This window comes from Pantoea vagans (assembly GCF_001506165.1).
In the GTDB taxonomy this organism is placed as follows: Bacteria; Pseudomonadota; Gammaproteobacteria; order Enterobacterales; family Enterobacteriaceae; genus Pantoea; species Pantoea vagans_C.
Genome location: NZ_CP011427.1, coordinates 2,872,866 through 3,103,551 on the forward strand (window position 1 = coordinate 2,872,866; position 230,686 = coordinate 3,103,551).

Genomic DNA, 230,686 nt, shown 5'->3' on the forward strand with positions numbered 1-230,686 from the left:
GTACAGCAATTGCGGTGACATTTGTCCAGCGCGAATTGATGAAAAAGTGATAAATATTGATTTTTTCCACCTTCTTCACACTTTCTGACGCTCTTCACCGTTCAAAACTGGAATCTTAGCCAGGCAAAATAGACATTACCATTGTTATAAGTGCCTGGAATATAAGTCATTTGGAAAGTAGCTGGTCCGTATCCGATTGATGCTAATGGTAAAATCAACGGAACCGGAATATAGCGCCAGTTATCTCTCGCCGTCACACCTGCGGTGTACCCTGCCCCGATGTGGAAGTTCTGATCATCAAGCGGACGCCAGGTCGCCTCCCAACCGTATCCTGCAATGGGCTCCCACTTGTTAAACGAGTCCTTGAACACCATCGCATACAGACCGTGCCAGTTCCCTTTTTCGTCCCAGCGAGAAACACCACCCCCGGCGCCCCACGGCCGCTCATTGTATTTATTGATGTGCTCGTCATCATATGCCAAACGGTTATGCCAGGTGATAGCGGGCAGATAAAAGTCATCATTTTGCGGTTGCTCCCACGTCTTGACCGCATTGCTACTGAAGGTATTCCAACCTGATTCAAGGGTTTGTGACAGGGTCGCTGCGGGTGTCGATTGCGTGATCATCAAGATCAAAATGCCACTCATTAGAGTGGTAAAAACAGTCCGATTCACAAAAAAATTCCCGTAAGATCTTCTGCCGGCAGCAACTCATTTCCATCCTGGCAATGCTGCCGTTTTTCAACATCAAGATCGGGAAAGGTATGCAAATAAGAGCTTAAAAGCTCCAGGTTATGTCTGGATTATCCGGCTCACTATGAGGAAATTTTAGAGGGCGCATCAGCCATAATTACGCGCACAAGCGGCAGCATTTTCATGGTTAGCAGGTGCAAAAAATGCACACTACCCGTGATAGTTACTTAAGGACATAAGTTAATATTCAGCCACTTATCGCAGGTCATTTACATCGTAAACAAATTAATTAAATTTATGAATTGAACTCACAGGATGAATGAGATAAATCTCATCTTTCCAGGAAGGAGAGAGGGGAAAATTGAGATGACCATTCGCTGTAGCCACTGCGGTTGCGTAAAATTCTTCTTCACGTTGCCAAAGCGTGAAAATAACAGTGCACCTCGTCACCATGGGGCTTGCTGTGCGGGCTGTGGCAAGCCAATTAATCAGCAAGATTTGCATCCGCCGCTGGTCACCTATGACGAGTGGACCGCATCGCGCGCCGAATAAACTCAACAGGCACCCAAAGGTGCCTGTTAGTGTTAGAAAATCAGTTTAAACACGCCAGTAATCGTCAACAGTCCCACAATAAAGATGATGGCAATGATCCACAGGATTATTTTCATTATTCGCTCCTTCAGTGATGAAAAATAACGCGTCTCCATTCCAGTATAGATGATCATTCTGAGTTCGCTGCCGGGTGCGAGCCGGGTCACGTCTTGTCGGCGTTGTTATTTCACTTCAATTAAATTTCTGCGAGACCGGTCGCAGGTCGTGATTTTACCCCCTCGCCTGACCGCACAAGGTCCCTCTGCGCTGTCTAAACTTACAGCGCCTCTAGCAGGCCTCAATTGTTATCACTGCCTACGTAACAAGGAGATCTTATGAGCACGATTAATACCAGCATGGGGCGTTACAGCCTGAAGGCAAAGGATTATGGCAACCACATCAGTGGCAGTATTGCCATTAATGATGAGGGTGGCACACAGCTCACCATGCAAGAGTTTGAAGAGCACTACCTTGACGATGTCGTCAATAATGTCATTTATCCTGTCACGGGTGGGAACCGTGAAATTACCCGCGCTTTGCGTGAACAAATGGTTAAAGCCGGCTTTGAACAGCCGCACTAAGATTTTGGGCCACGCTTTGTGGCCCTTTGCTTTTAAAACACTTACTTGCGGTTATTAATACTTTCGGCGCAGGATGCCTGATTAATGATGACATGGAGATTAACCGCGTGAGTGCCCTCTATCGTATTCCCCCTTCCCAGTTGCATCAGTTTGTCCAGGCCATTTGGTTGCACGCAGGCAGCAGCGCTGAAGAGTCGCGTCTGGTTGCCGATCACCTGGTCGCCGCGAATCTGGCAGGCCACGACTCACATGGCGTCGGCATGATCCCCAGCTATATGAACTCCCTGTCCCAGGGTTTTCTGCAGCTTAACCAGCACGCCACCATCGAAAAAGATGCGGGTGCCGTTATCACGCTGCACGGCCACAACGGATTCGGTCAGGTTGCAGCGCACGAGGCCATGCAGCACGGTATTGAGCGAGCAGCGAAGTTGGGTATTGCGGCGGTTGGGCTGCATCACTCGCACCATATCGGCCGTATTGGTCACTGGGCGGAACAGTGCGCGGCGGCGGGGTTTGTCTCCTTCCATTTCGTCAATGTGATGGGTGATCCCATGGTTGCGCCGTTTAATGGCAGCGACCGTCGTTTCGGCACCAATCCGTTCTGCGCCATCTTCCCACGTCGTGACGCCAAACCGCTGCTGCTCGATTTCGCCACCAGCGGCATTGCTTATGGCAAAACACGCGTGGCCTGGAATAAAGACCAGCAGGTCGCGCCGGGTTATTTAATCGATCATCAGGGTCAGCCCACCACGGAACCAGGTGTGATGCATCAAGCCCCCTATGGCTCGCTGATGCCGTTTGGCCTGCATAAAGGCTATGCACTGGCGACCATGTGCGAGATTCTTGGCGGTGCGCTTTCCGGTGGCCGCACCACCCACGATGCCACCCTGGTCAGCAGCCATGATGCTATTTTCAACTGCATGACCACGATTATCGTCAATCCCGAGGCGTTCGATGCCCCTGCGATGCAGGAAGAGGCGGAATCTTTCCTTGAGTGGGTGAAACGTTCACCGCAAAGCGGTGATGCACCGATTCAGGTTCCGGGCGAATGGGAAGAGCAGAACCGCGTTGATCGCGATCGTGATGGCATCCCACTGGATAGCAATAGCTGGGAGCAAATCTGCGCGGCTGCACTTAGCGCAGGGATGCCCGAAGAGGAGTTAGCGGCCTTCCGTGCCCTGGCACAGTAGACCGCTGGCATGAGGCTGAGGTGCAATACCTCAGCCTTGCATTTAGATCACATTCGCGAGCAGCAGACAGCCCACCAAACCGCACACCGAAATAATGGTTTCCAGCGCCGACCACGAGCGAATGGTTTCACCAATCGTCAGGTTGAAATACTCCTTGAACAGCCAGAAGCCGGGATCGTTAACGTGCGAGAAGATCACGCTGCCGGAACCCACCGCAATCACCATCAGTTCTGGGCTGGCGCCGCTAGTGACAATCAACGGTGCGACGATGCCGCCTGCGGTAATCGCTGCTACCGTTGCAGAACCCAGCGCAATACGCAGCACAGCGGCAATCGACCACGCCATAAAGATCGGCGAGACGTTGGTTTCATGCATCATGCTGGCGATATATTTATCCACGCCGCTGTCCACCAGCACCTGCTTGAATGCGCCACCACCACCAATGATCAACAGCATCATGGCAATGATTTTGATCGAATCGGTAATGGTGCCCATCACTTCATCCATGCTGCGGCCGCGGTTCAGACCGAAGGTGAAGATGGCGATTAACACCGCGATCAGCGTTGCCATGATCGGGTCACCGAAGAACTCGGCATACGGCAATAACAGGTGCCCTTTTGGCAACACCATTTCGGCCACTGCGCGCAGCGCCATCAGAATCACCGGAACCAGTGCAGTTCCCACGCTGACGCCGAAACCTGGCATTTCCGCTTCAGTAAAGGTTTTCGGGTTCCACAGTCCTTCAGGGATCGGCTTGTCGATGCCTTTCAAGAAACGCGCATAAACCGGACCGGCAAGAATCACCGTTGGGATACCTAACAGCGTGCCGTACAGCAGCGTTTTACCCATATCGGCATTAAACAGCGTGGCAATCGCCGTTGGACCCGGATGCGGAGGCAGGAAACCGTGCGTTACAGACAACGCGGCCGCCATCGGCACGCCAACAAAGAGTAACGGGACTCGCGCTGAGGCTGCCACGCTGAACACCAGCGGCAACATCAACACAAAACCGACTTCATAGAACAGTGCGAACCCCACGGTAAACCCGGTCAGCACCAGTGCCCATTGAATATGCTTCGGGCCAAATTTGTCGATCAGCGTGGTGGCGATACGTTGCGCCCCGCCGCAATCCGCCAGCAGTTTGCCCAGCATGGCACCGAAGCCCATGATCAGCGCCAGGCTGCCTAATGTGCCACCGACACCGGCTTTGATTGATCCAATCACTTTATTGACTGGCATTCCTTGCATCATGCCCACCGCCAACGCGACCAGGATCAGCGCAATAAACCCGTTGAGTCTGAAACGGATCATCAGCAGCAGCAGTAATGCGACGCCAATCGCCACATAGAGTAATGGCATAATTTTTCTCCACTTTTGCGTACGACGAGAAGTCGGCAGCGGTTTGTTTTTGGTTATCCCAGAGGACTTTGAATTTCACGACATCTGCGCCTGGCGTTAAGTCGCTTACGCAATGTTACGGGTATCATGTTAAGGGTAACATTGCGCACAAAGCATCAGATGCGGCGGCGGAATTTCTGTTTTGCGAAGGTGATCAACTTTTTGCCTGGTGGTTATCAGAATGTTTGCCACGGGGACGTCACGGCTTTTGGTTACACTAGATGATTCACGCCATTCAAAAAGGACATGCAGGTGAGTGAGAATCTGATCGCGTTGTACAGTAATCAACAAACCCTGTTTGGTCGCGGTAGCATTGACCGCCTGGTGCCGCTGTTAGCGGCCAATCCCCAACCCACACTGCTGTTTTGTGGTCGCTCATTTCTTAACGGCCCGGCCTGGCAACGGCTGGGTGCCGCGCTAAATGACCAGATTTTGGGTTACGAGATTGTCAGCCATGAAGCCTCGCCCGATGAAATCGATGCGTGGGTTAACCGCTGGCGCGGTCACGTTGATCGTGTGGTCGCGATAGGCGGCGGTAGCGTGTTGGATGCGGCAAAAGCGTTCAGTGCCATGATGCAGCATCCGCTGAATACCGCGCGCTATCTGGAAAAAGTGGGGGATACCGCCGTTCAGGCCATCACGCTGCCTTTGATTGCCATCCCGACCACCGCAGGGACCGGCAGCGAAGCGACGCAAAATGCCGTGGTGACCGATCAACAGCATATTCAGGTTAAAGCGTCGCTGCGCCATCCGGTGTTTGTGCCGCATGTCGCGATTCTCGATCCTGATTTGTTAAAAGGTGCGCCCGATAGCGTGCTCGCGACCTGCGCCATTGACGCTTTTACCCACTTGTTCGAAGCGTACCTGTCACGTAAAGGGAATCTCTTCACCCAGCAAACCGCACTGAGCGGCCTGCGGTTGTTCTTTACAGCCTGGCCGAACCTGAACCGTGACGACCAGCAAGGTGACGAAGCACGTGAAGCGATGATGATGGCCTCCTGGCTTGGCGGCGTTTGCCTGAGCAGTGCAGGATTGGGTGTGATCCACGGGATCGCAGGTGAACTGGGCGCGATTAAGCCGTTCCATCACGGTGAAGTGTGTGGTCGCTTACTGTTCCCGTTCCTTGATGTGCTGGCCGAAAGTGAAAATGACGATCAACAGCGTCTGATGGCGCAGTTAGGTCAAGCGCTGTTGCCAGAGGATCCGGCTCCCCCTGCGCTGGCACTCAAAGCCTGGTTACAACAGCACGCGATTGTGCCGTTCTGGCAGGAGGGCCCGACGCTGAGTGCCACCGAAGTGGACTGGATTGTGGCACGCGCCAACAGTAAAAATGGCTGGGTGAGTTACGATGCCCCAACCCTGACCGAGATGATCGCCGCCGCATGGCGCGTGGTTTGATAAAGCGGGCGGCCTGAAGGCCGCCTACGAACTACACCACCTTAAACATGGAAATCTCTTGCGCCAGCTGCGCGGCTTCATCACGCAAGGCTTGGGTATTCTCCGCCGTTTGCGTCACTAACATCAGGTTCTGCTGAATGCCCCGCTCCATTTGCGAAACCGCCAGCGTCACCTCCGCAATCCCTTTGCTCTGCTCATCCCCCGCGACGCGCATTTCGCTGACCACCTGCTTCACCTTATGCACATCACCGACCAACTGCGTCAATTGCTGGCCCGCGCCCTGCACCAGCTTACTGCCCGCCAGCACGTTGCTGTCCGAATCAGCGATCAGCGCTTTAATCTCCTGCGCCGCCGTGGCACTGCGCTGCGCCAGCGCGCGCACTTCCGAGGCCACCACCGCAAAACCTCTGCCCTGTTCACCCGCGCGCGCCGCTTCAACCGCTGCGTTCAGCGCCAGAATATTGGTCTGGAACGCAATGCTGTCGATTACCGTCAGGATCTCCGCCACGCGGCGTGAGGAAGATTGAATCGAGCCCATGGTGCTCACCACTTCACTCATCACCTCACTGCTGCTGCGCGCGATACTGGCGGTTTGCTCCGCCGCCGCATCGGCAAGCCGGGTGTTTTCGGCGTTCTGCTGCACGGTGGCGTTAAGCTGCTCCATCGCGGCGGCACTCTGTTCCAGTGCAGCGGCCTGTTCAGCAATCTTTTCGGATAAGGCGTAATTACTCTGCGCCAGGCCCGAAGCATTGGCGGCAACGGTTTCACCGCTTCCCTGCACGCGGGAAATTACGCCAGCAATTTTATCAACAAAGCTGTTAAAGGCTTCGGCGATATCCGCTAACTCATCACGTCCGCTTTTGGTTAAACGGCGCGTCAGGTCACCATCACCGTGGGCAATGGCGTCCAGCGCCACGTGTGTCGCTTTCAAACGCTGTCCAATACGTTGGGTAAACATCCAGGTGAGCAACAGCAGCACAATCATCGCCGGGATCAGGAAGGTGAAGATGTCGCGCATCATGGTACGCGCCAGACCGCTGACCACACTTTCCGGCGTCACCAATCCCACCACCCAGCCGGTGCCTGGCATGCGGAACAGCGTCACCTGTGCGCGGGTGTGGAGATAATCATCGGCAAAATCCGACATTTTTTGCACGTCACCTGCACCTTTAAGCTGGCTAATTTGCTCTGCCAGAGGCGCAAGCCACGCTGATTTCTCGGTCAGGCTTTTCAGGGTGCTCAAGGTCTTTAAATCCTGACCTGGGTAATAGAGCAGATTCCCTGCGCTATCCAGCGCAAACGCGTAACCGCCTGTGACCTGTCCTTTTTGCTGCATAAAGCCCGCCAGGTTATCCAGTTGCACATCCAGAGTCGCGACCCCGGCAAACCGGTCCCCAGCCACATAAGGCACGCTGCAGGTCACCATTTTTACGCCGGACACCGGATCCTGATAAACCTCAGACCAGCCGCAGCGATCGCGCGCCGAACTGCGCACGGCGCTATACCAACTCTCTTGTTGATAGGGATTCCCCTCCGGCTGGTTATAACCATCCGAATAGGCCAGCGAGCCATCGTTCTGTCGCGCCCAGAAAAAACTGCGACGCTGCACGCCGGGGGTAAAGGCGTCCGGTTCCGGCCACACGCCGCCGCCCGCGATGGTTTTATCGCCGCTGCTGTTGATAATCTGCGGGAAACTCAGCTGCCAGAGTGTGGCATCGTGCGGCAGGACTTCTGCCAGACGCGCCATACTGACGGCTTCGCCTTCGATGCGTACCAGTTGCTGATTCAATTGACTGACAAGGTTGTTGCCGGCCTGCTCAATCAGCGTATGGCTGGCTTCGATGACACGCGGCTGACCGCGTAACATCAATACGGAGAACACCACTGCGGTAGTAACACAAAGCAATAACAGGCCGCCCAACGTCATGCGGGCAGCCAAACGGGTTGGCAACATAATTTATCCTTACTTACCGACTGCATTTTCGATTGAGATAAGAAACTGCCGCTCAGCGGCGAATTGTGCGTTCCGTCACAATCGAGTATCGGCAAAGTCAGGAATAGCTTAAGGCTGCATGACGATTAAATGACAAAGGGTGACTTGCCCGCCAGCATCTGCTCAATCACCTGCAGCACGCCCTCTTGGTTATTGTTGGGAGCCTCAAAGCGCGACGCGTCTTTAACTTTCTGCGGCGCATTCGCCATGGCAAAGCTAAAACCGGATTGCTGCAGCATCTCCAGATCGTTGCCGCCATCGCCGAACACAAGAATCTCACTGCGATCGATGCCCCAGCGTTTGCCCAGCAGATCGAGTCCATGGCCTTTGTGATTGCCCGGCACGATTAAATCCACCGATCCGTGACCGCTGGATGTCGCCGCAGCCGAACCCTGATGCAGGCGCTCAATGTCCGCCATTAGCGGCTCAACGTATTCATCAGACAGGTTAAGGGCAAACTTGAAGAGTTTGTCATCGCCGACCTCATCGAGGCTGCGAATCGGCTTCAGACGATGGCAGTAGTGACGCATTTTGACCAGCCAGCTCTCTTCGATACCCTCAAAGTAGTAAGCGCTGTCGCGTCCACACAGAATGTAGCGCAGTTCTGGATAGTGTCCGTTGTGCAGGGTATCGAGCACCGCGTCAATGTCCGCGCGTGAGAACGAGCCGCAGAACAACTCTTCGTCGCAGTCGATGATCCACGCGCCGTTTTCGGCCACGAAAGCAATTTCACTGGAGATGTCGGGGAAGAAGGATTTGAGCTGGTAATACTGGTTGCCGCTGGCGACCACAAATTTGATGCCGCGCCGTTTCATTTCCTGATAACAGGCCTGAAAACGTGCCCGGTTGTACTGTTTTTTATCGTCGAGGAAGGTGCCGTCCTTATCCACCGCCACCATTTTTACCACGGTCATCATGACTCCTTAGCGCATTGAAAGGAAAAAAGGGCCGTAGAGAGGATAACCTGGTGAGCGAAGAAAGCGGAGAGAAACACGGATGGTGGACACCATCCGTGCAAGCGATATTAGTTAAACGCGCCATTCAGAATCAGCGAGGTGATCACGCCCGTTGCTGCAGCAATCAACACATAGTTGCCATCAACATAAGACCAGTACTCACCACGCGGTGGCTCCGGCAGGCGACGTTCACGCCAGTCATCTACACGATAATGCGGGCCACGGAATTCTGGCGGCATTGGGTGCCCACGACGGAAATCATGGCCATTCCATGCGAAGTGGTCACCGCCGTGGTGTCCTTCCGGCATACGATGGTCAGCATAACGGTCGTGATGATCCGGGCCACGGTCTGGGCCATGACCACGATCGGGACCCCGGTCGCCGCCATGATCAGGGCCACGGCCGTGGTCCTGATGTTGGTCGCCGCCACGCGGCTGCCAGTGTTGGTCACCCGGGCCATCGGCCCAGGAAACGGCTGAAAACAGTGAGCTGCATGCAATAAGTGACGCAATAAGATTTGATGTAGTTTTTTTCATGATGTTGCCTCCAATGATAACGGCAGTTCTCGCACCGTTGAGTATCACTATTCATCAAATGGCAGCAAAAGAGGATTTCCAAAATTCCTAAAAAATCGGTGACTTACAATAAATTACCGCGAATTATCGCTTTCTTAACGATTGTGTCTTTTCTGACATCAAATGGACTCAATGTGAACAAAAAATGGAGATGAGAGGGGGAAAGAAACCCGATCGCGGGGATCGGGTGGATAATGCTAATTCCATAAATTGCATAAAGCGGGTAAACCCTGCAAATTTGAGGGTAAAACTGAAGCACACAACGCCACATCACTAGCATTGCCGATAAACAATACCACTTTAAAATGCAAAATTCTTTTAAAACCCCCTGCTTTTCGGAAAAAACCGTAAAAATTTAACGGGGAAAGAAAATTATATTTCGCTGCCCCTCACTTCCTGACAAATAAGGTCTGTGCTCTGACCAGAATCGGGGAGGGATTAAGCACTCTTTTCTGTTTTGCAGAGGAGCGTGGCGAAAAAAAGGCCGTTACTTGCCATAAAAACATCATAACGCACTATAAAATAAGGCAATTACAAAAACCAATTTTAAAATGGACGGTTTATTCAGAGCAAACTTCAATGTTATTCATCATTCCCTTACGCGCTTATCAGATAAAAATCCTTATTAGCCCCATTAATACACATCTGTGATTAATACCGCGCTTAATATTATCTACATTGAGTTTAGGATTATCCCTCGCTTTCTATTTAACTGAGTGTTTTTTCATCCCTGACGGGTCTGACAATAGAAGATCGCACCTCAGAAAAGGTTATTTCAGGCAGATGATTGCATTAAAAGAATAATAGTGGACGTGCAGACAACGGAATCAACGCGTTGACGATGCCGATAAATGTCGTGTGGTCGATGCCGGATGACGCGCTAACGCGGCGGCAGGACGAACCGGACGGCGCACCAATTCGCCGCTGCAATTCGGGCAGCGCTGGTTCAGGATGGTTTCCACGCAGGTGACACAGAAGGTGCATTCAAATGAACAAATACGGGCATCCGGTGACTCTGGCGGCAAATCTTTATCACAGCATTCGCAGTTAGGACGAAGTTCCAGCATGGCGGTCTCCTCTCAGTTTAGCGCCTATCATCACCTGCTTGTGCGGTCAGCACCAGACCGCTGACGGACACCATCCGGACAGATCGGGACAATCCTTCAGGGCAAAAGCATTACATTCCGCGTTTCACGTTCTATAGTTCAATCGCCACATTTACACATGAGATTATGCAATGCGAATCAAAGGCCTTAACTTCGGTTTCTTTATTGTGATTTTGGCGATCGTCACGGTTGCCTTTTTTGATGTGCTGACACCCTACTTTTCCGCCATCTTCTGGGCTGCGATTCTGGCGGTGATCTTCCATCCATTAAAATCCCTGCTGCGCCGCAAAATGGGCGATCGCAACGGGCTGGCTGCCTTTGCCACCTTAGCGATCATTTGCCTGATCGTCTTCACGCCACTGGCCATCATCACCTCTTCAATGGTGGTGGAGGTCAACACCGTCTACACCAAGCTGCAGAACAACTCGTCGCAGTTCCCTGCGGTGTTTGCCGATCTGATGCAGCATTTACCTTCATGGGCGCGTAACTATCTCGCTGAAAATCACCTCGACAATGCCGGACAGATTCAGCAAAAACTGTCTGAGTTTGCGTTAAAAGGCGGTCAGTACATGGCCGGCAGTGTGTTCCTGATCGGCAAAGGTACCTTCACCTTCACCGTGGGTTTTGGCGTAATGCTCTACCTGCTGTTCTTCCTGTTAAAGGATGGCGCATGGTTAGTGGCGTTGATGCTGGAAGCGCTGCCGCTTTCAACCTACGTAAAGCATCATCTGATGATGAAGTTCGCGGCGGTGTCCCGTGCTACGGTAAAAGGCACGGTTGTGGTGGCAGTGGTTCAGGGGATTCTGGGCGGTATCGCCTTCTGGATCACCGGCATTGATGGCAGTCTGCTATGGGGCACGCTGATGGCGTTCCTGTCGCTGATCCCGGCGGTGGGTTCAGCTATAGTTTGGGTACCAGCAGCGATTTTCTTCTTCGCCACCAGCGCGGTGTGGAAAGGGTTGTTCCTGGTCGGTTTCTTCGTGGTGGTGGTTGGCTTAGTGGACAACATTTTACGTCCCCTGTTGGTGGGTAAAGACACCAAAATGCCAGACTACTTGATCCTGATCTCTACGCTCGGCGGCATGGAAGTTTACGGTATCAACGGTTTTGTCATCGGCCCGCTAATTGCAGCACTGTTTATCGCCTGTTGGAATCTGCTCTCCGGACGTGACAACCGTGAGAATGCCGAAGAGATCGATGAAGAGTTTATCGAAGAGGGGAAATTGCGCGAGTAAGCGGTTTCCCGATCAGGCGGTTGCCCACGTTGGGTAACCGCCCGCTGACTGGAGAACTGCACCGATGTACCAGGGTTGGTTAAAAACGCTCTCCCCCGTGGCGCAAGCCCTGTTCCTGCTCGCATGCCTCACCTTGGTTTTACTGGGCTTGCGGCTCGCTGCACCGTTGATCAATCAGGTGCTGTTGGCTATTTTTCTTGCCGCCATGCTGGACCCGCTGATTAGCCGCCTGGCACAGCGCGGCATTCCTCGCGCCCTCTCTTCACTGCTGGTGATCGTCATCCTGTTAATGCTGATCGTAATCACCATCATGTCACTCAGCGCGTCGGCACCCGATCTGATTAAACTCAGCCGCCAGGCGCCTAATCTGGTCGCCGCCAAGCTGCAATACCTGACGCAATCCCTCAGCCAGATGGGCATTATCCTCACCGCCGATGAGATGCTGAATTTCGTTGATGCGGGAGCGGTGGTACGTTTCGTCACCACGCAACTGTCGATGATTCCCGGCTTACTCTCCTGGTGGCTGATGGTGTTTTTGATGCTGTTGTTTATGCTCATTGAACTGCCACTGCTAAAACGCGTGGTACGCACCAGCGAACGGCACACCCGCTTATTCACGGCACTGGAGGAAGGGATTCAGAGCGTACTGGTCTATGCGCGGGTCAAAACGTTTACCGGTCTACTCGGCGGTGTGATTGTCTGGGCAGTGGCCCATATGATTGGGCTCAAGTTCGCCTTTTTGTGGGGCGTGCTGATGTTTATCTTCAACTACATTCCGGTATTGGGTTCGTTCCTGGCGGCCATTCCGCCGGTAATCCAAACCTTTATCATGTTCGATATCAAAACCAGTCTGATGATGGTGGCATTTTTTGTCGCCCTCAATCTGATGCTGAGTTCGGTGCTGGAACCGCTGATGCTGGGAAAACGCCTGAATATGACGCTGACAGTTCAGCTATTGGCTTTCCTGTTCTGGCAAGCGCTGCTCGGCATCACCGGTGCAATTCTTGCCATTCCCCTCACCTTCCTGCTGAAAAAAGTCTGGCTGGCAGTACGCCAGCCAGCTTAATTGAACGCATCAAATTGTCTGGTCACATTCACTGAAGCCTGTAGGGCACCCGCAACCGACAGCGGGTGCACCTACTGAGGAATAGGTGACGCTTTGATTGTCAGGATTGCGCCTATAGAATGCGAGTATTATCAAAATCCGGACAATTCCTGGCTAACTCCATGATAAACGATGAGCAAAACCTTTCCCCTTATGCGTTCCTCCGCCTTTGCATTCATGCCGAAACCATGGGGCTTGATCGCACGTTCTCTTGGGGACGGGCATGGCGCCGTTACCGAAAAAGCCGTCATGTGCAATATCAGGTGAAATGGCGTTTCGCCAGTTACTTTCACGCCAAAGGCGGCAAATGGAATCGTAAATTTGCGATCTGGCTCAATGACCGCATCACGGAGCGCTACAACGTTGAGATAGCACTTGGCGCGGTGATCGGTCCTGGGCTGCGTATCGGGCATCACAACGGCATTGTCATCTCTAATGTGGTGCGAGCCGGTGCCAATCTGGTCATCCGCCAGAACACCACCATTGGCGTTAAGGACCATACTGACGGCAGAATCGACATCGGCGATAACGTGAGTATTGGTGCTCACAGTTGCATCATCGCGAATAATTTAACAATAGGGAGCAACGTCACCATTGGTGCGCAGACATTTGTCAATAAAGATCTCCCCGATGGCGCCACCTGCTACACCAAGCGTGAGTATGTGATTATTCATCACCAATAATGTCACTCTGGGCACAACAGTGCCCAACGACAATAAATGATCTTCCCCTCAAATCAAATAATTAATAAAAATACGCCAACGAAATAAATAATATATTAAAAACAATAAAAACCCAGTCAGGAATGGATATTAACCTCGTAAGGCAATCACTACAAAATTAACATTTGCGCCACCCACGCTTTAATCATAAAATCCATTAACCATTAAAATAACATCTAATAACTTCTTTCGTGATTAACAGGACTGTGACATGAAGAATGTGCTTATTGTTGATGATCATCCGGTAGTCAGGATGGCACTCCGATTATTACTTGAAACGGATAATATGAATGTCATCGGTGAAACCGATGACGGCTTTGAAGCGATGAACCTCACCAAAAGACTCTCACCGGATTTAATTATCGTTGATATCGATATGCCCTCCTACAACGGCATCGATCTGGTGCAACGCCTGCGCAACAATGACTTTGGCGGCGGCATCTTAGTGCTGACGGGTAAGGACGGCGATCACTATATCAAACGCAGTGCCAGCGCGGGTGCGGATGGTTTTATCAGTAAACGCAATAATATGACGGAATTACACGATGCGATTAGAGCGATTAACGCAGGCTACGGTTATTTTCCGCTGAATCGTAAACGCCATGGCATGGCCGATGATGAACCAGCAGACAAAGCAAAAATTGAAGCTCTCTCCAGTAAAGAACTTCAGGTGCTGGTGTTTTTAACCCGAGGAATGAAAGTCGTCGAAATGGCACAAAAAATGAAAATAAGCGACAAGACGGTTAGCACTTATAAACGTCGACTGATGTAGAAACTGGACATTCATAATATGGTCGGACTCTACGAATTCGCCAAACGCAATAATATCTCCTGAATACCTCATGCTTAAATTCGCGTATCTGCTTACTCTCTTTTTTAGCCTGTTCATTCTGCCCGCGCAGGCGGAAGAGTCTCGGATGATGCAGATATTCAGTCGCGAGCAAATTATCCCACTGACGTTTACCCTGTCCGATAACGACTGGCGTTGGCTGGGTAAAAAACGCGAGATCAAAGTGGGTGTCTATTCACCCGATAATCCCCCTTTTAATCTCACCAGCGACGCGAATACCTTAGAGGGCTTATCGGCTGATTACACCAAACTGGTGCTGCATCATCTTGGGCTTCAGATAAAAACGCACTACTTTCCCAGTCGCAGCGCTGCCTTTGACGCCCTACAACAGGGCGCGTTGGATATGCTGGTTACGGGCGCAGGCAATCAGGAAACCCCGCCAGAACTCTTGCTCAGCCAATCAGTGGTTGATGACTTCCCCGCCATGGTGTCACAAGAAAACAGGTTGTCTGCCCGCCAGGATGAGCCTGCACAACTGCACATCGCCCTGCAGCGTGGCTACTTGAGTGATGCATGGGTGGAGAGCCGCTATCCAGAAGCAAAAATCACCCGCTACCCGTCCGCATTGAGCGCGCTAGCCTCGGTCGCATTTGGCGAAAATGAGGTGTTTATCGGCAATCTGACCTCTGCCAGCTATCTGATTGAGCGCAACTACGCTTCCACACTCTCGGTCGTGCGCATTTTTGAACGCACCGATGCTGGCCACCGATTTGTCTTCCTCGCCGCCAATGCACCGCTACTTCGCGCGGTGAATAAGGTTATTAATGCCATTCCACAACAGCAGCATCAGGCCTTATTTCACCAGTGGGGACAAAGCCTACCCGCTTCACTGGCTGCTCAGCCGCAGCTGTTCAATGACAGTGAGCGGCGCTGGCTGCGCCAACACAAAGTGCTACGTGTGGTGATCAATCCCTTAGACGCGCCCTTTACCCTGAAAGATCGTCAGAACAGCTTCAATGGCATGACAGCGGATTTGCTGCGCTTGATTCATCTGCGCACCGGGCTGAATTTCAAAATGGTTGAAGCTTCCTCGGTCAACGACATGCTGGATAAGTTGAGCAGTCATCAGGCCGAGTTTGCCGGCTCACTGACCTACAGCGCGCAGCGGGAAGATCGTGCGTTATTTTCGCGGCCCTATGTTTATCCGCCCTATGTTTTAGTCAGTAAAGATTCGCTGGGATCGCCGAATTCACTCAGCGAGATCACCACTCTCGCTATTACTCCACAGCATGAACTCACTCAGTGGCTGACGGAAAATTATCCCCATATCAAACTGGTGAACGTTGAGAATGCCAGCATCGCGCTGCAAATGGTTAATGAAGGACGCGTCGACAGCGCGGTGAACAACCTGATATCCGCGCGATATATGATCGACCGCTACTTCAGCAATCGACTGCAGATTTCGGCGCGTCTGGGGGAACATCCTGCCCGCATCGCCTTTGCCATTGGGCGCGAAAACCCAGAGCTACTCAGCATTTTGAATAAAGCGCTGGCGGCCCTCTCTCCCCGCGATATTTCGCAACTGACGATGAAATGGCAGGGCACGCCGGATGTCAAACTGGATACCTGGTTGGCCTATCGCCACGAGTTCTATTGGCTGGCGGGAATCTTTGCGCTGCTGGTAATCACCACTCTGTTCTGGAACTACCATTTGCACCGCGCCATACGCCAACGCAAGGAGGCGCAAGCACGGCTTCAGGAGCAGGCAGCGTTTCAAGAGACCCTGTTTAACGGTACGCCAGTGCCGATTTATGTCATCAATAGTGCGGGTGAATTAACCAACAAAAATCCAGCCTGGAGTCATTTTTTTGCGGATGAGTACAGCCACATCAGCCAACTCCCCCTCAGTGATACCGCGCACCCATTGCACACCATCTGCCACGCTCATATGACGCTGCTGGCGGAGCAAACATCACGAGTTATGCCGCCACAGCGTGGACAGATCGATAACGGACGCGAGCGACGTGAAGTGATCCATCGGGCTGAAGCCTTCCGCGATCATTACGGCAATATCGCGGGTTTAATTTGTAGCTGGCAGGATGTAACCGAGCATGAACGCCTGACGCGCGCGCTCTCTTTAGCCCGGGAGCGCGCCGAGCAGGCAAATCGCACCAAGAGCACCTTCCTTGCCACCATGAGCCATGAAATTCGCACCCCGATCAGCGCGATTATTGGCCTGCTGGAACTGGCGGTTACCGATCGCCAGCAGCAGTGTGATAAGGAGTCGGTGCGGGTGGCCTATGAATCCGCACAGTCTCTGATGGGGCTGATTGGCGATATCCTCGATATGGCAAAAATTGAGTCCGGTAAGCTGGAGTTCACCACGGAATGGGTGAGTTTTGAGAAGCTGGCCGAACCGGTGGTGCGGGTGTTTTCAGGCCTGGCACGCCAGAAAGGCTTGCTGCTGCATTACCACATTGATGCACTGCATCCCGATGAGATTCACGTCGATCCGATGCGTCTGCGGCAGATCCTCTCCAACCTGATCAGTAACGCCATCAAATTCACCGAGCATGGATCGGTAGAAGTGCAGATTCGCAGCCAACCCCGTGAGGATGATCAGATTCAACTGGAAATGATCGTGCAGGACACCGGCATTGGCATCAGCGAAGTTGAGCAGCAGCTGATTTTCAATCCCTATGAACAATCGGCTTCAGGCAAAAAACAGAGCGGGACAGGATTAGGTCTGGCGATCTGTGAGCAGATGGTGGCGATGATGGGAGGATGCATCACCCTACACAGCCAACCCGGCCGCGGCACCCGCATTAGTGTGCATATCCCGCTCTCCAGCCGTAAAGCACTGGATATCCCGGTCGAGGCCGTTTCCCAGCAGGAGTGTTGCAATTTACCCCTCACCATTTTGACGGTGGACGATCACCCGGCCAACCGGTTATTGCTGAAACGACAACTCACTCGCCTGGGGCATAACGTGATTGAAGCGGAGAATGGCGAACAGGCGTTATGGCTATGGCAGGAGAATACCGTTGATTTGGTGATTACAGATTGCAGCATGCCGGTGATGGATGGTTTTGCTTTAACCCGCCAGCTGCGCCAGAAACAGCGTGGCCCATTGACGATCATGGGACTGACCGCCAATGCCCAACCGGAAGAGCGCTTGCGTTGCCTTGATGCGGGCATGGACGATTGCCTGTTCAAACCGCTGCGTTTACCCCAGTTGGATGCCATCCTGCATAACATCCCGCGTTCAGCTGCCGCCACTACCTCAAAGCACCTCAAACTGCATCAGCTCCTCGACCTTAATGCACTGCGCGATCTGGCGCACCATGACGCCGAGATGTTAGAGCGATTACTCAGTGCCACCCGTGAAGAGAACCTGCGCGATATGCAGTTCGCCTACACCAGCTGTGATAAAGGTGACTGGCTGGCACTGGAGCGCAGCCTGCACCGACTGGCAGGATCGGTACAAATCATTGGTGCGTTAGACATTGCCGCGCAGTGTCGCAAGCTGGAAGAGGCGTGCGTCACCCCAATAGAGGCCGTGGATATTAAACAGATGCTGGATGAAACCCTCAGCTGTGTACAACTGCTTAACCAAGCCATTCAGAATTTCATTCAGGAACAGCGGGCCTTGTAAGCAATGAGGCCCGCTATTCTCTATCGTTACGGAATTAATCCATATTATGCCGTGCCGTAAAGTCATACAGGTCGATCATATTTTTCAGCTCTAATTTTTCCATCATGCGGCACTTGTAGGTGCTGATGGTTTTGTCGCTGATGTTCATGATTTTAGCAATCTCAACAATTTTCATACCCTGCGCCAGATAACGCATCACATCCATTTCTCTGGCGGTAAGCGTGGCGATTTTATCCTGTGCACTGTGCGCCTCAGCGAGCATCAGCCGCCGTGCACGCGCGCCGGGAAAATAGCCGTAGCCACGGCGCATCGCGCTCAGCGCATCATGCAACTCTACTAACTCTTTGCGTTTGCTGATAAACCCATCGGCGCCTGCACTGGCACAGCGCCGAATATAGTGTTCACTGTCCTTGCCCGACAGCACAAGAATACCGATATCCGACCCTTGCTGGCGGATGCGCTGTACAACGTCAATACCGTTAAGTGAAGGGATATCGATATCAATGATGAGTAAATCTGGCCGCAACTTTTTCACCAGCACAATGGCTTGCAAACCGTCATTCACCTCCGCAGCCACCACCAGATTTTGCTTTTCAAGCAGCAGCTTGACGGCGAAGCGTGTGACGGGGTGATCATCCACAATCAATACATTTTTCATTCTTCACCTTGCGCAGATTGGCCATTCCCGAACATCGCTGAGAAGGCTGGGTCATTCAGGACCTATCTACACGTTAAATCGGTCGTTCGGACTGAAGACTAAAATAATTAACCCTTTGAATGTCATAGTTTTGTGTATAGGTAAGTAAAGATAAAAATATACAGATTAAATGAATGAAACCCCTGCAAGGGTGGTGTTATGGGGGTGAATAGATCCTTTCATGCGCTTGCCAGCAAGTGTGGTGCTGCGGACAGAACAAATCAGGAACGGCAAGGTGAGAGAGTATTCTAATGTTGTTATGACATCATATCTGGCGGGATGACAATGGACACTCGTAATGGCTTACCTGATTAGAGTGAAGCCATTACTTATGGGAAAATGAATTAGTGTTGCAGTTGACGTTGCTCCAGACTGGTATTAATCGTCTTAATTTCACCTCTCAGGCTTTCGCCACGGTAAACCATCGACGTGTCATATCGCTGATACTTCTCATCGCGAGTGGCGCTGAACCAGTTAAACGAGCCGACGCACAAAATTCCATCATCACCAATTACAATTTTGCTGTGAACACGATTGACCAACTTCGTCACGACACCGATTTCATTAAGTTTTTCCACTGCATCCTTTAGGCGCTGTTGTTTGGATATGCGCGTTTCATAATCAGTATGCTCGGTATTAAAACTTTTGTCCGTGACCACCGTGATATCGATACCGCGAGCTCGCGCCTCAACCATTGATGCGAGAAAACCGGTTTGTTCAAGCTTTTGCCAGGTTAACCAAGGGGAAACAATAGTGATACTCTTACAGATCGCGTTAAACGTTTGGTTTAAAAACGCATCATGTTGCTCAACACCGTGTAACGTTGAGAGCTGCGTTTGTGCAGCATTAAGATCATGGCGTTCTTGGTATTCGAACTGCAATGCATTCCGGGTGGAGGCAAACAGATATTTTGCCAGTAGTCCTCGCGGCGAAGAACCTGGCTGGATCTCGAACACATCCATATCGCCAAAGACCAAAAAGCTATCTTTAGCACGTGAAACGGCGACATTGAGCATGCAGCTGTCTCTGTCGATAAACCCGCCATCTTCGTGCTTCGAGTAGACTGACGAGAAAATTACAATCGCCCTTTCCGCCCCTTGCAATGAATGAACAGTGCCGACCGTTAGTGAATTTTCATCGGCATCACAATTAATATCCAGTTTGCGTAATGACGATTTAATCGCGTTGACCTGAGCCGAAAAAGGCGTGACAACGCCAACTAATTCATTCAAAGGTTTATTGTAATGACGCTCAATGTCTTCCTTATGAGTTGCAAGCCACGCTGCTATCGTCTCTGCTTCAAAGGTGTTATAGCGACTTCCACCATTTGCCTGTGTGCCTTTGCCATCAATATGCAAATAGCCCATCGCAGGAAATATCGTTTCTTTTTCAACCCCTCGTTTGGGCTGCAATTTTCCGTGATAGCACAGGCTATTACAGTAACCAATGATGTTATCGAAGCAACGACGATGCTCGTATAGATACATCCCGCGGGCCAAATCCGAGTCATACTGGTAACGCGAGTTAAACTGGGCAACCTTCATGACGCTGCCAGATGCGGCACTCTTTCCGGAGTCACACACCAGTGCATAAGCCTCATTGAGTTCTTCCTGAGTACCACCCGGTAGAATGTTCTCTTCCACCATATTGCCAATATCTACGCTTGGCAAACTGTTCCAAATGGGTGCAATCTGTTCTGTATCACCAATAACTAATGCTTTATTTGCTAATGCGAAAGAAGCTGCAGCGACCTCAGGCAGTACCTGTCCCGCTTCATCAACTATCAGTAAATCAGCGAAATTATACAGATAGCCATCATCAAACTTTTTCCCGCCAACATGCTCCCTGATGAGCATATGATGAGGAAGCATGTAACAGGTCATCACTACACAAGGGGTAAGCTTCATTCTTCGCAGCCAGCGAGCTTTAACCGCTTTCGCACCTCTAAGACCTTTTTCTTTTTCAAGATGAGTAATCGAAGCCATATCCATCAACCATCGACCTTCCCAGTAATGCGTCGTCACCAGAAACGCAGGGAAACGGAGTTGTGTATCGGCAAGCTCATCGGCTTCGCTCAGGGTTAGCTCCTCCTCGCCAGTGTGTCCCAGCGAATGCCCCATTTCACGCCAACGTATGGCGGCTTCATTTTCACGCTGGGAAACATCCTCAGCAAAAGAAATCTGCTGTTGATACTCCCCCTGCTCCTTAAGCGCTTTTGCAATAAGGTCATCAATAAAGGCATCAATACCTTCAGCAAATGTCCCTTGAAATGCTGCCATTCGTTCACCAAATGTAGCCTCTAAAAAAACACTTATTTGATAGTGACGTTTAGTGCGAACGGCTGGAATCCAGGAGAACAGTGCGTACATCAATGACTCACTGGCTCTGAGTTGCTGCCACTGTTTTTTTCCCTGCGTTAATAGTGAGATTTCATTGGTGATATCGAGCAGTAACGTCCTCTTATTCTGAATATACTGGTTCAGATCGTCGCTTATGGCGTACCGCTCCTCGCGTATGCTATTAAGCCTTCCCCAAATGGGCTCAATTTGCTTCAACTGTGAATGAAGCTCAGCTAAACGCCTGTGTAAGCGTTCCACAACTTGTTCAGTTGATTGACACTCCTCACCGGGGAAAGCCTCTCTTGCCTTTTCAAGAAAGAAGACTTCTGCGTTTTCCAGATATTCAAGGGATTCGACACGTTTAAAAAAATCTTCCGTCTGATATTTTTTTGCGGCATCGGCTTTTCGACTCGATGACGGAAAGTAAGCGCCAAAGCTTCTGACATCAGGCAGCCAACGCCCCGCCATAGGACCTGTACCGCTTGAAAAATCTTTACCGAAGGCCTCAATAATATTGGTTACCGCCTGATTGTTGGTTGATGTCGCTATCACCAACGGTGGCTCATCTTTGTTAAGCGCCGCCCTTGCCCACTCAGTAGCAATGATCGAGAGAACCAAGGTAGTTTTCCCTGTTCCTGGAGGACCATTCACCGCAAGAATATCGCCCGACTGTTGAGTAAGAAAATGACTTAGGGCATCGCGCTGTGCGACAGCCAGCGGAAACTTATCACCGGAATGCCCCAGACGTTCGCTGAACATGGCATTGCTGGCAAGGAGTGGCTGTGTCGTGGGCTTTTCTACTGAAGCAAAACGTGAAAGTAGTGGAACCGCTTTTTTGCTCGACAGCAGATGATCGTACATCGGCAATATATGAATGCTGGCACCTCCAGTCTGGTTGGCTTTAATAACATAGCCATATCCAGCGGGTTCATATTGCTCAGGTGATTTGAGCCATTTGCCAGCAACATGTTTTAAAAGTTCATCAGTATTTTCACGGTATTTTTCCCACGACTGCTGATAACGAGCATATCGTTCCTCCCGTTGTTCATCTGATTCCTCTCGCTGCACATCCTCATTGTCGGTGCCAAAAGTGATTGAATTATGGGTGGTTTTGTATTTGTCATATGTCTCCATTTCACCAATAGAGAAAGTACCTTTGGGGAGCGGTTCAAGCAGATCACGGGGAATGGTGGCGGGAGCAGCTGGAAATAAAAAACCTTCGCGGTTCAGCAGAGCGGAGGTGACCAAAGGCGTAACAATGGCCGGAGCACCTGCTGTTCTTTCTTTGCCGTGTTTTAACTGACGAATCCATACCTGTGGGCGCAGCAACACTTCGACAGTTTTAACCTCAAGGTTTTCACCCTGGAAGAGTGATTTGACAATCTCCTCATCCAACCTTCCAGCCGAAACATCCTTCGATTTTGTGAATGAATCTTCATCTTTGCGCTCGAATGCTCCTTTTCCTGATTCGGAATCAGCCAAGGTATTACGCCAGTATGAAGTGAATCCCTGAGTATTGCTGTCCATCGCCCATCCCGTAACTTAGATAATGTTATTCATTTCGTTGAGATAAATATTACTTATCATTTAATATTGTCCACGATGCGAGCTCTAATTCAACTATTTGTTTTAGCTGTCATTGATTGTTCACGCCCAAGAATATTCGTCATTACCGCTAACATCAGAGTCGCGGAGTGTCCTTGATATAATGAAGAATTATGATGGGCTGAACCTTAGGGTTATAAGCGAATAATCACCCAAGCACCTTATTAACCTCGCGCAAGCGCCCCACCCGAATTCGCGTTGTTGCAGGCATTGTGGTGTTATTATAATCCCTCAACCCCAGCATCACATTGTATCCGTTGAATAATCCGGCATCGCCCAAGCGGGGCACCGGCAGCAGCCGGGTCGGCACCGTCAGCCAGAATCGCAAATCGTAATCACAGCCCAGCAAGGTGTGCAGCAGCGCCATCACGTCCTGGCGGAGTTGCCCGTCAGGCATCCAGCCCTTCGCTTCTGCGGGATCGTCTGTCGAGAGCTCGACCCGCGAGCAGTAACCCGCCACGTGAGTTTCATCGCCCAGTATCGGATTTTGATCGAGCGTCATGCCGCCGCGTATTGAGAGGCGGGCGCGTTTTGCCACTGGCATCCTCACCGGATGGTGTGCAAAAACCTCAACTTTGGTATTCGGTGCCTGGCTGTTGATCACCGCTACGATGCCTTCCGCGGTGTGCGTGGTATGCAAGAGTGGTTGCAATATTGCCAGCAGGCGTGATGATGGTTGATCGCCGCTGTGGATGATGCCCGTAAGCGCCATCAGGCTTTGCGACACCGTATCCATACCGCCCGGCTCAAAGGTGGCCGGATAGCTGTATTTGCGCCAGATGCGGTAAAACTGTGTCATCAAGCGGTGATTGAAGATATCCAGAAACGCTGCCATCGCATCCGCACCGTCGCGGCCCTGATTAATATCGTCAATGATGCTGGTGGGCAGCGGCGAATCCACACCGTACAGGCCAAAGAAGTTAGTTCTGACCGTTGGCGCGGCATCCGGATTGTCAGCATCATTTTCCGTACACTTCAGCTCCCCGGCGGGAAAGCCCAGATGCGGATTGGGGCGAAAGCGCACCGGATCACTCTCGGGCGTGCGGCCCGTGCCAAGACGGCTGCCGGTCGTCTGCTCCAGCAACTGGCAGAAACGATAAAAATTATACCGAGCTGTCTGGTCGCGGCCTTTTTCGTCCAGCCAGAAAGGTGGCAGCGTCTGGCTGTTTTCGTTGTTATCCATGCTCAGATCAGCACCCTGTCAATGCGGCGTTCAGGCCAAGCCCATTCGGTGCCAGAAGCGGTCAACAGCACCGTCAGTTGGGTAAAGCGCAACACGCTGGCGTACTGCGTCAGGAACTGCTCCAGCAGCTCGCAGAACAGGCGGGCATCACCGGTGCCGCTGAACTGCGTTTCATCGAGCGCCACACGAATGCGCACGCCGTGCCAGTGATACGACGAGTTATAGTCCTGACGCCAGCTGACGTGACGGATACCGCTGATACGGCGGCGGTTGTTTTCGTCGTCGCTCCAGTCGAATACGGGCGATCAATATCACCGCTTTCAAAGCCAACCATCACACCCGTGCCATCCATTAACGGCCAGTGGAAGCCGTATTCTCCCCCTGCATAAGGTTTTGCCAGGCGTATCCAGCAGCTTTCAAAACCCTTCTGCCACTCACCCCGGTCAAGATCGAAGCGAATGCGGTAACGCCCCTGAGCATCAATGTGGGAGTAGGTATCATTTTCCTGCGTAGATGACACGCGGGCAGGCAACGTTCCGCTGATGGTCGGCCAGCAGAGTTCCTCTGGTCGCCATGTGTAATCACGGCTCCAGGGAACAGCTGTGAATGTGATGAAATAAGCGGAATCGCGGGAGATATTCTCGCAATCAGTGCTGACGACCAGTAACCCTTCTGGCGCATCTGGCCACGCCTTACCTGGGGTCGTGATGATCATCCCCGGACGCAGCGTCATGCAGTTGGATTTACCCTCAAACGTCACCAGCGTACTGAGATGACGTTCACTGCGGATACCTGCATACCAGATGCCCTGGCCGGGTTGCTCCTCATACGCTTTTCCGGCATCGGGATAATGCTCCGCCCAGCGATGGTCTGTACCACGTAGTGCACGATACTCCTCGCTGGTTCTGGCTTCCGCTTTCATATCGCTTTGTGCGCTGCGGTAGTTGTCATCATTGACGCCGACCTGCTTCGGCACGGCATTGCGAACTACATGCATATCCCAGACCGATTCCAGGCCTCCGTCAAACAGCCCGGAAGGATGGCGGAAAGGTATTGCCGGTCCCTTGATCCAGCCCTGCGCGTGATCGGTGAAGATAATGGCATCTTCATTGCTTTCTTCATCATACTGACGATAGAACGACACACCGACATCGGCCAGACGTCTGGCGATATGCGCATAATCGGACTCTTCGTACTGCATCATAAAGTCACGTAGCGGATAGCGGGTGTTGAGCTTCAGGGCAAAGCCCATCCGGTCAATCAGATGATTTTCCAGCGTCTTTTCAGTCAGGCTGATAATGCTGTCATTGAGGTAAACTGCGCTGTTGCGCCCCTGCGTCATGCGCACCATCTTGTGTTCAAGCACAACGCTGTAGTGGGTCTGGTCGGCGCTGGTATTATGCTGACGGAATTGCGTGATGATGCCTGGCACGATGCGCGGAGTAAGTTTTTCCCAGGGTTTACCATCCGGATACATCAACAATTCAGCAGAGTAGTTGATCAGCAGCGTCGCAGGGATATCGCGAGTGGTGCTGGTAAATTCAACCTCATAACGGGGGATCTGACTCAGCGCTTCACTGCCGCTGAATTTCAACACCGAAATCTGAATATCCGGGCGCTCCTGGCTGAGTTTTTTCAGCCGGAGTTGGTAATGGTTACAAGCTCCGTATTTACCACTCTCAATGATGTAATCCGCAATTCCCATGGTTTCCCTTCCCTTTTATCCCTGTTTCAACCCAGTCACTGAGTCAGTAAAAACAACCTCAATCCACCCCACAATCCCGCAGTGAGTAAAAGCAGTGAAACAAATGCCATCTGCGGCGAGCGCCACCAATGCATTTCTGCAGGGCCGCTACAGCGAACGATGTCCCAATGAGCGTCCATTTGCGCGACTTCTGGCAATCGCTTTTCCAGCTGCTGTAGCAGTGACTGGCGTTCAGTATCGTTTTCAACCCGATATTTACCTGAATAGCCAAACTTCAGCATGCGTTGATAGCAGACCAGTAAGGTTTCTGAGGGTGCTGGTTCGCGCAGCAGATTTTTGATGTGTTCGTAGAAATGCTCGCCACCATTGAGATGCCCAAGAAAGTGCCCCTGCAAAGGTGTGCGCCTCCACCAGGCTGAAATATCGGCTTCCGGAATGGTCATGATCAGTTCGTCGAGAAAGACGCAGTGCGCAAACTTGATTTCGTCGCAGAGAGAGTCAGGTGCACCGGCTGTGTTGAGTTTGTCCTGGACCTGTTGGACCATGCTGAAGCAATGCTGGTAGAGCGCATCATCAACGGTGATGGATTGTCCGTTTCGGACAGCAAGCGCTAGCAGCCAGGTATCCTGCATTAGCGTATCGAGGGTAGAAATTGTTATATGAGAATCTTGAGAAATCATTGGCACCATCCTGGTGTTATCTGAGCGTTGTTAATCCTTCAACGCTGTAGAAGTTTTAAGGGTTAAAATTGTTTGCATTAGCCTCTGTGGTGGCTGAAAGATGACGCCAGAGCCTTTCTCCACTAGGCCCCCTCAAAACCACACTGGCATCGATACTATTACTTAGGGTGACAGTCGATCAAGTAAACAGTATGAAAGTCTGATCTAAGTCGAATTTATGCACTAAAAATCAGATCCACTTAATTGTTTAATGTCACGCTGATAAAGCCCTGAACGCCTGCAAGAACGATGTTATGGGGGGATCTGACGACCGACTTCCGGATATTGCTCGGCAAACTCTTGCGCCGCCGCCTTCAGATAACGCATTTCGCTGTCAAAATATTTTAGAAAATCATGATCGTTCATTGCTCACCTACTCAACCAGCGCCAGATACAACACAGAACAGAGTGAAACCAGCCACAGCACCAGCAGTGAGAGCATTGCCCGGTAAAAAATAACTCTTGTTCCGCGCAGGCGATCAGTCAGAGAACGCGGGCGGGCGAATTTTTTCGGCCACAGCTGTGCCATGCCATGGTCAAACTCAGCGAGATCGTCTTCGTTGTTGAGTAATGCGAAGAGCCGTTCATCCAGCCATAAACGCCAGCAGTAGGAGTGGGTGACGAAAAACAACATCATTAAAGGCAGGCTCAGCGCGGAGTAGAAAAGATTGAGTATCAGCGCCAGCGGTGGCAGTGTCAGAGCGGCAAAGTAGCGCCAGCTCGACAGATGAATTTGCACAATCCGCTTAGTCATCATGCTTTCTGACATGGCTGTTCCTTGCTGAATGCTTCCAGAGTGGCAATGTGTACAGGCGTGAGAACAATCTGCGGACGTCGGGAAGTGACGAGTGCAACGGCCTGGTCGGCAGAAGAAGCATGCCCTTCAGCCAGCAGCCACGCCGCAACCACTGTGGCACTGCGCGATAACCCCAGAGCGCAGCAAACCAGCACCCTGTCATGTGCCTGACGTAGCTGCTGTAGCTGTCTTACTGCAATGCGCAAATGCTGAATGTCTGGCACCAGCAGATCCATTAAGGGATAGGACTGCCAGCACTGTTCACCTCGCTCGCCCTTGTGGAATTCTGCTGTCAGGTCAAAAACAGCAATATCCCGCTCTGCCTTGCCCGGAAATCTGCCCAGCGATACGCCAGCGGCAATCTCATTACTTTGCGCTGTATGCCGGGAAAACCAGCGGCGGGAAATTTTTGCACCTGCCAGGTAAGGCAGAAGTAGCAAGCGTGCGGAGAGAGATAAGTTGCCGTGGCTGTTTTTCTGGAACACCGTCACGCCCAATCCGGCATAGCCCGCAGCCACTGTCAGTAGTGCTAAGGCAGGCCACAGCAGCCAATAACCACAGGGAATCGCTGTTCCTGCCAGTAAAAACAGCATGCCACCGAGGCAGTATTTACTCGCAAGACGTCGCGCGTGCCGTGTTGGCCGCTGCCAGCGCCATTCTCCTTCAATCGGAATGACATAGCTGATGATGATTGCAACTACCATTCCGCTAATCACATCAATGAAATGGTGTTGCCAGGTCGTCAGAACGGAAACGGCAATCAGCAGGAACCAACAGCATGAAACGATTCTCGCATGGCGATTCAGATGCTGGTGAAAGCGTAACCAGAGCAACCAGGTCAGGATGATGTGCAGTGAAGGAGCTTGATTATAGGGCAAATCGAACTGTTCAAGCTGGCGGAACAGCCAGCCGAAAGCACCCTGGGTTTCCGGGCGCGTGAAGGTAAACTTCAGCGGGAAAAGCAAAAACGCAGCACACGCCACCAGCGATGCCGCAAGCAGGCGACAACCGTGACGCATCAGCTCCTGTCTTGAGGTACAGATGAACAGTGAAATGCCGTATAGCAGGTCAATGCTCCAGTAAGGCACGATAGTCCAGGGAATAAACGGGATCGCATGCTCCCAGCCAAATACCAGACTGCCCACATCGTCGCGAGTCGCGGTAAAGGTATTCACCTGCCCATAGCTCAGAAAAAACAGCGGCCCCAGCAGCATCAGCCAGCCAAGCCCCTGTTTCCAGGGGCTGTAAGGGCGTTGTGTCAGCAACGATTCAGTCATGCTGTTTTCTTACCGCCAGCGACACGGTAAAGATGCCAAACTCATCAATCAGTTGGTGGCATTTCTCAAATCCAGCTTCTTCGACCAGCGTATCCATCTCTCTCTGGCTGCGTACACGCATCAGCCAGGGAATGCCGTTTTGATGGCTGGTTAAGGTCCATGCGATGGTTTTCAGCTGCGGATGCCACGGCTGTCCGGTATAAACCAGCACACCACCTGGCGGAATGGCTACTGCCAAACCGGCCAGCGACGTTTTTATTAGCTGGTTGCTGGGGAACAGTTCATAGAGACCTGAAACGATGCCCAGCGTCGGCGCAGGCGCGAGTGTAGCGAGCGAGTCATAATCAAAGGCATTGCCTTTATTGAACTGCGCGAGATGGCCTAATTGACGCGCTTCAATCATCGCCTGGCCTTTTTCCACATTCAGATCGCTGTAATCACGCAGCAGGATGCTTTCAATTCCCGGTTGCTTCTCCAGCGCATCAAGAACGTAGCGGCCATGTCCAGCGGCAATATCGACCACGCGAACCGGTAAATTGTGCTCTTGCAGTTTTGCTACGGCTTGCGCAATCACCTGCTGGATATTTTCTTTGCGCACGCGGATGCCGCGCCAGCCAATGCTGTTGAGATACTGTCTGTCGATAATGCGACCAACAATGCCGGTGCCTTCAGCCGTATTGCGGTAGACATAATCCAGCGTGCTGCCAGAATCAAAGCCGGTTTCATATCCCAGGCGCATGCCTTTAGATAGCCTGCCAATGGTTTTCATGCCAAAACTCAGCGCAGCGTAGGACATGCCTTGTGGTGAGCAGCGTTTAGGTGGGGCCTGCAATTCTCGGTACGCATCAGCGCCCGGGCTCCACTGATCTTCATGGCTGTAATCGAAGGTGTAAGGAGCTGCGTTATAGAGCTGTTCGATAAACGGCTTCATTTTATCGAAGGCAAGCTGGCGATCCTTCTCGCCGAGCGTGTCGTGATAAAAGCCCGGCAGAATATGCTGCTCTTTAATGGCGCTGCGCAGCCCCTGATAGAATTTTTGCTGTGGTTTGGTGTGCACCACAAAATCATCGCCGGAAATCAGCAGTTGGGTGGGTACGGTGATAGCGGCAGAATCAGAAACAATGCGCTCCGCCGTTTTATACAGGTCCAGCAGAATATTCACCGCAATCTGACGAGTGATGAGTTTATCCTGCTCAAAGCTTCTGATTCGCTCAGGATCGTGGCTGAGAAATTTTCCCTTCACGTAAGAGTTCACGTAAAACAGGCCGCGAATGCGTTGCAGCAACCCCAAGCCCGTGCGCGCGAAAGGCACATACAGCTTCACTTTAAACGCGGGAGATGCCAGCACCATGCCACGAATTTTAGGCGCATAATCATGTACCCAGGTAGCGACCAGCACTGCGCCGACGCTTTGCGCAATCACAACAATGTCTTCAATACTCACCTGTGCCTGCTCAGCCACAAAGCGGACAAACTCATCGACGTCCTGCACTGAACGAGCAAGGCTCGGGCTGTAACCACGCTCTCCCGGCGAATGGCCGTGCCCACGTGCATCCCAGGCGTAAAAATGGGCATCCGGCATCAGCAACTCATCGACAACATGCTGTAAACGTCCTGAGTGCTCATGCCCGCGATGAAATAGCACAATCACTTTTTTGCTCTGCGCATCCTGCGCGGGCCAGTGGCGAAAATAGAGTGATTCACCGTCGCTGGTTGAAAAAGATCCTTCCTGAAATAAACGTGCTTCCCGGCTCATGGTAGTTTCCTTGTAGCTTGCTGTTGTAATTCGACAAAACGATTTAATAACGCGGTTTTAAATTCGGCCTTGTTGTCCTGATAGCGCACAGGATCGTCGATATAAATATCGATAAAAAACGGCACTGGTATTTTCTGGCCTTTGCCCATTGAGCGATCCAGCCCGTGCATATAGACAGGAACGATGGGCACATCCGGGCACTGCTGGCTGAGATGCCACAGGCCTGATTTTATTTCTGACAGTTTCCCCGGCTCACCGCGCGTGCCCTCCGGGAAAATAATGACGATTTTCTTTTCCGCCAGCGCATCAACGCAGGCCTGCAACGGATTGGCCTGATGCGCCCCGCGATACACCGGGATAATGCCAATCACCTTGAGTGCGAACCAACCCACCACTCTGTTTTTCAGAAAGTAATCGGCGGCAGCAACCGGCTGTACGTCCACCAGCGTCGAAAGCGGAAACAGCGTGAACAACGTCAGTACATCCAGATGACTGTTGTGATTCGCCACAATAATTGCCGGTCCTGTTTTCGGCAGTTTCTTACGGTTAGCAACGGCGACACCCAGCCAAATCCACACCACCGGGTAAGCGATGCAAAGGGTAAAGATCCAGCGCAGCATTCGGTTCATGAGCGCCTCTTACACGTAGAAGTAGTAATAGAAGTGGAAGAACAGCGGTGCGGTGTAGATGAGCGAATCGAGGCGATCCAGAATACCGCCGTGTCCGGGCAGCAATTTTCCTGAATCCTTCACACCAAAGTCGCGTTTGATCGCCGACATCACAACATCGCCGCAAAAGCCGCTGGCACCAATAATCAACCCGGCACCCAGCGAGTGGAGATAACTCATTGGTGTGAGCAGTGGGCCAAGAATCACCGCCAGCAGCATGGTGGTGAGGATGCCGCCCAGCAGACCGGCCAGCGTTTTATTCGGGCTGACTTTGGGCGTCACTCTGATCCTGCCCAGCGATTTTCCCCATAGATACTGGGCAATATCATTCAGCTCAGTCAGCGCAACGAGGAAGAACACCAGCAGCGCACCGGCGCTGGCGTCAGAACCGGGTAAAGTCATCAGGTAAGCGACGTGGCTCAGAGCGAACACGGTGGTCATCATGCCCCAGTGCATCACCGATGCTGAGTGCAGAAAACCTTTGGTATCACCGGCAATCACCATGCGAGCAGGCAGGAACAGGAAGACGTAAACCGGGATAAAGATGATGAACATGCCGTACCAGGCCATGCCGGTCCAGAGGTATTGAACCGGGATGGCGGCATACATCCACAGCAGCGGCATACTGTCCGAACGTCGCGTGGGGGCCAGCGTCAGATACTCTTTTAACGACAGGAAGCTGATGAAGCCGAAAAAGGTTAGCGCCAGCCATTTAGGAGACAGCATTGCCAGCGAAAACAGGCAGATAATTACCCACCAGCTATTAACGCGCTGCTGCAATTCCAGCCAGTTGCGCTGCGGGCGGCATTTTCTCAGCACAAAAATAATCAGCGTCGCCAGAATAAGTATGGCGAAGATGCCACCCAGGCAGTAATAAAGCACTTGTCTGGAATCAGCCATTTTTCGCCTCCATCGCACAGCGGCAGCGGTTCAGACTGGTCCAGCACAGCAACAGGGCGGCGATGGCAAACAGTGCGTTAGCGTAGCCGATATATTGCGGCCACAGCGCAATCACCAGACCGAGAGCACCGAAGAGGAATGCACGATCGCTTTTTCCCAACGGACCACGATAACTGCGGATGCCGTTCAGCGTCTGACACATCACACCGCAGAATTCGCTCAACCAGGAAAGCAGCACGACCAACACTACCAACCACGGCGAGATACCTGTAACAAACGCAAAAGCCAGATACAGTGCGGCGTCAGAGATAATGTCACCGACCTCGTTGAGGATTGCTCCAACGATAGATTGCTGATTGAACTCTCGGGCTAACATGCCATCAATGGCGTTTAACGCCATGCGGAAAAACAGGAAGATAGGCAAGGTGATAAAAAAGCGCGGATCGGGGAAACACATCAACAGTGCGCCCAGTACCACAGAGGTCAGCATGGCAAACAACGTTACCTGATTCGCAGTGATACCCTGCGCATGTAACCTGACAACCAGCGGTCTTAATAAATTCTGAAACTTCGGTTTTATATCGTATAGCGTCACTTTGTGGCTCCTGCCGTAAAAATTGAACAGTTACTTCAATAGTTCCAAATTCAGGGTGTTATCCCTCACTTCAATGGTGCGCGGTGAGTCCGGATCAAGCTCCTCGCGGCTCAGCACCTGTTTCCATGTGCCGCGATCCCTGTCAGGCTGGCGGAACAAGCCCACGACCGCGACGAACTGCGCCAGCTCCTTCATTGGCATGTCCAGCTTAACGGCGGCTTTTACTCCCGCAGGCTCTATAGGCAACTGTTTAATGCGTTAGTAGAAATGCTCGCCACCATTAAGATGCCCAAGAAAGTGCCCCTGCAAAGGTGTGCGCCTCCACCAGGCTGAAATATCAGCTTCCGGAATAGTCATGATCAGTTCGTCGAGGAAGACGCAGTGCGCAAATTTGATTTCTTCGCAGAGAGGGCCTGGCGCACCGGCTGTATTGAGTTGGTCCTGGACCTGTTGGACCATGCTGAAGCAACGCTGGTAGAGCGCATCATCAACGGTGATGGATTGTCCGTTTCGGACAGCAAGCGCTAGCAGCCAGGTATCCTGCATTAGCGTATCGAGGGTAGAAATTGTTATATGAGAATCTTGAGAAATCATTGGCACCATCCTGGTGTTATCTGAGCGTTGATAATCCGTTTACGCTGTAGAAGTTTTAAGGGTTAAGACTGTTTGCATTAGCCTCTGCGGTGGCTGAAAGATGACTCCCATAGCCTTTATCCACTGCTAACCTTCATAACCACACTGGCAGCGATACTATTACTTAGCGTGACAGTCGATCAAGTGAACAGTATGAAAATCTGATCTAAGTCGAATTTATGCACTAAAAATTAGATCCAATTAATTATTTATTTTTGTGCGGACTACAGCCCTGTCCTGCCCCAACATTGTTAGCCTGAGCAGAATTGCTGAAGCTCCTCTGCGTAGCAGAAAGGGCCGAGTTTCATCTGATTGCTTACTATGAGCAAAGAGAAGTGACGGTACCCAAATGGCAACCGGACGCAAAACGTAGGTAGGTTCCAATACAGCGAATCGAGTAGCTTTTAACAAGGGTGGTGTTATAGGGCCGAGTCGACCCTCACGAATTAATGGCGATGAATAAATGCCGCCGCTGTATCCAACGCATGACACGCGGCATCCAACTGGTTATCCCGCTGGAACACGTGATGCATACCATCATAAATATCCAGTTGCACCGCATCGCCTGATTTCGCGACTTTGCTCGCCAGACGAGTAGCATCATCCAGCAGCAGTTCCTCGCTCCCAACCTGAATTAACAAGGGTGGCAATGCAGCAGGATTTGCGAACAGCGGCGATGCACGTTGATCTTGCGCATCATGGCCCTGCAAATAGCCTTTGGCGGCATCCTGCAGTATTGCGGGCTGGAAAATCGGATCGCTCATCTCTGGATCGTTAAACGATGCACCGCTAAACGTCAGATCGGTCCAGGGCGAAAACACCACCACCGAGCGGATGCTGGCTGCCAGATGTGGATATTGCAGCGCCACCAATGCCAACGCCCCACCCGCAGAATCCCCTACCAGGGTGATCTGCGTGATCCCGCTGCTGATGAGTCCTTCCAGCACTTCAACCACCTTTTCCGGTGCCGCCGGGAAAGGATGTTCCGGTGCCAACGGATAGTCCAGCACAAAGGTTGAGTAGCCAGTACGGGCCGCCAGTTGACTGGCAAAGCCGCGATACGCCTGCGCACTCCCCAGCATATAAGCGCCACCGTGAATGAATACGATCACGCGTTCGCTATGCGTGGCCTGAGGATGCAGCCACCAACCCGAGGCATCGGTTTGTTCCATGCGCACACCTTCTGCCAGCGGCGTTTGGGCGCACATCGCGTCATAGTATTCACGCATCGAACCCGTAAAGTTACTGCGATGTTCCTGCAGTTCAGCCAGCGATTGTGCGACCTGCTGACGGTCATGCGCGGTTAAGGGATGTCTGGTCATGTTCATGATGTTATCCAACGTGTTTGGGTGTGGAGCCACGTTAAGCCATTCCCATTTCGGCAACTAGCTGGCTTAATGGAATACCATCTATTCCAGACTGGACTTCATATGGACCGACTTGATGCCATCCGACTGTTTTTGCGCGTAGTAGAGTGCGGCAGCTTTTCCACCGCTGCCAAAGAAGCGGGCGTCGGCCAGTCTGCCGTCAGTAAACAGGTTGCCGCGCTGGAGGGCCAGTTCAAACAGCAACTCCTGAAGCGATCATCCCGAGGCATCGCCTTAACCGAGGCAGGCAAAGCCTTCTATGACGGCGCACTGCGCCTGCGCGATGAGTTTGAGCAGTTGGAAACCCGCGTAAAATTCGGTGCGGATGAGGCGGCAGGCACGCTACGCATCTCCGTCGCGCCGGTGTTTGGTCGCTTCTATATCGTGCCGCGCTTACCCGCCCTGCTGGAACGCCATCCGGCTCTTAACATCGAACTGCGTGTCTCTGAACGGCATGTGAATTTGATAGAAGAGAATATCGATGTCGCCATCCGGCACGGCGAACTGCAAGATTCGGCGCTGACACAACGCAAGCTGGCGGAAAGTCCGCTGATCACGCTCGCGAGCCCGGAATACCTTGCGAAGCATGGTGCACCCACCTCACCTGCTGAGTTAAGCGGACATCAATGCATTGCCTTCAATGGCGGACGCGGTGTGCATCCGTGGCGGTTTTTGGATGGGCATGGAAAACCGTTTACGCTGATGCCTCAAGGACGATTTCAGAGCAATGACGGCGAACAGCAACGTGCTGCTGCATTAGCTGGCATGGGTATTACTCAGTTTCCGGCGTGGCTTGCAGGACCGGATTTGGCCTCTGGCGCGTTGGTGCCGGTGTTAAGGGAGTTTGCGGTGGGGTCGATGTCGATTAGTGCAGTCTTCGCGACAAAGCAGATGACGAACAGTAAGGTGAGAGTGTTTGTGGAGTATTTGCTGGGGACGTTGCGGGAAGATTTGCCGTCGGGGGTTGGGGATTGAAAATGGGGGATGGAGAATGAATCGGGAGGTGAGCGTGGAACCCACATTGCAGCAGGTGATTGATTTTGTGCGTGAGATCTCAGGGGATGTTAAGTCGGTGATTACCGAGGAGACTCGGCTGGAAGCGGATTTGGGGATTGCAGGGGACGATGGAGTTGAGCTGCAGGAAGAGGCTGAGAAGCGGTTTGGGGTTTCGTTTGTGACTGAGGGGAGATCGTTTAAGGAAACGTTTAGGCTGGGGGAGAATGAGTATCTTTTTACTGCTGAGGGGCTGGATTTATTCGGGGTGGGTCGGTTGATTGGGTGGTTGAAGAAGGAGCCGCGGGCGGTGGTGCGGGATTTGACGGTTGGGGAGCTGTGGCGGGTGTTGAGGGGAGCGAATGTTTAAAACAATTCATGAAGTTCAAACCTAATAGCGATCTCGCAAATTTGGGGTCGCTATTAGAATTCTGGTCAATTTGGTTTATTTATTCCACAAAGTTCTATGTACTTTACCTGTTTGGTGATACTCAGCCACAAGATCGATAAACTCCTTAAAATCAAAGTTCTCTTCTACCAATCGGTTAACTGATTGCCAGTCGATACTGGTTCGTTCACGTGCCGGGATGAGCGTCTGGCTGTTCCCCGGATCTTGTGGGTTCAGCAGGATCACACCAATACCATGCAGCGCGCAAAGCATCTGTAGTTCCCGTTCCACTCCACGCTGCTTATCTTCATTAATCTCTGTAGCAACGAGATAACCAAAATGCGCCCAGCTTGAATTACTCACTGCCTGAAAGAAGCACTCACGCACGTTACTTCGATTAAGCTGGCGTTTTACTTCAAAAGACCATAACCGGGTCAAACGGCCCTCGCTATGGCGAACGCAGTTTTGTACAACTGTATCCCAGCCTTTATCCAGAGGCTGCAGCGCAACAATATCGGGATAAAGCCAATGATTTGCTCCCAGCCCTTTGTTATTGCTCGAACGCTTTTCATCGATACGGCGACAAAGTAACTCTTCTTCTTCCGACAGATACTCAATCAGTAATGGATAAAGCGCATGTTCAGTAAAACTCATTGTTTGTACTGAAGGTACTGGTGTCATGTCAGAGAGTGGCATTATTTGATTAGTCTCAACAAGATCCTCGCCCCAGTAGTATAATCTTGGCCTAGGCTTATCCCTTGTCATCACTTGCGGGCACATAGCTTTAGCTTTCACTGTTCGGCTTCCCCCGACTTCCGCAGTGATCTGATCCAGAAAGTCCTCATCACTGGCGAAGCGCGTATTTTTGCGTTTTTCAGACAACTCATCTTTATAAATTTCGATGATTTTTTGCGCCAGCTGGCGAGCAGTGAACTGCTTGCCGGGATTAGCTTGCAACACGTTGATAATCATCTGGGGACGACTGGTTTTTAACATGCCTTTATTCCTCATCAGCACCTGCAACGCTGATGTTTTATTGAGTAACTCCTGTCAACGCCACAGTATACATTCACTAAGCTACAGAACCATGCTCGGTATCCACCTCTCTATTTTTAATGGACAATCATTGAATTACATTTTCTTTGCGAGCATGATCGCACCAACTTGAACCTCTTAACCTTCGGCTATGATCTCACGTAAAGCTTTGCAAACGGCAATTTCAAATGTGGCTATCTGGCGCAAGGACGATCAATGTGCGCCGCATAAACCCCTGCTGTTGCTTTATGTTCTATCTCAATACCTGAAAGGTCATTCCCGACTCTTCGATTACGGACAAGAGATCCACGAACCGCTGATAAAATTGCTGGCTGACTTCGGCCCTAAGCGTCGTGACTACTATCCAAATATGCCTTTTTGGCGTTTGAGAAACGACGGATTCTGGTCATTGGAAAATACGGAAGGATGCAAACCTCGCAAGGGCAATATTCAACCAACAAAACGTGAGCTGATTGAGAATCACGTTTCGGGTGGTTTTGACGAAAGCAGCTTCCAGATCCTTCGGGAAGCACCTGAAATGATCAATAAACTGGCGCTTCAGATCATGTCTGAGCGTTTCCCAGAAAGCCTTCAGATACTTATCGCAGACCGTCTTGGATTTGATTTTACCAGGCTGATGAAAGCACGCGATCCGCGTTTCAGGGAGATTGTATTAAGGGCCTATCACTCACGCTGCGCTATCTGTGGCTACGACTTACGACTTGATGGCGCACTTGTAGGACTGGAAGCGGCACATATTCGCTGGAAGCAATATGGCGGGCCGTGCGAAGTGAATAATGGACTAGCCCTGTGTTCCCTGCACCATTCAGCTTTTGATATGGGAGCGATAGGAATAGATGAACATATGACCATCCGAATTTCCGGAGGAGTAAACCGAAGCCAGGTGGTTGACCAGCTTTTCTGGCAGCGTGATGGGGAAAAACTTTTTTTGCCACGGGATAAAATTTTCTGGCCTGCAGAGCAATTTGTTGAATGGCACCAGACTCAAGTGTTTAAGAATTGAGCTTTTACACGAACCTGAATGGCCCTGGTGAAGGCACAGAAGGAGTATCGTTGATGCCATCGGTTACCTTTGGTGAGCTCGCTCTTGATTTGCAGCGTAAGCCAATCAAAAACTTGCATATCAGCGTACTTCCTCCGGATGGCCGAGTAAGAGTATCGGCCCCCGTCTCACTGTCAGATACAGCTATCAGGATGGCTGTTGTCAGAAGGCTTGTATGGATTCGACAGCAACAAGCACAATTTCAGGCACAGCCTCGATAGAGTGAGCGTGAAATGTGCAGTGGCGAGACCCACTATCTCTGGGGAAGAGGATATCGGCTGGATGTAGTTTTGGTAGATAAGTCTGCTGAAGTGAAACTTCAGGGTGGTTGGATACGCATGAAGGTACCTCCACATTACGACAAAGCCCAACGGGAAGCAGTTCTCAACCAATGGTATCGCGGTATTTTAAAACAAAGACTGCCTAAGTTAATGGCAAAATGGCAGCTAGAACTGAAGGTTGAAGCCAGGTTTGTAGGTATCAAGCGAATGAAAACTAAATGGGGTAGCTGTAACCCTCAATCTGCGCGGGTTTGGATCAATCTCGAATTGGTTAAAAAGCCTCCTGAATGCCTTGAATTCATTATGGTTCACGAACTCGTTCATTTACACGAACGTAAACATAACGAGCGCTTTATCGGACTGATGAACATGTATCTACCGAACTGGCGCGAGCACAGAGCTAAATTAAATAAGATGCCCTTGGCTTATAACCACTGGGGATATTGAAATGTAATCAGAAAATGGTTGATACTATTGCATCAACCATTTCCATCAATTATCAATAAAACCTTTCATTTCTCTTTCTAATTCATGCAATGTTGACAGTAGTTCTTCACGCTGTTGACGTAAGCTGTCAAGATCGATAAAAGCCTGTTCCTCATGCTTCTTAACATACCGAGATATATTTAAATTAAAATCATTTTCTTGTATTTCATCATAAGAAGCCACATGTGAAATATTGCCGACACTACTTCTTTCAAAGTAGCATTCTGATACCTTTACAATGATTTCATCTGTTATTAAATTGCGCCCCTTTAAGGGTTTAGCCAAATCAGATGCGTCAATAAACAAGACATCGGAGCTCTTTCTATCTTTCCTAAAAATCAAAATGGCGCTTGGTATGCCTGTCCCAGGAAGAAGCCTATCTGGTAGACCTATTACCGCATCCAATAATCCTTCATAAACTAATTTTTTCCTTATGTTCTCTTCTTGACCTCCACGGAACAATACTCCGTGAGATACAAGTATGGCCATTCTTCCCGTTGCATTCTTAAGCGTTGAAATCATGTGCAAAATAAAAGCATAATCACCCTTAGCATGAGGAGGGATACCTAAATTAAAACGTCCATAGACATCAAATATTAAATCATCATGATTCCAACCGCTAATATTTAACGGAGGGTTAGATGCAACCACATCAAACTTCATCAATTTATTATCAGAATCTAGGAGTTGCGGGTTAGAAATAACATCCCCCCACTCTATTCTGCTATTCATCTCATTATGCAGTAGCATATTTATTTTAGCCAAGGCCCAGCCTGATCTATTTACCTCTTGGCCAAACAATAGATAATCATTGCTTCCATAGGATTTTTTTATTTTTTCTCCGAATGCAATTAAAATAGAACCTGAACCGCAAATGGGATCACAAACTTTATCCCCCGGCTTTGGCTGCAGCAATTCTGCAATTAACCATGAAACACCTTCTGGAGTATAGAGTTCTGAGTTTCGGCCGTTAGAATCAGATGAAAACTTTTCAAAAAGATAACTACAAGCAAAATATATCTTATTAGCACCATCTTGCCTATAACTGAAATCCAATTCAGGACGTGCAAAAATAGTGAGTAAATCATAAAGCATTCGATCTCTTTCTGATCTTGTACCAAAGTTAACTGAAGCGAATTTTATAGACTCAAATAAATAATCGCCTCTACTTTGGCAAACCGAGTTAATAGCTTGATCAATTAATCTCAGCGAGTCATCAATTCTCTCTCCAATATAGCCACCATGATTCTTAGCCTCATGATATATTTTATAAAAACTTGCACCCTCTGGTACTCGAGAAACGATTACTAACAGCTCAGAATTGCTTTCATTAATTAAACTCTCCGCATAGTCATTCTTCATGTCAGAAATATATTTCAGTAACAACAATGGAAATATATAATCTTTGTAGGCAGACGAGTCAACCTTCCCTCTAAATATTTCGCAAGCAAGCCAAAGTGATTTCTGGACTGCCATCATTTCACTCATTTTCAAAACCTCCCCTATTAATAATATCTTCACATATAATATCGAATAGTACATCACCATTCTGAATTAGCGAATTATAGGTGACTTTTTGTTTAATCCAATTTCTATTTATCAAGCCAATCTTATCTTGTTCTTCCAATGTTGGAAGTTTAATATTCAGTTTTGAAACCGTTTTTGAATTAATTTTGCTAATATTAGTACCTTCACTCAAACTGTGAATGTGTTTACTTCCAGAAATAGAGTTTATATACCAATGTAAATAATGTGGTAGTATTAGATTTTCATTACATCTAATCACTGCTAATTGGTTGGACGTAATGATTGGTTTGCCTAGATTCCCTTCGATAATCCCAGCTGAAAACACAGGCCCCCTCAGACGTAATAAAATATCATGGGGGAAAAGATAATGTTTCTCAGGATTACCCTCAGGAATAACAGAAGTTAAAGCACCAAGATCTAAAATGCCGTCAAGTCCAATATCTTTCGTCTGGATAAGATAACAGGAGCCTTGCTCACCAGCATCTTGTATTGCCGATTTAAAGGGCATCCCTAAGCGGGTCTCAGCAACACTCTCTAATGTAACAATTTTATGCATAAGTAAGTTAGGTAGATTACTCTCCCTTTCCTCCAGTAGTTTTAAGCACAATCGAGTGTTTCCAATTCACATCCCCCACATGTACATCTAAATCCATCTGCAATGAGGAAAAGGAAAGCGCGTGTATCAGCATGACAATACAAGCCATATCCCCCCCCTTACTGATTGACTTTTTACGCAGGGATTGATATTTTTTCTCGTTCAATTTGTTAGGGTCTCTAATAGTGGTTTGGTTAGATTGTTTCGGGTAATTAGCAGCGGCAACTGCTATTTACTCCCTCTCTTATCCTAGGTAGTAGCGTCGTACTAGGTCAGTGAGAAGACTTTAACAGGTTACATAGAACTTACGCAATAGTAGCGCTGTACTACTTTATCAAGATATCATTGTCGCTCTGCATCATGGGATCATTAACTGCATGATTATTCTCATTTATATTGTAAATTCATGATGTAAAAATATTTTGGTGTTACTTTTCCAATATCAAACGGACTCACTCCTTTCTCCCGTTTCGCAGCAAAATAATCAGCTACCACGGCAGCACCTGTCTGCGTTCTTCCAAGTGCTCCGCCTTATGTATAAGCCGCCCACACTGAGCTACGCTCCTGATGACTCATCTGACACTTACTGCATCCCTCCATCACAATCCATATTCAATCTAAGAACTACACGCCATCATCCAGAAACTATACCCACATACTTCCGTTTTCGTGTCATACCCCATCACTCGTAAAGCCTTGTTCACCGTATTCTCACTCATGGGTTTGCGCGGATAGTAATGTCGTGGTCAACAAAAACTGGCCACCACTTTAAATGTTATCGCTTCCTGGTATTGTTCTACCTTGACGACTTTCTTATTTTCACTGGGATCAACTCCGTTAACTAACAGCTTATGGGCTACATCCCTGCTTGCCCGAGCATGTGCCACGACACTTCAGGATATTTCCCCAACGCCAGCATCTTTCTCCTTATCGCCAAAACGAGAACAAAATCGCCAGTATTTCGAGCCGTTAGGGTGAACCAACAACATCATGCAGTCGCCATCGGTAAGCTTATAGACTTTTTCTTCAGGCTTGGCTGTACAAACCTTCACATCACTCAGAGCCATGATGAGTATCCTCTCAAGGGTTCTGAGTGGGTACAAACATTATAGAACCGGGATATACCAGCATTTGTAATCGCATCAGTAAGTTGTGTAGATTGAATTAGGTTGAATGAAAAAACGTGAAAAGCCTTGCGGGGACTGGATTTTATGTATAAATAAAAAAAACCTCAGTTGCGGTCTATTTACATACTGTTGGTTCCGAAGCCCAGACTCGAACCGGCGCATATCATTCAAACTTTTTACGCAGCTAAGAGCCTTGAATGCAACACACAATCTCTGCTCATGATATCGGACATGGTTATAGTCCGTCGCATAAATGCTCATACTCTTTTCGCACAGTAGCCGTTAATACATTCCCAACAACCGTCTTTTGCGCCAGTTGTTCACCACAACAAATATGGGGATGCACTAAGTAGACATCAGCACAAATGTCGATAGAAAGCATTTATCTTTAAACAGGATCGTGAAAGTAGGAATTCCAATGTTCGCGCCATTAGTTTGGACAGCAGATAAAACCCGCCACAACCGATTATTATAAGAAATTATTTTTTGATATAAAAAATGAAAAGAAGAAAGTAGGTTGACTAGCAGAGAATTGACTTAAAAATGGCACGCCCTACAGGATTCGAACCTGTGACCTACGGCTTAGAAGGCCGGTGCTCTATCCAGCTGAGCTAAGGGCGCATAGTGGTTGCGTCGGATTATACGTTTGCACGCTCTGCCGTCAACGTTTTTGCCGTGCTGCGGCTCCAGAGTGTTGAATCATTGAGCAATTCGTCCTGAATGTCGAACAGCAGGCTCCCTATGTCGAGCCATCCGTCCTCAATGCCCACCAACCCCCAACCCTCAGTGCCGCTTACGCCACTCACTCATCGACACCAAGTTACTCGCCTCACCGGACTCCCCTTCCAGCTCAATCCCTTGCTGCGTAAACAGCGCATTGTACTGTTCACGCAACGCGTGCAACTCGGCACTCTCCGGTTCCAGCTGTCTTAAGAATCCTAACGCCAGCAACAGCTGCTGCCGCGAAATCAGCCCGGAAAACCCAGCCTTGGTCAAAATGCCATGCCAGCGCACCGCGTTCTCGTCGCTGCCATCGACAATCAGAACCTGCCAGATCAGCATCACCGCTGCGCCGTTCTGCAGATGGGTTTCGTTGTCGCCCGCGATGTAATCGGTGAACTCTTTGGCCGCGTCTTTACCCATCAGTGACAGCATCGATTCGATATGCACCGGCGGCAGTTGCAGCCTTTTACTCAGCCCTTGCGCGGCATGGCGTGAACCGGCCGTCAGCAGTTGAAACCCTACAACAAACACCACCGCCAGCGTGGCGAGTATTAACCAAATCATCACGGCATCCACATAATTTCCTGAGGGGCATAATACGCGCTAAGGCGGGTTGCCGTCACTGCGAAAAAATCGCGAAACGCCCTGCCCGAACGAATCTCTACCTGACAGCCGCACGCGCTTCTGACAGAATAGGCGCCATTCCCCGATTCAACTTTCTACAGATGGATTTCCTCTCTGATGGCAGCAAAAATTATTGACGGTAAAACGATTGCGCAGCAGGTGCGCTCTGAGGTTGCCGAAAAAGTACAGCAGCGTTTAGCAGCCGGTAAACGTGCACCGGGTTTAGCCGTGGTTCTGGTGGGTGAAAACCCCGCTTCGCAAATCTATGTCTCCAGCAAGCGTCGTGCGTGTGATGAAGTGGGGTTCATCTCCCGCTCATACGATCTGCCTGCGACCACCAGCGAAGCCGAACTGCTGGAACTTATCGATACGCTGAACAATGACAACGAGATCGATGGGATTCTGGTTCAGCTGCCGCTGCCAGCGGGCATCGATAATGTCAAAGTGCTGGAACGCATCGTGCCGGACAAAGACGTTGATGGCTTCCATCCTTACAACGTAGGTCGCTTGTGCCAGCGCGCACCGAAGCTGCGCCCTTGTACGCCGCGCGGTATCGTGACGCTGCTGGAGCGCTATAACATCGACACTTACGGCCTGAACGCCGTGGTGGTGGGCGCATCGAATATCGTTGGACGCCCGATGAGCATGGAACTGCTGTTGGCCGGTTGCACTACCACTGTCACGCACCGTTTCACCAAAGATTTGCGTCATCATGTTGAGCACGCGGACCTGCTGGTGGTTGCGGTTGGTAAGCCGGGCTTTATTCCGGGTGACTGGATTAAACCGGGCGCAGTGGTGATTGATGTGGGTATCAATCGCCTGGAAAACGGCAAAGTGGTGGGCGATGTGGAATTTGAGACGGCCTCTGAGCGCGCGTCTTACATCACGCCAGTGCCGGGCGGCGTTGGCCCGATGACCGTAGCAACACTGATTCAAAATACATTAGTCGCGTGTGAAGAGTATCACGACGCAGAGGAGGCATAATGGCCACGTTCTCTTTAGGTAAACATGCCCACGTTGATCTGTGTGACCTGCTGAAGCTGGAAGGTTGGGTGGAGAGCGGCGCGCAGGCGAAAGCCTTTATCGCTGACGGCGAAGTGCGCGTGGATGGCGCGGTTGAAACGCGTAAGCGTTGCAAGATTGTGCAAGGCCAGACGGTGGAGTTTGCCGGACAGCGTATTACCGTTGTCGCCTAAACGAACAGTCCAATAAAAAGGGGCGAACATCGGTTCGCCCCTTTTTGCATTCTGTGGCCGGGAAATCCTGGTACGCATTAATGCGTACCCTACAATCACAGGCTGAGATCCAGGTGCGCATCAATGCGCCCCCTACGATCTGCCGCCAGCGCACCAGATGATTTATTTACGACGCCAGCTCGAACCCTGCGGGCCATCTTCGACAATCACGCCCAGCTCATTCAGTTTGTCACGCGCGACATCCGCCTGCGCCCAGTCTTTGGCTGCACGCGCATCAGCACGGGTTTTCACCCAATGCTCGATTTCCGCGACTTCTTCATCATCCACCTGCGCACCACTCTGCAGGAACTGCTCTGGATCTTGCTGCAGGATTCCCAGCACGTTGGCTAACTGACGCAGTTTTGCTGCCAGCGCATCGGCTGCCGCGCTGTCTTCGGTTTTCAGGCGATTGACTTCACGCGCCATATCGAAGAACACCGAGTAAGCTTCTGGCGTGTTGAAGTCGTCATCCATCGCCGTACGGAAGCGGGCTTCAAACTCTTCGCCGCCCGCTGCGGTCGCGTTGGCATCGGTGTGACGCAGCGCGGTGTAGAGACGCTCCAGCGCCGCACGCGCCTGGTTCAGGTTGTCTTCGCCGTAGTTAAGCTGGCTGCGATAGTGCCCGGACATCAGGAAGTAGCGCACGGTTTCAGCATCGTAATGCTTGAGGACGTCACGCACGGTGAAGAAGTTGCCAAGTGATTTCGACATCTTCTCGCGATCGATCATCACCATGCCGGAGTGCATCCAGTAGTTGACGTAATCGCCGTCGTGCGCACAGGTCGACTGCGCCACTTCATTTTCATGGTGCGGGAACATCAGATCCGATCCGCCGCCGTGGATATCGAAATGCGAGCCCAGCTGTTTGCAGTTCATCGCTGAACATTCGATGTGCCAGCCCGGACGACCGTTGCCCCACGGTGAATTCCAGGCCGGCTCATCCGGCTTGGACATTTTCCACAGCACGAAATCCATCGGGTTGCGTTTGATTTCAGTGATTTCGACGCGCGCGCCCGCCTGCAGCTGATCCAGATCCTGACGTGACAGCACGCCATAACCTTTATCACTCAACACATCGAACATCACGTCGCCGTTCGCCGCCACGTAAGCGTGCTTACGTTCGATCAAACGCTCAACCATTTCGATAATTTCTGGGATATGGCGTGTCGCGCGTGGCTCCAGGTCCGGCGGCAGAATGCCCAGCGCGTCAAAATCTTTGTGCATTTCGCCGATCATACGGTTGGTCAGCGTTTCGATGCTTTCGCCGTTCTCGTTTGCACGTTTGATGATCTTGTCATCAATATCGGTGATGTTACGCACATACTTGAGCTGATAGCCCACATAGCGCAGATAACGCGACACCACATCAAATGCCACGAAGGTACGCCCATGACCGATATGACAGAGGTCGTAAACCGTAATTCCACAGACATACATGCCGATCTGACCAGCGTGGATCGGTTTAAATTCCTCTTTCTGACGGCTCAGGGTGTTATAGATCTTCAGCATTGAACGATTCCGTTATTTACGTTTGCGGGATACGCCTTTCCAGCGTAGCTCGACATTGTGCCGTATTTTTCTCAGTTGTGCATCGCTCGCTTAGCTTCTGTGGCTGCCTTACTGACGAGCCATCGGAAATTGTGATATAAGAGGCGTCTACAAAAATGCCCCGCCGCTATGCAGGCGTGGCAGTTGATACTGACGACACCCGTAACAGGACGAATATAATGGTCACTTTCCAGACGAACCATGGCGACATCGTAATCAAAACCTTCGATGACAAAGCGCCGGCTACCGTGAAAAACTTCCTGGACTACTGCCGTGAAGGTTTCTACGACAACACCATTTTCCACCGTGTTATCAACGGTTTCATGATCCAGGGCGGCGGTTTTGAGCCTGGCATGAAGCAGAAAGACACCAAAGAAGATATTCGTAACGAAGCCAACAACGGCCTGAAGAACACCAAAGGTACGCTGGCGATGGCCCGTACTCAGGCGCCACACTCCGCGACTGCCCAGTTCTTCATCAACGTAGCAGACAACGACTTCCTGAACTTCCGTGACGAAAGCCTGCAGGGCTGGGGTTACTGCGTGTTCGCTGAAGTGGTTGAAGGTATGGACGTGGTAGAAAAAATCAAAGCGGTGAAAACTGGCCGCAGCGGCATGCACCAGGACGTTCCGGTTGACGACGTTGTCATCCAGAAAGTGACTGTTAGCGAGTAATGTCGCGCACGCTGTTTATCGCAGATTTGCATCTGTGCACAGAAGAACCGGCAATTACTGCCGGTTTTCTGCATTTTTTGCAGGGTGAAGCGCAGCAGTGTGATGCGCTTTACATTCTCGGCGACCTGTTCGAGGCCTGGATTGGCGATGACGATCCCAATCCGCTGCATCAGCAAATTGCCGCCGCGTTAAAAGCGCTGCCGGTGCCGAAATTCTTCATCCATGGCAATCGTGATTTCCTGCTCGGTAAACGTTTTGCCCGCGCAAGCGGCATGACGCTGCTGCCGGAAGAACAGGTGCTGACGCTTTACGGCCAACGCGTGCTGATTATGCACGGCGATACCTTGTGTACCGATGATGAGGGCTATCAACGCTTCCGCGCGAAGGTGCATCAGCGCTGGCTGCAACGCCTGTTCCTTGCCCTGCCGCTACGCATCCGTATGCGCATCGCCGCACGTATGCGCGCGGACAGCAAAAACGCGAATCAGCATAAGTCGTTAAGCATCATGGATGTTAATCCGCAGGCCGTGGAAGCCGCGATGACGCGTCAGCAGGTGCGGATTTTGATTCACGGGCATACCCATCGTCCGGCTGTGCATCAGCTATCCGTGCAAGGTGAAAGCGCGCAGCGCGTGGTGCTCGGTGCCTGGCATGAAAACGGTTCGATGATTCAGGTCGATGCCGATGGCGTGCAGCTGATCGAATTCCCCTTCTAATTTCGGGCATCATTGCCCGTTTTCGCCCTACGCAACCGTTTTCCTTGCTGCCATCTCATGCTATTCTCTGTGCCCTTCTTTACCTGCCCGCCCGGCCAGGTTCGTTCGACTATTCACAGGAGTTGACCACATGTCATCCAACGCCACCCCGGCTCGTATCGCCATCGTCATGGGTTCCAAAAGTGACTGGGCGACCATGCAGTTCGCCGAGGAAATTCTTAACAGCCTGGATGTTCCGTTCCACGTTGAAGTGGTCTCTGCTCACCGTACGCCAGATAAGCTGTTCAGCTTTGCCGAAACTGCCGCAGATAACGGTTTCCATGTGATCATCGCCGGTGCGGGCGGTGCAGCGCATTTGCCGGGCATGATCGCCGCCAAAACCCTGGTGCCGGTGCTGGGCGTGCCGGTACAGAGCGCCGCACTGAGCGGTGTCGATAGCCTCTACTCTATCGTGCAGATGCCACGTGGTATTCCTGTGGGTACGCTGGCAATTGGTAAAGCCGGTGCCGCCAACGCTGCCCTGCTGGCGGCACAGATTCTGGCAGTGCATGACAAAGATCTGGCCGCGCGTCTCGCGACCTGGCGTCAAACACAGACCGATGAAGTGCTGAACAACCCAGATCCGCGGGGGGATGCATGAAACCGGTTTGCGTACTCGGCAACGGTCAGTTAGGCCGTATGTTGCGCCAGGCGGGTGAACCGCTGGGCATCGCTGTCTACCCGGTGGGTCTGGATGCTGAACCTTCAGCGCTGCCTATCGCCCAAAGCGTGATCACCGCAGAGATCGAACGCTGGCCGGAAACCGCGTTAACGCGCGAACTGGCGAGCCATCCTGCTTTTGTGAACCGCGATATTTTCCCGCGTCTGGCCGATCGCCTGACGCAAAAACAGCTGCTCGACCAGCTAAACCTGGCAACCGCGCCGTGGCAGCTGCTGGTTGATAAAAGCGAATGGCCGCAGGTGTTCAACTCGCTGGGTGAGCTGGCGATTGTGAAACGTCGCACCGGCGGTTATGACGGCCGTGGTCAGTGGCGTTTACGCGCCAATGAAACCGACGCGCTGCCGGATGAGTGCTATGGCGAATGCATCGTTGAGCAGGGCATCAACTTCAGCGGTGAAGTGTCGCTGGTTGGCGCGCGTGGTCAGGATGGCACCACGGTGTTCTATCCGCTGACGCATAACCTGCATCAGGACGGCATTCTGCGCACCAGCGTAGCTTTCCCGCAGGCGGATGCGGCGCAGCAGCAGCAGGCTGAAGCGATGCTCGGTGCGATCATGCATGAGCTGAACTACGTCGGCGTGATGGCGATGGAGTGTTTTGTTACGCCAGAAGGTTTGCTAATCAACGAACTGGCACCTCGCGTGCACAACAGCGGTCACTGGACGCAGAACGGCGCGTCTATCAGCCAGTTTGAACTGCATCTGCGTGCGGTGCTCGGTTTAGCGCTGCCAAAACCGGTGGTGTTTGCGCCGTCGGTGATGGTGAATCTGATTGGCACCGATGTGAATGTCGCCTGGCTGCAACAGCCGCTGGTGCATCTGCACTGGTACGACAAAGAAGTGCGTCCGGGCCGTAAGGTTGGGCACTTGAATCTGACCGATAGCGATCAGCCGCGCCTTGTGGCGGCGCTGAATGCGCTGGTGCCGCTGCTGCCGGAAGAGTACGCCAGCGGGATTGCGTGGGCGGTTGAGAAGCTGTAAGTGAAAAGGCCGCGAAAGCGGCCTTTGATTTTTGTACAGCACCCTAACAACAGGCACTTTTTGTAGCGGTGCGATTTATCGCACAAACCTGAAGCGGCGTTATCGCTGATAAATGCGCAATAAATTGCGCCGCTACGTTATGAACCATGAAGCTATTCTTAGCCGCCCGCCATGAACGCTTGAAATTAAACGCGACGAGCTACCAATCACGCCGCCTCAAACCTTCTGAACAGCGCCTTGCCCTTCAGCAACCGTACGCCCAACCAGCCACCGCACACTGACAGCAGCAGCGCGCCGCAGATCGGTAACGCGATCCACAACGTCCAGTCTGGCTCCCAAGGGAAATCGAAGATCTTGCGCTGCAAGCCCCATAGCGCTGCTTCCGCACCCAACGCCGCCGCCACGCCCGACACCACGCCGAGCAAGGCAAACTCACACCACAGCGTGCCGCGCAGCAGTCGTTTACTGGCCCCCAGCGTGCGATACACCACCAGCTCCTGTCTGCGCTGGCGCATGCCGACCTGAATCTGCGCCAGCAACAGCAGTACGCCACAGGCGGTGACCAGCACCACCATGATCTCCAGCGCCTGGCTCACTTGCGCCAACACCTGACCGATCTGCTTCAGCATGTTACCCACATCCAGCAAACTGAGCGTCGGGAATGCCCGGTTAAGCTGTGCCAGTAACACCGGATTGTTATCCATGCGGAAGCTGGTGAGCCAGGTTTGCGGCTGTTGATCCAGCGCACCCGGCGGGAAGATAAAGAAGAAGTTCGGTCGCAGACTTTCCCAATCCACTTTACGCAGGCTGGTAATTTTAGCGCTGAACTGCTGCGTATCGCCACTGAAGGTAAGGGTATCGCCCAGCTTCAGGCCCAGGCGATCCGCCAGCTCTCCCTCCATCGACACTTCCCCCGCTTTCGGTGGCCAGGCACCGGCAAGCAACGGGTTGTGATCCGGGCGATCCACCTGCCACGTCAGATTGAGTTCACGGTTAAGGGCATTATCCATTTTCGGATCGGCTTCTTTGCCGTTCAGCTCAGTAAGACGTGCCCGCACAATCGGGTAGAAGGTTTCAGCTTTGACCTGATGCTGGCCGAGGAAATCGCGTACCTGCGGCACCTGCTCCTGCGTCATATTCAGCAGGAAGTAGTTTGGCGCATCCGGCGGCAACTGTTGTTGCCAGCGATCCAGCAGATCGCCGCGCATCACCAGCAGCAGTGCCAGCAACATAAACGACAGCGAAAACGCCGACAGCTGGCTCAGCGTCATGACGGGTTGCCGTAACAAACGGTTGATGGCCAGCCGCATCGCGAGGTTACGCACCACCAGTTTACGCAGCAGCAACAGCGTGCCCCAGCCAAGCAGTGACAGCAGCAGCGCCAGCATCACCACACCGGCCAGCAGCGCCCACAGCATTTTGCTGCCGCCCATCAGCAACGCCAGCAGCGCAATCACCACCAGCGCCATGGCGGGCAGATAAATGCGCAGCGGCCAGACGTTTGCCACCGCATCACGACGCAACACACGCAATGGCTGCGTTGCCATCAACAAACGATAAGGGCGCAATCCCACCAGCAGCGAAATCACAAACATCGCGCCAATCGCCCACAGCCACGGCCAGAAGCTGGCGGCGGGCAGCGCAGCGGGCAGCACCGGTTTGAGCATCACCAACAGGATGATTTCAATCCCCTGCCCCAGCACGCTGCCCGCTATAGCAGCCAGTAACAGCACCGCCAGCCACTGGCCGATGATCAGCCGCTGCAATGCCTGTCGCGTGGCACCCAATGTTTTCAGCACCGCCACCAGATCGTAACGGCTTCGGCAGTAGTGGCTCATCGCCACCGCCACGGCAGCGATCGCCAGCATCAAGGTCAGCAGTGCCGACAGCAGCAAGAATTGCTGTGCGCGCTGCATCGAACGCCCGAGCGCATCCTCTGAATTCTCTACGCTGATCCAGCGCTCACCGGCCTTCAGTTGTGGCTGAATCCAGCTGTCATAGCGCGCCAGCGGGGCCGGATCGCCCGAGAATTTGTAGCGCCAGCTGAGTCGGCTGCCGGGCTGGATCGCGCCGGTTTTCTCCACGTCGGCCAGGTTCATCAGCAGGCGCGGCGCGGTCTGGAAGGGATTGAAGCCGCCATCTGGCTCCTGAATCACCTCACCGGCGATACGCAAGGTGGTGTCACCGACATCAACGTTGTCACCGACTTTGAGATTGAGTAAGGCCAGCAGACGCGGCGCGACTAATACCGTACCCGCCTGAGGTTTTAAGCCGGCTGGATCGGTCTGCAAGGTGCCGAACATCGGATAGGCGTCATCAACGGCTTTGATGTCCGCCAGCTGCGGCGTTTGTTCGGCGAAGGTCATGGTCATAAAGCTGAGCTGGCGGCTCACAGAGAGCCCCTCATCACGCGCTTTATTTAGCCAGGCTTCTGGCGCGGGCGCACTGCTGCGTAAGGTGCGGTCTCCCGCCATAAAGTCTCGGCTTTGCTGGCTAAGTCCCTTCTCCATGCGATCGCTGATTGAACCCAGCGCCAGTACACAGGCCACCGCCAGCGTTAACGCCAGCCAGACAATCAGTAATGATGGTGAGCGCCATTCACGCCAGAACCAGCGCCAAATCATGACTCCTCCCACAGCTTGCCGTCACGCAATCGCAGCCGACGATCGCAACGCGCCGCCAGCTGTTCATCGTGCGTCACCAGAATCAGGGTGGTGGCGAAATCGCGGTTGAGAGAGAAGAGGAGATCGGCGATGCGATCCCCGGTTTTACGATCGAGGTTACCGGTGGGTTCGTCAGCAAACAGCAGGCCGGGGCGTCCGCTAAAGGCACGAGCCAGCGCCACACGCTGCTGCTCGCCCCCCGAAAGTTGCGCGGGCAGATGGTGCAGACGATCCTTGAGCCCCAGTTGCGTCAGCAGTTCCACCGCCTGGGTGCGGCTATCGCGGTCGCTGTCGCCGCGCAGCAGTGCGGGCAGCTGCACGTTTTCCAGTGCGTTGAGGGTCGGCACCAGCATAAAGGATTGAAACACAAAGCCCACTTCACGCGCGCGTAACGCAGCACGCTGCTCTTCGTTCATGCTGTGCAGTGGCTGGCCCAGCAGGTTCACTTCGCCGCTGCTGCCATCATCCAGCCCCGCCAGAATGCCCAACAGCGTTGATTTACCCGAGCCCGACTCACCAATCAACGCAATGGTCTCGGCTGGTTTGACAACCAGCTCAACTCCGGTAAGGATGGTCAGCTGATGCTCTCCTTGACCGACGGACTTAGTAAGATGATGAACTGCAACAATGTTTTCCGCTGGCATTATCCCTTCCTGTTGTTATTGCTTCTGCTGGTGTCTCGCATCGCCGCCGCCGATACCTTGCTGGTACTGGGCGACAGCCTGAGCGCCGGGTATCGCATGTCCGCTACCGCAGCATGGCCCAGCCTGCTCGATAAAACCTGGCAACAGCAGCCCAGAATTATTAACGCCAGCATCAGCGGAGATACCGCCGGACAAGGGCTGGCGCGTTTGCCGGGCCTATTAAAACAGCATCAACCCCGTTGGGTGTTAATCGAATTGGGCGGTAACGACGGTTTGCGCGGCTTCCCACCCCAGAACATCGCCCAGGATCTGAGCAAAGTGATCGACGAAGTAAAAGCCGCCAAAGCACAGCCGCTGCTGATGCAAATTCGTCTACCCGCTAATTATGGACGTCGCTATACCGAGGCGTTCAGTGCGATCTATCCGCACCTGGCACAGCAGTACAACATTCCTCTGGTGCCCTTCTTTATGGAGCAGGTCTATCTGAAGCCGGAGTGGATGCAGCAGGACGGTATTCACCCCAATCCGGATGCGCAGCCGTTTATTGCCAATCTGATGGCGAACGAACTGGCTCCGCTAGTAAAGCAGAATTAATGCAGGCGTGTGATTTATAACAGGTAAAGAAATGCAAAAAACGATTCTTATCACCGGCTGCTCCAGCGGCATTGGCTTAGTGGCCGCGAACGATCTGCTGTCACGCGGGTATCGCGTGATGGCCGCCTGCCGACGTCCTGAGGATGTCGCACACATGGAAGCGCTGGGCTTTATTGGCATTCAGCTCGATCTTGATGACGCGGAAAGCGTGAATGCCGCGGCGGATCGTGTGCTGGCATTATGCGATCACCGCCTGTACGGCCTGTTTAACAATGGCGGATTTGGTCAGTACGGGCCGCTCACCAGCGTGTCACGCGCGCAGCTGGAGAAGCAGTTCTCCACCAATCTGTTTGGCACCCATCAACTGACGATGCGCCTGCTGCCCGCACTGCAAGCCAGCGGAAATGGGCGTATCATCAATACCAGTTCGGTGCTGGGGCTGATTTCCACGCCGGGGCGTGGTGCCTATGCCGCCAGTAAATGGGCTTTGGAAGCCTGGAGCGATGCGCTGCGTATGGAAGTGCGCGATTCTGGCGTGCGGGTGAGCCTGATCGAACCGGGTCCGATTGCCACGCGCTTCACCGACAATGTGCATCAGGGCGAGCAGGATAAACCGGTACGCAACCCTGGCATTGCCGCGCGCTTTACTCTGCCGCCGGAAGCCATTCTGCCGAAGCTGCGCCATGCACTGGAGAGCAACCATCCGCGCCTGCGCTATCCCGTGACCCTGGTCGCGTGGATGATGAGCGTGCTGAAACGCCTGCTGCCGGGTTGGATGTTGGATCGCATATTGCGCAGCAACTAGGCGGCATGCCAGATTTAAACTTGAAGCGGGGCTGCTTGCCCCCATATCCTCAACACACTTTCTGCAAAGAGACGTATTCATGTCACAGGCTTTGATTATCGACATCAACGAATCCAACCTGCAACAGACGCTGGAGCAATCCATGCAGTTGCCGGTGCTGTTTTATTTCTGGTCCGATCGCAGCCAACACTGCCAGGAACTGACGCCGGTTCTGGAGCGTCTGGCGCAGGAATATGCCGGTCAGTTCATTCTGGCCTCACTGGATTGCGATAAAGAGCAGCGGGTGGCAGCACAGTTTGGTCTGCGTTCCATTCCCACCGTGTACCTGTTCCAGAACGGCCAGCCGGTTGATGGCTTCCAGGGTCCGCAGCCGGAAGAGGCGATCCGCGCTCTGCTGCAGAAAGTTCTGCCGCGTGAGGAAGAGCTAAAAGCGCAGCAGGCGATGCAACTGCTCGACGAAGGTAAACCCTTAGATGCCCTGCCGCTGCTGAAAGATGCCTGGCAGCTTAGCAACCAGAACAGCGAAATCGGTTTCCTGCTGGCAGAGGTGCTTATCACCCTCAACCGCAGTGAAGAGGCCGAAACCGTGCTGGCGGTGGTGCCTTTGCAGGATCAAGACACGCGCTATCAAAGCCTGGTGTCACAAATTGAATTGCTGAAACAAGCTGCTGATACACCGGAGATCCAACAACTGCAGGAACAGCTGGCCAGTGAGCCCGCGAATGCTGAGTTGGCTGCTAAACTTGCATTACAGCTGCACCAGGTGGGCCGCAATGAAGAAGCGTTGGATCTGCTGTTCAGCTTCCTGAAAAGCGATCTCAGCGCGGGCGAAGGTCAGGTTCGTAAGATGTTCCAGGAGATTTTGGCAGCCCTCGGCACTGGCGATGCCCTCGCGACTCGTTACCGCCGCCAGCTTTACTCGCTGCTGTACTGATCGGTACCGCGCGTTAAACGGGCCGAAGCGACTCGGCCCGAAAATCTGACAACCAGGAGGTTATATGTTGACTGTGATTCCCGTCATTATCGTGCTCGCGTTAGTGACAGTCTGGGCAGGCGTAAAAATTGTGCCACAAGGTTTTCAGTGGACGGTAGAGCGCTTTGGTCGCTACACCAAAACCCTTCCCCCCGGTCTGAGTTTAGTGGTGCCCTTCATGGACCGCATTGGTCGTAAGATCAACATGATGGAGCAAGTCCTCGATATCCCTTCGCAAGAAATCATCTCTAAAGACAACGCCAACGTCACCATTGATGCCGTGTGCTTTATTCAGGTGGTGGACTCGGCGCGCGCCGCCTATGAAGTCAGCAATCTTGAGCTGGCGATCCTCAATCTCACCATGACCAACATCCGTACCGTGCTGGGTGGTATGGAGTTAGATGAGATGCTGTCGCAGCGCGATAACATTAATACTCGCTTGCTGCACATTGTGGATGAAGCCACCAATCCATGGGGCGTCAAAATCACCCGTATCGAAATTCGCGACGTGCGCCCACCGCAGGAGCTGATTGCGGCGATGAACGCGCAAATGAAGGCGGAACGTACCAAACGCGCTGACATCCTGACGGCAGAAGGCGTGCGTCAGGCGGCCATTCTACGCGCCGAAGGGGATAAGCAGTCGCAAATTCTTAAAGCGGAAGGTGAACGAACCTCAGCCTTCCTGCAGGCTGAAGCGCGTGAACGTCAGGCGCAAGCGGAAGCCAACGCCACACGTGTAGTATCCGAAGCGATTGCCGCCGGAGACATACAGGCGGTGAACTACTTTGTGGCACAAAAATATACTGATGCCCTGCAAAAAATCGGCGAGTCCCACAACAGTAAAGTGGTGATGATGCCACTGGATGCCAGCAGCCTGCTCGGTTCGATTGGTGGTATTAGTGAATTGCTGAAGGAGAGCCGTCAGGAGCGTAAACCGTGATCCTGATGGAACTGATTGCCCATCCACACTGGTTCTGGCTCACCCTCGGCGGCCTGCTATTGGCGGCTGAGATGCTCGGCACCAGCGGTTACCTGCTGTGGAGCGGACTGGCAGCGGTGTTGGTCGGCCTGATCGAGTGGTTATACCCCTTCTCGTGGACCAGCCAGGGTGCGCTGTTTGCCGTCCTAACGCTGCTGTGCGTGTTTTTCTGGTATCGCTGGATGCGTTATCGGGAAGTATCACAACAGCCGAATACCCTTAATCAACGCGGTTCTCAACTTATCGGTATGCAGTTGACGCTGGATAACGCCCTGAAAGATGGCTTAGGCCATGTGCGCATTGGCGACAGCAGCTGGCGCGTGCAGGCCAAGGAAGATCTTCCCGCTGGTACGCCGGTGATCGTGACCGGTGTGGTGGGCATTACGCTGCTGATTCAGCCACGTTTTCCCTCGGCCTGATGGCAGCAGCCTGCCAGATGATTGATAATCGGGCACTCGGCACTGTCATCACCCGGACACGCCTCCGCCAGTTCCAGCAGCCGCGCGCGCATCGCGTGCAGTTCTTCGATGTGCGCGGCGATTTCATCGGCTTTCTTCAGGGTGCGGGCCTTCACATCCGCGCTGTGGCGGGCAGGGTTATTAAACAGCGTCACCAGCTCGCGGCACTCTTCCAGCGTAAACCCGACCTGCCGCGCCTGGCGTAGCAGATTGAGTTCATCAATGTGGTGTGCTGCATAGCTGCGATAACCGTTGTCACTGCGTAACGGGGCCGTCACCACGCCCTTCTCTTCATAAAATCGAATGGCTTTACTGCTCAGCCCGGTCTTTTTTGCTACATCGCTGATGTTCATTTTTCACCTCTTGACCTTCCCCTGAATGGAAGGTTTACGCTTATCTCCATCATAATTCAAGCCCCCTCATGGGGCCTACTCTTGGTACAGGTGCGTTAGCCGCGTGGCTTCACCTCAGTCACTTACATGAGTAAGCGCCTGGGGATTTATCCACTTGCTGCCTTCCTGCAACCCGAATATATGCAGGATGTAATTTTATCACTGACAGATGAAGAGGTTACCTATGTCACATACTCAATTACTGGCACTGGACGGCTTGTCTTGCGGCCACTGTGTCAAACGGGTCAAAGAAGCGCTGGAACAGCGCGACGATGTCGAACAGGCCGAAGTCACCCAGCAGGAAGCGCGCGTCATCGGTGCGGCCAGCGCTGACGATCTGATTGCAACTGTTGAACAGGCTGGCTATCACGCCACAGCGGTAGACAGCCCAAAGCCTAAACCGTTGCCAGCCGTAGCGCCGCCGCCGGAGGCACTGGCAACGGAGCCACATACCCAACCGGCAGCTGAAAACCTTCCTGTCCACCATCTGCTGATTGGCGGCATGAGCTGTGCCAGTTGCGTCAGCCGGGTGGAACAGGCGTTACAAAAAGTGCCCGGTGTCAGTCAGGCTCGCGTCAACCTCGGTGAGCGCAGTGCGCTGGTGCTGGGCGAGGCACCCGCTGATGCGCTGATGAGCGCGGTGATGTCGGCGGGATACTCTGCCGAAGTGATCGATGATGAACAAACGCGGCGTGAACGTCAGCAAGTGAGTGCGCAGCAAGCCATGCGCCGCTTTAGCTGGCAGGCCGCGTTGGCACTGCTGTTTGGTGTGCCACTGATGATCTGGGGCATGCTCGGCGACAACATGATGCTGAGCGACGCCAACCAAACATTGTGGCGCTCGCTCGGCCTCATCACTCTGCTGGTGATGGTGATTGCCGGTGGCCATTTTTATCGCAGCGCCTGGCGCAGTTTGCGTCACGGCACGGCGACCATGGATACTCTGGTTGCCTTGGGCACGGGTGCGGCCTGGCTCTATTCCATGAGCGTGGCGCTGTGGCCCGAGTTTTTCCCGATGCAGGCGCGACATATCTATTTCGAAGCCAGCGTAATGATTGTTGGTTTAATTAACCTCGGACATGCGTTGGAGCAGCGCGCACGCCAGCGGGCATCAAAAGCCTTGGAACGTCTGCTGGATCTGACGCCCGCGCAAGCCCGCGTCATTAGCGATCAGGGCGAAACCTTACTGCCGTTAAGCGAAGTCCAGCCCGGCATGCTGTTGAAACTGGTAACGGGCGACCGCGTGCCGGTGGATGGTGAAGTCGAAAGCGGCGAAGCCTGGTTTGATGAAGCGATGCTGACGGGTGAAGCCGTGCCGCAAGCCAAACAGCCGGGTGATAAAGTCTATGCTGGAACGCTGGTGCAAGATGGCACGCTGCGCTTTGTGGCGCGCGCCACCGGCAGCCATACCACTCTTGCACGCATCATAAATCTGGTGCGTCAGGCACAAAGCAGCAAGCCGGAAATTGGCCGATTAGCGGACCGCATTTCGGCGGTGTTTGTGCCCGTGGTGGTCGCCATCGCCCTGTTGAGCGGTCTGGTGTGGTATCTGGTCGGCCCGCAGCCACAACTCGCCTACACCCTGGTGATCGTCACCACGGTGCTGATCATCGCCTGCCCCTGCGCCCTGGGCTTAGCCACGCCGATGTCGGTGATTGCAGGCGTCGGTCGCGCTGCGGAACTTGGCGTGTTGGTGCGAGACGCCGATGCGCTGCAGCGTGCCAGTGAAGTCGACACCATCGTTTTTGATAAAACCGGCACCCTGACGCGCGGCACACCAGAGGTCAGTGATGTACTGTTGTATGGCGACTGGAATCGTCAGCAACTGCTAAGCGCCGCCGCGCAGTTGGAGCAGGGGTCAAGCCACCCGCTGGCAAAAGCCATTCTGGCGGCAGCGCCAGACATCAACGCGGAGCCCTCAAAGCAATTTCGTACAATACGCGGCAAAGGCATCAGCGCTAAAGTCGCAGGCAGAACACTGTGGCTCGGCAATCAGGCGCTGCTGGACGAACAGCAGATCGATTATTCGGTCGCACAAGCCGATATCGAACGCTTCGCGCAGCAAGGTGCCACGCCGGTGCTGCTGGCGGATAATCGTCAACTGCTGGGTCTTATCGCCCTGCGTGACAGTTTGCGTCCAGAGAGCAAAGCCGCGTTGCAGCGCCTGCATCAGTTGGGGTATCGGCTGATTATGCTGACCGGCGATCACCCGAAAACTGCGCAGGCGATTGCCGCAGAAGCCGGAATTGATGAAGTGATTGCCGGCGTATTGCCCGAAGGTAAAGCGCAGGCGATTAGCCAGCTGCAGCAGCAAGGGCGCAAAGTGGTGATGGTTGGCGATGGCATCAATGATGCGCCCGCTTTGGCACAAGCCGATGTGGGTATCGCCATGGGCGGCGGCAGTGATGTGGCCGTTGAGACCGCCGCTATGACGTTGATGCGCAATGATCTGCACTGCGTGGCCGACGCGCTGGCGATGTCGAGCGCCACCTTGCAGAATATGCGCCAAAACCTACTGGGGGCGTTTATTTACAACAGTTTCGGTATTCCGATTGCCGCTGGCGTGCTGTATCCCTTTACCGGGATGTTGCTCAGCCCGATTGTTGCGGGTGCGGCTATGGCGCTGTCGTCGATTACCGTAGTGAGCAACGCTAACCGTTTGTTGCGGTTTAAACCTTCACAACGTTAATCGCCCTCTCTGCCCTGTTTTTCAGCGAGTGAAATCGCTAGCATGGATTTTTGACTCTAAAAGGACAGGGCATGAGACGCAGTCTGTGGCAAAGCCTTCAGCAACTGGCCGCTACCCTTTTCCCGGCGCGTTACAGCTGGCCGGCGATGGATATGCAATTAGGTGACCGCCGCCTGCATCTGGCTGGCAGCATTCACATGGGTACGCGCGATATGCAGCCGCTGCCCGAGGGGTTATTGCGGCAGCTCAACAAAGCCGATGCGCTGATTGTGGAAGCGGATATCACCCAGGGGGCATCGCCCTTCACCAATGACGATATGCATCCCCCGCTGGCCCTGCGCCTTGATGCAGACGTCCTGCAACGGCTGGATGCCCTGTGTGATGAGCTTTCGCTGTCGATGGGTATGTTTGACACCCTGCCCTTTTGGCAAATCGCCTTGATGCTGCAAGCTCAGCAGGCACAGCGCCTTGGATTGCGGCCACAATATGGCATCGATTATCAGCTGTTAATGGCGGCGAAAGCGGCCAATAAGCGCATCATCGAACTGGAAGGCCCGGAAACGCAAATCGCGTTGTTGAAATCGCTGCCGCAGGATGGCTTGCCGTTGCTGCTGGATACGCTGGAACACTGGCATACCAATGCGCGCTTGCTGCAAACCATGATCAGTTGGTGGTTGGATGCTCCGCCCAGTCAGCAACCGGTGGCGCTACCGACCACTTTTAACAGCGACCTTAATGACACCCTGATGCGTCATCGCAATCAGCACTGGCGTGAATTGCTGCTGGCGCTGCCAAAAGGCCGCTATGTGGTGGCCGTGGGAGCACTGCATCTGTACGGCGAAGACAATCTGCCGGGATTATTGAAATCGTAGCGGCAAGTCCATGGGCGGCCTGAAGGCCTCCCCTACCAGGAATGTGCGGGACTATTGAAATCGTAGCGGCGCAATTTATTGCGCAATCTTTGGATGGGCACGCGGCCAAATGCGCGATATGGGATTGTTTGGAGTGATACATCAACAAAAAAAGAAGGCCAATATCGCTATTGGCCCGTCAAAGAGGAATTTGTTTATGATTTTGGTTATCACCAGGGTTACTGGCGCGGGCCAATTCTCGCGCAAAGTTCAGAATTTCGCCAGTAATTTTCGTCCAATCTGAATTAAGAATTTTTGTCGCAAGGAACGAATATGACACCTGCTGTAAAACTGCTGGAAAAACAAAAGGTCGCATTTACGCTGCATCCTTACGACCATGACAGCCATGAAACCAACTTCGGCGACGAAGCGGTTCGCAAGCTCAATCTGGATGCGCGACAGGTGTTTAAGACCCTGTTGGTGGCGCTCAACGGTGATGCTAAAGCGCTGGCGGTGGCCGTGACTCCGGTTTCTTCCCAGCTCGATCTCAAAAAAGTGGCGAAAGCGCTGGGAGCGAAAAAAGCCGATATGGCCGATCCACAGCTGGCACAGCGCGTAACCGGTTATCTGGTGGGTGGCATCAGTCCTTTAGGGCAGAAAAAACGTCTACCGACGGTGATCGATCATCAGGCGAGCGAATTTGCCACCATCTTTATCTCCGGTGGCAAGCGCGGGCTGGATATTGAACTGGCCGCACAGGATCTGGCGCGGCTGCTGGATGCGAGTCTGGCGGATGTGGCACGTCGCGACTAACTGGGCTGCTGCGCGCACAGTTGATCGATCATCCATCGCCCGGCCGGTCCGGGCGGATTGCGGCGCGACCAGATGACATCCACCGCAATGCGCTGCGGCCAGCCAGGTATCGGCAACTCTTTCAATACCTGATGACCAAACTGCTCCACCAGCCAGCGCGGCAAAACACTCCAGCCGAAGCCCTGCTCTGCCATCTCCAGCAACAGTAAATAGGAGGGGGCTGACCATACGCGCCCGGCAGGCAGCGGTTCACGATTTTGCACCCAGGTATTCAGCCGCAGATGGCGTAGCTCACCCAGTTGCGCTTCACTGACCTGCTTTAACTGCGACAGTGCGTGACCCTGATGCAGATAGATCGCCATCTGCGCCCCAACCTGTAAACGTGCCACCGCCAAATCCGGCGGGAGCTGTGGTTGCGCCCGCACCACGCCCAAATGAACGCGTCCCGCCTGCAACAAGTCGATCGCATCGGCATCCTCGGCGATCATGCACTCAAATTCGATATCCGGATAACGTGATTCAAAACGGTTCAACAGATTTTCATGATGATCCGCCTGCCAGAAATCTGAGATCGCCAGACTCAGCCGCGGCTCCACCCCTTGCGACAGGCGCGCCGCCAGTTCATCCAGCCGCTGGCTGGCCGCCAGAATCTGCTGTACCTGAGCCAGCGCACGTTGCCCCTGTTCCGTTAGCACCGGCTGACGCCCGCTGCGATCAAACAGGGTGAAACCTAAGTCATCTTCCAGATTCGCCACCGCACTGCTGATGGTGGACTGACTTTTCGCCAGTGCGCGTGCCGCCGCCGAAAAGGATCCGCTGGCCACCGTCTGCACAAAGGCCTCTAGGGATTCCGGGGAGTATTTCATGGTGAACCATCGCTTTTATCGATAGGTAATCATTTTATCTTAGCATTTCAGGGTGAGAAAATGCGCGACGTAACCAAAAAGGAGGTTTTTATGCGTACCCGTTCGCTGAAAGAACGTTTTTGTCATGCCGCAGGATTTGAAGTGCTGGCGATTTTAACTGTTGCACCGCTGGCAGCCTGGGTGATGGATAAACCGCTGTTTCAGATGGGCGCGTTGGCGATTATGTTATCGACCGTCGCTATGCTGTGGAACATGATCTATAACAGCGGTTTTGATCGCATCTGGCCGCCGCACGTGAAACGCGGTCTGGGTCTGCGTGCGGTGCACGCGCTGGGCTTCGAGGGGGGCTTCATCGTGATTGGCCTGCCGATTGCGGCCTGGATGCTGAATATTACGCTGCTGGAAGCCTTCGTGCTGGAAGTGGCGTTCTTTCTGTTCTTCCTGCCTTATACCATGGCGTATAACTGGATGTGGGATAAGCTGCGCCAGCGCTGGGTTGGGCAGAAGTCATGCCAGGCATAATCCATCGGTGCGCATAAATGCGCACGCTATAATGACGTGGGGTTAACTGTTACCTATGTGCCCGGTTTGCCAATCTATGATCCCACGCCGAATCCGTATGACGTTGTAGGGTCGCCATTTATGGCGACCAGACGGCGCGGCGGTTTAATTATGCGCCATGCGCGGCCAGATCCACGCCAGGAGGGCCTGCGGATAACTGCGCTTCCTTGGCTTCTCCTGCGTTTTATCCCGCTCCTGCACCTGCGCTTCCGTCAAATGCGTGATCCCTGTGGGTGCATAATCAGCCACTTTAAGCGGTGAGTGCTGGCTGACGTAATCGCGTAGCACGTCGGCATCACGCAGCCCGGTATTGTTAAATCCTGGATGGCTCTCAATCTGCGGATATCCATCGCCGCCGCTGGCGTTAAAACTGTTGGTGGCCATGCGATAGGTTTTGTCCTTTTGCAGCGGTTCGCCATTGATCTTCACATCGCTGACCGCTTTACCATCCGCCACCAGACTGATGTTGCTGAACTGCGCAAAGCCACCGGAGTTGGGTTTGATATTCGCCACGGTCGCGAGATAACTCAGCAACTCGTTGCCGGTTAAGGTGACGGAAACCACCTGATTACCAAACGGTTGTACCTGTAACAGATCGCGCCAGCTCAATTTGCCTTGCGCTAATGAGGTGCGAATACCGCCGCCGCTCATCACCGCAAAATCCGCTTGGGTCGCGGCCATCTGCGCACGCAGAATCAGCTGACCGAGATTGGTTTGTTCAAAGCGCACCTTGTCGCGCTCACCGACAAATACGCCATCGCTGCTGCCCACGCTGACATCCAGCTTCTTCGCGGCACGCAGTTGATATGGCGTCAGCAGTTTCATCATGGCGCTGTTAGGCGGGATCTCTTCCTGCCAGGTGAGCCAGGAAACGCTGCCATCGAGGTTTTTCACCTCATGCTTAAGATTCACCGGGATCAGCTGATAACTGTCCAGCGTCAGCTCACCGTTACGGAAAGTGAAGTCGCCACGTCCGACATATTTGCCCCACTCTTTCGCCTGCATGATCCAAACGCCATTTTGCCGATCGGGCTGGCAGGGCTGGCCCGGCTGATAATCTTTGACGCTGACATTCTCTTTTTCCATGCACACCGCATCCTGCGAGTGGCCGCCAATGATCACATTGATGGTGCCCGGCGGCAGGCTGCGCGCTAACTCCACATCGCCCGGCGCATTGCTACCATGCTGGCCATCGTCGTAATGACCCATGTGGGTTAAGGCCACGATGACATCGGGTTTCTCGCTTGCGCGCAATTCTGCCACCGCTTTTTCTGTCTCTTTCACCGGATCGCGAATATCGATCTCAGCAATATTTTCCGGGTTGGAGATTTTTAGGGTGTCGGTGGTGGTCAGGCCAATCACCGCAATTTTCAAACCCATGCGGTTAAAGATCGCCCACGGCTTAAACAGGCGCTGATCGGTGCCTTTTTGATAGATATTGGCGGAGAGAAACGGGAATTTCGCCCACTTCTGCTGCATTTGCAGCACGCTGAGCGGCTTGTCGAATTCATGATTACCCAGCGCCATGGCATCGTAACCAATCAGGTTCATGCCACGGATATCGGGTTCTGCGTTTAATAAATCGGACTCCGGCACGCCGGTATTCACATCCCCGGCAGAAAGGATCAGTGCGCCGCCGCCCCGCGCCTGCACATCATAACGCTGTTTATCCATCAGCGTTTTCTGCGCGGCCAGGCCGTATTCGCCCTGCGCATTTGGCCAGTAACGGCCATGATGATCGTTGGTGTGCAGAATACTAAAACGATAAGTCCGATCCGTTTGCCAGGCCTGCGCCAGCATCGGCAGTAACAGCACGATCAGCGCTAACCAGCGCCCTTTCCGCGGTAATGACAACAAAGCCGATCTCCTTATTCTGCGTTTTTCCACTTAGCCGTGGACTTAATGTGCTTTATCACTCATCTGTGTCGCACAGATGGCACTTTAACTCAAGACCAAAGGCTTATAGAGTCACTCAGGTATTAACAAACTGATAACGATAAACGCACTCTCAGGATTTTTTATGGCAAGTGAAATCGCAACCCCAGCGCGTGCGCCGGGACGCACTGCTTTTGGCATTTTAGGTGCCATCAGCCTCGCGCATCTGCTTAACGATATGCTGCAATCGCTGCTGCTGGCGATCTACCCAATGCTGCAAAAGGATTTTAGCCTTAACTTCGTGCAGATTGGTCTGATCACGCTGACTTTCCAGGTCACCGCGTCATTACTGCAACCGCTAATTGGCTACTACACGGATAAATACCCAAAGCCTTGGTCGCTGCCAGTCGGCATGGGTTTTACCCTGTGTGGACTGGTGTTATTGACCTTCTCCTCGACTTATCCGCAGGTGCTGCTGGCGGCCGCGCTGGTGGGCAGCGGTTCCTCCGTGTTTCACCCGGAATCTTCTCGCGTGGCGCGTATGGCCTCTGGTGGACGTCACGGACTGGCGCAGTCGCTGTTCCAGGTGGGCGGTAATTTTGGAAGCGCATTAGGGCCACTGCTGGCGGCGATGATCGTCGCGCCTTACGGCAAAGGCCATCTGGGCTGGTTTGTGCTGGTGGCACTGCTCGGCATTATTGTGTTGTTGCAGGTGAGCCGCTGGTACAGCCACCAGCATCGTGCCAGCAAGGCGAAACCCGCCGTTGCACCGGTCAATGTACTGCCGCGCAAGAAAGTCGCTTTTGCCATTAGCATCCTGCTGCTGCTGATTTTCTCCAAATACTTCTATCTCACCAGCCTGAGCAGCTATTACACCTTCTATTTAATGCAGAAATTTGGACTTTCGGTGCAAGCGTCCCAATTCCACCTGTTTGCCTTTCTCGGCGCAGTGGCGGCCGGCACCATTATTGGCGGGCCGATTGGCGATAAAATTGGGCGTAAATACGTGATTTGGTGTTCGATTCTGGGTGTCGCGCCCTTTACGTTGCTGCTGCCGCACGCCAACTTGATGTGGACCAGCGTATTAAGCGTCATCATTGGCTTGATTCTGGCATCGGCGTTTTCCGCCATCCTGGTCTACGCGCAAGAGTTGATGCCAGGACGTATCGGCATGGTTTCAGGGCTGTTTTTTGGGTTTGCCTTTGGAATGGGCGGCCTGGGTGCCGCCGTTCTTGGCGTGGTGGCTGACCACACCAGCATCGAATGGGTATATCAAATCTGTGCCTGGCTGCCTTTGATTGGCCTTTTGACCGCTTTCCTGCCTGATAACCGCCACGCCTGAACCGCTTTTGGGGGGCAATTTTTTTCCATCGCCCCCCCTCTACTCTGCGTAAATCCTGCCGATAGCGTGAGATAACTGAGGAAAATGCTGCTTCAGCTGAGTTTTCTTCTCATTTTTTCAATTTTTTCGCTTTTCACCGCTCAAATGTTTAAACGCGGTGGAGGATTGTGCATTACACTAGGTTGTTACAAGCGGATACATTTGCATACAAGGAGACAGGCATGCATCACACCACACCGTTGATCACCACCATTGTCGGGGGCCTGGTCCTCGCCTTTCTCCTTGGTATGCTGGCGAATCGTCTGCGTATTTCTCCGCTGGTGGGCTATTTACTGGCTGGCGTGCTCGCCGGTCCTTTCACGCCAGGTTTTGTCGCCGATACCAATCTTGCCCCCGAGTTAGCCGAACTGGGCGTCATTCTGCTGATGTTTGGCGTCGGTCTGCACTTTTCCCTGAAAGATTTAATGTCGGTAAAGTCGATCGCCATTCCCGGTGCTGTCGCGCAGATTGCGGTCGCCACGCTGCTGGGGATGGGGCTTTCCTGGGCCATGGGCTGGTCCTGGATGACCGGCTTAGTGTTTGGTCTGTGCCTCTCGACCGCCAGTACCGTGGTGTTACTGCGTGCGTTGGAAGAGCGCCAACTGATTGACAGCCAGCGCGGACAAATCGCCATCGGCTGGCTGATTGTCGAAGATTTAGTGATGGTGCTGACGCTGGTGCTGCTGCCCGCGATTGCCGGCATGCTGGAGGAAGGGAACGCCAGCCCGACGCTGCTACTGTGGGATTTGATGCTGACCATCGGCAAAGTCGTCGCCTTTATGGTGCTGATGATGGTAGTTGGCCGCCGCGTGGTGCCATGGATTCTGGCCAAAAGTGCCGCAACCGGCTCGCGTGAACTCTTTACCTTGTCGGTGCTGGCACTGGCATTGGGCATCGCCTTTGGCGCAGTGGAATTCTTCGATGTCTCCTTTGCGCTCGGCGCCTTCTTTGCCGGTATGGTGCTGAATGAATCTGAACTCAGCCATCGCGCCGCCCACGACACACTCCCGTTGCGCGATGCGTTCGCGGTGCTGTTCTTTGTCTCCGTCGGCATGCTGTTTGACCCGATGATATTGATCGAACAGCCACTCGCCGTGCTGGGTGCGCTGGCAATCATCGTGCTGGGTAAATCCATCGCCGCCTGGCTGCTGGTCACCCTGCTCGGCCACTCACGCCGCACTGCTATGACCATTTCCGTAAGCCTGGCGCAGATTGGTGAGTTCGCCTTTATCCTGGCAGGTCTGGGGATTTCGCTCGGCATGCTGAGTGATGAGGGCCGCAATCTGGTACTGGCTGCCGCGATTCTCTCCATTATGCTGAACCCGATTCTGTTCACCCTGCTGGAACGTTATCTCGAGAAGACTGAAACCATCGAAGAGCAGACGCTGGAAGAGGCCATTGAAGATGAGAAACAGATTCCAGTGGATATCTGCAACCATGCGGTGATCGTTGGTTACGGACGCGTGGGAAGCTTGCTGGGGCAGAAATTACTGGAAGCGGATGTGCCGTTGGTGGTGGTGGAAAACTCTCGACCACGCGTCGAAGCGCTGCGCGAGCAAGGTATCAAAGCGGTGCTGGGCAATGCGGCACGTGTTGATACCATGGAATTAGCCCGACTCGATTGCGCCCGCTGGCTGCTGCTGACCATCCCGAATGGCTATGAAGCGGGTGAGATCGTTACCGCCGCCCGCGAGAAACGCCCGGATATCGAGATCATTGCGCGCGCGCATTATGACGATGAAGTGAATTACATCATTGAACGCGGTGCCAATCGCGTGGTGATGGGCGAACGTGAGATTGCCAACAGTATGTTGAACGTGTTGCAGGAAGAGATTGCCGAGCAACCGATTGTGCGTGAGTGCCCGATTTAATTTGGCGCCGTTATTAAACAGGTCGCCATAAATGGCGTAAGTCTCGTCAGTTAAGCGACTGACGATAACGCCGTCTGGGGTCGCATCGGGGCAGGCGGTCCTAACGCCGCTACGCGGTACCTCCACTTCATTCGTCTGCCTTACGGACCGGTGCCGATGGAACATCCATGTTCCAGCGCCACCTTTCGCCCGCGTCCTGCGGGCTCTCCTGGCATACTCACGCCGTTCAGCGCTGCGGAATGCCTGCCCCGATGCGACCCCAGCCAGCTCATCAGCTTCAGTGCGGGTTGTCAAAAAGGGCACATTGCCTGAAGCTCTGACGCCTCTGCTGCCCCCTCAGGGTTATCCGCAGCGCTGAGACTTTTACGTTGGGCCAGGAGCCCCACGCGGGGAGGCGTGGGGCAGTTCGCGGCCGACCATGGATGGTCATCCGCGAACGGTCCGTCCGGCACGACGTGGAAGTCGAAGGTACCGCTTTAGCGGCGCGAGGACGGCCCAGAGGGGGCAGCAGAGGCGGCAGAGCCCGCACAGAAAAGACAGGCCACTTATCAATAAGCAGCCTGAGTCCTTAACTGACAAGCATTACGCCATAAATGGCGACCCTGGAAATTCAATCACGAAGGGTGCGCATTGATGCGCACCGGTTTCATTATCGATCCCAATACGACTCTTCTAAACTGTCTTCCCTTTCCGGCAGGCCGCGCGTCAGGCGTGGAGAGTGCTGATTAAGCACCTGATAACTCACCCGGTTCGCATACTTACATACCTGCGCCAGCGACGAATAAGTGAGATATTCGCGCGCATGCTTGCTGGAGTTCGGGACTTTCTGGCGATGGAAATTGTTGGCGGTGATATCGTGCAGCAGCGCCGCTAACGCACCATCACCCGCACCGTTGGTGTTCATGATCTTCTCGGGTCCGCCCATGTAAGGCGCTATATGCGAGAAAATACGCAATGGCTGCTGGCAATCCTGGTGTCGCATCGCACGGCTGAATTCATACTGGTTGAACTCGGCAATCGCTCCCGGCAGCAGCGGATGGTTGGTTTTACGCTTGAATGCTTCCTCGGTGAAACCCGCCATATACAAGCCGGTTGGTCCGGCGGTACACAGCACCAGATCCACCCAATCCAGCGCCATGTTCGATGCCAGCAGCGGATCCTGTTCACCGGTTAAGGCAAAGGCCTCTTCTTCGTTCATCGCCACAATCGAAATGTGGTCACGCAGGAAATCACGCCAGAACTCAGGGTTATCCTGAATCACGTATTTGGTGCCCAGCGTCAACACCACCGGCACGTTATACTTTTTCGCGTATTCAATGGCGCGCAGCGTCGCGTCAGGCATCGGTTCGCCGGGTTGGCAACGCACCAGATATGAGGTCAGTACCAGTGCTGAAGCACCGGCAATCATCGCTTCTGGAATGCTGTCAGCCTTGAGTTGGTTCATCAAGCCGGGGCTAATGGCAAAGGTGCGTTCGCCCTGCTCGCCAATCAGCGTAAAGCAGCGGCCAATCGCGCCATCGACGCCTTGCAAATAATTGAGATCCATACGGCTGGAGGTATTGCACAGATAGCGATAGGCGTAGCCACCAATCTGGATGTTATTACACATCACGCCAAGCAGCACCGAACGATCGTCCGCGAGAACAGAGTAGTTGTGTAGCGTATTGCCGATGGTGCCACCGGCAAATTGATGGCTGATCAGCCCTTCACGCATCAGTTCGTCATACAAGGCTTCGGCGGTGGCATCGTCAATCACCAGTGAATGACCGGCGCTCAAGCCATAGCGCTGTAAGAAAGCGTCATCGACTTTAGCCTCAATATCCACCAGCGTTTGGTCGATACCGGCCACCCAACTGCCCTCTTCCTGCTCTTGAGGCGTGGCTTGCAGCAGCGGGTCGCGCGCGTTGACGGGGAAATAGTGTTTGGATTTGCGTTTGCCGGGAAATTTCATCGTGGCTGCCGTAAGGGAAATCTGACAGAGAATGATATCACACTCTCTGTCATCACTTTATCGGCGTGCGTTAACCAGTTGTACCATCATCTCGATGTGCTCGTCATCGGCGTTGAGCGCAGGAATATATTCAAACTTCTCGCCGCCCGCATGCAGGAAGAACTCACAGTTCTGCTCGCTGATCTCTTCCAGTGTTTCCAGACAGTCTGCGGCAAACCCTGGACTCATTACCTGCACATGCTTGATGCCTTTGGCTGGCAAACCTTGCATGGTTTCGTCGGTGTACGGCGTTAACCACGGCTCACGGCCAAAGCGTGACTGGAACGTCATCATGATTTTATGCGGCGCAATGCCCAACGCGGCGGCCAGCGCATCCGTGGTGTCTTTACAACGCAGCGGATAATCATCGCCTTCGTCCGCAAAGCGCTGCGGAATGCCATGATAAGAGAGCACCAACAGATCCGGTTCGCCGTGCAGCGCAAAGGAGCGCTCTACCGAGGCTTTCAGTGCCGCGATGTAGGCAGGATGCTCTGCATAATCGCGGATAAAGGCAACGCTTGGCAACGAACGCAGCGGTTTGAAGCTGGCGGCCAGGCCATCCCACACTGCAGCGACCGTGGAGCAGGAGAACTGCGGATAGAGCGGCAGCACAATCAGTTGTGTGACGCCCTGCGCCAGCAAACGCTGCACCGCACCGTCAAGACTCGGTTGGCCGTAGCTCATCCCCAACTCAACCGGCATATCCAGCCGCTGCGCGAGCGCATCTCGCTGACGTTTACTGAACACCATCAGCGGCGAGCCCTCTTCCATCCAGACGGACGCGTAGAGTTTGGAGACGCGCGGCGATCGGAACGGCAGGATGGCAAAATTCAGGATCGGCCACCACAACCAACGTGGCGTATCCACCACGCGCGGGTCGCCAAGGAATTGTTTCAGGTAGCGCTTAACAGCTGGTGTAGTGGGTGCATCTGGTGTGCCTAAATTAACCAGCAAAACCCCGGGCTTTTCTTGCCTCATTGTATTTCCTTGATGTCGAAACGAATGGGTCAAAATCGAGGGAAATTGTAGCGGAAATCGTGGGAGGGGAAAGCAATTGCTGCAAAAGGGCCGGACAACCGACCCTTTATAGCACAACCCTTAATCATTCAAATGGCAGGAAGGTGGCAAACGAGAGCAGCCAACGCGCCTGCACATTGAAGTATGTCGGGTTAACCGAGAATACCGGCCAGTTGCGTGCTCACTTCAGCAACCTTACGGGTGCCATCGATCTTGTGATACTGGGTGTTACCGTCTGCTGCTTCTTTGCTGTAGTAAGCAATCAGCGGTGCAGTCAGCTGATGGTATTCCACCAGACGCTTACGCACGGTTTCTTCCTGGTCGTCTTTACGCGTGGTCAGCTCTTCGCCGGTCACATCGTCTTTACCTTCCACTTTGGGTGGGTTGTAAGTGACGTGATAAACGCGGCCAGACGGCGTATGTACGCGACGTCCCACAATACGATCCACAATCAGTTCGTCCGGTACAGCAAACTCCAGCACGAAATCCACGTTGATGCCTGCTTCTTTCATGGCGTCAGCCTGCGGGATAGTGCGTGGGAAGCCATCGAGCAGGAAACCGTTTTTGCAGTCTTCCTGCGCGATACGCTCTTTAACCAGCGCAATCACCAGCTCGTCAGTCACCAGTTTACCGGCATCCATGATGGCTTTCGCCTGTTGGCCCAGTTCGGTGCCTGCTTTTACTGCCGCACGCAACATGTCACCGGTGGAGATTTGCGGAATACCGTATTTCTCCATGATGAATTGAGCCTGAGTGCCTTTACCTGCGCCCGGTGCCCCGAGCAGAATAATACGCATTGCGTAATTCCCCTTGCGAATCGCATTGATCAATCTGAGAAGGCCAAGAACATACCATTATGACCCGCGCACCACAAGGAAACGGGCGCGCTTCCGATGAAAGGTTTCACTTTGACCTGCTTTGACAGCCAACACCAGCGGAGCGCCCATTTTTAGGAATTGCGGCTAAGGCTTAACACTTCTTTAAGGCGTTTTTTCAGTGTCGGCGTCATATTTTGGTTCTTATTGACGCTGCCGCGTACGCTGGCATGCAACCGCAGACGCTGCTGAGTCGGCAACAGCTGCATATCCTGCGGTAATTCGGCCAGCTTCAGGCCTGCAGGTAGCGGGAACAGCGCGAACGGCAGCCCGTGTTGCTGAATCGATTGCAGCTCAACGGGGGCATCAAGTGTGATGTTATCCACGCTTGCGATGTTAAACGGCCGCCAGTCGCTATTTTCCATTAATATCAGCGCCTGATCCAACGCCTCACCAAACGCCAGTCCCTGCTCGAACAAGCGCAGCTCACTGCGTACCAGCGTACTGAAATCGTTGGTTTTCAGGGCGATAAGCACCAGGTCACTGCTCAATGCCGCGTGGCGGTCAAGACGCGTCACAAACAAACGCGCATCGCTCACTAAACGTTTGTGTAGCAAGGTAGCAAAGGATTCGGATGCATCCGTCACGCCCTGGCTTTGGCACTCAGCCAGTGTTCGCACGCGGCCCTGTTGCATATCTACGTGCTCAATAAAGGCGATATTGCCGGCCATCATGGGTAATGAAGGCAGTACGCTGAGTTCGCTAACGGGATAGTGCGAGGCATAGCGTGTTTGGTTGCGTGCCTGTTCCTGACGCAGGAATAGCTGTGAGAGCAGCACCCGTGCAATATGCAGAGAGGGTGCAAAAAAGAGGTCGTAATTTTCCAGCCGGTAATGACGGGATAGCAAGCCGCGAAGTCGATCGCGCGCTGCCGCCGCCCTGGCAGTAGCATGTTGGTGATCCATCGCGAGAGGTTTCTCTATTATTATGATGCTGTGTGTGGTCGCGAATTGAGGGGCACATTAGCCGCGTTAAACACAGAGAAGGCCTTCCGTCAACCCGCCAGAATCTGGGGGAAAGGTTAGGCCAATGCGGCTGGACATTAAAATGATATAAACTGACAATCCCTGTTAGGTTTTTACACAGGGGATGAGTATGACCGCGCTTCCGTCGTTACGTGCACTGCACTATTTTCACCAGGCAGCCCTGCACAGCAGTTTCAGCGTTGCGGCCGAGCGTCTGCATGTGACTCATAGCGCCATCAGTCATCAGATTCGACAGCTGGAAAGCTGGATGGGTAAGCCTCTGTTTGTGCGCACCAATGGACGTGTCAAATTAACCTCACACGGCGAACGTTTGCTGGTGAGTTGTCAGAAAGCCTTTAGTGAACTCTCGACGACCTGCGAAAGTATTCGCACCGGCATGCGCCATCACCTCAGCGTCTCTTGCGCACCGAGTTTCCTCGCGCAATGGCTGATCCCACGTATTAGCAGTTTTTATCAACGCTATCCGGATATCGAAGTCCAGTTTCAGCCGCTGGGCGAAATCGACCATCTGCGCAGCGAGCATACCGATTTGCTGATTCTCAGCTATGAGCAAACGCCGGATGAGGATATCGATGCCACGCTGATCAGCGATGATTACATTGGTCCGCTCTGTGCGCCTCAGTTCGCAGCACGTTTTCAAAGCGAGCAGGATTTGGCTTCGCTGCCGTTGCTGCATGCCGATACGCGCCTGCACGCCTGGGCGGAATGGGCGAAAACCAGCGGTGCTCGCGGCAATTTTTGGGTTGGTAAGCATTTCGATAATCTGACGTTAGGGATTCAGGCGGCGAGAAATGGCTTGGGTGTGATCATGGCACCGCGTTTGCTGGTAAGGCAGGAGTTGAGTGACGGGACGCTGATTGCGCCTTTAGGCTTTGTGCGCGCGGATCGTGCCACCTGGATGATGACCAAGCTGTCGCGGCAGCATGATGCCGAGATCACCTTGTTCCGGGATTGGTTGCGGGACCAGGCACTGCATTAAAAAAGGTCGTCATAAATGACGACCCTACGAATTCATTTCATACCAAACGCACTGGCTTGTGTAGGGTCGGCATTCATGCCGACCTGGTCAAGCATCGCGCCCGATTACGCCGTCAGTAGCTGGTTCATACGACGTATAAACTGGTTCGGATCGTCCAGCGTGCCGCGTTCTGCCAGCAACGCCTGATCCAGCAACAGCTCAACCCATTCAGCAAAGTGCGCCTCATCGTGGGTATCCGCCACACGTTTCACCAGCGTATGCTCGGGGTTGATCTCGAAGATGTACTTCACATCCGGCACTTCCTGACCCGCCGCCGCAAACAGCTTCGCCATCTGAGTAGTCATTTCATTGGCATCAGTGGTGACAATCGCTGGGGTGTCGGTCAGACGATGCGTCAGACGCACCTCTTTCACGCGCTCGCCGAGCAACGTTTTCACACGCTCAACAAAGGGCTCCAGCGCTTTTTCCGCTTCTTTCTGCTCTTCGGTCTCTTCATCCGCCAGTTTGCTCAGCGATTCATCCGCCTTGCTCACAGACTGGAAGGACTTGCCGTCGAACTCGGTCAGGTAGCTCATCATCCACTCGTCGATACGATCGGACAGCAGCAATACCTCGATGCCTTTTTTGCGGAACAGTTCCAGATGCGGGCTGCTCTTCGCGGCGGCATAGCTGTCCGCGGTGATGTAGTAAATCTTCTCCTGCCCTTCCACCATACGGCTCAGGTAATCTTCGAGCGAAATAGTCTGCTCTGCGCCTTCACTCTGAGTAGTGGCAAAACGCAGCAGCTTGGCAATCGCCTGCTGGTTGGTGTTGTCTTCTGCTGGGCCCTCTTTCAGCACCAGACCGAACTCTTTCCAGAACTGCTGATATTTCTCAGCATCATCCTTTGCCAGTTTTTCCAGCATCTGCAGGCTACGCTTGGTCAGCGCGGCTCGCAGGCTTTGTGTCACGCGGCTATCCTGCAGGATTTCACGGGAGACGTTGAGCGGCAGATCGTTGGAATCGATCAGGCCACGCACGAAGCGCAGATAGTTCGGCATGAACTGCTCGGCATCGTCCATGATAAATACGCGCTGCACGTAGAGTTTCAGGCCGTGCTTGCTGTCGCGGTTGAACATGTCGAACGGCGCACGCTGCGGAATATACAGCAGGCTGGTGTACTCCTGCTTACCTTCTACGCGGTTGTGGCTCCAGATCGCCGGGTCGCTGAAATCATGGGCGATGTGTTTGTAGAACTCGTTGTACTCTTCATCGCTGATTTCTGACTTGTTACGCGTCCACAGCGCCTGGGCTTTGTTGATCTTCTCCCAGGTGGTGGTGTCGTTCTCTTCGTCTTTGGTTTCGATCTCAACCGGCAAGGCGATGTGATCGGAGTATTTGCTGATCACATTACGCACGCGCCATGCATCAAGGAAATCATCCTCGCCTGCGCGGAAGTGCAGCGTAATTTCGGTACCGCGATCGGCCTTCTCGATTTCAGCCAGGGTATATTCACCCTCACCCGCTGATTCCCAGAACACCGCTTCATCGGCTTTAGCACCGGCCGCACGGGTGCGCACGGTGACTTTATCGGCCACGATGAAGGCCGAGTAGAAGCCCACGCCAAACTGGCCGATCAACTGGCTGTCTTTCGCCTGATCGGAGCCCATGGATTCGAGGAACGCTTTGGTGCCCGATTTAGCAATGGTGCCGAGGTTCTCAATCACCTCATCACGACGCATACCGATGCCGTTGTCGCTCAGGGTCAGAGTGCGATTGTCCTTATCGACCGAGATACGCACGCGCAGGTCGCCATCGCCTTCATACAGATCTGGCGTAGACAGTGCGCGGAAGCGCAATTTGTCGGCGGCATCGGAGGCGTTGGAGATCAGCTCACGCAGGAAAATCTCTTTGTTTGAATAGAGGGAGTGGATCATCAGGTGCAGAAGTTGTTTTACCTCTGACTGGAAGCCACGCGTCTCTTGTCCTTTCATGGTCATTGCTACCTCAACTAAATCAGGGTTGATCATACCCCCTTCATACTTCAAGTCGCAGGCGCTTTGGCTGCATCTTGAATTATTTTGGGTATAGGTTGAGAAGGAAATGGGGATGATGAGGAGAAATTCAAGCCGATGTCCGTGAAGACATCGGCAAGTGATTAGAATTTAATCTTGTGACGTCCGGCAAGCGAGTGCGACAGCGTGGTGCCATCGACCATTTCCAACTCACCGCCCACTGGCACACCGTGCGCGATGCGGCTGGCATCAACGCCATATTGTCCGCACAGTTCAGCGATGTAGTTAGCTGTGGCTTCCCCTTCCACCGTCGGGTTGGTGGCGAGGATGACTTCCGTCAGGGTTTCACGCTCCAGCCGCTGCTCCAGCCGATCCAGGCCAATGTCCTGCGGACCAATGCCATCCAAGGGTGACAAATGGCCCATCAGCACAAAGTAGCGGCCGCCAAACTGGCCGGTCTGCTCAATGGCGTGGATATCGGCAGGGCTTTCCACCACGCAAATCTGACCGTTTTGTTGACGACGAGGATTGGCGCAAATGGTGCAGATTTCCTGCTCGGTGAAGGTGCGGCAATCGGCGCAGTGGCCGATTTCCGACATGGCACGGGTCAACGCCTGCGCCAGACGCATGCCACCGCTACGATCGCGCTGCAACAGCTGAAAAGCCATGCGCTGCGCCGACTTCGGGCCAACGCCCGGCAGGCAGCGCAGTGACTCCATCAAAGATTCAAGCAGTGGACTGGTTTTCATCAGAACGGCATCTTGAAGCCAGGTGGCAGCTGCATGCCAGAAGAGACTGACGCCATCTTCTCTTTCTGCGTTTCGTCGATGCGACGTGCCGCATCGTTAAACGCAGCTGCGATCAAATCTTCCAGCATGTCTTTGTCATCTTCCAGCAAGCTAGGATCGACTTCGACACGGCGGCAGTTGTGTGCGCCATTGATGGTCACTTTCACCAAGCCAGCACCTGATTCACCGGTCACTTCCAGCGCGGCGATCTCTTCCTGAACTTTGGCCATTTTGTCTTGCATCTGCTGGGCCTGCTTCATCAGGTTGCCCAATCCGCCTTTACCAAACATAGTCTTCTCTCTCTGCTGGGGCTGCACGCAAACAAGCTGCGACAGCGGGTGTTCAAACGGGTCGAATACTCTCTTCATCCAGATCGGCATCGAAGAATCGACGCAGGGTCTGAATATGAGTATCGCTTTCGATCGACTGGCGCGCCTGCACCAGCTTCTCTTCATAAATGGCCTGACGCCATTCCAGTGGCGTCAATACCGCGGGATTATCGTCTTCAACGATGGTCAGTTCAACCGTTTGACCGGCTGACTGACTGAGCGCCTCGGCCAGCGCCTGCCTGGCAGACGCCGAATTCAGATGGCGCTGACTGCTGCGCAGATGCAGTGTGACGCTGGTTTCGCCCACTTCCTTCCACGCATTTAACGCCACTTGCTGCACCAGTTTGGGCAGCGTCAGTGCGGCAATTTCTGCTGCCCAGGCATCGCGCTGCTGGGCTTCTTCTGCCAGACGCAGCGCCAGCTCAGGCGTTTTCTCATGCTCCAGCGCGGAACGCAAGGCTTTTGGCGTGGCGATGGGTTCCGCCTTGACCTCTACAGTCTGCTGCGCTTTCCAGCGATACGCTTCCGGTTTAGCCGGGGTTTTCACTGCCGGTTCTGTAGCGCGCTGCTGCACACGTTCAGTGACACTGGCGAGACGTTCCAGCGCCGGATTCGCCGGCCGCGCGGAACGCGCTGCCGGCTCACTCTTTTTTGCTTTGCCGGCTCCCTGACGCAGCAGCTGCGTTCGCGCCTGAAGTAGCTGATTGGTGGAGTCAGACAAATGTTCGGGTGCCGGAGGCATATCCGGGTAGTCATCGGCCATGGGTGGCGCATCGTGCACAGGCGGTGCCATCTGCGGCTGTGCAGCAGGGGCGGCTTTCGCGGCCTGAGCCGATGGCGCAACGGGCGCTTGTGGCGCGGCCTGCGGAATCAAGCTGGGGCGGGCGACCGGTTCGGCAATGGTGGCCTGTGGGTGGAAAGCCAGCGCACGCAGCAGCGTCATCTCGACGCCTAAACGACGATCCGGCGCCAGCGGCAGGTCTTTACGTCCCATCAGCAGGGTCTGGTAATAGAGCTGAACATCGGCCGGCGGTAAGACGCGGGCTAAGTCGCGCAGGCGCTGTGCCTGATTAAGGTCATCTTCGCCCAGCGAACTGGGCAAAAGTTGCACCATCGCCACGCGGTGCAGCAGACGTAGCATCTCCACCAGCAGCGCTTCCCACTCCACGCCACGCGAGGCCGCCTGGTTCAGTAGCGCCATCACTTGCTCGCCCTGTCCATCGACTAAGGCTTCAATTAACGCCAGCGGCTGCTCATCATCCAGCGTGCCCAGCATCTGCGCCACGGTTTCACGCGTGACGCTGCCCTGCCCCATGGCAATCGCCTGGTCGGTCAGACTGAGCGCATCACGCATACTGCCGTCTGCAGCCCGCGCCAGCAGATGCAGTGCGCGCGGTTCGGCGGCAATCTGCTCCTGCTGCAACACGTGCGCCAACTGCTGCTGAATTTGTTCAACATCCAGCGCTTTCAGATGGAATTGCAGGCAGCGCGACAGAATAGTAACCGGCAGCTTTTGCGGATCGGTAGTCGCCAGCAGGAATTTAACGTGCGAAGGCGGCTCTTCCAGCGTTTTCAACAGTGCGTTGAAGCTGTGACGCGATAGCATGTGCACTTCATCGATCAGGTAAACCTTGAAACGCCCACGCGCCGGTGCGTACTGCACGTTATCCAGCAGATCGCGCGTGTCTTCGACTTTGGTGCGTGAAGCGGCGTCGATCTCAATCAGATCGACAAAACGACCCTGCTCGATTTCACGGCAGTTGTCGCATTGACCACAAGGCGTGGAGGTAATGCCGGTTTCGCAGTTAAGGCCTTTCGCCAGCAGACGCGCGATCGAGGTCTTCCCTACGCCGCGAGTACCGGAAAAGAGATAAGCATGATGGATTCGTCCCAGTGACAGCCCGTTGGCCAGCGCAGTCAGCACATGTTCCTGACCGACTACGTCAGCGAAAGCCTGGGGACGCCATTTTCGCGCAAGTACCTGATAGCTCATGTGGATTCAATCACTGGATTTTATTGAGTTGGCACAGCGGTGCGGCTAAGTGAACCGGGTTCCGCCACAGACAAAGGGGGAAAATGCAGCTTCGCAAAACCCTGTTTATATGGGCAGTAGTCTAACAGCCACAACAGGATATGCCTATACCCGACATACTTTGCGCTGAAGTCACATTGGCAAGGGCGTATCTTCGGTAGCGACGCGATTTATCGCGGGATGTACCACAGTGCGGGGTAAGGGAGCGCAATGAATGGCGCCGCTACAGGAGCGGCGCACGGGCCTTAGTGACCGGGGAAATTCACGAGGCTGAAGCAGTCGATACCCATCGCCGTCAGGCGTGCTTCACCGCTCAGATCGAACAAATTGATCACGAAGGCGGCATCTTTCACTTCACCACCGGCACGGCGGATCAGCTTAACCGTGGCTTCCAGCGTACCGCCGGTCGCCAGCAGATCGTCAACCACCAGCACCACATCACCTGGCTTGATCGCATCTTTATGCAACTCAAGCGCATCAGAGCCGTACTCCAGCTCATAGCTTTCACTGAAGGTCTCACGCGGCAGTTTGCCTGGCTTACGTACCGGCACAAAACCCACGCCTAAACCTAACGCGACAGGTGCACCAAACAGGAAGCCACGCGCTTCCGTACCCACCACTTTAGTGATGCCTTTGTCGCGATAGCGCTCAACCAGGATGGCGATCGACGCGGCATACGCCTGAGGGTCTTCCATCAAACTGGTGACGTCGCGGAACAGGATGCCCGGCTTAGGGTAGTCAGGAATGCTTTTGATGCTGTTTTTGATGAGTTCAAGCTGCTGAGCAGTTGCGGTCATAAGTGTTACGCCTGGAAAAATATCTAATACGCGTAGCTTCTGACAGCGCCAATACCCGGAGACCGGGTTAAGCGAAGACATTTAAACAGGGAAGCCACGCACGAAGATGCCCAAATCTATGCAAATACCCGGTTAAATGCAACCCTGACGCGCTTATTCGCGCGTGTCAGCATTTTCTGCCACTACCGGAATGCGCCACATAAACAGTAACAGCGCGCACAACATGACACCGAGCATAATCCGCACCCACAACATGTTGACGACATAGATAGAGACGGCAAAGGTGACGATAATCAGCAACATGGCGCGGCCTTTCGCGCCCGGCGGCATCGCGCGATGCTGTTGCCAGTGGCGAATGTAACGGCCAAACGGTGAGCGCCACAGCAGCCAGTGATGAAAGCGCGGCGAGGAACGGGCAAAACACCATGCCGCCAGCAACACAAATGGCGTGGTGGGCAGTAAAGGTAATACAATGCCCAGCATACCCAGCACAATCGCTAGCCAACCGAGGCTGATGAGTAAAATTCGCTGCATGCCTGATGCCTGATAAAGTCGGAACTGCGCTACGTTAACACAGTCGGAATCAGAGTGATGCCCCAACCGCCCGCACAACAGCGCTTACTTACCCTTGTCGATCAACTGCGCCAGCAGATTGCGCAGCAGCGCGATGGTGCATGCCGTCAGCCGCGTTTCGACGCACAGTTATTCCGGTGTAAAGGTACACGTTTAGCCGACTATCTTCTTGAGCTGGAACAAAATGTCGCGCAACTGTTCGCGGTGGACACTGATGTCGCCCGTCGCCAATGGCTGGCGGAGAAGGTGCTGGACCAGATTGCCGCGTTACAGCGTGAATGCCAAAGCCAACAGCTACGCACCTCACGAGAACGTCCACGCGTCGATCCGCGCCAGCAGAAGCGTGAAGAGTATCTGGGCTATGAAACCCGGCTGTTAGCGATGATTCAACAGCGCGAACAGCATCTGGCAAAAGCGGAGACGCTGAGCGTGCAGCAGCAACTGATCCGTGAAGTCGAAGTGCTGCACGAGCGTTTAGCGCGTTGTCGTTCGGCGCTACATAAACTGGAATTGTCATCCTCGACACGATAATCAGCGTCCGCTTTCCTCTATACTTTCCCCAACCATATAAGGAGGAAAATCATGACGCTTATCTTCTGGGTTGCGATTGGCATTGCCGCAGGCGGGTTAAAACGCATGATGTTTCCCGGTCGACCAGGCGGCTTTGTGCCGACGCTGGTGCTGGCGGTGATTGGCGCACTTATCGGTGGTTATATAGCGACTTACTTTACCACCGGCGATCTGGGCACCCTGCATCCTGCGGGCTTTGCTGTGGCGCTGATTGGGTCAATATTGATGCTGCTGGTGGCGGCAAAATTACGCATTTAGGAGAGAGAATGTCACTGGAAACAGCATCAGACGAGATCAAACTGGCGGTGGATTTAATTCAACTGCTGGAAGAGAACCAGGTGCCAACCGCTACCGTGCTGGCGGCTCTGGCGATTGTACAGCGTGATTATCAACAGAAGCTGGCAGCAGAAAATTAAGCGCGCCTGATCCGATGGCGGCCTGAAGGCCGTCGCGACGACACCGAATCCAGCCCATCAACGGGGAGTTGAAAGCGTTGAACTCAACCGCAGCATATCGATAAAGGCATCCACCAGCTGCGGCGCATCCGCAGCCAAATCAAATGCCTGCGGGTTGAACAGCCAGTTTTCCATCATGCCATTAATGTATCCGCACATCAGCCGAGCCGACTGCAGCGTATTCAGACCGGCCGGTAACTGCCCGACTTCAATACATTCACGTAGCACTAATTCAATTCGGTCGTAACACTCCAACAGTAAACTTTGACGCATATCCTGTAACGTCGACATTTCGCCAACAAATTCACATTTATGGAAGATAATCTCCATTAATGCGCGTCTTTGTGGATCCTTTGCTGTGGCTTCAAGGATATAGATCAACATCGAACGGATAACAGAAAGTGGATCGCCCGGGTATTTTGTCTGATACTCAAGTTCCACATCATCAAGCCCAGCGTCACAACGCAGCCAGATTTCATGCAAGAGATCGGCTTTATTTTTAAAATGCCAGTAAATAGCACCGCGCGTTACGCCGGCCGCTGTTGCGATATCTGCCAGGGATGTGGCAGCCACACCGTGTTCAGAGAAGTGTGCTAAAGCGGCATCCAGAATTTGATGCCGAGTTTCAAGTGCTTGCGCTTTGGTTTTTCGTGCCATAGAGGACTTTTTTTACAAACTGGCAAGTTTACATACATTTGTGAATGTATGTACCATAGCACGACCCGTGTTTTAACGCAGCAATGGGTTTATCGGTTTGTGATCCATTGATCATTTGATATCGGACACTAGAGGTTTATTTATGAATAAAAACAGAGGATTAGCCCCTCTGGCGGCCGTCCTGATGCTTTCAGGCAGCTTTGTGTTAACAGGATGTGATGATAATAAATCCCAGCAAGCCGCCCAGCAGCAGCCCCCAGAAGTGGGTGTTGTGACGTTAAAAAACGAGCCCTTGAAGATCACTACCGAATTGCCTGGCCGTACGTCGGCTTTCCGAGTGGCAGAAGTGCGCCCTCAGGTCTCAGGCATTATTCTGAAGCGTAATTTTGAGGAAGGTACGGATATCAAAGCAGGCGTTTCCCTGTATCAGATCGATCCCGCTACCTATCAGGCCGCTTACGACAGCGCGAAAGGCGATTTAGCACAGGCACAAGCCAATGCACACGTCGCGCAGTTGACCATCAAACGTTATAAGCCGCTGCTGGGTACCAAGTACATCAGCCAGCAGGATTATGACACCGCCGCCGCAACCGCTGCACAGACCGCCGCAGCTGTTCAGGCTGCACAAGCAAACGTTGAGACCGCGCGCATCAATCTGGCCTATACCAAAGTGACCTCGCCTATCAGCGGACGCATTGGTAAGTCTTCAGTCACTGAAGGTGCTTTAGTTTCCAGCGGACAAACCACCGCCCTGGCGACCGTGCAACAGCTTGATCCGATGTATGTCGATGTGACCCAATCCAGTGATGATTTCCTGCGTTTGCGCGCAGAACTGGAAGCCGGTCAGCTGAAACAGAATGACGGCAAAGCCAACGTCACGCTGCTGATGCAAAACGGTAGCGCATACACGCAGCCTGGCACATTGGAATTCTCTGATGTGACTGTGGATGAAACCACTGGCTCGATCACTCTGCGTGCCATCTTCCCGAACCCGGACCACCGCCTGCTGCCAGGGATGTTTGTGCGTGCGCGTCTGGATGAAGGTACCAACCCAAGCGCACTGCTGGTTCCGCAACAAGGTGTGACTCGCACCCCAACCGGTCAGGCAACAGCGATGGTCGTGGGTGCAGATAACAAAGTTGAAGTGCGTAATATTACGGCGAATCAGGCATTTGGTGACAAATGGCTGGTGACGGATGGCCTGAAAGAAGGCGATCGCGTGATCACCGTCGGTCTTCAGCGTGCCAAGCCAGGTGCGCAGGTGACACCACAAGAAGTCAAAGATGATGCCAAAGCAGCACCGGAAACACAGTCTGCTAAATCATCGTCCTAAACAGGAGCCACTGATACATGGCTAAGTTCTTTATTGATCGCCCCATTTTTGCCTGGGTGCTCGCCATCATCATCATGCTGGCGGGTACTTTAGCCATTATCAACTTGCCGATTGAGCAATATCCCAATGTTGCGCCACCGGCAGTTGAAATTCAGGCGACTTATCCGGGTGCGGATGCGAAAACGCTGCAGGATTCGGTAACCCAGGTTATCGAACAAAACATGAACGGCATCGATGGCCTGATGTACATGGCGTCGAGCAGTGACTCGTCAGGTACCCTGACGCTGACGTTGACGTTCCAGTCGGGCACTGATGCCGATATCGCGCAGGTTCAGGTGCAGAACAAACTGCAACTGGCGATGCCGTTACTGCCGCAAGAAGTTCAGCAACAGGGGATTCAGGTAAAAAAATCCTCTAGCAGCTTCTTGATGGTGGCCGGTTTTGTTAGCGATAACGACAACATGACGCAGAATGACATCTCTGACTATGTTGCCTCTAACATCAAAGACCCGATCAGCCGTACGCCTGGCGTCGGTGATACTCAGGTATTTGGTGCGCAATATGCGATGCGTATCTGGCTTGATCCGCACAAGCTGAATAACTATCAACTGACACCGGTTGATGTCATCAGTGCGTTGCAGACCCAGAACACCCAGATTGCTGCAGGCCAGTTAGGTGGTACGCCGCCGGTTCCGGGCCAGCAGTTGAACGCCTCGATCATTGCGCAGACACGTCTGACATCCACGGATGAGTTCGGTAATATCTTGCTGAAGGTTAATCAGGATGGCTCACAGGTGCGCCTGCGTGACGTCGCGAAGATCGAACTAGGTGGTGAAAACTACGAGATCATCGCACGTTACAACGGTAAACCCGCATCCGGTATCGGTATTAAGCTGGCCACCGGTGCTAACGCGCTGGATACCGCCAAAGCAGTGAAAGATGAGCTGGGTAAACTGCAGCCCTTCTTCCCTGCCGGTATGAAAACCGTTTATCCGTATGACACCACGCCATTTGTGAAGATCTCCATCTTTGAAGTGGTGAAAACGCTGTTTGAAGCAATCGTGCTGGTGTTCCTGGTGATGTATCTGTTCCTGCAGAACTTCCGCGCGACCTTGATTCCAACCATCGCCGTGCCGGTCGTTCTGTTGGGTACGTTTGCCATCATCAGCGCCTTCGGTTACTCGATAAACACCCTGACGATGTTCGGGATGGTGCTCGCCATCGGCTTGCTGGTGGATGATGCCATCGTGGTGGTCGAGAACGTTGAGCGCGTAATGGTCGAAGAGGGCTTACCGCCTAAAGAAGCCACCAAGCGTTCGATGGAGCAGATTCAGGGTGCATTGGTCGGTATCGCCTTGGTGCTGTCAGCGGTATTTATCCCGATGGCCTTCTTCGGCGGTTCAACCGGTGTTATCTATCGCCAGTTCTCAATCACTATCGTTTCGGCCATGGCGCTGTCAGTCCTGGTGGCGTTGATTCTGACGCCAGCACTCTGTGCCACCATGCTGAAACCGGTTAAGAAAGGCGATCACGGTAAAACCACCGGTTTCTTCGGCTGGTTTAACCGTCTGTTCGATAAGAGCACCAACCACTATGTTGATAGCGTAGGTCATATCGTTCGCAGCACCGGTCGCTATCTGGTGATCTATCTGGTGATCGTGGTCGGTATGGCGTACCTGTTCCTGAAACTGCCCACCTCGTTCCTGCCGGAAGAGGATCAGGGTCTGTTACTGGCACAGGCGCAGTTGCCTGCTGGTGCGACGCAGGAACGTACCCAGAAAGTGCTGGATCAGGTCACGGATTACTTCCTGAACAAAGAGAAAGACAGCGTTAACTCGGTGTTTACCGTTAACGGCTTCGGCTTTGCCGGTCGTGGTCAAAACACCGGTATTGCGTTCGTCAGCCTCAAGCCTTGGGATGAGCGTGGTGACGCCAGTCTGAAAGTGCCTGCGATTGCGGGACGTGCAATGAAAGCGCTGGGTCAGATTAAAGATGCGATGGTCTTCCCGTTCAACCTGCCAGCGATTATCGAACTGGGTAACGCCACCGGCTTCGACTTTATGCTGACTGACCAGGGTAACCTGGGGCACGAGAAGTTGACCGCCGCGCGTAACCAGTTGTTTGGCATGATTGCCCAACATCCGGATACGTTGGTGGGCGTGCGTCCGAACGGTATGGAAGATACCCCACAGTACAAACTGATTATCGATCAGGAAAAAGCACAGGCATTAGGTGTGTCGCTGTCTGACATCAACACCACGCTGGGCGCCGGTTGGGGTGGTTCTTACGTTAACGACTTTATCGACCGCGGTCGTGTGAAGAAAGTGTACGTGATGGGCCAAGCCGACTCGCGCATGCTGCCAGACGACATCAGCAAATGGTTCGTGCGCAACAGCTCAGGCACCATGGTGCCGTTCTCCGCCTTCTCTTCGGCGAAGTGGCAGTACGGTTCGCCACGTCTGGAGCGCTATAACGGCTTGCCATCAATGGAAATCCTCGGCCAGGCTGCACCAGGCAAGAGTTCCGGTGATGCCATGAACCTGATGGAAGAGCTGGCAGGTAAACTGCCTGCCGGAATTGGCTATGACTGGACCGGTATGTCCTATCAGGAACGTCTGTCCGGTAACCAGGCCCCTGCCCTGTATGCGATCTCGCTGATTGTGGTGTTCCTGTGTCTGGCGGCGCTGTATGAGAGCTGGTCGATTCCGTTCTCGGTTATGCTGGTGGTACCGCTCGGTGTGGTCGGTGCGTTGATCTTCACCACCTTGCGCGGACTCAGTAACGACGTCTACTTCGTGGTGGGGCTGTTAACCACTATCGGCTTGTCGGCGAAGAACGCCATCCTGATCGTTGAATTCGCTAAGGATTTGATGGAGAAGGAAGGGAAAGGATTGGTGGAGTCAACGCTGGAAGCCGCGCGTATGCGTCTGCGTCCAATTCTGATGACCTCACTTGCCTTTATCCTAGGTGTACTGCCGCTGGCGATCAGCACCGGTGCCGGTTCTGGCGCACAGAACGCCGTCGGTACCGGCGTAATGGGCGGTATGGTCACGGCAACAGCATTGGCCATCTTCTTCGTTCCGGTGTTCTTCGTGGTGGTGCGTCGCCGCTTCGGTAAGAACAAAGCGGATATCGAACAAGGCCATCCGGTCGAACACAAGCACTAAGTTTTAACCTGTTGAAAAGGCCGCGTAAGCGGCCTTTTTTATTGCTGCGCTCTCCTGCCTGATGAATACCCATACTGCAATCACGGTTGCAATCAATTCTCTGCAGGTTCATACTATTGTTATAGTATAACATTACATGAGACCGCAGTTATGAAACCGAATATCCATCCGCTTTACCGCCCTGTGGTGTTCCATGACACCTCGGTAGACGAGTACTTCAAAATCGGCTCCACCATTAAAACCGAACGCACCATTGAGTTCGAAGGTGAAGTGCTGCCTTACGTGACGCTGGATGTCTCATCCAAGTCGCACGTTCATTACACCGGTAAGCAGAAAGATCTCACCAAAGAGGGCAGCGCTGCACGCTTCAATAAGCGTTTTGGTAGCTTCCTGACGCGCGGCAACTAATCGGGGTTACATCCATGCAAGTATTAAGTTCATTACGGTCTGCCAAGACCCGCCACAAGGATTGCAAAGTCGTGCGCCGTAAAGGCCGCATTTACGTGATCTGCAAAACCAATCCGCGCTTTAAGGCGGTTCAGGGAAGAAAGAAAAAAAGGTAGGAAAGTGTCGTGATAATTGGCCGGGATGCTCCCCGGCCTTTTTTTACTTCATGCTTTTGGCAATGGTTTCAACGTTATGTTTGAACGCATCAACATAGGTTGCCGCTGGACCATTTGCTTCGGACAGCGCTTCTGGATACAGCTCACCACCCGGTTGTGCGCCAGTCTCACTGGCAATCTGTTTCACCAGACGTGGGTCAGTCTGATTCTCCATGAAGTAGGTATTGATGTGCTCTGCTTTCAACTGTTTGATGATCGAAGCCACATCGCTGGCGCTGGCTTCTGCTTCCGTTGAGAAACCAACCGGTGCCATAAAGCTCACGCCATAGCGCTGACCAAAGTATCCAAAGGCATCGTGGCTGGTCAGGACTTTACGTTTGCTTTTTGGTACGGAAGCAAACTCGCTTTTCGCCCAGCTATCCAGCTTCTGCAGCTGTTGAATATAGCTTTCACCACTTTTACGGATATCAGCCGCATCTTCTGGGTCGGCTTTAATCAGTGCGTTCATGACGTTGGTCGCGTAGATCACGCCATTCTGCATGCTGTTCCACGCGTGAGGATCGGTAACGGTTTTGCCGTCTTCTTCCATTTTGCGCGTGTTCACGCCGTTTGATGCCACGACGATGGTGCCTTTATAACCTGACGCGCTGATCAGACGATCCATCCAGCCTTCCATGCCGAGGCCACTGACAAACACCACGTTAGCTTTGGACAACGCCTGGCTGTCTTGCGGTGTCGGTTCAAAGGTATGCGGATCGCCGTTCGGGCCCACCAGTGACTTCACGTTGACATGTTCGCCACCCACCTGCTTGACGATATCTGCCAGCACGGTGAAACTCGCCACTACATCGACCGTTTTCGCCATGGTCAATGGGCTGATAAACAGGGTGCCAATGGCCAGGCTTAACGTTAACTTTTTCATTCATATCCCCTTATAGTTTGATTATCGGCGGCGCAGCAGGCCACCACATGGTCCTGTCAAAACAGAAAGCAAAAACAGTACGGCCGCACTCAGCACCACCGCGGGTCCGGCGGGCAGCGAGAAGTGCCAGGAAAGGATCAGTCCCACCAGCGCGGCGACCATCGCCAGCAGCATGGCGATACCGAGCATGCAGGCCAGATGACGACTCCAGAAACGGGCGCTGGTTGCGGGTAACATCATCAAGCCCACTGACATCAGCGTGCCGAGCACCTGAAAACCGGCCACAAGATTGAGCACCACCAGCATCAGAAAGATGCCGTGCACCACAGGCGCGCTCCACTTGCCCTGCGCGCGCAGGAAATCAGGATCGAAGGCGTCGATCACCAGCGGACGAAAAATCACGGCCAGCATCAGTAAGGTGAAAGCCGCAATACCTCCAACCAATAAGATGGCCGCGTTGTCGACCGCCAGCAGCGAACCAAACAGCACGTGCAGCAGATCGACGCTTGAGCCGCGCAGCGAAACCAGCGTGACGCCCAAGGCCAGCGAGCCGAGATAGAAGCCCGAGAAGCTGGCATCCTCTTTCAGCGGGGTATAGCGGCTGACGGCGCCAGAGAGCAGCGCCACCGCCAGGCCAGCAATCAGTCCACCGATGCCCATCGCCACCAGCGATAATCCAGACACCAGGTAGCCAATCGCCGCGCCGGGTAACACCGCATGGGATAGCGCATCCCCCACTAGACTCATGCGACGCAATGAAAGAAAGACGCCGAGCGGTGTGGCGCTCAGCGCTAAAGCCACACAGGCCACCAGGGCGCGGCGCATAAAACCAAATTCGATAAAGGGTTGAATCAAGGTCACGAAGCCACCCTACGCAGCAGTGGAGTTTGAGCGGAGGTTGCATCGTCGAGCGACAACACATCGTTAAAATGGCGCGCCACTAATGGGCGGTCGTGCAGCACCACCAGCAAGGTCGTGCCGAGTTTCTGTTGCTGTTCGAGGATGGACATCAGTAACGCCACGGTCTGCGTATCAATGCCATTAAAAGGCTCATCCAGCAGCCAGACTTTGCTCTGCTGCAACATCAAACGGGCGAACAGTACGCGCTGCAACTGACCGCCAGAAAGCGTCGAGGGCTGAGCATCGGCAAACTCACGCATCATCACCGCATCCAGCGCGGCATCGATTTCCAGGCGCAAAGCACGGTTGATGCCGCCGAACCAACCACAGCGCGGCCAGCAGCCCATCGCCACTAACTCATAGACGGTGAGAGGAAAACGCGTTTCTAATTCGCTGCGCTGCGGCAACCAACCCAATGCTTTGCGCGGAACCTGAACTTCACAGGTGCCAGCAACCGGCGGCAACAGACCCGCAATGGTTTTTAATAGCGTGGATTTTCCAGTGCCATTGGCACCCACCAGCGCCGTCATACTGCCCGCTGCCAGTTCGCCGGTCACCACCGGCGTCACGGCCTGACCTTGGTAGCCAGCCTGCAATCGGTTGAAATGCATCATTTTTGCATTCCCCAATAGATAGCTAAGGCTAAAAAGGCGATGAGCAGTAAGGCGACCATCAGGCGACCGCCGAGCGAGAAGAGTAGTCCGCTGTGATTCATGGGTGACAACCAAAATGTTATAACATAACAAACATCATATCCGATCGCCCCCTCGCTACGCCCGGTCGAAAGTGTTTCAAAAGTTAACCATTCCCCTGCTTGTCTGCGCTAATCCGTGGCCCTGAATTGATTAAGTGAAAAAACCCATCGCAACGATTGCGTATTCTGTTTATTGATGTATTGCAAAGTTGGCGCGGAACCCCAATGATAGAATCATGTTTCTTTTTTACTGGATGCAGAATGCAGTCTATTATTCATTGTAATATTGCTGTGGATGAGGACGATTGCGAGAAGTTACAGGCTATTATCCAGGGGAATATTCTCAAAATAGCCGAAGCACTGGCAGGTGATTTACAGTGGTATTCTCAAAATGCGCAATTAGTTCCTGGCAGTTTTAAGATTATTTCTATTCAACCGCATGACCAGAATCGATTTAAAATGCTTTACGATTTTTCGTGGGATTTATTTAATCCTTGCCTGGATTTAAAAGAAACCTCAACCCAACGTGAAGAAGTTTTGTTCCACATAGCGCCCGGCGCGCTGGTGTTTTCAGTGATTGACAATACGCGCCCCTCGCCTGCCGACGAATTGTAATATTTGGTAATTGAGGTGAGCAAAACTAATGAATGTGGATTATATTTAAGGAGTCGCTGAATTCATTTTATTCGTGATCGCTTCCTGATAGCTTTTCCAAATCTCGCCGCGCTGCGGTAACTGTGCAAGCTCTGGAGGGGAAAAAGATGGACGAATACTCACCAAAACGGCATGATATTGCCCAGCTTAAATTCCTGTGTGAGAACCTGTTTGACGAAAGTATGGCGACCCTAACCGACAGCCACCACGGCTGGGTTAATGATCCTACTTCGGAGAGCAATTTACAGCTCAACGATTTGATTGAGCATATCGCGTCTTTCACGATGAATTACAAAATTAAGCACGTTGAAGATGAAGCGCTGATTACGCAAATCGATGAATATCTTGACGATACCTTTATGCTGTTTAGTAGTTATGGAATCAATACTCAGGATCTTCAACGGTGGCAACGTTCAGCAAGACGCTTATTTAATCTGTTTGCCGAAGAGTGCGCTTTTCTCCAACAACCCAGCCATTCCTTTTAGCATCAGAGTGAGACCGGTTTATTTATGAGCAACCAAGCCTTAACCAAAACAGATTATTTGATGCGACTTCGCCGTTGTCGCTCAATCGACACCCTCGAACGGGTGATCGAAAAAAACAAGTACGAATTATCTGACAATGAACTCGCGGTATTTTATTCAGCAGCCGATCATCGTTTAGCCGAGCTGACCATGAATAAGCTTTACGATAAAGTGCCGGTCTCTGTCTGGAAGTTCGTCCGCTAACGCTTTACTGCCACTCGTTACATTACGCTTTCGTTTTATTCAGGAAGAGATCCCCAGGCAAAGGAGTGCCAGCGTGATGCTGTGCGCTGTAATTGTTGGGATTTTTTTGGGGAGTAGAAATGGTGGAGGCCCTGCCAGCTACATCCCGGCACACGCGTCGCCTGCTGCGGCTGCTTCCTTCCGGACCTGACCGAGTTCACAAGTTAGCGTTGCGGGAGAACCAACAGGGCCCCCATTGACGAGCCCTCATTTCGAGAGCGCAGGCATTATCAAGTAAGCCCCCGGCAATTGCAAGCGCAGGCCGGGTGACCGTTGTTTTCTTGAACAACCGCGCAGTAATACTCCAGCTTTCCTCTCCTTGTGCGTGATAAAGTCAGCCTTTCCTCGCTTAACAGGTATGCGCATGAGCGATACAAGCAATTTTTCTGAACGCGTCTGGCAAATCATCGCCGCAATTCCTGAAGGCAAAGTCGCGACTTATGGGGATATCGCGCTATTGGCAGGTTCCCCGCGTGCCGCACGACAAGTCGGAGGCGTGCTCCGCCGTTTGCCCAAGGGCAGCAAATTGCCCTGGTTCCGGGTGATTAATCGCTACGGCCGTATTTCCCTGCAGGGCGATGATTTGTTCCGTCAACGTGATGCATTAGAAGCCGAAGGCATTGAAGTCAGCGATGCGGGTGAAATCGAGCTGGGTAAGTATCGTTGGAAGTATTAAGCGTAGCGGTGCAATATGCGACACCCATGTCCGCAGGCGTTGCGAAATTGATTCGACCGCGCGCACAATTTTCGAAGTGCGGGCAGGCAACACTGTGGAGTAAAGCGTCACACGCCATGGATGGCGTGTGCCGAGCGATCAGGGACGAGACAGCGTCTTTACGTAACAGTGTTGCCTGTCCGCACACTCTCACGTCCCCATCAGTTTTTACATACTGGTTGGCGCAGGCACCGATGCTGAAGGCACCACCTGCGTCGGCGACGTGGATGGCACTGTGGTTGCCGCGCCAGGCTGCGTCTGCATCGCCATATTGGTCACTGGCACCAGCAACAGCTCTGCTTTAGTCCCGCCCTGATTAATCACCGGCTTCACGGTGTCCGTGATAAATGCCAGCTTGCCGTCAATGGCGATGGCCGCACTCAGCAGAATGCGTGCGTTCGGCTGAATATCTGCCGGATTAAATGGCAGCACGAACTGGAATGGCGCCTGTTTCCCCTCAGTACGCACCACATGCTGTGCCAACACTTTCGATGGCGCGTCAGCCAGTGATGCATCAGACAGCGTCACCGTCAGCACCGCATCCGGCGGCAGCGCAATACGTTGGCGAATATACACCGAACCACTAACGTTAGGCTGCGCAATGGCGGCCTGCTGTCCCGCAACGGCGGAGCCCAGTGTTGGGGTCGCTACTGGCTTACTGTGATCGGCACAGCCCGTGATTGCTGCAGCCAGGGTAATGCCGCTAATAACATGCCAGAGTTTCATCGATGTCGTCTCCTTGTGAACACTATGATTGTCGGCGCTAAATTTGTTGGGTAGCTTTTCAACCGCCGATTGACCTTAATTCTGGCACAAAAATCCGCATTGCGCCTAAATGCACCGCCAGCCCGCTGAAATCACGGCAAAATCATTGACGGAAACTGGTCGGATCTTTCAAACTGGCGCGATCGGGAATATTGAGGAATCGACTATGAGCCAGGCACTGCACAACCTGCTTAACTTACTAAATCTGGAAAAACTCGAAGAGGGTCTGTTCCGCGGCCAAAGTGAAGACCTCGGTCTACGCCAGGTGTTTGGCGGTCAGGTCGTCGGACAGGCGCTGTATGCGGCAAAACAAACCGTGCCAGAAGAACGCATCATCCACTCGTTCCACAGCTACTTCCTGCGCCCCGGTGACAGCCAGAAAGCCATCATCTATGACGTTGAAACCCTGCGTGACGGCAAAAGCTTCAGTGCGCGCCGTGTCAGCGCGGTGCAGAATGGCCACCCGATTTTCTACATGACCGCCTCATTCCAGGCACCAGAGCAGGGATTTGAGCATCAAAACACCATGCCGCAAGTGCCCGGACCGGATAACTTACCTTCTGAGCAAGATCTGGCGCAAAAACTTGCCGCACATTTGCCGCTTAAACTCAAAGAGAAGTTTCTTGCTGAGCGCCCACTGGATATTCGTCCGGTGCAAATTCACAATCCGTTAAAAGGCCGGGTCGATGAGCCGCTGCGTCAGGTGTGGGTTCGTGCCAATGGTCAGATGCCGAGTGATCAACGCATTCACCAATATGTGCTGGGTTATGCTTCCGATCTCAACTTCCTGCCGGTGGCGCTGCAACCGCATGGCAAAGGCTTCCTGGAACCGGATATGCAAGTGGCGACCATAGACCACTCTATGTGGTTCCATCGCCCCTTCGACCTCTCAGAATGGCTGCTGTACAGCGTGGTGAGCACCTCCGCATCCGGTGCGCGCGGTTTTGTGCGAGGGGAGTTCTATACGCAGGATGGCACCCTCGTCGCTACCACGGTGCAAGAGGGCGTGATGCGCCAACGTGAGGCATAAAAAAGGGGCGATATTATCGCCCCTTATGCTTTTTATTGTTTTAGCGCACTGCTCTTCAGCAGCCCGGCACTTACTGGTTGTAAGCGTTTTCGCCGTGGCTGTTCACATCCAGACCTTCACGTTCCTGATCTTCTGGAACACGCAGGCCAACAATCATATCTGCCAGTTTGAAGCCGATGAAGGCAACCACACCAGACCAGACGATGGTCACGCCGCAGCTGAACAGCTGTACCCAAACCTGATGGCCCATGGTCACGCCTTCAGCGTAGCCCACACCACCCAGTGAAGAGGAGGCGAACACACCGGTCAGGATACAACCCAGGATACCGCACACACCGTGTACACCGAACACATCGCATGGGTCATCCACACGCAGCCATTTTTTCAGGGTAGTTACGCCCCAGATACCTGCCAGGCCACCGGCCAGACCGATAATCAGCGCGCCGCCAACACCGACATAACCACAAGCTGGGGTGATAGCAACCAGACCCGCGATGAAACCAGAACACGCACCCAGCAGAGAAGGCTTGCCACGCATTGCCCACTCACCGAACACCCATGACAGCACCGCACCTGCAGTCGCTACAACGGTATTCAGGAAGGCCAGTGCAGCAATTTCGTTCGCTGAAGAGGCTGAACCGGCGTTGAAACCAAACCAGCCAACATACAGAATCGCTGTACCGGTGAAGACCATTGGCAGGTTGTGTGGTTTGAAGGCTTCTTTACCAAAGCCAGCACGTTTGCCCACCAGGTAAGCACCCACCAGACCGGCTACCGCGGCGTTGATGTGTACAACGGTACCGCCTGCGAAGTCCAGCGCACCATCTTGAGCCAGCAGACCGCCTGCCCAGACCATGTGTGCGATTGGCAGATAAGAGAGCGTCAGCCATACCACCACGAAAATCAGTACCGCAGAGAAGCGAATACGTTCTGCCAGTGCACCCACAATCAGGCCCACGGTAATACAGGCGAATGAAGCCTGGAACGCAACGTGGATATACTGATAGAAGCTACCCATCACCGCTTTCAGCTCGATATTTTTCAACATCGCCCACTGGAAGTTACCGAAGAAGGCGTTGCCTTCGCTGAAGGCCAGCGAATAACCGTAAATTACCCAGAGTACGCACACCAGTGAGAAAGTCACTGCGACCTGAGTCAGCATTGAAAGTACGTTCTTACCGCGAATTAAACCGCCGTAGAACAGGGCAATGCCCGGAATCGACATGAACAGCACCAGTGCGGTACAGATCATCATAAAGGCGTTATCCGCTTTGTCCGCAACGGCAGGTGCTGCCGCCATGGCCAGAGACGGTAACAGTGCCAGGCTGGTGAGGCCTAACTTAGTCATCAGTTTATTCATTTCTTTCCATCCCATCACAATTCAGAGCCCCAGTTACAGTGCTGCTTCGTCGGTCTCGCCGGTGCGAATACGAATAACGCGCTGCAGTTCTGCGACGAAGATTTTGCCGTCGCCAATTTTGCCGGTGTAAGCGGCTTTGCTGATGACATCCACCACTTCATCGAGTTGATCGTCCGCAATCGCGATATCAATTTTTACTTTTGGCAGGAAGTTCACGCTGTACTCGGCACCGCGGTAAAGCTCTGCGTGACCTTTCTGGCGACCAAAACCCTTCACTTCGGTAACAGTCAATCCCTGAATGCCAATGGAGGATAAGGCTTCACGCACGTCCTCCAGCTTAAATGGTTTGATTACCACGGTAACCAGCTTCATACGTTCCCCTCCGGATAATAAATTGAGTGAGTCTCGCGGACACGCAGAGATATAAGCAAACGCTGTGCCATAAATGAAAAAAGTGCGGAAGTCAGTGGCATAGAGGCGCTGGATAGCGCTTCGTTATGTGATGGGTAGCTCAATCTGGAGGATGGGGTAAAGAAAGGTGTTGCAATATTGCACTCCTTTGGTGCTTTCAGCCTCAAAGGAGTGCATCAATACAGAACAATCTGATAAATCTGCGCAAAAAAGGTGCAAATCACCCTTCAGCTTGTACGGGGATGCTCGCCGCGAGTTCATCACCCGCTTGTTGCAATTGATACATCTGCCAATAACGACCTTGTTGTGCCAGCAATTGCGCATGCGTACCGCGCTCGGCAACCTGGCCGCGATGCAGCACCAGGATTTGATCCGCTTCGGTAATGGTGGAGAGACGGTGCGCAATCACCACCAGCGTGCTGTGTTGACGCAGTGCACGCAAAGCATGCTGAATCGCCTGCTCGGTACCGGAATCAATGTTGGCGGTGGCTTCATCCAGAATCAAAATCTGTGGCAACGACACAAGCACGCGCGCCAGCGCCAGCAACTGTTTCTGTCCCACCGACAAATTATTGCCCTGCTCCCCTAAGCGCGTGTGAATGCCCTCTGACATTGCACGTGCTAAAGGGGCAAGCTGCACGGTTTCCAGCGCCTGCCACACCTGCTCTTCAGGAATATCGCGTCCCAAACGTACATTCGCCAACAGCGTATCAGCCAGAACCACCGGATCCTGTTGCACCATAGCGATACTTTGCCGCAGTGCCTCATGGGAGAGTTGCGGTAATGGGCGGCCATCCAGCTCAATACTGCCGCGCGTTACCGGGTAGTAGCCCATTAACAGATTCGCCAGGGTACTCTTACCGCTACCGGTATGCCCGACCAGGGCGATAAAGCCCCGCGCCGGTACGTCCAGATTAATATGGCTCAGCACATCGCGGTCATCACGGTAGGCAAAGCTGACATCGTGCAGCTTGATACGGCCTGAGGCCAGCGGCTGGTTATCGGCACCGTAACCTTGTTGTGCGGCATCCATCAGCTCAAAAATACGTTCACCGGACACCACCGCCTGCTGCAGCATCGACTGCTGCGTCGTCAGCTCGATCAGAGGTTCATTCAGGCGGCCAAGATAAGTAATAAAGGCGTAAAGCACCCCAACTTCAAACACGCCCGGCGTGGCAAAGCTAAACAGCATCAGCAACCCACACAGGATCATCGCTGAAAACAGGCTCAGCAGCGGACGCAGCAGGAAGCCATCCAGACGCAGCGTTTCCATGCGCGCCAGATAGTGCGAGCGGCTCGCCTCCCCCATGCGCTCGCCGAAGCGCGCCTGCTGGCGGAACTGCTGGATCACACTCATGCCGTTGATCACTTCATTGAAGCCGTTGTTGATGTCGGCGAGATAACTGCGCACCCGGCGCGCGATCGGCGTACTGTAGCGCTGGTAGATCAGCATCACCGTTAACACCAGCGGGAAGATCACGATCGCTACCAACGCCATGCGCCAGTCGAGTGAGAACATCGCCACCAGCATTGCACCAATTAACGCGGCACTGCGTAAAACAGTTGCCACCACCGTGACGTAGAGATCTTTGATCACTTCGGTATCGTTGGTGACGCGGGAAATGATTTGCCCCACTGGTTGGGTATCAAAGGCGCTTAAGGGCTGACGCAGTGCAGCGTTCATCACATCGACGCGCAGTTGTTGCACCACGCCAATCGCGGCACGGTTAAACAGCAGCGCCTGAAAATAGTGTAAGCCCGCCGCCAGCAGTTGCAGCAACACAAAGCACACCAACAAGCCAATGGCGATGGCCCACGGCATCTGATGTTTCGCCACCAGATTATCAATGAAATAACTCACCAATACCGGGCCGGTGACTTCGGCGGCAGCGGCAATCCACAGCATGCCGACCGCTAACCACAGGGATTTTCGCCAGGGTTTGCCGTAAGCCAACAGGCGTTTGAGCGTTGGCCACAAACGAGGTGATTTAGCCATGATTTGATCCCTCCGCCACATCGTCCTCATCCAGTGCCGCTTCCAGTTGCTGATAGCGGTACATATCGCGATACCAGCCCTCTTTGCTCACCAGGCTGTCGTGATCGCCACGCTGTGCAACAGCTCCCTGCTGCAGCACCAGAATCTCACTGGCTTCGGTCAGTGCCGACAAACGGTGCGCACTGATAATCAACGTGCGGCCTTTGCCCCACTGCCGCAGGTTATGCAAGATTTCATGCTCGGTGCGGCCATCAACGGCAGAGAGTGCATCGTCCAGAATCAGGATCTCGGCATTCAGCAGCAGCGCGCGCGCAATCGCAATACGCTGTTTTTGGCCGCCGGAGAGCATCACTCCGCGCTCACCGACTTCGGTGTCGTAACCTTGCGGCAGGCGCAGAATGTCATCATGCACACAGGCCATCTGCGCCACGTACTCGATCTCTTGCTGGGTGGCATTAGGTCGGCCCAGTGCCAAATTGTTCGCCACCGTATCGGAGAACAGAAACGGTGTCTGGCTCACTACCGCTAACTTGCTACGCCAGCTGTCGAGCCGTAGCTGGTTCAGTGGCAGGTTGTGATAGCGAATATCGCCCTGGTCGATATCAAAGTGGCGCTGAATCAGGCTCAGCAGCGTACTTTTACCGCAGCCGGTTGGGCCACACAGCCCTAACATTTGTCCCGGCTTCAGTTGGAAATTGAGGTGGCTCAGCACCGCGCCAGAACTGGCGGGATAGCGAAACTCACGAATGGCGACCTGCATCACACCCGGTTCAGCGGGCAAGACTTTTTGCCCGTCTTCCACCGCTGGGGCTTCCGCCAGCAGTGCGCGGATACGACTCCACGCGGCGCTCCCGCGCTCGACAATATTGATCATCCACGCCAGCGCCAGCATCGGCCAAATCATCAGCCCCAGATACATCACAAAACTGGTGAGCTGGCCCAGCGTCAGGCTGCCATGCCACACCATCCATCCACCGCCCGCGATAGCCAGCAGATTAGAGAAGCCCACCGCGATATAGATGATCGGATCAAAGCGCGCATCAACACGCGCCACATGCAGATTTTTCTTGCCGGTGTCGCTGGCAATATCAGCAAACTGCTGCGACTGATGATCTTCCAGACCAAAGGCTTTGATCATGCGAATGCTGGTGAGGCTTTCCTGAGTTTGATCGTTGAGGCTGGAGAAGGCTGCCTGCGCGACTTTAAAACGCTGATGCAGGCGCGATCCATCTTTCTGGATCGCTATCGCCATAATCGGCATTGGGATCAGCGCCAGCAGTGTCAGCTCCCAGCTGATCTGGGTGCTCATCACCGCCAGCACCACCAACCCCATTACCAGCGAATCCACTAGCGTCAACACGCCCTCGCCTGCCGCGAATACCACACGGTCAACATCGTTGGTGGCACGAGCAATCAGATCGCCGGTCCGGTGGCGCAAATAGAAGGCTGGATGCTGGCGACTTAACTGGCGATAGAAGTCTTCGCGCAGTTCTACTGCCAGTTGATAAGAAGCGCCGAACAGCAGCACGCGCCAGACATAGCGCAGCAGATAGACAATAACCGCAGTGGCCAGCATCACGCCGATCCACATGAAAATTTTACCGCTGCTTAAGGTATGTTGCGTCACGCCGTCAACAATCACCCCTACCACATGCGGTGGTAAGAGTTGCAGCAGTGCAATGACAATCAGCAAGCTGACGGCACCCAGATATCGCCGCCACTCGCGTAGAAAATACCAACTTAATTGGCTAAATAATCGCACAAGAAACTCTCTTTCTCTGCCCGATCAGGGCGCTACCGGCAAGGCGGTGGTATATTTTATCTCTTCCATGGCGAAGCTTGAGGTCACATCAATCAGGCCAGGTACGCCATTCACCAGACGTTTATAAAACGCATCATAGCTTTTCATATCAGCCACCTGGATGCGCAACAGGTAATCGTATTCTCCCGCCATACGATAAAACGCCATAACCTCTGGCATTTGCTGAACCACGGCGACAAACTGATGAAACCATTCGCTGCTGTGCTGCTGCGTCTTCACAAACATAAAGGCGGTGAGAGACAGCCCAATCTTTTCGCCGTCGAGCAATGCCACTCGCGCACGAATAATGCCATCATCTTCCAGCTTTTTCAGGCGTTTCCAGCACGGCGTGGTCGTAAGATTCACGGCATCCGCCAGCGACTGCAGCGATAACGTACAATCCTGTTGCAGCATCGCCAGCAGCGTACGGTCAGTTTTATCTAGCATTCGGCGCTCCGGGAGAAAATTTTTCTCTTATCGAGCCATTATAACCCGATTAAAGCAACCTAATTTTCCTGCCTGTGCCTTACACTGTGCACAATAATTATTCTGGATAATGTCACATGCAAACGCCTTGGGTTCGCCACGCCATCAATGAAATTAATGCCGATTTTCAACGTTCTGCGGATACCCATCTCATTCGCTTTACGCTGGAAGCGTATCCCGGCATTCGCTTCTATCTTAAAGATGAAAGTACTCATCCCAGTGGCAGCTTGAAACACCGCCTGGCACGCTCGCTGTTTTTGTATGGCCTGGCTAACGGCTGGATCAAGGAAAATACCCCGATCATTGAGGCTTCATCCGGCAGTACTGCGGTGTCAGAAGCTTATTTCGCCCGCCTGCTGGGCTTGCCGTTTATCGCCGTGATGCCCGCCAGTACCGCTAAGCGCAAAATTGAGCTGATCCGCTTTTACGGCGGTGAATGCCATTTCGTGGCCGATCCTTGCCAGTTATATAGCGAGTCAGAACGTCTGGCGCGAGAGCTGAACGGCCACTTTATGGATCAGTTCACCTATGCTGAACGCGCTACAGACTGGCGCGGTAACAACAACATCGCAGAAAGTATCTTTCGCCAGATGGCGCATGAGCCCCACCCCGTTCCGCATACGGTGATCATGAGCGCGGGCACTGGCGGCACCTCCGCAACGCTGGGCCGTTACATCCGTTATCAGGGCCACGATACGCGTCTGCTGGTGGTTGATCCTGAACACTCGGTATTTTTTGACTACTGGCACAGTCGTGACAGCGCTCTACGCAGCGACCGCGGTAGCCTGATTGAGGGCATAGGTCGCCCGCGTGTGGAACCGTCATTTTTGCCCGATGTGATCGACGAGATGATAAAAGTGCCCGATGGCGCAACGGTGGCGGCAATGCTGCAACTGGAGAAAATTCTGGGGCGTCGCCCAGGGGCTTCCACGGGCACTAATTTCTGGGGCATGCTGCAGGTCGCGCAACGTATGCGGGATAAGGGCCAACAGGGTTCACTGGTTACGCTGCTGTGTGACAGCGGCGAGCGCTATCCGGATACCTATTACAATCCGGAGTGGGTGGCACAAAACGTGGGCGACATTCAACCGTGGCTGCGTGAAATATCCCCTAAATAATTCGGATTTCAGAAAGGCGGCAAACGAGAGCATCCCGATGAGCTTACTGAAGTAAGTGATTCGGGTAAACGAGTGAAGCCAACGCATCTGCAATTCGAAGTATGACGGGGATAATAAAAAACCGGACATCCTGTCCGGTTCACTGTAAACCTCAGCATTCGGGGGAATAATCGAGGTGTGGTGTGGTCATCCAGTGATTTAAGTAGTGAGACACCGCCTGTGTCTCGCAATGTCCAATAATCGGTAAATGGGGCAACGATGTTTTGAGCTGATTCATGGCATTGCCCATAATGAATCCTTTACCCACTCGTTCCAGCATTTCACGATCGTTCATGGCATCACCAAACGCCATGCAATCCGCCATCGACAGCGATAAATGCTGGCACAAATGAGCCAGCGCGGCACCTTTGTGGCAATCCAGCGGCAGCACTTCGAGGCAATCCCACGCCGAGAAACAGATATTCGCGCGCTCGCCCAGCGCATCCTGCAATTCCACTTTTAGCGCCAGCAGTTCCTCATGCGGTGCGATAAAGCAAACTTTGGTGACTTCATGCGCCGACATCTGGCGTAAATCACGCAGTTGATAGTGGAAGCCACTCATCACGTGCGCAGCTCTCACAGAAGGTAACGGCTTATCGGTAAACCAGCCCTCATCGTTAAAGATGTGAATTGAGGCAGGCGTTTGCCAGTGGGTGTGAATCACCTCTTCTGCCAACGATGGCGGCAGATCGCAGCCAAATAATTGTTGCCCATCCAGATCGTGAATACGTGTACCGTTGCCGCTGATTAGCCAGGCGGGCAAGGTGATTTGTTCACGCACAACCTGCACATCCATCAAATGACGGCCAGTAGCAAAAGCAATGGTGACATCACGCTGATGCAGGGTATGCAGGGTGTCGATCGTTTCTTTACCTAACCGGTGCGTTGGCAGCAACAACGTGCCATCCATATCAAATGCTGCGAGGCGGGCCATGCGGATTCTCCAGTCTGAATAAGGGTTCCACTATCGCCTGGTAATTACGGAACTAATAGTGAATACTTTTAGAAAACTGTTCCGGGTTTACTGATGCGCGAACTTCATCGGGTTAATCAATTCCAGCGTCTGTGGCAATTGAGCCAAGGCGAACCACAGCGGCTCAGTGTGACTGCGATGGCACAACACTGCTTTTGCAGCGAGCGCCATGTGCGCACCCTGCTGCGCCAGTGGCAAGATGCGGGCTGGTTACGCTGGCAGGGCGAGGCGGGACGCGGCAAACAGGGCAAGCTGTCATTTCTGGTCTCGCCAGAACAGCTGCGTCAGCAACTGTTAGCCCAGCAGCTCGAAGCAGGGGAAGCGGTACAGGCCCTGCAGGTACTGGATCTTCACCCTGAACGGCTGGTCAAAATGCTGCGTCCTCTGATGGGCGGACAATGGCAAAACCAGGCGCCGGTGCTGCGTATTCCCTACTATCGTGCCATGGAGCCACTGCGCCCACTCAGCCTGACTGGGCGGGCCGAGCAACATCTTCTGCGGCAAATTTTTTCAGGGCTTACCCGTTTTGCAGGTAACGATGTTGAAGGCGATCTCGCTCATCACTGGCAGCACGACGACAGCGGGCGCGATTGGTATTTCTGGCTGCGTCCACAACTCAGCTGGCATAACGATGAACCGATCCATGCAGCTCAACTCGCCACACAATTGCAGCAGATCAGGCAAACGGAGGTGGGTCGCCGCTTGCTGGCCTCCATCGAGCATATCGAGGCACCGCATCCATTAGCACTGCGTATTCAGTTGCACCAGAGCGACTACTGGCTACCACAACGGTTAGCACATCAATTCTGCCTGCTCCCACATCCCGACGCAGTGGATGTGGGGAGCGGCCCCTGGAAACTGACGCATTTCACTGACGATCTGGTGCGGCTGGAGAGCCACGCGCGCTGGCATCTGCAGCGCCCTCTGATTCAGGTGGTGGAATACTGGATCACCCCGCAGCTGTTTGCGCACGGCCTGGGTACCAGCTGCCGTCATCCGGTGCAGATTGCGATTGGCGATCCCGACGAACTGGATGCACTGCGCCCTGTCGATCGCAGTATTAGCCTTGGCTTCTGTTATCTGGCACCACGCATCTCCGCTCACTTAAGTGCTGCCCAGGCCAAAGCGCTGATTGCCTTAATCCAGAGCAGCGGTGTGATTCAACAACTTCCTCTGGATGAAGGGTTGATCACCCCCAGCCACGAGTTATTGCCTGGCTGGCCCGTGCCATTGGAAGAGGCGAGCCACGTCGCACTACCGGAAAAACTGACGCTGCATTACCATCTCCCCATTGAGTTACATGTGATGGCGCAAGCGCTGGTCCCGCTCCTGGCGCAACAGGGATGCACTCTGACCTGCGTTTTTCATGATGTTAAAAGCTGGCATGACGATATTGATCTCAGCGAAGCGGATGTGGTGATGGGGGACCGTTTGATCGGCGATGCGCCGCTGTTCACTTTAGTGAACTGGTTAGAGAACGATCCGGTCTGGCTTCCGCTGCGCGCAACGGTATTGCAGGCCCCCCTCAGCGCTATCGCCCATGAGCCGAGTCCAGAAGCACGCGCAGCGCTGACCCATCAACTTTTTCAACAGCTAATGCGAGGTGGACATCTTCTGCCGCTGTTTAACTACCGCTATCAGGTATTTGCACCGCCAGGCGTAGAGGGTATTCAACTCAATACGCTGGGCTGGTTTGATTTCACCCGCGCCTGGATTCCACCTCCCGCGACAGCCAGTACTGTTCAGCCTGCGCCTGAGCCAGTACCATAGACGCACTGATTTTTGGGGAAAATAAAATGAAACGAGCCGTAGTCGTATTCAGTGGCGGACAAGACTCCACCACCTGTTTGATTCAGGCACTGCAACAGTACGATGAAGTGCACTGTGTCACCTTCGATTATGGCCAACGCCATCGCGAAGAGATTGAAGTCGCGGCAGAACTCGCGCACAAGCTGGGCGCCCGCGCGCACAAAGTTCTGGATGTTACCTTACTCAACGAGCTGGCGGTGAGCAGCCTGACGCGTGATAACATCCCGGTGCCCACTTACGATCCTAACGCCAGCGGTTTGCCGAGCACCTTCGTGCCGGGCCGCAATATTCTGTTCCTGACCCTGGCGTCGATTTATGCCTATCAGGTCGAAGCGGAAGCCGTCATCACCGGCGTGTGTGAAACGGATTTTTCTGGCTATCCTGATTGCCGTGATGAATTTGTCAAAGCGCTGAACAATGCGGTGAGCCTCGGTATGGCGCGTAATATTCGCTTTGAAACCCCGCTGATGTGGTTGAACAAGGCGGAGACCTGGGCGTTAGCGGATTACTGGCAGCAGCTGCCGTTGGTGCGCGCAGAAACCCTGACCTGCTACAATGGGGTAAAGGGCGATGGCTGTGGCGAATGCGCCGCCTGTCATTTACGCGCCCGTGGTTTAGCCGATTATCAGGCGAATGCTTCCGCAGTGATGGCGGCGATGAAGCAGAAGAGCGGATTACGTTAAGAGATCGGTGCCCGAATTATCCTGGTGCGCATCAATGCGCACCCTAAGGATGGTGGGGCGCCAAGGCTCCAGACAGTGTGCCCTTTTTGACAACTCGCACCCAGACGGCGTTACCACCAGCCACTTAACTGACCAGCATCAGCGCCGCCAGCCGATCACGCAACTCGCCTTCCATCGGCACCGCTTTCTGCGTGCGTAAATCGATGCAGACAAAGGTCAGCGCCGCGTCAGCCACCACCGAGTTATCGCTGGCTAGCAGCACACGCTGAGAAATGATGCCGCTTTTCCCGTTCAGTTGTGACACTTCACTTTCAATATTGAGTACATCGCCCAAAACCGCTGGGCGACGATAGTTGATGTTGATATTTACCACCACAAACGCCAGTTTCTGCTCCATCAGCCAGTGAAAAGCATCAACATCTTCCAGCCACTGCCAACGCGCCTCTTCAAGAAACTCCAGATAACGCGCGTTGTTCACATGCTGGTATACGTCGAGATGATAGCCGCGCACTTTAATTGTGGTTTGCATTATTGCTCCTGTTCAGGCTGAGAATGACAACTGGTATGACCTGTTGAGCATAGCACAGCCTGAAGCAGGGTCTTATCAATCCTTCAGAGTCGCGAGCCGCCTCACAATTTCAACCGACTGACATTACGCTCGACCAACGCGTTGCCAATGCCGGGTATCTCTTTGAGTTGCTCAATGGAGGTAAAGGGACCGTACTGCTCACGGTAATCGACGATGGCCTGTGCCTTCTTCAGGCCGATGCCATTCATGCCAGCAGCAAGCTGTTCAGCTGTGGCTTGATTGATGCTGATCTGCCCTTCTTTCGGCGTGGAGACCTGGGTCGCTTGCGTCTCACTGGGGCTTTCCGCCGCCGCTAATCCGCCGGTATAGAGCGCGCCACCGAGTGCCAGCGTGACACATAAAGCGCGAAAAGTTGATTTTACCATGCTGTGTTTCTCCTTGTGTTTGACAGCCACAGCAGAGTGTCACAGCGAGCATTTACGCTCAAAAGGGCAATATCAGAAATGGAAAAGGCCGCAGAAGCGGCCTTTGTGTTATTGCAGTAGATTCACTTTTTTTGTGAGGCTTACTGGTTTTGTGCAGCGGCGCCGTACTTAATCTTGGCGTCTTTGCGCAGGTTTTCCAGCAACGCTTCGAACGCAATCTGTGCGTTATTCTGCGTCACGCCCTGCACCATCTGATCGATCTGCGGCTGCGGCATGTTACCCGGGCTGACTTTATCCAGCGCAACCAGCACCACGTTGCCTTGCATATCTTCGCTCACGCCCCAGGACGGTTTGTTGTCTGCGGGTTGTGGCAAATCAAAGGCTGACTGTGCAACAGGATCCTGGGCATTACGGTCAAAGGTTTTGCTGGCGCTCAGGGTCAAACCTGCCGCTTTCAGCGCATCTTCTTTACCGGCTTTCAGATCAACCAACAGTTTGTCGGCCTGTGCTTTTGCCTGCTGGGTGGCTTTGTCATGCTTCAGCGAGTCGGTAATCTGCGCTTTCACCTGATCCAGTGGTTTCACCGCTTCAGGTTTGTGCTCGCTAACGCGCAACACGAAGGCGCGATCGCCATCAACGCTGATGATGTCAGAGTTGTTACCCGGCGCACCGTTTTGTCCTACCAGACCACCATTGAAAATCGCCTGCTTAACCGGATCAAAATCGAGTTCAGCCGGTACGTTGTCTTTGGTGATCCAGCCGGTCTCCACCACTTTCAGACCGGAAGCCTGTGCTGCACCCGCCAAGGATTCGTTATCGTTGCTGGCCGCTTCACTGACTTTTTGCTGCATCTTGTAGAATGCATCAACCGCTTTTTCCTGCTTCACTTTATCAGCGACAGCATCATGGATTTCCGCCAGCGGTTTAACTTGTTCTGGCTGGATATCATCCAGACGCACCACCAGGAAACCGACCGAGGATTTGATCACGCCGGACAGTTGGCCCTTCTGCGTCAGATTGGCATTTTTCAGCTCATCTGGCGTCGTGCTCGGTTCCAGCCAACCCATATCACCGCCTTTACGCGCTGAGATCGGGTCAATCGATTTGCTTTTCGCCAGGGTCGCGAAGTCTTCACCCTTTTTCAGCGCTTCCAATACCGCGTTAGCATCAGCTTCAGTTTTGGTCTGAATTACGCTATAGCGGTTGCGCTGCGGCTGGGAGTAATCGGCTTTATGCTGATCAAACCAGCTCTGGATCTCAGCATCGCTGACCGGTTCCTGCATGCTGGCTGCATCCATTTTGATGTAGCTGACGCGGAACTGTTCAGGCGCCATAAAGCTGTTCTGATGCTGCTGATAGTATTGATTGATTTCGTCATCGCTGACCGTCTGCTTCGCCGCCAACGCGTTAACATCAATCACCGCCTGGCGCACATCACGCTGCTGAGACACCAGATCAACTAATTTGCTGGTTTCGCCTTTCAGCATGAAATCGGTATTGGCCACGGCATTGATCAACTGCTGGGTCGCCAACTGCTTGCGCAGCGCTTCCGCATACTGATCGGCATTGAAGCCCATCTGGTTGATCAGGGCGTTGTATTTGGCGTTGTCAAACTTACCGTTGGTCTGGAAGGCTTTCTGATTGAAGATCGCCTGTTTGATTTGATCATCGCTAATGCCAATTTTCAGATCTTTGATGTATTGATCGAGCAGCGCCTGATCAATAAGCTGAGATAACGCCTGCTGGCGCATCTGCTGCATATAACCTTCATTGCTGGCCAGCTGCGAGAATTGATCGCCCAGCTGCTGCTGCTGACGGTTACGCTCGCTGTTATAAGCCTGTTCCAGTTCGGCACGGCTAATCTCATGACCGTTAACTTTGGCGGCATAGTCGCTGCCACCGCCGATCAGGTAGTTGCCCACCCCGGTCAGTACGAAAGACAGGATGATCAATCCCAGAATAATCTTGAGCACGACATGATTCGACGCCGCGCGTAAATTGTCCATCATGGTATGACAACACTCCGCTGTAGTGTGAATGTAAAGCTTTAACACGATGTCATCATCGTGCAACTGCTGTTCAGGCTGGCAGTTGGCAACCATGCGGAGACAACAGCCTCAGGCTATCGTCGCGCATCAAGAATAAAAAAGGCACATCAAAAATGATGTGCCCGTATGTTACATGAGAACGGCTTTTTCGTCCTCAATCCATAGAAGAAAATGCTTCAATGGATGTGTCAGCGGTCATTAATTGACTGAGTCTTTCAGTGCTTTACCTGCACGGAAGCCCGGAACTTTACCAGCCGGGATGGTGATCTCTTTACCCGTTTGTGGGTTACGGCCTGTACGAGCAGCACGCTCACGTACAGAGAAAGTACCGAAACCAACCAGTGCTACTTCATCCCCGCCTTTCAGCGCGTCAGAAACTGAGCCCATGAATGCATCTAACACACGTCCCGCTGCTGCTTTAGAAATGTCAGCGTCTGCAGCAATTTTGTCGATCAACTGTGACTTATTCACTCTATTCATCCCCTCTTTTATTATTCACATCGCACCCGCGCTTCCCGCCCGGTGCGAACGCGCAGCCAGTTATATCAAGCCTGTGGTGCTGAGACAACGGTATTCATCTTAATCGTTGATCCAGCAGCCACCTAAAGTAGCGGCACAAAAAAAAGCTGGCAAGCACCATTTGGCCTGCCAGCTTCGCTTTTTAACGGTTTTTGCCGTTAATCACTATTTTGCCGTCGCAACCTGCATGCCGTAAGGCGCATTTTCCAGTGCCAGGTTCAGCACCTCTTCAATACGCTTCACCGGATGGATGGTTAAATCCGCAATCACGTTCTGTGGAATCTCTTCCAGATCGCGCTTGTTTTCATCCGGGATCAGCACAGTTTTGATGCCGCCGCGATGCGCTGCCAACAGCTTCTCTTTCAGGCCACCAATCGGCAGTACCTGGCCACGCAAGGTGATTTCACCGGTCATCGCCACATCGGAGCGCACGGGGTTACCTGTCAGGCAGGAGACCAGCGCCGTACACATCGCGATACCCGCACTTGGGCCATCCTTCGGCGTCGCACCTTCCGGCACGTGCACGTGGATGTCACGTTTCTCATGGAAATCACCGTTGATACCGAGTTTATCCGCACGTGCGCGAACCACGGTCAGCGCCGCCTGGATAGACTCTTGCATCACTTCACCCAGTGAGCCGGTGTAAGTCAGCTTGCCTTTACCTGGCACACAGGCGGTTTCAATGGTCAGCAGATCGCCGCCCACTTCCGTCCATGCCAGGCCAGTCACCTGACCCACGCGGTTTTCACTGTCTGCGCGACCATAATCAAAGCGCTGCACGCCAAGGAAGTCCTTGAGGTTGTCGCCGTTGATTTTGATGCTTTTCTTGGATTTATCCATCAGCAGTGTTTTCACCGCTTTACGGCACAGCTTGGAGAGTTCACGTTCCAGGCTACGTACGCCCGCTTCACGGGTGTAATAGCGAATAATGCCGATGATGGCGCTATCGTCAACGCTGATCTCTTTCTCTTTCAGCGCATTACGCTCAATTTGCTTCGGCAGTAAATGCTGTTTGGCGATGTTCAGTTTTTCATCTTCGGTGTAACCAGAAAGACGAATCACTTCCATACGGTCCAGCAGCGGAGCCGGGATGTTCATGGAGTTTGAGGTCGCCACAAACATCACATCCGAAAGATCGTAATCCACTTCCAGATAGTGATCGTTGAACGCAATATTCTGTTCTGGATCCAGCACTTCCAGCAGCGCTGAAGCCGGGTCACCACGCATGTCAGAGGACATCTTATCGATTTCATCCAACAGGAACAGTGGGTTCTTCACCCCGACCTTCGCCATTTTCTGGATCAGTTTGCCCGGCATAGAACCGATGTAAGTACGACGATGTCCACGGATTTCCGCTTCATCACGCACGCCACCCAGCGCCATACGCACATACTTACGACCGGTTGCTTTCGCAATCGATTGACCCAGAGAGGTTTTACCCACACCTGGCGGTCCGACGAGGCACAAAATCGGCCCTTTGATTTTGCTGACGCGACTCTGAACCGCAAGATACTCAAGGATACGATCTTTCACGCGTTCCAGACCGTAATGGTCGGTATCCAGCGTTTCTTGCGCTTTCAGCAGATCTTTTTTCACTTTGCTGCGCGCCACCCACGGCACCTGAACCATCCAGTCGATGTAGCCGCGCACCACCGTGGCTTCTGCAGACATCGGCGACATCATTTTCAGCTTTTGCAGTTCAGCTTCGGCTTTCTCGCGCGCTTCGGTCGGCATTTTTGCCGCATCAATTTTACGTTTCAGCGCTTCGTATTCATCCGGCGCATCATCCATTTCGCCCAGCTCTTTCTGAATGGCTTTCATTTGCTCATTCAGGTAGTACTCGCGCTGGCTTTTTTCCATCTGCTTTTTCACGCGGTTGCGAATGCGTTTCTCAACCTGCAGCAGATCGATTTCTGATTCCATCATCGCCATCAGATATTCCAGACGCTCATTCACGTCGGACATCTCCAGCACGGACTGTTTATCCGCCAGCTTCAGCGGCATATGCGCTGCTACGGTGTCGGCGAGACGCGCCGCATCGTCGATGCTGTTGAGTGAAGTCAGAACCTCAGGGGGAATTTTTTTATTGAGCTTGATGTAGCCTTCAAACTGATTGATCGCCGTGCGCACCAGCACTTCCTGCTCGCGCTCTTCGATTTCAGGCGAAATCAGGTATTCGGCTTGGGCAACAAAGTGGTCGCCATTATCAGCCAGTGTGGTGATATGTGCGCGTTGCAGGCCCTCAACCAGTACTTTAACCGTGCCATCAGGCAGCTTCAGCATCTGCAATACAGAAGCGACGGTCCCTACTGAGAAGAGATCGTTAATACCAGGTTCATCCGTTGAAGCCTCTTTCTGGGCAACCAGCATGATCTTCTTGTCATGATCCATCGCCGCTTCAAGGCAACGAATCGATTTTTCCCGACCAACGAACAACGGAATTACCATGTGCGGATAAACCACCACGTCGCGCAATGGCAACACGGGGATTTCAATGCGTTCAGAACGCTCAGGATTCATAGAGCTCTCTCTTAGTTTAATGTCCGCCAGGTGATGGGTACCGCGCAATAGAGGTTTTGCAGTTAAACCCACAGGATATTGAGTATATGGGGATGCTTGGTCGACATTCAATGTCACGGGTGAGAGAAAAACAAAAGGGGAAAACATTTTCCCCTTTTTAAGATAACCACATGGTGCAATTGCTTATTTATTCGCCAGAAGCCTGGGCTTCATGCTTACCGTAAATCAGCATCGGCTCAGATTGACCGTCAATCACTGACTCATCAATCACCACTTTTTCGACGTCTTCCATTGATGGCAAGTCGTACATGGTTTCCAGCAGTGCGCCTTCAACGATTGAACGCAGACCACGCGCACCGGTTTTACGTGACATCGCTTTCTTGGCGATAGCGGTCAACGCTTCGTCGCGGAACTCCAGCTCAACACCTTCCAGATTGAAAAGTGCCTGGTACTGTTTTGTCAGCGCATTCTTCGGTTCACGTAGGATCTGAATAAGGGCTTCTTCGCTCAGTTCGCTCAACGTCGCCACCACAGGCAGACGACCAATGAACTCAGGAATCAGACCGAATTTGATCAGATCTTCTGGCTCAACCTGCGACAGCAACTCGCCTTCGCTGGCTTTCTGTGACTTACCTTTAACCGTTGCGCCAAAACCAATGCCGGAGCCGGTTTCGACACGCTGGGAAATCACTTTGTCGAGACCCGCAAACGCGCCACCGCAGATAAACAGGATTTTAGAGGTATCAACCTGCAGGAATTCCTGTTGCGGGTGCTTACGTCCACCTTGTGGTGGAACCGCCGCTACGGTGCCCTCGATCAGCTTCAGCAGTGCCTGCTGTACGCCTTCACCTGATACGTCACGGGTGATCGATGGGTTGTCAGACTTACGAGAAATCTTGTCAATCTCATCGATGTAGACAATACCGCGCTGTGCTTTCTGCACATCGTAATCGCACTTTTGCAGCAATTTCTGGATGATGTTCTCAACATCTTCCCCCACGTAACCGGCTTCGGTCAGTGTGGTGGCATCCGCCATGGTGAACGGCACATCCAGCAAACGTGCCAGCGTTTCAGCCAGCAAGGTTTTACCGCTACCGGTAGGACCGATCAGCAGAATGTTACTTTTGCCCAGCTCAATACCGTTGCTGGTGTCGCCATTGCGCAGACGTTTGTAGTGGTTGTACACCGCCACGGCCAGCACTTTTTTCGCCTTTTCCTGGCCGATAACATAATCGTCAAGATGATGGCGGATCTCATGCGGCGTTGGCAGCGCACTGCGTTCACGGTGCGGAGCGACTTCTTTAATCTCTTCGCGAATGATGTCATTACACAAATCAACACATTCGTCGCAAATATACACTGACGGCCCGGCAATCAGCTTACGGACTTCATGCTGGCTTTTGCCGCAGAAAGAGCAGTACAGCAACTTACCTGAACCGTCTTTGCGCTTATCTGTCATCAGCTAACCTCTTTTCGTTCTCAGACCCAATTTGGTGTACGGCATTGGCCGCACATCAACGGCCGATATTCATTCAACTCACCTGCCTGCCCCGTTAACTATAGCGTAAGGGCCAGGCAGATGTGTCTTATTGGCGATGCGTCAGGATGGAATCGACTAAGCCATACTCTACCGCTTCGCTGGCGGAGAGGAAACGATCGCGTTCAGTGTCGCGCTCGATCTGCTCCAGCGATTTGCCAGTGTGCTCAGCCATCAACTCATTCATACGCTGTTTCACTTTCAGAATTTCACGCGCATGGATTTCAATATCCGTCGCCTGGCCCTGATAGCCGCCCAGCGGCTGGTGAATCATGACGCGGGAATTAGGCAGACAGAAGCGTTTGCCCTTGGTACCTGCGGTCAACAGAAACGCACCCATCGAGCAAGCCTGACCCATACAGATGGTGCTGACGTCCGGCTTGATGAATTTCATGGTGTCATAAATCGACATCCCAGCAGTGATCACACCGCCAGGGGAGTTAATGTAGAGATAAATGTCTTTTTCAGGATTCTCAGCTTCCAGAAACAGCATCTGCGCCACGATCAGGTTGGCCATATGATCCTCAACCTGGCCGGTCAGGAAGATCACACGCTCTTTGAGTAGGCGGGAGTAGATGTCGTAAGAACGCTCGCCACGCGAGGTTTGTTCGACCACCATTGGCACCAGCGCCATGTGCGGTGCAGTAAATTCACGATCGCCACTGTATGACATTACCGTCTCCTGATAAATTTCATTGGCAACATTCTGTACCGATATTACGTGAGGCGCGTCAGAAAAACTATGCGCTGCCCCCTCACTCCGACATAACAGGACGGTTAATCAGCCAGTCTCACTGTTTTCATGCATGCTCCCTCTATCTGGGGATGCTGCCCAGTTGTTTCAAGCATAACAACCTTTTGCCCATTCGCTAATACGGAAAAAGAGCTTAGCGAACAATTTGCCGATTAATTAAGCAAATAGAGAACAAATCTGCTGGGTTTCCGCCAGAAAAGAAAAAGCCCGCGACTTTTCAGTCGCGGGCTTCGCACTTTCGGTTAACTAACGAATCAGGCCGCTGAGGTCTGGTTCATCAGTTCCTGGAAGTTGGTTGCTTTGTCGGTCACTTTGGCTTTCGCCAGTACCGCTTCAACAGCCTGCTCTTCCAGCGCAACGTTGCGCATGTTGTTCATCAGCTCGTTGTTCTTGCTGTAGAACTCGATCACTTCCTGCGGATCTTCGTATGCAGAAGCCATCTCTTCGATCAGCGCTTTAACGCGGTCTTCGTCAGCTTTCAGCTCGTTGATGCGAATCACTTCGCCCAACAGCAGGCCAACCACTACGCGGCGTTTTGCCTGCTCTTCGAACAGTTCACGTGGCAGTTCCAGTGCTTGTTTCTCGTTGCCACCAAAACGCTGTGCAGCCTGGCGACGCAGCACGTCGATTTCGCTGTCGATCAACGCAACAGGTACGTCGATGTTGTTCGCTTCAACCAGACCGTCGATAGCCTGAGACTTCACGCGGTTACGGATAGCGCCTTTCAGCTCACGATCCATATTCTTACGCACTTCTGCACGCAGACCGGCGACTGAACCATCTTCAACGCCAAAGCGCTTGATGAACTCTTCAGTCAGTTCTGGCAGCTCACGCGTTTCTACTTTCTTCAGCACGATTTCGAACTTAGCATCTTTCCCTTTCAGGGTTTCAGCGTGGTAATCGTCTGGGAATTTCACGTCGATAGTGAAGGTTTCGCCCGCTTTATGGCCAACAACACCTTCTTCGAAGCCAGGAATCATACGACCCTGACCCATCGCCAGTACGAAGTCAGACGCTTTGCCGCCTTCGAACTCTTCACCGTCTACAGAGCCGCTGAAATCGATGGTCGCGCGATCTTCAGCAGTGGCTGCTGCATCGCTCTCTTTCCAGGTCGCCTGCTGCTTCTGCAGGGTTTCCAGCATGGTATCAACGTCAGCGTCAGTTACTTCAACAACGGGTTTCTCAACTTCGATAGCATCCAGGCCTTTCAGCTCAACTTCTGGATACACTTCGAACTCTACCGCGTAGGTGAAATCTTCACCTTCTTTATACTCACCTGGCACGTAGTTTGGTGCGCCAGCTGGGTTGATTTTCTCTTTGATGATGGCGTCAACGAAGTTGCGCGTCATCAGCTCGCCCAGTACGTCCTGGCGAACAGAAGCACCGTAGCGCTGAGAAATGATGTTTGCTGGCACTTTGCCTTTACGGAAACCGTCGATACGGACTTTCTTAGCCACTTCCACCAGTTCTTTCTTCACTGCGCTTTCGATGCTGTCAGCTGCAACAGTAATCGAAATGCGACGGCCCAGACCCTGAGTGGTTTCTACTGAAACTGTCATCTTGTTACCTCAAAAAATCACGTGCTCGGTCAACTTCAGACACCACACATTAGTAATGCGCCGTATCCAACAACCGGGACGGCCTCTGCAGGCAGAACCTAATCCCTGTTACCAGAAGCGTCCCGAAGACATTCCGGAAAAATAGACGCAGCATTATAGCGGCATCGCTGGAATGAGTCGAGGCTGCAAACTCACCACTTTTTAGCGGTTTTGCTGCTTTTTTGCGCCGCAGATCGCGTTTAGGGGTAATAGATGAAAAGAAAACGGCCCGCAGGCCGTTTTTGAGAGAGGAAATTCATGACTTATGCCAGGGTGCCCGCACCGCGACAATTAGGGGATGCCAGTACAGTATCTTGCAGTCCATCCCACTCTTTTTGCGTGTAGGTATGCAATGCCAGCGCGTGCACGCTACCTGCTAACTCTTCCGTCAATTCACCATAAATGGCGCGGTGACGTTGCAGGAAACGCTGACCGGTAAACAGGTCACTGACAATCACCACTTTAAAGTGACTTTCAGAACCGGCGGGCACGTTATGACGGTAGCTCTCATCATGCACTTCGAGATGTGCAGGTTCGAACGCCTTACGCAGCTTTTCTTCTATTTGTTCGCGAATCATTTTTAACACTCCTCAACGGCGAGCGCTGTGCCCCATCTGATTAAATATTAGTAGGTTTTTTACCCATTCCGCACAGGGGCAGGAAAAAAAGCTCGTTATGCTGCGCATCTTAACGGGCTCAGCAGGCAGGTCAACCAAGTTGATTCTCTGTCTGTCTGAAAAAAGCCTTTACAATCAATTTCCACTGGTACGGGGCTTTCATCGCCGTCACGCAATGCTATGATGACCGCAGTTTTGCAAACCAACCCATATGCTAACGAGAATGAGTATGTTGAAAAAACTGTTATTCCCTCTGCTGGCTGCTTTCATTTTGGCCGGCTGCGCCAGCAATAATACCACCTTAAATATCCAACCTAAGATCCAGTTACCACAGCAGGATCCCAGCCTGATGGGTGCCACCATCAGTGTAAACGGTGCCGACCAGCGTTCAGATCAGGCATTAGCCAAAGTGAACCGCGATGGTCAGTTGGTGACGCTGACGCCTTCGCGCGATCTGCGCTTCCTGCTGCAAGAAGTGCTGGAAAAGCAGATGACTGCGCGCGGTTATATGATTGGACCAAACGGTGCGGTCGACCTGCAGATTGTCGTCAATGGTCTGTACGCTGATGTGACACAAGGCAACGTGCGCTACAGCATCACCACCAAGGCTGATATCTCTATTATTGCTACCGCTAAAAACGGTAACAAGCAGGTGAAAAACTACCGTCAGACCTACAGCGTTGAAGGCGCATTTACCGCCACTAACGCGAAAATCACCAATGCGGTTAACTCAACACTGAGTGATGTCATTGCTGATATGGCGCAGGACACCAGCGTTCATAACTTCATTAAACAGAACGCCCGTTAATTCCTCAGCTATTTTGCCCGGTCACTCTGGCCGGGCTTCATTTCAGGTTGGTTATGACTTCTCACTATCTACGCATTTTCACCCAACGTAACGCTGCCGTTTTGCTGTTGCTGGGGTTTGCCTCTGGCCTGCCGCTGGCACTGACAGCCGGTACTTTGCAGGCGTGGATGACCGTAGAGAACGTCGATTTGAAAACCATCGGTTTCTTCTCCCTTGTCGGCCAGGCTTATGTCTTTAAGTTCTTGTGGTCGCCGATGATGGATCGCTATACCCCGCCGTTTCTTGGACGTCGCCGTGGCTGGCTTTTGCTGACGCAGGTGGCGCTGATCGCGGGCATCGTTGCGATGGGCTTTATGCAACCTTCGCGTGATCTTACTCTGCTGGCCGCCTTAGCGGTGCTGGTGGCATTTTGCTCCGCCTCACAGGACATTGTTTTTGATGCCTGGAAAACCGACGTGCTGCCTCCCGAAGAGCGTGGCAGCGGCGCAGCGATTACTGTTCTGGGCTATCGCCTGGCGATGTTGATTTCCGGTGGCCTGGCGCTATGGATGGCGGATCGCTATCTCGGCTGGCAAGCCACCTACTGGTTAATGGCACTCCTGATGCTGCCCGGTCTGATCGCGACTCTTCTGGCGAAAGAGCCAGAGGTCCCTGCGCGTGAGCCTCATTCACTGCGCCAGGCCGTGACCTTCCCACTAAAAGATTTCTTTCTGCGCAATAACGCCTGGCTGCTGATTACTTTAATCATCCTTTATAAGCTGGGTGATGCCTTTGCCGCGTCACTCACTACCACGTTCCTGATTCGCGGCGTCGGCTTTAGCGCGGGTGATGTCGGCTTGGTCAACAAAACCCTCGGCCTGCTGGCGACGATTGTCGGCGCGCTCTACGGCGGTGTACTGATGCAACGCCTGACGCTGTTCCGGGCGCTGATGATTTTCGGCATTCTACAAGCCGTCTCCAACTTTGCGTATTGGCTGCTGGCTGTCACGCCACCACATTTATGGAGTATGGCGAGCGCGGTGTTTATCGAAAATCTGTGCGGTGGCATGGGCACGGCCGCCTTCGTGGCGCTATTAATGACGCTGTGCAACAAGTCCTTCTCCGCTACACAGTTCGCCTTACTCTCCGCACTTTCTGCGGTTGGCCGCGTCTACGTAGGCCCAGCCGCAGGCTGGCTGGTGGAATTATGGGGCTGGCCGACCTTCTATGCGTTCACCGTGTTTGCGGGTGTACCGGGCCTGCTGCTGCTGTGGGTCTGCCGTGGCACGTTACAAGCCATACAGCAAAACGGGGAATTTGTGATGCGCAGCCTCTGGCCGCAAGGCTATCGTTGGACAGTGCGCCTGTTCAGCGCGGGTTGTGGCTTACTGGTGCTCTGGCTGCTGGCTTTAGCGCTTAACGCCTCAGGTGTCTGGCATCTGGGAGAAGCCCTGACGCCGCTGTTTGAGGCAGGTATGGCTGTCGCGCTGGTTGCGGTAGCCTTGGGTGTCACACTGGATTGTCTGGCGTTGAGAAAAACGTCAGCACGCAATCTGAGTTAAGTGATCCTAATTTGCCAGCGCCTAAATATTTGGTTAAAAATTAACAACGAACTTATTTTAACGAATAGCATTTTTTTCATCGCGAAAAAGAAACATTAATTTAACAACCTCGGGAAATATTAAAATCCGGTGCGCAATTACTTTGTAGTAAACACGTCACCCAAATGATGCATAATTGTTAAATAAGTGGGCATAAAAAGTACGGTTTATGCTTTCCCTGTTTTTTCTGCGGTTTCTGTCATCTGTTTTTGTTATATTGACGCCAACTGCTTGTCGCAGTTAATAATTTGTCACCCCCCGCAACATCTGTGACACCCTTAGCAAAAGGTGTCAACAGCCTTCTGACACATCCTTAAGCTGGTTTACACTGCATAAACCTTCCCGTAAAATGCGCGCACACTTAAACGACAATAGAGCCCTTTGTCATTGAGGTCGTTAAATGAGACTCAGGAAATACAATAAAAGTTTGGGGATTTTGTCATTAATTGCAGGCGCTGTATTACTCAGTGGCTGCGATAGTGCGTTGTTAAATCCCAAAGGACAGATTGCACTGGAGCAACGTTCGTTGATTCTGACAGCTTTCGGCTTGATGATGATCGTAGTTATCCCGGCAGTCTTCATGGCGGTATTCTTTGCCTGGAAATATCGGGCAACAAATACTAATGCAACATATAGCCCTAACTGGTCACACTCTAATAAAGTGGAAGCCGTGGTCTGGACCATCCCGATCCTGATCATCATCTTCCTCGGTGTGCTAACCTGGAAATCGACTCACGCTTTAGAGCCAAGCAAACCGCTGGTCTCTGATGTGAAGCCGGTTGAAATTGATGTTGTCGCGCTGGACTGGAAATGGCTGTTTATCTACCCAGAACAGGGTATTGCGACGGTTAACCAGATTGCCTTCCCGGCAAACACTCCGGTTAACTTCAAGATCACCTCCAACTCCGTAATGAACTCCTTCTTTATTCCTACGCTCGGTAGCCAGATCTACGCCATGGCGGGCATGCAGACTAAACTGCACCTGATCGCCAATGAGCCAGGAACATTTGACGGTATCTCTGCGAACTTCAGCGGTCGCGGTTTCTCTGGCATGAAATTCAAAGCCATTGCAACCAAAGACGATGCGGAATTCCAGCAGTGGGTGGCTAAAGTTAAAGCAGCACCTAACGCGCTGACTACCATGGATGATTTCGAGAAACTGGCTGCGCCAAGCGAAAATCACCCAGTGGAATATTTCTCTACTGCGAATCCAGAACTGTTCAAGCAGGTTATTGATAAGTTCATGATGAGCCACGGGAAAATGGACATGTCAGAGCACAAAGGCATGGACATGAATCACGCCGCTGCTGCGGGAGCCGAGGAATAATACGATGTTCGGAAAATTAACACTGGATGCAGTGCCCTACCACGAACCCATTATCGTGGTTACGGTTGCCGCAATCATCTTAGGTGGTCTGGCACTGGTTGCCGCGATTACTTACTTTGGTAAGTGGCAATACCTGTGGTCAGAATGGTTTACCTCTATTGACCACAAAAAACTGGGTATCATGTACATCATCATGGCTTTCGTCATGCTGCTGCGCGGCTTTGCCGATGCGGTAATGATGCGTACCCAACAAGTCATGGCTTCCGCAGGTGAAGCCGGCATCTTACCACCGCACCACTACGACCAGATCTTCACCGCTCACGGCGTGATCATGATCTTCTTCGTAGCGATGCCTTTCGTGGTAGGTCTGATGAACATCGCGGTACCGCTGCAAATCGGTGCACGTGACGTTGCCTTCCCGTTCCTGAACAACCTGAGCTTCTGGTTTACCGCGATCGGTGTGATCCTGGTGAACATTTCTCTGGGTGTGGGCGAGTTCGCACAGACCGGCTGGCTGGCTTATCCGCCACTTTCGGGCGCGGAATACAGTCCTGGCGTCGGGGTCGATTACTGGATCTGGAGTCTCCAGCTTTCCGGTATCGGTACGACACTGACCGGTATCAACTTCTTCGTGACCATTCTGAAGATGCGTGCACCGGGCATGGACCTGTTCAAAATGCCTGTATTCACCTGGGCATCACTGTGTACTAACGTCCTGATCATCGCTGCGTTCCCGGTACTGACCGTTACGCTGGCACTGTTGACACTTGACCGTTACCTCGGCTTCCATTTCTTCACCAATGAAATGGGCGGTAACATGATGATGTACGTCAACCTGATTTGGGTCTGGGGTCACCCGGAAGTATACATCCTGGTTCTGCCGGTCTTCGGTGTGTTCGCGGAAGTCACTGCGACCTTCTCGAAAAAGCGTCTGTTTGGTTACACCTCTCTGGTGTGGGCGACCATCGCCATTACCGTTCTGTCGTTCATCGTTTGGCTGCACCACTTCTTCACCATGGGTGCCGGTGCGAACGTTAACGCCTTCTTCGGTATCATGACGATGATCATCGCGATTCCGACCGGCGTGAAAATCTTCAACTGGCTGTTCACCATGTATCAGGGTCGCGTTGAGTTCCACTCAGCGATGCTGTGGACCATCGGCTTCCTGGTCACCTTCTCTATCGGTGGTATGACAGGTGTTCTGCTGGCGGTTCCAGGTGCAGACTTCATTCTGCATAACAGCCTGTTCCTGATTGCTCACTTCCATAACGTCATTATCGGTGGTGTGGTGTTCGGTTGTATGGCAGGTGTGACCTACTGGTTCCCGAAAGCATTCGGCTTCACCCTGAACGAAAAATGGGGTATCCGCGCCTTCTGGTTCTGGATCATCGGTTTCTTCGTTGCCTTCATGCCGCTGTACGCGCTGGGCTTCATGGGTATGACTCGTCGTATCAGCCAGGACATCGATCCTCAGTTCCACTCACTGCTGGTGGTTGCAGCAGGCGGTGCGGCACTGATTGCATGCGGTATCCTGTGCCAGATTACCCAGTTCTACGTTTCTGTGCGTGACCGCGACCAGAACCGCGATCTGACCGGTGACCCGTGGGGCGGTCGTACGCTGGAGTGGGCAACCTCTTCACCGCCACCGTTCTACAACTTTGCTGTTATCCCTCATATCCACGAGCGTGATGCGTTCTGGGAAATGAAAGAAAAAGGCGAAGCCTACAAGCAACCAGAAAAATATGAAGAAATTCATATGCCGAAAAACAGCGGCGCAGCCCTGATTATCGCAGCATTCATGACCGTATTTGGTTTCGCGATGATCTGGCACATCTGGTGGCTGGCTGGCCTTACCTTCCTGGCCACAATTGTGACCTGGATTGTGAAGAGCTTCGATGAAGACGTGGATTACTACGTTCCGGTTGCTGAAGTTGAGCAAATCGAGAAGAAGCACTTTGACGAAATCAGCAAAGCAGGTCTGAAATAATGTCAACTGAAACTGCAAAACACCACCACGACGCTCATGCGGAGCATGGGCATCACGATGCAGGAGCCAATAAAGTCTTTGGCTTCTGGATCTACCTGATGAGTGACTGCATTATCTTCGCAACCCTGTTTGCGACCTATGCAGTTATGGTCAATAACACTGCCGGTGGCCCGGCAGGTAAAGACATCTTTGAACTGCCGTTTGTGCTGGTTGAAACCGCGCTGCTGCTGCTCAGCTCCATTACTTATGGAATGGCAGTGATTGCGATGAACAACCAGAACAAGGGTTCGGTCATCAGCTGGTTGGCATTGACCTTCCTGTTCGGTGCCGGATTCATCGGTATGGAAATCTATGAATTCCATCACCTGATTCTGGAAGGCTTTGGTCCTGACCGCAGTGGCTTCTTGTCAGCGTTCTTCACGCTGGTCGGTACCCACGGTCTGCACGTGACCTCTGGCCTGATCTGGATGGCAGTGATGATGTTCCAGATCTCTAAACGTGGTCTGACTGCAACCAACCGCACCCGTATCATGTGCCTGAGCTTGTTCTGGCACTTCCTGGATGTGGTGTGGATTTGCGTATTCACCGTTGTCTATCTGATGGGAGCCATGTAATGAGTCATTCAGTTAACGAACATGGCGCTTCTCACGGTAGCGTGAAGTCCTACATGATCGGCTTCATCCTCTCTATCATCCTGACCGGTATTCCGTTCTGGATGGTAATGGATGGCGGCGCATCACACGGCACAATTCTGGGTGTGGTTCTGGTGTGTGCAGTGGTTCAGGTGCTGGTGCACCTGGTCTACTTCCTGCACTTAGACAGCAAGTCAGAAGGTGGCTGGAACATGGTGGCGATTGTCTTCTCAGCACTCATTATATTGATTGTTGTCGTCGGCTCACTGTGGATCATGTGGAACCTCAACTACAACATGATGGCCGACTAAAGAGTCACACGTAATGATTAAGCAATACCTGCAAGTAACAAAACCAGGAATTATTTTCGGCAATTTAATTTCTGTGATCGGTGGATTCCTGCTGGCCTCCAAGGGCAGCATTGATTACACCCTGTTTCTCTATTCGCTGGTGGGCGTATCACTGGTTGTCGCATCAGGTTGTGTCTTCAACAACGTGATTGACCGTGATATCGACATCAAGATGGAGAGAACGCGGAACCGTGTTCTGGTCAAAGGCCTGATCTCGGCGAAAGTAAGCCTGGTTTATGCAACCGCATTGGGTATTGCTGGCTTTGCGCTGCTGTATTTCGGTGCTAATCCGCTGGCCATGTGGCTGGCGGTGATGGGCTTCGTGGTGTACGTCGGCATTTACAGCCTCTACATGAAGCGTAATTCCGTCTACGGCACACTGATTGGTAGCCTTTCTGGCGCAGCGCCGCCAGTGATTGGCTACTGCGCAGTCACCAACCAGTTTGATGCTGGCGCCTTGATCTTACTGGCTATCTTTAGCCTGTGGCAGATGCCGCACTCGTACGCGATTGCGATCTTCCGCTTCAAAGATTATCAGGCTGCCAACATTCCGGTTCTGCCGGTGGTGAAAGGCATTTCGGTCGCTAAAAATCATATTACGCTGTATATCCTGGCGTTTATGATTGCGACCCTGATGCTGACACTTGGCGGTTATGCCGGCTACAAGTATCTGGTGGTTGCTGCGGCAGTGAGCGTATGGTGGCTTGGCATGGCACTTTCAGGATACAAAACCTCAAACGATAAAGTTTGGGCGCGTAAACTGTTCGTGTTCTCTATTGTCGCTATCACTGCACTGAGCGTGATGATGTCGGTTGATTTCATGACACCGGCCTCAAAAGACTTACTGACGTACGTCTGGTAATACAGCTCCGCAAATCCAGAAAGGGCGCGAATTTCGCGCCCTTTCTTTTTGTTACCACTGCTTAAGAACAAATGTTTTACCCGCCCTACCCTGCTGCCTAAAATGGGCGCAGCTTAATTTTGAGGTAAACATGAACGACAATAAAATGACGCCAGTAGAGCTTCGGGCTACATGGGGTTTAGGTACAGTATTTTCCCTGCGCATGTTGGGGATGTTTATGGTCCTGCCAGTACTCACCACCTATGGCATGGCGTTGCAGGGAGCCAGTGAAACCTTAATTGGTCTGGCAATTGGTATCTATGGTCTGGCACAAGCCGTGTTTCAGATTCCGTTTGGTCTGCTCTCCGATCGTGTCGGCCGTAAGCCGCTCATCGTTGGCGGATTACTGCTCTTTGTTCTCGGTAGCGTCATTGCTGCCATGACCACCTCCATCTGGGGAGTGATTCTTGGCCGTGCGCTGCAAGGCTCAGGCGCGATTGCCGCGGCTGTCATGGCGTTGCTTTCCGACCTTACCCGTGAGCAGAACCGCACCAAAGCGATGGCGTTTATCGGTATCAGCTTCGGCGTGACCTTTGCTATTGCAATGGTTGTCGGCCCGATCGTCACCCATGCGCTGGGCTTACATGCGTTGTTCTGGATGATTGCCATCCTTGCCACACTCGGCATCGTGATTACGCTGCTGGTGGTGCCCAATGCGCCAAATCACGTATTGAACCGTGAATCAGGCATGGTCAAAGGCAGCATCCGCGCGGTACTCGCCAATCCAAAGCTTCTAAAGCTGAACATCGGCATTCTCTGCCTGCACATTTTGCTGATGTCGAGCTTTGTCGCCCTGCCGGGTCAGTTTGAGCAAGCCGGCCTTCCGGCTTCTGAGCACTGGAAAATTTATCTGGTGACGATGCTGGTGGCGTTTGTGGCTGTGGTGCCCTTCATAATTTATGCCGAAGTCAAACGCCGCATGAAACGTGTGTTTGTCGGCTGTGTTGCCATGATCCTGATCGCGGAAATTGTACTCTGGGGTGCAGAGGGTCATTTCTGGACGCTGGTGATTGGCGTACAGCTGTTCTTCCTTGCCTTTAATCTGATGGAAGCGATTCTGCCCTCTCTGATCAGTAAAGAGTCACCGCCAGGCTATAAAGGGACCGCGATGGGGATTTACTCCACCAGCCAGTTTATTGGTGTGGCGATTGGCGGCAGCATGGGCGGCTGGATCTTTGGCCACTTTGATGCGCAGACGGTATTTCTGGTGGGTGCGATTGTGGCAGCAGCGTGGCTGTTTGTGGCGATGTCGATGCAGGAGCCACCCTATGTCAGCAGTCTGCGTATGGTGTTAAGTGATAACGTGTTAGCAGTCCCTAACCTGGAGAAGCGTCTGAAAGCACAACCGGGGGTTTCTTCGGTGTTTATCGTGCCGGAAGAGAAGAGCGCGTACATCAAAATAGACAGTAAAGTGACGAGCCGCGTCGAAATCGAAGCGCTGCTCGCCAGCTGTTAATTCGCGATAAAACAAACCGAAGCGGCGCAATTTATTACGCGATAAATCGCGCCGCTTCGGTTAAATGGCATCACGATAGCGACATCGGGATGCCAGAGCATGCCAATCCTTACAACGACATATCCACCACAATACGTCCTTCAATCTTGCCAGCGTGCATACGAGCAAAGATATCGTTGATATTGACCAGTGGTTCGACCGCGACGTTCGCTTTCACCTTATGACGACCCGCGAAATCCAACGCTTCCTGCAAATCTTTACGCGTGCCAACAATTGAACCACGCACTGTAATACCATCCAGCACCATATCGAAGATCGACAGGTCGAATTTACCCGGTGGCAGACCATTCAGCACCATGGTCCCGCCGCGACGCATGGTACCAATCGCTTGTTCGAAGGCCTTAGGCGAAACCGCCGTTACCAGCACGCCGTGTGCGCCGCCAAAACTTTCCTGGAACACTTTCGCAGGATCAACGTTCTTCGCATTGGCCACCACGCTGGCACCCAAGCGCTTAGCAAACGCCAGCTTCTCATCGTCGATATCAACCGCAGCGACATTCAGCCCCATCGCCACCGCGTACTGCACCGCCATATGCCCTAAGCCACCGATGCCCGATACCACTACCCAATCACCCGGTTTGGTGTCGGTCATTTTCAGGCCTTTGTAAACCGTCACACCGGCGCAGAGAATGGGCGCGATTTCGTTGTAATCGATATTTTCCGGGATAATGCCAACGTAGTTAGCATCTGCCAGGCAGTATTCCGCGAAGCTGCCGTTCACTGAATAACCCGCGTTCTGCTGCGATAAACACAGCGTTTCCCAACTATCAAGACAGTGCTCACAGTGGCCACAAGCTGAATACAGCCATGGCACGCCCACTCGGTCGCCCAGTTTGAGATGTTTCACGCCCTCACCCAGCGCCACCACCTGGCCGACACCTTCGTGGCCCGGAATGAAAGGTGGGTTGGGCTTGATGGGCCAGTCACCCTCTGCAGCATGCAGGTCGGTATGGCACACGCCGGTAGCAGCGATTTTCACCAAAATCTGGCCCGGCCCGACTTGTGGAACCGGCACTTGTTCAATCACTAACGGCTCGCCGAAGGCTTTGACGACAGCAGCTTTCATGGTGGTTTTGATTTGCATATTCATCGTTCTCTCTCCATTTGATCGGATGCGGACTTAGAACAAGCCCAAAGGCGCAGTGCCATAGCTGACCAGCAGATTTTTGGTTTGTTGATAGGCGCTCAGCGCCATTTTGTGGGTCTCGCGTCCCACGCCCGATTGCTTATAGCCACCGAATGCCGCGTGTGCAGGATAGATGTGATAGCAGTTGGTCCAGACGCGACCCGCTTTGATACCACGCCCCATTCGGTACGCCAGATTGGTGTCTCTGGTCCACACACCTGCACCAAGACCAAACTGGGTTTCATTGGCAATCGCCAAAGCTTCCGCTTCGTCTTTAAAGGTGGTGATACCAATCACCGGTCCAAAAATCTCTTCCTGGAAACAACGCATCTGGTTAGTGCCTTTGATCAGGGTTGGCTGAATATAAAATCCGTTATCCAGCTCTGCGGCGACGCTGGCGCGATCGCCTCCTGTTAGAATTTGCCCGCCTTCGTCACGGGCAATGTTGATATATGACAGTATTTTGTCGAATTGCTGACGTGAGGCCTGCGCACCGATCATGGTGTCGGTATCCAGCGGATCGCCGCGGCGAATGTTGGCGACTTTGTCCATCACGCGTGCCATAAACGGCTCATAGATGGATTCATGGATCAAGGCACGGGACGGACAGGTACAGACTTCGCCCTGATTGAAGAAGCCCAACACCAACCCTTCCACGGCTTTTTCGATAAAGTCCGATTCACCGTCCATCACGTCGGCAAAGTAAATATTGGGTGATTTGCCGCCCAACTCTACCGTGCAGGGAATGATGTTCTCTGCCGCGCAAGCCATGATATGGCGCCCGACAGGCGTTGAACCGGTGAAGGCGATCTTGGCAATACGTTTGCTGGTTGCCAGTGCTTCACCGGCTTCGCGGCCAAAACCTTGCACCACGTTCAGTACGCCCGCCGGGAACAGATCGCCAATTAACTCCATCAACAAGGTGATCGCCAGCGGCGTTTGCTCTGCAGGCTTTAGCACCACGCAGTTGCCTGCCGCCAGCGCCGGTGCCAGTTTCCAGGCGGCCATCAACAGCGGGAAGTTCCAGGGAATGATTTGGCCCACCACGCCCAGTGGCTCGTGGAAATGATAAGCCACTGTGGTTTCATCAATCTCTGCGGTACTGCCTTCCTGTGCACGCAGGCAGCCTGCAAAATAGCGGAAGTGATCCACCGCCAGCGGTAAATCCGCATTCAGGGTTTCTCGAATCGGTTTTCCGTTATCCCAACTTTCCGCGACGGAGAGCATTTCGAGATTGGCTTCAATGCAGTCGGCCACCTTCAACAGCAGGTTGGCACGATGTTGTACGCTGGTTTTTCCCCAGGCGTCAGCGGCCTGATGAGCAGCGTCCAGTGCTAAATCGATATCGCGTGCATCCGAACGCGGAAATTTCGCAATATCGCTGCCATCAACTGGCGAGGTGTTAGTGAAATACTGGCCGCTGAGAGGCTCTGTGAATTTGCCCGCAATAAAATTACCGTAGGTCGCTTTGAAGGTCACCAAAGCGCCGGGCGTACCGGGATGTGCATAACGCATCGCAAACTCCTTCATGTAGGGTCAGGTCTTATAAGCTGGCAGCGGCAACCTGTGGGTCAACAGATTGAACAGCCCGCTGCCGTGATGACTATTGCAGCGGACGTGCCAGTTTTTTTCAGCTTGCGAAAATTTAAAAAATCGTTATATCTATCATCGCGTTATAAAACCAATAGCCCTTTTAATCGCGCGGGTTCTGACAGTTAAAATCCTCATCTGTGTTGCGTATCGCAACACCACAGAAACCGAACCGCTACAATGTCGCAACACTTTCGCTTAGGCATGAGGTTACCAATGCAGGGAAATTCAGCCGCGTCTGCCGTTCATACCAATCCGCTCTTGAGCGACTCCTGGTTCCGTAGCCAGCTGTATGGTCTCGACCGCACCGCCGATGATTTTCCGCGCGTTCGCCAGGGCGAACTGGCCGATGTGCTTGCCAGTAATGCTGGCTTACAACAGTTCGCGCAGCCGGTGATCAAACAACTGGCGCAGAAACTGGCCGAGAAACAGTCAGTATTGATCCTCTCTGATGCGACCGGGCTGGTGCTGAATACTTTTGGCGATATGCAATCGATGGAGAAAGCGCAACGCTTTGCCCTAGCGCCAGGCAATCTGTGGAGTGAATGTGGACGCGGCACCAACGCCATTGGCACTGCACTCGCAATTAATGATGGCTGTGAGATCGACGGTCATCAGCACTTCCTTACCCTCAATCAAGACCTGTATTGCGCAGCGATGCCGCTGCAGATGCCCAATGGACAGATTGCGGGCGTTTTGGACATTTCTGGCCCAGCGCACTTCCCTCACCCGCAAACCTTCCAGTGGGTGCAGGCCGCCGCGAAGCAGATCGAATATTTGTGGGTTAAGCAGAGCCTGCATCCGCAACAGTGGCTGATGAGCCTGCATGTCGAACCACAGGGCATTGATACCAGCGATGAGTTGCTGCTGGTGTTTTCCGATAACGTGCTGACGGCCGCCAACCGCATTGCGATGCGGGAGTTGGCACTGAGCGCCGAGCAACTGGGTACGCTAACGTTTCAACAACTGTTTCCGCAGCTAGAACAGCAGGCAAATAGCATCCCGCTGCCGATCGATTATGCCCAGCAACACTATTATTTCCGCCTGCGCGCGCCCCATCGCCAGCACTTTGCGACACCGAGTGAACCCGCCGTCGATCTGCCCTTCTCATTACGCCGTGATGGCGAAAAAATGGTGCGCCTGATGAATGCGGGTGTTTCACTCTGTATTCACGGAGAAACCGGCAGCGGCAAAGAGTATGTGAGCCGTGCGCTGCACCAGCAAAGCCGCTGGCGTGACGGTAAATTTGTCGCGATCAACTGTGCGGCCATCCCCGAAGCGTTAATCGAGTCGGAGCTGTTTGGTTATCAGCCCGGTGCCTTTACCGGCGCCAGCAAAAATGGCTACATCGGTAAAATCCGCGAGGCCGATGGCGGCGTGCTGTTCCTGGATGAGATCGGCGATATGCCGCTGTCGTTGCAAACCCGTCTGCTGCGCGTGCTGCAGGAGAAAGAAGTGGCGCCACTCGGGTCCAGCCGCAGTTGGCCGGTGAACTTTGCCGTGATTTGCGCCACGCACCGTGATTTAGCGCAGCGAGTGGCTGAAGGCGAATTCCGCGAGGATCTGTTGTACCGCCTGCAGGAATTTTCCATGACCATCCCACCGCTGCGAGCCTGGCCAGACGTTCAGGGCTTTATCAGTCGGTTGTGGATTGAACTGGGCGGTGCTGAACGTGATATTCAACTTTCCCCCGCCTTACTGGAATCGCTGGCGCAGTTGCCCTGGCCGGGAAATGTACGTCAGCTGCGCAGTTTGTTGCGCGTGCTGTTGGCGTTAGCCGATGAAGGCGAAGAGGTAACGGATGTGCATTTACCGGCCGAATACCGCCGGGCAGCAATAATGCCCATCGAAGATCGTCAAAGCCATGATGAACGCTTGATTAGCGAAACGCTGCAGCGCTTCAACGGCAATATCAGTAAAACAGCAGAAGCATTAGGCGTCGCGCGCAGCACGCTCTATCGTCGTGCGGCACGCGACAAACGCGATTAATCGCGGAAGTTTTTGAACTGGAATGGCTGACCGAGGTTGCCGCCGCGCACCAGCGCCATGGCACCTTGCAGGTCATCACGTGATTTTCCGGTCACGCGCAGTTCTTCACCCTGAATTTGCGTCTGCACCTTCAACTTGCTGTCTTTGATCAGCTTGACCAGCTTTTTAGCGATATCGCTTTCGATACCTTTTTTCAGCTTGGCTTCCACGCTCCAGCTTTTACCGCTGTGAATGATCTCTTCTGGCACTTCAATCGCTGCGCCTTCAATACCGCGTTTCAGCAGCTTCTCGCGCAAAATATCCACCAGCTGTTTAACCTGAAAATCAGATTCGCTGGTGATTTTGATGGACTCATTCTTTTCGTTGAGCTCAATGGAAGCGCTCACGTTGCGGAAATCGAAACGGGTTGAGATCTCACGGTTGGCATTCTCCACCGCATTACGCACTTCCGGCAGTTCGACTTCGGAAACGATATCGAAAGATGGCATCTTTTCTTCTCCTGATACTAAAGTGACATGCATAATACGCGTCTTATGGCGCTAATTAAACACGATACGCGGAAAGCTATACTTAACGATGTCGTGAAATTGAGAACCCCTCAGCGGGAGGCAAAATGAAAATTACCGTGTTGGGTTGCGGCGCCCTGGGTCAGATTTGGCTCGCCGCTCTCGCACGCCAGGGACATGAGGTTCAGGGCTGGTTGCGCGTGCCGCAACCCTACTGCTCGGTAAACGTGATCGATCCCCAAGGCAACGCCAGCAATCACACGTTCATTGCCAACGATCCGCTGTTTCTTGCTGAAAGCCAGCTGCTGCTGGTGACACTGAAAGCGCCGCAGGTTTCTCCGGCGGTGAAGAACCTGCAAAGTGTGTTGCCGGCACATGCGCCGATTCTATTACTGCATAACGGTATGGGCACGCTGGAAGAACTCAAAGAGCTGCCACAGCCCCTGTTGCGGGGGATTACCACCCACGCCGCAATGCGCGATGGCACGGTCATCAAACATGTGGCATACGGTATAACTCATATCGGCCCCACCAGTCGCGAAAGCGCCTCACTGAGCGATCTCGCTGATATCCTGCATCAGGCGCTGCCTGACGTGGCCTGGCATGACAACATTGCTTCCGCCAGCTGGCGCAAACTGGCGGTGAATTGCGTGATCAATCCGCTCACCGTTGAGCATGATTGCCAGAATGGTGCTCTGCGCGCCTGGCCAGAGCAGATTGCCACGCTGTGTGAAGAGATCGCCTGGGTGATGGAGCGCGAGGGCCAGCACATCGCGGTCGATAACCTGCGCGACATCATTTATGACGTCATTGACAGCACCGCGGGCAATACCTCCTCGATGTTGCAGGACGTGCGCGCGCAGCGTCTGACCGAAATTGATTACATCACCGGCTACCTGCTGCGCCGCGCCCGCGCGCAGGGGATTACCCTGCCGGAGAACACCCGTTTGTACGACCTGATTAAACGCAAGGAGTCCCAATATGAGCGCGAACGCATCGGTTCTGGTTTGCCTGGCACATGGCAGTGAAGAGATCGAAGCCGTTACCACCCTCGATCTGCTGGTACGCGGCGGTATCAGCGTCACCACTGCCAGCGTAGAGAGCGACGGCACGTGCGAGATTGTTTGCTCACGCGGTGTGCGCCTGCTGGCGGATGCGCCTTTGGTCGAAGTGGCCGATAACGATTATGACGCCATCGTCTTGCCAGGCGGCCTGAAAGGCGCGGAGACATTTCGTGACAGCCCACTGCTGGTGGAAACGGTACGTCAATTTCACCTCGCTGGAAAAATTGTTGCGGCTATCTGCGCTGCACCGGGCACAGTGCTTATTCCACACGACCTGTTTCCGGTAGGAAACATGACGGGTTTTCCCGGATTGCGTGACACCATCCCCGATAAACACTGGATGGATCGCCGCGTGGCCTGGGACCCGCGCGTCAACCTGTTAACCAGCCAGGGGCCGGGCACTTCGATGGATTTTGCGCTAAAACTGATTGATTTGTTGGTGGATAAAGAGAAAGCGCGTGATGTGGCGTCACAGCTGGTGCTGGCGGCAGGGATTTATAATTATCAGGAATTTGAAGAGCGTGAATAACAGCGTTGTGACGCAGTAAAACGGACATAAGGGTAGCGGCGCAATTCATTGCGCATGTCACAGCGGCAAGGTGCCGGATGCAACACGCGCGATAAATCGCGCCGCTACTTGATCTATCGCCGTTACGGGCGATAAACCTTCACATTTTTAAAGCCCTGCTCATGCAGATACAGCGCCTGTAAACGGCTCATCACGCCACGATCGCAATACAGCAGCCAGGTTTTCGCCTGATCCAAATCGCCAAACTGGGTACTCAGCTTGTAGAACGGCAGTGATTTCACGTCCACGCCTTCTACCTGCAAGGGCGAGGCTTCCTGCTCATCCACCGAACGGATATCCAGCACCACGTCGTTGGCCGTGAATGAAGCCACAGTCTCCACTTCAACCACTTCTTCCTGGGCCTTTTCGGCAATTTCACGGATATCGACGTTGGTGGCTTCCTGCACCATGCGATTGAGGATCTCAAAATCGAAGTTCTGTTCTTCCGCTTCGATCTTCGCCTTCACCGCTTTCACCGTTGGGCTTTTAGAGATCACACCACAATATTCCGGCATGGTTTTGGCAAAATCTTCGGTACCGATTTTGCGCGCCAGATCGATGATGTGCTCTTTATCGTGCGAAATCAGCGGGCGCAGAATCAAAGTATCAGAGGCGTTATCAATAAGACGCAGGTTGGTCAGCGTCTGGCTCGACACCTGGCCCAGCGCTTCACCGGTCACCAGTGCCTGCACGCCGTAACGCTCAGCGACCATCGAGGCCGCACGTACCATCATACGTTTCAGCACCACGCCCATCTGGCCGTCATCGACTTTTTCCAGAATCTCACCGACCACCGGTTCAAAGTTGATCGCCACAAAGCGCACGCGATGTGAGCGGCCAAAACGCTGCCACAAATAGTGTGCCACCTGACGTACGCCAATTTCATGCGCGGCGCCGCCAAGGTTAAAGAAGCAGTAATGCACGCGGCAACCACGACGCATCAGCATATAGCTGGACACACCGGAATCGAAGCCACCGGAGATCAGCGACAGCACATCTTCTTGCGTGCCAATAGGGAAACCACCCAGCCCGGCATAACGCCCAGTAATCAGCAGCAGACGATCGTCTTCAATCTCCAGATTCACCGTCACGTCCGGGTGATTCAACTGCACGCGGGCCGTTTCAATGTGCTGATTAAGACCACCACCAACGTAACGCTCCACATCAATTGAGCTGAAGCTGTGTTTGCCGCGGCGCTTAACGCGCACACAGAAGCTTTTGCCCTCAAGACGTTCGCGATTGAGCGCCAGCGTCTGCTCAAAGATATCGTGCATGTCGGTATAAGGCTGATCTTCCACCGCCAACACATGATGAATACCGGGAATACGCGTCAGCTCATCAATAACCACATCACGCAAGGATTCCTTCTTCGCGCGGACTTCGATGTGATCCCAGTGGCGCACCACGGCGATCTCTTCGTCGACCGTACGCAGCGTGTTACGGATGTTGCCGGTCAAAATCTTGATAAAACGCAGACGCACCGACTGACTTTTGATGGTGATTTCTGGGAAGAGCTTGATGATAAACTTCATGAGGATACTGGTTCGTTTGGGCAAATAAGTGCTAAAAGCATCGGCACTTAGCTGTTAAGATCATATAATTACGGGTTAAGCAAAAGCACCCGCATCCGAGGCGCAAAAGTATACCACCTTTGTGATGCGACTGCTTCAAGCAACCGTCATCACATTCATTAATTTGCTAATTAATCCTCGTCGGCTACCATGACCGATTGCAAGATGATTCCCAACCTGTGAGTCGACACTGAATATGCCGAAAAAAGCCGAAGCGCCAGCCAGTTTTGAAAGCGCATTACAGCAACTGGAACAGATTGTTAGCCGTCTGGAGAGTGGTGAATTACCGCTTGAAGAGGCGCTAAACGAATTCGAACGCGGCGTTCAACTGGCTCGTACTGGTCAGCAAACCCTGCAACAGGCTGAGCAGCGCGTACAGATCCTGCTCAGCGATGACAAAGATGCCGCGCTGGCACCGTTCACGCCGGAAAATGAGTAATGGATTTCGCTAAATTACTGAACGCGTACCATGAACGCGTCAATCTGGCGTTGACGCGCTTAATAGATCCACTTCCTTTTCAGAGTTCTCCTCTGGTGCAAGCGATGCAATATGGGGCACTATTAGGCGGTAAGCGTTTGCGCCCCTTTTTAGTGTACGCCACGGGGGAGATGCTGAAGGCCGATACGGCCAGTCTGGATGTACCGGCAGCTGCCGTGGAATGCATTCATGCCTACTCTCTGATTCATGATGATCTGCCGGCGATGGATGACGATGCGTTACGCCGCGGGCAGCCAACCTGCCATATCAAATATGGTGAAGACACGGCCATTCTCGCCGGTGATGCTTTGCAAACCCTGGCATTTTCGATTCTGGCCGATCAACCTATGCCGGGCGTCAGCGCGGAAGCGCGTATTGCTATGATATCTGAACTGGCTCAGGCCAGCGGCGTCGCGGGGATGTGCGGCGGACAAGCGCTGGATCTGGCTGCAGAAGGCAAAAGCGTCAACTTAGCGCAGCTTGAACAGATTCATCGTCACAAAACCGGCGCGTTGATTCGCGCAGCAGTGCGTCTTGGCGCCTTGGCTGCAGGCGAACGTGGCCGTGCCGCCCTGCCGGTTTTAGATACCTACGCCAACGCCATCGGACTGGCGTTTCAGGTGCAGGATGACATTCTGGATGTGGTCGGCGACACCGCGGTGTTAGGCAAAACCCAGGGTGCGGATCAGGCATTAGGTAAAAGCACCTATCCGGCGCTGATGGGGCTGGAAAACGCTCGCAGTAAGGCCTGGGATCTTTATCAGGAAGCGATTGGCGCGCTGGATATTCTGGCGGAGCAGTCCTATAACACCATCGCCTTGCAAGCACTGGCAAGCTTCATAATTGAACGCGATAAATAACTTTCATAATGAGTCTCTGATGAGTTTTGATATTGCAAAATACCCGACACTGGCGTTAGCAAGCACGGTTCAGGAATTACGTTTATTACCGAAAGAAAAACTTCCGGTACTGTGTGACGAACTGCGTCAGTATCTGCTGGACAGCGTGAGCCGATCTTCCGGCCACTTCGCATCGGGTCTGGGCGTCGTCGAACTAACCGTCGCGCTGCATTATGTTTATAACACCCCGTTTGACCACTTGGTGTGGGACGTTGGCCATCAGGCTTACCCGCATAAAATTTTGACCGGACGCCGCGATCGTATCGGTACCATCCGTCAGAAAAATGGCCTGCATCCTTTCCCATGGCGTGGCGAGAGCGAATATGACGTATTGAGCGTCGGCCACTCGTCGACCTCCATCAGCGCCGGTTTGGGTATGGCCGTTGCTGCTGAGCGTGAAGGCAAAGGCCGCCGCACCGCCTGTATCATCGGCGATGGCGCAATTACCGCCGGCATGGCGTTTGAAGCGATGAACCACGCGGGTGACATCAAGCCCGACATGCTGGTGATCCTCAACGATAACGAGATGTCGATCTCTGAGAACGTCGGCGCACTCAACAATCGCCTGGCTCAGATCCTCTCGGGCAAAACCTATTCACGCCTGCGCGAAGGCGGCAAGCGCGTATTGGGTGGTCTGCCACCGATCAAAGAGCTGGTGAAGCGCACCGAAGAACATCTAAAAGGGATGGTGGTGCCGGGCACGCTGTTTGAAGAGCTGGGCTTCAACTATATTGGCCCGGTCGATGGCCACGATGTGCTGACGCTGGTCAGCACGCTGAAGAACATGCGAGACTTAAAAGGCCCGCAGTTCCTGCACATCATGACCAAAAAGGGCAAAGGATACGCGCCAGCAGAGCAAGATCCGATCGCCTGGCATGCCGTACCGAAATTTGATCCTGCCAGTGGTTCTCTGCCCAAAAGCGCCCCTGGATTGCCGAGCTATTCCAAAATTTTTGGTAACTGGCTCAGCGAAATGGCCGCTGACGATCCGCGCCTGATGGCGGTAACGCCCGCGATGCGCGAAGGCTCAGGCATGGTCAGCTATTCCCGTGACTATCCGCAGCAATATTTCGATGTGGCGATTGCCGAGCAGCACGCGGTGACTTTCGCGGCGGGTATGGCGATTGGCGGCTACAAGCCGGTGGTAGCGATTTACTCCACTTTCCTGCAGCGTGCCTACGATCAGCTAATTCACGACGTCGCCATCCAGAAACTACCGGTCCTGTTTGCTATCGATCGCGGCGGTATTGTGGGGGCTGACGGACAGACCCATCAGGGCGCGTTTGATATCGCTTTCCTGCGCTGTGTGCCCGAAATGGTGATCATGACGCCAAGTGATGAAAACGAGTGTCGCCAGATGCTCTACACCGGTTATCACTACCAGGATGGCCCAAGCGCCGTGCGCTACCCGCGTGGCACTGGCACCGGCGCGACCCTGGAGCCACTGGCAGCACTGCCGCTCGGTAAAGGGATTGTGAAACGTCGTGGTGAAAAACTGGCGATCCTGAACTTTGGCACCCTGTTGCCTGAAGCGCAGGCGGCAGCGGAAGCGCTCAACGCCACCCTGGTGGATATGCGTTTTGTGAAGCCACTGGATGAAGCACTGATTGCGGAACTGGCGGCCAGCCATGATTCGCTGGTGACGCTGGAAGAAGGGGCAATTAAAGGCGGTGCCGGTAGCGGCGTGAATGAATACGTCATGGCGAAGCGCCTGCGCGTACACGTGCTGAACCTCGGTCTGCCGGACGAATTTATCCCTCAAGGCACTCAGGAAGAAGTTCGTCAGGATTATCAGCTGGATGCCGCCGGTATTCAGCAGCAAATCACCGCCTGGCTGGCACAGTAATCCCCTCCCCGCTCCTGCTGCTATGCTTAGGGGATCCCTAACGCATAAGAGCAGGAGCTCCAATGAAAACCATTCGTTTAGGCCAAACCGACTTACAGGTTTCGCGTCTGTGTTTAGGCTGCATGACCTACGGCGATCCAATGCGCGGCAACCACGCCTGGACCTTGCCAGAAGAGAGCAGCCGTCCCCTGATTAAGCAGGCATTAGACGCTGGAATTAACTTTTTCGACACCGCCAACAGTTATTCCGATGGCAGCAGTGAAGAGATTGTCGGACGTGCGCTAAAAGATTTTGCCCAACGCGATCGGGTGGTGGTGGCCACCAAAGTCTATTTCCCACTCAGCAACCTCTCTCAGGGCCTGTCGCGCCAGAATATCCTGCAATCGATTGATGACAGCCTGACCCGTCTCGGCATGGAGTACGTTGACCTGTTGCAGATCCACCGCTGGGATTACCACACGCCGATTGAAGAGACGCTGGAAGCCCTGAATGAGGTGGTGAAAGCCGGTAAAGCTCGCTACATCGGCGCATCGTCGATGCATGCTGCGCAGTTTGCGCAGGCGCTGGACCTGCAGAAACAGCACGGCTGGGCCCGTTTTGTCAGCATGCAGGATCAATACAATTTGATTCAGCGCGAAGAAGAGAACGAAATGCACCCGCTGTGCGAGCGTGAAGGCATTGCGGTGCTGCCGTGGAGCCCATTAGCGCGCGGCAAGCTGACTCGCCCCTGGGGTGAAACCACGGCGCGATCGGTGTCGGATAACGTGATGGAGAAGCTCTACACCGGCACCGAGGAGAATGATGCGGCGATTGCCGAGCGTCTTGCCACCATCGCAGCGGATAAAGGTGTGACGCGCGCGCAGGTGGCGCTGGCATGGCTGCTGCACAAACCGGTGGTGACCGCCCCGATTATTGGCGCATCGCGTGAACAGCAGTTTGCGGAGTTAGTGAAGGCCGTGGATGTTGAGCTGAGTTCAACCGATATCGCTGAGCTGGAGACGGTGTATCAACCGCATCCGGTGGTGGGATTTGAATAGATACCAATAAGCGCAATGAATTGCGCCGCTACCGGCCAGGCACTCATCTGTAGTAGCGCAATTCTTCGCGTAAATTTGATTGCGCCGCTACCGGGGCACACTTCTGTAGCGGCGCGATTCATCGCGCAATTTGAATTAAAGCACCAGCCCCAATCCATATAAAATCACCGCCGAAATCACCCCGGCGATAATATCGTCAACCATAATGCCCATGCCACCGTGCACATTCTGATCGAACCAGCGGATCGGCCAAGGTTTCCACATATCAAAAATACGGAAAATAACAAAACCGGCTAACACCCACTGCCAGCTCATCGCAGGAATCGCCATCAGCGTGATCCACATACCGATGAACTCGTCCCAGACGATGCTGCCGTGGTCGTGCACGCCCATATCTTTTGCCGTGCGGTGGCAGAGATAAACCCCGACGCTGATACCAATCAGCACCACCAACGAATAGATCTGCAGTGGCAGAAACGTCATCAGCCACCAGAAAGGAATCGCGGCAATCGACCCCGCGGTCCCCGGCATAATCGGGCTGAAGCCGCTGCCAAAACCCGTTGCCAGTAAATGCCACGGATTACTCAGCCGCAGGCGACTTTTGGCCACATCTTTACTTCGAGTCAAAGTGATCAAATCCCTTGTGATTAAAGCTGCGCGGCTTGCCGTTTTCCAGCAGCGTCAAACCTTCAGCTTCCGGTGCTATCTGTCCAATACAGGTGTAAGGCACGCCAAGATGCCCCAGCGCCACATCCAGCGCCCCGCGATTGACTTCCGGCACGGTAAAGCACAGCTCATAATCTTCGCCGCCGCTTAATGCCCAGGTCAGAACCTGTTCCGCATCAAAGTGGTCACGCAAAGCAGCAGAGAGCGGCAACGTTTCCAGGTTGAGGCGCGCACCCACGCGGCTGGCGGTCAGAATATGGCCGAGATCGGAAATCAGGCCGTCGGAGATATCAATCGCCGAGGTTGCCAGGCTACGCAGCGCCTGGCCTTGTAACACACGCGGCATCGGGCGCAGATGCCGCTTAATCAACACTTCATGCACCGCCGGGTCATTCAGGCGATGATGATGTTGCAACAGCGATAAGCCCGCTGCGCTGTCACCCAGCGTACCGGTGACAAAAATCCAGTCACCCGGTTTCGCGCCCGATCGTTTCAGCGCGCGCCCCACCGGCACCAGGCCGTGAATGCCGAGGGTTAAACTGAGTGGCCCGCGCGTGGTATCGCCGCCGATCAGCTGCATATCGTAGTAATCCAGCAGTTCAAACAGGCTGTCACTGAAGGCCGCCAGCCAAGGCTCGTTGATCTCGGGGAGCGTGATGGCCAGCGTCAGCCAGGCGGGATCCGCACCCATCGCCGCGAGATCGCTGAGATTGACCGCCAGCGCTTTATAACCGAGATCGGACGGATGGATATCGCGTAAGAAGTGAACACCCGCCACCAGCGTATCGGTGCTAATGGCCAGCGTCTGTTTTTCGGGCACGTTGAGTAACGCACAGTCGTCACCAATCCCTTTCTCCACATCGCGGCGGGAGCTGGTGACGCGGTTAAAATAACGTGCGATCAGTTCGAATTCACCACAGGACATAAGTCAGGTCTCAATGAAAAAAGGCCGGAGAACCGGCCTTAAGCATTATTTTTTGTTAGGTCGAATTTGTGGGGCTGCTTTATCCAGCACGCCGTTGACAAACTTGTGGCTGTCTTCAGCGCCAAACACTTTGGCCAGTTCGATACCTTCGTTGATGGCCACTTTATAAGGCACATCCGAACGCTTACTCAGCTCATACAGCGAAATACGCAGAATGGCTTTTTCTACCTGGCCCAGCTCTTCCAGCTGGCGTGACAGGTAGGGCTTCATCAGACCGTCCAGGTACGCGCTGTTAGTCGCCACACCGGCCAGCAATTCGCGGAAATAGCTAATATCGACGTCTTTGACGTCTTGTTCCGCCAGAAACTGGTATTCCACATCGGCAATGTCGTTGTTCGACAGCTGCCAGGAGTAAAGCGCCTGGACAGCGCACTCACGGGCGCGACGACGAGCAGCAGGTTTCACAAAATTCCCCTTACAAAAATCAGGCTTTGATGGCTTTCAATACGTTAATCATTTCGAGTGCGGTCAGGGCCGCTTCGGCGCCTTTGTTACCCGCTTTGGTGCCGGCGCGTTCAATCGCCTGCTCGATGTTTTCGGTGGTTAACACGCCGAAAGTCACCGGAATATCGCTGGTCATTGCCACATTAGCAATCCCCGAGCTGGCTTCACCTGCCACATATTCGAAGTGGGCGGTGCCGCCACGGATCACGGTTCCCAGCGCCACGATTGCGTCGTGCTTGCCGGCTTTCGCCAGTGCGCGCGCTGCCAGTGGCAGTTCATAAGCACCAGGAACCCAAACCACAGTGATGTTTTCTGCTTTTACCTGGCCGATACGCTTCAGCGCATCAACGGCGCCATCCAGCAGGCTGTCATTAATGAAGTTGTTAAAACGCGCAATAACGATGGCAATGTTAGCATCAGGCGTGGCAACAGGAGCTTCGATAACTTTCATACATATCCTTTGGGTGTTTGATTTGTGGCCCCGCAGAAGGGGGCGGATTCTATCATACTCTTCGGCGACGCGCTCAGGCTTTTCAGTCAATGCTTAAGCGGGCGTCAGGGTCAGTCGCAGGTCCTCTCCGACCTTGCGCACATCACTGAATTTCATGACTGGCGCATCGGCCAGTTGTTCCAGTCCGGGCAGTTCACACAGACCACGTGCCGCATTGCCCAGTAGCTTCGGTGCCATGTAGACGATCAGCTCATCCACCAAACCCACCTGCAAAAGTGCCCCGGCCAGTTGCGCGCCCGCTTCTACCCAGACGGAGTTAATCTGCCGCTGACCGAGCAACATCATCATCGCCACTAAGTCCAGTTGTTCACCGCGCAGCGGCACCGCAATCTGGCTGACGCTCTCCGGCCAGTTTTGCTGATCGATTTCACTGCGCATCAGCCAGGTTTCACCGGGTTGTGCGATAAGCCGGTGCTGCGGCGTAACGCGCTGTTGGCTATCAATGACTACACGCACCGGCTGGCGCAGCGACGCTTCATCAAGCTGCTGGCGCGTGCTCTCGTTCAGTTCATTCCAGCGCACCGTCAGCGAGGGATTATCCGCTAACACCGTGGCACTGGTGGTAAGAATAGCCGAACTCTGGGCACGTAAATGTTGCACATCGCGCCTTGCAGCCGCAGAGGTGATCCACTGGCTTTCGCCACTGGCCATTGCTGTGCGCCCATCAAGGGATGCGCCGAGTTTGAGTTGGATCCACGGGAAGCCAGTGCGCATACGTTTCAGAAAACCGCGATTCAATGCTTCCGCTTCGCTCATCATTAGACCGTGGCTGACCTCGATGCCCGCCTGTTGCAGACGATATAATCCGCGCCCTGCCACTTGCGGGTTAGGGTCCTGCATCGCGGCCACCACGCGGCTGACGCCTGCAGCGATTAACGCATCACAGCACGGCGGCGTGCGCCCATGGTGGCTACAGGGTTCCAGCGTGACATACGCCGTGGCACCCCAAGCCTTTTCACCTGCCATACGCAACGCGTGCACTTCGGCATGAGGTTCACCGGCACGCTGATGCCAGCCTTCGCCAACCACTTCGCCGTCGCGCACGATGACGCAGCCGACGTTAGGATTGGGGGTAGTGGTGAAACGTCCGCGTCGTGCCAGTTCCAGCGCACGCGCCATGTAGCGTTCGTCAGTCATGGCTTAGTCCTGTAAGCGGGCGATCTCTTCGCCAAAATCACGGATATCTTCGAAACTGCGATAAACCGAAGCAAAGCGGATGTAAGCCACCTTGTCGAGCTTCTTCAGCTCTTCCATCACCAGGTTACCCACCAGCTTGCTGGGAATTTCGCGCTCACCGGTGGCGCGCAGTTGGGTTTTGATGTGGTTAACGGCGTTATCCACCGCATCCGCGCTGACCGGGCGTTTTTCCAGCGCCTTCATCATGCCGCTGGCGAGCTTATCTTCGTTAAAGGGTTCACGCACATCGTTGCTTTTCACCACCCGCGGCATCACCAACTCCGCCACTTCAAAGGTGGTAAAACGCTCATGGCACACCAGACACTGGCGGCGGCGGCGCACCGAAGAACCTTCACTGACCAGACGCGAATCAATCACTTTGGTGTCCACAGCGGAGCAGAAGGGGCAATGCATGACGTTTCCTGTCGCGAGATAAATAGGCCACATAGTGTAGCGCGATCTCGATGGCAACTAAATACACGAGGCTGAATCACCGCCCTGCTCACAGACATAGCAGCCCAGACCAACTCCTCCGCAAAAGCCACTACGCTTAAAGAGCCAATCCGGCACAATTGCAGGAGGTTATATGGGTCTGTTCAATTTCGTTAAAGAAGCAGGGGAAAAGTTATGGGATGCGGTAACCGGCGCTGACGATCCCAGCAAGAAATTACAGGATCACATTAAGCAACTGGGTTTGCCTGACAGTGACAAAGTGAAAGTCGATGTGCAAGGCGATACCGTTACGGTCAGCGGCGATGGTATCTCCCAGGAGCTGAAAGAGAAAATACTGGTGGCAGCCGGTAACGTGGCCGGGATTACCAAAGTCGATGACAAGGTTACGGTGTCGGATTCGGCGCCAGAAGCGCAATTCTACACGGTGAAAAAAGGCGATACCCTGAGCGCGATTTCCAAACAGGTTTACGGGAATGCCAATGAATACAACAAGATTTTTGAAGCAAACAAGCCAATGCTGACGCATCCTGATAAGATCTACCCCGGACAGGTATTACGCATTCCCAATTAACACAAGGACATTGCATGACGATCAGGACGTTTTGGGCACCTGCAGCGCTTTCGCTGCTGGTACTCAGTGGTTGTAGTTCAACGCCGACTTCACCGCAGGTCAAAGAGTTACATCAGGAAGTGAGCCAGCTTAATCAACAGATGCGCAAGCTCACCAATCAGGCGACCGCGCTGGAAATCCAGGGGCAGCTCAATGGTCAGTCAACCCAAGGGGCGTGGTTACTACCGCAGGCTAATACGCCGGTGGAGCTGCAAACTCAAGTGGGTAAATTGCGTTTGTCGCTGTCACGTGTGGAAGGCGAAGTCAGCGGCAGTCGTGCCAGTCTGAACATTCGATCTACCGATGATCAGCCAATTCCCGCCCTGAGTGCCACCGTGGTGTGGGGTGAATTAGACCCGGCCAGTGGTAAACCGCTGAATGCGGAGAGCCTGAGCCAGACCATTCAGGTAGAAGCCAGCCTGATGCCGCGCAGTTCAGTCACCGTTCCGCTGCGCTTGAGTGGGCTCACGCCCGATCAACTGGGCTACGTGCGCGTCCATGATGTGCAAGGTGTCGCTGAAGTCAAACAAACGCCCTGATCAGCAGGCATAAAAAACGGGCTGCACCTGGCAGCCCGTTTTCATTTCACTCATCGCATCAAGGCAAGATCGAAGGCTGATCTGCGCCCTCTTTCTCAACTTTCTGCACCAGCATATGTTCACGTTTCATCCCCAGTTTCAGCGCTAACGCAGAAGAAACATAGATAGATGAAACGGTACCGATAGTGACACCGATCAGCATGGTGAGTGAGAAACCTTTCAGCAACGCCCCACCAAAGATGAACAGGATCAGAATCATTGCCAGTGTGGTCAACGAGGTGATCAAGGTACGGCTCAAGGTCTGGGTCAGCGACACGTTGGTAATGTCGTAAGACGAGCCGCGACGGATCTTGCGGAAGTTCTCACGAATACGGTCCGACACCACGATCTTATCGTTAAGTGAGTAGCCGATGACAGACATCAACGACGCAACAATCGTCAGATCGATCTCGATATGTGCCAGCGACAAAATGCCGCAGGTGATGATCACGTCGTGCGCCAATGCCAGCACGGTGCCCAACGCCAGACGCCATTCAAAGCGGAAGCCGATGTAGATCAGAATCGCAATCAATGCAGACAGCAGCGCCATCGCACCGGCCTGCGCCAGATCGCTACCCACGCTTGGGCCCACGAATTCAATGCGCTTCACGGTGGCGTTTTGCTGCGTCGTCTGGTTAATAGACGCCACGACTTTGGCGCCGAGTTCCTGACCCGCCGTTCCAGTGGCTGGCGGCATACGCACCATCACGTCACGGCTGCTGCCAAAGTTCTGCACCAGCGGCTCCTGGAAGCCCGCTTTCACCAATCCTTCACGCAGTGCGTCCAGATCGGCCGGTTTCTCCAGGTTAATCTCAATCACCGTACCACCGGTAAAGTCGAGGCCCCAGTTGAAGCCTCGCACACCGATCATGGCGATAGACGCCACAATCAGCAGACCGGAGATGATGAAGGCCAGCGTATCCCAGCGCATAAAGTCAATGACCTTACGCCCGTGGTTTAGCTGTTCAATACTATAGTCCTGTGCCACAACGCACTCCTCAGATAGACAGCTTGTTGATGCGTTTGCCGCCGTACACCAGGTTAACGATGGCACGGGTGCCGACGATAGCGGTAAACATAGAGGTCGCGATACCGATAGCGGTGGTAATCGCAAAGCCTTTAATTGAACCGGTACCGACCGCATAAAGAATGATCACTTTGATCAGCGTGGTGACGTTGGCGTCGACGATACTGGAGAAGGCGCCTTTATAGCCCTCATGAATCGCCTGCTGTACCGAGCGTCCGTTACGCAGTTCTTCTTTAATACGTTCGTTAATCAACACGTTGGCATCAACCGCAACCGCCAGCGTCAGCACGATACCGGCAATACCCGGCATGGTGAGCGTCGCCCCCGGCAGCAGTGACATAATGCCGACAATCAGCACCAGGTTGCACAGCAGTGCGCTGGTAGCAATCAGACCAAACTTCTTATAGAACACCACCATAAAGATGATGGAAGCGATCAGACCCCACAAGCAGGCTTCGAGACCCTGCGTGATGTTCTGCTGGCCCATGGTTGGACCAATGGTACGCTCTTCCACGATCTGAATAGGCGCAATCAACGCACCGGCACGCAGCAGCAGCGACAGCTGACGTGCTTCGTTCGGGTTGTTGATCCCGGTAATACGGAAGCTATTGCCGAGGCGAGACTGAATGTTCGCCACGTTGATCACTTGTTCCTGTTTCACCAGAATCGCACGACCATTCGCATCTTTCTTACCGCTGTCCTTGTACTCCACAAACAGGGTCGCCATCGGTTTACCGATGTTGTCCTTGGTGAAGTTAGACATGATGTTACCGCCCGCGCCATCCAGTGAAATGTTCACCTGCGGCTGGTTGTACTCATCCATGCTGGAAGTTGAGTCGGTAATATGGTCACCGGTCAGAATCACACGCTTGTACAGCACAACTGGCTGGCCTTCACGCGTCTCTTTCACTTCCGAATCACCCGGCACACGGCCACTCGCCGCAGCAGTTGGATCAACGGAGGTATTCACCAGACGGAATTCCAGTGTTGCGGTCGCGCCCAGAATCTCTTTGGCGCGCGCAGTGTCCTGAATACCCGGCAGTTCAACCACGATGCGGTCAGAACCCTGACGCTGCACCAACGGCTCGGCAACGCCCAGCTGGTTAACACGGTTACGCAGGATGTTAATGTTCTGCTGAACCGCATACTCACGTGCTTCGCTGAGACGCGCATCGGTCATCACGGCACGCAGCGTGTCGCTGCCGACGCTGGAGATCACCAGATCGCGATGACGCGGTGACAGATAGCTGATAGCCGCATCACGGCTTGCACCGTCGCGGAAACGCACTTCTACACCGTAGTTAGCGATTTTGTTGACGTTGGTATACGGGATGCTTTTGTCGCGCAGGTCACTGCGCAGGCCATCGGCATTCTGCTCTTGCAGTTTGCCCAGAGCGGTATCCATATCCACTTCCATCAGGAAGTGTACGCCGCCACGCAAATCAAGACCGAGTTTCATCGGCTGTGCGGCCAGCATCGTCAACCAGCGCGGCGTGGCCGGCGCAAGGTTCAGAGCAACAACGTAGTCATCGCCCAACGATGCAGTCAGAGCATCGCGCGCGCGAAGTTGCACGTCCTGATTGTCAAAACGGGCCAGAATGGCACCATTTTCCAGCGCGAGGGATTTGCTCTGAATATTGTCTTGTTTCAAGACGTTCTGGATCTGATCCAACGTTTTTTCACTGGCGGCGCCACCGCGCGCACCAGTGATCTGAACGGCCGGATCCTCACCATAAAGGTTAGGAAGCGCATAGAGCAGGCCGACGAGAATCACGACGACCAGCATGATGTACTTCCACAAAGGATAACGGTTTAACACGGCAGTTCCCTTCGGGAAGAAAAAATTACAGCGCCTTCATAGTACCTTTCGGCAGAACGGCGGCCACGAAATCACGTTTAACAACTACTTCAGTGGTGTCGTTCAGGGCGATAGAAACATAGCCGTTGTCAGCAACTTTGGTCACACGACCGACTAAGCCGCCGCTGGTCAACACTTCATCACCTTTAGAGATGGAATCCATCAGCTTTTTGTGATCTTTAGAACGTTTCTGCTGCGGGCGCAGAATCATGAAGTAGAAGATCAGACCAAACACCACCAGCATGATCACCAGAGAATAAGGACTTCCCTGAGACGGAGCGCCTGCTGCGGCAACGGCGTCAGAAATGAAAAAGCTCATTAAATTTCCCTCATTGATAGAATTATCAGACGTTTAACGGTGGAACCGCTTTGCCCGTCCGTTGGTAGAACTCGCTAACAAAGTGCTCTAATTTACCCTCTTCAATGGCCTTACGTAAACCCGCCATCAAACGCTGGTAATAGCGCAGATTGTGAATCGTATTCAGACGTGCGCCCAGTATTTCGTTACAACGATCAAGATGATACAAGTAGGCGCGGCTATAATTGCGACAGGTGTAACAATCACACTCCGCATCCAACGTCGTGGTGTCATCTTTATACTTGGCATTACGGATCTTCACCACGCCATCGGTCACAAACAAATGACCATTACGCGCGTTACGCGTTGGCATGACGCAGTCAAACATATCGATACCGCGGCGAACGCCTTCCACCAGATCTTCTGGTTTGCCGACGCCCATCAAATAACGCGGTTTGTCTTGCGGAATTTGCGGACAGACGTGTTCCAGGATGCGATGCATGTCCTCTTTAGGTTCACCCACCGCCAGGCCGCCCACAGCGTACCCATCAAAGCCGATATCTACCAGACCTTTAACCGAGACATCTCGTAAATCTTCGTAAACACCGCCCTGAATGATGCCGAACAACGCATTTTTGTTGCCCAGCGAATCAAAGCGGTCACGGCTGCGTTGCGCCCAGCGCAGGGACATCTCCATGGAACGTTTGGCGTAATCCCAGTCTGCCGGATACGGTGTACATTCGTCGAAGATCATCACCACGTCAGAACCGAGATCGTACTGAATTTCCATCGATTTTTCGGGATCGAGGAAGATCGGGTCGCCGTTGATCGGATTACGGAAATGTACGCCCGCTTCGGTGATCTTACGGATGTCACCGAGGCTGAACACCTGGAAGCCGCCTGAGTCGGTCAGGATCGGTCCCTGCCAGTTCATGAAATCGTGCAAGTCACCGTGCAGCTTCATGATCTCCTGGCCCGGACGCAGCCAAAGGTGGAACGTGTTGCCCAGCAGAATCTGTGCACCGGTGTCTTTCACTTCTTCCGGTGTCATACCTTTCACGGTGCCGTAGGTGCCCACTGGCATAAAAGCTGGGGTTTCCACCACGCCACGGTCAAAAACCAGACGGCCACGGCGCGCCCGCCCGTCGGTAGTATCTAATTCAAATTTCACATTAACCTCATGAGATAATCAGAGAAACAGTCTGATTATTAAGCCCCAACCATTTCGTCGGGAGCCTGTGGATTACGAGTGATGTACATAGCATCCCCGTAGCTAAAGAAACGATACTGCTCTGCCACCGCGCTCTGATAGGCCGCCATGGTATTTTTGTAACCGGCAAAGGCCGACACCAGCATAATCAGCGTGGATTCCGGCAGATGGAAGTTGGTGATCAGCGCGTCAATTACCTGATAGTGATAGCCTGGATAGATGAAGATTTGCGTGTCGTCGAAGAACGGTGCAATCAGCGCATCCTGGCTGGCCTTGGCAGCACTCTCCAGCGAACGCACAGAGGTAGTGCCCACGGCAACCACTTTGTTGCCGCGCGCTTTACAGGCCAACACCGCATCCACTACGTCCTGCGGCACTTCCGCGTACTCAGAGTGCATGATGTGATCATTGATGTTTTCAACGCGCACCGGCTGGAAGGTACCTGCACCGACGTGCAGCGTGACAAACGCCATTTCGATGCCTTTGGCACGCAGTGCGTCCAGCAGCGGTTCGTCAAAGTGCAGACCGGCTGTCGGGGCGGCAACGGCACCCGGACGCGCGCTGTAGACGGTTTGATAGAGTTCGCGGTCTGCTTCTTCATCTGGACGATCGATATACGGCGGCAGTGGCATATGGCCAACGCTGTTCAGGATATCCAGCACTGCGCGATCGTCAGCGAATTCGATTTCAAACAGCGCATCGTGACGCGCCACCATGGTGGCTGTCACGCTTTCGTCATCGCCCAGCAGCAATTCCGCGCCGGGCTTCGGCGCTTTGGATGCACGGACGTGCGCGAGTACCCGCTTATCGTCCAGCATGCGCTCAACCAGCATTTCGATTTTTCCGCCGCTGGCTTTACGACCATAAACACGCGCGGGGATCACGCGGGTGTTGTTGAACACCAGCAGGTCGCCCGGATTCAGTTTATCCAGCACATCGGTAAACACTTCATGGCTTAACGCACCACTCGGGCCATCCAGCGCCAGCAAGCGGCAACCGCTTCGCTGCGCCTGCGGATAGTGGGCGATCAAGGATTCCGGCAACTCAAAAGCAAAATCGGCTACACGCATGCATCACTTCTTTCAGGACTCAAAAAACAGGCGGCATAGTTTAGCGGAAAAGCGGCAAATTCTGAACAACTGGCTGCATCTCTGTGAATTTGCCTTTGACCTGCTGCCTATACACAAAATAATTCGAGTTACAGCAAGGCGGCAAATGAGGGAAGCCCGATGAGCTTACACAAGTAAGTGATTCGGGTGAGCGAGAGCAGCCAACGCCGCTGTAACTTGAAGTATGCCGTGTATATAATGCGCCATGAACTTTCTTGCTCACCTCCACCTCGCACAGCTGGCTGACAGCTCCCTGCTGGGCAATCTGATGGCCGACTTCGTGCGCGGCAACGTGCAATCGCAATGGCCGGAGCCCGTTGTGGCGGGCATTGCCATGCATCGTCGCGTGGATGTACTCACCGATAACCTGCCCGAAGTGCGGGAAGCACGGCAGTTTTTCCGCGCCGAAACGCGTCGCGTCGCCCCTATTACACTCGACGTCATCTGGGATCATTTCCTCGCCCTGCACTGGGACAAGCTGCACCCGACACAATCGCTGATTGATTTCACGGCGGCGGCCGAGGGAGAAATCCTGCCGCAGCTCCCCGGCACACCGGAAGGGTTCATCGAATTGAATGCGGTCATGTGGCGTGAGCGCTGGTTCGAACACTACGCCGAACCGACGCGGCTGGCACGGGTGCTCAATGGCATGGCACATCGCCGCCCCCGCCTGGCCGCCCTGCGCGACTCTTATCAGGATTTCGTTGATCATTACTCGCAACTCGAACCGCTGTTCTTCCAGTTCTACCCGCGCCTGATGGCAGCCGCCCGCGCGCAGCAACTCTGAACCTTTTTTTCACAATCCCGGCATTTCCCCCCCTTGCCAGCCGCAGCCATCTGCGGCTTAATGAAACCTTCCTTAACTTTTGTTAAGTCTGTCACACTGCTCTGTAACTGCTGGTCACTTAAGCGCTTTTCGGTCGCCATTAATGGCACCCCTACCATGACATTGCTTGTTTTGCGCGGGGAGCGCATTGATGCGCACCGGACAGACCATGTTTTTTGTTGCGTAAGTGCCCAACATTCACAGCCTGAATGATTAGAGGGAAAGATGTCATCAGCTACGCTAACCGAACTTGATGCGCGTTATCACTTCGCCTGTGATGTCGCTAAAACTGCAGCCAGCCGCGCTTTATCCTGGTATCAGCAGCGCCATCAACTGGTGATTGAGCATAAAAAGGATTTACAGGACGTGGTCAGCGAAGCCGATCGCAACGTCGAAGAGCTGGTGAAACACCTGATTCACGAACGCTTTCCCGAGGATGCCGTGCTCGGCGAAGAGAGCGGTGGCGAAACCGCAGGCGCGCGCTTTATCTGGGTGATCGATCCGATTGATGGCACCAGCAGCTTTCTGAACGGGCTTCATAACTGGTGCGTGTCGCTGGCGATTGTCTGTGAAGACGAGCCAGTCATTGGTGTGGTGTGCGATCCCAACCATCATGAAACCTTTCACGCCTGCCGTGGCAAGGGCGCGTGGGTCAATGAGAAGCGCATTCAGGCGCACAGTGCCCAGCATCTCAACCAGGGCGTTCTCGGTTTAAGCAGCTCCAATAGCCAACCCATTGAACCGCTCACCGCCTTTATTGGTGGGCTACTCTCCCAGGGTGGCATGTTTATCCGCAACGGTTCCGGTGCCTTGATGAGCGCGTGGGCCGCCGCGGGCCGACTGATTGGCTATTATGAAGCACACATGAACCCCTGGGACGGATTACCGGGCATCGTATTAATGCGCGAAGCGGGCGGCCAGACCAATGACTATCTCAGTCATCACGGGCTGCAACACGGCAATCCGGTGCTACTGGCCAATGCGGTGATCTATCCGCAGCTCAAAGCCCTGCTACCCGATCATCCCTCACTGTGAATTTGATACGCCCTGCCCTGCTGATCTTGTTGGGGTGGATGGCTTTGCCGATCCACGCAGAAGAGCATTATCAATTGGAAAAAGTAGTAGAGATCAGCCGTCACGGCGTACGACCGCCAACGCCGGGTAACCGTAAAGAGATTGAAGCCGCCACCGAACGCCGCTGGCCACAGTGGCACACTGCGGATGGTGAACTTACCGCTCACGGTTATGCGGCAGTGGTCAATAAAGGACGTTGGGAAGGCGAACATTATCGTCAATCAGGCCTGTTGGACGCGGGTTGTCCCAATGCCCAGCAAATTTATGTTCGCGCCAGCCCATTGCAACGTACACGAGCAACAGCGGATGCGCTGGTCACCGGTGCCTTTGCCGATTGCCACGTCCAAGTTCATTACGTTGAGGGAGGCAGCGATCCGCTTTTTCAGAGTGATAAATTCCCGTTTGCCCAACTCGATCCCGCCAAAGAGTATGCCGCGGTTGCCGCCCAGGCAGGTGATTTGACAGCATTGCAGCAGCGCTTACAGCCCGCAATCCAGCGATTAAAGCAAGCGGTGTGCGATTCGGACTGCGCTTTCTTTGATCGTCCATGGCAGCTAAAGCAAACCAGAAGCGGCAGTACCTATGTTCAGGGATTAAGCGTGCTGGCGAGTATGGTCGAGACGTTGCGCCTCGGCTGGAGTGAACATCTGCCGTTCAACCAGATCGCGTGGGGGAATATCACCACCTCCGAGCAAATCGGCGCACTGTTGCCGCTGCTTACTGCCAATTACGATCTCAGCAATGACGTGCCCTATATTGCGCAGAAGCGCGGCTCCATTTTACTGGATGCAGTATTAAGCAGCTTAGAAGACAGCGACAACACTCCTGATACCCGCTGGCTGCTGCTGGTCGCGCATGACACTAATATCGCCATGCTCCGCACGCTGATGGGCTTCAACTGGCAATTGCCAGGTTACGCACGCGGCAATATTCCACCGGGTGGCAGTCTGGTGTTTGAGCGCTGGCGTGATACCCAAACCCATGCCCGTTTCCTGCGCATCTACTTCCAGGCGCAAAGTCTGGATGGTTTACGGCTGTTAACGCCGATTGATGATGCGCATCCGTTATTACGAGAAGAGTGGCATCAGGGAAATTGTCACTCGACGTCGGTGGGCGAGCTTTGCCCTTATCAATCTACTTTGCAGCAATTACGTGCCGCCATTGATCGCAGCGCACTCAGCAAGGTGACTTACCCCAATTAGCGTTAGCATACTTAAGCTCAATGCATAACATCGACTCATTCCTGGCGGCGTAACGATTCAGTGTCGTAATCATTAATTACCGTTCAACCTGCGATTATTCTAATTTTTTTTCGCCATGCTTTTTCTACGATGAAAAGGCGTATCCTGACGACGTCAATCATCCCTTAGCAATACCCCTTTTTCTCCTTTGTAACTTTTTTTCGGCGACAGGATGCGCCGATTTATTTTTAGTGCCAAGTAAAACTAAAAAATAAACATTCACTTTTGGGTTTTAACTATGACTGCGAATACTCCCCACCGCTATCGGGTGGATATCGATGGCCTGCGTGCCGTTGCCATTATCTTAGTTGTATTATTCCATTCCGGTGTCACCGCATTAAAAGGTGGCTTTATTGGTGTAGACCTGTTTTTTGTTATTTCTGGTTTTCTGATTGGCGGTATTATTAGCAAGGAAATATCTGAAGGACGCTTCTCCTTTTATCAATTTTATCTGCGTCGTATTCGTCGTATCGCCCCCGCGCTGTTCTTCATGATGGCAATATTACTGCTGCTCGGGTTTATGTTGTTATCGCCGCTTGAATTCAGCCAACTAGCCAAATACAGCGTGGCGGTGTTTATCTCCGTTCCCAATATGCTATTAATTAAGAGTGGTGATTATTTCAGCACAGATTCCGATCTGAATCCGCTGTTAATGACCTGGTCACTGGGTATCGAGGAACAGTTCTATATCGTGCTGCCGTTTATTCTGCTGCTGGCGGTGCGACTCAAACAACCCATGAGCCGTGTGGTGCTGATGTTGAGCCTGGTTTCACTGGTTGCTTGCATCTGGGTCACCGCTTTTGCCAGCACTCATGCCTTCTATCTGCTGCCTACACGCGCATGGGAACTTGGCGCTGGGGTGTTACTCGCGTTGTGGAAGCCGCAGCCTGTCACCGGCCGCGCGGGCAATTTACTCAACCTGCTCGGCTGGCTGTTGATTATCGCGGCCAGCGTGATGATCAACAGTGACGATCAATTCCCTGGTTGGGTAGCCGCCATCCCCGTTCTGGCGGGCTGTTTGATGATCGGTGCCCACAGTGAACTTAACCAGTTACTGTTAGAAAATCCGCTGATGCGGTTCATCGGCAAAGTCTCTTACTCGTGGTATTTGTGGCACTGGCCGCTGCTCAGTCTTGCCCGCATTTGTAGTGACAATCCGCTGACCGTTTGGCAAGGCCTGCTGATCAGCACCCTGGCGCTCGGCATTGCCTGGCTCTCCTGCCGCTTCATCGAACAGCCCTTCCGCCAGGCTCGAACGGGTACGCGTTGGGTGATCCCCAGTTACTGTGCTTCTTCAGTGATAGCAGCAGGCGCCATGGTACTGCTGTGGCAAACCGGCGGCATGAAATCACGTGTCAGTGAGTTAGTGGTAAACGCCGATAGCTGGAAAATCTCCGCGCAGCGTAATCCTTGCCTGTTGAGTTATGGCGCTAACCTGCCATCCCGACTGACTGAGTGCCAACCCAAAAGCGATCGGCCGGGTATTGCTCTGATTGGCGACAGCCATGCCGCCGCCCTACGTGATTCAGTGTCCCGTTACGCGCTGCGTCAGGATAAGCCGCTGTATCAGTTGACTAAAGCCTCCTGCCCGTTCCTGATTGGGGCGACACGCGTGGTTAATCAGGTGCCCGACCATGCGCAACAGTGCATCAACTTTAATCAGGCCGTATTGAAGATGGTGATGAGCGATAAGATAGATGAAGTGGTGATCAGCGCCTATTGGGCTTCGGGCATGAGCCTGCTGCCCGGCGCGGGATTCCGTGAAACGGGCCATCCTGAGAAGAGTAATCTGGAAGCGCTGCAGGCTGGCATGGACCGGGTGATCGCTCAGTTAAAACAGGCCGGGAAGAAGATTACGGTGATCGAGGACGCACCGTCGGTGGATGTCGATCCGCTGCGCTACAGCAATAACCGCAATATGCCGATTCGCCGTGAGTTAAGTGCCTGGCTTGGAAAGTGGGAGGCACCACCGCTGTTAAGCGAGCGCACCAGGCTGTTCCAGTTCCCGGAAGAGGCGGTAGAAAAACTGCTACAGGCATACAAGGAGGAAGGCGTACGCGTGCTGTCTCTGCGCGAGAATCTGTGTAATGAACAAGGATGCATGATTACCAGTGGTGGATTGCCGCTCTATTACGACAATAACCATTTGAGTCCAGCAGGCGGGGATATCGCGTTAGGGAAGAATTGGTGACATCCAGGTAGATATAAATGCTTGTTAGTTAGCGGCTGACGATAACGCCGTCTGCTGCCCCCTCAGGGTTATCCGCAGCGCTGAGACTTTTACGTTGGGCCAGGAGCCCCACGCGGGGAGGCGTGGGGCAGTTCGCGGCCGACCATGGATGGTCATCCGCGAACGGTCCGTCCGGCACGACGTGGAAGTCGAAGGCACCGCTTTAGCGGCGCGAGGACGGCCCAGAGGGGGCAGTAGTGGCGGCAGAGCCCGCACAGAAAAGAAAGGACACTTATCAATAAGCAGCCTGAGTTCTTAACTAAAGAGTATTACGCCACTTATGGCGACCTTCAGACAGGTGCGTCGTGATACACACCCGTCAATTTCAACCCCGGCGCTTCTTCACCAGTGGCCACGCCAGCAACAGCAGCACTATCCAGCCAAAGCCCGCGTAAAGTGACACACACGTGTCCGGGAAATAGCCAATCAGCGCGATGATAAACACCAGAAACGCCACGCCGATCCACGCCGTTGCGCTGCCGCCTGGCAGGGCAAACTGCAGCTTACCGGCCTCCTGCGCACCAATTTTGCGGCGGAACGCAATCTGCGACAGCAGAATCATGATCCATACCCACACCGTGGCAAAAGTCGCCAGCGAAGCGATCACCAGGAACACTTTTTCTGGCATCAGATAGTTGAGATAAACCGCCATCAGCAACGCCACCATCATCACTACCACTGTCACCCACGGCGCACCGCGCTCGCTGGTATTAGTGAAGACTTTTGGCGCATGGCCCTGCTGCGCCATACCGTGCAGCATACGTCCGACACCAAACACATCGCTGTTAATCGCCGACAGGGACGCGGTGATCACCACAAAGTTAAGAATGGATGCCGCCGCCGCAATGCCGAGATGCTGGAAGGTCAGCACAAACGGGCTGCCCTGCGTACCGACCTGGTTCCAGGGATAGATCGACATAATGACGAACAACGTACCCACGTAGAACACCAGAATACGCAGCGGTACAGAGTTGATGGCACGAGGAATCGACTTCGCCGGATCTTCCGCTTCACCGGCGGTGATCCCGATAATCTCAATCCCACCGTAAGCGAACATCACCATCTGCAGTGACAGCAGCATACCGATGATACCGTGCGCGAAGAAACCGCCATTGGTCCACAGATTGTGAATACCGGTTGGCTGACCGCCGTTGCCGATGCCCCAGAAAATAATGCCGAAACCGGCGAGAATCATGATGATGATGGTGGCGACTTTGAAGAAGGAGAACCAAAACTCCACTTCGCCAAACACCTTCACGCTCATCAGGTTAATGCCGCCGATGATCAACACCACGCTGAGTACCCAGATCCAGTGCGGCACTTCCGGGAACCACACGCCCATGTAGATGCCGAACGCCGTGACGTCGGCAATCGCCACAATCAGGATTTCAAAACAGTAGGTCCAGCCGGTGATGTATCCTGCCAATGGACCGAGATAATCCTGCGCATAACGCGAAAAGGAGCTGGCCTGCGGGTTATTCACTGACATCTCACCCAGCGCACGCATGATGATATACGCTACGGCACCGCCGATGATGTAGGCCAGCAGCACGCTGGGCCCCGCCATTTTGATCGCATCCGCTGAGCCGTAAAACAACCCGGTGCCAATCGCCGATCCCAGTGCCATAAACCGGATGTGGCGCGTGCTCAGTCCGCGTTTGAGCTTGTTGGTTTCTTGCATAACCGCCTGTACCTTGAAAATGAAAAACCACGGGCAAGCCCGTGGTTGAAATTAACAGCAATGTTGCTTACTGATGAACAGCGACCTGTTCGCGTCCTTTTGCACGATCCACCACCGCAGCAATCACCAGCATCACCAGCGATGGCGGCAACCAGGAAAGTCCCTGATCTGCCAGCGGCAGATGCTGACTGAACAGCGGCAGTACATCTTTAAAGTTAGTCGTTTTAATCGCATCCACAATACCAAACAGCAGGCTCACCAGCATGGTTGGCGCAATGATACGCGTGCTTTTGTTCCACCACTTTAGCGTAAAGCTCAACACCACCAGCACGATGCACGGCGGATAAATGGCCGTCAGCACCGGAATGGAAATCTGAATCAAATGGCTCAGGCCGAGGTTCGACACCACCATGGAGAACAGACCCAAAATAAACACCAGCGTCTTATACGACAATGGCAGGTATTGCGCAAAGAATTCGGCACAGGCGCAGGTCAGGCCAACTGCCGTCACCATACAGGCCACGAAAATCAGCGCCGCCAGGAAGAAACTCCCCATACCGCCGAAGGTCTGTTGCACATAGGCGTGCAGAATCGCCGCACCGTTCGCATTCTGATCGACCAGGCCCGCACTACCGGAACCCAGTTTAAACAGGCTGAGGTAAACCAGCGTCAGGCCGACACCGGCGATCACGCCCGCCAGCATGGTGTAACGCGTCAGCAATTTGGCATCTTCCACACCGCGAGAACGCGCGGCATTGACAATCACGATACCGAACACCAGGGCGCCCAGCGTATCCATGGTCAAGTAACCATTGACGAAACCGCTGGAGAACGCAGCACGCTGGTAATCAGCTGTCGCAGGTGCAATACCGCCCGCAGGCCACAGCAGTGCAGCCACGCCCAGAATAGTGAGCGCAACGATTTTCAGTGGTGCGAGGAAATGACCGACGGTGTCGAGCAATTTGCCTGGGTACAGGGAGATACCAATCACCAGCGCAAAGTAAATCAGGCTGTAAATGAACAACGGCAGCGCGCCATCACCAGTCAATGGCGCAATCCCGACTTCGAAGGAGACGGTCGCAGTACGCGGGGTGGCGAACAGCGGGCCCACGGCCAGATAGCAAACGGTGGCTAACAGCAGACCTGCCGCCTTGCCAATCGGTGAGCTCAGGGCATCAATGCCGCCGCCAACACGTGCCAGGGCGATAACAGTCATCACCGGCAAGCCAACAGCCGTGATCAGAAAGCCAAAAGCGGCAACCCAGACGTGTTCGCCAGACTGAATCCCCACCATCGGTGGAAAGATAATGTTTCCTGCGCCAACGAACAGGGCAAACGTCATGAAGCCCAGCGCCAGGATATCCTTGGAGGTTAAACGATGTGTCATAAACTTCTGTACTGCCTGTAGCTGATGTTGCGGTGGAAGTTGAGTTCGTGTTGTCCTCTGGATGCGCGTAAACAAGGGCTTAACTGATGGAATCAGTGTGTTATGCGGGCCTAATCGTTAAAGCGCAGGTGATTTAAACTACTTTTCTTCTGTTCACAGAGGGATAAATCGACAACGGCGCAAATTAAAACGTTTATAGCGAAGAAAGGCAATACGGGATCGGAAAACCAGAAGGATATAGCAACAAAGTGACACAAAGCAGTTAATCAGCGGGGAATAGGCGTAAAACACCTCAGATGATTTGCTTAAAGTTTCCGCATCGCGGGAGATCTCCTTGCAAAAATTGGCTTATGGATGCACAAAAGGCGCGATTTACGCGCCTGTTTGCACAAGTTTACAGCATCACCACACTTGTTTAGCGATATCGACCACCAGACGAATCTTCTGCCACTGCTGCGCTTCGCTCAGGCTGTTGCCCTCTTCGGTCGACGCAAAGCCACACTGTGGGCTCAGGCAGATCTGGTCAAGGCTCACGAACTGCGATGCTTCTTGCAGACGGGCTTTCACCTGAGCAGGATCTTCCAGCTCACCGTTTTTGGTGGTGATTAAACCCAGTACCACTTGCTGATGACCCGGCTTAATAAAGCGCAACGGCTCAAAACCGCCTGAGCGCTCGTTGTCATATTCGAGGAAGTACGCATCGATATTGACCTGACCAAACAGAATCTCGGCCACTGGCTCGTAGCCGCCTTCGGAAATCCAGGTTGAGCGGAAGTTACCGCGACAGACATGCAAGCCAATGGACAAATCGGCAGGTTTATCTTCCAGCGCTTTATTCAGCACCCCGGCGTAGATACGTGCCAACTCTTGCGGATCTTCACCGCGTTCACGGATCTGCTGCTGCTGATCCGTCGAGCAGAGATAGGCCCACACGGTGTCATCCAGTTGCAGGAAGCGACAGCCTTCGGCGTAAAACGCACTGATCGCATCTTTATAGGTCTGTGCCAAATCAGCGAAGTACTCTTTTAAATCAGGATAGACGGTGGCATCAATCACCTTACGCCCACCGCGGAAGTGCAGCACGCTTGGGCTTGGAATGGTCATTTTCGCTACCGCATCACCGGCAATGCTCTTCAGAAAACGGAAGTGTTCCAGCATCGGGTGGTTGGGATTGAAACCCACTTTGCCAGTGACTTTGACGCCGTGCGCTTTGGTCTGCACGCCATTAAATTGAATGCCCTGCTCGGCTTCAAACAGCTCAACGCCCTGCAGATCGCCAAAGAAGTCGAAGTGCCACCACGCGCGACGGAATTCACCGTCTGTCACCACCTGCAAACCGTTGGCACGTTGCTGTTCAACCACATGACGGATCTCAGTGTCTTCCACCTGACGCAGCTGCTCCGCGGAGATCTCACCGTTGGCAAACTGCACGCGCGCCTGCTTGATGGCCGCGGGACGGAGAAAACTGCCGACGGTATCGGCACGGAACGGATGATGATGTGACATATGCACTCCTGGCTAAACGCATAATTGCGTCAGGGTATAATTTCGCGTGGTTATTTTTAGCCATCTGGACGGCTACATGTCCATGAGAGTGACACGCTATGCCCCGAAGGGCAATGGAAGAAAATTCAGCTGACGTGAATATAATTCATGATCGGCGACTACTGCTTCAATTTCCTTCGATGGCGGCGCGTGCCTGCGCCATTTGGCTTTCTGAAAGCGGCAGGTAGCCCGCTTCAGTGACGCGTCGTTGCCCTGCTGGCGATAACACCTGATGCAGGAAAGCACTGACCAAGGGTGGCAAGGGTTTGCCTGGCGCTTTATTCACATAAATGTAGAGAGGACGAGACCACGGATAGTGGCCGCTACGAATAGATTCGGCATCGGGCATCACGCTCGCGCCGCTGGCCGTCTTGATCGGCACCATTTTTACGCCGCTCAGATGGAAACCGAAGCTGGCATAGCCAATGCTGTTGGGGGTACTCGCCACCGCTTGCACCACGGCAGCCGAACCCGGAAATTCCGCGACGTCAGCGCGAAAATCGCCTTTACACAGCGCCTGTTGTTTAAAGAATCCCCAGGTGCCCGAGGCTGAGTTACGACCAAAGCGCTGAATGCTGCGTTTTGCCCAGCCATCCTGATTCAATCCGAGATCGCCCCAGCGCTGCGGTACGCTGTGCGCGCCACATAAGCGGGTGACGGAGAAGAGTGCATCGAGTTGCGGCTGATCGATATCGGGCAGTGGGTTGTCCTGATTCACCACCACCACCAGCGCATCCATGGCAACGGGGACAGCCAATGGGGGATAACCATAGCGTGTGGTGAACAGTTGGCGCTCATCAATCTGCATTGGGCGGCTCATGGCACCCAACTGAGCGGCGCCCGCCGCCAGCGCGGTGGGTGCGGTGGAGGAGCCCGCCGCCTGTACCTGAACGTTAACGCCAGGTGACTGACGGCTAAAATCCTCGCCCCACAGCGTCATCAGATAGCCGAGGGTATCAGAACCCACGCTGCTCAAATTGCCGGTGAGCATGGTTTGTTGGCCCTGCGCCAGCGCAGAGCACAACAGCAAAGTGAACAGCAACAGCGATTTCATCAGGTTATCCGGTGGCGTTTACTGCGCCACATTCTCGCGGATTCCCTTTGCCACAATCAACCGTGGCGGCAGAAGAAAACTAAAACAGGTTTCCTGATGCGGGATACTGGTGATCTCCAGCCGCGCATTGTGATGGCTTAACGCATGTTTCACGATCGCCAGCCCCAGCCCACTACCACCTGTGGCGCGTGAGCGGGCTTTATCCACCCGATAGAAGCGCTCTGTCAGGCGTGGCAAATGCTCTTCACTGATCCCCGGCCCGTTATCACAGACCTTAAACTGCGCGCCCTCTTTCGTGCGCAGCCAGCTGATGTCGAGACGCGTGCCATCTGGCGTGTGATTCACCGCGTTGTAGACCAAATTGGAAATGGCACTCCGCAGTTGCTCATCATTACCAAACACTTTGAGATGCGGATCGGTGTGGAAATGGATACTGTGACGGCCCTGGCTCAGGGTTTCTGCCTCACGCTGCAACAACAGCAGCATACCTGGCACATCCACGGTTTCTTTCAAATCGATGGCCGGTGCCGCTTCGATACGCGACAGCGTCAGTAATTGTTTCACCAGGCTATCCATACGACGCGTCTGTTCCTGCATGGTGTGCAATGCTTTGCCACGCGTGCGCTCGTTCATCGTCGCATCGTCCATCATCTCCAGATACCCCTGCAACACCGTTAACGGGGTGCGCAGTTCGTGGCTGACGTTAGCGAAGAAGTTACGCCGCGCGCCTTCCAACTGGTGCATCTGGGTCACATCACGCGCCACCATCAGCCACTGCCCTTCACTGTAGGGCATCACGCGGAATTCCATATGATGCTGGTTGTTAAGCACCAGCGTCAGTGGCTTATTAAAATCGCGCTGACGGATATAGCGAGAAAACTCAGGATAGCGCAGCAAATTGAGGATGTTCTGACCGTTATCCTCCGGCCAGCGCAAGCCCAAATGCTGTTGAGCCAGTCCGTTACACCAGAAAATCGTGCCCTCTTCGGTGGTCAACACCACCGCATCGGGGAGCGATTCCGCACCGCTGCGAAAACGCTTTATCAGATTACCGAGTTCACGACGGCGACGTCGGTTGCGCAGTTGCATCTGGTACAGACCGTAAAACAGCGGTTCCCAACTGCCGCGCCCGGAAGGCGGCGTCATGGAGCGATCAACCCACAACCAGTGCGACAGACGCATCAGGTTTCTGAAGTGCCAAAACAGCACGCTGGATACGGCAATCAGCAGCAGCCAGGGCAGATAACCGAACAACAGACCCAGCACCAGCGCAGGCAAGCAGACCAGCGCCAGCTCGGTCATTAATCTCTTCCAGGAGAGTCGTTCCAGCACGGTAAAAGACTCCGTTTAATAGCGGGCAGAGAAACGATACCCTGTTCCGCGTACGGTTTGAACCATGCGATCGTGACCAGAAACTTCCAAAGCTTTACGTAAACGACGGATATGCACATCAACCGTACGATCTTCGACGTACACGTTGGTGCCCCAAACGTGGTTTAACAGCTGCTCACGGCTGTAAACACGCTCTGGGTGCGTCATAAAGAAGTGCAGTAATTTATATTCCGTCGGGCCCATTTCCAGCGGGGTGCTTTCGGCCATCACACGGTGTGAGGAGGGATCCAGGCTCAAGCCCTGCATCTCAATCACCTCTTCCACTGCCATCGGCGAGATACGACGCATCACCGCCTTGATACGCGCCATCAGCTCTTTCGGTGAGAAAGGCTTGGTGATGTAGTCATCCGCGCCCACTTCCAGACCGCGTACGCGATCCTCTTCTTCACCACGCGCCGTCAGCATCATCACCGGGATATCGCGCGTCATCGCTTCACGTTTCAAATGTTTAATAAACTGAATACCGCTGCCACCCGGCAACATCCAGTCCAGCAGAATCAAATCAGGCCACGGCTCGATCAGCTTACCAATCGCGCTGTCGTAGTCTTCGGCCTCAATAGGCTGGTAATCATTCTGTTCCAGCACGAAACATAACATTTCACGGATGGGAGCTTCGTCTTCCACAACCAAAATGCGCTTAGCCATTATAACTCCTGCTGTTGTGACGGCTTGTCACGGGGATTTGCGGCGTCATTATGCGTCAGTTTTATGACACTTTTATGAAAAACCCGACCTATGATAAATAGTTAAAAAACAGAAATGTGACAACGATTAGCGCTTTTTTTTCTTTGCGATCTGAAGAGGTTATACTTCTCGCTCGCTTAACTAAGCACGGAGTTTTCATGCGCATCATACACACGGCGGATTGGCATCTCGGTCAGTTCTTTTACAGTAAAAGCCGCGCGGCAGAGCATCAGGCCTTCCTTGAGTGGCTACTGGACCAGATCCAGCAGCATCAAGTCGATGCACTCATCGTCGCCGGAGACCTGTTTGATACCGGTTCGCCACCCAGTTATGCGCGTGAAATGTTTAACCGCTTTGTGGTGGCATTGCAGCCCACTGGGTGTCAGTTGGTGGTGTTGGCAGGAAACCATGATTCCGTTGCCACCCTCAATGAATCGCGTGAACTCCTTGCCTGCCTGAATACCCGCGTGATCACCAGCGCCACGCCACAAGGCGAGCAGCAGGTGCTGACGCTGCATCAGCGTGATGGCACGCCGGGCGCGCTACTGTGCGCCATCCCTTATCTTCGTCCACGGGATATTCTGCGTAGTCAGGCCGGGCAATCAGGCCGTGAAAAGCAAATCTCATTGCTGGAGGCGATAGAGCAGCACTACCAGCAGTGTTACGCGGCAGCCCTCACGCAGCGTGGCGATCAGCCACTGCCGATCATCGCCACCGGGCACCTCACCACGGTGGGGGTCACCAAAAGCGACTCGGTACGCGATATCTATATCGGCACGCTGGATGCCTTCCCGGCGCAGGCTTTTCCGCCTGCCGATTACATCGCGCTTGGCCATATCCATCGGGCGCAACGTATCGCCGATAGCGAGCATATCCGCTACAGCGGTTCGCCAATCCCACTCAGTTTTGATGAACTGGGCCGCGATAAAAGTGTGTTCCTGCTCGATTTCAGCCGCCAGTTAGACGCCGTCACACCGCTCACCATTCCGCTATTCCAGCCGATGCAGATGCTCAAAGGATCGATGGCGGAAATTGAGTTACAGCTGACGCAATTCAGCGAGGGAGACGGCGAAAAACCGGTCTGGCTGGATATTGAAATCACCACGCAAGAGTATCTTAGTGACCTGCAGCGTCGCGTCGAACAGCTCACCGAAGCGCTGCCCGTGGAAGTGCTGCTGGTACGACGTAGCCGTGAGCAGCGCCAGCGCAGCCTGGCACGCATGGACAACGAAACCCTGAGCGAGCTGAAAGTGGAAGAGGTGTTTGCCCGCCGTCTGGCGCAGGAAGATCAGCTGGATGCCGAACAAGCCGATCAACTCACCCAACTGTTTCGCACCACCCTCGCCGCGCTGGAGAACCCGTCCGCATGAAAATTCTGACGTTACGCTTTAAGAATCTCAATGCGCTGCGCGGTGAGTGGTTTATTGATTTCCGCCGCGAGCCCTTTGCCAGTAACGGTTTGTTTGCCATTACCGGCGCCACCGGCGCAGGAAAAACCACGCTGCTGGATGCGATTTGTCTGGCGTTGTATCACCAGACGCCACGCCTCGGCGTGCTATCGCAGACGCAAAATGAACTGATCACCCGTGATACCGCAGAGTGCCTGGCTGAAGTGGAGTTTGAAATCAAAGGTGAAGCCTGGCGCGCGTTCTGGAGCCAAAACCGCGCACGTGGCCTGGCCGATGGCAAATTGCAGGCGCCGCGTGTCGAACTGGCCCGCGTGGCTGATAACCAAATTGTTGCCGATAAAGTCGGTGACAAACTCAAAGCGATTGAAACCCTCTCCGGGCTGGATTTCGCGCGCTTTACCCGTTCGATGATGCTGTCGCAAGGGCAGTTTGCCGCCTTCCTGAATGCCAAACCGGGAGAACGCGCCGAGCTACTGGAAGAACTCACCGGCACCGAGATTTACGGGCAAATCTCGATGCAGATTTACGAGCGCTGGCGCACCGCCCGCAGCGAGTTAGACACGCTGCGCGCTCGCGCGGGCGGCATGCTGCTGCTGGATGAAGCCCGTCGCGATGAACTCAGCCAACAGTTACACATGTTAGCCACTGAGGAGAAAACCCTCAGCGAACAGCTGGAGCAAGCCCAACAGCAGCAGCAGTGGTTAACGCAATCTCAGCAACTGACGCAAGAGCAGCAGCAAGCCGAGCAGGCAGGACAGAGCGCTGAACACGCATGGCAGCAGGCCGAAGAGGATCGCCAGCGCTTATCGCGCGCCGAACCGGCGGAAAAACTGCGCGATAAGCTCCAGCAGCGCGAGCAGCTGCAACGTGATCAACAGGCGTTGACGCAGCAGGCTCAGCAGTTGCATGCCCAACAGCAGCAGGCTCAGGCCGCGTTGCAGCAGGGTGAAACCCAGTATCAGGCAGCGCAGCAGGCACGTGATCACGCCGTTTCCGAACAGCAGCAGTTGGAAACCTTACTGACCGAACAGGTTATCCCGCTTGATCAACAGCTTGCCAGCGGTGCGCGGCAGATTGCCGACCAACAGCGCCTGCACACCCAGCAACAGCAGGTGGTGCAGCAGAGCCAGGTCGCGGTGAGCCAGCATCAACAAGCGAGTGAACGCTTACAACAGCAATTCACGCAGCAGCAGGATTTCCGTCAACGCGAAGCGGCGGTGGCCAACTGGGGAACGGAGCTGACGCGCTGGCAGGCGGATATCGCACGCCTTGAAGAGCGTGAGCAGTCGCTGACACAGCTTAGGCTTCAGCAGCAACAGCAGCACACGCAGGTCACGCAGCAACAACAGGCAATTACCGAACATGCGCAGGCGCTGCAACCCTTACAGCAGGCGGAAGCACAAGCCAGCCAGCAACGCCAACAAGCGGAGCAGGCACTCACTTCACTGGAAGCCGAGGCCGCGAGTAGCCAACTGCGTGAAGCCTTGGCATTACATCAACAACAGCGCCCTGCCCGCCAGCAACTCAGCCTGCTGGCGGCGCGTTGGCAATCCCTGCAACCGCAGCACCAGCAACGGCAACAGAAACTGGCGCAGCTGCAACAGCAGCATCAGCAGCAGGAATCGGCTTTACAGGCGATGCGTGACGACTACAAGCGTGAAAACCAGACGCTGCTCGATATCCGAAAAATTTGCGAACTTGAGCGCACTATCGCGCAGTTAGCCGACGAACGCGCCAAATTACAACCCGACCAGCCCTGCCCGCTGTGTGGCTCCTGTCAGCATCCGGCCATCGCGCAATATCAGCAACTGCAACCTGGTGAAAACCAGCAGCGACTGGCAGCACAGGAAGCATTGGTCGCCAAACTCAGAGAGGACGGCACCGCCAAAGGCGAGCAGCAGAAACTGTCACTACAACAGCAGCAGGTTTTGCAGCAGGAGATCGATGAGTTTGACCAGCAGATTTCCGCCGCCAACCAGCAGTGGCAGCGTTTGAGCAGTGAGCTGGCACTTACCTTCACGCTGGAGCAGCAGGATGATTTCACCGCCTGGCAGCAGCAACAAGACACGCAAGAAACTGCGCAGCAGCAACAGCTCCAGCTGCGCGAACAGGCGGCGCTGGCACTGCAACAGGCAAAAGAGGCTCATCTGCTTCAGCAGCAGCAGCTGCAACATCAGCAAAATGCCCAGCAGCTGGCACAGCAACGGCTGCAAAGCGCGCAGCAAACGCTTGAAGAGCTCAATCAGCGTGAGGGGCAAGAACGCAGCGCCTCACAGCAATTGGCACAGCAGCTGGAAAAACAGCTGGCCGCACATCAGCTTGCGCTACCCGCGCGCGCTGAGCGGACTTCATGGCTGGAAGCACTACAACAGCGCTGGCAAGCCTGGCAGCAGAGCGAGAAATTACTCCGCGAGTTGCAACCACAATTAGTCAAAGCGGAGAGCGAGCAAGGTAGCCTGCAACAAAATTCGTTGCGTGAGCAACAACAGCTGGATGCATTGCAGCAGACTCTTCATACCCTGCAACAACTGCAAAGCGAGCAGCAGCAGCAGCGCCATCAGCTGTTTGGCGATCGTTTGGTTGCGGATGCACGGCAGCAGCAACATGCCTCGTTACAGCAGAGCGAACAGAATCTGGCGCAGCAGCTGCAACAGTGGCAGCAGGCGCAAAGCCTGTTGCACAGCCTGAACGGACAGTGCGAGCAGATAGACAGCCAACAGCAGAACATGCTGATGCGTGTGCAGACGGCGGAAACCGCGTTCCTCACCGCGTTGCAGCAGAGTGATTTTAGTGACGAAGCAGCCCTACGTGCTGCGCTGCTGGATGAACAGGCGTTCCTGCAGTTACGCCAACGTCTGCAAACGCTGGAGCAACAGCGCCAACAGCAGCAGACATTGCGTCAGCAGCTGGCACAGCGTGTTGCTGCCCATCAGCAGCAACGTCCTGCCACCTTGAGTGATGAAGTTGCCGCCGGGCTGGTTGAACAATTAGCCTCTCTGCGCCAGACACTGCGCGAGAATGCCCGCCAGCAGGGTGAAGCGCAGCAGCAGCTTCACAGCGATGCACAACAGCGTCAGCAGCAGCAATCCTTGCTGACACAAATTGCAGATGATGAGGTGTCACTGGCGCAGCTTGGGCGGCTGAATGATTTAATCGGTTCAGCCAAGGGCGACAAATTCCGCCGCTTCGCCCAAGGATTAACGCTGGATCATCTGGTGTGGTTGGCGAACCGCCAACTGGACCGTTTACACGGCCGCTACCTGCTGCAACGGCGCGCCAGTGAAGAGCTGGAGCTGGAGGTCGTCGATACCTGGCAAGCCGATGCCACCCGCGACACGCGCACGTTGTCAGGTGGCGAAAGCTTCCTGGTGAGTCTGGCACTGGCGCTGGCCTTGTCCGATCTTGTCAGCCATAAGACGCGCATCGAATCCCTGTTCCTCGATGAAGGCTTCGGCACCCTTGATGCCGAAACCCTCGATACTGCACTGGATGCCCTGGACGCATTAAACGCCAGCGGTAAGACCATCGGGGTGATCAGCCACGTTGAGGCCATGAAAGAGCGCATTCCGGTGCAAATCAAGGTGCGTAAGATGAATGGGCTGGGTTACAGCAAGCTGGAATTGCCGGGGGAATAAACCTGGGGGTGCGATAAATAGCGCCGTTAGTAGGGTGCGCATTTATGCGCACTTTTTTGCTGGGGTTGCTGTGAATCTCGTGCATGGCCCCATAAAGGTCAGCCCGATCGCAAAGGAATCACGCATCCATGCAGATCGGCCGCCGCATCCCTGCGGCGGACGCTTTGCTCTTCGGGCTGACCTTCACGGGGCATTTAGCATGATCGCTGCTGTTGTCCGTGATGGCATCAATATTTTCTTTCAGCGTAGCTACCGTCATGAACATCCAGCCGTAGGGGCGCAATTTATTGCGCAAGTTAAGAGTCAGAGAAATGCCATAGCATTCCCCTGCCCGCCAGGTAAACTGGCTGCAACTCCCTGAACAGCCAGGCAAATTAATGAACTTCTTAACCCGCTTCGCAGGTTTGCTCGCGTTAGTGACGCTGCTCAGCGCCTGCCAGCACGCAACTTCTCCTGCCCCCGCCCCTGTCGCTAACCTGTGCCAGCCGCAAACTCAACCCGGCAGTGCATCCTGCAAATGGGCTGATGAGATGCAGCATCACCTTAATCGGCAGTTTCAGGATGCTGCACGTTACGCGGGTCAACAATGTCTGGTGCAGTTGGAGTGGCAAAACAGCGGACGTTATGCGGTGACGCAAACACAAGGTGACGAAACCCTGTGCCTGCGCGCCTGGCAGTTGATTGGTCAGTCGAAAGGTTTACCGCCCCCGCCGGATCGGACGCAACCGGCGTGGTTCGGTTTTGCACCGCGCAAGGCTAGCTCGCCAGCCCATCCTGCCGCCACTGGCGCGGGCTGATGCCGAACCAACGGCGGAAGGCGCGGGAAAAGGCGCTGACTTCAGAATAACCCAGCAACAGCGCCATTTCAGAAATCGGTAACTGCTTCTGCTGCAAATAGTGCGTCGCCATCTCGCAGCGCACTTTGTCCACCAGCGCGGTGAAACTGATGCCCTCTTCGCGCAGTCGCCGTTGCAGTGACCAGCTCGACAAGCCCATTTTCTCCGCGATCTCTTCCAATACGGGTTCGCCCTGCATCAGCGACAAATTCACCTGTGAGCGCGCCTGTTCCACCACACTCTGAACGGATGCATTGCTGTTCAGGCGTCGGATCGCATCCTGCATCACCATCAACAGCATCGGGTCCTGTTCCGGCATGGTCCGCAGCAGGTCACGTTTGGGGATCAGCAGCGAATTAAAGGGTTGATCGAACCACACCGGTGCATCAAATACTTTGCAGTGCTCATGCCACTGTTCAGGGCGCGGGTGCTCGAAATGCACTTCGCGCGGTGCCCAGTTTTTTCCAGCAACGTGGCGGATCAGATTGAGGAACATGCCCAGCGTCAGTTCGGCATCCTGGCGGCGTGAAAGGATCGCGCCATGTCGTACCTGATAATCCAGTCGCCAGCAGTCGCCTTTATCCACCAGTCGCGTCAGGGTGTCGTGCTGATGCCAGGGAAAAGCGTTCACCACGTTATGCAACGCCTGTTCAAGCGTAGGTGAGCACAGCCCGATGTAGCCAATCAGACCTAATGACTGCGGTTTGAACTGCCTGCCGTAGTGCAAACCGAAGTTATCAAAACCTGAGTGACGCGCCGCCTCTTCCATCACACGGCAGTAGTTGACCAATCCCAGGCTGAGCGTGGGACTCGCCAGCAGTTCGGAATCAATCCCGCTAATGCCAAAGATACGATCGACATCACCGCCCTTGTCAGTGATAAAAGTGCTCAAACCCGTCGCAGCGGCCGCCAGCACGCCGCGATTGTTGGCCTGAGCCGAGAGCGTGCTCAATGCTTCAGAAGGGGTTATCAGTGATTGCATGGGAACCTCACAAGGAACGCGCGAGTGGAACATAGGGAGGGATCCAGCAATTTTCGTACCAGGCATGGAAAATGATAATAATTCAATACGAGGTTGTAGCGGCGCGATTTATCGCGCAATACATTGCGCCGCTACGATGCATAACTGATCATTCGTGGTGCAACTACACCCCAACCGGCAGCTGATTGGTTTCCAGATAGCGGCGACACAGACGTACCGAGTGGTCGGCCCAGCGCGGCCCAAGGCTCTGCGACATCTCCGTCTCCGCGTGCGTGCCCATCCATGCGGTCATTTGAATACGGCGCTGAATCAGCAACGTCGGCACCAGCGCCATCTCCTCATCGCTAATGTGCGCGACGCGCTCGTAACCCTGGATCCAGTTATCAACCCATTCAGCGGCACGTGGATGATGCTCGACAAAGCTGATCGCCGCCGCCAGATCGTGCAGATACCAACCCATGCCGCAGTCATCAAAATCGATCACTCGGGTTTCGCCCTTGTGCAACAACAGGTTGGTGAGACGAAGATCGGCGTGGATCAGGCCATAGCGATCGGTGCCTTTGCCGAAGGTTTGCAGCTCTTGCCCGACACGTGCCACCGCTTCCGCCACGATGCCGTGATCGGCTGGATTGAGGTTAGGCGCATCCTGCCAGCGCCCCCAATGGCTGTGATCGCTCACCATGGTGTGATGATCCCAGATGATGCGCTGAAAACCGGCAGGTTTCTGCCAGTTGCGGCTGTGTTGATGCAAGCGTGCGGTGATGTGCCCCAGTTGCTGAAACGCCTTGGGATCGACATCGGTGGTAGGCATGTCACCTTCGATCCAGTGAAACAGCACCGCATGACGCACGCCCCCTCCCGCCATGTTCAATGACAGCACGGTTTCGCCATCTTTGGCGGGAATGGCCTGCGGTACCATGATGCCAATTTCCCGCAGCGCATCCAGCCACAGTAACTCACTCTGAATATCGGCTTTGCTGTGATAGTTAGGACGATGCAGACGCAGCGCGTAGCGTTGGCCGCCCGCCGTCAGCAGGAAGGTGGCGTTTTCAGAACGGCACAGGAGTTTCAACTCGCCCTGCAATGGCGCGGGATAACAGGCCAGCGCCTGCTGCGCCAGCACGGTGATTTCTACGTCGGTAAGGGTATCGGCTTGTTCGGCGCTCATTCATCAATCTCCAGCATCAATCTCAAGGGTAGCAAGTGTTATCAGCATGGGATGACCTCGTCCTGGCTGCTTGACCGCAGACAACCCAAAGTTGACCGCAGCGTGCATCTGGCACTTTTTTTGCCTGTAAGTTGACAGTGGATGACAAAACTCACTGCGCTCGCGTCAAGTTTTCCCGCCACCGGCAGCGGCATTATCCATTCACTGTAGTGCATAGAACAAAACAGCGCGGTGCAGCCGCCGCATAACAATCACGACGGGGAGACGATTATGACGAGTAAGCTCAAACCCACGCTGGGCACTCTGCATTTGTGGGGTATCGCGGTTGGTCTGGTAATTTCCGGGGAGTATTTTGGCTGGAGTTATGGCTGGGGCGTGGCGGGCACGCTGGGGTTTCTGATCACCACCGCGCTGATTGCCACCATGTACACCTGCTTCATTTTCAGCTTTACCGAGCTGACTACCGCCATCCCGCATGCCGGTGGTCCGTTTGCTTACAGCCGCCGCGCCTTTGGTGAAACCGGCGGTCTGATTGCCGGCCTGGCCACGTTAATTGAATTCGTGTTTGCCCCACCGGCCATCGCCATGGCCATCGGTGCGTATCTCAATGTGCAGTATCCCGACCTCAACCCGAAAACGGCGGCAGTCGGTGCCTACCTGGTGTTTATGACGCTGAATATCCTTGGTGTGAAGCTGGCCGCGATGTTTGAGCTGGTGGTCACGGTGCTGGCGGTGCTCGAACTGCTGGTGTTTATGGGCGTGGTTTCGCCGGGCTTCAGTATCGCGAACTTTGCGGCCAATGGCTGGGCAGGCAGCGATCATTTCGGTATGCCTGCACTTTCTGGCATCTTCGCCGCGATCCCGTTTGCCATCTGGTTCTTCCTCGCCATTGAAGGGGCTGCCATGGCCGCTGAAGAGGCGAAAGATCCGAAACGCACCATTCCAAAAGCCTACATCACCGGGATTTTGACGCTGGTGGTCCTGGCGATTGGTGTGATGCTGCTGGCCGGTGGCGCTGGCGACTGGCGCAAACTGTCGGATATCAATGATCCGCTGCCGCAGGCGATGAAGATGATCGTGGGCGAGCACTCAAACTGGATGCACATGCTGGTGTGGATTGGTTTGTTCGGCCTGGTCGCCAGCTTCCACGGCATTATTCTCGGCTATTCACGCCAGTTTTTTGCTCTGGCTCGCGCCGGCTATCTGCCGCCAGGCCTGGCGAAGTTGTCACGTTTCCAGACACCACACCGCGCGATTATTGCGGGTGGCGTGATTGGCATCGCGGCGATCTACAGTGATGGGCTGATTAACCTGCAGGGTATGACACTGACTGCTGCGATGATCACCATGGCGGTGTTCGGGGCCATCGTGATGTACCTGATGAGCATGCTGAGCCTGTTTAAGCTGCGTCGCACGGCACCGGATATGGAACGTAGCTTCCGCGCACCAGGTTATCCCATTATCCCAGGTATCGCGCTGGTGCTGTCACTGGTGTGTTTGATTGCCATGCTGTGGTTCAACCCGGTGATCGGCGGGCTGTTCGTGGCGATTATGGTAGTGGGATATCTTTACTTCCTGGCCACGAAGACCCAGCGTGAGAACGCACCGCAGGATGCCATGTTGATGGGAGAGTAACTTTCTCCCTCACCCTAACCCTCTCCCACAAGCGGGAGAGGGGATTTATCCAGCACCGTTCACCTCGGTCATTTACCCTTGGCAGCCTTCTGCCGTGCGAGAGGACTGCGGCGAGGGCATTAGGCCTCACACTATCCCTTCAGCGGCCATAACCATGCCGCGCCGCGCACTCCGCTGGAATCACCATGAACCGCTTTCAACACTGGCGTTTCACATTCGCGACCAAATACCCACTGCTTCATCAGGGCAGGCACTGTCTGGTAAAGACGGTCGTTGTTGCTCATGCCGCCGCCCAGCACTATCACATCGGGATCGAGCAAATTCACCACCTGCGCCAGCGATTTCGCCAGTCGCATCTCGTAGCGGCTCATCGCCAGTTCTGCCACGGGATCCTGCTGCTCAATCAACTTAATGATCTCCGCCCCTTTCAAGGTTTTGCCACTCAAACGCTGATAATCGATAGCAAAGCCGGTGCCCGAAACAAAGGTCTCAATGCAGCCTTGTAAGCCGCAATAGCATGGCACTTCAGCCCGATGGCGTAGCTCGTCTTCGTCCATCCATGGCAGTGGATTATGGCCCCACTCGCCGGCGTTACCGTTGCCACCAATCCGCGACTCACCGCCAATTGCCACGCCCGCGCCGGACCCCGTTCCAATAATCACGGCAAACACCAGCGGCTGCCCTGCTCCAGCACCATCCACCGCTTCAGAAACCGCTAAACAATTCGCGTCGTTGGCAATGCGCACGTCACGATTCAGCGCCTGTGCCAAATCCTTATCCAGCGGCTGACCATTCAGCCAGGTTGAGTTGGCATTTTTCACTCGCTGGGTATAGGGCGAGATCGTCCCCGGAATGCCGATGCCTACCGTGCCCTTTTCGCCGGTTTTCTCTTCTGCCAGCAGGACTAAATCGACAATCGCCTTTACAGTGGCTGCGTAGTCATCGCGCGGGGTATTGACGCGGTGGCGAAACAGCTCTTGCCCCTGATCGGAGAGTGCAATCACTTCAATCTTGGTACCGCCTAAATCAATCCCAATACGCACGATTTATTCCTCATTATTCGTTCAGGTGACAGATACAGTAGAAGGCTGAATCGGGAAAGGCAATGAAACCAATCCGATGTTTCGCTATCATGCGCGCTGACTTTGAGACTTGTGCGCCCGATCGCACCCACGGTAAGGAATCCCGATGTTGTGGTTTAAAAATATGATGGTTTATCGTCTGAATCGTGACATCCCGCTGTCCGCAGACGATCTGGAAAAACAGCTCGACGCCTTCACGTTTTCGCCGTGCGGCAGTCAGGATATGGCGAAAACCGGTTGGGTGTCGCCGATGGGCAACCGCGGTGAAGCGCTGACGCATGAAATCAACGGTCAGATTGTGATTTGCGCACGCACCGAGCAGAAGATTTTGCCCTCGCCGGTGGTAAAACAGGCGCTGGAAGCCAAGATCGACAAACTGGAAGCAGAACAGAGCCGCAAGCTGAAAAAAACCGAGAAAGACTCGCTGAAAGATGAAGTGCTGCATAGCCTGCTGCCACGTGCATTCAGCCGTTTTAGCCAGACTTTCATGTGGATCGATACCGTTAACAACCTGATCATCGTGGATTGCGCCAGCGCCAAAAAAGCAGAAGACACCTTAGCGCTGCTGCGCAAAAGCATCGGTTCACTGCCGGTAGTGCCGCTGACGCTGGAAAATCCGATTGAGTTGACGCTGACCGAATGGGTGCGCTCTGGCGAACTGCCAGCCGGTTTCGCCTTGATGGATGAAGCGGAGTTGAAAGCGATTCTGGAAGAAGGCGGCGTGATCCGCTGTAAAAAGCAGGATTTGATCTCCGATGAAATCGCCACCCACATTGAAGCCGGTAAAGTGGTCACCAAACTGGCGCTGGACTGGCAGGAGCGTATTCAACTGGTGATTGCGGACGATGCGTCCATTAAGCGTCTGAAGTTCAGCGACACGCTGCGTGAACAGAATGATGATATCGACCGCGATGACTTTGCGCAGCGCTTTGATGCCGATTTCATTCTGATGACCAGCGAACTGGCCGCGTTGATCAGTAATCTGGTAGAAGCGTTAGGCGGCGAAGCGAAGCGCTAACACTGGTCTGGAAAGTCATCTGCATTCCTGTTTAGGATTACAGATTACCGTTGTACTTGCGCTCAAACATTTACCTTAAATAATTCACGCTGCAGGAAGGCGGCAAGAGTGGGAATCCCCAGGAGCTTACTGAAGTAAGTGACTGGGGTGAGTACTCGTAGCCAACGCACCTGCAGCGCGAAGTATGACGGGTAAATTAAAGGTAGCGGCACAAATAGGATGTCGGCTCTGCCACCTGCAGATGAAATTCGCTGTGGCCCGGCACGTTAAACACGGAGCCCGCTTCATACCATTTCCACTCAGACTCACCTGGCAGCAGCACTTTCAGCGCGCCACTCACCACCGTCATCTCTTCCGGCTGTCCTGTACCGAAGGTGTACTCACCTTCAGCCATCACGCCAACGCTGGCACGGCCAATGGTTACGCTGTCGAAACCAATGGATTTTACTTTTCCGTCGAAATACTCACTTACGTTGAGCATGTTACTTCCTCACAGCACAATAGGGTGACAGGCAGATTACAAGGGAACTCGCTGATCTGTCACGCGAAAAAGCAGCGCAAATCACGAGTTGTGATCGGCCTCAGTCACAGGATCAATTCAGCCGCCAGCTTCGCCACCAGCACATTCGATAACAGGACCGGAATACCCAACATTTTCTGCAGGAAATCACGGTGCTTCTGGTGGTAGCCAATGCAGTCGAGCACCACCACATCAGCGCCCTGCTCTTGCAGCGATAAGCCCGCTTCAATCAGGTCATTCTGCTGCGCCAGATAGGGGCTGGCGACGGCAAAGCACGGCGCACTGTTCAGGTTACGCCACTTGCTGGCTTGCTCTGCAATCTGCTCTTCCACCGGTACCACAATACCGATCTTATGATCCTGCACAATGGCACTGACCAACGGCGGAATAATACGGTCCGGCTCCAGTAGCAGCGCCTTTTGCGTTTTCAGCGTGCCAAATTCACCGGTGCACAGCAGCAGGATGGTGTCGTAGCCCTGCTCTTCCAGCGCATTAATTTTACGCTGCAGTCCCTGCTCAACTTTCGGTCCCGAGAGGCGCACTTGCTCGCCGCTGGTCATCCGTGAGACCAGCACCTTCTCACCGGCATCCGGCGCATAGAACTGCTCCACTTCGGCCAGTGTCAGGCCATCCAGTAAGCCAGCGTGAGCGACCTGCTCTGCGGGCAGATGATCCTGTAGCAGCGGCAGAATGTCGCTACGCGGGGATTGACCAATCGTTAAGGTAACCAGGGACTGTTTCATACTTAGGCCTTCCGCGAGCGCAGGTGACTGAGACTACCATACAAAGATAGCAGCAACGCGTACTCTTGCTGATCATAGAACTGACAGGTTTCACGCCCGAACTCTTTCGCGACTTCCACGGCAAACTTCACCGTGGCAGCAATATCGACTTCGTGGCTGGCACCCGTACCACAACCCGGCACCACTGACTCGGCGCAGATCGCCACGCCCACCACCGGCACATCGGTCGCGGTTGAGGGTTGCAGGATGCTGTTGAGGTGATACACACCGTTGCCGTATGGCGTGATGTCTTGGATGGTGATCGGGAAGGTCACCGCAGGCTGGCCGCTGGTCATCTCCATAATGCGCAGCAGATCTTCTGACACGCGCAGGATGTAACCCTCTTTCACCGTCGGCGAAATCGCATAGCCTTTATGATTCAGGATGCGGTTACCTTTGGTGGTATCGATGGAGAGAATCGCGTCGACGCCATCGATCACTTCGTTATCGTTCATGGTGATGTCGTCGCAAGGCGAATCCATGAAGTCCACTGGCTCATGCGGGCGCGTTGGGGCATCCGGACAGATGTGCGTCGTGATGATCACGTCACCCGCCAACACATCCCCTTTGGTTTGCATCTGCGCCAGCTTAAGTGCACTACTCACTGCAGCCACGGCACCATCGGCATCTGAGACCATACCAATACGCGTTGGACGCGCACCGATGCCGCCCAAACGACCGACAATACCTAACGTCGGCGCTGTGCCACCTTTGCTCTTGCCCTGCGCACCGGGAATATCGATGCGCACGAAATCGGTACGCCCTTTTGGACCGGTGACGCGTTTGAAGCTGGCGGTCACGCCTGGATAGCCGGCAAAGAGATCCACCACCTGCTGGCCATCCACATAGGCGCTGTCGAGTAACTCAAAAACCTGCAGTGTCTGCTGTAAACTCATATTGAATTCCCTGGGTTATTTCTTGGTGCTACTGGCAAAAAGTGAATGGAAGAAGCTATACAGCGCGTCGCCCGCAATAAACCCTGCGGCCATCACCTCCATCGGTGAACGTCCACGCTCGCCCCATACGCGAATGATCAGGATACGCAGTGCGATCCCCACCATCACCGCCCAACCCGCAGCGGCGTTATTGATTAACAAACCGGTGGCCAGCAAGACGCCCAACTGACGTTTCGGCCCACCGATAAACTGGATGATGGCACCCGGAATCGCCCACATCAGCAAGCTTCCCGCAATGCCTGGTTCTGCACCGGCCTGAATGGTTTTCGCATAGACACGCGCCACTGGCGGCAACAGGTTTTCGGCGAAGAACAGGTTGTGCGCGTACCACACCACCGGGATACAGATCACGAACGCAATCATGGCGGCGATCAGCTGAATGCGACGCCCCCACAGCTCTTGCTGCATGTCCGCACCGTTGCCGCGCAGGATAAACCCGGCTTTCAGGTCGTAACCCATATCCGCAAAGGCCGGCCCGGTGGCGGCAGTGAAACCACACAGTAAGCACAGCGCCAGCGGCGGGAAACCAAGCAAAATACCGAGAATCAGCGTAATCAGTGCAACGGCAAAGGCCGGGAACCAACCGGAGTGCATCGCAGCGATACCGACAATCAGCTCATGCACAAAGGCAGCAAACGCCGCGTAAACGATAAACAGTACCAGCATCGGCAGACCCATCTGGCTCCACAACCCGCCCGCCAGCGCCAGCAGCGTTGAGATGACGATGTAACCCACGGTACCGAATCCGAGTGAACGCTTCACTTCGCTGTCGCTGCGGCTGACATTGAGCTGCTCGCTACGACGGCTGACAATCACCTGCACCACCTGGATCAGCGCCACCAAACCTGCGCCGACCATCATGCCGTGTGGGATATACAAGGCGTTGATATCGATACCCGCAACCGGTTGCGCATAAGCGCGTAACAGGAAACCAATACCGAGCATGCTCAGAGCCCAGATGTTGCCGATAAAGGCGGTGCCAAAAGCAGACATTGGGATTTTCAGCATAGAGCCGGCGATACCGCCCACAATACCGACCACCAGCAACCACGCCTGACGACCACCCTTGTCGCCCGCTTTAATCGCTTCCGCCGCGGCAACACCCGGTGGCCATGCATTACTGGCTGGGAACACGCGGGTATCAAACAGACGGTAAAGCAGATAAGCATCCAGCAGCATGGCCGCACTGACGCCAACAAACAGCGGCAGCACCAGCTGTGGCTCGCCCAACGCCCACGGCACTGCAATTGGCATTAACAGGCTGTTGGCGGCACCAAAGGTGGCTGAGGAGATAGCGGTTTGCGCCAGGTTCTGCACTTCGATCGAACGATAGCGACGGAACCATTGCAGAGGAATACGCGCCAGGAGCATGGCAAACAGCGCGCCGATAATAGAGGTATTGGGTGTCACCCCAATGGTGGTAATAAGTTGAACCCCGATGATGGCCCCCGCTACGGATAGCAGAACCAGCATTAAGCCCACGCCGAAACTTTTTATTGGATTATGTTGACGCATATTATCCCCGTATTTTCACCCTGTAGAAAACGCGAATACGTTTAATGCCCGTCACGCGGGACACTAACGTTTTTTATAAATCGTTCCCTGATTTTTGAAATAGGCAGGTCCGAAGACCTGCTATTTCCCTGGTGTGGCGCGAATAAACGCCTTTAAATCGAAAATAGTTAAGCGCCGTATTTTTCGGCCATCAAGGCAGCCGTTGTGCGCAGTTCGCTGAGCAGCGCTTCCGGATAACCCGGGGCCGCCTCTTGCGAAAGAAACGAGAGACAGAGCGCGGCACTTTCACCGCGATGTTTATTAGTGACCGCAACCGCTAACGAACTGATACCCGGCAGCGTCTCATTGCGCGCCAGTGCCCAGCCTTGCCGACGGATCACCGCTAATTCTTCACAGAGTGCATCAAGGTTGAGCGGAGAGTTCACCGAAGCGGCTTGCCAGTTATTGGCAAAACGCGCACGCACCTCTTCATCACTCAATTGCGCCAGCAGCACACGCCCGGTCGAGGTACCGGAAAGGGAAACGCGCGAGCCTGGCGGTGTCACTAACTGCGTGAAAAAACGACCGTGATACATGCGCATCACCAGTACATCATCACCATCCAACACCGAGATATATCCCATGCAGCCACTGCTGGCCGCGAGGCGTGCCATGGCGGCCGAAGCACTATCCACTAATGGTGTCGATAAGTAATGCCCAGCAACCGACAGCAGCACACGGCCAATCTGGAAGCAGCGACTCTCCGGATCACGCTCAAGCAATCCTTCACTTTCCATGGTCGCCAGCAGGCGAGAAACCGTACTTTTCGGCAAAGCCAGCGCCTCAACCACCTCGGTAAAGGTCAGGCCCGGATGGCCCTGCGTTACGCCAAAACGCTGGAACAGCTTAAGAACGGCGGCAGCATTTTCGAGTGTGGTCATGGCATTTGTTTCACTATGTGGAACTGAGTTCCTATATCAATACCCCGAAAGTAAATCGTGACGTTTGCAGGGTCAAGGGCAAATTTTGAACCGGCTAAAATAACGTCGATTTAACGCAGCATAAAATACGGCACACAAAGAAAATTAGGCGATGTTATCAGGCAGGATTTCACTATTTCAGCGTGGGATATAACTTTATGTCGGCTTATTAGGCTTTCTGTGGGAGTTAGAAATTAATATTTAATCACGGGGAGTCATTAATTGGCGTAAAGCTCGTAAGTTATGAATTCCGGCTGCTGTCTTTCACTTCAGTGCGGGCTCTGCCGCCACTACTGCCCCCTCTGGGCCGTCCTCGCGCCGCTAAAGCGGTACCTTCGACTTCCACGTCGTGCCGGACGGACCGTTCGCGGATGACCATCCATGGTCGGCCGCGAACTGCCCCACGCCTCCCCGCGTGGGGCTCCTGGCCCAACGTAAAAGTCTCAGCGCTGCGGATAACCCTGAGGGGGCAGCAGAGGCGTCATAGCCTCAGGCAATGTGCCCTTTTTGACAACGCGCACTGAAGCTGATGAGCTGGCTGGGGTCGCATCGGGGCTGGCATTCCGCAGCGCTGAGCTGAGCGAGTATGCCAGGAGAGCCCGCAGGACGCGGGCGAAAGGTGGCGCTGGAACATGGATGTTCCATCGGCACCGGTCCGTTAAGGCAGACGAGTGAAGTGAAGGTACCGCGTAGCGGCGCGAGGACCGCCGGCCCCGGTGCGGCTCCAGACGGCGTTAGCGTCAGTCGCTTAACTGACAAGCATTAGCCACTCCATGGCGTGCCTGTGGTCATTAATCTTTGTCAGCATCTTCATAACGCGCTTTGGCATCCTGAGCTTCGGCTTGCGTTTTATGTTCGCTGATTAATGAATCGGGTTTCGGATGGTCGGCACGCAACTCGTACCAGGTCACCGTGTTGCCTGCTGCGCCTTTTTCGACAACAACAATGCGCGCCTCTCGCGGATAGGGTGGTTTAGTTGGCATAGATTTCCCTCTAATGTCAGATTTCCACACGGACAGCGGCGATCCCCCTGTCTCTACTCAGTATAGACAATGGAGGATCACAGGAAAAAAGAGGGAGTTATCTGAAGGCGTTAGCTGGCGCGCGCGAGTGACAAAGATTGCAGAATCTGATCAACAACCTGATCGGGCGCCTGCATTGCGTTTACTTCATGGTGCGCGGTCTGGCGATAAAGATGTGCACGTTCACGTAGAATATCACTCATCTCTTCCGCAATCGGGCGGCCGGTGAGGGTCGGGCGCTGGCCCGCTTCGGGTTGACGCTCAAGACGCTCAGCAAGCACGGTGGAAGGCGCATTCAGCCAAATCACCTGACCATGCTCGCGCATATAGCGACGATTTGCCTCAGCCAGCACCATTCCGCCACCGGTGGCGATAACGGTACCCGGCGCTGTGACGGCATGCAGCGAGTCACTTTCACGTGCACGAAAGCTATCCCACCCTTCAGAGGCGACAATTTCCGCCACGGTGCGTTGCGTGGAGAGTTGCAGATGGTGATCGGTATCGCTAAAGGCATAGCCCAGCGCTTGCGACAACGCCTGGCCGATAGTGGTTTTACCGCAACCGCGTGCGCCGATCAGATAGATGGGTAATGACATCCGGGCTCATCCTCCGCCGTATTTCTGCCGCGCGGGCAAAGTCATCAGGTCAATATTGCGTCGCATGATACCTGGATTTTATTTTGTCAGCCACCCGCGAAGCACGAATTACGCGTGTTTACCGCCATCAATTTACTACCACATTGAAATTGTTAAGGAAAATGATGCGCGATCCGTGCATCTCCGGATTTGTAAGTCCAGGCAACATTTCCTTACCAGGCCGTTGATTTACTTTCTGTCACGTTGCCCACATATAAGGGGGTACGAATCATTGGAGGTTCACACCATGCAAAATGAAGAACAGCAGTTAATCGAAAATCTGTTCAGCCGACTGAAACAGGCTGAAAACCAGAGTGGACCGCGCGATGCCGGTGCCGAGCAATTGATCAAACAGCATTTACAGAGCCAGCCTGGCGCACCCTATTACATGTCGCAGGCCATTCTGATTCAGGAAGCCGCATTGAAAAAACTCAATGCGCAGGTGACGGATCTGGAAAACCGCTTGGCTCAGGCGCAACAGCAGCAAGCGCCGCAGCAGAGTAGCGGCGGTTTCTTGTCGAGCTTATTTGGTGGCGGTTCTCGTTCTGCTGCGCCACAACAGCAGCAGCAACCGGCGTGGAGCAGTGCACCACAGCAACCTCAGCAGCCATACGCTCAGCCACAGCAGCAATATGCCGCTCCGCCTGCGCGTGGGACAGGTTTCCTCGGTGGAGCCCTGCAAACTGCCGTTGGCGTGGCGGGGGGTGTGGTGATGGCGGATATGCTCACCAGCATGTTCCACCACTCTCAGCCGGAAGAAATTGTGAACATTATCAATGAGCCAGCGCTGCCACAGGTGGATAATAATCTCGATACCTTCAACGGTAACGACAGCAACAATGCCTTCCTGAATGACAACGCCAGCTGGGATAACAATAGCTTTGCGGATAATAACGACTTCAGTGATTTTGGCGGTGGCGATTACGACGACGATGACAGCTTTGTCTGATCAACGCTGACGTAGCCACTTATCCAGTTCATTCGCAAACAGTTGGCGGTCGCGTTGGTTTAATGCCGACGGGCCGCCGCTCTGCACGCCACTGGCGCGCATCGTTTCCATAAAATCACGCAGGGTTAAGCGCTGACGAATGGTATCCGGTGAGTAGCGTTCACCGCGCGGATTCAACGCCGCTGCGCCCTTCTCCAGCACTTCGGCCGCCAGTGGAATATCCCCGGTGATCACCAACTCACCCGGCTGCACGCGTTTCACAATTTCATTGTCCGCCACATCAAAACCCGCTGCGACCTGCAACGTCTTCAGCCAGGGCGATGGCGGCACGCGCAAAGGTTGATTCGCCACAAAAGTGATGGTGATGTTGGCGCGTTCTGCGGCCCGGTACAGCACTTCTTTGATGACGTTAGGGCAGGCATCGGCATCGACCCAAATTGACATGTCTTATCCTTTTTCTCAGGGAATTGCAGGCGATCTTGCCCTTCTACCGCAGAATGGCAAATGTTATTTACCTGGGTTGTTATTCCGCACGGCTGACGTAAGCTAACCGGCACGAGAAAATGAACCACTTAAAGGATAGAGCGATGCTGGAGAAGAAAATCGGGTTTATCGGCTGCGGCAATATGGCGAAAGCCATCATCAGCGGACTGGTTAACAGCGGGCTGATTGCCCCGGCTAATATCTGGGTGTTTGACCGGAAACCGGCCACAAACCAGGCAATGGCACAGCAATATGGCGTGACCGCCGCAGAGAGCGCGGAAAGCCTGGCGCGTGAGGCCGATATTCTGTTCGGCGCAGTCAAGCCTAATGTGATTCTCAAAGTCCTGAACGATCTCGCCAGCCTGTTAAAGAAAGATGTGCTGGTAGTGTCGATCGCCGCGGGCGTTACTCTGGATTCGCTGGCTGCCGTACTGGGCCACGATCGCAAGATCATCCGCGTGATGCCAAATACGCCGTCTTTGGTCAATGAAGGTATGACCTCGATAACGCCAAATGTGCTGGTGACATCGCAGGAAGTGGACGAAGTGGTGGGCATTTTTGAGAGCTTCGGCAAAGCTGCCGTGGTGAATGAATATCTGATTCACGCCGTAGTGGGCGTCAGCGGTTCTGCACCGGCCTACGTATTCATGTTTATTGAAGCTATGGCTGACGCAGCGGTGCTGGGCGGCATGCCACGCGCGCAAGCCTATCAGTTCGCGGCACAGGCGGTGAAAGGTTCTGCGCAGATGGTGCTGGAAACCGGCAAACACCCAGGCGAACTGAAAGACATGGTTTGCTCACCGGGCGGCACCACCATCGAAGCGGTAAAAGTGCTGGAAGAGCAAGGCTTCCGTGCGGCAGTGATCAACGCTATGCAGCAGTGCATGGCGAAGTCAGAGGCATTGAGCAAGCAATAATTCAATGAGGTGCGCATGAATGCGCACCTTACAAATGCAGTTTAGCCTTGACTGGCCTCGTACATTTCAATGCCTTGCGCCAGTGTCATTGGCTGTTGCATCGCTTCCACCAGTGATGCCGTCAGCGTATACATGCCCGCAGAGCACACCGCTGCAATGATTCCCTCGCGGCAATAGAAGGCGATAAAACGTTTCTCCTGTAATGATCCCAGCAAATGGTAGTCATCCCACTCTTGCGCATGCCCGAGATACTCGTAGCGCGTGCCGTAGTGTGCGGTCCAGAAGAAGGGCACGCGATCGAAAGCGATCTCTTTATCCAAGATATTCAGGGCGGCGATACGCCCCTGCTGTTGAGCTACGCGGTAGTGTTCAATGCGCTGCGGCCCTTGCGGCGTAGGGTAGGTAGCAATATCCCCAGCCACCCAAACATTGTCTGCGACGCGCAACTGATCATCAGCCAACAAGCTGCCGTCATCCTGAAGGCTGAGATCATGAATAAAGCCAGTCGCGGGATGCACACCGGTGGCGAATAACACCACATCTGCAGACACCGCTTTCCCGCCTTTCAACTGCACCGCACTCACACGCCCTTCACCACTCAGCGCTTTCGGCTCACCTTCAATAAATTTCACACCGTTACTCAGGTGGAGGTCGTAAAAATAACGCCCAATTTCTTCACCAAACGTCTTCGCGAAGGGCAACGAATGGCGGGCGATAACGGTGACATCGACATCCCGATTACGCAGCGCACCCGCCATCTCCATACCAATAAAACTATTGCCAATGATCACGGTGTGCTGTCCGTCATCCACTTCTTTCAACAATGCATCAGCCTGATTCAGCGAACGCAACACATGTACACCCTGCAACGCGTTACCAGGAACATTCAGCGGCTGAGGTGTCCCTCCACTGGCAATTAGCAGTTGATCAAAGTGAATTTTTTGCCCCTCTTCCAACAGCAGCGTATTTTTCTCCGTATTCAGTTCTGCCACATTGCCCTGAATACGATCCACTGTGCCCAACACGTCGGGTTTTAGCAGTTTGGGCACATCCTTGATCGCCATCTTACCCGAAGGCACAAACTTGCTCAGGGCTGTACGGTCATAAGGAGCGGAGGACTCTCGTTCCACTAACACAATACGCCCTTTGAAACCTTCATCCCGCAGCGTCCAGATAGCCGCGCTCCCTGCTGCCCCCGCGCCCAGAATCACACAGACCGGTGATTCACCCTGCGTTGTCGGTGCACTGGCTGGTGACATCGGTTGTGGGTTCACCAGCACTTTTCCCGCTTCGATACGTACCGGATAGCGCTTAAGATTGGCCAGCGCCAGTGGCTCACACATCTTGCCATCACCCAGTTGGAACGCCGCTTTGTGCCACGGGCACACTAATCTGTCCCCGCATATCGCTGCCTGCTCCAGCGGTGCGCCCGCATGTGGGCATTTTGCTTGCAACGCCTGCACCCGTTCCCCGTCGCGAACCAGGATGACATCGATATCGTTCACGGTGAATTTGGTCGGTTTACGCTGCGCAAGTGATTTGAGTTGCACGACAGATTGATAGCTCACCTTCAGCCTCCTGCGTTGTGATTGGATTGATGACTTTAAATCCCTACAAACAGTAAGCCTGGCAAACCGTGAGAATTTCGCTGGAAAAACAAAGCGTAACGGCGGACAAGCTGTTGTTTATCACACAGTTAGCCGAAAAAATAAGTGCTGCCTGGGGTAGAGAGGGTATTAATTCCATCGTCATTGCAAAAAAAGGGTTCATGCAAAACATGAACCCTATGAAGGTGTGCAAGGATGATTACGATTTTTTCAGGCAGGAACTCATATAAGTTTTACGCGCATCACCGCTGAGCTTTTTATCACCCGCTTCGGTGTTACAGGTTTTCATCTTCATTTGCTGCGGCGTCATACTGCCCATCTTGCTGTCTTTTTTCAGACAGTCGCTCATAAAGGATTTACGCGCATCCCCTTTTAAATCCTGAGAGGATGCATGCTGATTACACACCGTCATTTTATTTTGCTGCGCAGTTTTCTCTGCCGCACCTGCACTGCCCGCCAACAGCAGGCCTGCTGCCACCATTGCCAAAAGACACGATTTCATTGCCGGATTCTCCATAGAATTGTTGCCCATTAATCATGGCAGGAAATAAGCAAAGCAGAAAAAAAATATATTCGCCGTCAAAGGTCGCTTTTTTAACACGCCGGTGGTTTGTACCATCGTGCAGCACTTTATAGAGAGAAATTAAATAAAAGATTTATACGCGGGGATGGTTCAGCAATTTTTCAACGTAATTGCGCAGCAGAGTGGTATCGGGCGTTTCTGCCGCGGGGGCAACAGGTGGCATCGCGCTGGCAATGCCGGCTGCAATCTCCTGAAACTGTTCAGGCTCCAGCTTGCGCAACATCGCTGTCAGCACAATTTCTAATGCCTCAACCTGGACCACTAATTCTTTAGACTCTTCTTCTTTTTCAGCCAGCTTCAGCAGAAGTTCCGCGATCAGGTTTTTCATGCGACGGGCTCAATAAGAGATGGAAAACAGACGTTAGCACTGAGGCGTTTAAAACAACAGGGATTTTTCAGTGTTTGAGGAAAATAAACAATAAGCGCAGCGCAATAAAAGAAACGTAATTTCAATATGTAACGGCGAAACGTTTCTCTCAACAAATAACGTGTTTTAGAAACGTTTCGCGCGCCTCAATACATTAACGGTCGGCGCTAATGATTAAGGCCCCATAAAGCCACGGCCCGGTCCACCAGGACCGCCACCGCCGCCCCAGCCACCACCGTGACCGCCACCGCCACCCGGTGGTGGGAAGATACAACCGCTCAGCGCGGTCACCAATGCCACAACGGCAGCGAGTTTAACAATACGGACCATAATTACCTCAGGATGGTGAAATCGGGCTGAGTGTATGAGGCCGTAGTGCCAGCGACAATACAGAATTCTCCGCAACCTCGCGCTATTCATCCCTGCTCACCATGCTTAACAATTTACTGGCACTACACCGGCAAAAAACCCACACAGGCCATCTGAGAATGAACAAAAATTCATCCATCGATCTCGGCGAGGCACTTTACAGTGGCCGTAAAATCGCGCAATGTGAGCGCATTACAATTAATGAGATCTTGCCATGACCCTACCAACACACGCCTTAAGTGATATTCTCGCCCGCCGCGACTGGGAAAACCCGGTGGTAACCAGCCTGAACAGACTGGATGCGCACCCGCCGTTTGCCAGCTGGCGCGACGAAATCAGCGCACGCGACGATGCCCCTTCACCCTCGCGCCAGTTGCTTAATGGTCAGTGGACCTTCAGCTACTTCAGCCAGCCAGAAGCGGTGCCGCAAAGTTGGCTGCTGCAAGACTTAGCGGGATCACATTCGTTACCGGTGCCCGCCAACTGGCAACTGCATGGCTATGACGCGCCGATTTATACCAATGTGCAGTATCCCATCCCGGTGAATCCACCTTTTGTCCCGCAAGAGAATCCTACTGGATGTTATTCGCTCACATTTAAAGTCGACGATAACTGGATCGCTCAGGGCCAGACTCGCATCATCTTTGATGGCGTGAACTCCGCGTTCTTTGTGTGGTGCAACGGTCAATGGATTGGCTATTCACAAGATAGCCGGCTGCCAGCCGAATTTGATTTGAGCCAGTCACTGCAAGCCGGTCAGAACCGCCTGGCAGTGATGGTGCTGCGCTGGAGTGATGGCAGCTATTTAGAAGATCAGGATATGTGGCGCATGAGCGGCATATTCCGTGATGTGACATTACTGCACAAACCCGAAACACAGCTGGCTGATGTGCAAATCGAAACCGCGCTGAGCCCAGAATATATTTGCGGCGATCTGCGTGTCAGCGTGAAGATCAACGCGGGCACACGTCCGCTGTCACAGTGCCGCCTGCGCGTGACGCTGTGGCAAGGTGAAAACTGTATCGGCAGTCAGCAGCAGGCACCGGGCAGCGCCATCATTGACGAACGTGGGCACTATCCGGAACGCACGCTGCTGGTGGTGCCGGTACATAACCCCCAATTGTGGAGCGCCGAGACACCGCACCTCTACCGTGTCGTTGTGTCTTTGCTGGATGACCATGACAACCTGATTGAAGCCGAAGCCTATGATGTCGGGTTCCGTCGCGTCAGCATTGAGAACGGGCAACTGTGCGTCAATGGCAAAGCGCTGCTGATCCGTGGTGTGAACCGCCATGAGCACCACCCGGAAAACGGTCAGGTGGTGGATGAAGCCAGCATGCGCCGCGACATTGAGCTGATGAAGCGCCATAACTTCAATGCAGTGCGCTGTGCGCACTACCCTAATCATCCTCTTTGGTATCGACTGTGCGACCAATACGGCTTGTATGTAGTGGACGAAGCGAATATCGAAACCCATGGCATGCAGCCGATGAACCGCCTGTCGTCAGACCCACGTTGGTTTGCGGCCTACAGCGAACGCGTAACGCGCATGGTGCAGCGCGATCGCAATCACGCCTGCATTATCATCTGGTCACTCGGCAATGAATCCGGCCATGGCAGCACGCACGATGCGCTCTATCAGTGGGTGAAAAGCAGCGATCCTACGCGCCCCGTTCAGTACGAAGGCGGCGGGGCCGATACGGCCGCTACGGATATTGTCTGCCCGATGTATGCACGCGTCGATCAGGATCAACCCTTCCCCGCCGTACCAAAATGGTCACTAAAAAAATGGATTGGCCTGCCGGGGGAAACTCGCCCGCTGATCCTGTGTGAGTACGCACACGCCATGGGCAATAGCTTCGGCGGCTTCGCCAAATACTGGCAGGCCTTCCGCCAGTTCCCGCGCTTACAGGGTGGCTTCGTCTGGGATTGGGTGGATCAAAGCCTGACGCGCCATGATGATCAAGGTCAGCCGTGGCAGGCTTACGGTGGCGATTTTGGCGATACGCCTAACGATCGCCAATTCTGCATGAACGGGTTAGTGTTTGCCGATCGCTCGCCACATCCGGCGCTGTTTGAAGCGCAGCGGGCGCAGCAGTTCTTCCAGTTTCAGCGTGATGCTCGCTCCCCTTTCCGCTTCACTGTCAGCAGCGAGTATCTGTTCCGTCACACAGATAACGAGGTACTGCGCTGGTCGATTGAGCAAGATGGCGTGGTTATCGATAGCGGTGAAGTGACCTTAGCGCTGGAATCTCAGGGCACCCAACACATCAGTGTGCCCACAACAGAGGGTTTACAGGGCAACGCCTGGCTTAACCTGGCAGTACATCAAATTGCCGCTACCCCGTGGTCTGAGGCCGATGCACGCGTGGCGTGGGATCAGTGGCCACTGCCCGCTGCCCTGGCGACACGTCGCGTGGAAACCAGCGCCACCGCACCAGAATTGATTGCCAATCACGATCTGGTTGCCGTGGTCGTGTCGCAGCAGCGCTGGCACTTCTCGCGTCGCACCGGAGAGTTGATGCAGTGGTGGGTGAATGATGAAGAAACCATGCAGACCCCCTTGCAGGAGTGTTTTATCCGCGCCCCTATTGATAATGATATCGGCACCAGTGAAGCGGCGAATGTCGATCCCAATGCGTGGGTCGAACGCTGGAAGCGTGCGGGATATGACCAGTTGGAAGCGGAGCTGGTGGATATGCAAATCGATAGCCTGAAACACAGCGTACTGATTGAAACCTGGCACCAATGGCACGCCAACGGCCAACTGATTTTCACCAGCCACAAGCGCTATCAGATCAACGGTGAAGGTGAGCTGTCGGTGAGCATCGACGTAGAACAGGCACCCGGTTTGCCAGCGCCAGCACGTATTGGTTTGCGCTGTCAGTTAAGCCACAGGCCTCAGCAAGTCAGTTGGCTGGGACTGGGTCCAGATGAAAACTACCCGGACCGCCAGCTGGCTGCGCAGTTCTCGCGCTGGCAGCAGCCGCTCGCGTCAATGAGTACCGCGTATGTCTTCCCAGGAGAAAATGGATTGCGTTGCGGCACGCGCCAGCTTGATACCGGAAGCTGGCAGGCCAGCGGGGATTTCGCCTTCTCGCTTGGCTACCATAGCCTTGAGCAATTGCGTGAGACCTCGCATCGCCACCTGTTGCAGTCCGAAGCGGGCTGTTGGCTACACCTGGATGGCTTCCATATGGGCGTCGGTGGCGATGACTCATGGAGCCCCAGCGTCAGCCCGGAGTTTTTGCTTTCCCAGCAGCGCTGGCATTACGCGTTGACGTTGCGTCAGTCGCGGGCTTAGCCGCCTGAACACGCGGGTTCACCGGTTGTTCCAGCGTGGTTTTTGGCCGACGATAGAAGCGACGCAGTAGCAGTACATTGAGCAATACCACCACGGCGGTGGCGAAGAACACCCAGCGGTAACCGGTGGCGGCAGACACCGCTGCACCCAGCAGCGGTCCTGCCACGTTACCCAGATACATAAATGACTGGTTGTAACCGAAGATACGGCCGGTCACGTTATCGCGCGAGTGACGTACCAGCAAAGTCTGCACCGCAGGCATCATGGCACCGTCGGCAAAGCCCAGCAGAAAACGCAGCACACCTAACTGGGTAGCACTGGTAACAAACGACATGCACATCAGGAGCACCAGTGAAAACAGCATGGTGCCTATCAGAATACGCTGCGTGCCGATGCGATCGCCCAGTTTACCCAAGCGCGGCGCAGAGATCAGCGCCGAGACGCCCGGCAACGCCGCAATCACGCCACTGAGAAACGCGAGGTTTTGCGCATCCGGTGCTAACTCACGCACGAACAGGGTCAAAATCGGGTTCACTGAGCCGTTACACATCTGGATCACCATGGTGGTGACGAACAGACAGATCATCAGGCGTGGATTGTCGAGGCTGCGAAATACCTCCCGACCACTCATTTTGTCCTGTTTGCTTACTGGCGTGTAGCCAGTCTCTTTAATCAGGAACAGCGTGACCAGGAAACTCACCATCAACAATACGGCAGTGACGATAAACACCATACGCAGGCCAAGCCAGTCCGCCAGCAGTCCGCCAATCATCGGCCCGAGGATCACACCGCCAATCTGCCCGGTTGAAACACAGCTGAGCGCCCAGCCGCTGCGTTCGCGCGGAACCTGCGCCGCCACCAGCGCCATCGCGTTGGGAATGTAGCCAGAGGTGAGCCCCATCAGCGCACGCAGCAACAGTAGCTGCCACGCTTGCGTCACGAATGCCTGCAGCAGAATAACGGCTCCCATACCAAACGAGGCGCGCAGCAGCATCAACTTGCGGCCCTTACGGTCAGCCAGACTTCCCCATAGCGGCGCAACGGCAGCAGAAACGATGAAGGTAATACTGAAAGTCAGACCCGACCAGATGCTCAGCGCATTACCGCCATGAATGCCGAGTTCCTCAACATACAGCGGCAGGAAGGGGATAATCTGACTGATGGCCAATCCGGTAAAAAAACAGCCAAACCAGACAGATATCAGGTTGACCTTCCAGGACTCGATGGAGCGTAGCATGGGCGTGTACGTCAGAAAAAATGAAATGAGGGTTCAGTCTAACAACCTCATAACATTGCTGGACGGCAAAACATGGCATGGGGGTAAAAACGCAGTTTTCCGCTGCCGGGCGTGATTCTGCTCACAGCAAATAGTGTAAGGGGCACGATTTGTAGTGTCTTTATGTGCTGAAACAAACAACTCAGCAAGATAAGCGCATCGCGACGCCGGGCAAACATGAAAAAATATGTCTACTCGTTACTGACAAGATTCGACACCGCATCTATGTTTAAAAAATCACCGGCCTTCGCTGGCGAGGCGCTGCCCGTTCTGGACAGTTCCCATGCTTAACCAAAATATCCCAATGCTGCCTGATCAGGTGGCGGGCATTGTTGTCTCTGCGGAGGTCAGCCATGAGAACGCATCCTAATAGCGCCGGTCGGGCGATTACCGACTACTTCAATACACCCGCCTGGCATGCACCGCACGAAAGCGATCTGCTGGCGGCGATCATGCGTGAACTGATGGATGACGGCCAACCCGCGACCAGCAAGGCGATTATTACCCGTGTGATAGCCAAACTGGAGTTCGAAGGGGATGAGCAGCGGTTGCAAAGCTATCGCAATCTGCTGGCGCAGTTGCTAGAGTCTGGTCAGAAGAAATAGCACGCCATCGATGCAAAATACGCGATTTTCGTAGGGTGCGCATTCATGCGCACCGCCACGTTAAACGATTATTTCACCACACGTAACTGGTCTGCTTCACTGACGCTGGCTTTGCCGCTCTGACGTTGATACAGGCACAATTCGCGCCCGATTTGATTCTTCATGTGCTTTTGCGGGTAGCGGCCTTCTAAGAGCAGCGCGTCATAGCCCACGCTATCGTCATATTGAATCGGCTTGCCGATAATTTTAACCGACGTCAAACCGCTGGCTTTCAGGCAGGCTTGCTGCCTGTTGCTGCTATTTTGTTGCCACGCGGCCTCGCTCGAAGCGTGCGCCAGTGGGCTTAATAACAGGGTGATGAGCAGAAATTTACCTGTCGTTCTCATTTTCTCTCCTCATTCCATCGTGCATTAATCGATAGAAAAAAAAATTCCCGCCGAGGCGGGAAGAAACAAGACGAGCATTGCATATTTGAGAGTGACGAGGAAATCTCCGTAATGCGCAGCTATCCTCGCCCGGCGCCATGACAGCCCGATGACAATGCGATGTCCGTTTGAATTTATCCGCAGTAAACACGGGTAATTTTACCACTCTGATCGGCGGTGAAATTCAACCGACGCAGATTGAAATCCATGGTGACGGCCCCGTTCCACGGAATAGCACGCACAGGCACGTCAAAACGCTTACCTTCCACACTGCTCAGCGGCTGGCCGAGCATGTTTTGATATTGCGATGCGCCACATTGATCGGCTTCCGGATCGTGGCTGACGGCAGCGGTGCTGTCAGGTTTAGTGGCAGACTGGCAGGCGGTCAGGGCAAAAAAGGCGGTGGCCAGTAGCGCTTTTCCATAATGGGTCACAAGTTTATCCTCCTGGATGAATAGACAACTGATTCCTGAGAGTAACAAAGGGTGCCCATGATGTGAAAAAAAAGCCAGCAGATTAGTCGTGTAAATGTGTTTTATGGCGCGATCTTCCTCTCAATTTTTAGGATTAATCGCACGCTGTGTCTAAACCTCAGCCTGTCAGGCGCTACAATTACCTAAGACTTTTCTGAGGTAATGATTATGGAACTGGCTATCTTTATCGGCTTTGCCATCCTGATGACCGTGATTGCTGTACGGGTGCGCTAATGTGTCGTTGTAACAGGGCGAACCGCAATGTGTTCGCCCTAAGACAACGCATCCGCCTGCTCCGCCAGACGCGCGTTGAATGCCTCGAGCGGCATTGGCCGTCCCAGGAAATACCCCTGCCCTTCTTCACAGGAGAGCGCCTTCAGCTCATTTAATTGCGCCTCTGTTTCTATCCCTTCCGCCGTAATGGTGAGTGCGAAAGCGCGCGCCAGTCCAACAATCCCTGCTACCACCGATTGTGCCTGCTTCGATTCAGGGAACTCTTTCATCCATGAGCGATCGATTTTAAGTCCGTTGAACGGGAAGGTCTTCAGATACCCTAACGCAGCATAGCCGGTACCAAAATCATCGACCGTCAAGCGCACGCCCAGCGCACGCAAGCCCTGCATGATCTCCAGCGCACGATCCGGATTTTCGAAGGTGACGTTTTCGGTAATCTCCAGTTCTAACCGGGTCGCCGGAAGACCACTCACCGCCAGAGCATGCGCCACACGATCAACCAGATCGATGTTGCGAAACTCCATGGGCGAAATGTTGACCGAGACGTAGCGATGTTCGCCCCAATGGCAGGCATCGCGGCACGCGCGCATTAGCACCCAGTCACTAATGGCCGCAATTAACCCGTTCTCCTCTGCCAATGGAATGAAGCGATCGGGGGTGATCCATTTATCGTCAGCAACCTGCCAGCGAATCAGCGCTTCGGCGCCCGCCAACTCACCGGTTTGTAGCTGATAACGCGGCTGGTAATGCAGCATGAATGCATCCTGTTGCAGTGCCTGCTCAATGGCCTGCACCAACTCACGCTTTGATTCCAGTTGGTTTGCCATATCGGTGGAGTACCACGCCCAGCGCGCTCGCCCTGCGCTGCGCGCCTGCCCTAGCGCAATATCCGCGAGACGTAACAGGGCTTCGGGTTGGGTCGCATCCTGCGGAGCGCAGACAATACCCATGCTGGCGGTCAGGCTCAGTTGGTGTGAATCATTGATGATCGGTTGGTGCACGGCACGTTGCAATGCGCGACAGCGATATTCCACCGCAGCACGAGTCGTCTCACGTAACAATAAAATAAACTCGTCGCCGCCAAGACGCGCCGCCAGTTCATTAGGCGCGATCAAGTTTTTCAGCCGCTGCGAGATTTCGTTCAATACCAGATCCCCCACGGTGTGGCCCCAGGTGTCATTGATCGGTTTGAACTGATCCAGATCGAAACTGACAACGAACAGCGGATCTTCATCGCTCGTCGTTTCCAGATGGGTGGTGAGGAACTCCTGCAACTGGATGCGGTTGGCCAGACCGGTGAGCATGTCATGTCGGGACAGGAACTGAATTCGCGCCTCAGCGTCCACTTCATGCGTGATGTCTGACACGGTACCGCGAAAACCGGCGCGCAGCCCGTTGCGGCGAATGGTTTTAGCCGAAAGCTCACCGATGCGACGCTCACCGTTGGCCGCCATAAACTGGCAGCGCAAAGGCACATGCTGTATTTCATCGCCCTGACGCAGTAACCACGCCACCAGCGAATGGCTGGGATGGCTCAAAAGCTGATCGAGTGGACGTCCGATCCAGCTTTTCACATCATGCCCGGTTCCCGCCGCAAAGCGTGAAGAGAGATAGCTAAGGCGACCGTGATCGTCCACTTCCCAAATCCAGTCCGACGCCGCTTCAGCCAGATCGCGAAATCGTTCTTCACTGTTGGCCAGTTCACGCTGGCTAATGGCGAGCATTTCATAGCGACGGTCGGAAATCACTGCATTGTGCAGTGCATGGCGAATCACGCGGCGTGTCACCAGCGCGACAGCCAGCACGGTAAAGAGCAGCAGCGGCATCATCAACCAAATGACACCAAACCCAGGGTTTTTCGCTTCCCAACGCAATACCAGCGGCTCGCCTTGAATCACCGGTTCAACCAGACGCGGCTCTTCCAGTGCATCGTCCAGGCTGCTGGCGATGCGTGGGGCAACGACATTGAGGGATTTACCCAGTACTTGCAATTTGCCCGGCGTCAGGATGTTAACGAAGATCATCACGGATGAGGGACCGGGGATGGTGGGGAGATTGGGGACTTTACCCGGTGTAATCGGCGCAGCCACCACCAGTGCGGGCTGTTCATTGATAATCACATTGCGGGTGATACCCTCTTCTGGCTGTTTGCGCGCCGCCGCCAACAACAAGGGCGTTTGTCCGCCCAGCCAACTCTCTAATGAGGTATCGGATAATTTTCCGTCGACGATGGCGTAGCGCGTTTTACCATTGCCATCTATGACAAACACGCCGTCATAGTGATATTCCTTGTAAAGGCTGGGACCAAAATTCTCCTCATCCCATGCCCAGACTTTGTTCACCGTCAGATGCAGGTTTTTCCAACCCTCACCCCAGTTGGCATAGTCACGCACGTCGATGATCATCTGCTCTTGCTGCTGCTGCCACGCACGGCGCATCAGGTTGACATCCTGCTGCATCGAATCACTGTTTTGTCGATGGGCAATCACCAGCACCATCACAACCGAAAGCAATAGCACGCCAAATAGCAGCGAGGTTAAGGTGCGCAGACTGCGCCGCGTTACCCGAACCGTGTGCGCTTCCATGTTTGCCCTGGCTGGCAAGGTAGCGTGTCGGTGATACTCAGAATTCATGCATTATGCTCGCAAAACAGAAGCAGCAAAAAGAGAGGACCGGTGATGCCCGGTCCCTGTAATGGTTTTTTCGATTATCGGCGCAGAGCGCTACAGATTTAGCCCTAACGGTGGAATATTTGAGCGATGCAATTCTCTACCGGGCTATCTCGACAGCGATGATCGGCATTGCTACTATGCGCTTTCTTCTGCCCATTGAGCCGACTATGGACACCCAATCCGACAAGGTTACGTTGACGCTGTTCTACGCTGCCAGCTTTGTGGTGTATTACATCGTGACCATGCTGATTACGCTGTTTCCCAACTACGGGGCGCTGCGTAATAACGGTTTGCTGGTGCCGGTGCTCTGCCTGTTTGAATTTGCCGTGATTTATCCGCTGTACCGTTTCTACTGCCAGCGCCGTACGGATATTCCGCTAGGGTATTTGCGCCCCGGTCAGGCGCTGCTTTTTGTCGGCGCCTTGGTGGCGTTGATGGTGGCGCAAACACAATTCTTACAGCCCGAAGGGTGGTTGATTGCGCAAAGCCAGCAGGGCCGCAGCTCTATGCTGATTCTGCTGCTGACTGCCGTATTATTGGCGCCGGTGTTTGAAGAAGTGTTGTTCCGTGGCTTCCTGCTGCAAGGATTTCTGCTGTGGGCCCCGAAAAGCCGCTTCGCCTGCATGTTACTCACCTCGCTGCTGTTCGCCGCCATGCATACCCAGTATGTGCACTGGGAAACCATCGTGGCACTGACGCTGTTCTCGCTGCTGTTATGCTATGCGCGTTTGCGCAGCAACAGCCTGGCGCTGCCGATCTTTCTGCATACCCTCAATAACCTGATCGCTATCCTGCCCGCCTGGTTTTACGCCTGATCTTGCTCACTGTTTGTTAACGTTCTCATCAATTTTTTCAGTGCTTTCAGGTAGTATCGCTGTTTATGCGATATGGATTGATGGTCTGGAAAGTCGATGATTACCATGCTGGATGTGGCCCGAAAGGCCGGTGTCTCCAAAGCGACCGTGTCACGCGTGTTGGCGGGCAATCGTTATGTTAGCAAAACCACGCAGCAGAAAGTGTTCCAGGCTATTGAGGAGACGGGTTATCGGCCCAATCTACTGGCACGCAGCCTGGCGACGCAAAAGTCGCAGAATATTGGCTTGATCGTCACGCACTCTCTGTTTAACGGTCCCTACTTCAGCGAATTGCTCTACCAGGCCGCGACTTTAACCAATAACTATGGCCGCCAGCTGATTCTGGCCGATGGTAAAACCTCCGCTGATGACGAACGGGCGGCAATTGAGTTTCTGCTCGATTTGCGTTGCGACGCCATCATTATCTACCCACGATTCCTCGATACCGCCGCGCTGGAAGCCATTATTGAACAGCACGATGTTCCTATTATGGTGGTCAATCGCCAGCTACAACGTCATGCCGACCACTGCGTGTGGGCGACGCATCAGCAGAACACCTTTGATGCCGTGAGTTATTTGATTGCGCGCGGCCATCGTGAGATTGCCTTTATCACGGGTTTGCCGGGTTCGCCGACTGCCGCCGCGCGCCTGGCTGGATATCAGCAGGCATTAGCGCAGCATGGATTAGTGCCTGATCCCGCGCGCGTGATAGCTGGCGCATGGACGCCGAACAGCGGCCAACAGGCGGCACAGCAGTTGCTGGCAGCGGGTATCTCTTTTAGCGCGCTGATGGCGAGTAATGATGATATGGCGATAGGCGCCGCGCTGGCGCTGAATGCTGCGGGTAAGAGGCTGCCGCAGGATGTATCGCTGATGGGATTTGATGATATCCGCATGGCCGAATTTTTCCTGCCACCGCTGACCACCGTGCATGTGCCGGTTGCCGAGATGATTCAGCACACCCTGGCGCAGTTAGTGGCGATGCTGGAGGGGGAAGCGATCCATCCCCTGCCCCCGTTCAGCGGCCGGTTGATTGAGCGCGCTTCCGTGGCGGATGGCCCGTATTTATAACGGCGCCACCTTTCGCCCGCGTCCTGCGGGCTCTCCTGACAGACTTGCTCCGTTCAGCGCTACGGACGCCTGCCCCGGTGCAGCCCCAGCCTGCTCATCAACGTCAGTACGTGTTGTCAAAAAGGGCACATTGTCTGAGGCCATGACGCCGCTACGTTTAGTACTCCACTTGCTGCTCTAATGTTGCGCCGTTACTGCGAATCAACTGCTGGTACCAGAAGAAGCTTTTCTTGCGATAACGCGCCAGATCCTTCAAATCATGCTCATCGCGGTTAACGTAAATAAAGCCATACCGCTTGCTAATGCCCTGATGCGTACTCACCAGATCAATCGCTGACCACGGACAATAGCCAAACAGCTCAACACCATCCGCAATCGCCAGCCGTAGCTGCGCAATGTGCTCACGCAGATAGGTGATGCGGTAATCGTCATACACCTTATTGCCCGCTTCTAAGGTATCGAAAGCACCTAAGCCGTTTTCCGTCACACCAGCGGCAGTGCATAGCGAGCATAAATTTGCCGGGCAGTAATGCGGAACCCCACCGGGTCGATATACCAGCCAAACTGATTCTGTTTGAGATGCGGATTGTTGCAACCGACATATACCGATTTATCAATGCCAGCCATCTGCTGATCGGCGCGTTGTTTACTGTTGAGTTCACCTCGGTCCACGTCAGGCATATCGGCGCTCACGGTGGCTGATGCATAGTAGTTGAAGGCGATAAAATCCGGCTTCCCGGCGGCAATTACCGCCATATCATCGGCTTCAATCGTCGGCAACCAGCCACGCTGCTGCAGGAAGGCCCACACCACGTGGTTGTAACGCCCGTGCACCGCCAGATCGAGATACAGCCAGTTACGGATCGCCGAGAAGTTGTCGGCCGCCAGCACATCTTCAGGCCTTGAGCTGGCCGCATAGATGCAGGAGATATTTGGTGCTGGGCCAATTTTCGCATGGGGTAATCGCTGATGGCAGGCAATTATTGCTTTGGCTTGCGCCAGCATCATGTGATGGTTTTGCTGATACAGCGTTTTCTGCGGATCCGCTGTGCCGGGCGGCAATGTGCCAATCACCTCGCCCTTTAAAATCATCATGTTCTGTTCGTTAATCGTCAGCCAGTATTTCACCTGTTTGCCATACTGCTCGAAACAGGTGATAGCAAAACGTTCAAACGCCGCCACGGTACGACGATTGGACCAGCCGCCTTGCTGTTGCAACGCCCACGGCAAATCAAAGTGATAAAGTGTCACCAACGGTTCGATACCGTGCCGGCAGATCTCATCAATCAACTGCTGATAAAAGGCGGCGCCCGCAGCGTTAAGCTCACCATCGCCCTCAGGGTAGAGACGACTCCAGGCAATCGAGAAGCGGTAAGTCTTTAATCCCAGCTCCGCCAATAGCGCGATATCCTGTTTAAAACGATGATAGTGATCGCTGGTGACGGTGAAGTCGGTAATATCTTGATGGAACTGAGCTTTATCAATCACCGAGGGCCCTTTGCCATCCTCGTTCCATGCGCCTTCAACCTGATAAGCTGAGGTGGATGCGCCCCAGAGAAAACCGTCAGGAAACGCGCCCAATGTTGGATGTTGCATGTCTATCTCCTGTTAACGTGCGGCCAGTTCGCGCCGCAGTTGGATAATTTCCTCCGCCAACTCACGACACAGCATGGCGTTCATTAAGTGATCCTGCGCGTGTACCATGATCAGGTTCACGGGAATTTTGCCGCAGCCCTCGTCAGCGCCAATCAATTTGGTCTGAATGCGGTGCGCGGCCTTAGCTGCCGCTGTGGCGTCGGTTAACATCGCATCGGCTCGTGCCCAATCTTGTTTGCGCGCCGCGCGTAGCGCTTCCATGGAACACGAGCGCGCTTCGCCCGCCTGAATGATCAGCTCCATTACCGTGCTCTCATCAATCTCCATTTATGACTCCTTAATCGGTTGTGCGGTGGCGCTTTGCTCCAACTCCTGTTGCAACAACTGGCGCTCGTACATTTTGAAAAACGGGTAGTAGATCAGGGTGGCAATCGCCACCAGCACCGCGATCAGCACGATCACACGCCAGTCCCAGCCGGTAGACCAGGCGGCACCAATCGGTGCGGGTGTCGTCCAGGGTGCCAGTGAGATCACGTGATTGATCAGGTGTGTTTTGGTGGCCGTCCAGGCAATCACCGCATTGACCAGTGGCGCGCAGATAAACGGGATAAACAGAATGGGATTCATCACCACCGGCGAACCAAAAATCACCGGTTCGTTGATGTTGAACATGCTGGGCACAATGCTGAGTTTGCCAATCGAACGCAGATGCGCAGATTGACTGCGCAGGTAAAGCAGCACCAGGCCCATGGTTGAACCCGAACCGCCAATCACGATAAAGAACTGCCAGAACGGCTCGATAAAGACATGAGTGATAGGCTGGCCCGCGTTCAGTTCCTGCTGGTTAAGGCCAAGGTTGGTCAGCCAGAATGCCTGCAAGATACCGCCGACAATCACCGCGCCATGGATACCGGCAAACCACAACATATGGCACAGCAACACTGCCACCAGCACCGCAGGCAGCGAATCAGAGGCGGAGATAATGGGGGCGAAAATCGCCATGATCGCTTGGGGCAGCAGCATGCCGAACTGGGCCTGCACCCATAAGCTGAGCGGAAACAGCGTGATGAAAATGGCAATAATCGGGATCAGCAAATCAAAGGACTGACGGATTTTCGGTGGCACCTGCTCCGGTAGTTTGAAGCCGATGTTGTGCTTCTGCAGGAAGTGCATTAACTCAGTGGCAAACAGCGCCACCAGGATGGCGGTGAAAATGCCCTCACCACCCAGCGATCCCACTGGCAAGGTTTTACCGCTTTGCGGTGCTGCGACCACCAGAAACGCCATCAGTGACAGGCTGGCAGCCATGAAACCGTTCATCTTGTAACTGGTGGCGAGGTTGTAGGCGATAGCGCTGGCGATGTAGAGCGCCATAATGCCCATGGTCATGTTGTACGGCATCATGATCTGCTCTTCATGCGCTTGCACCATACCGAGCCACCACTGCGCGAACGCCCATGAGCTGTCAGCAGAGAAAGGCGGATGGGCAAACAGCAGCATAAATGAGCCGACGATCAGGAAAGGCATGGAAGCGATAAAGCCATCACGGATGGCGATCACATGACGCTGGCTGGAGAGCCGCCCTGCGAGTGGGCTAATACGGTTTTCAATCACACCAAATACTGATTCGCTTATGCTGCTCATACGCGAGCTCCTTGCATCAGGCAAACAGAGAATAAGCCTGCGCACTGAGTCGCAGGCGATGACTATTATTTTTTGTTGCAGTTTAACGATCAGGCGTGAATCATTTTTAGAGAATCATTTAATATTTTCTCGCCATTCATCATGCCGTAATCCATGCTATTTATGACGGATATTGGCTTATTTAATTGCTGAGCCAGCGGTTGAAAATCAGCGAGCTTGTATTTGATTTGTGGCCCTAACAGGCAGCAATCATAGTGAGCAATTTGTTCATTAAACTCTTCAATACCAACGGCTTTTATCTCCACTTCTACACCTTGCGCTTTGGCGGCTTTCTCCATCTTCTGCACCACCATGCTGGTAGACATCCCAGCGGCACAGCACAGTAAAATCTTTGGCATTGTTCAATCCTCCATGTGGGGTTTAATTAACGAATACACACAGCAAAGATTTTCTGCAACCGGTTTCAGATTTGGTTACAGGAACTGTGAGAAATATCAAAACTCAGAAGGGAAAAATAAATGGGAATTTAATAGTGTAGCGGCGCAATGAATGGCGAATACCGGAGAGGCTATACGCCATTATTCGCGTGCGCGATAAATCGCGCCGCCACAGGAAGGAGTGGGAACGAGCTGCGTTACGCCTTCTCTGCCTCGAAATGGGCTTTGAACTGCTCGTAGATTGAAATCATGTTGGAAGCATCGCCATGCAGCGGGCTTAATTTTCCGGCACGTACCAGCTCAATTACCAGTTGCAGCGCGGCTTGTTTCGGGCTGCTGTCCGGATGGGCAATTTCGTTCGACATCGGTTACTCACTCATCATTTTTGTCAGGGCCGCACAGTTTAGCCCAGATCGTACTGATGATGCGCGTCCGGTTGGGTATAATCTCAGCGCTCAAAACAGAAAGCCGCTCAAGGAGATAATTGACTCCCGTTGCGTTTGGCTATACTGGATCAAAAAAAGGAACAAACAGCCACCGATTCCGTACCATCAGGAACGTGTTAAAGGAGTCCGATCATGCTGATTGGTTTTGTGTTGTTAGTGAGCGCGTGTGGACACGATGCCTGTGACGCTTTGCCGGTGTCAGAACGCATCTACCCAACCAAAGTGGCCTGTGAACAGATGGCCGACCGTATCCATAAAGTGCGGCCTAATGTGGTCCTGCTGTGCGGTGAAGTGCACCGTTAATTCGGTGCCATTTTATTTATGTTGTACAAAAAATAAGCCAAACGGCATTGCAACATTGGCGTATCGCGTCCAAAATATAAGCTGCTTTACACTATTATCGTTGTGAATCCCATGAAGACTACTCGCCCCCGTCGTCCAAACGGACGTTGGGTTTATTACATTTTGTATGATGGCATTCTCTGGCCCTGCCCGGTGCGGTGGGAGTGGGAAAGCGGCTTCGGCGGCTGGTTGCCATTCTACTACTCGCCCACTTTTGAGTTCGTGGCGGGAGACCCACGCAAGGCGTATCGCATTGCGCGCAGCAGCGTGCGTAACGTTCGTCAGCCGGACAACGAATACGCGTAATGGATTAGCCCAGCTGCCACGGCAGCCATGACGCCGTTAACAGATAGTGCACGCCTTCCAGTACCAAAATCACCATCACTAATACCCCGAGCTTATGGCGGCATACCCAATCTTTTAGCCCCATATCATCGCAGCCCAGCGAATCAGCATCAGCGCGCCGCAGATGCACAGCAGCACCACAATCATCTTCCAGTGTTTTGTCGCAGCCAGTTTTTTTGCCACGCATCCTCCAGACGGCAGAAAGCAACGATGCGCCCTGAGGCGCATCGCTATTATATACCCAAAATAATTCGAGTCCCCTCATGGGGCCTACTTTTGGTTCAGGAAGGCGGCAAGTGCATGAATCCTCAGGAGCTTACTGTAGTAAGTGACTGGGGTGAATGCACGTAGCCAACGCACCTGAAACTTGAAGTATGAAGGGTATAGCGCTGGTAACTCGTAAGGGCGACTAATTATTCAGCGTATAATCCAGACTGATTTCTGCATTCAGCACTTGAGAGACAGGGCAACCCGCTTTGGCTTTTTGAATAATCTCATCAAATTTCGCGCTCTCAATGCCCGGTAGCGCGATGGTACTGGTGAGCGCGATTTTGGTTATGGCAAAACCTTCGCCCTTTTTATCCAGCGAGACATCCGCCGTGGTATCGATACTTTTCGGAGGATGGCCAGCCTGACCGAGCATCAGTGACAACGCCATGGAGAAGCACGCTGCGTGTGCTGCACCGATCAGCTCTTCCGGGTTAGTCCCCTTTTCACCTTCGAAGCGGGTATTGAAACCGTAAGGCTGATTGCTCAGCACGCCGCTTTCCGTACTCACTGTACCTTTTCCTTTGATATCGCCTTCCCAATGGGCCGATCCTTTCTTATGAATGGTCATGTCATTCCTCCTGTTAGTTAGACAGGTATTCAGTATAGACAAGACCACTCCTTTTGCTTTTTCAGCTCACCGCACGCGGGCGTGCTGGACTCAGTCCCGCTTCACTCAACAATGCATTCGCCTGCACCAGCGAATCGCGCGTGATCTCAGCAATGGTCTTCGCGCCGGTCAGCGTCATCGCCACTTTCATCTCTTTCTCGATCAGATTTAGCAGGTTCTCGACGCCGCGCTGGCCGTGCGTGGCTAACGCATAAATAAAGGCGCGTCCCAGCAGCACGGTGTCAGCACCGAGGGCGATCATACGCACCACATCTAAACCGTTGCGGATGCCGCTGTCCGCCAGAATGGCGATATCGCCCTTCACTGCATCGGCAATCGCCGGTAATGCACGTGCAGAAGAGAGCACACCGTCCAACTGACGTCCGCCATGGTTAGAGACCACAATGCCGTCCGCACCAAAGCGCACCGCATCACGGGCATCTTCCGGATCCAGAATCCCTTTAATAACCATCGGGCCATCCCAGAACTCGCGGATCCACTCCAGATCTTTCCATGAGATGGAAGGATCAAAGTTATTCGCCAGCCACCCGATGTAATCTTCCAGTCCGGTGGGTTTGCCGAGATAAGCGGAGATATTCCCCAGATCGTGCGGACGCCCGTGTAAACCGACATCCCACGCCCACTGTGGATGCGTAACGGCTTGCCAGTATCGACGCATCGCGGCATTTGGACCGCTCATGCCCGAGTGTGCATCGCGATAGCGTGCGCCGGGCGTAGGCATATCCACCGTGAACACCAGCGTAGAGCACCCGGCCGCTTTGGCGCGTTCCAGCGCATTCCGCATAAAGCCACGGTCGCGCAACACGTAGAGCTGGAACCACATAGGACGGTTGATAGCCGGTGCCACCTCTTCAATTGGGCACAGTGAGACGGTGGACAGCGTGAACGGAATGCCTTTCAACGCCGCCGCACGCGCCGCCTGCACTTCCCCCCGACGTGCGTACATACCGCACAACCCCACGGGTGCCAGCGCCACCGGCATCGACAGCGTTTCATTAAACAGCTTGGTTTCCAGGCTGAGATCGGACATGTTTTTCAGCACGCGCTGGCGCAGCGCCACGTCCGAAAGATCTGACACATTGCGCTTTAAGGTGTGCTCGGCGTAAGCACCACCATCAAGATAGTGAAACAAAAACGGCGGCAGGATGCGTTGCGCCGCGGCGCGGTAGTCACTGGCTGCAGATATGATCATCAGTTTTTTTCCTTACGATTATCCGGGGACTCGCCCGGCAGACGGGTAATACGCGCCTGCCGCGCTTCATCTTCATGGAGCGATTTCAACGTGGTGTGCACAAAGCCAAGGTGATCCATCGCCGCCTGACGGGCCGCTTCGGCATCACCGGCCATCACCGCATCGAACATCGCCTGATGCTGTTCATTAAGGCGATTAAAAATCACCGGCTGGGTATACATACGCTGGCGGCTATGCAGTACTGAAGACTGCAACAGGTCAAAAAAGCCGCGCATGGTTTGCAGCAGCACGACATTGTGTGAGGCTTCCGCGATAGCGAGATGGAAGCGCAGATCCGCCTGCGCGGCGAGGTCGGGATCGTCGCAGTCGTGCATTTTTAACAGCGCGTCAAAAGCCAGGCGCAGCTTCTCTTTGTCGGCTTCGGTGGCACGCAGAGCGGCATGCCAGGCGGTACTGGCTTCGATGGCGTGGCGTGCTTCCAGAATGTCCCAGCGGTAATCAGGATCGTCAGCCAGCAGTTGGCGAATCGGCTCGACAATACGCTGTTCCGACCAGGGTTCCTGCGGTTCGCACAGCCAGGTGCCGCCCCCGCGTTTACTGATCAACACGCCGCTGCTGATTAACTGCTGGATCGCCTCTCGCAACGACGAGCGCGATACCCCGAACTCCGCTGCCAGCTGGCGCTCGGCCGGCAAGCGCATGCCGGGCTCCAGTTGGTGTTCGTCAATCCAGGCGCGCAATCGCGCCCGCAGCGTATCCGCTAAGCGCGGCGTGTTTTCTGTCATGGAATCATCCAGGTTAAAACATAGGCCTGAAGCGTGGTGATAACGCCCACCATGCAGGTGAAAATCAGGCTGTGTTTGACGGTAAAGCGGAATAGATCCGATTCCTTGCCGACCAACCCTACGGCGGCACAGGCAATCGCGATCGACTGTGGCGAAATCATTTTTCCGGTCACACCGCCGGTGGTGTTCGCCGCCACCAGCAGCACATCGGATACGCCAATCTGTTGCGCGGTGGTGGCCTGCAACGCAGCAAACAGCGCATTTGAAGAGGTATCAGATCCGGTGAGGAACACGCCCAACCAGCCGAGGAACGGGGAGAAGAAGGTAAAGGCATTACCGGTGTGCGCCAGCGCTAATGCCAGTGTGGCAGACAAACCGGAATAGTTAGAGATAAAGGCAAACGCCAGCACCATACCAATCGAGTAAATCGGCAGCGCTAACTCCCTCAGCGTTTCGGCGAAAGTCTGGATCGCCGCAGCGGGTTTCATACGCAGCCATATCACCGACAATATCGCCGCCACCAAAATAGCGGTACCGGTGGCTGACAGCACGTCGAATTTGAAAATTGCCGGATACGGCGTGGCGGCACTCACCACTGGCGGCATACGCGCCACTAACTCATGCAGCAACGGCACAGGTACGCTGAATACCCAGTCATACATCGCGCCGCCTTTGGCAAACAGCGCCTTAAACGGCGGGATGCTCCACAGGGTAACGGTGGCGGTGAGGAACAGGAATGGCATCCACGCCCGCACAATCTGGCCCAACGTGTAACGCTGAGGCGTTTGTGTGGGGTCGACCGCTGTTTTCTCATCAAAACGGAAAATACGTACCGGCTTCCAGCGACGCAGGAATAGCGTCAGACAGATCAGTGAAGCCAGCGACGAAATGATATCCGGCAGTTCTGGACCGAGAAAGTTTGAACTCAGGAACTGCGCAATAGCAAAGGAACCACCGGCCACGATTACCGCAGGCCAGGTCTCTTTAATCCCGCGCCAGCCATCCATGATGGCCATGATCCAGAACAGTACGATGATGGTGAGAAACGGCAGTTGGCGACCGGCCATCTGGCCGATCTGGAAGCTATCGAGTCCGGTGACCTGACCCGCGACAATGATCGGAATCCCCATTGCGCCAAATGCCACCGGCGCGGTATTAACGATTAGGCACAGACCCGCCGCATACAGCGGATTGAAGCCCAATCCCACCAACAGCGCAGCGGTGATCGCGACCGGCGCACCAAAGCCCGCCGCCCCTTCCAGGAAGGCACCGAATGAGAAGCCAACAATCAGCATTTGCAGGCGCTGATCCGGCGTGATCGACAGGATGGAGGCGCGGATGATGTCGAACTGGCCGGTCTTTACCGAGATTTTATAGACAAACACCGCCGCCACGATGATCCACGCAATCGGCCACAGACCATACAGAAAACCATAAACCACGGAGGCCAGCGCCTGGCCCAACGGCATGCCATACAGGAACAGCGCCACCAACAGCGCAATGGCAACCGTAGCGGTTCCCGCCTGATAGCCTTTCAGCTTGAGCTTAATCAGGGCGAAAAAGAAGAATACGATGGGGATCACCGCCACCAGGCTGGAAAGCCACAGATTGTTGAGCGGATCGTAGTTTTGTTGCCACACCAGCATGCCATTTTCTCCAGAGGTTACCAGATGAGTACGGCGCAACGGCAATGCAGGTTTGCGCCGCAGGTCTTGCCCTTCTGCTCACTGAGATTGGTAGGACCAATATGCAGTGCGGGGCTTTCTGGTGCCAGATGGTTAATGTATTGTTAACCTAAAGCAACGGAGATGGCGTGATTATTCGTGTTATGTGACGATGCGGCAACATTTCAATTCATTTGGTAGGACCAATCAGCATACTGTCTGACCAAAAGCCCGACCATAACTGTGGGGATGAAAACGCAGGTTGAGCACGATCAGTCCGAGCGTTACCGCACCTTGCATCATCCACACGCTGTTAAAACTGCCGGTCAATGCCTGCAACTGCCCAGCGATAAACGGCATGCAACCCGCGATAATAAAGCCAGCTCCCTGCATAAACGCCACCAGACGCGCACCAGCCTGGGGATGCGGTAAATGATCCAGCGCCAGTACCATGGCAAGAGGAAATGCAGCGCCGAGGCCGAAACCGGCAATCGCCGCCCACAACCAGGGTGCCAGCAGCGGTGCAAACAGGAATCCGCACATGCCCACCAACTGGCAAACCAGACTGATAATCAACTGAGGTCGACGATCCGCCTTACGCGCCAGCAGTGGCATTAGCAGCGCACCCGCCACCTGACACAGGATCATCGCCCCCAACAGTGAACCACCCGCCTGTGCTGACCAGCCCAGATGATGATAGGCATCCGGCAACCAGGCGACACAGGTCGCATAGCCCCCATTCACCAAGCCAAAGCTCAACGCCAGTGACCAGGCGCGGGGTTTGCGCCACAGCGCAGGCAGTGTGATTTTTTCCACATTTTGCGCCGCAGGAACGTGCACGGTTAACCACAGCGCCATTGCCAGTATGGCCGGGAATGCCCAGCCAGACAGCGCACTCTCCCAGCCAAAATGCGCGCTCAGCCAGGGTGAGAGCGCCGCCCCCAACCCACCGCCGCCCATCAGCGCGCCTGCCCATAATCCGGTGATTGCTGCACTGTGTTTTGCAAAGCGCTGGCGGATCAACCCCGGCATCACCATCTGCACAACGCCCACCCCAAGGCCGGCGAACAGCGCACTGATCACTAACTCTCTGCCCGTTTGAATGCTGCTGCGTGCCATCAGTGCGACAAACAGCAAAGCCAGACCGGCAATCAATAACCGCTGGAGAGGAAAACGCTGCATCAGAGACGCACCGGCTAACGCCACTGCCCCCATCATCATCATCGGTATGGCGGGTAACAAAGACGCGGCCAGTGAAGAGAGCTCCATAACCTGACGCAACTGACCGAGTAATGGGCTAAGAGAAGTGAGAAACGGACGCATATTCAGCCCAGCGAGCACTAAAGCGCCGAGTGTTAGTCCGTAATAATGTCGATTCATACACAATCCTGCTGAAAATAGGTTGTCAGGGTCGCAGCAATCGATACTATTTGGAAATGAAATAACACCATAGTGAACAGTGGAAAAATGAATCGCCAGCCGATGTTTACCCCGCAGCAACTGCTGAGTTTTGTTGCCGTGTGCGAAACGGCCAGCTTTACCCGCGCCGCCGAGCGAGTGCACCTGTCGCAATCCACCGTCAGCCAGCAGGTTCGCCGGCTGGAGGAGATGATCGGCAAAGCACTACTGGAACGCACTTCGCATCAGGTTGTGCTGACGGAAGAAGGAGAAAAGCTGCTCGGCTATGCTCGCCGTATTATTGCTCTTAACGGTGAAGCACATGATGTGCTGAGCGATAAATGGCGCGACGGCGTCATGCGCCTGGGCGTACCAGAAGATTTTGCCGCACCCACCGCGGGGCTGCTGGCGCAGTTCAGCCGTGAACATCCGCAACTGCGCCTCGATGTAATGAGCGGGATGTATGTTGATCTCTATCGCGCCTGGCAGCGTGAAGAGCTGGATATCATGCTGATCAAGCAGCCTGGTGGTGAACGCCCCCTCGCCTCGCGCCCGGAGCCACTGCTGTGGCTGGATAGCGCCGAACATCCCTGCTTTGAGCAAACGCCGGTGCCTTTGGTGGTGTTTCCGCAACTGGGGCTGTATCGCGAGGAGATGTGCCAGACGCTGGATACGCTGGGCCGCAGCTGGCGCATCAGCTACAGCAGTGCCAGTTTAGTCGCGCTCGCCAGCGCCAGTGCCGCCGGACTGGGCTTGACGTTGCTGCCCGCCAGCTGTCGCCTTCCAGGTCATCGTGTGCTTGATGAGTCCGATGGTTTGCCACCGGTTAATCATTTCGAGCTGGCGCTGTTCTGTCGCTCACCGCAGGACGACCTTCAGCAATCGCTCGCAGCCGCACTCGTTGAGTTTTGCCATTTGACCTGGCAGTGATTTTTCCACTGTTCAGCAGTGGGAAATATCGCAGCGCAGCGGCCCAGGTTTTGCCAGATTAGCTTTTTCTTTATTGACTGGAGCCTCTGATGCCTCTCACTTCTCCCAGCCGTCGCGATTTTATCAGCCAGGGTGTGCGCCTCACAGCCGCCGGTAGCCTGTTAGCTGCCGGTATGAGCGCGGCCGCACAAACAGGTTCAACCGCCGTACCTCAGGTACACACGCCACCCCCTCGCGTTTCCCATTACCAAATCCTCAACGTTCGCCTCGAAGAGGGCTTTGAGCGCGACGGTAACGACATTATCGCCACGCACACCGCGCTGTATGACATCACCATAAAAGACGGCAAATTCGCCGCCATTGATGCCGCCAGCAAAGCGCGTAACAGCGCTATCCCGCAATGGGATGCCAACGGCGCACTATTGCTGCCACGCACTCGCGATATGCATATTCATCTGGACAAGACCTTTTACAGTGGGCCGTGGGAAGCACCGCGCCCGCGCCAGGGCAAAACCATCATGGATATGATTGCCCGCGAGCAGGTCCTGATACCGCAATTGTTACCCACTTCCCAAGCGCGCGCCGAAGCCCTGATTGGCCTGCTGCACAGCAAAGGCACCACGGAAGCGCGCAGCCATTGCAATATCGATCCGGTCAGCGGCCTGCAAAGCCTTGAGCACTTAAAACTGGCACTGGCTAATCACCCTGAGTTCCCCTGCGAGATCGTAGCGTTCCCACAGCACGGCTTGCTGCACTCGAAGGTCGATGGTTTGATGCGCGAAGCCATGCAGATGGGCGTGCAGTATGTTGGTGGGCTGGACCCCACCAACGTCGATGGCGCCATGCAGGCCTCGTTGGACGCGATGTTCCAGATCGCGCTGGATTTTAATCGCGGTGTCGATATCCACCTGCACGAAACCGCTCCATCGGGCGTGGCAGCGATTCAATACATGGTCGACACCATCGCCAAAAACCCTCAGCTGAAAGGCAAAGTGACACTCAGCCATGGTTTTGCGCTGGGTACGCTGGAAGGCAAAGCGTTGGATAAGATGATTGCAGGTATGGCCGAGCAGCAGATGAGCGTGGCTTCCACCATACCGATCGGCAAACTGACCATGCCACTGCCGCAACTGCAGGCGGCGGGCATCACGGTGATGACCGGCACCGACAGCGTCATCGATCACTGGTCACCGTTTGGCACCGGCAGCATGCTGGAGAAAGCCAACCTGTACGCTCAACTCTATCGCGGTTCCGATGAGTTTGGCCTGAGCCGCGCGCTACACATCGCCACCGGCGGCATTTTGCCACTATCGAATCAGGGCGAACGCCAGTGGCCCAAGGTGCAGGACGAAGCCAGTATGATGCTGGTTGAGGCGAGCTGTTCTGCCGAAGCCGTGGCCCGCATCTCACCGGTGCGCGCCACTTTCCATAATGGCACGCCGGTGTTCAGTGCCTAAAAGCAAAAAAGCCTCCTGAAGGAGGCTTTATGAGCGTAAGACATGGGCGACACGCGCCCCATGCGAGTGGCTGGATTTACGATAACATCTGAATGGCCAGCGCATATAAGCGCTGGTTTTCATCGTCGCTAACAGGCTCTTCTTCCGCGTAGCAGGCAATCATGGAACTGACTTTATCAGATGATAAGGTCTCTCCATGCAGATGCAGCGTTAACACGGCGCGGCCGACGATTTTCAGAATGTCTTCGTTCTGTCCCTGGACGTAATGACTCAAAGTCAGACCTCTGAATGTATTATTGTTTGCCAAATGGCGCGCTAAATATAAAGCAAAGCGGTGGGTTATTTTAATCGGAATTTTACCCATCTTAAGTGACACATAAGCGTAACATGGGCGAAAAAGGCGCCAATTCGACGTTATATAGTCCTTTTATTAACGCTAATTGCACCTTTTTTATCAAGAAAGGCTTTTTAACCTCATCAACCTTTTTTGATGACCACATGAAATTGATTAAAACATTACACCTATTGTCGCTTAAAAAAACCACAATCGATTGCACTGCTAATCGGTTTCCATGGGTTACCAATAACGCAATTTGCATTGCCGATGCCGCCCCTTTCTGCCAGACTGACCGCCGCAATCCTGACCGCTATTCGAGACATTCCCGTGACCGCTTTTTCTACCCTGACGCAACTCCCAGCCAGCCAACTCGACAACCTGCGCGAGATGGGTTTCGACGCCATGACGCCAATTCAGGCCGCTTCTCTGCCCGCCATTCTTGAAGGGCGTGATGTCCGTGCGCAGGCGAAAACCGGCAGCGGCAAAACGGCCGCCTTTGGTATCGGGTTGCTGCAACGCATTGATATCAGCCGCTTCCAGACTCAGGCGCTGGTGTTATGCCCCACGCGTGAACTGGCCGATCAGGTCAGTAATGTGCTGCGTCAGCTGGCACGGTTTACCCGCAACATCAAAATTCTGACCCTCTGCGGTGGGCAACCGATGAGTGCGCAAAGGGATTCACTGGTGCACGCTCCTCATATCGTGGTCGGCACGCCGGGTCGTATCCTGGATCACCTCAAGCGTGACAATCTCGATCTCAATGCATTGCAAACGCTAGTGCTGGATGAAGCCGATCGCATGCTGGAGATGGGTTTCCGTGATGATATGGAAGCGATCATCGGTTTCACGCCTGTCACCCGCCAGACGCTGCTGTTCTCTGCCACCTGGCCGGACACCATTGCCAGCCTCAGCCAGCGTTTTCAGCGCGATGCCCTGGCCGTCGCCACGGAAGATAAAGCGGAACTGCCTGCCATCGAACAGCAGTTTATTGAAGCCAGCGCCCATGAGCGAGGCAACCTGTTAAGCGCCCTGCTCAGCCAGCATCAACCGGCATCCTGCGTGGTGTTCTGCAACACTAAGCGTGAATGTGATGACATCGCCGCTGCGCTAAACGATCGTCAAATCAGTGCCCTGGCACTGCATGGCGATCTGGAGCAGCGAGATCGTGAGCGCGTCCTGATCCGCTTCGCGAATGGCAGTATCCGTGTGCTGATCGCCACCGATGTGGCGGCTCGCGGGCTGGATATTAAATCGCTGGCCTTAGTGGTGAATTTCCAGCTGGCGTGGGACCCCGAAGTGCATATTCACCGTATTGGTCGTACCGGCCGTGCAGGTGAGAAAGGCATGGCGGTGAGCTTCGTTGCCCAGGATGAAATGGCCCGCGCCAATGCGCTGGAAGAGTATCTGAGCCAAAAACTGAACTGGGTCTCCTCCGCGACACTGAAAGGCAAAGCCGCACAGGCACTGCCCGCCGCCATGATGACTCTGTGTATTGATGGTGGCCGCAAAGCCAAAATTCGTCCCGGCGATATTTTGGGCGCGCTGACCGGCGAAGCGGGTTTCAGTGGCGATCAGATCGGTAAGATCGACCTGACTCAGACCCATGCTTATGTGGCGATCGATGCCTCGCAGGCGAAGAAAGCGCTGATCAAGTTGAAAGAAGGCAAGATCAAAGGCAAAAGCGTGCGTGCCATTTTGCTGAAGTAAATGTTATTGCGCGAGGGCATCCGTCCTCGCACTAAATTTTCTGCCCTTCCCCCTTCATTTTTTTTCCCCGCTGCCGATAAGTTAATCATTGCCCCTTTACCCCGCCCAGATTCTGCTTGAGGCCATGATGGATAATTTTCAGAAAGAGATCGATGAACGCGCCAACCTTGCGCTTTCCAATAAATTCGAACTGCTGCTGTTCCGCCTGGGTTCCGATCAGCTGAAAGGCAAATCTGAGCTGTACGGTATTAACGTGTTTAAACTGCGCGAAATCGTACCGATGCCCACCATCACCCGTGCCGCAGGCATGCAATCTCCGCTTCTCGGCATGGCCAGCATTCGCGGCCAGTTTATCCCGGTGATCGATCTGCCTGCGGTAACCGGCTGTAAACCGGAAACCGGTCTTAACTTGCTGTTGGTCACTGAATACGCCCGCAGCACCCAAGCCTTTGCGGTGGAATCGGTTGAGAACATTGTCCGTCTTGACTGGAACCAGGTGCACACCGCTGAAGCCGGTATTGGCAGCCGCAACATCACCAGTATTGCCTGCCTCGATACCGACGGTGAGAGCAACAATCTGGCGCTGGTGCTGGACGTTGAACAAATTCTGTATGACATCATTCCTTCTGTACGCGGTGTCGAGCCAAGCGAAGAAACGGCTAAAAATTTCAATCTCAAACCTGGCCAGGTCGCGATCGTGGCAGAGGACTCCAAAGTGGCGCGTCAGTTACTGGAGCAGGGCCTGAAAAGCATGGGCATACCAGCTATCATGCACAACACGGGCCTTGAAGCCTGGATAAAAATCAACGACATGCAGAAAGAAGCGGCGGCTGCTGGCGAATCAATTCACGACAAGATCGCCTTGGTGTTGACCGATCTGGAAATGCCAGAGATGGATGGCTTTACTCTGACGCGCAATATAAAACGCGATGAAACCCTGCGCCAGATTCCGGTGGTGATTCACTCGTCACTTTCCGGCAGCGCCAACGAGGATCATGTACGCAAGGTCGGCGCGGATGGCTATGTCGCGAAGTTTGAGATTAACGAGCTGTCGAGCGTGATTCATCGTGTGCTGGAGAAGAAGCGTTAATTTCTAACCTGCACGACTCCCCAAGGCGCGATGATTCGCGCCTTTTTTTATGCCTACTGATTTTACGGGCGGCCTGAAGGATGCCCCTTCATCATGATCAAATCGTTAACAAATCTAACGAATTTGTGACCCAACTCTAAAAAATTAAAGTTAAAACATTAACAACCGATAACTGATAGCGCTGACACCGGCGCTGCCATACCAGACTAATCACGCTGGTAAAGTATTTTTACTATATAAAACATCAACCTGATGCAGGCTGCACGCCTGCTTTTCCATTTTGAAAACAACACATTTTGGCATTACGGGGAGAACCAATGTTGAGCTTAAAGAATATGAAAGTGGGCGTCCGTTTAGGGATTGCTTTTGGTTTGGTTGTGGCACTGTTAGGCGTAGTCGGCGTGACGTCGATTATGAAAATCAACAACATCAAAAATGGCATCACCTCTATTGTGGAAGATCGCTATGTGAAGGTGCGTCTTGGTTTTGATGTGCGTGATGGCGTCAACGATCAGATCAAGTATCTGCGTGGCATGGTGATCGATACCCTACGTCCAGAATACAATGTGCAGCGCTTTAAGCAGTTGGATGAAGCCACTGAACGCACCAACAGCGCGATGAAAAAGATCGAAGCGATTCAGGTGACTGAGATTGGTAAAAAGAAAATCGCCGGTCTACTGGCTGCCAGCCAGTTGTTCGAACAACAGAAGAATGAAGTGCTGGATCTGGTACGCGCTGGCAAACTGGAAGAGGCCAGCACCTTTGTACTGAAAAAAATCACCAGTACGCAGAATACCTATCTCGACAGCGCGGTCGCTTTTGCCAATTCTCAGTCAGACCAGCTGCGTAAAGAAGGTTCCGGCATTATTGATGATGGCTCCACCGCGATTGAAATCACCTTGATCTTCTCTGCCATCGCGATTGCCGCCTCAGTACTGCTTGGCTTTATGCTGACCCGTTCGATTGTTCGCCCACTGAATGAAGCGGTAGAAATTGCCGGAAAAGTGGCAGCAGGCGACCTCAGTTCACACATTGAAGTCAGCGGGAAAGACGAAACTGCAGTATTGATGCAGGCACTGCAGGCGATGAATGACAATCTGCTGACCATTGTCTCCAATGTCCGCGCCGGTTCGGACACCATTGCCGTGGCTTCCAATCAGATTTCCAGCGGCAACATCGATCTCTCTTCCCGCACCGAACAACAGGCTAGTTCACTGGAAGAGACCGCCTCGGCGATGGAGCAGATGACCGCCACTGTGAAGCACAATGCCGATAATGCGCGTGAAGCTAATCAGTTGGTCGCCACCACCTCCACTGTCGCGAAAGAAGGCGGCGTGGTGATGGAACAGGTGATTGAGAAGATGGAAGCCATTACCCTCTCCTCGAAGAAGATTGTCGACATCATCAGCGTGATCGACTCTATCGCCTTCCAGACCAACATTCTGTCACTAAATGCCGCAGTTGAAGCCGCCCGTGCGGGTGAACAGGGTCGTGGTTTTGCGGTGGTTGCCACCGAAGTGCGTAACCTGGCACAACGTTCAGCCTCCGCTGCGAAAGAGATTAAAGTGTTGATTGAAGATTCCGTGGCGAAAGTGGATGAAGGTAGCCGTCTGGTGACGCATGCTGGCTCAACCATTGGCGAAGTGGTCAATAGTGTGAAAAGCGTGGCAGACATCATGAGTGAGATTACCATCGCCAGCAGCGAACAGAGCAGTGGTATCAGTGAGATCAATCTGGCGATTACCCAGATGGAAGCGGTGACACAGCAGAACGCCGCGCTGGTGCAGGAAGCGTCTGCCGCTTCTCAGGCATTGCAGGAACAGGCCGATCGTCTGGCGCAGTCAATGAGTGTGTTTAAGACGGCAGCGGTGTAATTTTATTGCGGTCAGGTCGCCATCAATGGCGACCCTATTTCGGCAGTGATTTTTGTAAGGTGCGCATTGATGCGCACCTGGCCAACATGATTAGCTCATCAGCGAATACGCAATCGACGAAATCGCTAACAAACCGACAATCACCACAAAGACGTTACTGATCTTCCCGCTGTACTGACGCATTGCCGGGACTTTTTGGATGGCATACATCGGCATCAGGAACAGAATCATCGCAATGATCGGGCCGCCCAGAGTCTCAATCATGCCGAGAATACTCGGATTCCAGGTCGCAACCAGCCAGGTCGTGAGCAACATAAAGCCGGTGGTAACACGGTTCAAACGCTGCGGCGTGACACTTTTGCCACGGCTGCGCAGTGATTTCACCACAATGCCGTTGAAGCCTTCACGCGCGCCCAGGTAGTGTCCGAGGAACGATTTGGTGATGGCGACCATCGCGACAATCGGCCCCATCCAGGCAATCATCGGCACGTTAAAGTGGTTAGCCAGATAGGAAAGAATGGTGATGTTCTGGTCCTTCGCTGCCTGCAAATCTGCCGGCGACAAGCTCAATACGCAGCTGAAGACAAAGAACATCACCGTCACCACCATCATCAGATGGGCGCTGGCAAGTATGCGCGAACATTTTTTCTCTGCACCTGCACCATACTCTTCACGCTTCGCCACCGCGAACGAGGAGATAATCGGTGAGTGGTTAAAGGAGAATACCATGACCGGAATCGCCAGCCACAGCGTCATCCAGATGCTGCTACCGCTGTTATTGTGGCTGAAAGAGAGGGTTTCCAACGCTGCACCGTGCCAGTGTGGCACCAGATAAGCCGCCAGTAACATCAACACTGCCACAAACGGGAACACCAGCACGCTCATCGCTTTGACGATCATCTGTTCGCCAAAACGTACTACGGTCATCATACCGATGATCAAAATTAACGACAGCACGGCGCGCGGCGGCGACACCATGCCAAGTTGATGCACGATAAAACTGTCAACCGTGTTGGTTATCGCGACGCTGTACATCAACAGGATCGGGAAAATAGCGAAGAAATAGAGCAAGGTGATGATTTTCCCTGCGCCTACACCAAAGTGTTCTTCCACCACTTCCGTAATGTCTTCACCGGGATTCTTACCAGAGAGCACAAAACGCGCCAGTGCACGGTGTGCATAGAAGGTCATCGGGAACGCAAGGATGGTCATTAAAATCAGCGGAATTAACCCACCCGCGCCCGCATTGATGGGCAGGAATAATACGCCTGCACCAATAGCCGTGCCGTACAAGCCCAGCATCCACACCGTATCACTCTTGCGCCAGCCCGTTGCACTGACCTCAACCGTACCTTGGGCAACGGTTTGTGAGTTGTCCATCTGTCTCTCCAGAATTTAATGCTTTATCAAAATGCAGCCGGAACGACAGCTGCCAAACATGCCAATAGTACGACCGCGCACATGCTACCCGTTTTTGCCTGATTAAGGTTGCTTCAACGCAAGACATCCATCACAAAGGCACCAAAAATGCGCGAAGTGGCTATTTAATATACGAATATGCACAAAACACGCACGCAATCGTTTGCATGGGCGCTATTTGACCTGAGAGCGGGAGAGAGTGCAAGAAGACAACGACGGTTAGCCGGTAGGGGCGAGCCTTGACGCGCCCGAAAGCAACTAAGGGAGGAAAGGGGGCGGCGGGCGGCCTAAAGGCCGCACCCTACAAAACTCAGGCGTGTAAGACGCCAGGAAAGGTGAAACTCCCCCGGTAACTCGCCTCTGGACCCATCATCGCTCCGCGTGTTCCAGAAGGAATAACAGCCGCAGACAATAGCAGAGAAGAATACCGGGGGAATTTCAAATCAGAATGCGCGCATCCTGTAGAGGGCATAAAGGAAATAGTACGCTGTGATAGTATTTAAATTCATAATCATGTACTTCAACTTTTCATTTTTATTGAGCAAAATAAAAATACCTTTTGAGTATTTACCTCGCTTGATTTCATTAATTTCCTGCGCGATATCGGCAGGTGAAAAAGATGAATGATACATCGCCGTCACGATTTGCATATCCAACGCCAGAACGCGTTTAGAAATGCCTTTAAGAAAATAATCGAGATCGCTGCCCTGATATTTTTCCACAATCGAGTCATATAACGCCGTCAGAAACTGCTTTCTGACTTTCAATTCGCTGTATTGCACCTTCCGCTTAGAGAGTGAACCCGCCACATCCTCATAGTGATAAGCGGCACCCGGCGTCACCAGGAAATTACTGATACAGCTAAAAAACTTCAAATTAAATAGCAGATCCTCACTCATAGAGATTCCCTCCATGAAACGCAGATCATAATCACTCAGAATCTGGCGGCGATAACATTTGTTGTGCAAATAACCAATATTATCGCTCATTTCCAGTTCCCCAAGCACATAGGGAATATCCTCGTTGCTGAAAAAACCCGCTTGCGAGACTTTCCCTACCCGGTTGTCATTAAGGTTGCCGACCATCAAGTCAACCGATTCCGCGGGCCACGCATCCAGATTCTGTTTGAAGATCATCAGGAAGTTATCATCTACCCAATCATCAGCATCCAGGAATAACACATACTCGCCACAGGCTTGCTGCAGCCCATTATTGCGTGCTGCACTCACCCCGGCATTGATTTGATCAATCACCTTCACCTGCGAGTAAGATGAAAAACCGGCTAAGATTTGCTGACTGGAATCCGTGCTGCCATCATTAACCACCACAACTTCATAATTGCTATAGGTCTGTTTAAGTACACTAAGCAACGTGCGCTTTATGGTTTTTTGTGCGTTATAGACGGGAATGATAATACTAAATAGTGGTTTTTCATTCATGATAAACTCTCTTTACTGTCTGAGGTTTTGTAATTGATAAATAACAGCCATAACTTCCTGGGGTTGAAGAAAATCTGGTGAATACGCATAACGGGTTGCGCAGAAAAGAAATAATTAAGCAGCGAGAATGAAACGAATTCGGTTAATACCACACTCATTGCGGCACCGGTTAAACCGAAATAAGGCACCAATAAAAAAGAGGATGCCAGGCAGATAATTAATACAGCAAAGGTCTTTTTGACTAAGAATCGATAGCCGTTGTACTTAATAATAAAACGGTCCATCAAACTGCTGAGCACACCGCACATCGCACCCACGCTGAGCAATAACGTTGGCGCAACGGCATCGAGATAGGCTTCACCGTAGAAATCGCGAATAAACCAACCCGAGAGTTGCCAGATCGCCATGATGACGACCGCCGACACCCCCAATACCAGCAGATGGAGTTTTTGCGCTTTGATAATCGATTGCTCATCATCGCGCTCAGCAAAGAATGCCGGGAAGAATGAAGCCAGCAGCGCATTGGGTAAAAACACCCATGCTGTGGACAGCGTCATCGCCACCGCGAAAATTCCAGCCTCTTTCACGCCGAGAAAGTAAGAGACGCTGAGTTGATTGACGCGGGTGTAAATCGCAATCGCAATCACTGAGAACACCAGTGAAACACCCGATGCCACCATGTAGCGTGAATACTTTTTGATATGGCGCAGCGCAGGAATTGGCACCTGGCGGTGATAGCGCAGGAAGATGGCCAGTTTGATGCTGAACGGCAGTAGCGTGGCGAGTACAATCGGTATCGCCAGGAATTGGGGATCCAGTTGGAACCAGGAAATAAAGAAACGCACCGTCAGGCTGATAGCGAGACCGATGACATTGGCAATCACGTTAAGCCGCGCATTCAGCATCGCCTCGTTGTAAATGTTCACGAGGTCGAGCGATGAAAACAGGCAGGCAATCGCCGCTGCACAGATAAACACCAGAGCTTCACGACTCCACTCTTCGCCCATGATCACCATGCCGCTGATGGCTAAGCCGCAATAAATCAGCATTACCAGCAGAAAGGTCGCCATCATCAGGCGAATACCTGAATGATGATTTTGCGAAATGCGTTTGAGCAGAATCACATCGCTGCCCATCACCGCAATGGATTGAATAAACTGAAACACCAGCATGGAGAGTGAGATAATGCCGAACGTGGTAGGGCCAACATATTTCGCCACATAGGAGGTGACAAAAATCAGGCCGAATACCGCGATCAACTTCTCAGCAATCATCCACATCGAATTTTTTAATTTATTTTTCACAGAACAACCTCAGTGAGATTCATTGATAAGCGACCATGCCATTCTCTTGCATGCGGCTTAACATTGGATTTCAAACTATTTCGGACTTTCCTCAGGGGTAAAGATATGGTCTTAAGCACCTGAGTAAATCTCAAATCAAATAAGACTTTCGCCATTAAATTTGTACAAATCGATTCAGTTCATAACGTTAAAATGAGCAGGCTACCGCCCCTGGCTTGCAGCTACCAATTTGCTGAATACATGCAATCGTTTATTTTGGCGTAAAGAGGCCTGACTGCACCGATAGCGGGACAGTTTAAAATCAATAGGTTAGATCCATCACATTAACGATGCTCAGTTCATCATTCGTACAACCAAACGCGTAATCTAAATTAAATTACTCATCTCTTAATCAACACGTTCAACGCGATGGCGCGCTATACATGCCTGACGAAATGAAAGAAATGTCGACCGGGGCTGAAAAGGTGCATCTTAAGACGGGCCTTCTCAACGAGCATCACGACATTAACGATTTTTGCTGTATGCCCTGCCCTTTAATTATTTCGGTGCGTCTTTCGCGCAACCATAAAGGCAAGTGGCGTTAATCCAGTACGACTCTCGCAGTCGCACTGCAATGGGCTCCTAACCCTAAAATTGAGATCTGATTCAAAACTTTTAACGGCATTCTCACCAGGAGCGGTTATAAGGTCAATGGTCCAAAGACCAATACGGAATTTACTCAGTTAGAAAATTGATAAGGTAGGCAGGGAAAGATTAGCGGCAATGAATTGACGTTAAATATATTGATTAGCCAGCTGGTGATAGTTAACCAGGAATAATACGAGGAATGGCCCCACGCGAGGCCATACGAAAATTAAACGGAAGGTAAACTGATAAGCATGGCAGGTGCCACGGGAAGTCTTGCACTACTTGCGATGTGTCTGCACGAATGCCGTTAATGCCTTAAGTGCGGGCGGCACTAATCGATGCCCAGGGTAATAGAGACACAGCGTACCGAGGTTCACCTGCCACTCTGGCAGTAATCGCACCAACTTGCCCCCCTGGATATCCGCGGCAATGTGTTGCTCGGACATACAGGCAATGCCAAGTCCAGCCAGCGCCGCCTGGTGCATGGAGGCCACATCGCTCACGGCGAAACGTGGCTCACCTTGCAAGGTGTAGGTTTGCTGTTGGTGGCTCAATGCCCAGCGATAAATACTGCCATCAGACATGCGCATACACAGCGTTTGGTGCTCGCTCAGTTGCTCTGGCTGATCCGGCGCCGTAAAACGTTCAAGATAGTCCGGAGCGGCAACCACTATCATCCGCAACTCGGCGGTAAGCTTAACGGCGATCATATCGGCGGGAATATCTTCAGCAAGACGGATCCCCGCATCAAAGCCTGCAGAAACGATATCCACCTTTTCTCTTTGGCTGCAAATATCCGCGCGAATACGCGGGTATCGTTTTAGAAACGGCATAAGCACGGACTCATACCACAGCGCATAGCTTTCTGGCGGCACATTTAAGCGGAGAATCCCCGAGGGATCGTTGGGTTCGCTGCTGATCTCTTCGGAAGCGCTGCGAATCACCTCAAGGGCAGGGGCGATTTTGTCAATAAAGCGCCGACCGGCATCCGTCAGGGCCACACTTCGCGTGGTGCGATTGAACAGACGCACACCCAGCCGTTTCTCCAGCGCGGCCACCGCGTTGGTGATCGCAGAAGGTGACATTTCTAACTCGCTTGCTGCGCTTTTAAAGGTTCCGCGCCGCGCTACTGCCAGCAGGATTTCCAGTTCTGTCATACCGGTCCGGTTCATGAATTATTCCGTTTGTCGCAATACCCTTTGCAGGATGAGGCGGATTATTTACGCGCGCCTGGCGTGCTAGTTTTCCTGCATACTCATTTCAGGAAGCTTAACCATGCATATTATCGAACACATCTATATTAATGGCCGTTTTGTTACCCCTGCTGGTAACGAGTGGCTGGAGATGATCAATCCTGCTGATGGCCGCGTCATTGGCAAAGCGCGTATGGCAAACGAGCAAGACGCAGAGCGCGCGATCGCCGCCGCTCATGCGGCATTTCCCGCTTATGCTCGCACCTCCGTCGCTGAACGTATCATGCTGTTAAAGAAGATGCATGACGCAGTGAAAAGCTGTGAAAGCGAGTTGCATGCCGCCATCCTCGAAGAATATGGCGCACCGGCCTCACGCTCGCAGTGGATGGCAAGTTATCCCGCTGACGTCATTCTCCAGGTGATCCAAGAGTTGGAACAATACCCTTTTAGCCAGCAAGCCGGACGCGCGCATGTTCAAATGCTTCCCCTCGGCGTCGCCGGTCTGATTACCCCCTGGAACAGCAACGCGGGCTTTATTTGCCACAAGCTGGCCACCGCACTGGCCGCAGGGTGTACCACGGTGATTAAGCCCAGTGAATTTAGCCTGTTACAGACCGAAGTAATCACACAAGCGTTGCATCGGGCGGGCTTGCCTGATGGCCTGTTTAATATTGTCACGGGACGCGGTGCCGAGGTCGGGGATGCGATTAGCCGCAGCCCATTGGTGGCAAAAATTTCCTTCACCGGTTCAACCGCCACGGGGAAAACCATTTTGCGCACGGCCGCTGAGACTTTTAAGCGCGTAACGCTGGAGCTGGGCGGCAAATCGCCCACCCTCATCCTGCCAGATGCGGATGCCAACAGCGCTGCAGAGCTGGCAGTGCAGGCGGGATTTATCAATAGCGGACAAGCCTGTATTGCTGGCACGCGCATTCTGGTGCCCGAAGCGCGCAAAGCTGAATTCGAACAGGCGCTGACGCTGGCGGTAGCCGCACAATGCTCTGGCAACCCCGCTTCCCCAGCGACCACCATTGGCCCGATGGTGAATGAAAAGCAGTGGCAACGGGTGCAACATTATATTGGCCTCGGCGAACAAGAAGGTGCGCGAATACTGAGCGGTGGTCAGGGACGTCCGCAAGGACTGACTCACGGCTGGTATATCAAGCCGACGCTGTTTAGTGATGTGACGCCGCAGATGCAGATTGCCCGTGAAGAGATCTTTGGACCGGTGTTGAGTATCATGAGTTATCGTGACGAAGCTGAGGCGATTGCCATCGCGAATGACACCGATTATGGCCTGTCTGCGCTGGTGATTGGTGCCGACGAGCAGCATGCCCGCGCCGTGGGTGAACAGATACTGGCGGGCCGGGTGATGATCAATACATTGGCACATGAACCGCGCGCGCCTTTTGGTGGCTTTGGTCATTCAGGAATGGGCCGGGAGATGGGGCAATGGGGGATTAGCGCTTTTCTGGAGCCGCGAGCCGTGACGGTTGCCTATTAAACGACTGATGATAACGCAGGCTAGGGCCGCCCCAGCCTGCTCATCAGCTTCAGTGCGAGTTGTCAAAAAGGGCATATTGCCTGAAGCCATGTCGCCCTCCTTACGTCCGCGCCTCTTTCAACAACTGCTGAATCACCTGCTCCTGTTCCGCATATTGACCTTCACCAAACGCGGTGTATCGCAACTGCCCGTGCGCGTCGAAAATATAATGGGCGGGCCAGTATTGATTACCGAAGCGGTTCCAGATGCTGTAGTTGTTATCCGCCACCACGGTATACGGCAGTTGCCACTGTTTAATTGCACGACTCACCGCTTTCTCGTCGCGTTCCCACGGATACTCCGGGGTATGAACGCCTACCACTACCAAGCCCTCGGGTTGATACTTATTGGCCCAGTCACGCACATGCGGCAAGGTATGCTGACAGTTAATACAGTCGTAGGTCCAGAAATCCACCAGCACCACTTTGCCTTTTAACGTTTCCGGGGTGACAGCGGCACCGTTCAGCCATGCGGTGCCGCCTTGCAGTGAGGGCAGCGTACTGCGGGTTTGTGGCATCACCACCGGTTCGAGGCGGGGTTTCGTCGCAGGCTGTGGCCCCCATTCACTGAGCCGCTGCTCCAGACGCTGCGCAAACGCGGGGCCACTTTGTAACTGCCCTTGCGCGCCGCTGGCGATCAACACCACGGCAGCCAGCATCAATCCCCCTGCTACCTGGCGTAAACGGCTGGTTAGTGCCAGGCCTGGCCGTAATCGCATCACCAGTCCACGCCCCGCCACAAACAGTAGCGCCAGCATCAGTGCGGCACCGCTGCCATAGGCTACCAGTAGCAGACCAACCGAGACGGGATCTTTTCCCACCACCGCCAGGCTGAGAATCGCGCCTAATACTGGCCCCGCACAGGGTGCCCACAACATGCCCGTTGCCATTCCCGCCAACCCTGCCGCGACTAAACCGCGTCGGCGTTGGCTGGCATCATTCATGCGATTGCCTAACGCTACAAAGGGTTGAGTAACATACTGAGCCAGGCGCGATGACAGTAAGGTCAGCGACGTCACGGCTAAAAAGGCCAGTGCGATCCACCTTGCCGCTGCGGTCACGCTGGCGACCCAATGGCTGGTCACCGTGACCAGCAGTGCCACGGCGGTAAACATCATCACCATGCCGCTCAATAACGCCAGCAACTGTCCTTTTTGTCCGCGTACGCTGGCGAACACAAAAGGAATAACGGGTAAGGTGCAGGGGCTGAGCAGTGTCAACATGCCTGCGCAGAAAGCAATTAAAAGTGTCATTGGAAACCTCGTGACATGGGTTAATGGGTTGCGTGCTTTAGCACGTGCGCTCATTTAACCAGGCTGTTGTGTTCACGAAGTGTCTGGCACCGCCCGTATTGTCAGTCTGTATGTGTACAGGCGGTGCAGATACAAAAGGCTACAAATCGGTTTGCTTTAACGTGATATGTGCGTCGAGTCCCCCCTCAACCCGATTGGATAAATGCAGGCTGCCAGACATCTGGCTCACCAGCTGCGTGGCGATAGCCAGACCCAATCCGGTTCCGCCGGTGTGACGATTGCGCGAGCTCTCCACCCGGTAAAAGGGCTCCAGCACCGCCTGCAGTTCCGCTTCGGGAATACCGGGGCCATTATCCAGCACGTGAATGTCGACTTGATCCCCCTGCGGGGCGTTCATCACCATCTGCGCTTCGCTGCCAAACTTTAGGGCGTTATCGATCAGATTGGTCATGATGCGGCGCAGGGCCTGCGGGCGAACGGCAAAACGGTCCTCGCCGCGACATGAGGTAAAGCTGACCGCTTTGCCGATATCCTGGTAGTCACAGGCAATGCTGTCGAGAAATGCATTCAGACTCACAACCTGCCGCGCCTCCTCCAACACTTCCGATGAGCGTGCGTAGGCAATTCCTTCTCGCACTAAACGGCTCATGTTATCGAGGTCGCCCAGCAATTTATCGCGCAGCTCCGGTTGTTCTGACATCTCCACCCGCAGTTTCATACGCGTGATGGGGGTTTGCAGATCGTGTGAGATCGCGGCCAGAATCTGCGCGCGCTCTTTGAGATGATCCTGGATGCGCGTCTGCATCGCATTAAAGGCGCGTGCCGCCTGCTGCACTTCATCGGGACCGCTTTCAGGCATCAGCTGCGCACGGTTTGATGCCGGTGTCAGCTCTTCGACCGCCTGGGTAAAGCGCATAAAAGGACGCACCACTTGCCGTACCGCCAGCCAGGCGCAGCACAGCAACAGCAGCAGTTGACCGATCAGCACTGCAGGTAACCAGCGGGCGATGGCGGGCATACGCGGCCACAGATCCAGCGTCAAGGGTGCGCCATCGTGGAGTGTCAGGTGCACTTGAATATGCTCACGCGTCCCAGGAATCGCATGAATACTCATTTGATAGCGCCCGCCGAGGCTCTCCTGTAACGAGCGCACGGCATCCCGCGCACGCCAACTGCTGGGATAAGGCCCTGGTAAGCCTGCCGATAATTGATAGCGATAATTGCCGCGCTCCAGTTTTGCCAACCAAGCGGGGCGTTCAGCCGCAGGCAGACGATCAAGAATGGCGACGCTGGTTGCGACGTCATATTCAAGATTGCCCAGCATCACGGTTTTGGCGCTACTCATGCGTTCAACCATCAAGCTTATGAGGGTGGTGGCATTCGCCAGCAATAATCCGCCCAGGACGATGATCAGCAGACGAGTCAGTAACGATCTCGGCCACAGTTTCATTCATGCGCCTCTTTGATGATTACCGCTGCGGCCAGCACATACCCTTCGCTGCGTACCGTTTTGAGGTAGGCAGGCTCGCGCGCATCATCACGCAGACGCTGCCGCAAGCGACTCACCAGCAGATCAATGGATCTTTCGAACAGTTCGGCATCGCGGCCCTGGGTCAAATTCAACAGTTGGTCGCGGTTCAATACCCGCTGTGGATGATCAAGAAACACGCGCAGCAGACGATACTCTGCTCCGCTGAGCGCCACAATCACGCCTTCATCATCAATGAGATGCCGGGCGGAGGTATCCAGTTGCCAGTCGCCAAAGGCAATAATACGACCGATCTCAGTGATTTGCAGATTGGGCGGCAAGGCGCGTGTACGGCGTAAAATCGCTTTGATGCGCGCCAGCAGTTCACGCGCGACAAAGGGTTTAACCAGATAGTCATCCGCACCCATTTCCAGGCCGAGAATGCGATCGGTATCCTCACTACGGGCCGTGAGCATTAAAATCGGTAAGTTGCGCTGCGTATCACTGCGTAGCTGACGACACAGCGTCAGCCCATCATCGCCGGGCATCATAATATCGAGGATCACCAAATCAATGGCATTGGCCGATAACATCGCACGCATCTCTCTACCATTGGCGGCGCCGGTGGCGCGATAACCTGACTTGATCAGGTAATCGGTAATCAGTTCACGGATATCCCGGTCATCATCTACCACCAGGATGTGATCAATGTGCTCCAAAACAACCTCCTGTTTTCAACCTACGCAAAAAAGACCGGCACTCATGTGCCGGCCCTTAAAAAATTCGCGGTTACAGCGCAGCGGCATCTTCCACCGCTTTGACAAACCCCTGCGGATCTTCTGCTGGCGGGTTATGTCCAATATTGCCGGTAAAGGTACGATGCTCATACTTGCCGCTGAATTTCGCGCGATACGCTGGTGGCGCGGGGTGCGGCGCACCGTTGTTATCCCCTTCTATCGTAATCGTTGGCACGCTGATCACGGGCAAGGTGGCTAACTTTTTCTCATAAGCATCATACTTTTGCTCACCTTTTTCCAGGCCAAGACGCCAGCGGTAGTTACTGATGGTCACCGCGACCTGATCCGGATTATCCAGCGCTTTTGCACTCACGTTAAAGGTGGCATCACTAAATTTCCAACCCGGTGAGGCTTGCTGCCAGATCAGTTTGGCAAAATCATGAGTATTTTTCGCATAACCTTGTTCACCACGCTCAGTGGCGAAATAAAATTGATACCACCATTGCAACTCTGCTTGCGGAGGTAAGGCTTTCTTGCCCACGTCCTGGCTGCTGATCAGATAGCCGCTGACGGATACCAGCGATTTCACACGTTCCGGCCACAGTGCCGCCACGATGTCCGCCGTGCGTGCCCCCCAGTCGAAGCCAGCAAATACCGCCTGTTTGATGCCCAGTGCATCCATCAACGCCACGGTATCCGCCGCCAGTGCCGAAGGCTGACCGTTACGTGGCGTGTTATCTGACAGGAAGCGCGTGCTGCCGTATCCACGCAAATAAGGCACGATAACGCGATAGCCTTTGGCGGCTAACTGCGGCGCGACTTTGGCATAGCTTTGAATGTCATACGGCCAGCCGTGCAGCAGAATGACGGCCTGACCATCGCGTGGCCCGATATCGACATATCCAACATTCAGCACCCCGGCATTAACCTGATGAATGGTACTAAAGGCGGCAGCGTATTCCGCTTCAGTTGGGGTAGCAGCAAAGGCAGAACTGGTAGCGGTTAAGACCAGTGCAGCAAGCAGAGTTTGGCGTAATAAGAACATGGTGTTGTCTCCTCAGACACGGTTGATGTGTATAGAAGACCACGCCCATGTATAGGTGATGTTTGCAGAATAACGGGTTATGCAACGGGATGTATGTGTGTGGTGAGGAGATACAGTGAGATACAAAAAGGCAGGAAAGTTTTAAAAAAAGGATAACCGCCACTATCAGGTGGCGGTAGAAATGACATTTGAAAGCGCTAGCTCTTACGCTGACTCAGCGCATAAACCAGCACCACGACAAAGCACACCAGCGGCAGACCATAGGCCAGTGCGGTGCTGGAGGTATCGGAAATGCGCCCCATAAACCACGGCATAATCGCTCCCCCGACAATGGCCATAATCATAAAGGAGCTGGCTTGTTTGGTTGCCGGACCGAGGTTCTTCACGCCCATGGCAAATATGGTCGGGAACATGGTGGACATAAAGAAGAAGATGGCCACCAGCGCGACGACGGACACATCCCCTATACCCAGCATCACCACCGCACAAAGCACAATATTAATTAATGCATACGCGGCGAGAATGAGTGCAGGTGAAACTCGGCCCATCAACCAGGTTGAGAAGAAACGCCCAAGCATGAAACACACCATGCCCACAGACAGCAAATAAGCGGCACTTTGATTCGTGACGCCATGCCAGTGTTCAGTGGTGTAATTGATAAAGAAGGCACCGACACCCACCTGCGCGGCCACATAAAAGAACTGCGCAATCACACCACCTACAAAGTGTTTATGTTGCCATAACGATTGACCCGCATGTTTTGGACTTGTGTCTTCCGCTTCGCGAATATCCGGTAATGCCGTGCGTTTAAATAACAGCGCAATCCCGATGACCACAAAGGCGATAACCACATAGGTTATTTTGACGGTATTTTGTGCCTCATCTGCGCTGGCGTGGCTAAAAAATAGCGTCCCGCCGATCATCGGCCCGACAAACTGCCCCAAGCCGTTAAATGATTGCGCCAAATTCAGGCGACGTTCAGCACCTTTTGCGTCCCCAAGTACTGTCGCATAGGGATTGGCGGCTGTCTCAAGGCAGCCTAGTCCGCAAGCCAGGACAAACAGCGCAAACAAAAACATCATGAAATTGTTGACCATCGCGGCAGGTACAAACAGCAGAGCGCCAATGGCATACAGAGCTAACCCAGCCAAAATACCGGCTTTATAACCATGGCGGCTCATAAAATAGCCAGCGGGCATGGCTACCAGGAAATAAGCACCAAAATAGGCTCCCTGTAATAACCCCGACTGGGCTTTGGTCACATGCAGTGTTTCCTGAAAATGTTTATTTAATACATCTAACAGGCCATATGACACACCCCACATAAAAAACAGCGTGGTAATGAGCATAAATGCCCAACGTAGGCTAATAGCGCCCCCGACACCGATATTATTCGGCGTCCCGACTTGTTCTGTAGACATGGTTATATCCTCGTAGCGTACTGTAGGGTAAGCGTTGTTATTTATTGGTCGTGCAAAGAGAATATTCGATCCATCGCCACCCATTTTTCACCTGCGGGTGTCCAGGGTGTAGGTTGTTGAAATTGCCACATCAACGCCTCCCAGCGCTGAATATCAGGATTACGCTGAGCAGCCTCGGCAAATTGCTCTGCATCAAAGTGTTGATGCACCTCCATCACCATAAAGAGGCGGTTGCCCAGCCGATAGATTTCCATGTTCACCACGCCGTGCTGGCGCAAGTGCGTGGTGACTTCAGGCCAAATTTGCTGGTGCAGCCGCTGGTACTCCGCGATTTTTTCCGGCGAATCCACCAGATCCAGCGCCAGGTAATGAAACTGCGTGGCGCCGCTCATGACAGCGCCCGGTCAAGATGAAGATAGCCGCCATCCACACTCAGCCACTCACCGGTTGTATGGGATGCGCGTGCCGACAGTAAAAACACTACGGTGTTGGCAATCTCTTCCGGCGTGGTCATGCGTTGGCCGAGAGGGATGCGTTGCGTGATATTGTTGAGCGCCTGCTCGGGCTCGGGGAATGTGGCAATCCAGCGTTCATACAGTGGCGTCATCACTTCAGCAGGCACCACCGCATTCACCCGCACACCACTGGCACGCAGCGACACCGCCCATTCCCGCGTCAGGGAAAGAATCGCGCCCTTGGCAGCACAGTAACCACTGGTGCCGCCCTGCCCGCTTAGCGCTGTTTTTGACGCAATGTTGACGATCGCCCCTTGGCTACTCTCCAGCGCCGACTGACAGAAGTGCGTCATCTGATAGTAGTGGATCAGGTTTTTCTCCAGTGAAGCCACAAAGGCAGAACGTCCAGCGTCTAAGCCCACGCCATCATTCACCCCGGCGTTATTCACCAGACCATCAATCCGGCCAAACTGTTGCTGAACCGTCTCCACCGCGTATCGACAGTTCTCCTCGTCACAGAGATCCACAATGACCGTTGTGGCTTGAGGCTGCCGTTGGCGTAATGCTGCCAACCAGATTTCATCTGGTGGGGTATTGGTCACCATTACCGGAATCGCGCCTTCTTCAGCCAGTAACGATGAGATCGCCGCACCGATACCCGATCCCCCTCCCGTTACAATGATGACCTTATCCTGTAAAAACAGATTCATGTTCTTCTCCTGAGCATTGATAGACCTGCGCAGCGGTATTTCCCCAAATGCTGGCCTGTTCATCCTGCGACAACGTGCCAATGGCCTGCTGAGTAAGTTGGGCAACCTCGTCATATTCTGCGGCCAGCAGACAAACCGGCCAGTCAGACCCAAACATCAAACGCTGTGGACCAAATCGCGCCAGTGCTTCCTCAATGAAAGGACGCAGTTGTGCACTCTTCCACTGCCCGCTGGGTGCTTCCGTCACCAGGCCTGAAAGCTTGCACACCACGTGTGGCATCGCGGCCAATTCCGCAATTTGCGCGCCCCAAACTTTTGCGCCGGAGGTGATATTTGGCTTGCCCAGATGATCGAGCACCAGCCAGTGCTGATCATGCTGGGCTGCAAAGGCGGTTAATTCCGGCAGATGACGCCAGGTCACCAGCATGTCCCACACATAGTGCTGCTGCTGTAACAGTGCCATGCCTGCTGACACCGCGGATTGTCGCAGCCAGGCTGCGGGATCCGTCTCATCCTGCACCTGATGACGAAACCCTCGCAGAAGCGGATGCTGCAGCGCATTCAGCTGTGCATGCAGATCGCTGGCCGTGATATCAATCCATCCCACCACCGCCTGCGTGGCTGGAGATTCAGCCGCCCATTGCAGCAATTGCATCGTTTCCTGTGGGCACTGCCGCGCCTGAACCACGATCGATCCCTGTAACTGCTGCCCGGTCAGCAAAGGGGACAGATCGTCGGCAAGATAATCGCGCTGCAACTTCCTCATTTGGTTGCTGATCCAGGGATAATCCTGCGCCTGATATCGCCAGAAGTGCTGATGTGCATCGATTCGCACTCTCAGGCTCCTTGCGCGCGATAGCGGTATTTATCGATCGAGGCAGGGAACATCTCGATGGAAAAACCCGGCGCCTGTGGTGGCAAGTAGGCAGCCCCGCGAATCTCACAGGGGTGCAAGAAATGTTCATGCAGGTGATCGACATACTCAATCACCCGGCCTTCATGTGTGCCCGCAATGCAGATGAAATCAATCATCGACAGGTGTTGGACGTATTCACACAGCCCCACCCCACCGGCGTGTGGACACACCGGCAGTTGATATTTTGCCGCCATTAGCATCACGGCCAGCACTTCATTGACGCCGCCTAAACGACAGGCATCGATCTGCACCACATCGATCGCTTCACGCATGATGAATTGCTTGAAAAGAATGCGGTTCTGACACATTTCACCGGTTGCCACCTTAACTGGCGCGACTCCCTGACGAATCTTGCGATGGCCTTCCACATCATCCGGGCTGGTCGGTTCTTCAATAAACCAGGGCTTGGCGAACGCCAGTTGCTGTACCCAATCCACCGCGTCATTCACTTCCCACACCTGGTTGGCATCAATCATCAGTTGACGATCCGGCCCCAACACCTCTCGTGCGATCCTGACGCGGCGTTTGTCATCCTCCAGATCGCGCCCGACTTTCAGCTTGATATGCGAGAAACCGGCATCGACAGCTTGCTGGCAGAGCCGACGCAATTTGTCATCGTCATAGCCCAACCAACCCGCTGAGGTGGTGTAGCAGGGATAACCTTCCTGCTCTAACTGTTGCATGCGTTGCGCTTTGCCCGCAGCCTGCGCTGTCAGGAGCGCCAGCGCTTCGTCCGGCGTGATGCAATCGGTGAGATACCGGAAGTCGATACAGCGCACCAGTTCCTCTGGGGACATGTCCGCCACCAGTCGCCACAGCGGCTTTTCCTGCGATTTTGCCCACAGATCCCAAACCGCGTTGACCACCGCGCCGGTGGCAAGATGGATGGCACCTTTGTCGGGACCAATCCAGCGCAACTGACTGTCGCTGGTGATGTCGCGCCAGAATTGCCCCATATCAGCAGTAATGGTTTCGAGCTGGCGTCCGACGATCAAATGCTCCAGCGCGCGGATAGCGGCACAGCAAATTTCATTGCCGCGTCCGATGGTAAACGTCAGACCGTGCCCGCTGATCGCGGCATTATCGGTCTCAATAATCACATAAGCGGCGGAATAATCAGGATCGGGATTCATCGCATCCGAGCCATCCAGATGTGCTGAAGTGGGAAAGCGAATGTCTTCAACGCGCATTGCCGTCAGTTTGGTCATTGTGCTGAACCCTCGGTGATTTGACGCTGTTCGCCCAAGCCAGCAATGCCCAGGGTGATGGTTTGTCCAGGACGCAAATAGACCGGCGGTTTCTGCCCCATTCCCACGCCCGGCGGGGTGCCGGTTGAGATGACATCGCCCGGTTGTAGACTCATAAACTGGCTGAGATAACTGATGATGTGCGCGACAGAAAAAATCATGGTGCGCGTATTTCCATTTTGATAGCGCTTGCCATCCACTTCCAACCACAAATCTAACTGTTGGGGATCGGCGATTTCATCCGCCGTGACCAGCCAAGGGCCGAGAGGGCCGAAGGTGTCACAGCCTTTGCCTTTGTCCCAGGTACCGCCCCGTTCGATTTGATATTCCCGCTCGGAGACATCGTTTACCACGCAGTAGCCCGCCACATGCGCCAGCGCATCCTCTTCCCGGATGTAGCTTCCGCCTTTACCGATCACCACGCCGAGTTCCACTTCCCAATCGGTTTTAACGGAACCACGCGGAATACGCACCGCATCATTAGGGCCGACTACCGCGCTGGTCCATTTGCTAAACACCACTGGTTCCTGCGGAATGTCAGCCCCGGTTTCTGCAGCGTGGTCTGCGTAGTTCAAGCCAATACAGATAAATTTGCCAATCTGACCCACACAGGCGCCAATACGGGGCTGACCGGCTATCCTGGGCAGCTCAAGAATGTTCAGATGGCGTAGCTTTTCCAGTGACGCAGGCAGTAATGTCTCACCTGCAATATCATCAATGTATTGCGACAAATCGCGCAGTTCACCCTGCTCATCCACCATTGCCGGACGTTCTTTGCCCACTTCACCTACACGAACTAATTTCATGACTTACTCCTGTGTTAATTGCTCCAGCCGCCATCAATAACTTGTGCAGTGCCGGTGGTGTAGTTACTGGCATCCGAGGCCAGATAAGCGGCGAGATACGCGATCTCTTCTGCCGTGCCGATGCGTCCAATTGGCTGACGAGCAACAAAAGCGGCATACACCGCCTCTTCGCTTTTGCCTTCAGACTGTGCCTGTATCGCGATGCGCTGGCGCAGCGAGGGAGAATCCACCGTGCCGGGACAAATGGCGTTACAACGAATGCCATCAGCAATAAAATCCGCCGCGACTGAGCGTGTCAGGCCGATCACCGCTGCTTTAGTGGCACTGTAAGCAAAGCGATTTGCCACCCCTTTCACGCTGGAAGCCACTGACGACATATTGATAATTGACCCTTTTTTCTGCGCCAGCATGCCAGGCAGAAACGCCTGAATCATGTGAAACATGGCGGTGACGTTAAGATCGAGTGCGAATTGCCACTCCTGCTCAGAGCAAGTCAGCAGATTGCCGCTGTGCACCACACCTGCACAGTTAAACAGCACATCCACCGGACCGATTTCTTGCACTGCTGCGCTGATGGCCGCGCGATCCGTCACATCCAGCCGGTAAGCTGCAACGCCAGGTAGATCCTGGAGAGCGGTGATGTTGATATCGCTGCCTGTTACCGTTGCCCCT

213 protein-coding genes, 1 tRNA gene, 1 other RNA gene, 4 pseudogenes and 1 other annotated feature (1 of these 220 running past the window's edge) are annotated in these 230,686 nt (G+C 53.8%); of the genes and pseudogenes, 86 read left to right on the forward strand and 133 right to left on the reverse strand.

The window, feature by feature from the left end:
* Window positions 1–101: 101 nt before the first annotated feature.
* Window positions 102–674, reverse strand: a complete 573-nt coding sequence (gene pagP, locus LK04_RS13460) for a lipid IV(A) palmitoyltransferase PagP (protein ID WP_039330538.1) — start codon at window positions 672–674, stop codon at window positions 102–104.
* A gap of 384 nt (window positions 675–1,058) precedes the next feature.
* Between pagP and LK04_RS13465 the strand changes: the two genes are divergently transcribed.
* The 3 genes from LK04_RS13465 to LK04_RS13475 all read left to right on the forward strand — a co-directional run bounded on the left by LK04_RS13465 (window position 1,059) and on the right by LK04_RS13475 (window position 3,054).
* Window positions 1,059–1,244 carry a hypothetical protein gene (locus tag LK04_RS13465; protein ID WP_039330539.1) on the forward strand — a complete coding sequence of 62 codons (186 nt, stop codon included), beginning with the start codon at window positions 1,059–1,061 and terminating at the stop codon, window positions 1,242–1,244.
* A 374-nt stretch (window positions 1,245–1,618) separates the two neighbouring features.
* Window positions 1,619–1,864 carry a hypothetical protein gene (locus LK04_RS13470; RefSeq protein WP_039330540.1) on the forward strand — a complete coding sequence of 82 codons (246 nt, stop codon included), beginning with the start codon at window positions 1,619–1,621 and terminating at the stop codon, window positions 1,862–1,864.
* A 107-nt stretch (window positions 1,865–1,971) separates the two neighbouring features.
* Entirely contained in the window at window positions 1,972–3,054 is a 1,083-nt protein-coding gene (locus LK04_RS13475) for a malate/lactate/ureidoglycolate dehydrogenase (protein WP_039330590.1), read from the forward strand.
* A 42-nt stretch (window positions 3,055–3,096) separates the two neighbouring features.
* On the opposite strand, the gene gntT is transcribed toward LK04_RS13475, so the two are convergent.
* Window positions 3,097–4,413 (reverse strand): gluconate transporter, encoded by a 1,317-nt coding sequence (gene gntT / locus LK04_RS13480; protein WP_039330541.1) that lies wholly within the window; start codon window positions 4,411–4,413, stop codon window positions 3,097–3,099.
* Window positions 4,414–4,698: 285 nt separating this feature from the next.
* Here gntT and LK04_RS13485 point away from each other — a divergent pair, with 285 nt between their 5' ends.
* On the forward strand, window positions 4,699–5,850 hold the full coding sequence (locus LK04_RS13485) for an iron-containing alcohol dehydrogenase (RefSeq protein ID WP_231568850.1): 1,152 nt from the start codon (window positions 4,699–4,701) through the stop codon (window positions 5,848–5,850).
* Between the two features lie 31 nt (window positions 5,851–5,881).
* Here the strand turns inward: LK04_RS13485 and LK04_RS13490 are convergent, their stop codons facing one another.
* From LK04_RS13490 to LK04_RS13505, 4 genes are all read right to left on the reverse strand, one after another.
* Window positions 5,882–7,804, reverse strand: a complete 1,923-nt coding sequence (locus LK04_RS13490) for a methyl-accepting chemotaxis protein (RefSeq protein WP_039330542.1) — start codon at window positions 7,802–7,804, stop codon at window positions 5,882–5,884.
* A gap of 125 nt (window positions 7,805–7,929) precedes the next feature.
* Window positions 7,930–8,757, reverse strand: coding sequence for a Cof-type HAD-IIB family hydrolase (locus tag LK04_RS13495; RefSeq protein ID WP_039330543.1), 828 nt, complete (start codon window positions 8,755–8,757; stop codon window positions 7,930–7,932).
* 110 nt (window positions 8,758–8,867) lie between these two features.
* A complete protein-coding gene (locus LK04_RS13500) occupies window positions 8,868–9,335 on the reverse strand; it encodes an RcnB family protein (protein WP_039330544.1) in 468 nt (155 codons plus the stop codon).
* Window positions 9,336–10,201: 866 nt separating this feature from the next.
* Window positions 10,202–10,441: a DUF1272 domain-containing protein gene (locus LK04_RS13505; RefSeq protein ID WP_039330545.1), complete on the reverse strand. Its 240-nt coding sequence runs from the start codon at window positions 10,439–10,441 to the stop codon at window positions 10,202–10,204.
* A 170-nt stretch (window positions 10,442–10,611) separates the two neighbouring features.
* On the opposite strand from LK04_RS13505, the gene LK04_RS13510 reads away from it, so the two are divergent.
* The 5 genes from LK04_RS13510 to LK04_RS13530 all read left to right on the forward strand — a co-directional run bounded on the left by LK04_RS13510 (window position 10,612) and on the right by LK04_RS13530 (window position 17,987).
* Window positions 10,612–11,715: an AI-2E family transporter gene (locus tag LK04_RS13510; protein WP_039330546.1), complete on the forward strand. Its 1,104-nt coding sequence runs from the start codon at window positions 10,612–10,614 to the stop codon at window positions 11,713–11,715.
* 64 nt (window positions 11,716–11,779) lie between these two features.
* Window positions 11,780–12,781 (forward strand): AI-2E family transporter, encoded by a 1,002-nt coding sequence (locus tag LK04_RS13515; protein WP_039330547.1) that lies wholly within the window; start codon window positions 11,780–11,782, stop codon window positions 12,779–12,781.
* 161 nt (window positions 12,782–12,942) lie between these two features.
* Complete coding sequence (locus LK04_RS13520) at window positions 12,943–13,503, forward strand: hypothetical protein (protein ID WP_039330548.1); 561 nt, start codon at window positions 12,943–12,945, stop codon at window positions 13,501–13,503.
* A 250-nt stretch (window positions 13,504–13,753) separates the two neighbouring features.
* Complete coding sequence (locus LK04_RS13525) at window positions 13,754–14,314, forward strand: response regulator (protein ID WP_071885747.1); 561 nt, start codon at window positions 13,754–13,756, stop codon at window positions 14,312–14,314.
* Between the two features lie 70 nt (window positions 14,315–14,384).
* Window positions 14,385–17,987 (forward strand): ATP-binding protein, encoded by a 3,603-nt coding sequence (locus LK04_RS13530; protein ID WP_039330549.1) that lies wholly within the window; start codon window positions 14,385–14,387, stop codon window positions 17,985–17,987.
* A gap of 34 nt (window positions 17,988–18,021) precedes the next feature.
* On the opposite strand, the gene LK04_RS13535 is transcribed toward LK04_RS13530, so the two are convergent.
* The 16 genes and pseudogenes from LK04_RS13535 to LK04_RS13605 all read right to left on the reverse strand — a co-directional run bounded on the left by LK04_RS13535 (window position 18,022) and on the right by LK04_RS13605 (window position 34,188).
* A complete protein-coding gene (locus LK04_RS13535) occupies window positions 18,022–18,645 on the reverse strand; it encodes a response regulator (protein ID WP_039330550.1) in 624 nt (207 codons plus the stop codon).
* A gap of 383 nt (window positions 18,646–19,028) precedes the next feature.
* The gene (locus tag LK04_RS13540; protein ID WP_039330551.1) at window positions 19,029–22,550 is read right to left on the reverse strand and encodes an AAA domain-containing protein; all 3,522 of its coding nucleotides are present in this window, start codon (window positions 22,548–22,550) and stop codon (window positions 19,029–19,031) included.
* Between the two features lie 226 nt (window positions 22,551–22,776).
* Window positions 22,777–23,811 carry a type VI secretion system baseplate subunit TssG gene (tssG, locus tag LK04_RS13545; RefSeq protein WP_052206026.1) on the reverse strand — a complete coding sequence of 345 codons (1,035 nt, stop codon included), beginning with the start codon at window positions 23,809–23,811 and terminating at the stop codon, window positions 22,777–22,779.
* Between the two features lie 2 nt (window positions 23,812–23,813).
* Window positions 23,814–24,071: a type VI secretion system baseplate subunit TssF gene (locus tag LK04_RS20385; RefSeq protein ID WP_324609338.1), complete on the reverse strand. Its 258-nt coding sequence runs from the start codon at window positions 24,069–24,071 to the stop codon at window positions 23,814–23,816.
* 56 nt (window positions 24,072–24,127) lie between these two features.
* Window positions 24,128–25,516 (reverse strand): annotated as a pseudogene (locus LK04_RS13555) (type VI secretion system Vgr family protein); the annotation flags it as partial.
* A gap of 35 nt (window positions 25,517–25,551) precedes the next feature.
* A complete protein-coding gene (gene tssL, locus LK04_RS13560; RefSeq protein ID WP_233797821.1) occupies window positions 25,552–26,205 on the reverse strand; it encodes a type VI secretion system protein TssL, short form in 654 nt (217 codons plus the stop codon).
* Window positions 26,206–26,487: 282 nt separating this feature from the next.
* Window positions 26,488–26,601 (reverse strand): type VI secretion system baseplate subunit TssF, encoded by a 114-nt coding sequence (locus tag LK04_RS20680; protein WP_071885748.1) that lies wholly within the window; start codon window positions 26,599–26,601, stop codon window positions 26,488–26,490.
* Between the two features lie 7 nt (window positions 26,602–26,608).
* Window positions 26,609–27,004: a hypothetical protein gene (locus tag LK04_RS13565; protein WP_039330553.1), complete on the reverse strand. Its 396-nt coding sequence runs from the start codon at window positions 27,002–27,004 to the stop codon at window positions 26,609–26,611.
* Entirely contained in the window at window positions 26,989–28,308 is a 1,320-nt protein-coding gene (locus LK04_RS13570) for a phosphatase PAP2/dual specificity phosphatase family protein (RefSeq protein ID WP_039330554.1), read from the reverse strand. Before LK04_RS13570 ends, LK04_RS13565 begins: the two co-directional genes overlap by 16 nt.
* On the reverse strand, window positions 28,301–30,064 hold the full coding sequence (locus tag LK04_RS13575; RefSeq protein WP_039330555.1) for a bifunctional alpha/beta hydrolase/class I SAM-dependent methyltransferase: 1,764 nt from the start codon (window positions 30,062–30,064) through the stop codon (window positions 28,301–28,303). Before LK04_RS13575 ends, LK04_RS13570 begins: the two co-directional genes overlap by 8 nt.
* Complete coding sequence (locus LK04_RS13580) at window positions 30,061–30,693, reverse strand: lysophospholipid acyltransferase family protein (RefSeq protein ID WP_039330556.1); 633 nt, start codon at window positions 30,691–30,693, stop codon at window positions 30,061–30,063. The genes LK04_RS13575 and LK04_RS13580 overlap by 4 nt, the downstream gene beginning before the upstream one ends.
* Window positions 30,694–30,702: 9 nt before the next feature.
* Entirely contained in the window at window positions 30,703–31,632 is a 930-nt protein-coding gene (locus LK04_RS13585) for a phosphatidate cytidylyltransferase (protein ID WP_039330557.1), read from the reverse strand.
* A complete protein-coding gene (locus tag LK04_RS13590; RefSeq protein ID WP_039330558.1) occupies window positions 31,625–32,227 on the reverse strand; it encodes a CDP-alcohol phosphatidyltransferase family protein in 603 nt (200 codons plus the stop codon). Before LK04_RS13590 ends, LK04_RS13585 begins: the two co-directional genes overlap by 8 nt.
* 30 nt (window positions 32,228–32,257) lie before the next feature.
* Complete coding sequence (locus LK04_RS13595; protein WP_418903604.1) at window positions 32,258–32,422, reverse strand: hypothetical protein; 165 nt, start codon at window positions 32,420–32,422, stop codon at window positions 32,258–32,260.
* Window positions 32,423–32,485: 63 nt separating this feature from the next.
* On the reverse strand, window positions 32,486–32,821 hold the full coding sequence (locus tag LK04_RS13600; protein ID WP_039330595.1) for a DotU family type IV/VI secretion system protein: 336 nt from the start codon (window positions 32,819–32,821) through the stop codon (window positions 32,486–32,488).
* Window positions 32,822–33,306: 485 nt separating this feature from the next.
* Window positions 33,307–34,188, reverse strand: coding sequence for an alpha/beta hydrolase (locus LK04_RS13605; protein WP_039330559.1), 882 nt, complete (start codon window positions 34,186–34,188; stop codon window positions 33,307–33,309).
* Between the two features lie 102 nt (window positions 34,189–34,290).
* On the opposite strand from LK04_RS13605, the gene LK04_RS13610 reads away from it, so the two are divergent.
* Entirely contained in the window at window positions 34,291–35,202 is a 912-nt protein-coding gene (locus LK04_RS13610; RefSeq protein WP_039330560.1) for a LysR family transcriptional regulator, read from the forward strand.
* 34 nt (window positions 35,203–35,236) lie between these two features.
* Window positions 35,237–35,590, forward strand: a complete 354-nt coding sequence (locus tag LK04_RS13615) for a hypothetical protein (protein WP_039330596.1) — start codon at window positions 35,237–35,239, stop codon at window positions 35,588–35,590.
* A 75-nt stretch (window positions 35,591–35,665) separates the two neighbouring features.
* Here LK04_RS13615 and LK04_RS13620 read toward each other — a convergent pair whose 3' ends face one another.
* Complete coding sequence (locus LK04_RS13620) at window positions 35,666–36,604, reverse strand: COG2958 family protein (protein WP_039330561.1); 939 nt, start codon at window positions 36,602–36,604, stop codon at window positions 35,666–35,668.
* Window positions 36,605–36,794: 190 nt separating this feature from the next.
* Between LK04_RS13620 and LK04_RS13625 the strand changes: the two genes are divergently transcribed.
* Window positions 36,795–37,667: a phosphorothioated DNA-binding restriction endonuclease gene (locus LK04_RS13625; protein WP_039330562.1), complete on the forward strand. Its 873-nt coding sequence runs from the start codon at window positions 36,795–36,797 to the stop codon at window positions 37,665–37,667.
* A 53-nt stretch (window positions 37,668–37,720) separates the two neighbouring features.
* Window positions 37,721–38,434, forward strand: a pseudogene (locus LK04_RS13630) (M48 family metallopeptidase).
* Between the two features lie 45 nt (window positions 38,435–38,479).
* Here LK04_RS13630 and LK04_RS13635 read toward each other — a convergent pair.
* From LK04_RS13635 to LK04_RS13650, 5 genes and pseudogenes are all read right to left on the reverse strand, one after another.
* A complete protein-coding gene (locus tag LK04_RS13635) occupies window positions 38,480–39,961 on the reverse strand; it encodes an N-6 DNA methylase (protein WP_039330563.1) in 1,482 nt (493 codons plus the stop codon).
* Window positions 39,954–40,556, reverse strand: coding sequence for a restriction endonuclease subunit S (locus LK04_RS13640; protein ID WP_039330564.1), 603 nt, complete (start codon window positions 40,554–40,556; stop codon window positions 39,954–39,956). The genes LK04_RS13635 and LK04_RS13640 overlap by 8 nt, the downstream gene beginning before the upstream one ends.
* Before the next feature lie 797 nt (window positions 40,557–41,353).
* A pseudogene (locus tag LK04_RS20950) lies at window positions 41,354–41,662 on the reverse strand (Arm DNA-binding domain-containing protein); the annotation flags it as partial.
* A gap of 604 nt (window positions 41,663–42,266) precedes the next feature.
* Window positions 42,267–42,343, reverse strand: a tRNA-Arg gene (locus LK04_RS13645).
* A gap of 162 nt (window positions 42,344–42,505) precedes the next feature.
* Window positions 42,506–43,009: a DUF1198 family protein gene (locus LK04_RS13650; RefSeq protein WP_039330597.1), complete on the reverse strand. Its 504-nt coding sequence runs from the start codon at window positions 43,007–43,009 to the stop codon at window positions 42,506–42,508.
* A 177-nt stretch (window positions 43,010–43,186) separates the two neighbouring features.
* On the opposite strand from LK04_RS13650, the gene folD reads away from it, so the two are divergent.
* Window positions 43,187–44,053 carry a bifunctional methylenetetrahydrofolate dehydrogenase/methenyltetrahydrofolate cyclohydrolase FolD gene (folD, locus tag LK04_RS13655; RefSeq protein ID WP_039330566.1) on the forward strand — a complete coding sequence of 289 codons (867 nt, stop codon included), beginning with the start codon at window positions 43,187–43,189 and terminating at the stop codon, window positions 44,051–44,053.
* Window positions 44,053–44,265, forward strand: a complete 213-nt coding sequence (ybcJ, locus tag LK04_RS13660) for a ribosome-associated protein YbcJ (protein WP_039330567.1) — start codon at window positions 44,053–44,055, stop codon at window positions 44,263–44,265. Before folD ends, ybcJ begins: the two co-directional genes overlap by 1 nt.
* Before the next feature lie 162 nt (window positions 44,266–44,427).
* Here the strand turns inward: ybcJ and cysS are convergent, their stop codons facing one another.
* Entirely contained in the window at window positions 44,428–45,813 is a 1,386-nt protein-coding gene (cysS, locus tag LK04_RS13665; RefSeq protein WP_039330568.1) for a cysteine--tRNA ligase, read from the reverse strand.
* Window positions 45,814–46,031: 218 nt separating this feature from the next.
* Between cysS and ppiB the strand changes: the two genes are divergently transcribed.
* The 4 genes from ppiB to purK all read left to right on the forward strand — a co-directional run bounded on the left by ppiB (window position 46,032) and on the right by purK (window position 48,943).
* The gene (gene ppiB / locus LK04_RS13670) at window positions 46,032–46,526 is read left to right on the forward strand and encodes a peptidylprolyl isomerase B (RefSeq protein ID WP_034828227.1); all 495 of its coding nucleotides are present in this window, start codon (window positions 46,032–46,034) and stop codon (window positions 46,524–46,526) included.
* Window positions 46,526–47,242, forward strand: a complete 717-nt coding sequence (gene lpxH, locus LK04_RS13675) for a UDP-2,3-diacylglucosamine diphosphatase (protein WP_039330569.1) — start codon at window positions 46,526–46,528, stop codon at window positions 47,240–47,242. Before ppiB ends, lpxH begins: the two co-directional genes overlap by 1 nt.
* Window positions 47,243–47,372: 130 nt before the next feature.
* On the forward strand, window positions 47,373–47,882 hold the full coding sequence (gene purE, locus LK04_RS13680; RefSeq protein WP_039330570.1) for a 5-(carboxyamino)imidazole ribonucleotide mutase: 510 nt from the start codon (window positions 47,373–47,375) through the stop codon (window positions 47,880–47,882).
* Window positions 47,879–48,943 (forward strand): 5-(carboxyamino)imidazole ribonucleotide synthase, encoded by a 1,065-nt coding sequence (purK, locus tag LK04_RS13685; protein ID WP_039330571.1) that lies wholly within the window; start codon window positions 47,879–47,881, stop codon window positions 48,941–48,943. The genes purE and purK overlap by 4 nt, the downstream gene beginning before the upstream one ends.
* Before the next feature lie 206 nt (window positions 48,944–49,149).
* On the opposite strand, the gene ybbP is transcribed toward purK, so the two are convergent.
* Both ybbP and ybbA read right to left on the reverse strand, forming a co-directional pair.
* Window positions 49,150–51,567 (reverse strand): putative ABC transporter permease subunit YbbP, encoded by a 2,418-nt coding sequence (gene ybbP, locus LK04_RS13690; RefSeq protein ID WP_039330572.1) that lies wholly within the window; start codon window positions 51,565–51,567, stop codon window positions 49,150–49,152.
* Window positions 51,564–52,250 carry a putative ABC transporter ATP-binding protein YbbA gene (gene ybbA, locus LK04_RS13695; RefSeq protein WP_039330573.1) on the reverse strand — a complete coding sequence of 229 codons (687 nt, stop codon included), beginning with the start codon at window positions 52,248–52,250 and terminating at the stop codon, window positions 51,564–51,566. Before ybbA ends, ybbP begins: the two co-directional genes overlap by 4 nt.
* Between ybbA and tesA the strand changes: the two genes are divergently transcribed.
* The 5 genes from tesA to LK04_RS13720 all read left to right on the forward strand — a co-directional run bounded on the left by tesA (window position 52,218) and on the right by LK04_RS13720 (window position 56,020).
* On the forward strand, window positions 52,218–52,844 hold the full coding sequence (tesA, locus tag LK04_RS13700) for a multifunctional acyl-CoA thioesterase I/protease I/lysophospholipase L1 (protein WP_197063317.1): 627 nt from the start codon (window positions 52,218–52,220) through the stop codon (window positions 52,842–52,844). The two genes, ybbA and tesA, sit on opposite strands and share 33 nt — an antisense overlap.
* A gap of 31 nt (window positions 52,845–52,875) precedes the next feature.
* The gene (locus LK04_RS13705; protein ID WP_039330575.1) at window positions 52,876–53,649 is read left to right on the forward strand and encodes an SDR family oxidoreductase; all 774 of its coding nucleotides are present in this window, start codon (window positions 52,876–52,878) and stop codon (window positions 53,647–53,649) included.
* A gap of 79 nt (window positions 53,650–53,728) precedes the next feature.
* Entirely contained in the window at window positions 53,729–54,583 is an 855-nt protein-coding gene (locus tag LK04_RS13710; protein WP_039330576.1) for a thioredoxin family protein, read from the forward strand.
* Between the two features lie 64 nt (window positions 54,584–54,647).
* Window positions 54,648–55,562: an SPFH domain-containing protein gene (locus tag LK04_RS13715; protein ID WP_039330577.1), complete on the forward strand. Its 915-nt coding sequence runs from the start codon at window positions 54,648–54,650 to the stop codon at window positions 55,560–55,562.
* Entirely contained in the window at window positions 55,562–56,020 is a 459-nt protein-coding gene (locus tag LK04_RS13720) for an NfeD family protein (protein WP_039330598.1), read from the forward strand. Before LK04_RS13715 ends, LK04_RS13720 begins: the two co-directional genes overlap by 1 nt.
* Here LK04_RS13720 and cueR read toward each other — a convergent pair.
* Complete coding sequence (gene cueR / locus LK04_RS13725; RefSeq protein WP_039330578.1) at window positions 55,996–56,412, reverse strand: Cu(I)-responsive transcriptional regulator; 417 nt, start codon at window positions 56,410–56,412, stop codon at window positions 55,996–55,998. The genes LK04_RS13720 and cueR overlap by 25 nt on opposite strands.
* A gap of 223 nt (window positions 56,413–56,635) precedes the next feature.
* Here cueR and copA point away from each other — a divergent pair, with 223 nt between their 5' ends.
* From copA to ybaK, 3 genes are all read left to right on the forward strand, one after another.
* Window positions 56,636–59,140 (forward strand): copper-exporting P-type ATPase CopA, encoded by a 2,505-nt coding sequence (copA, locus tag LK04_RS13730; protein ID WP_039330579.1) that lies wholly within the window; start codon window positions 56,636–56,638, stop codon window positions 59,138–59,140.
* Between the two features lie 71 nt (window positions 59,141–59,211).
* Window positions 59,212–60,012, forward strand: coding sequence for a TraB/GumN family protein (locus tag LK04_RS13735; protein ID WP_039330580.1), 801 nt, complete (start codon window positions 59,212–59,214; stop codon window positions 60,010–60,012).
* A 312-nt stretch (window positions 60,013–60,324) separates the two neighbouring features.
* On the forward strand, window positions 60,325–60,804 hold the full coding sequence (gene ybaK, locus LK04_RS13740) for a Cys-tRNA(Pro)/Cys-tRNA(Cys) deacylase YbaK (RefSeq protein WP_039330581.1): 480 nt from the start codon (window positions 60,325–60,327) through the stop codon (window positions 60,802–60,804).
* On the opposite strand, the gene LK04_RS13745 is transcribed toward ybaK, so the two are convergent.
* A complete protein-coding gene (locus LK04_RS13745) occupies window positions 60,801–61,670 on the reverse strand; it encodes a LysR family transcriptional regulator (RefSeq protein WP_039330582.1) in 870 nt (289 codons plus the stop codon). The genes ybaK and LK04_RS13745 overlap by 4 nt on opposite strands.
* Window positions 61,671–61,760: 90 nt before the next feature.
* Between LK04_RS13745 and LK04_RS13750 the strand changes: the two genes are divergently transcribed.
* Window positions 61,761–62,192 carry a multidrug/biocide efflux PACE transporter gene (locus tag LK04_RS13750; protein WP_039330583.1) on the forward strand — a complete coding sequence of 144 codons (432 nt, stop codon included), beginning with the start codon at window positions 61,761–61,763 and terminating at the stop codon, window positions 62,190–62,192.
* Between the two features lie 144 nt (window positions 62,193–62,336).
* Here the strand turns inward: LK04_RS13750 and ushA are convergent, their stop codons facing one another.
* Window positions 62,337–64,088, reverse strand: a complete 1,752-nt coding sequence (gene ushA / locus LK04_RS13755; protein ID WP_039330584.1) for a bifunctional UDP-sugar hydrolase/5'-nucleotidase UshA — start codon at window positions 64,086–64,088, stop codon at window positions 62,337–62,339.
* Window positions 64,089–64,251: 163 nt separating this feature from the next.
* On the opposite strand from ushA, the gene LK04_RS13760 reads away from it, so the two are divergent.
* Together LK04_RS13760 and ybaL are read left to right on the forward strand one after the other, a co-directional pair.
* Window positions 64,252–65,448 carry an MFS transporter gene (locus tag LK04_RS13760; RefSeq protein ID WP_039330585.1) on the forward strand — a complete coding sequence of 399 codons (1,197 nt, stop codon included), beginning with the start codon at window positions 64,252–64,254 and terminating at the stop codon, window positions 65,446–65,448.
* 221 nt (window positions 65,449–65,669) lie between these two features.
* The gene (ybaL, locus tag LK04_RS13765) at window positions 65,670–67,358 is read left to right on the forward strand and encodes a YbaL family putative K(+) efflux transporter (RefSeq protein WP_039330586.1); all 1,689 of its coding nucleotides are present in this window, start codon (window positions 65,670–65,672) and stop codon (window positions 67,356–67,358) included.
* A gap of 649 nt (window positions 67,359–68,007) precedes the next feature.
* Here the strand turns inward: ybaL and LK04_RS13770 are convergent.
* The 4 genes from LK04_RS13770 to LK04_RS13785 all read right to left on the reverse strand — a co-directional run bounded on the left by LK04_RS13770 (window position 68,008) and on the right by LK04_RS13785 (window position 72,145).
* Window positions 68,008–69,309: an inosine/guanosine kinase gene (locus LK04_RS13770; RefSeq protein ID WP_039330103.1), complete on the reverse strand. Its 1,302-nt coding sequence runs from the start codon at window positions 69,307–69,309 to the stop codon at window positions 68,008–68,010.
* Between the two features lie 57 nt (window positions 69,310–69,366).
* Window positions 69,367–70,326 carry a ferrochelatase gene (gene hemH, locus LK04_RS13775; protein ID WP_039330102.1) on the reverse strand — a complete coding sequence of 320 codons (960 nt, stop codon included), beginning with the start codon at window positions 70,324–70,326 and terminating at the stop codon, window positions 69,367–69,369.
* A 191-nt stretch (window positions 70,327–70,517) separates the two neighbouring features.
* Complete coding sequence (adk, locus tag LK04_RS13780; RefSeq protein WP_039330101.1) at window positions 70,518–71,162, reverse strand: adenylate kinase; 645 nt, start codon at window positions 71,160–71,162, stop codon at window positions 70,518–70,520.
* A 152-nt stretch (window positions 71,163–71,314) separates the two neighbouring features.
* Window positions 71,315–72,145: a DUF6024 family protein gene (locus LK04_RS13785; RefSeq protein WP_039330100.1), complete on the reverse strand. Its 831-nt coding sequence runs from the start codon at window positions 72,143–72,145 to the stop codon at window positions 71,315–71,317.
* A 190-nt stretch (window positions 72,146–72,335) separates the two neighbouring features.
* Between LK04_RS13785 and LK04_RS13790 the strand changes: the two genes are divergently transcribed.
* Window positions 72,336–73,205, forward strand: a complete 870-nt coding sequence (locus LK04_RS13790; RefSeq protein ID WP_039330099.1) for a LysR substrate-binding domain-containing protein — start codon at window positions 72,336–72,338, stop codon at window positions 73,203–73,205.
* Between the two features lie 104 nt (window positions 73,206–73,309).
* Here the strand turns inward: LK04_RS13790 and htpG are convergent, their stop codons facing one another.
* The 6 genes from htpG to LK04_RS13820 form a co-directional block, all read right to left on the reverse strand.
* The gene (htpG, locus tag LK04_RS13795; RefSeq protein WP_039330105.1) at window positions 73,310–75,184 is read right to left on the reverse strand and encodes a molecular chaperone HtpG; all 1,875 of its coding nucleotides are present in this window, start codon (window positions 75,182–75,184) and stop codon (window positions 73,310–73,312) included.
* Window positions 75,185–75,342: 158 nt separating this feature from the next.
* Window positions 75,343–75,948, reverse strand: coding sequence for a recombination mediator RecR (recR, locus tag LK04_RS13800; RefSeq protein ID WP_039330098.1), 606 nt, complete (start codon window positions 75,946–75,948; stop codon window positions 75,343–75,345).
* Window positions 75,948–76,277: a YbaB/EbfC family nucleoid-associated protein gene (locus LK04_RS13805; protein WP_031377860.1), complete on the reverse strand. Its 330-nt coding sequence runs from the start codon at window positions 76,275–76,277 to the stop codon at window positions 75,948–75,950. The genes recR and LK04_RS13805 overlap by 1 nt, the downstream gene beginning before the upstream one ends.
* A gap of 52 nt (window positions 76,278–76,329) precedes the next feature.
* Complete coding sequence (dnaX, locus tag LK04_RS13810) at window positions 76,330–78,309, reverse strand: DNA polymerase III subunit gamma/tau (protein ID WP_039330097.1); 1,980 nt, start codon at window positions 78,307–78,309, stop codon at window positions 76,330–76,332.
* Window positions 76,927–76,988: a sequence feature (DnaX frameshifting element), on the reverse strand. (Overlaps the previous gene by 62 nt.)
* Window positions 78,310–78,593: 284 nt before the next feature.
* Entirely contained in the window at window positions 78,594–79,145 is a 552-nt protein-coding gene (gene apt / locus LK04_RS13815) for an adenine phosphoribosyltransferase (protein ID WP_039330096.1), read from the reverse strand.
* Between the two features lie 153 nt (window positions 79,146–79,298).
* Complete coding sequence (locus tag LK04_RS13820; RefSeq protein ID WP_039330095.1) at window positions 79,299–79,679, reverse strand: DUF454 family protein; 381 nt, start codon at window positions 79,677–79,679, stop codon at window positions 79,299–79,301.
* A 57-nt stretch (window positions 79,680–79,736) separates the two neighbouring features.
* On the opposite strand from LK04_RS13820, the gene priC reads away from it, so the two are divergent.
* From priC to rsmS, 3 genes are read left to right on the forward strand one after another with little or no spacing between them, the layout of a single operon-like run.
* Complete coding sequence (gene priC / locus LK04_RS13825; protein WP_039330094.1) at window positions 79,737–80,249, forward strand: primosomal replication protein PriC; 513 nt, start codon at window positions 79,737–79,739, stop codon at window positions 80,247–80,249.
* Window positions 80,250–80,300: 51 nt separating this feature from the next.
* Window positions 80,301–80,546 (forward strand): GlsB/YeaQ/YmgE family stress response membrane protein, encoded by a 246-nt coding sequence (locus LK04_RS13830; RefSeq protein ID WP_039330093.1) that lies wholly within the window; start codon window positions 80,301–80,303, stop codon window positions 80,544–80,546.
* An 8-nt stretch (window positions 80,547–80,554) separates the two neighbouring features.
* A complete protein-coding gene (gene rsmS, locus LK04_RS20175) occupies window positions 80,555–80,704 on the forward strand; it encodes a pleiotropic regulatory protein RsmS (protein WP_064511454.1) in 150 nt (49 codons plus the stop codon).
* Window positions 80,705–80,761: 57 nt separating this feature from the next.
* On the opposite strand, the gene acrR is transcribed toward rsmS, so the two are convergent.
* A complete protein-coding gene (gene acrR / locus LK04_RS13835; protein WP_039330092.1) occupies window positions 80,762–81,400 on the reverse strand; it encodes a multidrug efflux transporter transcriptional repressor AcrR in 639 nt (212 codons plus the stop codon).
* 142 nt (window positions 81,401–81,542) lie between these two features.
* Here acrR and LK04_RS13840 point away from each other — a divergent pair, with 142 nt between their 5' ends.
* The 4 genes from LK04_RS13840 (at window position 81,543) to ykgO (ending at window position 86,463) form a co-directional block, all read left to right on the forward strand.
* Entirely contained in the window at window positions 81,543–82,733 is a 1,191-nt protein-coding gene (locus tag LK04_RS13840; RefSeq protein WP_039330091.1) for an efflux RND transporter periplasmic adaptor subunit, read from the forward strand.
* 17 nt (window positions 82,734–82,750) lie between these two features.
* Window positions 82,751–85,900, forward strand: a complete 3,150-nt coding sequence (locus LK04_RS13845) for a multidrug efflux RND transporter permease subunit AcrB (protein ID WP_039330090.1) — start codon at window positions 82,751–82,753, stop codon at window positions 85,898–85,900.
* A gap of 150 nt (window positions 85,901–86,050) precedes the next feature.
* Entirely contained in the window at window positions 86,051–86,308 is a 258-nt protein-coding gene (locus tag LK04_RS13850) for a type B 50S ribosomal protein L31 (protein WP_039330089.1), read from the forward strand.
* Between the two features lie 14 nt (window positions 86,309–86,322).
* Window positions 86,323–86,463: a type B 50S ribosomal protein L36 gene (gene ykgO / locus LK04_RS20180; protein WP_008103894.1), complete on the forward strand. Its 141-nt coding sequence runs from the start codon at window positions 86,323–86,325 to the stop codon at window positions 86,461–86,463.
* Window positions 86,464–86,506: 43 nt separating this feature from the next.
* Here the strand turns inward: ykgO and LK04_RS13855 are convergent, their stop codons facing one another.
* The 3 genes from LK04_RS13855 to LK04_RS13865 are packed head-to-tail and all read right to left on the reverse strand — an operon-like array spanning window position 86,507 to window position 88,899.
* On the reverse strand, window positions 86,507–87,385 hold the full coding sequence (locus LK04_RS13855) for a metal ABC transporter substrate-binding protein (protein ID WP_039330088.1): 879 nt from the start codon (window positions 87,383–87,385) through the stop codon (window positions 86,507–86,509).
* A 21-nt stretch (window positions 87,386–87,406) separates the two neighbouring features.
* Window positions 87,407–88,246 (reverse strand): metal ABC transporter permease, encoded by an 840-nt coding sequence (locus tag LK04_RS13860; protein WP_039330087.1) that lies wholly within the window; start codon window positions 88,244–88,246, stop codon window positions 87,407–87,409.
* A complete protein-coding gene (locus LK04_RS13865; protein WP_039330086.1) occupies window positions 88,243–88,899 on the reverse strand; it encodes a metal ABC transporter ATP-binding protein in 657 nt (218 codons plus the stop codon). Before LK04_RS13865 ends, LK04_RS13860 begins: the two co-directional genes overlap by 4 nt.
* Before the next feature lie 341 nt (window positions 88,900–89,240).
* On the opposite strand from LK04_RS13865, the gene LK04_RS13870 reads away from it, so the two are divergent.
* The 3 genes from LK04_RS13870 (at window position 89,241) to LK04_RS13880 (ending at window position 90,361) form a co-directional block, all read left to right on the forward strand.
* Window positions 89,241–89,594: a hypothetical protein gene (locus tag LK04_RS13870; protein WP_039330085.1), complete on the forward strand. Its 354-nt coding sequence runs from the start codon at window positions 89,241–89,243 to the stop codon at window positions 89,592–89,594.
* A 146-nt stretch (window positions 89,595–89,740) separates the two neighbouring features.
* Complete coding sequence (gene tomB, locus LK04_RS13875) at window positions 89,741–90,118, forward strand: Hha toxicity modulator TomB (protein ID WP_021185827.1); 378 nt, start codon at window positions 89,741–89,743, stop codon at window positions 90,116–90,118.
* Window positions 90,119–90,142: 24 nt separating this feature from the next.
* On the forward strand, window positions 90,143–90,361 hold the full coding sequence (locus LK04_RS13880) for an HHA domain-containing protein (protein WP_034828137.1): 219 nt from the start codon (window positions 90,143–90,145) through the stop codon (window positions 90,359–90,361).
* A 129-nt stretch (window positions 90,362–90,490) separates the two neighbouring features.
* Here the strand turns inward: LK04_RS13880 and ffs are convergent.
* An RNA gene (gene ffs, locus LK04_RS13885) (signal recognition particle sRNA small type) lies at window positions 90,491–90,587 on the reverse strand.
* 177 nt (window positions 90,588–90,764) lie between these two features.
* On the opposite strand from ffs, the gene LK04_RS13890 reads away from it, so the two are divergent.
* The gene (locus LK04_RS13890) at window positions 90,765–91,076 is read left to right on the forward strand and encodes an MGMT family protein (RefSeq protein ID WP_039330084.1); all 312 of its coding nucleotides are present in this window, start codon (window positions 90,765–90,767) and stop codon (window positions 91,074–91,076) included.
* A gap of 207 nt (window positions 91,077–91,283) precedes the next feature.
* On the opposite strand, the gene LK04_RS13895 is transcribed toward LK04_RS13890, so the two are convergent.
* Window positions 91,284–91,841, reverse strand: a complete 558-nt coding sequence (locus LK04_RS13895) for a YbaY family lipoprotein (RefSeq protein WP_039330083.1) — start codon at window positions 91,839–91,841, stop codon at window positions 91,284–91,286.
* Window positions 91,842–92,046: 205 nt separating this feature from the next.
* Between LK04_RS13895 and tesB the strand changes: the two genes are divergently transcribed.
* Window positions 92,047–92,910, forward strand: coding sequence for an acyl-CoA thioesterase II (gene tesB / locus LK04_RS13900; RefSeq protein WP_039330082.1), 864 nt, complete (start codon window positions 92,047–92,049; stop codon window positions 92,908–92,910).
* A gap of 70 nt (window positions 92,911–92,980) precedes the next feature.
* Here the strand turns inward: tesB and amtB are convergent, their stop codons facing one another.
* From amtB to LK04_RS13925, 5 genes are all read right to left on the reverse strand, one after another.
* Window positions 92,981–94,270 (reverse strand): ammonium transporter AmtB, encoded by a 1,290-nt coding sequence (gene amtB / locus LK04_RS13905; RefSeq protein ID WP_039330081.1) that lies wholly within the window; start codon window positions 94,268–94,270, stop codon window positions 92,981–92,983.
* A 33-nt stretch (window positions 94,271–94,303) separates the two neighbouring features.
* Entirely contained in the window at window positions 94,304–94,642 is a 339-nt protein-coding gene (glnK, locus tag LK04_RS13910) for a P-II family nitrogen regulator (RefSeq protein ID WP_007886947.1), read from the reverse strand.
* Window positions 94,643–94,901: 259 nt separating this feature from the next.
* Window positions 94,902–96,677, reverse strand: coding sequence for a SmdB family multidrug efflux ABC transporter permease/ATP-binding protein (locus LK04_RS13915; protein ID WP_039330076.1), 1,776 nt, complete (start codon window positions 96,675–96,677; stop codon window positions 94,902–94,904).
* Window positions 96,670–98,439: a SmdA family multidrug ABC transporter permease/ATP-binding protein gene (locus LK04_RS13920; protein WP_039330074.1), complete on the reverse strand. Its 1,770-nt coding sequence runs from the start codon at window positions 98,437–98,439 to the stop codon at window positions 96,670–96,672. The genes LK04_RS13915 and LK04_RS13920 overlap by 8 nt, the downstream gene beginning before the upstream one ends.
* Window positions 98,440–98,463: 24 nt before the next feature.
* Window positions 98,464–98,925: an Lrp/AsnC family transcriptional regulator gene (locus LK04_RS13925; protein WP_039330073.1), complete on the reverse strand. Its 462-nt coding sequence runs from the start codon at window positions 98,923–98,925 to the stop codon at window positions 98,464–98,466.
* 116 nt (window positions 98,926–99,041) lie between these two features.
* Between LK04_RS13925 and LK04_RS13930 the strand changes: the two genes are divergently transcribed.
* A complete protein-coding gene (locus tag LK04_RS13930) occupies window positions 99,042–100,082 on the forward strand; it encodes a PLP-dependent cysteine synthase family protein (protein ID WP_039330072.1) in 1,041 nt (346 codons plus the stop codon).
* A 151-nt stretch (window positions 100,083–100,233) separates the two neighbouring features.
* On the opposite strand, the gene cof is transcribed toward LK04_RS13930, so the two are convergent.
* Complete coding sequence (cof, locus tag LK04_RS13935) at window positions 100,234–101,055, reverse strand: HMP-PP phosphatase (RefSeq protein WP_039330071.1); 822 nt, start codon at window positions 101,053–101,055, stop codon at window positions 100,234–100,236.
* 93 nt (window positions 101,056–101,148) lie between these two features.
* Between cof and LK04_RS13940 the strand changes: the two genes are divergently transcribed.
* Together LK04_RS13940 and queC are read left to right on the forward strand one after the other, a co-directional pair.
* Complete coding sequence (locus LK04_RS13940) at window positions 101,149–102,864, forward strand: SgrR family transcriptional regulator (RefSeq protein ID WP_039330070.1); 1,716 nt, start codon at window positions 101,149–101,151, stop codon at window positions 102,862–102,864.
* Window positions 102,865–102,890: 26 nt separating this feature from the next.
* Window positions 102,891–103,586: a 7-cyano-7-deazaguanine synthase QueC gene (gene queC / locus LK04_RS13945; RefSeq protein WP_039330068.1), complete on the forward strand. Its 696-nt coding sequence runs from the start codon at window positions 102,891–102,893 to the stop codon at window positions 103,584–103,586.
* 124 nt (window positions 103,587–103,710) lie between these two features.
* Here queC and LK04_RS13950 read toward each other — a convergent pair whose 3' ends face one another.
* The 9 genes from LK04_RS13950 to bolA all read right to left on the reverse strand — a co-directional run bounded on the left by LK04_RS13950 (window position 103,711) and on the right by bolA (window position 114,094).
* On the reverse strand, window positions 103,711–104,115 hold the full coding sequence (locus tag LK04_RS13950; protein WP_039330066.1) for an acyl-CoA thioesterase: 405 nt from the start codon (window positions 104,113–104,115) through the stop codon (window positions 103,711–103,713).
* A 101-nt stretch (window positions 104,116–104,216) separates the two neighbouring features.
* A complete protein-coding gene (locus LK04_RS13955; protein ID WP_039330065.1) occupies window positions 104,217–104,540 on the reverse strand; it encodes a ComEA family DNA-binding protein in 324 nt (107 codons plus the stop codon).
* Between the two features lie 140 nt (window positions 104,541–104,680).
* Window positions 104,681–106,549 (reverse strand): peptidylprolyl isomerase, encoded by a 1,869-nt coding sequence (gene ppiD / locus LK04_RS13960; protein WP_039330104.1) that lies wholly within the window; start codon window positions 106,547–106,549, stop codon window positions 104,681–104,683.
* 237 nt (window positions 106,550–106,786) lie between these two features.
* A complete protein-coding gene (hupB, locus tag LK04_RS13965; RefSeq protein WP_034828113.1) occupies window positions 106,787–107,059 on the reverse strand; it encodes a nucleoid-associated protein HU-beta in 273 nt (90 codons plus the stop codon).
* Between the two features lie 213 nt (window positions 107,060–107,272).
* Entirely contained in the window at window positions 107,273–109,627 is a 2,355-nt protein-coding gene (gene lon / locus LK04_RS13970; protein WP_039330062.1) for an endopeptidase La, read from the reverse strand.
* Between the two features lie 187 nt (window positions 109,628–109,814).
* Window positions 109,815–111,086 (reverse strand): ATP-dependent protease ATP-binding subunit ClpX, encoded by a 1,272-nt coding sequence (gene clpX / locus LK04_RS13975; protein WP_039330061.1) that lies wholly within the window; start codon window positions 111,084–111,086, stop codon window positions 109,815–109,817.
* Between the two features lie 127 nt (window positions 111,087–111,213).
* On the reverse strand, window positions 111,214–111,837 hold the full coding sequence (clpP, locus tag LK04_RS13980) for an ATP-dependent Clp endopeptidase proteolytic subunit ClpP (RefSeq protein WP_013508134.1): 624 nt from the start codon (window positions 111,835–111,837) through the stop codon (window positions 111,214–111,216).
* Window positions 111,838–112,172: 335 nt separating this feature from the next.
* Complete coding sequence (gene tig / locus LK04_RS13985; protein ID WP_039330057.1) at window positions 112,173–113,477, reverse strand: trigger factor; 1,305 nt, start codon at window positions 113,475–113,477, stop codon at window positions 112,173–112,175.
* Window positions 113,478–113,779: 302 nt separating this feature from the next.
* Window positions 113,780–114,094 (reverse strand): transcriptional regulator BolA, encoded by a 315-nt coding sequence (gene bolA / locus LK04_RS13990; protein ID WP_039330055.1) that lies wholly within the window; start codon window positions 114,092–114,094, stop codon window positions 113,780–113,782.
* A gap of 268 nt (window positions 114,095–114,362) precedes the next feature.
* Here bolA and LK04_RS13995 point away from each other — a divergent pair, with 268 nt between their 5' ends.
* From LK04_RS13995 to LK04_RS14030, 8 genes are all read left to right on the forward strand, one after another.
* Window positions 114,363–114,941: a lipoprotein gene (locus tag LK04_RS13995; RefSeq protein ID WP_039330053.1), complete on the forward strand. Its 579-nt coding sequence runs from the start codon at window positions 114,363–114,365 to the stop codon at window positions 114,939–114,941.
* A 53-nt stretch (window positions 114,942–114,994) separates the two neighbouring features.
* The gene (ampG, locus tag LK04_RS14000; protein WP_039330051.1) at window positions 114,995–116,482 is read left to right on the forward strand and encodes a muropeptide MFS transporter AmpG; all 1,488 of its coding nucleotides are present in this window, start codon (window positions 114,995–114,997) and stop codon (window positions 116,480–116,482) included.
* A gap of 439 nt (window positions 116,483–116,921) precedes the next feature.
* On the forward strand, window positions 116,922–117,848 hold the full coding sequence (cyoA, locus tag LK04_RS14005; RefSeq protein ID WP_039330050.1) for a cytochrome o ubiquinol oxidase subunit II: 927 nt from the start codon (window positions 116,922–116,924) through the stop codon (window positions 117,846–117,848).
* Window positions 117,849–117,852: 4 nt separating this feature from the next.
* Window positions 117,853–119,835 carry a cytochrome o ubiquinol oxidase subunit I gene (gene cyoB, locus LK04_RS14010; RefSeq protein ID WP_039330047.1) on the forward strand — a complete coding sequence of 661 codons (1,983 nt, stop codon included), beginning with the start codon at window positions 117,853–117,855 and terminating at the stop codon, window positions 119,833–119,835.
* Window positions 119,835–120,449: a cytochrome o ubiquinol oxidase subunit III gene (locus LK04_RS14015; RefSeq protein WP_038648564.1), complete on the forward strand. Its 615-nt coding sequence runs from the start codon at window positions 119,835–119,837 to the stop codon at window positions 120,447–120,449. Before cyoB ends, LK04_RS14015 begins: the two co-directional genes overlap by 1 nt.
* Window positions 120,449–120,778: a cytochrome o ubiquinol oxidase subunit IV gene (locus LK04_RS14020; RefSeq protein WP_034828092.1), complete on the forward strand. Its 330-nt coding sequence runs from the start codon at window positions 120,449–120,451 to the stop codon at window positions 120,776–120,778. Before LK04_RS14015 ends, LK04_RS14020 begins: the two co-directional genes overlap by 1 nt.
* Before the next feature lie 13 nt (window positions 120,779–120,791).
* Window positions 120,792–121,679: a heme o synthase gene (cyoE, locus tag LK04_RS14025; protein ID WP_039330043.1), complete on the forward strand. Its 888-nt coding sequence runs from the start codon at window positions 120,792–120,794 to the stop codon at window positions 121,677–121,679.
* Window positions 121,680–121,809: 130 nt separating this feature from the next.
* Entirely contained in the window at window positions 121,810–123,174 is a 1,365-nt protein-coding gene (locus LK04_RS14030) for an MFS transporter (protein ID WP_039330041.1), read from the forward strand.
* A 109-nt stretch (window positions 123,175–123,283) separates the two neighbouring features.
* Here LK04_RS14030 and adhP read toward each other — a convergent pair whose 3' ends face one another.
* Together adhP and LK04_RS14040 are read right to left on the reverse strand one after the other, a co-directional pair.
* A complete protein-coding gene (gene adhP / locus LK04_RS14035) occupies window positions 123,284–124,324 on the reverse strand; it encodes an alcohol dehydrogenase AdhP (RefSeq protein WP_039330040.1) in 1,041 nt (346 codons plus the stop codon).
* A gap of 30 nt (window positions 124,325–124,354) precedes the next feature.
* A complete protein-coding gene (locus tag LK04_RS14040; RefSeq protein ID WP_039330038.1) occupies window positions 124,355–125,875 on the reverse strand; it encodes an aldehyde dehydrogenase family protein in 1,521 nt (506 codons plus the stop codon).
* 291 nt (window positions 125,876–126,166) lie between these two features.
* Here LK04_RS14040 and LK04_RS14045 point away from each other — a divergent pair, with 291 nt between their 5' ends.
* A complete protein-coding gene (locus tag LK04_RS14045; protein WP_039330037.1) occupies window positions 126,167–127,939 on the forward strand; it encodes a sigma-54-dependent Fis family transcriptional regulator in 1,773 nt (590 codons plus the stop codon).
* Here the strand turns inward: LK04_RS14045 and LK04_RS14050 are convergent.
* Window positions 127,936–128,427, reverse strand: coding sequence for a YajQ family cyclic di-GMP-binding protein (locus tag LK04_RS14050; RefSeq protein ID WP_039330035.1), 492 nt, complete (start codon window positions 128,425–128,427; stop codon window positions 127,936–127,938). The two genes, LK04_RS14045 and LK04_RS14050, sit on opposite strands and share 4 nt — an antisense overlap.
* Window positions 128,428–128,552: 125 nt before the next feature.
* Here LK04_RS14050 and panE point away from each other — a divergent pair, with 125 nt between their 5' ends.
* Window positions 128,553–129,473: a 2-dehydropantoate 2-reductase gene (panE, locus tag LK04_RS14055; protein WP_039330032.1), complete on the forward strand. Its 921-nt coding sequence runs from the start codon at window positions 128,553–128,555 to the stop codon at window positions 129,471–129,473.
* Window positions 129,427–130,038: a protein deglycase YajL gene (gene yajL, locus LK04_RS14060; protein WP_039330031.1), complete on the forward strand. Its 612-nt coding sequence runs from the start codon at window positions 129,427–129,429 to the stop codon at window positions 130,036–130,038. The genes panE and yajL overlap by 47 nt, the downstream gene beginning before the upstream one ends.
* Before the next feature lie 122 nt (window positions 130,039–130,160).
* Here the strand turns inward: yajL and thiI are convergent, their stop codons facing one another.
* The gene (thiI, locus tag LK04_RS14065) at window positions 130,161–131,609 is read right to left on the reverse strand and encodes a tRNA uracil 4-sulfurtransferase ThiI (protein WP_039330030.1); all 1,449 of its coding nucleotides are present in this window, start codon (window positions 131,607–131,609) and stop codon (window positions 130,161–130,163) included.
* A 235-nt stretch (window positions 131,610–131,844) separates the two neighbouring features.
* Between thiI and xseB the strand changes: the two genes are divergently transcribed.
* From xseB to LK04_RS14085, 4 genes are all read left to right on the forward strand, one after another.
* A complete protein-coding gene (gene xseB, locus LK04_RS14070) occupies window positions 131,845–132,087 on the forward strand; it encodes an exodeoxyribonuclease VII small subunit (RefSeq protein ID WP_039330029.1) in 243 nt (80 codons plus the stop codon).
* Window positions 132,087–132,986, forward strand: coding sequence for a (2E,6E)-farnesyl diphosphate synthase (ispA, locus tag LK04_RS14075; protein WP_039330028.1), 900 nt, complete (start codon window positions 132,087–132,089; stop codon window positions 132,984–132,986). Before xseB ends, ispA begins: the two co-directional genes overlap by 1 nt.
* A gap of 19 nt (window positions 132,987–133,005) precedes the next feature.
* Complete coding sequence (dxs, locus tag LK04_RS14080) at window positions 133,006–134,871, forward strand: 1-deoxy-D-xylulose-5-phosphate synthase (protein WP_039330027.1); 1,866 nt, start codon at window positions 133,006–133,008, stop codon at window positions 134,869–134,871.
* 62 nt (window positions 134,872–134,933) lie between these two features.
* Window positions 134,934–135,908, forward strand: a complete 975-nt coding sequence (locus LK04_RS14085; protein WP_039330025.1) for an aldo/keto reductase — start codon at window positions 134,934–134,936, stop codon at window positions 135,906–135,908.
* Window positions 135,909–136,043: 135 nt separating this feature from the next.
* On the opposite strand, the gene pgpA is transcribed toward LK04_RS14085, so the two are convergent.
* The 6 genes from pgpA to nrdR form a co-directional block, all read right to left on the reverse strand.
* Window positions 136,044–136,535: a phosphatidylglycerophosphatase A gene (gene pgpA / locus LK04_RS14090; protein WP_039330023.1), complete on the reverse strand. Its 492-nt coding sequence runs from the start codon at window positions 136,533–136,535 to the stop codon at window positions 136,044–136,046.
* Entirely contained in the window at window positions 136,522–137,499 is a 978-nt protein-coding gene (gene thiL, locus LK04_RS14095; RefSeq protein WP_039330021.1) for a thiamine-phosphate kinase, read from the reverse strand. Before thiL ends, pgpA begins: the two co-directional genes overlap by 14 nt.
* 45 nt (window positions 137,500–137,544) lie before the next feature.
* Window positions 137,545–137,964 carry a transcription antitermination factor NusB gene (nusB, locus tag LK04_RS14100; RefSeq protein WP_039330019.1) on the reverse strand — a complete coding sequence of 140 codons (420 nt, stop codon included), beginning with the start codon at window positions 137,962–137,964 and terminating at the stop codon, window positions 137,545–137,547.
* A 19-nt stretch (window positions 137,965–137,983) separates the two neighbouring features.
* Window positions 137,984–138,454, reverse strand: coding sequence for a 6,7-dimethyl-8-ribityllumazine synthase (gene ribE, locus LK04_RS14105; RefSeq protein WP_039330017.1), 471 nt, complete (start codon window positions 138,452–138,454; stop codon window positions 137,984–137,986).
* Window positions 138,455–138,547: 93 nt separating this feature from the next.
* Window positions 138,548–139,651, reverse strand: a complete 1,104-nt coding sequence (ribD, locus tag LK04_RS14110; RefSeq protein WP_039330015.1) for a bifunctional diaminohydroxyphosphoribosylaminopyrimidine deaminase/5-amino-6-(5-phosphoribosylamino)uracil reductase RibD — start codon at window positions 139,649–139,651, stop codon at window positions 138,548–138,550.
* Window positions 139,652–139,654: 3 nt separating this feature from the next.
* On the reverse strand, window positions 139,655–140,104 hold the full coding sequence (gene nrdR / locus LK04_RS14115; protein WP_034831027.1) for a transcriptional regulator NrdR: 450 nt from the start codon (window positions 140,102–140,104) through the stop codon (window positions 139,655–139,657).
* Between the two features lie 172 nt (window positions 140,105–140,276).
* Here nrdR and lysM point away from each other — a divergent pair, with 172 nt between their 5' ends.
* Both lysM and LK04_RS14125 read left to right on the forward strand, forming a co-directional pair.
* Complete coding sequence (gene lysM, locus LK04_RS14120) at window positions 140,277–140,714, forward strand: peptidoglycan-binding protein LysM (protein WP_039330013.1); 438 nt, start codon at window positions 140,277–140,279, stop codon at window positions 140,712–140,714.
* Window positions 140,715–140,728: 14 nt separating this feature from the next.
* Window positions 140,729–141,292, forward strand: coding sequence for a DUF3251 domain-containing protein (locus LK04_RS14125; RefSeq protein ID WP_039330012.1), 564 nt, complete (start codon window positions 140,729–140,731; stop codon window positions 141,290–141,292).
* A 58-nt stretch (window positions 141,293–141,350) separates the two neighbouring features.
* Here LK04_RS14125 and secF read toward each other — a convergent pair whose 3' ends face one another.
* From secF to queA, 5 genes are read right to left on the reverse strand one after another with little or no spacing between them, the layout of a single operon-like run.
* A complete protein-coding gene (secF, locus tag LK04_RS14130; protein WP_039330010.1) occupies window positions 141,351–142,319 on the reverse strand; it encodes a protein translocase subunit SecF in 969 nt (322 codons plus the stop codon).
* Window positions 142,320–142,329: 10 nt separating this feature from the next.
* The gene (secD, locus tag LK04_RS14135; RefSeq protein ID WP_071885749.1) at window positions 142,330–144,177 is read right to left on the reverse strand and encodes a protein translocase subunit SecD; all 1,848 of its coding nucleotides are present in this window, start codon (window positions 144,175–144,177) and stop codon (window positions 142,330–142,332) included.
* Window positions 144,178–144,202: 25 nt separating this feature from the next.
* On the reverse strand, window positions 144,203–144,535 hold the full coding sequence (yajC, locus tag LK04_RS14140) for a preprotein translocase subunit YajC (protein ID WP_034831018.1): 333 nt from the start codon (window positions 144,533–144,535) through the stop codon (window positions 144,203–144,205).
* A gap of 25 nt (window positions 144,536–144,560) precedes the next feature.
* A complete protein-coding gene (gene tgt, locus LK04_RS14145) occupies window positions 144,561–145,685 on the reverse strand; it encodes a tRNA guanosine(34) transglycosylase Tgt (protein ID WP_039330004.1) in 1,125 nt (374 codons plus the stop codon).
* Between the two features lie 38 nt (window positions 145,686–145,723).
* Window positions 145,724–146,794 carry a tRNA preQ1(34) S-adenosylmethionine ribosyltransferase-isomerase QueA gene (gene queA / locus LK04_RS14150; protein WP_039330002.1) on the reverse strand — a complete coding sequence of 357 codons (1,071 nt, stop codon included), beginning with the start codon at window positions 146,792–146,794 and terminating at the stop codon, window positions 145,724–145,726.
* 244 nt (window positions 146,795–147,038) lie between these two features.
* On the opposite strand from queA, the gene LK04_RS14155 reads away from it, so the two are divergent.
* From LK04_RS14155 to LK04_RS14170, 4 genes are all read left to right on the forward strand, one after another.
* Window positions 147,039–147,620 carry an ACP phosphodiesterase gene (locus LK04_RS14155; protein ID WP_039330000.1) on the forward strand — a complete coding sequence of 194 codons (582 nt, stop codon included), beginning with the start codon at window positions 147,039–147,041 and terminating at the stop codon, window positions 147,618–147,620.
* Window positions 147,621–147,884: 264 nt separating this feature from the next.
* Window positions 147,885–148,694 carry an inositol monophosphatase family protein gene (locus LK04_RS14160; protein WP_039329998.1) on the forward strand — a complete coding sequence of 270 codons (810 nt, stop codon included), beginning with the start codon at window positions 147,885–147,887 and terminating at the stop codon, window positions 148,692–148,694.
* A 38-nt stretch (window positions 148,695–148,732) separates the two neighbouring features.
* Window positions 148,733–149,935, forward strand: coding sequence for a histidine-type phosphatase (locus tag LK04_RS14165; RefSeq protein WP_052206002.1), 1,203 nt, complete (start codon window positions 148,733–148,735; stop codon window positions 149,933–149,935).
* 277 nt (window positions 149,936–150,212) lie between these two features.
* Window positions 150,213–152,165: an acyltransferase family protein gene (locus tag LK04_RS14170; RefSeq protein ID WP_039329993.1), complete on the forward strand. Its 1,953-nt coding sequence runs from the start codon at window positions 150,213–150,215 to the stop codon at window positions 152,163–152,165.
* Window positions 152,166–152,529: 364 nt separating this feature from the next.
* Here the strand turns inward: LK04_RS14170 and proY are convergent, their stop codons facing one another.
* The 6 genes from proY to phoB form a co-directional block, all read right to left on the reverse strand.
* Window positions 152,530–153,885: a proline-specific permease ProY gene (gene proY, locus LK04_RS14175; RefSeq protein WP_039334271.1), complete on the reverse strand. Its 1,356-nt coding sequence runs from the start codon at window positions 153,883–153,885 to the stop codon at window positions 152,530–152,532.
* 67 nt (window positions 153,886–153,952) lie between these two features.
* A complete protein-coding gene (brnQ, locus tag LK04_RS14180; RefSeq protein ID WP_039334273.1) occupies window positions 153,953–155,272 on the reverse strand; it encodes a branched-chain amino acid transporter carrier protein BrnQ in 1,320 nt (439 codons plus the stop codon).
* Window positions 155,273–155,674: 402 nt separating this feature from the next.
* Window positions 155,675–156,778 carry a cobalamin-independent methionine synthase II family protein gene (locus tag LK04_RS14185; RefSeq protein ID WP_039334275.1) on the reverse strand — a complete coding sequence of 368 codons (1,104 nt, stop codon included), beginning with the start codon at window positions 156,776–156,778 and terminating at the stop codon, window positions 155,675–155,677.
* A gap of 166 nt (window positions 156,779–156,944) precedes the next feature.
* On the reverse strand, window positions 156,945–157,871 hold the full coding sequence (locus LK04_RS14190; RefSeq protein WP_039334277.1) for a PstS family phosphate ABC transporter substrate-binding protein: 927 nt from the start codon (window positions 157,869–157,871) through the stop codon (window positions 156,945–156,947).
* Between the two features lie 18 nt (window positions 157,872–157,889).
* The gene (phoR, locus tag LK04_RS14195; RefSeq protein ID WP_039334279.1) at window positions 157,890–159,203 is read right to left on the reverse strand and encodes a phosphate regulon sensor histidine kinase PhoR; all 1,314 of its coding nucleotides are present in this window, start codon (window positions 159,201–159,203) and stop codon (window positions 157,890–157,892) included.
* Between the two features lie 15 nt (window positions 159,204–159,218).
* A complete protein-coding gene (gene phoB / locus LK04_RS14200; RefSeq protein WP_039334281.1) occupies window positions 159,219–159,908 on the reverse strand; it encodes a phosphate response regulator transcription factor PhoB in 690 nt (229 codons plus the stop codon).
* 197 nt (window positions 159,909–160,105) lie between these two features.
* Between phoB and sbcD the strand changes: the two genes are divergently transcribed.
* The gene (gene sbcD / locus LK04_RS14205) at window positions 160,106–161,317 is read left to right on the forward strand and encodes an exonuclease subunit SbcD (protein ID WP_039334284.1); all 1,212 of its coding nucleotides are present in this window, start codon (window positions 160,106–160,108) and stop codon (window positions 161,315–161,317) included.
* Complete coding sequence (locus LK04_RS14210) at window positions 161,314–164,991, forward strand: AAA family ATPase (RefSeq protein WP_039334285.1); 3,678 nt, start codon at window positions 161,314–161,316, stop codon at window positions 164,989–164,991. The genes sbcD and LK04_RS14210 overlap by 4 nt, the downstream gene beginning before the upstream one ends.
* A 118-nt stretch (window positions 164,992–165,109) precedes the next feature.
* Here the strand turns inward: LK04_RS14210 and LK04_RS20685 are convergent, their stop codons facing one another.
* Entirely contained in the window at window positions 165,110–165,250 is a 141-nt protein-coding gene (locus tag LK04_RS20685) for a hypothetical protein (protein WP_156138077.1), read from the reverse strand.
* 118 nt (window positions 165,251–165,368) lie between these two features.
* Here LK04_RS20685 and LK04_RS14215 point away from each other — a divergent pair, with 118 nt between their 5' ends.
* Window positions 165,369–165,788, forward strand: coding sequence for a cell envelope integrity TolA C-terminal domain-containing protein (locus tag LK04_RS14215; protein ID WP_052206151.1), 420 nt, complete (start codon window positions 165,369–165,371; stop codon window positions 165,786–165,788).
* On the opposite strand, the gene LK04_RS14220 is transcribed toward LK04_RS14215, so the two are convergent.
* Window positions 165,748–166,809, reverse strand: a complete 1,062-nt coding sequence (locus tag LK04_RS14220; protein WP_039334308.1) for an AraC family transcriptional regulator — start codon at window positions 166,807–166,809, stop codon at window positions 165,748–165,750. The two genes, LK04_RS14215 and LK04_RS14220, sit on opposite strands and share 41 nt — an antisense overlap.
* A 163-nt stretch (window positions 166,810–166,972) precedes the next feature.
* Entirely contained in the window at window positions 166,973–167,977 is a 1,005-nt protein-coding gene (locus LK04_RS14225; protein ID WP_039334287.1) for a phosphotransferase enzyme family protein, read from the reverse strand.
* Between the two features lie 270 nt (window positions 167,978–168,247).
* Here LK04_RS14225 and eat point away from each other — a divergent pair, with 270 nt between their 5' ends.
* Complete coding sequence (eat, locus tag LK04_RS14230) at window positions 168,248–169,612, forward strand: ethanolamine permease (protein WP_039334289.1); 1,365 nt, start codon at window positions 168,248–168,250, stop codon at window positions 169,610–169,612.
* Window positions 169,613–169,743: 131 nt separating this feature from the next.
* On the opposite strand, the gene mak is transcribed toward eat, so the two are convergent.
* Complete coding sequence (mak, locus tag LK04_RS14235) at window positions 169,744–170,655, reverse strand: fructokinase (protein WP_039334291.1); 912 nt, start codon at window positions 170,653–170,655, stop codon at window positions 169,744–169,746.
* Between the two features lie 145 nt (window positions 170,656–170,800).
* Between mak and rdgC the strand changes: the two genes are divergently transcribed.
* Window positions 170,801–171,712 (forward strand): recombination-associated protein RdgC, encoded by a 912-nt coding sequence (gene rdgC, locus LK04_RS14240; protein WP_039334294.1) that lies wholly within the window; start codon window positions 170,801–170,803, stop codon window positions 171,710–171,712.
* A 196-nt stretch (window positions 171,713–171,908) separates the two neighbouring features.
* Here the strand turns inward: rdgC and ppnP are convergent, their stop codons facing one another.
* From ppnP to aroL, 7 genes are all read right to left on the reverse strand, one after another.
* Window positions 171,909–172,193 carry a pyrimidine/purine nucleoside phosphorylase gene (gene ppnP / locus LK04_RS14245; RefSeq protein ID WP_021185889.1) on the reverse strand — a complete coding sequence of 95 codons (285 nt, stop codon included), beginning with the start codon at window positions 172,191–172,193 and terminating at the stop codon, window positions 171,909–171,911.
* A 104-nt stretch (window positions 172,194–172,297) separates the two neighbouring features.
* Window positions 172,298–172,975: an AroM family protein gene (locus LK04_RS14250; RefSeq protein WP_039334297.1), complete on the reverse strand. Its 678-nt coding sequence runs from the start codon at window positions 172,973–172,975 to the stop codon at window positions 172,298–172,300.
* Between the two features lie 2 nt (window positions 172,976–172,977).
* The gene (locus LK04_RS14255; RefSeq protein ID WP_039334299.1) at window positions 172,978–173,910 is read right to left on the reverse strand and encodes a DUF1177 domain-containing protein; all 933 of its coding nucleotides are present in this window, start codon (window positions 173,908–173,910) and stop codon (window positions 172,978–172,980) included.
* Window positions 173,911–173,925: 15 nt separating this feature from the next.
* Complete coding sequence (locus tag LK04_RS14260; RefSeq protein WP_039334302.1) at window positions 173,926–175,485, reverse strand: OPT/YSL family transporter; 1,560 nt, start codon at window positions 175,483–175,485, stop codon at window positions 173,926–173,928.
* 167 nt (window positions 175,486–175,652) lie between these two features.
* Window positions 175,653–176,405, reverse strand: a complete 753-nt coding sequence (locus tag LK04_RS14265) for an IclR family transcriptional regulator (protein WP_039334303.1) — start codon at window positions 176,403–176,405, stop codon at window positions 175,653–175,655.
* Between the two features lie 830 nt (window positions 176,406–177,235).
* Complete coding sequence (locus LK04_RS14270; protein WP_039336029.1) at window positions 177,236–177,427, reverse strand: YaiA family protein; 192 nt, start codon at window positions 177,425–177,427, stop codon at window positions 177,236–177,238.
* Between the two features lie 110 nt (window positions 177,428–177,537).
* On the reverse strand, window positions 177,538–178,062 hold the full coding sequence (gene aroL, locus LK04_RS14275) for a shikimate kinase AroL (protein ID WP_039336027.1): 525 nt from the start codon (window positions 178,060–178,062) through the stop codon (window positions 177,538–177,540).
* 286 nt (window positions 178,063–178,348) lie between these two features.
* Between aroL and LK04_RS14280 the strand changes: the two genes are divergently transcribed.
* A complete protein-coding gene (locus LK04_RS14280) occupies window positions 178,349–179,050 on the forward strand; it encodes a DUF2076 domain-containing protein (RefSeq protein ID WP_039336025.1) in 702 nt (233 codons plus the stop codon).
* Here LK04_RS14280 and LK04_RS14285 read toward each other — a convergent pair whose 3' ends face one another.
* Window positions 179,051–179,494: a YaiI/YqxD family protein gene (locus tag LK04_RS14285; protein WP_039336023.1), complete on the reverse strand. Its 444-nt coding sequence runs from the start codon at window positions 179,492–179,494 to the stop codon at window positions 179,051–179,053.
* Window positions 179,495–179,637: 143 nt separating this feature from the next.
* On the opposite strand from LK04_RS14285, the gene proC reads away from it, so the two are divergent.
* Window positions 179,638–180,450 carry a pyrroline-5-carboxylate reductase gene (proC, locus tag LK04_RS14290; protein WP_039336021.1) on the forward strand — a complete coding sequence of 271 codons (813 nt, stop codon included), beginning with the start codon at window positions 179,638–179,640 and terminating at the stop codon, window positions 180,448–180,450.
* A 41-nt stretch (window positions 180,451–180,491) separates the two neighbouring features.
* Here the strand turns inward: proC and LK04_RS14295 are convergent, their stop codons facing one another.
* From LK04_RS14295 to LK04_RS20785, 4 genes are all read right to left on the reverse strand, one after another.
* A complete protein-coding gene (locus LK04_RS14295; RefSeq protein WP_039336019.1) occupies window positions 180,492–182,018 on the reverse strand; it encodes an FAD-dependent oxidoreductase in 1,527 nt (508 codons plus the stop codon).
* Between the two features lie 238 nt (window positions 182,019–182,256).
* Window positions 182,257–182,559 (reverse strand): PsiF family protein, encoded by a 303-nt coding sequence (locus LK04_RS14305; RefSeq protein ID WP_039336014.1) that lies wholly within the window; start codon window positions 182,557–182,559, stop codon window positions 182,257–182,259.
* A 154-nt stretch (window positions 182,560–182,713) separates the two neighbouring features.
* Complete coding sequence (gene iraP, locus LK04_RS14310; RefSeq protein ID WP_039336012.1) at window positions 182,714–182,968, reverse strand: anti-adapter protein IraP; 255 nt, start codon at window positions 182,966–182,968, stop codon at window positions 182,714–182,716.
* A gap of 213 nt (window positions 182,969–183,181) precedes the next feature.
* Window positions 183,182–183,337 carry a hypothetical protein gene (locus LK04_RS20785; RefSeq protein WP_167347695.1) on the reverse strand — a complete coding sequence of 52 codons (156 nt, stop codon included), beginning with the start codon at window positions 183,335–183,337 and terminating at the stop codon, window positions 183,182–183,184.
* 253 nt (window positions 183,338–183,590) lie between these two features.
* On the opposite strand from LK04_RS20785, the gene LK04_RS14315 reads away from it, so the two are divergent.
* Complete coding sequence (locus LK04_RS14315) at window positions 183,591–186,680, forward strand: beta-galactosidase (RefSeq protein WP_039336010.1); 3,090 nt, start codon at window positions 183,591–183,593, stop codon at window positions 186,678–186,680.
* Here the strand turns inward: LK04_RS14315 and LK04_RS14320 are convergent.
* A complete protein-coding gene (locus tag LK04_RS14320) occupies window positions 186,610–187,917 on the reverse strand; it encodes a multidrug efflux MFS transporter (protein WP_039336008.1) in 1,308 nt (435 codons plus the stop codon). The genes LK04_RS14315 and LK04_RS14320 overlap by 71 nt on opposite strands.
* A gap of 392 nt (window positions 187,918–188,309) precedes the next feature.
* Between LK04_RS14320 and LK04_RS14325 the strand changes: the two genes are divergently transcribed.
* Window positions 188,310–188,561: a biofilm development regulator YmgB/AriR family protein gene (locus LK04_RS14325; protein WP_039336006.1), complete on the forward strand. Its 252-nt coding sequence runs from the start codon at window positions 188,310–188,312 to the stop codon at window positions 188,559–188,561.
* Between the two features lie 68 nt (window positions 188,562–188,629).
* Here LK04_RS14325 and LK04_RS14330 read toward each other — a convergent pair whose 3' ends face one another.
* From LK04_RS14330 to LK04_RS14340, 3 genes are all read right to left on the reverse strand, one after another.
* On the reverse strand, window positions 188,630–188,947 hold the full coding sequence (locus LK04_RS14330) for a hypothetical protein (protein ID WP_039336004.1): 318 nt from the start codon (window positions 188,945–188,947) through the stop codon (window positions 188,630–188,632).
* Window positions 188,948–189,120: 173 nt separating this feature from the next.
* Window positions 189,121–189,420, reverse strand: a complete 300-nt coding sequence (locus LK04_RS14335) for an I78 family peptidase inhibitor (protein ID WP_039336002.1) — start codon at window positions 189,418–189,420, stop codon at window positions 189,121–189,123.
* A gap of 311 nt (window positions 189,421–189,731) precedes the next feature.
* Window positions 189,732–192,326 carry an EAL domain-containing protein gene (locus LK04_RS14340; protein WP_052206251.1) on the reverse strand — a complete coding sequence of 865 codons (2,595 nt, stop codon included), beginning with the start codon at window positions 192,324–192,326 and terminating at the stop codon, window positions 189,732–189,734.
* Window positions 192,327–192,532: 206 nt separating this feature from the next.
* Between LK04_RS14340 and LK04_RS14345 the strand changes: the two genes are divergently transcribed.
* The gene (locus tag LK04_RS14345; protein WP_039336000.1) at window positions 192,533–193,180 is read left to right on the forward strand and encodes a CPBP family intramembrane glutamic endopeptidase; all 648 of its coding nucleotides are present in this window, start codon (window positions 192,533–192,535) and stop codon (window positions 193,178–193,180) included.
* A gap of 96 nt (window positions 193,181–193,276) precedes the next feature.
* The gene (locus LK04_RS14350; protein WP_039335998.1) at window positions 193,277–194,290 is read left to right on the forward strand and encodes a LacI family DNA-binding transcriptional regulator; all 1,014 of its coding nucleotides are present in this window, start codon (window positions 193,277–193,279) and stop codon (window positions 194,288–194,290) included.
* 157 nt (window positions 194,291–194,447) lie between these two features.
* On the opposite strand, the pseudogene LK04_RS14355 reads toward LK04_RS14350, so the two are convergent.
* The 5 genes and pseudogenes from LK04_RS14355 to LK04_RS20790 all read right to left on the reverse strand — a co-directional run bounded on the left by LK04_RS14355 (window position 194,448) and on the right by LK04_RS20790 (window position 198,332).
* A pseudogene (locus LK04_RS14355) lies at window positions 194,448–195,886 on the reverse strand (glycoside hydrolase family 1 protein).
* A 12-nt stretch (window positions 195,887–195,898) separates the two neighbouring features.
* Window positions 195,899–196,213 carry a PTS lactose/cellobiose transporter subunit IIA gene (locus tag LK04_RS14360; protein WP_039333069.1) on the reverse strand — a complete coding sequence of 105 codons (315 nt, stop codon included), beginning with the start codon at window positions 196,211–196,213 and terminating at the stop codon, window positions 195,899–195,901.
* A complete protein-coding gene (locus LK04_RS14365) occupies window positions 196,214–197,530 on the reverse strand; it encodes a PTS sugar transporter subunit IIC (RefSeq protein WP_039333067.1) in 1,317 nt (438 codons plus the stop codon).
* Window positions 197,531–197,619: 89 nt separating this feature from the next.
* The gene (locus tag LK04_RS14370; protein WP_039333065.1) at window positions 197,620–197,928 is read right to left on the reverse strand and encodes a PTS sugar transporter subunit IIB; all 309 of its coding nucleotides are present in this window, start codon (window positions 197,926–197,928) and stop codon (window positions 197,620–197,622) included.
* Between the two features lie 236 nt (window positions 197,929–198,164).
* Window positions 198,165–198,332, reverse strand: a complete 168-nt coding sequence (locus LK04_RS20790) for a hypothetical protein (RefSeq protein WP_167347694.1) — start codon at window positions 198,330–198,332, stop codon at window positions 198,165–198,167.
* 213 nt (window positions 198,333–198,545) lie between these two features.
* Between LK04_RS20790 and LK04_RS20795 the strand changes: the two genes are divergently transcribed.
* Window positions 198,546–198,716, forward strand: coding sequence for a hypothetical protein (locus LK04_RS20795; RefSeq protein ID WP_007887091.1), 171 nt, complete (start codon window positions 198,546–198,548; stop codon window positions 198,714–198,716).
* A 111-nt stretch (window positions 198,717–198,827) separates the two neighbouring features.
* On the forward strand, window positions 198,828–199,061 hold the full coding sequence (locus LK04_RS14375; RefSeq protein ID WP_039333063.1) for a hypothetical protein: 234 nt from the start codon (window positions 198,828–198,830) through the stop codon (window positions 199,059–199,061).
* 114 nt (window positions 199,062–199,175) lie between these two features.
* Here LK04_RS14375 and yniD read toward each other — a convergent pair whose 3' ends face one another.
* The 6 genes from yniD to LK04_RS14405 form a co-directional block, all read right to left on the reverse strand.
* Window positions 199,176–199,283, reverse strand: coding sequence for a small membrane protein YniD (yniD, locus tag LK04_RS20900; protein WP_021507251.1), 108 nt, complete (start codon window positions 199,281–199,283; stop codon window positions 199,176–199,178).
* A 226-nt stretch (window positions 199,284–199,509) separates the two neighbouring features.
* Complete coding sequence (locus LK04_RS14385; protein WP_039333059.1) at window positions 199,510–199,938, reverse strand: OsmC family protein; 429 nt, start codon at window positions 199,936–199,938, stop codon at window positions 199,510–199,512.
* Window positions 199,939–199,999: 61 nt separating this feature from the next.
* Complete coding sequence (gene lldD / locus LK04_RS14390; protein WP_039333056.1) at window positions 200,000–201,190, reverse strand: FMN-dependent L-lactate dehydrogenase LldD; 1,191 nt, start codon at window positions 201,188–201,190, stop codon at window positions 200,000–200,002.
* Complete coding sequence (gene lldR / locus LK04_RS14395; RefSeq protein ID WP_039333054.1) at window positions 201,190–201,975, reverse strand: transcriptional regulator LldR; 786 nt, start codon at window positions 201,973–201,975, stop codon at window positions 201,190–201,192. Before lldR ends, lldD begins: the two co-directional genes overlap by 1 nt.
* Window positions 201,972–203,621, reverse strand: a complete 1,650-nt coding sequence (gene lldP / locus LK04_RS14400; RefSeq protein WP_039333052.1) for an L-lactate permease — start codon at window positions 203,619–203,621, stop codon at window positions 201,972–201,974. Before lldP ends, lldR begins: the two co-directional genes overlap by 4 nt.
* 225 nt (window positions 203,622–203,846) lie before the next feature.
* Window positions 203,847–205,019 (reverse strand): cyanate transporter, encoded by a 1,173-nt coding sequence (locus LK04_RS14405; RefSeq protein WP_039333050.1) that lies wholly within the window; start codon window positions 205,017–205,019, stop codon window positions 203,847–203,849.
* Window positions 205,020–205,106: 87 nt separating this feature from the next.
* Here LK04_RS14405 and LK04_RS14410 point away from each other — a divergent pair, with 87 nt between their 5' ends.
* Together LK04_RS14410 and LK04_RS14415 are read left to right on the forward strand one after the other, a co-directional pair.
* A complete protein-coding gene (locus tag LK04_RS14410) occupies window positions 205,107–205,967 on the forward strand; it encodes a LysR family transcriptional regulator (protein WP_039333048.1) in 861 nt (286 codons plus the stop codon).
* Between the two features lie 89 nt (window positions 205,968–206,056).
* Window positions 206,057–207,424 carry an amidohydrolase family protein gene (locus tag LK04_RS14415; RefSeq protein ID WP_039333046.1) on the forward strand — a complete coding sequence of 456 codons (1,368 nt, stop codon included), beginning with the start codon at window positions 206,057–206,059 and terminating at the stop codon, window positions 207,422–207,424.
* Between the two features lie 76 nt (window positions 207,425–207,500).
* On the opposite strand, the gene LK04_RS14420 is transcribed toward LK04_RS14415, so the two are convergent.
* Window positions 207,501–207,698 carry a hypothetical protein gene (locus LK04_RS14420; protein WP_039333073.1) on the reverse strand — a complete coding sequence of 66 codons (198 nt, stop codon included), beginning with the start codon at window positions 207,696–207,698 and terminating at the stop codon, window positions 207,501–207,503.
* Between the two features lie 390 nt (window positions 207,699–208,088).
* Here LK04_RS14420 and dbpA point away from each other — a divergent pair, with 390 nt between their 5' ends.
* The 3 genes from dbpA (at window position 208,089) to LK04_RS14440 (ending at window position 212,432) form a co-directional block, all read left to right on the forward strand.
* Entirely contained in the window at window positions 208,089–209,468 is a 1,380-nt protein-coding gene (gene dbpA / locus LK04_RS14430; RefSeq protein ID WP_039333071.1) for an ATP-dependent RNA helicase DbpA, read from the forward strand.
* Between the two features lie 127 nt (window positions 209,469–209,595).
* Window positions 209,596–210,558, forward strand: a complete 963-nt coding sequence (locus tag LK04_RS14435) for a chemotaxis protein (RefSeq protein ID WP_039333042.1) — start codon at window positions 209,596–209,598, stop codon at window positions 210,556–210,558.
* Between the two features lie 317 nt (window positions 210,559–210,875).
* Window positions 210,876–212,432, forward strand: coding sequence for a methyl-accepting chemotaxis protein (locus tag LK04_RS14440; protein WP_039333040.1), 1,557 nt, complete (start codon window positions 210,876–210,878; stop codon window positions 212,430–212,432).
* A 90-nt stretch (window positions 212,433–212,522) separates the two neighbouring features.
* Here LK04_RS14440 and LK04_RS14445 read toward each other — a convergent pair whose 3' ends face one another.
* The 4 genes from LK04_RS14445 to LK04_RS14460 all read right to left on the reverse strand — a co-directional run bounded on the left by LK04_RS14445 (window position 212,523) and on the right by LK04_RS14460 (window position 218,393).
* Window positions 212,523–213,812, reverse strand: a complete 1,290-nt coding sequence (locus tag LK04_RS14445; RefSeq protein ID WP_039333038.1) for an HAAAP family serine/threonine permease — start codon at window positions 213,810–213,812, stop codon at window positions 212,523–212,525.
* A gap of 482 nt (window positions 213,813–214,294) precedes the next feature.
* Window positions 214,295–215,290 (reverse strand): glycosyltransferase family 2 protein, encoded by a 996-nt coding sequence (locus LK04_RS14450; RefSeq protein WP_039333036.1) that lies wholly within the window; start codon window positions 215,288–215,290, stop codon window positions 214,295–214,297.
* A complete protein-coding gene (locus LK04_RS14455; RefSeq protein ID WP_039333035.1) occupies window positions 215,287–216,594 on the reverse strand; it encodes an oligosaccharide flippase family protein in 1,308 nt (435 codons plus the stop codon). Before LK04_RS14455 ends, LK04_RS14450 begins: the two co-directional genes overlap by 4 nt.
* Before the next feature lie 905 nt (window positions 216,595–217,499).
* The gene (locus LK04_RS14460) at window positions 217,500–218,393 is read right to left on the reverse strand and encodes a LysR family transcriptional regulator (protein ID WP_039333032.1); all 894 of its coding nucleotides are present in this window, start codon (window positions 218,391–218,393) and stop codon (window positions 217,500–217,502) included.
* A gap of 103 nt (window positions 218,394–218,496) precedes the next feature.
* Here LK04_RS14460 and LK04_RS14465 point away from each other — a divergent pair, with 103 nt between their 5' ends.
* On the forward strand, window positions 218,497–219,918 hold the full coding sequence (locus LK04_RS14465) for an aldehyde dehydrogenase family protein (protein WP_039333030.1): 1,422 nt from the start codon (window positions 218,497–218,499) through the stop codon (window positions 219,916–219,918).
* A 100-nt stretch (window positions 219,919–220,018) separates the two neighbouring features.
* Here the strand turns inward: LK04_RS14465 and LK04_RS14470 are convergent, their stop codons facing one another.
* The 11 genes from LK04_RS14470 to LK04_RS14520 form a co-directional block, all read right to left on the reverse strand.
* Window positions 220,019–221,209: a cytochrome c biogenesis protein/redoxin gene (locus tag LK04_RS14470; protein WP_039333104.1), complete on the reverse strand. Its 1,191-nt coding sequence runs from the start codon at window positions 221,207–221,209 to the stop codon at window positions 220,019–220,021.
* A gap of 139 nt (window positions 221,210–221,348) precedes the next feature.
* Complete coding sequence (locus tag LK04_RS14475; RefSeq protein ID WP_039333107.1) at window positions 221,349–222,659, reverse strand: ATP-binding protein; 1,311 nt, start codon at window positions 222,657–222,659, stop codon at window positions 221,349–221,351.
* Window positions 222,656–223,396 (reverse strand): response regulator, encoded by a 741-nt coding sequence (locus LK04_RS14480; RefSeq protein ID WP_039333109.1) that lies wholly within the window; start codon window positions 223,394–223,396, stop codon window positions 222,656–222,658. The genes LK04_RS14475 and LK04_RS14480 overlap by 4 nt, the downstream gene beginning before the upstream one ends.
* Before the next feature lie 70 nt (window positions 223,397–223,466).
* Complete coding sequence (locus LK04_RS14485) at window positions 223,467–224,459, reverse strand: alpha/beta fold hydrolase (RefSeq protein WP_039333111.1); 993 nt, start codon at window positions 224,457–224,459, stop codon at window positions 223,467–223,469.
* Window positions 224,460–224,656: 197 nt separating this feature from the next.
* Window positions 224,657–225,880: an L-fucose:H+ symporter permease gene (fucP, locus tag LK04_RS14490; protein WP_039333113.1), complete on the reverse strand. Its 1,224-nt coding sequence runs from the start codon at window positions 225,878–225,880 to the stop codon at window positions 224,657–224,659.
* Window positions 225,881–225,921: 41 nt separating this feature from the next.
* Window positions 225,922–226,272: an L-rhamnose mutarotase gene (locus tag LK04_RS14495; RefSeq protein WP_039333115.1), complete on the reverse strand. Its 351-nt coding sequence runs from the start codon at window positions 226,270–226,272 to the stop codon at window positions 225,922–225,924.
* Window positions 226,269–227,045, reverse strand: a complete 777-nt coding sequence (locus LK04_RS14500; RefSeq protein ID WP_039333117.1) for an SDR family oxidoreductase — start codon at window positions 227,043–227,045, stop codon at window positions 226,269–226,271. Before LK04_RS14500 ends, LK04_RS14495 begins: the two co-directional genes overlap by 4 nt.
* Window positions 227,023–227,880 carry an amidohydrolase family protein gene (locus tag LK04_RS14505; RefSeq protein ID WP_039333119.1) on the reverse strand — a complete coding sequence of 286 codons (858 nt, stop codon included), beginning with the start codon at window positions 227,878–227,880 and terminating at the stop codon, window positions 227,023–227,025. Before LK04_RS14505 ends, LK04_RS14500 begins: the two co-directional genes overlap by 23 nt.
* Before the next feature lie 2 nt (window positions 227,881–227,882).
* Entirely contained in the window at window positions 227,883–229,169 is a 1,287-nt protein-coding gene (locus LK04_RS14510) for an L-fuconate dehydratase (RefSeq protein ID WP_039333121.1), read from the reverse strand.
* On the reverse strand, window positions 229,166–230,014 hold the full coding sequence (locus tag LK04_RS14515; protein ID WP_039333123.1) for a fumarylacetoacetate hydrolase family protein: 849 nt from the start codon (window positions 230,012–230,014) through the stop codon (window positions 229,166–229,168). The genes LK04_RS14510 and LK04_RS14515 overlap by 4 nt, the downstream gene beginning before the upstream one ends.
* Before the next feature lie 14 nt (window positions 230,015–230,028).
* Window positions 230,029–230,686, reverse strand: partial view of an SDR family oxidoreductase gene (locus LK04_RS14520; protein ID WP_231568874.1) — the 3' portion only. 35 nt of this gene lie beyond the right edge of the window; 658 of the gene's 693 nt are visible here — the last part of the coding sequence; its start codon lies off the right edge, out of view — the gene reads right to left on this strand; it ends in the stop codon at window positions 230,029–230,031.

Bases quoted from the DNA above. Each gene is read 5' to 3' on its own strand.
- LK04_RS13465 (WP_039330539.1), top strand. From the start codon at position 1,059: ATGACCATTCGCTGTAGCCACTGCGGTTGCGTAAAATTCTTCTTCACG.
- LK04_RS13470 (WP_039330540.1), top strand. From the start codon at position 1,619: ATGAGCACGATTAATACCAGCATGGGGCGTTACAGCCTGAAGGCAAAG.
- gntT (WP_039330541.1), bottom strand. From the start codon at position 4,413: ATGCCATTACTCTATGTGGCGATTGGCGTCGCATTACTGCTGCTGCTG.
- LK04_RS13485 (WP_231568850.1), top strand. From the start codon at position 4,699: ATGCAGGTGAGTGAGAATCTGATCGCGTTGTACAGTAATCAACAAACC.
- LK04_RS13490 (WP_039330542.1), bottom strand. From the start codon at position 7,804: ATGTTGCCAACCCGTTTGGCTGCCCGCATGACGTTGGGCGGCCTGTTA.
- LK04_RS13495 (WP_039330543.1), bottom strand. From the start codon at position 8,757: ATGACCGTGGTAAAAATGGTGGCGGTGGATAAGGACGGCACCTTCCTC.
- LK04_RS13500 (WP_039330544.1), bottom strand. From the start codon at position 9,335: ATGAAAAAAACTACATCAAATCTTATTGCGTCACTTATTGCATGCAGC.
- LK04_RS13505 (WP_039330545.1), bottom strand. From the start codon at position 10,441: ATGCTGGAACTTCGTCCTAACTGCGAATGCTGTGATAAAGATTTGCCG.
- LK04_RS13510 (WP_039330546.1), top strand. From the start codon at position 10,612: ATGCGAATCAAAGGCCTTAACTTCGGTTTCTTTATTGTGATTTTGGCG.
- LK04_RS13515 (WP_039330547.1), top strand. From the start codon at position 11,780: ATGTACCAGGGTTGGTTAAAAACGCTCTCCCCCGTGGCGCAAGCCCTG.
- LK04_RS13520 (WP_039330548.1), top strand. From the start codon at position 12,943: ATGATAAACGATGAGCAAAACCTTTCCCCTTATGCGTTCCTCCGCCTT.
- LK04_RS13525 (WP_071885747.1), top strand. From the start codon at position 13,754: ATGAAGAATGTGCTTATTGTTGATGATCATCCGGTAGTCAGGATGGCA.
- LK04_RS13530 (WP_039330549.1), top strand. From the start codon at position 14,385: ATGCTTAAATTCGCGTATCTGCTTACTCTCTTTTTTAGCCTGTTCATT.
- LK04_RS13535 (WP_039330550.1), bottom strand. From the start codon at position 18,645: ATGAAAAATGTATTGATTGTGGATGATCACCCCGTCACACGCTTCGCC.
- LK04_RS13540 (WP_039330551.1), bottom strand. From the start codon at position 22,550: ATGGACAGCAATACTCAGGGATTCACTTCATACTGGCGTAATACCTTG.
- tssG (WP_052206026.1), bottom strand. From the start codon at position 23,811: ATGGATAACAACGAAAACAGCCAGACGCTGCCACCTTTCTGGCTGGAC.
- tssL (WP_233797821.1), bottom strand. From the start codon at position 26,205: ATGGTGCCAATGATTTCTCAAGATTCTCATATAACAATTTCTACCCTC.
- LK04_RS20680 (WP_071885748.1), bottom strand. From the start codon at position 26,601: ATGAACGATCATGATTTTCTAAAATATTTTGACAGCGAAATGCGTTAT.
- LK04_RS13565 (WP_039330553.1), bottom strand. From the start codon at position 27,004: ATGTCAGAAAGCATGATGACTAAGCGGATTGTGCAAATTCATCTGTCG.
- LK04_RS13570 (WP_039330554.1), bottom strand. From the start codon at position 28,308: ATGACTGAATCGTTGCTGACACAACGCCCTTACAGCCCCTGGAAACAG.
- LK04_RS13575 (WP_039330555.1), bottom strand. From the start codon at position 30,064: ATGAGCCGGGAAGCACGTTTATTTCAGGAAGGATCTTTTTCAACCAGC.
- LK04_RS13580 (WP_039330556.1), bottom strand. From the start codon at position 30,693: ATGAACCGAATGCTGCGCTGGATCTTTACCCTTTGCATCGCTTACCCG.
- LK04_RS13585 (WP_039330557.1), bottom strand. From the start codon at position 31,632: ATGGCTGATTCCAGACAAGTGCTTTATTACTGCCTGGGTGGCATCTTC.
- LK04_RS13595 (WP_418903604.1), bottom strand. From the start codon at position 32,422: ATGAAGGAGCTGGCGCAGTTCGTCGCGGTCGTGGGCTTGTTCCGCCAG.
- LK04_RS13600 (WP_039330595.1), bottom strand. From the start codon at position 32,821: ATGATTTCTCAAGATTCTCATATAACAATTTCTACCCTCGATACGCTA.
- LK04_RS13605 (WP_039330559.1), bottom strand. From the start codon at position 34,188: ATGAACATGACCAGACATCCCTTAACCGCGCATGACCGTCAGCAGGTC.
- LK04_RS13610 (WP_039330560.1), top strand. From the start codon at position 34,291: ATGGACCGACTTGATGCCATCCGACTGTTTTTGCGCGTAGTAGAGTGC.
- LK04_RS13620 (WP_039330561.1), bottom strand. From the start codon at position 36,604: ATGTTAAAAACCAGTCGTCCCCAGATGATTATCAACGTGTTGCAAGCT.
- LK04_RS13625 (WP_039330562.1), top strand. From the start codon at position 36,795: ATGATCTCACGTAAAGCTTTGCAAACGGCAATTTCAAATGTGGCTATC.
- LK04_RS13635 (WP_039330563.1), bottom strand. From the start codon at position 39,961: ATGAGTGAAATGATGGCAGTCCAGAAATCACTTTGGCTTGCTTGCGAA.
- LK04_RS13640 (WP_039330564.1), bottom strand. From the start codon at position 40,556: ATGCATAAAATTGTTACATTAGAGAGTGTTGCTGAGACCCGCTTAGGG.
- LK04_RS13650 (WP_039330597.1), bottom strand. From the start codon at position 43,009: ATGATTTGGTTAATACTCGCCACGCTGGCGGTGGTGTTTGTTGTAGGG.
- folD (WP_039330566.1), top strand. From the start codon at position 43,187: ATGGCAGCAAAAATTATTGACGGTAAAACGATTGCGCAGCAGGTGCGC.
- ybcJ (WP_039330567.1), top strand. From the start codon at position 44,053: ATGGCCACGTTCTCTTTAGGTAAACATGCCCACGTTGATCTGTGTGAC.
- cysS (WP_039330568.1), bottom strand. From the start codon at position 45,813: ATGCTGAAGATCTATAACACCCTGAGCCGTCAGAAAGAGGAATTTAAA.
- ppiB (WP_034828227.1), top strand. From the start codon at position 46,032: ATGGTCACTTTCCAGACGAACCATGGCGACATCGTAATCAAAACCTTC.
- lpxH (WP_039330569.1), top strand. From the start codon at position 46,526: ATGTCGCGCACGCTGTTTATCGCAGATTTGCATCTGTGCACAGAAGAA.
- purE (WP_039330570.1), top strand. From the start codon at position 47,373: ATGTCATCCAACGCCACCCCGGCTCGTATCGCCATCGTCATGGGTTCC.
- purK (WP_039330571.1), top strand. From the start codon at position 47,879: ATGAAACCGGTTTGCGTACTCGGCAACGGTCAGTTAGGCCGTATGTTG.
- ybbP (WP_039330572.1), bottom strand. From the start codon at position 51,567: ATGATTTGGCGCTGGTTCTGGCGTGAATGGCGCTCACCATCATTACTG.
- tesA (WP_197063317.1), top strand. From the start codon at position 52,218: ATGATGAACTGCAACAATGTTTTCCGCTGGCATTATCCCTTCCTGTTG.
- ybbA (WP_039330573.1), bottom strand. From the start codon at position 52,250: ATGCCAGCGGAAAACATTGTTGCAGTTCATCATCTTACTAAGTCCGTC.
- LK04_RS13705 (WP_039330575.1), top strand. From the start codon at position 52,876: ATGCAAAAAACGATTCTTATCACCGGCTGCTCCAGCGGCATTGGCTTA.
- LK04_RS13710 (WP_039330576.1), top strand. From the start codon at position 53,729: ATGTCACAGGCTTTGATTATCGACATCAACGAATCCAACCTGCAACAG.
- LK04_RS13715 (WP_039330577.1), top strand. From the start codon at position 54,648: ATGTTGACTGTGATTCCCGTCATTATCGTGCTCGCGTTAGTGACAGTC.
- cueR (WP_039330578.1), bottom strand. From the start codon at position 56,412: ATGAACATCAGCGATGTAGCAAAAAAGACCGGGCTGAGCAGTAAAGCC.
- copA (WP_039330579.1), top strand. From the start codon at position 56,636: ATGTCACATACTCAATTACTGGCACTGGACGGCTTGTCTTGCGGCCAC.
- LK04_RS13735 (WP_039330580.1), top strand. From the start codon at position 59,212: ATGAGACGCAGTCTGTGGCAAAGCCTTCAGCAACTGGCCGCTACCCTT.
- ybaK (WP_039330581.1), top strand. From the start codon at position 60,325: ATGACACCTGCTGTAAAACTGCTGGAAAAACAAAAGGTCGCATTTACG.
- LK04_RS13745 (WP_039330582.1), bottom strand. From the start codon at position 61,670: ATGAAATACTCCCCGGAATCCCTAGAGGCCTTTGTGCAGACGGTGGCC.
- LK04_RS13750 (WP_039330583.1), top strand. From the start codon at position 61,761: ATGCGTACCCGTTCGCTGAAAGAACGTTTTTGTCATGCCGCAGGATTT.
- LK04_RS13760 (WP_039330585.1), top strand. From the start codon at position 64,252: ATGGCAAGTGAAATCGCAACCCCAGCGCGTGCGCCGGGACGCACTGCT.
- ybaL (WP_039330586.1), top strand. From the start codon at position 65,670: ATGCATCACACCACACCGTTGATCACCACCATTGTCGGGGGCCTGGTC.
- LK04_RS13770 (WP_039330103.1), bottom strand. From the start codon at position 69,309: ATGAAATTTCCCGGCAAACGCAAATCCAAACACTATTTCCCCGTCAAC.
- hemH (WP_039330102.1), bottom strand. From the start codon at position 70,326: ATGAGGCAAGAAAAGCCCGGGGTTTTGCTGGTTAATTTAGGCACACCA.
- adk (WP_039330101.1), bottom strand. From the start codon at position 71,162: ATGCGTATTATTCTGCTCGGGGCACCGGGCGCAGGTAAAGGCACTCAG.
- LK04_RS13785 (WP_039330100.1), bottom strand. From the start codon at position 72,145: ATGGATCACCAACATGCTACTGCCAGGGCGGCGGCAGCGCGCGATCGA.
- LK04_RS13790 (WP_039330099.1), top strand. From the start codon at position 72,336: ATGACCGCGCTTCCGTCGTTACGTGCACTGCACTATTTTCACCAGGCA.
- htpG (WP_039330105.1), bottom strand. From the start codon at position 75,184: ATGACCATGAAAGGACAAGAGACGCGTGGCTTCCAGTCAGAGGTAAAA.
- recR (WP_039330098.1), bottom strand. From the start codon at position 75,948: ATGAAAACCAGTCCACTGCTTGAATCTTTGATGGAGTCACTGCGCTGC.
- LK04_RS13805 (WP_031377860.1), bottom strand. From the start codon at position 76,277: ATGTTTGGTAAAGGCGGATTGGGCAACCTGATGAAGCAGGCCCAGCAG.
- dnaX (WP_039330097.1), bottom strand. From the start codon at position 78,309: ATGAGCTATCAGGTACTTGCGCGAAAATGGCGTCCCCAGGCTTTCGCT.
- apt (WP_039330096.1), bottom strand. From the start codon at position 79,145: ATGACCGCAACTGCTCAGCAGCTTGAACTCATCAAAAACAGCATCAAA.
- LK04_RS13820 (WP_039330095.1), bottom strand. From the start codon at position 79,679: ATGCAGCGAATTTTACTCATCAGCCTCGGTTGGCTAGCGATTGTGCTG.
- priC (WP_039330094.1), top strand. From the start codon at position 79,737: ATGCCCCAACCGCCCGCACAACAGCGCTTACTTACCCTTGTCGATCAA.
- LK04_RS13830 (WP_039330093.1), top strand. From the start codon at position 80,301: ATGACGCTTATCTTCTGGGTTGCGATTGGCATTGCCGCAGGCGGGTTA.
- rsmS (WP_064511454.1), top strand. From the start codon at position 80,555: ATGTCACTGGAAACAGCATCAGACGAGATCAAACTGGCGGTGGATTTA.
- acrR (WP_039330092.1), bottom strand. From the start codon at position 81,400: ATGGCACGAAAAACCAAAGCGCAAGCACTTGAAACTCGGCATCAAATT.
- LK04_RS13840 (WP_039330091.1), top strand. From the start codon at position 81,543: ATGAATAAAAACAGAGGATTAGCCCCTCTGGCGGCCGTCCTGATGCTT.
- LK04_RS13845 (WP_039330090.1), top strand. From the start codon at position 82,751: ATGGCTAAGTTCTTTATTGATCGCCCCATTTTTGCCTGGGTGCTCGCC.
- LK04_RS13850 (WP_039330089.1), top strand. From the start codon at position 86,051: ATGAAACCGAATATCCATCCGCTTTACCGCCCTGTGGTGTTCCATGAC.
- ykgO (WP_008103894.1), top strand. From the start codon at position 86,323: ATGCAAGTATTAAGTTCATTACGGTCTGCCAAGACCCGCCACAAGGAT.
- LK04_RS13855 (WP_039330088.1), bottom strand. From the start codon at position 87,385: ATGAAAAAGTTAACGTTAAGCCTGGCCATTGGCACCCTGTTTATCAGC.
- LK04_RS13865 (WP_039330086.1), bottom strand. From the start codon at position 88,899: ATGATGCATTTCAACCGATTGCAGGCTGGCTACCAAGGTCAGGCCGTG.
- LK04_RS13870 (WP_039330085.1), top strand. From the start codon at position 89,241: ATGCAGTCTATTATTCATTGTAATATTGCTGTGGATGAGGACGATTGC.
- tomB (WP_021185827.1), top strand. From the start codon at position 89,741: ATGGACGAATACTCACCAAAACGGCATGATATTGCCCAGCTTAAATTC.
- LK04_RS13880 (WP_034828137.1), top strand. From the start codon at position 90,143: ATGAGCAACCAAGCCTTAACCAAAACAGATTATTTGATGCGACTTCGC.
- LK04_RS13890 (WP_039330084.1), top strand. From the start codon at position 90,765: ATGAGCGATACAAGCAATTTTTCTGAACGCGTCTGGCAAATCATCGCC.
- LK04_RS13895 (WP_039330083.1), bottom strand. From the start codon at position 91,841: ATGAAACTCTGGCATGTTATTAGCGGCATTACCCTGGCTGCAGCAATC.
- tesB (WP_039330082.1), top strand. From the start codon at position 92,047: ATGAGCCAGGCACTGCACAACCTGCTTAACTTACTAAATCTGGAAAAA.
- amtB (WP_039330081.1), bottom strand. From the start codon at position 94,270: ATGAATAAACTGATGACTAAGTTAGGCCTCACCAGCCTGGCACTGTTA.
- glnK (WP_007886947.1), bottom strand. From the start codon at position 94,642: ATGAAGCTGGTTACCGTGGTAATCAAACCATTTAAGCTGGAGGACGTG.
- LK04_RS13915 (WP_039330076.1), bottom strand. From the start codon at position 96,677: ATGGCTAAATCACCTCGTTTGTGGCCAACGCTCAAACGCCTGTTGGCT.
- LK04_RS13925 (WP_039330073.1), bottom strand. From the start codon at position 98,925: ATGCTAGATAAAACTGACCGTACGCTGCTGGCGATGCTGCAACAGGAT.
- LK04_RS13930 (WP_039330072.1), top strand. From the start codon at position 99,042: ATGCAAACGCCTTGGGTTCGCCACGCCATCAATGAAATTAATGCCGAT.
- cof (WP_039330071.1), bottom strand. From the start codon at position 101,055: ATGGCCCGCCTCGCAGCATTTGATATGGATGGCACGTTGTTGCTGCCA.
- LK04_RS13940 (WP_039330070.1), top strand. From the start codon at position 101,149: ATGCGCGAACTTCATCGGGTTAATCAATTCCAGCGTCTGTGGCAATTG.
- queC (WP_039330068.1), top strand. From the start codon at position 102,891: ATGAAACGAGCCGTAGTCGTATTCAGTGGCGGACAAGACTCCACCACC.
- LK04_RS13950 (WP_039330066.1), bottom strand. From the start codon at position 104,115: ATGCAAACCACAATTAAAGTGCGCGGCTATCATCTCGACGTATACCAG.
- LK04_RS13955 (WP_039330065.1), bottom strand. From the start codon at position 104,540: ATGGTAAAATCAACTTTTCGCGCTTTATGTGTCACGCTGGCACTCGGT.
- ppiD (WP_039330104.1), bottom strand. From the start codon at position 106,549: ATGATGGACAATTTACGCGCGGCGTCGAATCATGTCGTGCTCAAGATT.
- lon (WP_039330062.1), bottom strand. From the start codon at position 109,627: ATGAATCCTGAGCGTTCTGAACGCATTGAAATCCCCGTGTTGCCATTG.
- clpX (WP_039330061.1), bottom strand. From the start codon at position 111,086: ATGACAGATAAGCGCAAAGACGGTTCAGGTAAGTTGCTGTACTGCTCT.
- clpP (WP_013508134.1), bottom strand. From the start codon at position 111,837: ATGTCATACAGTGGCGATCGTGAATTTACTGCACCGCACATGGCGCTG.
- tig (WP_039330057.1), bottom strand. From the start codon at position 113,477: ATGACAGTTTCAGTAGAAACCACTCAGGGTCTGGGCCGTCGCATTTCG.
- bolA (WP_039330055.1), bottom strand. From the start codon at position 114,094: ATGATTCGCGAACAAATAGAAGAAAAGCTGCGTAAGGCGTTCGAACCT.
- LK04_RS13995 (WP_039330053.1), top strand. From the start codon at position 114,363: ATGTTGAAAAAACTGTTATTCCCTCTGCTGGCTGCTTTCATTTTGGCC.
- ampG (WP_039330051.1), top strand. From the start codon at position 114,995: ATGACTTCTCACTATCTACGCATTTTCACCCAACGTAACGCTGCCGTT.
- cyoA (WP_039330050.1), top strand. From the start codon at position 116,922: ATGAGACTCAGGAAATACAATAAAAGTTTGGGGATTTTGTCATTAATT.
- cyoB (WP_039330047.1), top strand. From the start codon at position 117,853: ATGTTCGGAAAATTAACACTGGATGCAGTGCCCTACCACGAACCCATT.
- LK04_RS14015 (WP_038648564.1), top strand. From the start codon at position 119,835: ATGTCAACTGAAACTGCAAAACACCACCACGACGCTCATGCGGAGCAT.
- LK04_RS14020 (WP_034828092.1), top strand. From the start codon at position 120,449: ATGAGTCATTCAGTTAACGAACATGGCGCTTCTCACGGTAGCGTGAAG.
- cyoE (WP_039330043.1), top strand. From the start codon at position 120,792: ATGATTAAGCAATACCTGCAAGTAACAAAACCAGGAATTATTTTCGGC.
- LK04_RS14030 (WP_039330041.1), top strand. From the start codon at position 121,810: ATGAACGACAATAAAATGACGCCAGTAGAGCTTCGGGCTACATGGGGT.
- adhP (WP_039330040.1), bottom strand. From the start codon at position 124,324: ATGAATATGCAAATCAAAACCACCATGAAAGCTGCTGTCGTCAAAGCC.
- LK04_RS14040 (WP_039330038.1), bottom strand. From the start codon at position 125,875: ATGCGTTATGCACATCCCGGTACGCCCGGCGCTTTGGTGACCTTCAAA.
- LK04_RS14045 (WP_039330037.1), top strand. From the start codon at position 126,167: ATGCAGGGAAATTCAGCCGCGTCTGCCGTTCATACCAATCCGCTCTTG.
- LK04_RS14050 (WP_039330035.1), bottom strand. From the start codon at position 128,427: ATGCCATCTTTCGATATCGTTTCCGAAGTCGAACTGCCGGAAGTGCGT.
- panE (WP_039330032.1), top strand. From the start codon at position 128,553: ATGAAAATTACCGTGTTGGGTTGCGGCGCCCTGGGTCAGATTTGGCTC.
- yajL (WP_039330031.1), top strand. From the start codon at position 129,427: ATGAGCGCGAACGCATCGGTTCTGGTTTGCCTGGCACATGGCAGTGAA.
- thiI (WP_039330030.1), bottom strand. From the start codon at position 131,609: ATGAAGTTTATCATCAAGCTCTTCCCAGAAATCACCATCAAAAGTCAG.
- xseB (WP_039330029.1), top strand. From the start codon at position 131,845: ATGCCGAAAAAAGCCGAAGCGCCAGCCAGTTTTGAAAGCGCATTACAG.
- ispA (WP_039330028.1), top strand. From the start codon at position 132,087: ATGGATTTCGCTAAATTACTGAACGCGTACCATGAACGCGTCAATCTG.
- dxs (WP_039330027.1), top strand. From the start codon at position 133,006: ATGAGTTTTGATATTGCAAAATACCCGACACTGGCGTTAGCAAGCACG.
- LK04_RS14085 (WP_039330025.1), top strand. From the start codon at position 134,934: ATGAAAACCATTCGTTTAGGCCAAACCGACTTACAGGTTTCGCGTCTG.
- thiL (WP_039330021.1), bottom strand. From the start codon at position 137,499: ATGTCCTGTGGTGAATTCGAACTGATCGCACGTTATTTTAACCGCGTC.
- ribE (WP_039330017.1), bottom strand. From the start codon at position 138,454: ATGAAAGTTATCGAAGCTCCTGTTGCCACGCCTGATGCTAACATTGCC.
- ribD (WP_039330015.1), bottom strand. From the start codon at position 139,651: ATGACTGACGAACGCTACATGGCGCGTGCGCTGGAACTGGCACGACGC.
- nrdR (WP_034831027.1), bottom strand. From the start codon at position 140,104: ATGCATTGCCCCTTCTGCTCCGCTGTGGACACCAAAGTGATTGATTCG.
- lysM (WP_039330013.1), top strand. From the start codon at position 140,277: ATGGGTCTGTTCAATTTCGTTAAAGAAGCAGGGGAAAAGTTATGGGAT.
- LK04_RS14125 (WP_039330012.1), top strand. From the start codon at position 140,729: ATGACGATCAGGACGTTTTGGGCACCTGCAGCGCTTTCGCTGCTGGTA.
- yajC (WP_034831018.1), bottom strand. From the start codon at position 144,535: ATGAGCTTTTTCATTTCTGACGCCGTTGCCGCAGCAGGCGCTCCGTCT.
- queA (WP_039330002.1), bottom strand. From the start codon at position 146,794: ATGCGTGTAGCCGATTTTGCTTTTGAGTTGCCGGAATCCTTGATCGCC.
- LK04_RS14155 (WP_039330000.1), top strand. From the start codon at position 147,039: ATGAACTTTCTTGCTCACCTCCACCTCGCACAGCTGGCTGACAGCTCC.
- LK04_RS14160 (WP_039329998.1), top strand. From the start codon at position 147,885: ATGTCATCAGCTACGCTAACCGAACTTGATGCGCGTTATCACTTCGCC.
- LK04_RS14165 (WP_052206002.1), top strand. From the start codon at position 148,733: ATGGCTTTGCCGATCCACGCAGAAGAGCATTATCAATTGGAAAAAGTA.
- LK04_RS14170 (WP_039329993.1), top strand. From the start codon at position 150,213: ATGACTGCGAATACTCCCCACCGCTATCGGGTGGATATCGATGGCCTG.
- proY (WP_039334271.1), bottom strand. From the start codon at position 153,885: ATGCAAGAAACCAACAAGCTCAAACGCGGACTGAGCACGCGCCACATC.
- brnQ (WP_039334273.1), bottom strand. From the start codon at position 155,272: ATGACACATCGTTTAACCTCCAAGGATATCCTGGCGCTGGGCTTCATG.
- LK04_RS14185 (WP_039334275.1), bottom strand. From the start codon at position 156,778: ATGTCACATCATCATCCGTTCCGTGCCGATACCGTCGGCAGTTTTCTC.
- LK04_RS14190 (WP_039334277.1), bottom strand. From the start codon at position 157,871: ATGAAATCGCTGTTGCTGTTCACTTTGCTGTTGTGCTCTGCGCTGGCG.
- phoB (WP_039334281.1), bottom strand. From the start codon at position 159,908: ATGGCTAAGCGCATTTTGGTTGTGGAAGACGAAGCTCCCATCCGTGAA.
- sbcD (WP_039334284.1), top strand. From the start codon at position 160,106: ATGCGCATCATACACACGGCGGATTGGCATCTCGGTCAGTTCTTTTAC.
- LK04_RS14210 (WP_039334285.1), top strand. From the start codon at position 161,314: ATGAAAATTCTGACGTTACGCTTTAAGAATCTCAATGCGCTGCGCGGT.
- LK04_RS20685 (WP_156138077.1), bottom strand. From the start codon at position 165,250: ATGACGGTAGCTACGCTGAAAGAAAATATTGATGCCATCACGGACAAC.
- LK04_RS14215 (WP_052206151.1), top strand. From the start codon at position 165,369: ATGAACTTCTTAACCCGCTTCGCAGGTTTGCTCGCGTTAGTGACGCTG.
- LK04_RS14220 (WP_039334308.1), bottom strand. From the start codon at position 166,809: ATGCAATCACTGATAACCCCTTCTGAAGCATTGAGCACGCTCTCGGCT.
- LK04_RS14225 (WP_039334287.1), bottom strand. From the start codon at position 167,977: ATGAGCGCCGAACAAGCCGATACCCTTACCGACGTAGAAATCACCGTG.
- eat (WP_039334289.1), top strand. From the start codon at position 168,248: ATGACGAGTAAGCTCAAACCCACGCTGGGCACTCTGCATTTGTGGGGT.
- rdgC (WP_039334294.1), top strand. From the start codon at position 170,801: ATGTTGTGGTTTAAAAATATGATGGTTTATCGTCTGAATCGTGACATC.
- ppnP (WP_021185889.1), bottom strand. From the start codon at position 172,193: ATGCTCAACGTAAGTGAGTATTTCGACGGAAAAGTAAAATCCATTGGT.
- LK04_RS14250 (WP_039334297.1), bottom strand. From the start codon at position 172,975: ATGAAACAGTCCCTGGTTACCTTAACGATTGGTCAATCCCCGCGTAGC.
- LK04_RS14255 (WP_039334299.1), bottom strand. From the start codon at position 173,910: ATGAGTTTACAGCAGACACTGCAGGTTTTTGAGTTACTCGACAGCGCC.
- LK04_RS14260 (WP_039334302.1), bottom strand. From the start codon at position 175,485: ATGCGTCAACATAATCCAATAAAAAGTTTCGGCGTGGGCTTAATGCTG.
- LK04_RS14265 (WP_039334303.1), bottom strand. From the start codon at position 176,405: ATGACCACACTCGAAAATGCTGCCGCCGTTCTTAAGCTGTTCCAGCGT.
- LK04_RS14270 (WP_039336029.1), bottom strand. From the start codon at position 177,427: ATGCCAACTAAACCACCCTATCCGCGAGAGGCGCGCATTGTTGTTGTC.
- aroL (WP_039336027.1), bottom strand. From the start codon at position 178,062: ATGTCATTACCCATCTATCTGATCGGCGCACGCGGTTGCGGTAAAACC.
- LK04_RS14280 (WP_039336025.1), top strand. From the start codon at position 178,349: ATGCAAAATGAAGAACAGCAGTTAATCGAAAATCTGTTCAGCCGACTG.
- LK04_RS14285 (WP_039336023.1), bottom strand. From the start codon at position 179,494: ATGTCAATTTGGGTCGATGCCGATGCCTGCCCTAACGTCATCAAAGAA.
- proC (WP_039336021.1), top strand. From the start codon at position 179,638: ATGCTGGAGAAGAAAATCGGGTTTATCGGCTGCGGCAATATGGCGAAA.
- LK04_RS14305 (WP_039336014.1), bottom strand. From the start codon at position 182,559: ATGAAATCGTGTCTTTTGGCAATGGTGGCAGCAGGCCTGCTGTTGGCG.
- iraP (WP_039336012.1), bottom strand. From the start codon at position 182,968: ATGAAAAACCTGATCGCGGAACTTCTGCTGAAGCTGGCTGAAAAAGAA.
- LK04_RS20785 (WP_167347695.1), bottom strand. From the start codon at position 183,337: ATGGTCCGTATTGTTAAACTCGCTGCCGTTGTGGCATTGGTGACCGCG.
- LK04_RS14315 (WP_039336010.1), top strand. From the start codon at position 183,591: ATGACCCTACCAACACACGCCTTAAGTGATATTCTCGCCCGCCGCGAC.
- LK04_RS14320 (WP_039336008.1), bottom strand. From the start codon at position 187,917: ATGCTACGCTCCATCGAGTCCTGGAAGGTCAACCTGATATCTGTCTGG.
- LK04_RS14325 (WP_039336006.1), top strand. From the start codon at position 188,310: ATGAGAACGCATCCTAATAGCGCCGGTCGGGCGATTACCGACTACTTC.
- LK04_RS14330 (WP_039336004.1), bottom strand. From the start codon at position 188,947: ATGAGAACGACAGGTAAATTTCTGCTCATCACCCTGTTATTAAGCCCA.
- LK04_RS14340 (WP_052206251.1), bottom strand. From the start codon at position 192,326: ATGAATTCTGAGTATCACCGACACGCTACCTTGCCAGCCAGGGCAAAC.
- LK04_RS14345 (WP_039336000.1), top strand. From the start codon at position 192,533: ATGGACACCCAATCCGACAAGGTTACGTTGACGCTGTTCTACGCTGCC.
- LK04_RS14350 (WP_039335998.1), top strand. From the start codon at position 193,277: ATGATTACCATGCTGGATGTGGCCCGAAAGGCCGGTGTCTCCAAAGCG.
- LK04_RS14360 (WP_039333069.1), bottom strand. From the start codon at position 196,213: ATGGAGATTGATGAGAGCACGGTAATGGAGCTGATCATTCAGGCGGGC.
- LK04_RS14365 (WP_039333067.1), bottom strand. From the start codon at position 197,530: ATGAGCAGCATAAGCGAATCAGTATTTGGTGTGATTGAAAACCGTATT.
- LK04_RS14370 (WP_039333065.1), bottom strand. From the start codon at position 197,928: ATGCCAAAGATTTTACTGTGCTGTGCCGCTGGGATGTCTACCAGCATG.
- LK04_RS20790 (WP_167347694.1), bottom strand. From the start codon at position 198,332: ATGTCGAACGAAATTGCCCATCCGGACAGCAGCCCGAAACAAGCCGCG.
- LK04_RS20795 (WP_007887091.1), top strand. From the start codon at position 198,546: ATGCTGATTGGTTTTGTGTTGTTAGTGAGCGCGTGTGGACACGATGCC.
- LK04_RS14375 (WP_039333063.1), top strand. From the start codon at position 198,828: ATGAAGACTACTCGCCCCCGTCGTCCAAACGGACGTTGGGTTTATTAC.
- LK04_RS14385 (WP_039333059.1), bottom strand. From the start codon at position 199,938: ATGACCATTCATAAGAAAGGATCGGCCCATTGGGAAGGCGATATCAAA.
- lldD (WP_039333056.1), bottom strand. From the start codon at position 201,190: ATGATCATATCTGCAGCCAGTGACTACCGCGCCGCGGCGCAACGCATC.
- lldR (WP_039333054.1), bottom strand. From the start codon at position 201,975: ATGACAGAAAACACGCCGCGCTTAGCGGATACGCTGCGGGCGCGATTG.
- lldP (WP_039333052.1), bottom strand. From the start codon at position 203,621: ATGCTGGTGTGGCAACAAAACTACGATCCGCTCAACAATCTGTGGCTT.
- LK04_RS14405 (WP_039333050.1), bottom strand. From the start codon at position 205,019: ATGAATCGACATTATTACGGACTAACACTCGGCGCTTTAGTGCTCGCT.
- LK04_RS14410 (WP_039333048.1), top strand. From the start codon at position 205,107: ATGAATCGCCAGCCGATGTTTACCCCGCAGCAACTGCTGAGTTTTGTT.
- LK04_RS14415 (WP_039333046.1), top strand. From the start codon at position 206,057: ATGCCTCTCACTTCTCCCAGCCGTCGCGATTTTATCAGCCAGGGTGTG.
- LK04_RS14435 (WP_039333042.1), top strand. From the start codon at position 209,596: ATGGATAATTTTCAGAAAGAGATCGATGAACGCGCCAACCTTGCGCTT.
- LK04_RS14440 (WP_039333040.1), top strand. From the start codon at position 210,876: ATGTTGAGCTTAAAGAATATGAAAGTGGGCGTCCGTTTAGGGATTGCT.
- LK04_RS14445 (WP_039333038.1), bottom strand. From the start codon at position 213,812: ATGGACAACTCACAAACCGTTGCCCAAGGTACGGTTGAGGTCAGTGCA.
- LK04_RS14450 (WP_039333036.1), bottom strand. From the start codon at position 215,290: ATGAATGAAAAACCACTATTTAGTATTATCATTCCCGTCTATAACGCA.
- LK04_RS14460 (WP_039333032.1), bottom strand. From the start codon at position 218,393: ATGAACCGGACCGGTATGACAGAACTGGAAATCCTGCTGGCAGTAGCG.
- LK04_RS14465 (WP_039333030.1), top strand. From the start codon at position 218,497: ATGCATATTATCGAACACATCTATATTAATGGCCGTTTTGTTACCCCT.
- LK04_RS14470 (WP_039333104.1), bottom strand. From the start codon at position 221,209: ATGACACTTTTAATTGCTTTCTGCGCAGGCATGTTGACACTGCTCAGC.
- LK04_RS14475 (WP_039333107.1), bottom strand. From the start codon at position 222,659: ATGAAACTGTGGCCGAGATCGTTACTGACTCGTCTGCTGATCATCGTC.
- LK04_RS14485 (WP_039333111.1), bottom strand. From the start codon at position 224,459: ATGTTCTTATTACGCCAAACTCTGCTTGCTGCACTGGTCTTAACCGCT.
- fucP (WP_039333113.1), bottom strand. From the start codon at position 225,880: ATGTCTACAGAACAAGTCGGGACGCCGAATAATATCGGTGTCGGGGGC.
- LK04_RS14495 (WP_039333115.1), bottom strand. From the start codon at position 226,272: ATGAGCGGCGCCACGCAGTTTCATTACCTGGCGCTGGATCTGGTGGAT.
- LK04_RS14500 (WP_039333117.1), bottom strand. From the start codon at position 227,045: ATGAATCTGTTTTTACAGGATAAGGTCATCATTGTAACGGGAGGGGGA.
- LK04_RS14510 (WP_039333121.1), bottom strand. From the start codon at position 229,169: ATGACCAAACTGACGGCAATGCGCGTTGAAGACATTCGCTTTCCCACT.
- LK04_RS14515 (WP_039333123.1), bottom strand. From the start codon at position 230,014: ATGAAATTAGTTCGTGTAGGTGAAGTGGGCAAAGAACGTCCGGCAATG.